This is a genomic window from Chryseobacterium sp. IHB B 17019 (assembly GCF_001456155.1).
In the GTDB taxonomy this organism is placed as follows: Bacteria; Bacteroidota; Bacteroidia; order Flavobacteriales; family Weeksellaceae; genus Chryseobacterium.
Genome location: NZ_CP013293.1, coordinates 919775 through 1150460, shown reverse-complemented (window position 1 = coordinate 1150460; position 230686 = coordinate 919775). Strand labels below are relative to the sequence as shown.

The following is a 230686-nucleotide window of genomic DNA, read 5'->3' as shown; positions in this document are numbered from 1 at the left end:
CATACTCATCATCGAGTTCAGAACCAGCGTTTTAAAGAAATCCGAGCCTTTGTATAATTCCCTTACCTCATCAAACCTTCCTTCTTCTTTCATTTTCTGCATCGCAAAACCAAAACCGAAGAATCCCGGAACATTTTGCTTCAATTGAGACCATGAACCAACAAACGGAATTGCCCTTAAATCCTCAAATTTTAATTCGTTTCCGTCCCCTCTTTTCGATGGTCGGCTTCCGATATTGGTTTTTCCGTAATATTCCAATGTGCTCATCTCCTGAAGGTAAGGAACAAACATCGGATGAGCCTTTAAATCTGAATATTTTTGATAGCTTATTTCGGCTAATTCAATAATTAAAGCTCTTTCTTTTTCCGTTAAATCTTTTTTAGAATTTTTGAAAACATCGTTCTCAACTCCGGCCGTCAAAAGCTGTTCGAAGTTGTATTTTGCCTGCTCCTTATTCCCGAAAATACTTGTAATCGTCTGTCCCTGAATAGTTAACTCAATTTTATTATTAGCAATCGTTCTTCCCTGTGAAGCATAGAAATCGTGGGTTTTTCCGCCACCTCTTGCGGGAGGTCCGCCCCGACCATCGAAAAAGATTACTTTAATTCCGTTTTGTATGGAAAGTTGGGTTAAAAGTTCTTTGGCTTTATAAATTTCCCAGTTGGCTTTCAGGTAACCGCCGTCTTTTGTCCCGTCCGAAAAACCAAGCATAATTGTCTGTTGGTTTCCTCTTCTTTCCAAATGTTTTTTGTAAATCGGGTTCTGGTACAATGCATTCATCACATTTTCAGCATTAGCAAGGCCTTCCATCGTCTCAAAAAGCGGAACAATATCCATATTAATTTCTTCATCCTTATATCCGCAAACCTTGAAAAATGCATACACATTCATCACGTCTTTCACCGCATCGGAATTGGAAATAATGTAACGGTTCATTCCTCTCAAACCATTCAATTCCTGAATTTCTGAAACCTGGGAAACCGTCAATAATGTATCTTTAACTATATCTTCAAATTCATCGGCATTAACCTTGTTTGTGATTTGAATTAATTTATTAAACTTATCCTCGTAAGTTGCTTCAACATTTCCGCAGATTTTAACAAAAACCTCATCAACAACTTTCTGATGAATCCTGCTGTCCTGCCGGATATCCAATGTGGCAAAATGAGTCCCGAAAATCTTCACACGATCTTTAAAATTCACCAGCAGATCAAGGAATAAGGAATTATGTTGCTCGACAAGAATTTTTTCCGCTTCATCGGCTCTTTTTAGAATATCTTCAACTGTAATTTTCTTTCCGTTGAAAATCGAAGAATACAGCTCATCGCTCAAAGCATTTAAAGCCTCGGCAACACCCCTGAAACTTAGTCTTCTTCTGACAAATTTCAAATGGCTGTAATAAGATTTCAAAATCGCGGAACGAAGTTCTTCCGCCACTCTTTTCGTCACATCAGCCGTTACAAAAGGATTTCCGTCCCTGTCACCACCCGGCCAGAAACCGAGCTGGATAAGATCTTCGTGCAAATGAAAATTCCCGTTTCCAAATGTTCTTTTTATTTTCGTGAACAGTTCACCAATCGAATCGTAATAAACATTTCTAAGGTAAGAAATGATACTTAACGCCTCATCAATGGGAGTTGGTTTTTCTTTGTTGACAAACGGTGTTTTTCCTAACTGCTGCAACAGCATATCAATATTTGTGATAGAATCTGTTGTGATTGCACTTCTCAAATCATGGATAATTCTCTGGACAGAACTCGGATAAAACTGCGTCGGGTGTGCTGTAAAAACCACTTTTACTGTAAAATCTTTCAGTTTTTCACGAACTTTCTCGAGTTTATGGTCTTGCAGGGAACGTTCAAACATATTGGTAACCGTTCCGTTGTCACTTTCAGAATGAAGGTTTGGGAATGCAGCATCTTCAATACTGTCGAACAAAACAACCTGTCTTTCAATATATTGTATGATTTTAAAAAGCAGTTCGAGCTTCTGTTCCTCGGTCTGCAGATCGGTATGGTTTTTAAAGAATTCTTCAATGATTTCTTCGGGCGTTTTTCCGGCTTCGTAACCGACTTTACTTTCTTCCCCAAGAAACGGGAGCAGCATCCCGATATTCGTCATTTTATCATAAGGCAGGCTCATAAACAATGAATTGTAGATCTGGAACTTATTCTCCACGATCTGCCTGAATTTTTCTGCGCGTTGGTCGTGTATCATATAACAAATGTAGGGGATTTTGGTTTGAATTCAAATGATGTTTAGTTTAAAAATAAATTAATAATAAAATATTTTAATATACTCTGGGAATTTAATTCTAATTTTATAAAAAACTACTTATACCATGAAAGAAGACTCTATTACTGATCTTTTTTATCTACAGATACAAAAGGAAATTAACAGAATTGAAAGAAAGGCAGATTACTATGTTTGGCTGTTTTATTTTATCCGGATTATTCAAATTCTTTTTGCAGGAACAATTACCGTTTTGGCCGGATTATCTGAAATCAATGATGACAGTGTGGCTAAAGCCACTTTAATTTTAGGTGCTATTACTACTGCTGTAACTGCATTTGACACTTTATTTCAGGTTGACAATAAGAAAAATACTTATAAACTCGTTTTATTTGAACTTAGAGCTATCAGAGCTGAAATGGTATATGAATTTATGAAAGAGGGAGAAATTAGTGATGAATTTAAAGCAACATTTTTAGTGAAATATCAAAAGGCTACTTCTTATGCGAGAGACTTAATTAGTACAGATAATGATAACACAAATGAGGTTAAAAAATAAATTTTATCTAATTTTACATTTCACCAAATTAATCCATCATGAAAAACATATTTCTATTCCTTTTACTTACCTTTCTTTTCACAGCATGCGGTGACGACTGCTACAATAAACCCCAACCAATCGCTTTTGAATTCGTGAATGTTGATGATGAAAACCTGATTACCAACGGAACACTTACTACTTTCACAATCAAAGATGAAAATCAGTCAAGCATTCCACTGACCACAACATCCGATGATAAGGTCATTCTGGAAAATGTGGGCGAATATGATGGGGTGAAAAATTATACTTTTTATTCTAATGTTAAAGTTTTTGATTTTTCAATTCACTCTTCAAAATTTAATGCGGGTTGCGATGGTTACCAGATCAATAAATTAACATTTACAGGGGTCGGTATCGATGTAACAGACGAACAAGGCTACTATAAAATTGTATTGGAATAAAAATAGCTAGTTTGAAATTCTATTGAATAAATTATGAAACTTGTTTCTATTATTGCTGTCCTGTTGCCCGGTTTATTACTTTCCCAAACTGTTCCTGCCGATTTCAAAAAAATCCCGGAAATCCTGGACAATCCGGAACTGCTCTACCCTTTTATTATTCCCGACAAAAAATATGAATATTGGTCGGTTCTACGAAACAATCCCGATCCTGACAAAGCCATCATCTACGAAAGTCAGTCGCCACAATATATGACGATCAATGATCCGGCTCCGGAGAAAGGTTTTTTTCAAAAATGTTTGGGAGAAGATTGCTTTTCCTACCTTATTGCCTGTGAAAACAGCCGTTCCAGATATTTCTCGAATGAACAGCAATTGAGAGATTTTATAGGGTTTGTAGATAATCTTCCTGAAGCGATTTTAACTGCAAACACCTATGGCTATACGGTCGATGCGACCAGTACAATGAGCAGTTCATATAAAATTGAAGACAAACATATTTCATTATATCTTTCAAAAATTAAAAATAGTTCTGAAGTGAAAGAATATTTTTTAATTACAATTGACAGGAAAACTGGGAAATTGAAAGTATCTTTAAAACACTAATATCACGAATGATTTTCCCACATTGTCATTCTGACGAAAGAAGAATCTCTATTAAAGAATTTGCATTATTAAATCTGAATTAAGTCAAATAAGGTTAGATTCTTCATTCTGTTCCGCTACTTTCAGAATGACAAATTTATACATAAGGTTTAATTCCAATAGTTTTCATAAAACCCAATCATCATAATTTTAAAACTTTATTAACTCAATTTTCGTTCAGCAATGCTTAAATTTGGCTTAAAATAAATTTAAGAACATGCTTAATTTCGAGTTTAAAAATCCAACAAAAATACTTTTCGGAAAAGGTGAAATTGCAAAAATTTCAAATGAAATTCCTAAAGATGCCAAAGTTTTAATGATTTATGGTGGCGGAAGCATCAAGAATAACGGCGTTTATGATCAGGTAAAAGAAGCTTTGAAAGACCATGAAGTGCATGAATTCGGTGGGGTTCCTGCTAATCCTGAATATGAAGTTTTAATTGAAGCTTTAAAAGTCATCAAAGAAAAAAATATTACTTTCCTTCTGGCTGTTGGCGGCGGTTCTGTGATCGACGGCACGAAATTCCTTTCTGCAGCAGCGAATTACAACGGTGAGCCTTGGGAAATCCTAAAAAAACCGGTAAGAACTTTTGAAGGAGAAGGAATGCCTTTTGGAAGTGTTTTGACATTACCAGCAACGGGTTCTGAGATGAATTCGGGATATGTAATTTCAAGAAGAGAAACCAATGAAAAGCTTTCCACAGGCGGTCCCGGACTTTTCCCACAGTTTTCAGTTTTGGATCCGGAAGTGGTAAAATCAATTCCGAAAAGACAGATTGTAAACGGGATTACAGACGCTTATACCCATGTTTTGGAACAATATATGACGGCTCCTTCTTCTGCAGATTTACAGGAAAGGATCGCGGAAAGTATCCTGATCAGCTTACAGGAAACCGCTCCGAAAGTATTGGCGGATGAATTTGATTATAATGCAGCCGGAAATTTCATGTGGTGCTGTACAATGGCTTTAAATGGTCTAATTCAAAAAGGAGTAATTACGGATTGGGCTGTTCATGCCATGGGACACGAGCTGACGGCTTATTTCGGAATCGATCATGCAAGAACACTCGCGATTATTGCGCCTTCTCATTACCGTTATAATTTTGCAGATAAAAAAGGAAAATTAGCACAATATGCCGAAAGAGTTTGGGGAATTAAAGACGGAAGTATTGAAGAAAAAGCAGAATTGGGCATCAAAAAACTGGAAGAATTTTTCCATAGCTTAGATATCCAGACCAAGCTTTCAGAATATACCGAAGACTACAACGGAACTGCCGAAAGAGTGGAGAAAGCCTTTACGGCAAGAAACTGGCTTGGCCTTGGAGAATACAAAAAGCTGACTCCACAGGATGCTTATAAGATTGTGGAGATGAGCTATTAAAAGATGGGTGTTAGAAGTTGGAAGATGGAGGTTTAATTGCTGCCTGAAAATGTGACGGTTTATATAAAACTTCCTGCTTCCTGCTCCCAACTTCCAACCAAATTACCTTTTTTACAAACATTCGTTTAAAAAACCTTAATTTCATTATAAATATTTCAAATTTATTTATATTTTAGCATATTCTTAAATTTGTGAAAATGAAAAAACAGTTACTTTTATTTGCCTTTTCAGCGTTAGCGCTTACTTCTTGTGAAGATGATGACATCCAAGCATATGAAATGGATATGATGAAGGGTGAATGGAAAACCAGTAAAACAGAAGTCATTTCAGGAAAAGACGATAAAACAGTAATCTCAACAGACACTCCTACAGGATGTTCTGCAAAAAATATTACAGAGTTCAGAACGGATTATTATACAGCGTACACGGCTTTTTCAGGAGTTGGTGCTGATTGCCAGATGAATTCCAAAAATGAAGGTACATACGAGTATAATACTGACACAAAGGATCTAACCATCAAATATAATAATGATAGTTCAAGACCTTATAAAGTAGTAGTTCTTACAAGTACGGAAATGAGAATTAAACAGTTGTATGACAATATCGACCAGGATGGAGATATGGTGATTGACTACACTTACATCTCTTATAAAAGATAAACACAGACTCTCGAATTTTTCGGGAGTTTTTTAATGAAAAAGAAGGATTTTATTAATTAAAAATTATTAAAAATGAAGAAGATGTTATCAGCATTCTTATTGCTGGCTTTTACCCTTTTCTTTTCACAGGAAAAAAAACCGATGTTCTGGCAGGACATTCAGAACTTCAAAAAACTGGATCAGGAAACCACTTCACCGAAAGATGCTATTCTTTTGATCGGAAGTTCATCTTTCACAAAATGGACGGATGTAGCGAATTATTTTCCGGATAAAACAATTATCAACAGAGGTTTCGGAGGATCAAGACTAACGGACCTTAATGATTATGCAGACGATCTTCTGAGCCCGTATCAACCAAAACAGATCATTATTTATTGTGGTGAAAATGATTTTGCAGATAATGACAAATTGAAAGCTGAAGTTGTTGTCGACAGGTTTAAAACTTTCTATAAAAAAATCAGGGAAAAGTTCCCAACTATCGAAGTTGATTATATTTCAATCAAATATTCTCCAAGCCGCGAAAAGCTTTGGCCACAAATGAAAATTGCCAATAAAAAAATTGCGGAATTCATGAAGAAAGAACCCAATGCAGACTTCATAGATATTACAAAAGTGATGCAGGATGCTAGTGGAAATGTAAGAAAAGACCTTTTTGTGGAAGATATGCTTCACATGACTCCAGAAGGTTACCAGCTTTGGACTTCCGTGATGATTCCTTATATGAAATAATTGGCTTCGAGAGCCAACAAAAAACTCCCAGATTGGGAGTTTTTTTATTTCTTCTTTTTAGATTTTGATATTGATTTCTGTTGAGCCCTGTTTGCCCCGAATTTTTTCGGTGCCTTTCTTTTTGACGGCCCACCCCAGTTTTCCTTTTTATTTTTATCTTTCTTCTCATGGAAAGCTCCTCCACCTTCATAAAGCTTTACCTGAGCAGGATTTTTCATGACAATCTGATCTTCTTCGGAAGCAATCTTTTTCGGATTAATTTTAACCTCTTCAGGGAAATCAATGAATTTTACTTCTTTATCCATTAATAGTTCGATGTCGAGGATCAACGGCTCTTCTTTTTTTGTTACAAAACTCACCGTTTTACCGTCTTTATCTGCCCTACCCGTTCTACCGATTCTGTGAATATACTGTTCCGGAATTTCAGAGATTTCAAAGTTGATAACGTGTGTAATATCAGAGATATCAAGACCTCTCGCCATTACATCAGTCGTAATTAAACCTCTTATTTCTTCATTCTCAAAACGTTTCATTGCTTTAAGCCTGTAGTTTTGAGATTTATTTGAGTGAATTACATCGAACTGTCCAGGGAAAAGTTCTTCAATTTTTGTAAACAGCAAATCTGCATGTTTCTTATTATTATTGAAAATCAATACTTTGGACATTTCCGTATCTTTTTTCAATAAATGTTCAAGTAAATTAATTTTAGTATTAAAATTTTCTACTTTATAAGCAGTCTGTTCAATTTTTTCAAGTGGAGTTCCTGATTTTGCTAATGAAATTTCGATGGGACCTGCAAAATACTGATCCAGCATTTCGTCTACGGCATCCGTCATGGTTGCCGAGAAAAGAATGTTCTGTCTCTTATCTTTCATCATTTCGAAAATATGCGTTAATTGTGGTCTGAACCCTAGATTAAGCATTTCATCAAACTCATCGATGATCAGTTTCTGAACTTCTTTCAGGGAAATAGCATTATCAATCGCCAAATCCATTACTCTTCCGGGAGTTCCAACCAAAATATCGCAACCGTCATTAAATAACAATTTCTGAGTATTTATGTTTTTTCCACCATAAATCCCGATAACTCTTGCAGTAAGATTTTCCGTTAATTTCTCAACAATTTCCGTTACCTGAACCACCAATTCTCTTGTAGGAACCAAAATCAAAACCGTTGGATTTCCAGTTTTGTTGTATTTCCAGGTTTTCAGGACAGGCAAAAGATATGCTAATGTTTTTCCGGTTCCGGTCTGTGCAATTCCCATGACATCTCTTCCGGAAAGAATCGGTCCTATACTTTTTTCCTGAATCGGTGTAGGTTCAAACAATTCTAAATCCGCCAAAACATCAAGAATTTTAACCGGAAGGTCAAAATCTGCAAAAGTGAGTTTCTCCATTTTGCAAAGATAGGTAAATAATTTTTTAAACGTTGGCCCGGAAGTGCGGAGATGGAGGATGGAAGCTTTCTATTAATCAAAATTAAATAATCCTAGATGCTTCGGCTCCGCTCAGCATGACATTTCTAATACTAACTGGCTTATTAAACAGCTTATTTGTAAGTTGTCATGCTGAGCCGGAGTCGAAGCATCTAAATGTATTATCATTGAGCAATCACTTCCTCGTAATTCTCAACAAAATGATGATTATCAATAAAATTGAAAATACAAATCCTAAAACCGCAACCAAAGACATCTCCCCGATTCTCGGCCCTGATTCTGACACAAAAACAATAGCTGTTGCAATGATGTTTGCACCTAAAATCATGGCTAAAATCAAATTAACTATACTCGATTTTATTAATTGATTGGTCTTTTCAATATTCTTTATTTCACTTGAAACAGTAAATTTATTTTCGTCTAATTTCTGCAAAACAGACCGCAGTTCCTTAGGGATTTCATCTACATTATCCGTAAAATTCATCATCCGATCCATTCCTGTTCTTAAAATATTCTTTGGACTAATCTTTTTAGCGAATATTTTTTTTGTCAACGGATTTAAGCTTTTTACAATATCAAGATCAGGGTTTATGGTGCGTCCAACACCTTCTATCAAGCTGATTCCTTTAAATAAAAGATAAAAATAATCCGGCATGTACAATCGGTTATCTTTTAAAACATCTTTCATTTTATTGATAATTGCCTGTGGATCAATATCCTTAAGCGATGAACTATGAACAAAATCCAGAATATCTTCCACATCATTTTCAAATCTTCTTTCATCGGGAATCTTGTAGCTTATGGCCATTTTTTTAAGGTATCTTACAATTTTATGCGGATTCTTGGCTACAAAACTTACAATTAAATTTTCAAGAACTTCCTTGTCATTTGGTGGAATTTTTCCAACAGCTCCGAAATCAATAAAAACAACCTTTCCGTCTTTTTTAATTAAAATATTTCCGGCATGAGGATCTGCATGAAAAAAACCGAAATCCATAATCTGAGATACAAATAGTCTTAAACCAACCTCAGAAACATGCACAGGATCAATATTATTTGCTAAAAGCGAAGGTTTGTCCGTTACCTTAATTCCATCAATAAATTCCATACAAAGAACATTATTGTTGGAAAATTCTTCGTAGACTGTAGGAACGTAGGTTTCTTTATGATTTTTAAAATTTCGTTTGAACTGTATAATATTTTCCTTTTCATTGATCAGGGAAACTTCTTCCAGCAAAGACTTTTCAAATGTTGAAATTGCCTGCTTCAGATTCAGTTTCTCGCCTATCTCCGAATAGGATGAAATCAATCTTTCAAGGTCTTTAATTAACAACAAATCATCTTCAATAACACTCTGAACATCAGCTTTTTTAATCTTTAAAATCACTTCTGTTCCATCAATCAGGGTTGCTTTATACACCTGCGCAATCGAAGCTGTTGCCAATGGATCTTTCTGAATCTCAATGAAATATTCATTAACGGAAATATTAAATTCATTTTCCAGAATTTCTTCTACGTTCATTTCCACCATATCCACTTTATCCTGCAATTTCTGCAGTTCCTGAATCAATTCCGGAGGAAGCAGATCTTCCCTGTTGCTGAATGTCTGGCCAAGCTTTACAAAAGTGGGCCCAAGTTCTTCCAAAACCAAGCGAATCCTTTCATAAACCGTTCCTTTTGAAATGATTTCATCAGGATTATTGGGAATTTCTACCTGCTTGTTTCCACTGTTCATCCTTGCCAACATGTCCTTAAAACCGTATTTACTTAACACGGAAATTAATTTAGCGGATCTTTTCAGTTTTCTTTGCTGTTTGTCAAACATATCTTGAAATGTAGTTGCAATTTAATTCAAAAATTATTCCTATTAAATTTTTAAAATCATTAATTAAAGAAATGACTGACGTTTATTCTTTTAAAAACCATTATTGTTGATGAATATTTTTTTTAACTTTACAAGTATCAAACATTAAAATTAACCTATAAAAAATATTAAAAAATGAAAAATTTAAAGAAAATCTCAAGAGAGCAATTAAAAAACATTGCAGGAGGCGGAATTATCAGAAATTGTTCAACAAAATGTTGTCCGGATGACGGAAGACCAAGATGTCCCGGATTGATCTGTCCTGCTGTGGTTTGCCCGCAATATGTTTAAATCTTAATTTAAAGACGAATAAAAAACGGAATGCAAAAACTGCATCCCGTTTTTTATTTATTTTAAATATGTTTCGTACAAATCTTTTCTTCTGTCTTTCATTACCTGGACAGAGCCATGATGGTGAAGATCTTTTAATAAATTCAAATCTACATCGACAATTAATGTCATTTCCGTGTTCGGTGTTGCTTCCCCCTTCACTGCATTGGATGGAAAAGCGAAATCAGACGGCGTAAAAACGGCTGCCTGACCAAATTGGATATCCATATTATTGACTCCTGGAAGATTTCCGACACAACCTGCAATGGCTACATAACATTCATTTTCTATCGCTCTTGCCGCCGCACAATGGCGAACTCTCATATAAGCATTTTGAGTATCAGTAAGATAAGGTACAAAAAGAATTTTCATTCCCTGATCGGCCAGGATTCTCGGAAGTTCCGGAAATTCTACATCGTAGCAGATCACAAGACCTATTTTTCCACAGTCGGTATCGAAAACTCTGATCTCATTGCCACCTTTCATTCCGTAGTATTTTTTTTCATTGGGTGTGATATGGATTTTTCTGTATTCATCGATTCGGCCGTCACGGTGAAGGAGATAACTTACATTGTACAAGTCATTATTTTCAAAAACAGGCATGCTTCCTGAAATGATATTTACGTTATAGCTTATTGCTAAATCTGAGATTTTCATCCTGATTTCCTCAGTTAATTTCGCCAGTTCAATCATACTGTCCCTTTCTGAAAGCTTGTTGAACGGAGCCAGCAAAGGTGTGTTGAATAGTTCCGGAAAAAGGACAAAATCTGCCTTATAATCGCCCATCACATCTACGAAGAACTCTACCTGCTCGTAAAAAGCATCAATATTTTTGAAGTGTCTCATCTGCCACTGCACCAATCCGAGACGGATGATGCTGTCCTGCATAGTGTTTGGCTTTTTGCTGTAATAAATGTTGTTCCATTGAAGCAAAACGGCATTTTCTTTTGAGGATTCATCTTCGGGTAAATATTTTTTTAATACCCTGATTGGCAAGAAGTTATTTGATAATTGAAAAGATAAAACCGGATCATAAATTTCTTTATCCCGCACTCTTCTGATGTATTCTCTTGGTGATAATTCACTGTGTTTGTGATAATTGGGGATCCTTCCTCCCAGAATAATGGATCTTAAATTTAATAATTCACACAATTCTTTTCGGGCATCATATAGTCTTCTGCCTAATCTCAGTTCGCGGTATTCCGGATCGACAAAAATTTCGATTCCATACAAAACATTTCCTGTGTCAGTATGGGTGTTGAAAGTATAATTTCCGGTAATATCACTGTACGTATGATCATCTCCAAATTCGTCATAATTGACAATAATTGAGAGTGCCACGGCTGCCAGTTTACCATCTACCATGATACATATCTGACCCTTTGGAAATATTTTGGTGAGCTTTTCGATACTTTTTTTAGACCAGATATACTCTGACATCTGAGGATACGCACGTTTCATTGTTACTACCAATTCTTCATAATCCTGAACCGTCAGCGGTCTTGTTTCTATTTGCATTTGATGTAATTTTACTTAAATTTAGGGAAAAATAATTGATAAAAATTTTTTCAAGACTTTAATTATTGAACTTGTTTAAACTTTTTATTTTAACCACAAAAGACGCAAAAAGATTAACACATAAGTTATTTTAAGTTTAGCAACAAACTGCAAATAAGAATACATTAGTTTAAATATTTGATTTACTTTCATTTGTTTTTCGCAAGGTTTGTCATCCCGTAGGGATCTAGGCACGAATCTGTCCATCTGTTTCTAATACAATGCTTAGATCCTACGGGATGACAACATTGTGTATTATTTCAAATGTTTAATTACCGACTACAACCCTAGCCCTGATTGAAGCGACATCCTTTTTGGTTGCGGGCGGAGCGAAGCGGAGACCGTAACCAAAAAGATACAGCGTAAAGCAGGAAATAGCTTCAAATAAAAATTTAAACAAATTTATAAACAAAAATCCCGCCCAAAGGCAGGATTTATATTAAATTCAAATCAAATTATTCCCACTCGATTGTTGCAGGTGGTTTGCTTGAAATATCGTAAGCTACTCTGTTGATTCCTCTTACTTCGTTGATAATTCTGCTTGAAACAGTATCTAAAAACTCGTAAGGAAGTCTGCTCCAGGTTGCTGTCATGAAGTCTATGGTGTTTGCAGAACGAACTACAGCTGTGTATTCATATGTTCTCTCATCACCCATAACTCCTACAGATTTTACCGGAAGAAGCACTACAAATGCCTGAGAAACTTTCTCATACAAATCATTTTTATATAATTCTTCGATAAAAATATCATCCGCTTCCTGAAGGATTCTCACTTTATCGGCATCAACGGCTCCTAACACTCTAATTCCCAAACCAGGACCAGGGAAAGGATGTCTGTGGACCAAATGATGAGGAATTCCCAATTCTTCGCCAACTTTTCTTACCTCATCTTTGAATAATTCTCTTAGCGGCTCCAATAATTCAAAATCCATTTCTTCCGGAAGCCCGCCAACATTATGGTGAGATTTGATCACTGCAGACGGTCCGTTTACCGACTGACTTTCAATAACATCCGGATAAATTGTACCCTGAGCTAAGAACTTAGCACCCTCGATTTTATGGGATTCTTCATCAAAAACGTGAATAAACTCGTTTCCGATGATCTTTCTTTTTGCTTCCGGATCATCTACTCCGGCTAATTTGGTTAAAAATCTTTCTGAAGCATCAACCAATTTAATGTTCATATGGAAATGTTCTCCATAATTATCCATTACTTTTTTGCCTTCGTCTTTTCTCAACAAACCTGTATCTACAAAGATACAAGTCAGCTGATCACCTATCGCTCTGTGAATCAAAACCGCTGCTACCGAAGAATCTACCCCTCCTGAAAGTCCCAGGATAACCTTTTGGTCACCAACTCTTTCACGGATTTCTGCGATTGTTTTATCGATATAATTGGTAAGTTTCCAGTTTTTTTCTGCGTTACAAATTCCGAAAACGAAATTTTCTAACATTTTCCCACCTTCCTCAGTGTGAGATACTTCCGGGTGAAACTGTACACAATAGATTTTTCTTTCTTCATTTGAAATCGAAGCAATTACTCCTGATTTTGCGTTTAATTCAAAACCTGCAGGCAATTCTCCAACCTCATCAAAGTGGCTCATCCAAACGATAGAATTTTGTGTAACTCCTTTTAACAAAGAGCTTTCTTTAATGATATCCAAATGAGCTTTTCCATACTCTCCTTTTACTCCTTTATGAACTTTTCCGCCCAAAAGGTGTGCTGTAAGCTGCATTCCGTAGCAAATTCCCAAAACCGGAATTCCCTGCTCATATAATTCTTTTGTAACCAAGTGAGCGTTTTCCGCATTCACAGAACTTGGTCCACCTGAAAGGATAATTCCTCTAGGCTGTTTTTCTAAAATAGTTTCTAATGGTGTATTGAAAGGTAAAATTTCAGAATATACACCCATCTCTCGAATTCTTCTTCCGATAAGCTGGTTGTACTGTGATCCGAAATCTAATATGATAATACCGTTGTTCATTTTTATAATTGATTGTTAATGCTTTAGGCTATAGGCAATATGCAGTAGGCTTTTGTTTGTTAAAGCTTATCGCCTATAGCTTAAAGCTTACTGCTAATTTAACTGCTTTACAAAAAAAGACCTGGATTGCTCCAAATCTTTTTCCGTGATTTATTTAAAACTTTCCGATGTCTTCTCTGTAGAAGCCGTAATCGAAATGTACATGACTTGCATCTTCGTAAACTTTCTTGCGGGCATCGTCGTAAGTCGCTCCCGTAGCCACGATGTTTAGAACTCTACCACCGTTGGAAACCACTTTATCGCCTTTTTTGACAGCTCCGGCATATAATAGTTTACTATGTTTCATTTTGTCCTCGCCTACGATTTCAAAACCTGTCTCAATGTTTCTTGGATAACCTCCCGAACACATTACCAGACAAACAGCTTTTTCATCTTTAAACTTAAGTTCGATATCTTTTCCGTCCATACAATCCTGGATCACATCAAGAAGATTGTTTTCCATTAAGGCCATTAATACCTGAGTTTCAGGATCTCCAAATCTCATGTTATATTCCAGAAGGTAAGTTCCGTTTTTAGTAACCATTAATCCGAAGAAAATGATTCCTTTAAAGCTGAAACCTTCCCCTTTAAGACCTGCAATAGTAGGTTCTAAAATATTTTTCTCGAAATCAGCCTGATGTTCCGCTGTAAATTCCGGGCTTGGAGCCACTGAACCCATACCTCCTGTATTTGGTCCTGTATCACCGTTTCCTGCTTTTTTATAATCTTTGGCAGCAATACATGGGAACAGTTTTTCACCGTTTGAGAAAGCAATAATTGAAGCTTCAAAACCTTGCAAATATTCTTCGATAACTAAACGGATTCCGGCGTCTCCATAGATTCTTCTAATCATGAAATCATGGATCGTAGCCTCAGCTTCTTCCACAGTATCGCAGATGACAACACCTTTTCCACCGGCCAAACCGCTAGCCTTGATTACCAAAGGATATTCCTGTGTCTGAACATATTCTTTAGCTTCGTTATATGAATCAAAAACTACAGCTTTTGCCGTTTTGATATCATAGGTCTGCATAAATTTTTTGGAGAAAGCCTTACTTCCTTCCAAGCTTGCTACTTTCTGAGTTGGGCCAAAAACTTTAAGATCATGCTTTTTGAATTCATCCTTTAAGCCTGCAACAAGCGGAGCTTCAGGACCAACGATAGTCAAATCTACTTTTTCTTTGATCGCAAAATCTCTAAGTTCTTTAATCTCTGATAAATGAACATTTTTTCCGATTACATCAGTGGTAGCATTTCCGTTGGCGAAAAACATTTTAGAAATTCTTGGGTCATTCTGAAGTTTTGCTGCCAAAGCAGATTCTCTTCCACCTTCACCTATGATTAATATTCTCATACTTTATTTAATTATCTAGTCTATACTTTACAAATATATAATTTAAAATTAAAAATTGAGAGATTAAGGAATTAAGAAATTACTATACAGCAATCTCTTAATCTCTAAATATCCGAATCTCTTAATTTTTAGTGGAAAAAGTGTCTAACTCCAGTAAACATCATCGGGATTTTGTGCTCGTTTGCCGCTTCGATGCTGTCCTGATCTTTTACACTTCCTCCCGGCTGAATAATCGCTGTGATTCCTTCCTGAGCGCAGAAATCTACCACGTCACGGAAAGGGAAAAATGCGTCAGAAGCCAATACAAGATCTCCTGAGAACTTTTCTTTTGCTCTTTCGATCGCCTGTTGAGTTGCCCAGATTCTGTTCACCTGTCCGCCTCCGATTCCGAAAGCCTGGATTCCGTTTGAAACAACAATTGCGTTTGATTTCACATATTTCACCACTCTCTGAGAGAAAAGTAATGCTTTTTTCTGCTCTTCTGTCGGCTGAGTTTCAGTTACAACCTTAATATCGTCTGAGAAAATACTGTCGTTGTCCTGAACTAATATTCCACCGTCAACTTTTACCCAAGTTTGCTTGTCGGAAACCGGGTTTACGATTTTTATAATTCTTAAATTTTTCTTTTTTCTTAAAATTTCCAAAGCATCCTCATCAAATTCAGGAGCCATTACGATTTCAAGGAAAGTTTTGTTTAATTCTTCGGCTGTTGCAGCATCAACCTTGTAATTTGTAGCAACAATTCCTCCAAAAATAGAAACCGGATCACACTCGAAAGTTTTTTGATACGTTTCCAACGCTGAAGTTCCGATCGCAACTCCACAAGGTGTAGAGTGTTTTACGGCACAACAAGCCATTTCTTCTTTGAATTCGTTTACCACTTTCCAACAAAGATCCATATCACGAAGGTTGTTGAAAGACAATTCTTTACCTCCCAACTGTTCGAAATCTTTCATGGCACCGTTCTCGAAAGTAGAAACATAGTAAGCTGCCGTCTGATGCGGGTTTTCACCATATCTAAGGTCAGATACTTTTTTGTAAGATGCATTTAAATAAGTAGGATAATCTTCTTCCAAAAGCATTCTTGAAATCGCCGCGTCATACGCTGAAGTAAGGTTGAATACTTTTCCTGCAAGCTTTTTACGTGTTTCAATATACGTGTCACCGTTTTGCTCCATTTCGATTTTTACAGTTGCATAATCTTCAACATCAGTAATTACCGTTACAGAATCAAAATTCTTAGCTGCAGAACGAAGCATTGAAGGCCCCCCGATGTCGATGAATTCTACCTTTTCGTGAAGAGAAATGTCTTTGTTCACGTTTTCAAAGAAAGGATAAAGATTCACGATCACCATGTCGATCAGTCCAATTTCGTGTTCCTGAACCGTTTTCATGTGTTCTTCATTTGAACGAACCGCCAACAATCCACCGTGAACTTTCGGGTGTAATGTCTTCACTCTTCCGTCCAGCATTTCAGGGAAATCGGTTACCTCATCAATCTGAATTGGATTTAAACCAGCTTCTTTCAAATGTTTGAACGTCCCTCCCGTAGAAATTAATTCATAGTTTTGGGCTTCCAGAAACTGCGCGAACTCGATTAAGCCGCTTTTGTCAGAAACACTGATTAAAACTCTCTTTTTACTCATTTTACTTTCGATTTTTTACTTTTTACAGCTATTTCAAACTGTAAACCGGGTCTTTCACCTCCGATTTTACTTTATTTTTACTTAGATTTTTCTTGTTTTCCGAAACTTTTTTAATCTAAATGTGTTTTTTCTTTTTTAAAGAGATGATTCGAGTGGCTCAGCATGACATCTCTAATACTAACAACTAATTTTTTAACGCAAAGAGCGCTAGTTTTTTTCTTTTTTGCTGAATATCTTTTTGTTCGCAAAGGCGTTACACTCAGCAAAGGGTGGATGTTTTTAGTTATTCTAAATGTTTTTTTTTACCACCCCGTCAAAAATTCTTTGAATTTTTGCCACCCCTCCAGAGGAGGAGAATTTTTGTATCTCTAATAATTATCTTTTAATTATTTCCTAATACTCTATTTATTGCTATTGGGAAAATTTCATATTCTATTTTGTGAACTTTTTCCGCTACAGTTTCCGGCGTATCATTTTCTGTAATTTCAAAACATTTTTGAAGAATTATTTCCCCTTCATCAATTCCGGAAGTCACAAAATGTACGGTTGCTCCACTTTCTTTTTCTTTAGCTTCAATGACAGCATTATGAACATGATGTCCCCACATCCCTTTTCCTCCAAATTTCGGAAGCATAGCCGGGTGGATATTGATTATTTTCCCTTTCCAGTTTTCACAAAACTCAGGTTTTAAAATGGATAAGAATCCTGCCAATACGATTAAATCGGTATTTTCAGGGATAATTTTACCCAATTCGTTACTGAAATTTTTTCCTCTCGGAATCAGAACGGTTTCTATATTGTGATTTTTGGCTCTTTCCAATCCGTAACATTCTCTGTCAGCCACAACTAAAGATACTTTTGCATTCTGGATTTCTCCATTATCAATGGTATCGATAATTCTCTGAAGATTGGTCCCTGAACCTGAAACAAGTATTACTAAGTTTTTCATTAATTTAGATGCTAGATATCAGATACTAGATTTTAGACTAAAGTCTAGCGTCTGATATCTTAAATCTGATGTCTTTTAGAATTTTAAATCTATCTTTTCGCTTCCTGCAGTAATTTCTCCGATTTCGTAAGCATCATCTAAAAGGTGTAAAACTTTCTCAGCATGCTGTGCATCAACAACAACGATCATTCCGACACCCATGTTAAAGGTTCCGAACATTTCTTCACGAGCTACTCCACCTCTTTTTTCCAATTCAAGCATAATGCTTGGAATCTTGATTTTTGAAGCATCGATTGTCGCACATAATCCTTCACCGATAATTCTAGGAATGTTTTCGTATAAACCGCCACCTGTAATATGAGCAATTCCTGCAACTTTAACTTCTTCAAGGATTTTGTGGATGTCTTTGTAATATAATCTTGTAGGAACTAAAAGCGTTTCATACAAAGGTTTTCCTTCAAATTCTTCTTCAAAATTCGGGAATACTTTTCTTACCAGAGAGAATCCGTTTGAGTGGAAACCTGAACTTGGTAGCGCGATAATTTTGTTACCCACTTTGATTTCAGAACCGTCGATAATCTGATCTTTTTCAACAATTCCTACGCAGAATCCTGCAACATCATAATCTCCAGGCTTATACATTCCCGGCATTTCGGCTGTTTCACCACCAATCAATGCACAATTGTTGTCTTTGCAAGCTGCAACCATTCCTAAAACGATTTCAGCAGCGATTTCAGAATCCAATTTTCCGCAAGCCAGATAATCTAAAAAGAACAATGGCTTTGCACCGTGGCAAAGAATGTCGTTGGCACACATCGCGAAACAATCTACACCAATGGAATCGTATTTTTTTGAGTCTAAAGCTACTTTCAGCTTCGTTCCCACTCCATCCGTTCCCGAAACCAAAACAGGATTTTTGTATCCTCCGATTTCGTAGAAAGCTCCAAAACTCCCCAAATGATTCAATACATTGGAGTTGTGCGTTTCTCCGACCGCTTTCTTGATCTTGTCAACGGTTTTGTACCCTTCTTCTTTGTCTACTCCTGCTGATTTGTATGTGTTGCTCATGCTTTATTTAGATTTTTGGATGTTAGATTTCAGATTACAGACTTTTGTAATTCTAAGATCTGACATCTGATGTCTTTATCTTTTTATATTACTTTATCAAATTTAGAAAACAAAAAAGCCGACAATCTTGGTAGATTATCGGCCGTTATTTTATCTCAGAATTTCAGAGCCCACAATATTCCCTTTCTTGGAAAAATATTGATTATAAGAGGTCTGAATTTTCATCTTTTTTCTTTTTGCAAAGATATTAATTTTAAATTAATATTCAAATCTATTTTTCAAGGATAGATTCGATAGCCGAAATTTTCTGGATTTTTTCTCTTAATTCACTGTCTTTCTCTTCATTAGAAATTTTTTGAGCCAATTTGTCAAAATTATCATTGAAGAAAGGAAGTGTAAAAGTATCAACGATATTTCCACCGTGCAATGGAAAACGTTTTTCTGCTGCTTCCAAAACTCCTAATCCTCCTCTTGCTCCCGGAGCGGTAGCCATCAACAACATTGGAACTTCATTCCAGACTGCTCTTTCTTTGATTCTTGAAGTCCAGTCGAACACATTTTTGAATGCTGTAGAATAGGTTCCATTATGCTCGGATAATGAGATTAAAAGAACGTCTGCATTGTCTATTTTTGCTGCAAAATCTTTTGCTTCCTGCGGAACTCCGTTTTCAACTTCTCTCTGATGCTTGTAAATTGGCATTTCAAAATCATTCATATCTACGATTTCTACTTCCGCATTTTCAAATAATGTTGCTGCGTAAGTTACCAGTTGTTTATTGATTGATGCATCAGAATTACTTCCTGCTACTGCTAATATTTTCATTTATCTTTATGTTAAGTATTGTTATATTTTAAAGCGCAAAGGTCGCAAAGATTTTTGACAATTTGCATAATTTTTTTTTAGTTTGAAAAGGCTGAACTACGTTTGTAAACCTTCAGCTTATACTCAGCAAGGATTAGATAGTTTTGCTAAATATTTATATTTTAAACCACCCCGTCAAAAATTCATTCTGAATTTTCGCCAGCCCTCCGGTGGAAGGGAATTTTTTATGCTGCGAAATATTTTATTATTTTAAATAGGAAGGTAATTCCATTGGAACTTCCATTAAAAGGATTTCTGCGTCTTCAACAGCTTCAATATTAAAGCTTTGAGTATCCCAGATTCCTAATCCGTCTCTTTCATTTAAGATTCTGTCGCCTACTTTTGCGCTTCCTTTTAAAACGAAAGCATAGACACCGTTTCCTTTTTTGTTGAGCATATAATTTTTGCCGTTCCCTTTGGTGAAATTAGCTAAATTGAACCATGCATCCTGATGAATCCAAACGCCATCATCGTTTTTGTTTGGCGATAAAATCTGTTGGAAACCGTTGATTTTTTCTCCTTCTACAATACTTTTTTGATCATATCTCGGCTCAACACCAACTTCTCTCGGGAACACCCAGATCTGTAAGAATTTTACGGCTTCATCTTTATTTTTGTTGTATTCGCTGTGCATAATCCCTGTTCCTGCACTCATTACCTGAATTTCTCCTTTTTTGATAACAGCCGTTGTTCCCATTGAATCTTTATGCTCCAAATCACCTTCTAATGGAATGGAAATGATTTCCATATCCTTGTGAGGGTGCGTTCCGAAACCCATTCCCTGAGAAACGGTATCGTCATTTAAAACCCTTAAAACTCCGAAATGTGTCCTTTCAGGATTTTGATAATTGGCAAAACTAAATGTGTGATAACTGTTCAACCAACCGTGGTCTGCGTGACCTCTTGAATCTGCTTTATGATATACTGTTTTCATATCTTTTTATTTATGGTACAAATTTAGGGAGTGTGGATTAGGAAAATGTTGACGTAGGGTAAGAAAGGATTGTCATTCGGCTTATATTTTTTATGAGATTGCTTCGTTCCTCGCAATGACAAATATTGAAATATCGACGAATACCTAGCCCAGATTGCAACGGCATCCTTTTTTGTTGCGGCTGTAGCAAAGCGGAAGCCGTAACAAAAAAGATATAGTGGAAAGCTGGAAATAGCTACCGGAAAAATGAGTAATAAGTAATTATAATTACTATTTTTTATTCGTTTTTTTCAACTTCTGTCGGAGCTCCGAAAATGTGCTTACGGTGATTTTCGCCCCAATGTTTTAAGGATTCTACTACCGGGAAAAGTGTTTTTGTATGTTCCGTCGGGAGATATTCTATGGAAACGGGATAGGTATCTTTGACCACTCTTTCGACCAAATTGTTTTGCTCGAGTTCCTTTAATTCTTTAGCTAAAACTTTCGAGGTAAGTTTTGGGATACTTCTTTCAATTTCTGTAAAACGTTTGTTTCCAGCATTTAATGAAATAATAATCTGCAATTTCCATTTTCCGTTAATGACATCTAATGTATCCTGAACCGGCTTTAAAGCCTGTATACAATCTTTATGAGTATGTTTTTCCATTTTTTTCACTTTCCTTTAGGTAACCACTATACTTTGGAAAGTAAATTTACAATAATTTTGTCAGTAATAAAAACAAAAAAATTAAACAAAATGGCAAACATTTTAAATATCAGAACAAGTATCAGCGGAGAAAATTCTGTGAGCAATCAGCTTTCTCAGATCCTTATTGATCAATTGTTAGAAAAAAATCCGGGGAGTAAAGTTGTAGTTCGTGATCTGGCGGCAAACCCGATTCCTCACTTGGAAATTCATCATTTTAATGCTTCAAGGATTGCTGATGAAGAAAAAAACGATGAGCAAAAAGAGGCTGGAAAATATTCGGAAGAATCATTAAAACAAATTCAGGAAGCAGATATTATCGTGATTGGAGTTCCTTTTTACAACTTCACTTTTCCATCTACTTTAAAATCTTGGATCGACAGTATTTCGGTTGCCGGAAAAACATTTTCTTATGCCGACGGAACGCCAAAAGGCCTTCTGCAAAATAAAAAACTGTATTTAACCTTTGCAGCAGGTGGAGTTTATGAGAATGGGCTTATTGAAAACATGGAACATTATTTAAGAACTTTGTTCGGGTTCATTGGAATTACTGATGTTGAAGTTTTTCAAACACAGGGAACCATGATTCCGCAGGTGAAGGAAGAAAATTTGTCGAAAGCTATTTCCAAAATCGAGGCGGTTTTGGCGTAAAAAGTAATGTAGAACTTTCAATATTCGCATTAAAACAATTGTCAATAGTTAGTGTACTGCTATTGACAATTGTTTATTTGATATTTTTTGTTTTTACAAGTAATAAGAAATTAATTCAAAAGAGCCCAAATTCCAACACCAATACCGGTATAAGCAACAACAGTAATGATATCAGCGATGGGTTGTGAAAAGCGTTTTTCAGCAATTCTCTCGCCATTGATCTGGTTCTTGTGGAATTTGAGAATTTTTTTAGGATTATGAACAGGATGTGCAACCAGGCTGTCACTTTCCCAGCGGTCAACTATTATTTTATAGGTTTTGCCATCAACATCAATTCTAACATTTTTATTAGGGGCAAGTTTCTCCTGAATATTGACAGGGGCAGGTGTTTGTTGTGAATTCAGATTTTGAGCTTCAGCTATATTTTTCGATTGTGCTGAACTACCATTAGCAAGAGCTGCACCCTTTTTAGATTGATTATTATCGATTGCCGGATCCACCTGTTTTTTGACCTGGTAAGTATAGCAACTCACAAGAGAAAATGATATAATGATGAGATAAAGATTCTTTCGCATGAGTCAAATTTAAGAATTAAACGGAATATTTTGTATTTTCTTTTGACAGATCCTGTTTTTAAAAAAATTTACAATTTCTAGTTTCTAAATTCTAAACCTAAAAATGCACCTGTTGAATTTCTTCTTCAATTTCTTTTGGTGAATCATGTTCTGATTTAACGAAAATTAATGTTAATACAGCTCCCAACAACATACAAACACCACCTACCACAACATAATCGATGGCATAACTCCCAAAAACTTTACTTACAATCGGGCCTCCGAAAATTCCGTTGATGATTTGCGGAATCACAATAAAAAAGTTGAAAATTCCCATATACACTCCCATTTTCTTTTGCGGAATTGAGTCTATCAACATTGCATAAGGCATTGCTAAAATACTTGCCCAGGCAAATCCTAGTCCCACCATTGAAATCCAAAGACTATTAATATCTTTAATAAAATACATGGAAATTAATCCTAAACCACCACAAGCCAAAGCCAAAGCGTGAGTTTGTTTTTTACCTATAAATTTTGCAATCGGAGTCAAAGCAAATGCAAAGAAAATCGCATAGAGATTGTAGCTTCCAAATAAACTTCCCGTTAAATCCCCTGCCTTATTAAATTCTGCAGAATGCGTATCATCAGGTGAGAGTCCGAAATGATGAGTCGCCAAAGCACTCGTCGTAAAAACCCACATCGTAAACAAAGCAAACCAAGAGAAAAACTGTACAATTCCCAATTTTTTCATCTGAGAAGGTGCATTTTTAAAATCTTTAAAAATATCCGAGAATTTCGATTTTTGCTCTACTTCTTTTCCGCCTTCAAATGAAGCAAATTCTTCCGGTGAATATTCTTTGGTGGTGAAAATTGTATATAGAATTGATAAAATTAAAACTGCCGCACCAATGTAAAACGCAAAAATCACATTATCCGCCACAAAACCTTTTGGAGCCGAATTTGAAACGCCCCATTTTGTCAGCCAGTTGGGTAGTTTCGAACCGATAACCGCCCCGATTCCTATTAAAATAGTCTGAACGGAAAAGCCGATCGTCCCTTGATGTTTCGGCAACATATCTCCTACCAAGGCACGGAAAGGTTCCATCGCCACATTGATTGCGGCATCCATCATCGCCAGAAAAATTACGGCTAATAATAAAACGCTTGCCGCCATCATTTGCGTTACTGAAGCGGCATTCGGAAGCATAACCAAACCGATGGCGCATAAAACCGCGCCTATTAAAAAATAAGGCTTTCTTCGACCAAGCGGACTCCAAGTATTGTCACCCATATGGCCTATAATTGGCTGAACGATCAATCCCGTAATTGGTGCCACCAGCCAAAACCATGACAATTCATGAACATCAGCCCCGAAATTAGCCAGAATTCTACTCGCATTTCCGTTTTGTAAACCAAAAGCCATCTGAATTCCCAAAAATCCCATGCTCATATTGATGATCTGAGCCATTGAAAGATTCGGTTTTTTCCTTCTTGAAGGTGAAGTTTTTGACAGCTCCATTATTCAGCTTTTAATTTTTCAATTAATATATTTTCGATAGGCGTTTTTTCTACAACCACTTTATCCACAATCTCGTTGGGAACAGTTACAGAAAGTACATATTGCTTCACTTTCCATTGCCCGTTGATTTTTTCGACCACTCCGGAACCACGGCAGATTTTCATTTGGGTATCCAATAATTCATCAAACCAAGCCAGTTTTTCGTCTTTGCTGAAATAGATATTTCTTTTTAAGGATGTGAAATTCCAGGTTTTCTTTTTGTCGAAATAAGGTTTTGCCCAAGCCATGAACGCTTTTTTATCCCAAATTTCGGTGGCGTCTGTTCCAATAAAGGTAGATTCATCAGCATAAAAATTGAAATAATTATTATAATCAGCTTTTGCCGCAGCAACGTTGAATTCATCAAGCATTTTGCCGATTTCTGTTTTCTCTTTTTCAAATTTGGTTTGAGCCGAAACTGCTGTAAAGCTTAGTACAAATAAGATTAGGGTGAAGAGTATTGTTGTTTTTTTCATAATTAATTTTTTTTGTTTTCTAAACACAAATGGCTCTAATTTTTTCACGAATAACACTAATAATTTGTGGAAATTCGTGAAAAAATTTGTGTTAGTGTTTTACTTTAATTCAATAATCATCGAGGTTTTCGCTGGAATGGTTAATGAATTCTGTAGTAAAAATTCTTGGTTTGAAATTACATCTTTTCCTTTGGAAAACCCTTTCAGAGATTCATCGAAACGTTTTAAATCTAATGTTTCATCTTTTTCGTTATTATTTAGCACAACCATTACGCTTTCTTTTTCGTTGTATCTAAAATACACAAAAACATTATTCTGAGGAACGAAATTTTTAGTTTTTCCGGTATGAATGACTTCTTTTCCTTTTCTCCAGTTCAATAATTTCTGCGTAAACTGATAAAATTCCTTTTGCTCTGAGGTCTGATTGGATGGATTAAAAGCATTCACCTTATCCGATTTCCAGCCGCCCGGAAAATCTCTGCGGATATCTGCATCACCGCCTTTGTTTTTGTCGCCTCTCATTCCGACTTCAGAACCGTAATAAATTTGTGGAATTCCGCGGACGGTTGAAATTAAAGTTAATCCTAATTTATACGCTTTCGGATCATCATTAAAAATCTCATTCCATCTTTCGGTGTCGTGATTTTCAAAGAAAACCATGACGTTATTGATGTCCGGATACAGGAAATCGCTTGTAAAAACATTGTAAATTTTATTCATTCCGGTGTCCCAGCCTTCTTTTTCTTTCAATGCTTTCGGTAAATCTCCGTACAGCATAAAATCCATTACAGAAGGAAGATTTGAATTGTAATTTGCGGCCTCTCCTGTCTTAGAACCCTTTTGCCATGCTGAAATTTGTCCGGCAGTACTCAGCCATGTTTCTCCAACAATATTGAATTTTGGATATTCATCGGTAATCGCTTTTGCCCATTTTGCCATGGCTTCTTTATCGTTGTAAGGATATGTATCTACACGGAAACCGCCCAATTCAGCGTATTCTATCCACCAGATTGCATTTTGGGTTAAATATTTTAAAACCAAAGGATTTTTTTGATTAATATCGGGCATTGTGGTGTCAAACCACCCATCCAGTGCTACTTTTCTGTCAACTTCAGAAGCATTGGTGTCGAATTGGGTTGTTGTTTTGTAATTGGAGCGTTTAAAACCGTTTTCACCGTCGTTGAACCAGTGAATCCAGTCTTTTGTCGGCAAATCTTTGATCATCCAATGGGAAACTCCCCAGTGATTGGTGACGTAATCCATCACCAGTTTCATGTTTCTTTTGTTTAATTTTTGGGAAAGTTCGCGGTATTCTTCGTTGGTTCCGTAACGTCCATCGATTTTATATAAATCGGTTTGAGCATAGCCATGGTAAGAGTAAACTTTTTCGTTGTCTTCATTCACCGGGGTGAGCCAGACTGCGGTGGCTCCTAAGTTTTGGATATAATCTAAATTATTAATAATTCCGCGTAAATCTCCGCCGTGTCTTCCGTTGGGAAGATTTCTGTTTGCTTTTTCGATTAAATCTGGGGTTGAATCATTTTTTTCGTCGCCGTTGGCAAAACGGTCAGGCATAATTAAGTACATTACATCTTTTGACGTAAAAGATTCTCTGTTAGCTGAGTTGGCCCGTCTTTCTTTTAATTCATAGGTGTAAGAACCGATATTCTTTTTTCCGTTTTTAATATTAATTTTAAACTTCGGAACGTTGATTTCGTTGGTATTGACGGTCACAAAAACATAGTTCGGGTTTTCAACCTTCTGAATATCTTTAATTTGAACGCCGTCCGACAGTTCAATTTCATTACCGGCAATATTTTTTCCGTAAACCAGAATCTGAAGTTCCGGGTTTTTCATTCCTTTCCACCAGAAAGCGGGTTCTACTTTTTGAATCTGGGAAAAGGCGACAGAAGCCGCTGAAAGTGCGAAAATCATGTATATTTTTTTCATTTGTAAATTTTTAAAAACTTTGTCAAAGATTTAAACTCTGACAAAGTTTGATTGTGTGCTGTTTTCCTAGCCCCGATAGTAGCGGTTACCCCACAGTGAAGCCGCGAAGTGAAACGGAGCGGCGAAACGAGGAGTATGAGCGGATAGCGGGAAATAGCTCCTAAAAATTCTTTAACTTAAAAACTTTGTCAAAGATTTTAAACTTTGACAAAGTGGTTGTGTATCATTACAAAGGTTTTATTGAAATGGCAAATCCGCCGCTTCTTACCATTTTGAAATTGATTTTTGATTTACTGGTGATCTGCTTTTTATAGATGTTGTAGCTTTGAGGATTGTTGATGTAATCTGCATCTTTTCCGTCTTCATAGATCGTTGCTTCATATTTTTTTCCTTTATCTAAAAAAGAAAAATCTACGGTGTAATCCCGCTTATTTTCGTCGGTAATTCCGCCTACAAACCAGTTTTCCGTGCCTTTTGCTTTTCTTGCCGTCACAATATAATCGCCCGGTTCTGCCGATAATATTTTTGTATCATCCCAATCAGCTGCAACATCCTTGATAAACTGGAAAGCATCCATGTGTCTTTTGTAGTTTTCCGGTAAATCCGCCGCCATCTGAAGAGGCATATACATGGTAACGTACAACGCTAACTGCTTAACCAAAGTGGTTTTTACAAAACGTTTGTCTCCAGGGAAATAATAATCCAATTTGGTCTGGAAAATCCCCGGTGTGTAGTCCATTGAGCCTCCCATCCATCGTGTAAACGGCAAAATCGTCTGATGGTCAGGGTTGTTCCCTCCGAATGCCTCGTATTCCGTTCCTCTTGCAGCTTCTGCGGAAATCCAATTCGGATAAGTTCTGCTTTCTCCTCCCGGACGTACGGATTCATGGGAGTTCACCATGATTTTATATTCGTTGGCTTTTTCTGCAATTCTGTAATAATGATTGATCGTCCATTGAGAGTAATGATGCTCACCTCTTGGAATAATGTCTCCTACATAACCCGTTTTTACGGCATCGTAACCGTATTTATTCATCAATTGGAATGCTTTATCCGACCATCTTTCATAATTAGCTGCTGAGCCTGAAGTTTCGTGGTGCATGATGAGCTTAATTCCTTTTGAATGAGCGTATTCATTCAACATTTTAATATCAAAATCAGGATACGGCGTGATAAAATCGAAAACGAATTCTTTTGAATGACCGAACCAGTCTTCCCAACCGATATTCCAGCCTTCAATTAATAATCCTCCAAATCCGTTTTCTGCGGCGAAGTCGATGTATTCTTTTACTTTATCGTTATTAGCCGCATGTTTTCCATTGGGAGTTAATTTGGTGAAATCTGTTTTATCTAAATGAACATTTTCAGCCGTAGAATAAGCCCATTGAGATTTTCCGATAATCATTTCCCACCAGACTCCCATGTATTTTGTCGGGTGAATGTAAGAGGTATCGGTATATTTTGTCGGTTCATTAAGATTAAACATCATTTTTGATGCTAACACTTCCTCCGCTTTCGGGGAAACGATAATCGTTCTCCAAGGTGATACGGATGAAGTCTGAATATAGCCTTTCGCTCCCTGTCTGTCTGGGGTAAGGTGAGTTTTAAACTTAAAATTCTGAGCATCAACTTCAAGATGAGAGGCCGGATAATCTAAAACGGCGGCTTCTCCAACATTGATATATAATGGATTCTTACCTTCTTTTTTAAGCATTAATGGTGACTGTACCGCATTTTTCACCATCTGCTGTGATGCGTTGCTGTCGAAAGAACTGCCCCATTTTGAAGGAATTTCAGAAATGTTTGAAGTTTGTGGCTGATATTCCTGTGAATCGTAGTCTGCAGCAATCCACCAGGCTTTCATGTCGGTTGGGAAATCAATTTCGGAATCTTCTTCCCTAATCACAAAATAATTAAGATTTTTCTGCTGAGGGAATTCATATCTGAAGCCTAATCCGTCATTAAACAGTCTGAACTTTACAATCATATTTCTATCTGAAGAAGCTTGATTTAATGTAACTGCTAATTCATTGTAATTGTTGATATAATTTTTCTTTTCCCCTAAAACAGGCTGCCAGGTTTCGTTTTTGGAGTCTCTTTTTTCATCGGTTTTGGTAAAACCATTATTTAAATCATTTTTTGCATCCTCAGGTTTTGCGACTTCGGAAGCGAATTTGATTGCCGTATCTTTAAACAATCTCAATCCCAATTTGGAATCCTCTACCACTACATTGCCGTCGTATTTCAGGTTGTAATAAGGAACTCCCTGTTTCAACTGAAAGTTCATTTCAAATTTTCCGTCCGGTGATTTTAAAGTTTGTGCATTCACACCTACAAACATCATCGAGAACAATATTGCCCCCACTGTAATTTTCTTCATAATGACTATTTAAAACTTAAAAATAAAGAAAGTGCTGCCAAAAAGCAACACTTTGCTATGTAAATTATATTAATTAATACTATAATGGCTGAATTTTATAAACTCCCAGTTTTACATCCACTGAAACTTTATAACTTCCTCCTGTTCCATCAAATTTGATGTTTCCATTGCTTCCTTTTGGTCCCAGAAATCCTGTATTTCCATCGGCAGTAATATTTCCCCAATCCAGATCTCCCCAGCTTTGTTGTCCTAAAAATTTAAATTCAGAAGCTGCAGGAAGAGTAATCGTATGCTCAAATTTTCCATTTCCCAAGCTTGTCATTGGGATAGCTGTTCCGGCGTTCCATCCATTAACTGTTCCTACCATATATAAGTTAGCCGGATTCCAGTTGTTGATCGGTGATGCAGAAACTGTGATTGATTTCACGGCTGCATCAGCATCAATTACAATTTTATACATTCCCGTTGCTCCGTTAAACTGCATATTCTCAGGAGTTGAAGGCGCTAAATTTGTAGACCAGGTTTTGAAATATTTGTTTCCGGCATTCATTCCCGTGGCATCTAAGCTGTAATTTAATGGTCCCCAATCCTGCTGTCCTAAAAATCTAAACGCTTTCCCGCTTTCCAAATAGGTATAAATAGTGGAAAAATTATCTTTTTTGTAAAGCATTTGTGCTGTTCCGGCATTCCAGCCTACTGCAGATGCTTCTCCTACGATGTAGAAGGATGGGAATTCTGTAAGATATGGTGTCACTGTCATCATAACCGGACTAGAATATAATACAGTAGGCCCCACTTCAGATTTAAGCCTTATTTCGATTGATGTAGCAATACCCGGAATAAGTCCGCTATCAAGCATTAGTTTATTGAAATCTCCTACCGTGTAAGTTGTTGTTAAATCATTTGCTGTAACAATTGATTCTCCAGAACTTTGGAAATTTGTACCCGCTTTTGCAACTTGTAATGTATTTTTAAGCGCTACCTGAGTCTGAAACTTTGGATTTGTCCAGTCGAATTTTACGGCAGGATCAGCTTCATCGTCTTTTAATAAGACTATTGCTGTTTTATCTGCTTTTAAAGTAGGTGTTGTCCCTTCTCCTAAAATCGCCTGATCTTCATCCTTTTCACAAGAAATTATTAGAAGGCTTATAAAGGCTACTGCTAATATTTTAAATAAATATTTCATTTTAATAGTGTTTTTAAGGATTAATAGCCGGGATTTTGAACCAAATTAGGGTTTGCAACAATATCCTTTGCAGGAATCGGATAAAGATTTCTATAGCTTTCTACGGCTTTTCCGTCTTTTATATTCCCTTTCCAAGGCCATACATAATCACCTGTTGTGAATTTTCCATATCTGATCAGGTCTGTTCTTCTTGTAAGCTCCCAAGATAATTCTCTTGCTCTTTCATCCAAAATAAAGTCTAAATTGATCGAAGTTACATTCCCGCTCGTATTACCGTAAGCTCTTTGTCTTAACTGATTTACATAATCAACTGCCGTAGCAAGATTTCCGTTTCCGCCCCTCAAAGTTGCTTCTGCATACATCAGATAAATATCAGCCAAACGATATAAAGGAATATCTGCTTCTACCCAATTGTTATGAGCTCCGGGAGTTCCATCGCTTTTAACATTTTTAAATTTGATAAAGGCATAACCGTCATTAAATGAACCTAAATCATTGATTTCTAAGTTCTGACCTGCCGTATAGAAATTTCCTCTTTTATCTACACCACTTGTCGGGAATTTATTGACAAAAGCTTTTGTAGTTCTGATACCACTCCATCCACCATTGATGCCAAAATCCGCTGCAGGCATAGTGCCTCCAACTGCGGCATGCACCAAATAGGTTGTTCCCCCATTAGTCTGAGTATTGATACCGTCAAAATTAACAGTAAAAATTGCTTCAGAGTTGTTTACATTATTATCGGCTAAGAATAAGGAACCATAATTAGGTTTTAAAGAGTATCCAGCAGCAATAACCTTGTTACAATAAGTAATAACGTCATTATTTCTTTGTGTACCTGTATAAACACTTGCATTAAGATACAATCTTGCCAATAATGCCCATGCTGCAGCTTTGTCTGCTCTTCCATAAGCGTTTGTTCTAGCGTCTTTTAATTCATTAGCACAAGCCAGTAATTCTTGCTCTACATAATTGAAAAGTGCTGCTCTTTCTATTCTCTGAGGCGGATTTACAGAACCCGGAAGATAAGTTTCGTCAACAAAAGGTACATTTCCAAACATATCTAAAGCATGGTAATACGATTGTGCCCTCAAGAATCTCGCTTCGGCACGCATATATTTTGCTTCCGTCAAATTATCTCCGGAAATACCGTTAGATGCTAATTTCTCATCCGTTACGTTTCTTAGGAATTCGTTACAAAAAGCGATTTCTGTATATACTCTGTAATATGCTGCGGCAATGAACTCATTGGAAGAGTCCCATGTCATTTTATGAATGGTGTGTAAATTCCCATCATTCCAGCCAATTACTGCTTCATCTGTAGAAATTACATTTAATGTATATAAAAGCCTTGTGTATTGAGAAAAACCTCCATTAATCCCATTAATATCACTATCCGGATAGTTTCCTCCATCACCGCTTACCTGTCCTCCAATTGCAAGGCCACCGTATAGTTTGGCTAAAGCGTTAGGATAATTAGCAAAATCTTTGAAAATACTTGCTGATGTAACATCCGTAATCGGCTCTCTTTCCAGATCTTTTATACATGATGTAACTGATAACAATCCGACTACAGCCGCTGTTAATATTATTTTTTTTGTTAATCTATTTGATTTCATCTTACTTACTAATTAAAATTGAAAATTAAAACCTAATGAATAAATTCTCGGCATCTGATAATACCCATTATCTATTCCTCCAAAAACCTCAGGGTCAATGCCAGAATATTTTGAAATAACAAAAACATTCTGAGCCATAGCATACACTTTAAGATTGCTTCCTTTAGTGAAAACCTCACCAAAATTGTATCCAACATTTACATTATCCAATCTTAAAAAAGATGCATTTTCTATATATAAATCTGAAAAATACTGCGGAACCTGAAATTGGTAAACAGGTGCCGTTGAGTATACATTTTGCAAATATTCATTGGTAGATGCAGATTGCAGTGAGCTATTTGAAGCAGCATTATTATAGACATAATTCCCTAATACAGCTCTCGCACTTAATCCAAAATCCCATTCTTTTACAGATAATTTTGTTGAAAAACCTAAAATAGCATCCGGTGTTGTTGATTTGTAGTAATATTTATCTAAAGTATTAATAATACCATCATTGTTTCTGTCAACATAAACTCCGTCAACCGGTTTTCCACTTCCGTCATACACTTGTTGATACACCCAGAAAGCGTTAGGAGCGTAGCCAACAGCATGCGCCTGGATTGTATTTCCGGAACCACCTTCAATTCCTCCGACAGGAATATTAAATGTTGCATCGGCTCTATCAAGAAGCTTAGTTATTTCTGGTTTATAATGAGTTGCATTGAAACTAACTTCCCAAGTAGTTTTTTCATTTTTCACTGGAATCACAGTGATACTACCTTCAATCCCACTATTTTTCATATTTCCTACATTCAGTAGGTTTTGGTTACTCAAATCTCCAGCTGCGATATTTGTATTTACCAATAAATCTTCCGTATCCTTTCTGAATAAATCGATAGAACCGGTAATTCTGTTATTTAAAAATCCGTAATCCAATCCAATGTTTTTTGTTGTAGTGGTTTCCCAAGTAAGATTTGGATTATAAATATTAGGACGATACATGAAATAAAACTGATTTCCAAACTGATATCCAGCCCCAACTCCACTTGGATTGTATGCCGCGTATGCCGGATAATTAAATGGTTTATTTCCATCTAAAGCCGGTAATTCCTGCTGTCCTGTTTTTCCCCATCCTGCTCTTAATTTCAATGTGCTTATTGATGCAATATTTTTAATAAAGCTTTCTTCACTTAATTTCCATGCAACAGAAACTCCTGGGAAATTACCCCAAAGATTGTCTCTTGTACCATTAAAGAATCTTGATGAGCCGTCTCTTCTTAATGACCCTGAAATGATATACTTATTGGCGATCGTAAAAATTGCTCTACCGTAGAAAGATATTAAGGTATTTTGAGTTTCAAAATTATTTCCGACAGTTATAAAAGGTTCTACTCCTCTATAAGTAGTAGCACCCGGAATAGAAGTAATAAAATCCTGGTAAGAATATCCTGCAGTAAGATCTATTCCTGTATTAATTGCTGAAATATTTTTAACATAATTAAAATAAGTCTCCAACAATTTACTTTTCTTCTCCATGGTATATAGATTAGCACTTCCTTTATCATTGAATCCTGATTTATATCTGGCATCAACCTTCTTCTGCCCTTCACTTTTGGTGTAATCATATCCTGCATTCACATTAAAATGTAAATCCGGAAGAAAATGGAATTTATAGTCCAACTGAACATTCCCCAAACCTCTTAAAACCGAAGATACATCGTGATTTGCCAACATTGTTGCTAATGGATTGGCATTAGCGTTTACATTCAGCCCCCCATTTAATAACCATTCATAATAACCACCGTAATCAGAATTTCCTGAATATATTGGTTGAGTCGGATCAAAATAGGTAGCAGACTTAATAATACCACCATCAACAAATCTGTTATCTGTAAATGTCCCTTTTGTACTTATGTTAACAGATAAATGATTATCAAAAAACTTAGGATTTAAGTTCAAGCCAACTGATGTTCTTCTAAAAGAGTTCGTTCTTACAATACCATTTTGCTCGTTATATCCAACAGATAAACGATAAGGCAAACCTTTAATTCCTCCTGAAAAAGCAACATTATTGTCTGTTCCCCAAGCGTCTTGATAAATTAAGTCCTGCCAATTGGTATTTGAATTCCCTAATTTTGCTTTATAAGCATCCGAAGCATACGTATTAACGAAACTTCTAAATTCATCAGCATTCAGAACATCTACATTACCCATTTTACTGGAAATAGATGCTACTGTTGAAAAATTCACTCTAAATCTCCCTGTGCTTCCTTTCTTTGTCGTTATCAAGATAACCCCGTTTGTAGCACGGTTACCATAGATTGCAGTTGCAGAAGCATCCTTAAGGATATCAAAAGTTTCAATATCATTTGGGTTAATTAATGATAATGGATCTGACACTCCATTTACACCCACAAAATCCTGTGGAACACCATCAATTACAATTAATGGCGAATTATTACCATTCAAAGAAGCGGTTCCTCTGATTCTTATTGCCGTTCCCGATCCCGGTGCACCACTGTTATTCGTAATCTGAACACCTGGTGTTTTCCCCTGAATCAATTGTCCTGCAGAAGTGGCTCCTCCATTAAAATCCTTTGCCGTAACAGAAGTTATAGATCCTGTAACATCAGATTTCTTCTGTTTTCCGTACCCAATCAAAACAACTTCCTCTATTTTTTTCTCTTTTGCCGTAGAGTCTATCTGCGCATGTATCATTGTACTGGCCAATAAAAAAGCAGGCGCAATTTTTAATACCGTTGTAAAGTTTTTCACAATATCGTTTTTTATATAGTTTCGTTTATTATTTTTTCAGCAAAGTGCTTGCTATGCAATTTATAAAAAAAATATAATTATCATAATTTTATTTAAATTTTAGTTAATTTTATGTAAATTATTTGATCAATTTTAATCAAATATCTGTTTTCCATTGAATTACATCAAATTATGCGAGGCATAACAACTCGTTGGAATTAATAATAAGTTAAACAAATGTTTAACTAAATGTAATATTTCGACTACAAAAGAGCTCAAATCCTTATAAAAACAGCAATTACAATAATTTTCAAGGATAATCCTTATCTTTGTCGTTAAAACTTTACGATAAAATGTCAAACAGAAAGATGATTACGGCAGCTTTGCCTTACGCAAACGGGCCGGTTCATATAGGGCATTTGGCAGGTGTTTATATTCCTGCGGATGTTTACGCAAGATTTCAGAGAAGATTAGGAAAAGATGTAGCATTTATCTGTGGATCAGATGAGCACGGGATTCCTATTACCATAAGAGCTAAAAAAGAAGGAGTTACGCCTCAGGATATCGTCGACAAATACCATGAAATCATTAAAAAATCTTTTTCAGATTTAGGGATTTCATTTGATGAATATTCACGGACGACTTCAAAAAAACATTACGAAACCAGTCAGGATTTCTTTAAAGTTCTTTATGAAAAAGGAAAATTCACGGAAGAGGTTTCCGAACAGTATTTTGATGAGCAGGCAGGAGAGTTCCTGGCAGACCGATACATCGTAGGAACCTGCCCGAACTGTGGTAACGAAAACGCTTACGGAGATCAGTGTGAGAGATGCGGTTCTACCCTTTCGCCGTCTGAACTGATTAATCCAAAATCAATGTTAAGCGGAAACGTTCCTATTCTTAAAGAAACTAAAAACTGGTATCTTCCATTAAACGATTACGAAGATTTCCTTAATGAATGGATCATTGAGGGACATAAAGACGATTGGAAACCCAACGTTTACGGACAGGTTAAATCTTGGTTAAACGATGGTTTAAAACCTCGTGCCATGACCCGAGATTTAAACTGGGGCGTTCCTGTTCCTCTTCCGAATGCAGAGGGAAAAGTACTTTACGTATGGTTTGATGCACCAATCGGATATATTTCTTTCACCAAAGAATGGGCGGAGAAAAACGGAAAAGACTGGAAAGATTACTGGCAAAGCGAAGGAAGTGATTTGGTTCACTTCATCGGAAAGGATAATATTGTGTTCCACTGTATTATTTTCCCTGCAATGATGAAGGCTCACGGAGATTACATCATGCCGAAAAATGTTCCTGCTTTTGAATTTCTTAACCTTGAAAATGATAAAATTTCAACCTCAAGAAACTGGGCTGTTTGGGCACATGAATATGTTGAGGAATTCCCTGGGCAACAGGATGTCTTGAGATATGCACTACTTTCCTCCGCTCCGGAAACTAAGGATAATAATTTTACATGGAAAGATTTCCAGACGAAAAATAATTCTGAATTGGTAGGAATTTTTGGAAATTTTATCAACAGGGTTGCCGTTCTTATTCATAAATATTATGATGGAATTGTTCCTCAAGGTGACATGAATTCTCCTGAATTAAAGGAAATCAATAAATCAGCAAAAGAAATTTCAGGGTTTTTAGAAAATTATGAATTCAGAAATTCTTTAACAGCTTTAATGAATTTAGCACGTTTCGGAAACCAATATCTTCAGACTGAAGAGCCTTGGAAAACAATTAAAGACAATCCTGAAAAAGCGGCACAGTCTTTATTTGTCGGAGCTCAGATTGCGGTTGCACTAGCTCAATTATGTGAACCGTTTATGCCTTTCAGTTCTGAGAAATTACTGAATATGTTCAACGTTGAAAAACAAAGCTGGAGTGATGTTGAAACAAAATCTGTTTTAATTGAAACCGGACATAAAATCAACGAATCATCCCTTCTTTTCTCAAAAATCGAAGATGATGTTATTGAAGCTCAAATTCAAAAGCTAGAAGACACGAAACAAAGCAATAAAAAAACAAACCCTAACGCCAACCCAATGAAAGAAGAAATCACTTTTGATGATTTTACGAAAATCGACCTGAGAACAGCAACTATTTTAGAAGCTGAAAAAGTAGAAAAAGCTGATAAATTGTTGAAACTTAAAGTTGACACCGGTGTTGATGTAAGAACTGTGGTTTCAGGGATTGCAGAAAGTTTCACTCCGGAAGAGGTTATCGGAAAGCAAGTGATGATTTTATTGAATCTTGCTCCAAGAAAAATCAGAGGAATTGAGTCTCAGGGAATGTTGTTATTGACAACGAAAGCAGATGGTAAGTTATCTTTTGTGACGCCTGACGAAACGGTGGAAAACGGTATTGAGATTGGATAATCTTCAATATTTTTAGATAAGAAAAAGACGCAATTATGCGTCTTTTTTGTTTAACTCTTATCTCTAATTACATTTAAATTATCTCTTCATAAGTCTCGCCAAATAAGAATCCTCATCCTGCATCACTTTTTCTATGATAAAACCATTATTTTCCGCAGCATTTTTCAACGTATTAAAGTCTAAATACAACCATTTTATCGGATCTTCCGAATCGCCTTTATAATGAACCACATAATCCAGCTCACCATAATATCCACCTGCCGGAATGTAAACTCCCCCGTCTTCATCACGATCGAACATGTACAAAATATCTGTGCTGTCAATCAAGATCTGACCATTTTCGTTGATTAAAGAATGTAATTTTTTAAGGTAAATATCAATTTTTGAAAGACTTTCAAAGATTCCGGTTCCGTTCATCAATAACAAAATCGTATCGAAGGTTTCTCCCGAAAAATCAAGCATATTTTTGGAAACAACTTTTTTAATGCCTCTTAATTTACAAATTTCAATGGATTTTGGTGAAATATCTAATGCTGTCACATCAAGATTTCTTTCGTTCTGAAGATATAAAGAATGGGAACCCGCACCAGCCCCAATGTCCAACGTTTTTCCCTGAGATAATTGTAGTGCTTTTTGTTCGATTTGATTCATTTCCTCGAAATCACGGAAAAGATAATCGACCGGAAGTTCATCCAATTCGGAAATTGAAGTTTCAGTCTGCAGATCTTCTGGATTTTCGTTGTGGTAATAATCCCAGATTGCTTTACCCATTAAGTCTTTCATAGCTGCTTTTAAAAGTGCAAAGATAAAGGTTTTTAAAAGCTTAATCAAATATACATATTGTCATTGCGAGGTACGAAGCAATTTTTATTAAGATGAGATACTTCGTACCTCGCAATGACAAATTTAGTGATGAAAAAGACTACCTTTTCCTGTGGCTGAGGTCCTCGAAGCCACTATTCCCGGAACCCTAGCCCCGATTGAAGCATTTGTTTGAGCTCATTTCCGGGGGATTTTTGGGCGGCGGCTTTGCCGCCGCCCAAAAATCCCCCGGAAATAGCGAGTGCGGAAAGCGGGAAATAGCTTCAAAATAAATAAATCTGTAATTCGACATTGTCAAATAACTTCTAAAAAAATCAGAGTTTATCAATTGAATTTCTAATTTCTAATTTCTAATTTCTAATTTCTAATTTCTAATTTCTAAGAAATAAATGCAAAGCTCCACTTTAAACTATAAAATGGAGCTTTGACTAACTAAGTAAATGAAAAACAAGGTTCTTTACATTGCAGACCCGGCTGCATCTTTTATTTCCTCAACAATTTTTCTTTCTTTCCTTCTTCTTTTTGCGATGATGGATTTACCGCTTAATACTCTTATAAATCTTAAATATTCGAATCTTTTTGCCCCGAAATGATGGGTTAAGACATACAGTAACACTCCAAAACCAACTAAAATAATATATCCGAATATCTTTTTGTTGGCCACGAGAATGGCGTTGAGCTGGATGGTTTTCATATTTGTCATTACGCTTTGTGAAGAGATCGTCATCCCATCCATGTACACCGCCAGATCTCCGAGGCTCACAATTTGAAACTGATACTGAAACCACGACAACAGCGCTGAAAAAATACCAACCGCAAGAAAAGTTCTCCAGACCAGTACCAAACCTATCGCTGCCAACATATCGTTTAATTCCAATTGATCTAAGGTGTAAAACCACACCGCAATGAACAGTGAACCCATTCCATACCCTTTTAAAAAGAGAGGCAAATACCAGTTTTCATAATTAAATTCCGGAACCATAGAAAAATACATGATCATAGTATATCCTATCATCGCGGAAAATCCTGAAAAGATGAACATTTTTAACGGTTTTTGTTTTTTGAACCAAAATATGGCGGTAATTCCGGCGGTAATAAGTCCGGGAATCATTAATAAATTCAATTTCGCATTGGTCAGTTGGTCATATCCTAAAACTCCTACAGAAAAAATATTCTGCAATGAAGCCGTTCCTAAAAACATTCCCAGCCAAAGCAGCATGAATAGGCCGTTTAAAACATTGCTCTTCTTAAATATCGAAAAGGAAAGATAAGGTCTTTTCAAAGTAAACTGTCGCACAACAAGTAAACCAAAACTTACAAAAGCCGCGATACTTGAATTAATAATTTTAGTTGAATTTAGCCAGTCCTGCTGCTTTCCGAAGGATAAAACATACGCCGAAAACATGAAAGTCGAAATAAACAATATAATGCTCAACCAATCGATATAATGCAACGGAACTTTGAGCGCAAAGTATTTGTTGTGCATCAAAACCCAGCACAAAAGTGCCATTGCAAAGCACATTAACGTGATAATCACAAAAAACTGCTGCCAATTGTATAAAATAGAAACCTCCACAGCATAATACCCCGATATTTGATTTAAGCTTAAGACTGCCGTATAAAATACTCCATAAAAAACACCGCGATCTCCGATCATCATCATTAACGGTAAAAATAATTCAATAGCAACCATCATTTTCAGAAAGCCTATGATAAGGGAAACTCCGACAATTACGACAGGATTAAGGGTTGTGGCATTGACTAAATTTAATAATCCCAAAAGTATCAGCAAAAGCACAAATTTATTTCGCACCTTAAATCTCATTTTCATCCTGAGAACGATTGGCATACTCGCTCCCATCCCAATGGTAGTGGCATAATTGGCAAACATAAAATATTCTGAGAGTGCACCAGTTCCTCCCACCATAAAACTGATATTTCCTGTATAAACGCCTCCCAAAGGCATCACCACAATCACCAGCAAGGCGATCATTAATAACTGAACAGGCTTCGGAACCCAATCACTGAATAGACCTTTATTGTACATGCTTATAATTTTTGAGTTGGAAGCTATAAGATGGAGACTGGATTTTTTTGACGTGTATAAACTTCACCCATCCCTCTTCTAGCTTCCAGCATAATAACTTAATTAATATTCACATTAACATTCATTCCAGCGCTCAGCTTATCAATATCTTCTTTTTTATTGGAAGCCGTAAACTCAATTCTTACGGGAATTCTTTGCTGCACTTTAATGAAATTACCTGTAGAATTATCCGTCGGAACATTTGAATATTTTGAACCCGTTGCCGCAGAAATTGCCGTTACGATTCCTTCAAATTTTTGTCCATCCAAAGCATCAGCGGTCATCATCATTTTCTCTCCTATTTTGATGTTCGGCATCTGGCTTTCCAAAAAGTTGGCTGTCACCCATTTTTGTCCGTTTAAAACTATGGTTGCGACCTGTTGGCCCGGCTGGATCAGTTGGCCTTCAGAGATCGTTCTTCTTCCCATCACGCCATCGTAAGGCGCAGTGATTACCGTATACGAAAGGTTGATTTTTGCCATTTCAAGAGCGGATTTTGTTCTTTTGATTTCGGCATCGTTGATTCCTAGTTTGCTTTTCACTTCCGTAGTAGAAAGATTTGCGGACTGTTTTTGATTAGCCAAAGCTTCGTAAGCTGCTTTCTGTGCGTCATACTCTGTTTTTACCTGATCATACTGCTGTCTGGTTACCGCTTCCGAAGCCAACAAGTTTTTATATCTGTTTAAATTCTGTTCGGCATTCCAAAGTCTAGCTTTTGCTCCTGCAATATTGGCTTCCATCACATTTACGTTGTTGGAAACTGTGTTTACAGACGAACTTGTCGCATTTTTTTGGGCTAAAGCATTCTGATATGCGGCTTCGGCCTGGCCTAATTGTGTTAAAATTTCACGATCATCAAGAATCACCAACGTATCACCTTTTTTAACCTTTTGATGTTCGATGAACTTTATTTCTTTAATATAAGACGAAACTCTCGTATTGATTGGGTTGATAAATTCCTCTACCTGAGCGGCTTCAGTATATGTTTTATCCCCAACGTGAAAGTACTCGCGAACCAGCCAGTATAATCCAAATCCGATGATCAGAAACACCACAATATTGGAAATAATTGCCCTGATTTTGTTCTTTTTATTTTCTTTCTTTTTCTCTAAAACACTTGATTGTGATGAAGATGTATTTTGAGTATTTTGTTCCTTATTTTCCATTGTTTCTAGTTTTAAATTAAAGTGTTCCGGTTGATTTTAGAAGGTTATAATATTGATACAGAACATTGATTTCTGCGTTGGCATAATCTAATTCCGACTGTAATTTTTGGTTTTGTGCATCAATCATTTCGGCCTGTACTGCTAACTGGTTCAGATACTTAGCTTCTGTAATCTTATAGTTTTCTTCCGCCAGTTTTTTTGCATCGTTAAGAATCTCAGCCTGTTGGATAGATTCCTGATATTTTACATAAGCTGTATTTACTCCCATATCAATGTTTTGCTGAGTCAGCGTCATTGCATCGTTAGCCTGAGTTTTTTGAAGTTCCCCCAGCTTCACTCTTTCTTTTATTTTATACAGATTATCAATATTATAGCTTAGAGAAATACCGGTCTGCCAACCTCCGGAATACATATCCAAAACAGGATTTCTATTGGTAATCGGCCTTTGTAGAGAATAGCCTCCAAAACCCGCCAGAGTAGGCATTTTATCCGTTTTTATAATTTCTATATTTTTATCTGCAACATCAATATTTGTTTTTGCAGATTGTATCAACGGATTGCTTTCGTGGGCAAGATTGAGATAATAACCCATTCCTATTCCGGATTCCTTGTTATTTAAATTTTCCACCGGAACAATCTCAGTATCAGAATTTAAACCCAAAGCAATATTTAAATTATAATTAAGAATTTTACGATTATTAATTAAAGTCAAAATTCCTTGATCTAAATTTTTAATAGCCAGCTCGGCACGAATAACTTCATTTCGAGTCACCATTCCCTGCTGATAAAACTTCTGAATATTTTTTAATCTTTCCTGAGCCAGCTTTTTGTTATTTTTAAAAACTTCCTGCTGATTTATAATTTTATAGATGTCCAGATAGTTTGAAATCACTAAAAATTTCACATCCTGTTTATTTTTTTCTAAATCCAGTTTGGAAAGCTGCTCCCGAAGTCCGGCCAGTTCAATCGATTTATTCACCAATCCGCCTTTGAAGATTAATTGTGTCGCCTGAACGGCATAAGAACTTCCATAATGCGGCATCGGAATATTGGTGGAATTTGAAAAATCTTTGTCGATTGCCACTACATCACCCAAATAAAACTGGCTCATAGAAGCCGTTATAGTCGGTAATTTCTGGAGCTTTGCAACATTTGTATTTTGTTTTGCAATGTCAATATTCTGTGCCGAAACTTTTAATTGCTGATGATTTTGTACAGCGAGCTCGGCAACGTCATTTGCTGTCATCTGTTTTATTTCTTGGGAAAAAAACAGCGCAGGAAAGATCGCTATCACTAGTGATACTGCTGCTTTTATATTCTTTACCATTGTACCTTGTTTTACAGATGCAAAGTTATGGTGAGTGTAAGATCAAACAAATGTTTAAGAATTGGAAAAAGATGTTCAAATGTAAGATTTTAACTTTCGAACTGGTTTCTATATTGTGAAGGGCTTTCACCGGAATGCTTCTTAAAAAAATGAGAAAAAGAATATTGATCACTAAACCCCAATATGGAAGAAATCTCCGAAACCGGCTTATTGGAGGAATTTAAAAGCACTTTTGCTTCATTCATTACAATTAAAGCAATGATCTGGCTTGCGGATTTGCCCGTGATCGTTTTCACTACCGACGAAAGATGTCTGGTTGTAATGGATTGTCGTTCGGCGTAGAACTCCACTGTTCGTTCGGTATTATGATTTGTCGCAAGATCATTTAAGAAAATAAAAACAATTTCTTCCTGTCTGGACATCTGGCTCATGGAATTGGCATCTTCTTTTGAAATAATTCCTGCCATCTGATAACAGAAAACCGAGAAAAGATGCTCTACAACTTCTTTTTTATATAAAATTTCCGTTTCTGTATCTAAAATATATTTCAGGAAATTCACACTTTTCCAGACAAGCTCCATTTCATCCGGCTCAAAAGGAACACCGCGATTCATCTGCTGCCTGAAGTAACGATAACCAATTAATCTATTGAACCTCAATGATAAAGCCGAAATAAATTCTCTTTTATAGGAGACCATTCTCGACTGAAAATCATCGCTTACGGAAATCATTTCATAAACCGTCTGCGGATCCGTCACCATAAACATATTTGCAGAAAGTTCCAGGTCATTGAAATGCTGGCGAAGTTTTATCGTACCTGTTTTAATAAAGATAAACGCCGGATTTTCAGGACGAAAAGGCTTATCGACAGCTATTCTCTCGAAAATATTATGTTGGGTAAAAATTTCAACGCCGAATTTTTCTAGGACAGACATAACACAAATGTAAGCAAAGTCTCCTGCGATTACAAAATTTTATTATTTTAGTATTTCCCAAATTTTTGATATGAGAAAGATTGATTTATTACTTGCAGAATACGGCGAAAGTCACAGAAATGGGACCAACAAATTGATTCACTGGATTTGTGTTCCCTTGATTTTCTGGACGATTTTAGGTTTTATTTCATATATCCCAACCCCGAATATTTATTTAAAATATTTTGGTTTTCTGAGTATTGCGAGTTTTATTGCATTGGTTTTAGTCACCATTTTTTACTTCCATTTATCATGGAGAATTGCAATAATTATGATTTTTGTAATGCTTTTAATGGAACATTTTGTATCACTCGCCAACGTCACTTTCGGAACAAAATCATGGATTCTTTACCTGGCTGTTTTTGTGATTACCTGGATTTTACAATTTGTAGGTCATAAAATCGAAGGTAAAAAACCATCTTTCCTGAAAGACCTGCAATTTCTTCTGATAGGACCGATCTGGCTATTAAGTTTCATTCTTAAAAAACTGGGAATCAGATATTGATTAAAGTAAGGAAGGTTGAAGAGGGAGGCTGGAGGTTTTTTCGCGCTTTATAAACTCCCAGCCTTCCTCATCAAACTTCAAGCTAAATTATTAATCTTCCAAAGCATAAACGGCAAAACTGGCCAGCCAGTGATCTCCGCCGTAATTTCCTTGAAATAATAATGGCAGACCATTATTTAAAAATACAGTCGCTGTTTTTTGGAAATCTTTTTTTAATGGATGGCCGTCTGAAAGGGACTTTGCAATTCCTTTCATGCACCAGGCTTTTGTGAAAGACAGCCCAACCAAATGAACAGTCTGATAATCACTGAGATCACTCACCACAGGAATCTTTTCAATATTCTCTAAACTTCGCTTTTCATAGAATTTATTTAACCATTGTACAAATTCTTTTTGAGGAAGAACCCTTCTCATTAAATCTGCAATTTCCAGACTCGGCGAAAAGAAATCCGAACCGTCCGGTTCAAGATAGGCAGGCGTTTTTTCATCTTTTAAATAAAAATATTTTGCTTTTTCTATTAATTGATTTTCAAAATCTTTATCCTTATTTGCTCTTGCCCAATCTATTGCAAAAGCCATTGCAAAGGCTGTATTCGGGTGAACTCCGGTTCTGTTTGGGTAGGTTTGCTTAGGCAGATATGTTTTCCATGAAGTCAAGATTTTATCCGTTAAAGGTTTTAAATTCTGATGCCATATTTTCGCTTTTGGATTGTCCCAGGTTGTTAGTTCTTCGTCTAATTTCAACAGCCAAGCCCATCCGTACGTTCTTTCAAAAGTGGTTGTTAGCTGATATTTTGTGAAATAATCTGCCTCTGTTTGAAGATTTTCTTTTTTAAATGAATTTTCAAGAATATTTTCAATGTCTTTGGCTACAGATAAATTCGGTTTGGTTTTTAATAATCGCACCAGCATCCAATGTCCATGAACAGAGCTGTGCCAGTCGAAGCAGCCATAAAAGCTCGGATGCAAATCTTTCGGGCTCAACGGAACTTCGTTGGCTGTATTGATGATATGCGCCGTTTTATTTGGATATTCCTGATTGATGCAATGAAGCGGTTTTTCGGATAATTTGATGGCCATTTCGTCTGTCAGTTTCGAAGCTTCCTGAGCAAGGATCAAAAATGGAGAAAATATAAGGGCAAAAAGACTCTTTTTCATTCAATAAAACTCACATTTATTTAATTAACGATCTATTTTTTTAGAATTTTAAATGTTCTTACATTACTATTATTTAGTTTTATTGTTAAAAAATAAATTCCTGGCAATAAATCACTTAATGAAAGAACTGAATCTGGATTATTAATATTTTTTATCAATTTTCCTGAAATATCATTCAAAGTTATATAATCAATTTTTCTTTTGCTATTAATATATAAATCATTTTCAAAAGGATTGGGATATATTTGAATATCATCTTTCTTATTATTACTCTCATTTACTCCTAAACAAGTATTATCAATATTTGCTAAAACTTCATACTTTTGAGAGCTACAATAAGTTAAAACTTTCCAATTGAAAAAATAGTCATAGCGATCGGGGTAAAATAATGAATTTTTTATTGTACCTGCAGAACCAATATTAATTGGAAAAGCTACACCCAAATCATGTATAAGATTAGGTATACTGCCTGACTTCTTAATTTTATAGTCTATTCCAGGGAGAATATCCCAATTTAAATTTAAAGTATTTTTCTTTGGTAATGTTGTATTATTAGGTTTACCAACAAGAGTGAATGTTTTAGTATATATAATCTGATCATTATTGTTTAATAATTGTACCGTCAAATTATTATCATTGGTAAGAGCATCTATCACAAACACATCTACGCTTTTAAGTGTAAAAAATTCATTAGCATTAAATACTAATCCTCCTGAACCTACATTAACATTATAGGAATTGCCATTATAAATTGGTTTTATAGCTGATATTTCCTTACTATAAGATGCCTCAGCATAAAATGGTGTTGGAGACGAGAGATTATCCGTTAAAAATGAAGTTCCAGTATGTAATAAGGATCCTCCTATAAGAGTATTATACCAACGTATTGAACAATTTCCAGTACATTGGGCTGTCAAGTTTACAGTTCCTCCAGAGCATGAAGTTCCACTTGAGGTAGATGTAATTATCGGAGGCTGACATAGTGTTTCAAAAGATACTGGAGAACTCCAATAACTATAATTACCACTGCCACAGTTTTCTCTTATCCATACGTAGTATTTTGTATACGGAACTAAATTATTAATAGTTTTAGTATTCCCTACAGTTCCTTGAATACTTGGTATAGTATTCATTGTTGGTAAAATATTATTTGTGGAATAAAATATATCATAAGAGCCAGATGAAGTCATACCTTGCCATGATAAATCAACACTATTGGGAGATATATTTGACATAACGATATTATTGGGTTGTGTACAAGTTGGTGGTTCTATTACCTCTAAAGTAAAATCAACAAAATTAGTAATATCAGGTTTAGTAAAATTACACGGTGTAAGATTTCCATCATCCCAAGACGTACCAACTCGCATTTTATATAATCCCGGCTGCCTATTTGATGCTACCAAGTAAGATCCATAAAAAGCTGGAGATAAACCATATACAGCTATTCTTTCATTTATATTGTCAAATTGTTTATCCTTATTCCAATCAATCCAGATATAATAATAATGAGTAAAATTGGAAATAGAAGTTGCAGAATAATTAAATGTAGATCCTTTTGATACAGTTAAAACCTTTGAAGATTGATTATTGTATACCGCATAGGAATTCACAGAATAATTAATATTATAAATACCTCCACTTGTAATGAAATCTTTAATAGCATGTTTAGTTTGATTAAGCACTTCAGGTATACATGCTTGGTTAGTAATATAATTTGACCAATTGCTCCCACCTCCAAGACTACAACTAGATCTTACCCAAATATAATAAACTTCATCCGGATCCAAGTTTGTTATGGTATAAGTGTTTCCCATAATACCTGTTACATTTGGTACAGTTAAAACAGTTGGAGTCGTACTATCTGTACTATAATATAATTCATAATTATTTACAGATCCCGCACTACTTGGCTGCCAACTCACTGTAATAGAGTTCAAACTATTACTATTTACTGCTATATCAGTAGGTGTAGCACATAAAGGTACTGGCTCCCAATAAACATCATCAATATATATATTATTCCCTGTGTTTTTCCTAAATGCCAGTCTAGCATTAGAAGGAAGGTTACTAGGTATCACTACGATATACTCAGTTTTACTTAAAGTCGCATTAAAAGTCTGAATACTTGTAAATGTAGCTACATCTAAAACATTTGTCATATAGCCAACATCAACAGCCGAATCAGGCCCTGGTCCACTTATATAGCACCATAATTTAAATTTTAACCTGTTGGATCCGGAATTTAAATTATTGAAACGAGGTAAAGCTATTGTTTTTGGAGATACAGAATGTCCATTTAAAAAAATAGATTTATTACCGTTTTCAGTAGCAACATTACAACTTCCGTAGGGATTATCATGACAAGTCCAACAATTAGGAATTGTATTACTAGATTGAAAATTTTCAAAAAATGGTCCTATAGGATTACATTCTGTTGTAAAGGTATGTGTATTTGTCCAAAAACTTTTTTGATTTGTTCCGCAGGTAGACCGCAACCATATATAATACTTTGTAGAAGGTTGCAACACACTTAAGATGGTGCTATTATTACTACCAGATACTGATCCTGTTGGTAAAGTATTATTATCAGGCACCAAATTACTGGTAGATATATAATATTCAAAATCATCTGGAATATTTGCTCCTTGAGTATTCCAATTTATTTGTGCAGAATTATTATTAATATTCGAGGTACTAATATTTACTGGTAAAAAACAATTAAAACTATTAGTATTTTGTATAATTTGTACATCATCTATTCCTACAATACAATGATTATAATATCCAAAAATTTGAATACTAAATACAAAATTTGAGCTCACAGGAACATCTATCCCAGGTATAACTCCAGAAACAGGTATACAGTTAGCAGTTATGCTGGGGGAATTAAAATTTGGCAATGATTTCCAACTTATACCATTATCAGAAGAATATTTTAAATAAACTATTGGTGGTATTATATTGCTAATAGGTTGGTTTAGATATTTGAAAGAATAAAAAATATCTTTACCATTAGACTGGCTGGATATGTATTTAATTTCAACACTTGAACCCGTATCATAGGGAGTTAGATGTTTTACAAGTGTTTTTAGTCCCGAACAAGGTTGTCCGGCAGAAGTACCTATATTAGCCCCAGACCATCCTGAAGGAAGACTACTTCCTTCAAAGCTCTCGTTAACTAGTATTTGTGAAAAAAATAATTTTGAAAACAAGAGCACTAAAAAAAATAATTTTTTTTTCATATTATGTGTTTTATAAATTACATAAAAAACAGTTAATTCAAAAGTACTGATTATTTTCCTAAAACAAACACCGTTGGAATTTTATGAAGTTCCGGCTTTTGCTTTTGCCAGTCTTTTATGGTTTTAGTTTTGATGAACTCATGTTCGGGATCATTAATGTTTGCTGCGATACATAGCTTTGTATTGGGGGATAAAAATTTGATTAAATCTTCAAAAAGCTGGTTATTCCTGTAAGGTGTTTCCATGAAAATCTGTGAGTATCCTGTTTTTTGAACTGATGCTTCCAGGCTCTGGATCTGTTTTTTCTTTTCGCCCTTCTCAATCGGCAAATACCCGTTAAATGTAAATTCCTGGCCGTTGAAACCACTTGAAATTAATGCTAAAATAATGGAAGAAGGCCCTGAAATTGGGACAACACGAATGTTTTTTTCATGACACCATTTCACGATCAGGTTTCCGGGATCAGCAATACAAGGCAACCCTGCTTCGGAAAGCAAGCCAAAATCCTGGCCTTTCAAAATTAATTCCTGAGCTTCTTTGATATCATTATTTTCTGTGTATTTATCCAAAAGAAAAAGTTTCAAATCCGATTGCTTTTTTTCCGGAGCAAAAAATTTCACGACTTTTCTTGCCGTTTTTTCATTTTCTACAAAAAAATAATCAGTTTGCATTATGTATTCTTTTATCACAGGCGAAAAATGAGTGATAGAAGTGTTTTCTGAAAGGTATGCTGGAAGTAGGAAAAGCATTTTTATGAGTTATGAGTTAAAAGTCTTGAGTTATGAATTGCTGACTGTTGTTAATTGTTTTGCGATCATGTTGCAGCCTTTATCCAACAATTGGAAAACTTTTTCAAAATCGTCCATATCTCCCCAGTAAGGATCTGGAACCTCTGCATTTTCATGATCACCCAAAACTTGCAAAAACAAAGAAATTTTCTGACGTTGCTCTTCATTTTTAGCTTTGGAAATCACATCTTCATAAACATCAAGATCCATACAATAAATTTTATCAAAATTTTCAAGATCCACATTTGTAATGGGTCTTGACCTCTGTTTTGAAATATCAATCCCGTGATTGGCTGCGGTTTTTATTGCTCTTTTATCAGGATGCTCACCTTCATGCTGGGAAATTGTTCCCACCGAATCTACAAAAAAATCACCTGAAAGCTTTGTTTTCATAATTCCTTCTGCTAAAGGACTTCTGCATATATTTCCCAGGCAAACCATTAATATTTTCATATTTTTTTAAATTAAAATTAAAAGGTTTAATGATTAAAACATGTATTAATCAGCAAAACTAAACAAAAAATGAAGAATAAATTATTCTCCATTTTTATTATTTAAATTAATTAAATTATTTCTTACTGCTTGATTCTTTCCGTTAATTCCTTAACATACTTTTTCACTTCCTTATCAATCTTTGAAACATCTTTGATGGTTTCGCAGGCATACATTACCGTGGAGTGATCTTTACCGCCCATTTCTTCACCGATTTTAGTAAATGTGGAGTTTGTAAATTCTTTAGCAAAATACATAGCCAGCTGTCTTGGAAGAGCAATTTCTCTTTTTCTTGTCTTTGATAAAAGCTGCTCTCTTTTAATTCCGAAATAATCACACACAACCTCCTGAATATAAGGAATATTGATGATTTTTTTCTGGTTGGCTGCAATCTTGTTGATTGTTTCTTTTAACAATTCAAGGCTTAAATCTGATTTATAAATTGTTGAGTAAGCAATCACAGAATTGATGACCCCAATAAGCTCCCTTACGTTGGTTTTTGCCTCTGAAGCAAGGAAATCAAGCATATCCGGAGTCAAAACAATACCATCTCGGCTTAATTTATCAACGATAATCTGCTTACGTGTTTCATAATCCGGAGATTTGATTTCCGCAGAAAGTCCCCATTTGAAACGCGAAACGATCCTGTCCTGAATATCCATAATATCCGCCGGAGCCTTATCTGATGTAAGGATAATCTGTTTTCCGTTCTGATGCAAATAATCAAAAATATGGAAGAAACTGTCCTGTGTTGCAGATTTTCCTGAAAGGAACTGGATATCATCAATGATCAGTACATCCACCATCTGGTAGAAGTTCGCAAATTCTGTTTGTTTATGGGCTTTTGCTGAAGAAATAAACTGTTGGATAAATTTTTCAGAAGACAAATAAAGCACTACTTTATCCGGAAACTGACTCTTTACTTCAAGACCTACAGCCTGTCCCAAGTGGGTTTTCCCTACACCATAACCACCATACAAGAATAACGGGTTGAAAGCCGTTGCTCCCGGTCTTTTGGCGATTGATTTTGCAACTGTTGCCGCAAACTTATTACTCTCTCCTTCTACGTAATTATCGAAAGAAAAATCTGATTTTAAATTAGAATCAATATTTACTTTTTTGATTCCCGGAACTACAAATGGATTTACAATATTTGATGAAAAGCCTTGCGGCATTGTTTCCTGTATTTTCGGAGTGGGAACAGTCTTTCCCTTCATATTCATGGTAACAGGTTTTTCCTGGCCAACCGGCTTATTTTCCATTACAGAATACCATAATTTCACTCCTTTTCCTATATTTTTCTTCAGGGCAGCAGAAAGCAGGGACAAGTAATTATCCTCAATATACTCCTTGTAAAAATCACTCGGAACCATAAGCGTAAGGTTGTTATCAACCAAAGAAATTGGCTGAACCTTGTCAAATAGTAAATCAAACGATTTTTCAAGTTTTTTTAGATCAGAATTATCTTCAGCTGCGTTTAGATTATCGCGCATGAACTGAAGGCACTTCTGCCATATCATCATTAAATTTTCATCCATAATTTATGCCCCGATTAAATTCTTGGTTAGTATTTTTTTTTAGAAGGAAGACAAAGGTCCAAATTTTTTATTTTTAAAAAAAATTTTGGAGGTATTGATTATTTAAAAATATATTTGTATGTATAATCTAGTACAAAAAATGATACATACAACTCACTCATTACGAGTACGTTACGGAGAAACAGACCCCATGAAATACGTATACTACGGAAACTATGCAGAATATTTTGAAATTGGCAGGGTTGAGCTTTTCCGCAGCATCGGAATGTCATATAATGAGATTGAAAATCAAGGAATTTGGCTGCCTGTTTCGGAGTATAAAATTAAGTACATAAAGCCCGCTTTTTATGATGACAAACTGGAAATTCATACATATATCAAAAAAACTCCCGGGGTAAAAATTGAGTTTGAATATGAAATTTTCAATGAAGAAAATGTCAAAATCACAGAAGCTTCCACTACTCTTTTCTTCCTGGACGCAAAAACCAATAAAGTAATAAAATGTCCTGATAATCTGATGAAACTGATTGAAAAAAACTGGGTTTAAATTTAAAAATCAGGCACTTACACAAAAATTCTGTTTTTTTTTAACGACAGAAAAATTAAACATTGAACTTGCGAGCTATTTTTCTAGAATAACAAATTCTCATAAAGGATAAAAATTTCAACTAATTCATTTGCATATTAACAAATCATACCGTTTTGCTTTAAAAATGGTATGATTTGTTAATATGCTATTCATAGAATAGTTGTTTTTTGAAAATAAAATAAATTCATTAAAAAAGCCAAATTTATTTTTCACTTACAAGTGTGTAAAGAATTTTAACGAATTTTATTCATTGATAATCCATTTTTAGTTAAAAAATTCACATTAATTTTAGTTTAATGTTAAAAATAATATAAAATTACATACCACATTGCACAATATTTGTTGTAACTTTAAGGAAACTAACTGAGAATAAACCATTAACTATTAAATTTTTTAACATGAAAACTAAGATTTTTAGCGCTTTCTTAGCCCTTGTGGCTATCCCCATCGCTGCTCAAAGTGGATGGGTTGGGATTAATACTCCAAATCCACAGTCCAATCTCGATGTAAACGGTACAATGAAGATTAGACAAACTCCTGTAGCACCCTCTATTCCGGGATACCAACTATTGGTTTTAAACCAAAATATTGGTGGAGATTTTCAAGTGGGGCAAATGAACCCTCAGCTTATCGCTGATTACGTAATTTCACAGGTAAATACTACAAGCGGAATTACAGCATCTGTGTACGCAGCAAAAAAAACAGCCGGCCTCAGCTTGATCAATTTGGGTGTTTTACCGAACGGTTATAGACCTGTAAACTTTGTAGTAGCAGAAAGAACAGTAGGTACCAGCTTATTGTTTTCAGATACAGACCATACGTATACAGTTCCCACCAACGGTGTGTATGCAATAGGCTTTTCCTTCCGGTACGGAACAGGTTTGCAGGCAACAGTATTGTCAACTCCGGGTGTGGCAATTTTAAGAAACAGATCGGGAGTATCAACACTGATTGATAGCCGTAATTTTAGCGGTGCCAATTTGGGACTGCTCAGTTTGACGATTTCCGATGCAAGCATCAATAACTTATATCCGCTTCTGGCCGGAGATAAAATCTCTTTCGGGCTTACAGGCGCTTCGCTGCTTGATGCAAGTATATTAGGATCCAGTATTAGCTCGTTTTATATTTATAAAGTATCAAACTAAAGAATTTCTACATTTTAAAGTATTAAAATTAATCCATCATCATTGTGTGATGGATTAATTGCTTTTAAGTCTATATGAAACATTTGTTTATATTTGATCAAACAAAAAAATGCAATGATTTATCCTCTCATCATCATATTGATTCTACTTGTCATTATCTTTTTTAATCATCTGAACCGTAAAATTCAAAAATTAGAAAAGGAAATTTCAGAGCTTAACAGAAAGCTGGAAAATGAACAACATATTGAGATAAGAGAGGAAAATATCGTTCCTCCTGTTACTTTTGCCACTGAAAAAGAACAAAGCGTTCTTCCTCCTGAAGAGTCGAAAGCCCCTGAAAGAATACCGGATACAGCCGGAAACGACAGACTCAGTCCGGTTTTTGATTTTTTAAAGCAAAATGCACTGACGATTATCGGGATTTTTACCCTTGTGTTGGGAATAGGATATTTTGTAAAATATGCTATTGACAGAGACTGGATCGGAGAAACTTCAAGAGTCGGAATCGGGCTGCTGATCGGAGCGGGAATAATGGTGACCGGTCATTTCCTGAGGAAAAACTATACTGTCTTTTCATCAATTATTACGGGAGGCGGAATTGCTGTTTTGTATTTTACTACAACCATTGCCTTTCGTGAATATCACCTTTTTTCACAAACGGTTGCTTTCTCAGTTACCTGTTTGATTACATTGATTTCCATTGCTCTTGCTTATTATTATAAAAGCGAAACTTTAATTATTTTCTCTTTGTTTGGAGGCTTTCTTGCCCCGCTGATGATTAGTACGGGACAAAGCAACTACCCTTTTCTGCTTACTTATTTAACGGTTTTAAACATCGGAATGCTGGCTATCGTTTTCCTGAAAAACTGGAAAAGTGTGGGTTGGGTTGCCTTTATATTTACCAATATTTATCTTTTTTACTGGACTGTGGAAAAAACTGAGATTCTCACTGTCTATTTTTTCATTGTCACCTACATTATTTTCTACGCTTTTGCTTTACAGAACTATTTTAAGAAAGGAATTCTGGCTTCTTTCGACATTTTAATGTTGATTTTAATAAACTTCACCAGTATCATTGGGTTAGTTTATATTTTTAATGAATTAAAGTATGAAGCAGTAATTATTTTTCCTGTTGGTTTTGCTATCGTCAATTCATTTTTGCTGTATAGAGAATATTCCAGAAAGAATTTTGAGGTCAATTATTCCGTTTTTGCAGGAATTATTATGAGCCTTATCACTATTGCCTTTGCTTTACAGCTGAAAACACATCTTATTACGAGTGTTTGGGCTGTTGAGGCTACTTTGCTTTTATTCATCTGGAAAAAAACCAATCTTAATATTTTTAAAATAGGCTTCTATATTTTGTTTCCTTTGGTGATTATTGCCCAGATTATAACGTGGTCAGAGTATATAGATGCCGTGAATCTGGGTGTAGTTTTCAACCCGGTTTTCCTGACAAGCTCGGTGACGGTAGTTACTACTTTTGTCAATTTAATTTTATTAAAAAAACTGCCGGATACAGATAAAGAAAACACTAGCTTTTTTGAAAATGTCTTTGCTATTGCAAGTTACGGAGTGATTTATGTGGCGTTGCTGTTGGAGATCATCTATCATATTTCTGCAAAACCGTGGGTTATTATTTTCAGTATTTCACTGATTTACAGTTTGTTTTACATCTTCATTATTTTATTATTCAGGAAAAAGCTTGAGATTAATAAAATTCTTGAAACAGGACTTATCTATTTGTTTTTATTTTTAATAATCATCAATGCGGTTGTTTCCGGCTCTGGAATTGTTACTAATTTTTTATTGAAAAAAGTCCAGCTTACTTTTTACTTTATGCATTTGTCGTATTGGATTCCTTTTGTATATATTTTGTTTAAAATTCTTCCAAAATCACATTTTTTAACCCTTAAGTTCTCATATTGGCTTGTTTCTCTGGCAGTTATCACAGCCGTTAGCTCTGAATTCTATCATTTATATCTTTTGATCAATGCAGAAGGCGTTTGGGAAGTTCCTCAACTCGAAAAACACTTCAGAATCCTTTATCTGCCAATTATCTGGGCAGTTCTGGCAAGTATTCTTATTTATAAAGGGATGAAAAGCGGTAATACGGAATATCCAAAAATTGGATTTGTATTAATCGGGATAATGATCTTAAAACTTTATACTTATGACGTTTGGGAAATGGATAATGTATCGAGAATCATCGCTTTTATTATCCTGGGAATCATATTGTTATTAAGCTCCTTCTTATTCCAGAGATTAAAAAATATCATTAAGAATATGGTTGAGAACAAAGATGAAAATCCTGAAAGTGAGAAAATAAAATCATAATAAAAACAAATTATTCGTCATTATTATTAAATTATTATGAATTTTTGTTCATGATTTCTAAAAAATAGCTATATTTATCAAGTTTTTAACAGTCATTATTCCTAATATTATGAAAAAATTACTCTACTCTTTTTTATTATTATCTTCAGCTACATTATTTGCTCAGAAGAATTCTGCAACGAAATTTGCAATTTCCAATGATATTGTTGGTACAGTAGATATGTTTGCTCCTTATAAGGATGCGATTCAAAGTATGAATGTCTACAAAACACCGGCAAATCTTCCGGCAAACCTGAAAAAATACAGCTCTATTGCAGAAAACGGACTTACGGAAATCAAAATGAAAAAAGGCCAGGACAATATGGATAGGCTTCCTCTTTCTGACCTGAATATTCAGTACGGACTTCCAACCGAAACTCCTGTTCTTATCGATGGATACGAATTTTCTGACACAAAAACATTGGTATTCGGGAATATCCTTACAAATATGGAACTTGTAGACAGAGGTGGAAAAAAAGTAGTATCCATTACAACTAAAAAGTAATTTCTTAGATCATATTTAAATGAAAGGATACTCGTTTGAGTATCCTTTTTAGTATTTATTGTTCCATTTTTTCTTTAGTTCTTCATAAATTTTCTTCTCCGTTGCATTATTTCCGGGCTCATACAATTTTACATCTTTTATTTCGGTGGGAAGAAAATCCTGATCGACAAAATTTCCTTCAAAAGAATGGGCATATTTGTATTCTTTCCCGTAATTCAAATCTTTCATCAGCTTGGTAGGAGCATTTCGTAAATGTAACGGAACAGGAAGATTTCCAGTCTGCTTTACCAAAGCCATCGCCTCGTTAATGGCCATATAAGCCGAGTTACTTTTCGGGGAAACAGCCAGGTAAACAGCCGTTTCACTCAGGATAATCCTTGCTTCCGGATTTCCGATCACATTTACTGCCTGAAAACAATTATTAGCGATCACAAGAGCATTGGGGTTGGCCAATCCTACGTCTTCCGCAGCTAGAATCAACATTCTCCTTGCAATGAATTTAATGTCCTCACCTCCCGCAATCATCCTTGCCAGCCAATAAACTGCACCGTTCGGGTCACTTCCGCGCATGGATTTGATGAAAGCCGAGATAATATCATAATGCTGCTCACCATTTTTATCATAAAGCGCCATTGTTTCCTGTAAAACTTCAAGGACGTCTTTATTTTTAATTTCCTTTTTGCCGGAATTTATATATTGATTTAAAACCAGCTCCACAGAATTGATCAGTTTCCTTGCATCACCTCCTGAATATTGGATAAAAGCCTCTTTTTCAGCTATTTTAAAATCAGTTTTCTCATCCTGATTATATCTTTCAGAAGAAATATCTATTAATTCTTCCAGCTTTTCATAGCTCAAAGCCTTCAAAACATACACCTGACTTCTGGAAAGCAGCGCCGAAACGACCTCAAAACTAGGGTTTTCCGTTGTAGCTCCTATCAAAACAATCCAACCTTTTTCAACAGCATGAAGCAAAGAATCCTGCTGGGATTTGTTGAAACGGTGAATTTCATCAATAAACAAAATCGGTGATTTTCCAGAGAAAAGATTTTGTTTTTTTGCATCCTCAATCACATCACGTACATCCTTCACGCCTGAAGAAACCGCAGAAAGCTTATAAAATTTCCGCCCGGACTGTTCAGAAATGATTTCCGCCAGCGTTGTTTTCCCCGTTCCTGGAGGTCCCCAGAAAATAAGGGAATTCAATGTATTGGTTTCCAACATTTTCCTGATGGTTCCTTTTTCCCCCGTAAGATGTTCCTGCCCAAGAACATCATCCAATGTTTTGGGTCTTAATCTTTCTGCTAATGGAATATTTTGATTCAAGATTTTTTATTTTTTGTTTAATAAGCAAATGCTTAAAATTATTCACTCAAAGTTCGTGAGACTTTAAATTCATTTTTTTTAATTCACGATTATCCGGCAATAAATTTTAAATGAAAACAATTTACAATTCTGCTTCAGGTATTTTGCCAATGAAACTTCTAACAAATTTAAACTAATTTTAATTTTTTTACCCTATTTTTGTACCGTTTTGAAACTTACATTCAATAAAATCATTACTTTTCCTTTGGTAATTTTAATCAGATTTTACCAATGGTTTATCTCGCCTTTACTTCCCAAAAACTGTCGTTATGAACCTACCTGTTCACATTATATGGTGGAAGCATTGCGGGTTCACGGGATTTTTAAGGGATTTTGGCTGGGAGTGAAAAGAATTTCAAAATGTCACCCGTGGGGAGGAAGCGGCTATGATCCTGTTCCACCAAAAAAATAAAATCAAATTAATAAACTACTAAAAAAATAGAAATGAGTAATATTTTTTTCAGAATTTACCTCGTAGTATTTGCGTTCATTACCCAATGTCTTTTTGCGCAAAATTATCCTGACGGAATGTCTGACGGAACTTTAAAAGTGAACTCCACCGATGTTCCCGTAAAAATTTATTCCACCACAGAAATACAGGACCTGAACGAATTTCCGGATAAAAAAATCAACGAAAACGTTTTGGTAATTTTGAATGAATCCAATTTCGAACCTTCTTATTTTAATTACAGTGCGGCAACTTTAGCAAAATTTAAAGATGCAAAATATCAGCTTCTAGATAAAAATTTTAAGCTCATTGAAACTCCTGCCACCCAGGAAAATATTGAAAATTTCAAATATGCTGTAAAATCAAATAAGCCAATTACAGCAGCAGATAAGGTAGATTTAGAAACTCCCTTCAAAATCTGGGATCCTTCAAAAGGAATTGAATTAGGGCCAATTACGCTGCATTTCTATAGTTTAATGTTCATTTTTGCATTTGGTTTTGGATATATTTTAATGAATAAAATTTTCAAAATCGACAATGTTAACCATAAATATCTAGAGCCTCTTTTCACCTGGACTTTGATTGGGACAATTCTTGGAGCAAGAATGGGACACGTTATTTTCTATCAGCCGGAATTATTCAAGGAGGATTTTTGGAGCGTATTTTTACCGATAAGTACTAAAAATGGATTGAAATTTACAGGCTTTTCAGGACTTGCAAGCCATGGAGCTACCATCGCTTTGATTTTCACCACTTTATATTATTCATTTAAAATTATTAAGAAAAATCCGTTCTGGGTTTACGACAGATTGGGAATTGTAGTCTCTCTGGGTGGAGCTTTCGTAAGATTGGGGAACTTTTTCAATTCAGAAATCATCGGAAAACCGGTAGATCCCAACTCACCTTTTGCATTGCTTTTCCCGCAACAGAGCAGCGAATATGGAGTAACGATTCCGCGCTATCCATCGCAAATGTTTGAGGCAGTAGGCTATGTTTGCCTGTTTGTTTTGCTATGGATTTTGTATAGAAAAACAAACAAAAAATATCAGCAGGGATGGCTATTTGGGCTATTTTTCGTTATCCTTTGGGCAATCAGATTCTTTGTTGAATTCTTGAAAGAACCACAAGGCGATGAATTCATTCAGATTGGAGGATTAAATACAGGACAGGTTCTTTCTATCCCTTTCATGGTCGCAGGAGTTGTCATTATGATTATTTCCAAAAAATTCAAAATCACTCAGGCGGAGAATGAAAAACCTGAATAGTTTTTAACAGATACTAAACGGAATATTTTAACCGTAAAACATAAAAAAGGCAAATTTGTACACTTACAGATTTGCCTTTCTTTTTATATAAATTTCAAATGCATACCGCATTTAAGTTTATAACTTTTTCACGACCATGCTATTTAATTCTTCAAAAACTTTCCCAAATTCATTAATAACATCCGTTGGAAGCATAGATTCTTTAGAATATTTTTCAGAAGCAAATTCTGCAGCTTTTCCATGAAACCACACACCGAGGACAGCAGTCTCTTCTTCGGAATAATTTTGAGCTAAAAAAGAAGTAAGAATTCCCGTCAAAATATCCCCGCTCCCACCTTTTGCCAACCCGGAATTTCCGGTAATATTGTAAAAAACATTTCCTTCCGGTGTAATGACTTGTGTATGATGATCCTTTAAAACAATATAAATCTCAAGCTCATGTGCTTTTTTTCTGGCCAGTTCCAGCCTTTCAAATGAATCTCCAGTTTTTCCGAATAATCTTTCAAATTCTTTGGGATGAGGCGTTATAATTGACTTTTTAGGAATTAACTTTAAATTCTTTTGATCCTGAGAAATAATATTCAGAGCATCTGCATCTAAAACCAATGGTTTGGAATACTTTTTTAAAAATTGAAGAAAACTTTTCACTGTTTGAGCATTTGTACCTAAACCCGGTCCTATCCCACAAACTGCGTTTTCATCAACATCGAAATTGTCAATATAATCAGTTCCACCTTCAAGGAACATGGCTTCCGGACAGGAAGTTTGCAGAATTTCGTATCCACATTTCGGGGCAAGTGTAAAAGTAAGGCCGGCTCCGGTTTTCAGTGCGGATTTTGTGGATAGAACTGCAGCTCCTATTTTACCGTAGCTTCCACCTGCAAGAATCGCTTTTCCATATGTTCCTTTATGTGAAAAATCCCGTCTTGGCTTAAAAATATTTTTAATGACTTTATCATTAATCACGAAATTATTTGTTTCTGTCTCAGAGATATACTCTTCGTGTAAATTAATATTTAAAATTTCAACTTTTCCGGTATATTTTCCCGTTTCGGGATGAAGAAAACTCTTTTTCCAAAACTGGAAGCTTAATGTATAATCTGCCTTAAAAACAGTAGAATCCTCCGAAATTTCATCTGCAAATAATCCGGAAGGGATATCTACAGAAATCTTGGCATTGTTTTTAGAATTTAAAAAATCAATCAAATCCTTTAATTCTCCTTCTAATTTTCTGGACAGTCCTGTTCCTAAAAGAGCGTCAATAATAACCGTTCTGCTATCAAAACGATAAAGTTTAGCTTCTTTAAAGTCTTTAATTGATATTCCTGAAATCTCCTTAACATCTTTAAAGTTAACATTTGCATCCGTAGAAAATTTTGCTTTAGGATCAGTAAAAACATCCACATCAAAACCTTTTAGATAAAGCATTTTTGCAATCGCAAAACCATCCCCACCGTTGTTTCCCCGGCCGCAGAAAACTGCAAAGTTTCTGTGGTTTTTACAGTGCTCCGAAATCCAGTCAACACAGGCTTGTGCTGCTCTTTCCATTAATTGGATCGAAGAAACCGGCTCATGCAAAATAGTATATTGATCAGAATCCCGAATTTGTTCTGCTGTGAAAATTTTCATATATAAAGTTTGTTTTAATGTATAGTCTTCTATGGGCAATTTACAAAAGAAATATTAATTTCTTAAAATAAAAGACCTGTTTTGTTAAGGGTTTATAATAATCATATTTTATAATAATTCACTAATATTTAATCATAAAAATGGGAAAAATGTAATTTTTTTGTATCTTAAATTCCTATTTTTGTTTATAAATCAAACTAAAAAAATATAAATTATGGGATTAGTTAAAGAATTTAAAGAATTTGCCTTTAAAGGTAATGTCCTTGATCTGGCTGTCGGTGTGATCATTGGCGGGGCCTTCGGAAAAATTGTTTCATCTTTGGTGGAAGATGTGATCACTCCTTTACTGCTCAATCCTGCTTTAAAAGCGGCCGGTGCGGAAAACATCTCAAAACTATCGTGGCATGGAGTTACTTATGGAAATTTTCTTTCTGCTGTGATTAGTTTTTTCTGTATCGCAATTGTTCTTTTCTGGATCATTAAAGGTGCCAATAATATCATTAAAAAAGATAAAGCAGCTCCTGCAGGGCCCACTGAAGAGCAAAAATTATTAATGGAAATTCGAGATATACTTAAAAACAAAAGCCTATAAATGCAAACCACTTCAAATTGAAGTGGTTTTTTAATAAAACACCCATTCTAATTTTAAAAATTTGTTTTTTTATCTACATTTGCCTGCAAACAGATGAAAAAAGTATGGGGTTTTTAAAAGAGTTTAAAGATTTTGCTTTTAAGGGCAATGTGATTGATCTGGCAGTTGGAGTGATTATTGGCGGAGCTTTTGGGAAAATTATTTCGTCACTGGTTGCGGATGTTATTACTCCGTTATTGCTGACTCCGGCCTTAAAAGCAGCTGGGGCGGAAGATATTACAAAGCTTTCCTGGCATGGAGTTACTTATGGCAATTTCTTGTCATCAGTAATCAGTTTTTTCTGTATTGCCATAGTATTGTTCTGGATTATTAAGGGTGCAAATAAGATTTCTAAAAAACACGAACCAACCACCATTGAACCTACTGAAGACCAAAAATTATTAATGGAAATCAGAGATATTCTGAAAAATAAAAATAATTTATAAGACAAAAGCACCTCAAATTTGAAGTGCTTCTATAATATTATATTGAAATATAATTAATTTTTACTCTGTAATATGCTTGAAATCTGTTCAGCTAATGAAAGCCCGATTCTGTCCTGAGCTTCCAAAGTTGAGGCTCCTGTATGTGGTGTTAAAGAAATTTTCGAGTGGTTCAGAATCTCCTTTGACGGGGTTGGCTCATTGATAAAAACATCAAGGCCGGCAAATTTTACCTTTCCTGAATCCAAAGCTTCAATCAAGGCTGTTTCGTCAATTACGCCACCTCTTGAGCAGTTTACAATCGCAACGCCGTCTTTCATCATTTCAAATTCTTTTTTCCCAATCATGTATCCTTCTTTTTGAGCCGGGACATGAAGAGTAATAAAATCCGAATGCTTCAAAACATCCTGAAGAGGCTCTGTTTCTATATCTACATTGATAAACTGATTGTTGTAAAACGTTACTTTAATGCTTGCTTTTCCAACATTATTATCAGCTGCAATCACCCTCATACCAAGACCTAAGGCTATTTTTGCAACCTCCTGCCCAATTCTTCCCATCCCAACAATACCGATGGTTTTTCCTTTCAACTCAATCCCTGCTGCATAAGCTTTTTTAAGATTTGCAAATTCCGTATCACCAATTACTGGCATTTTTCTATTTGAATCCTGCAAAAATCTGGCACCCGAAAATAAATGCGCAAAAACCAGCTCAGCAACCGATTCCGAAGAAGCAGAAGGCGTATTGATGACATGGATTCCCTTTTCCCTGGCATAGTCCACATCAATATTATCCATTCCTACTCCACCTCTACCAATGATTTCCAAAGACGGACAGTTATCAATAATATCTTTTCTCACCTGTGTGGCACTGCGTACCAAAAGTGTACGGATTTTGTGCTCATTAATGTAATTTATCAATAACTCCTGCGGAACTTTTGTAGTAATTACTTCAAAACCTTTCTCCGTCAAGGCATTAATGCCGGATTGATCCAGGCCATCGTTTGCTAAAACTTTCATACATCCTTTATTTAAAAAATTAAGAGATTAAAGGTCAAAATAGTAAATTATATTAATCGTTTAATCTTTAAGCTAAATTTATTCTTCTTTAAAAACTTCAATAGTTACTTGTTTTTCCACCAAATCAGTGAATTTCCCTTTATATCTGGTAGCTCTCACTAAGTGATTATCAATCCAGTGGTAATTTCCGCCTCTTGGCTTCCCACACAAAACACTATGGTATTTGAATCCATGTTTATCCAGCCAATCAATAGTGATTTGCTTAAGATTTTCAGTTCTTGAAGTGAAAAAACAGATCTGATGTCCTTCATCATACCATTTGTTGATGGTTTCCAATGCATCCGGAAACGGTTCGCATGTTACCATTCTTTCCGGCTCTTCATTCGGGACATCTTCTGTAATCGTTCCGTCGATATCAATCAGATAGTTTTTAATTCCATCTTTTAGAATCGGGCTAATATGATTTTTGTATTCTAATTCCATCCTTAAAAAATTGAATTACAAAGGTAAAGTTTTATATTAAAATAATTATTAAACTTGTTTACGATTATCTTAATATAAGATGTTTCATTATTTAATGAATAGTATAATTTAAACTTAAAATATTTATTTCGGTTAAATTTTTCTTTTTATTATAGAATCTCTTTTTTGCTATATTTGAATTACACTTTAAAATATGAAAAGAATTTTAGCTTTGATCTTTGCACTTCTCGGATGGTTTGCGATTATTATGCAATATTATTTAATGTTGCAAAATTCAGCGCTTTCTTTTGGGGAAATGACAATCAGGTTTTTCAGTTATTTTACGATTCTTACCAATCTGGTCGTTGCCGTTTATTTCACTTTTTATGTTGTTAAAAATCCTCAGAAAACTGAACATTCAGGACTGTTGACTGCAATCACAATTTATATTTTGATTGTCGGATTGATTTATCAGGTTTTGCTTCGTTCAGCCTGGAGCCCGACAGGAATGCAGAAAATTGTGGATGAATTGCTACATACCCTGATTCCGGTTTTAGTCTTATTTTTCTGGTTTTTATATGAAAGTAAAAGTGGCTTGCATTATAAACAGATTATAAAGTGGACAATCTATCCTGTGACTTATCTTTTGTATATCCTTCTCAGAGGGAGTTTTTCAGGTTTTTATCCTTATCCATTTGTAGATGTACTTGCAATTGGTTATCCTGAAGTCTTATTTAATTCTTTCTGGATTTTGATTTTCTTTATTGGTTTGTCGATGCTTTTTATCCGGTTCGGAAAAGCTTTAAATAAATAATATATTGCGTCGATTAATAATCGTTTTTAAATCTAAGATCATTTTTCATGCCCAAAAACCATGATGTTTTACCAAAAATTTCCAAAATACATTTATTACACTTACATTTGTAGGAATGGAAGAATTGGTGGTTTTAGTAAATTCTGAAGATAAAGTTCTCGGCCTGATGGAAAAGCAGCAGGCTCATATCAATGGCTTATTACACCGTGCTTTTTCAGTTTTTTTATTCAACAATAAAGGTGAAATGCTCTTACAAAAAAGAGCTTCCGGAAAATATCACTCACCTCTAAAATGGACCAATGCGGTCTGTTCACATCCCAAAAACGGGGAAACTTATCTTGAAGGTGCAAAGCGCAGACTCATGGAAGAACTCGGAATTGAGGCGAAAATTTCTGAAAAATTCAATTTTATTTATAAGGCGGATGTTGGAAACGGGCTTTGGGAGCACGAACTTGACCATGTTTTTGTGGGAACTTTTGAAGATGATTTTAATTTAAACAAAGACGAAGTGGAAGAAGTGAGGTACATTTCTATGGAAGACCTTGATAAAGAAATGATTAAGCAACCTGAACATTTCACAGAATGGTTTAAGATCATCTTGGAAGAATATAAACACCATTTTTAATCATGAAGAAAATAATTTTAATATTATCTTTTTTAATAGCATTTTTTTCATTTGCACAAAATGTTCCTACTAAAGTTTACGACAGTAAAAACTACTCTATAACACTTCCTGAGGACTGGAAAGTAACCAATGACAGTGAAATCATCAATATTTTCCCAAGTAATCAGATCGGGGCCATCACCATTTCGGAATACCATGATTTGAATCTTCCGAAAACAGAAACAAAAAAATTCATCCTTGCCCTTTACAAATCAGCTGATGATGAGAAGAAAATAAAAAGCAAAAGCGGTAAAAAAGGATACACAGAATATTTTTACGAATATTTCGACGAAAAAGAAAAATTATTCTGGACAACAAAGGTTTTGCAAAAGGAAAAAGATCTGTTTCTGGTAACCATTAATTGCCAGCAAAAATACTGGAACGGAAATTATATGAAGCTTTTCAACGAAGCTTTTGACAGTTTTAAAATAAAGAAATAGAAATAAAAATAAATATGAAGAAAACAGCATTGTACGACAAACACGTTTCTTTGGGAGCTAAAATCGTAGATTTCGCAGGTTTTGAAATGCCTGTACAATATTCCGGAGTAACGGAAGAGCATTTTGCAGTAAGAGAAAAAGCAGGTTTGTTTGATGTTTCCCACATGGGACAGTTTTTCATCGAAGGTAATGGTTCCAAGGAGCTTTTACAGTTCGTTACGACCAATAATATAGATGCTCTTGAAAACGGAAAAGCTCAATATTCTTGCCTTCCCAACGAAAATGGTGGAATCGTGGACGACCTTATCGTTTACAAAATGGAAGACGATAAATATTTCGTGGTTGTCAATGCTTCAAACATCGAAAAAGACTGGAATCATATATCAAAATATAATACTTTCGGGGCAAAAATGATCAATGCTTCTGATGATATGTCTTTGTTGGCAGTTCAAGGTCCGAAAGCAACTGAAATTCTTCAGAAATTAACAGAAACCAACCTTTCTGAAATTCCTTATTACCACTTTACGGTAGGTTCTGTTGCGGGTGTAAGTGATGTAATTATCTCGAACACGGGCTACACAGGAAGTGGAGGTTTTGAGATTTATTTTAACAATGAATCTGCCGAAAAACTTTGGGATGCTATTATGGAAGCTGGTGCATCCGAGGGAATTATGCCTTGCGGATTGGCTTCCAGAGACACTTTAAGGCTGGAAAAAGGATTCTGCCTTTACGGAAACGATATCGACGATACTACCTCGCCGATTGAAGCCGGACTGGGATGGATCACAAAATTCGATAAAGAATTTATTTCTAAAGATACTTTTGCTAAGCAAAAAGAAGAAGGTATTACCAGAAAATTAGTTGGATTCGAGCTTACCGACAAAGGTGTTCCAAGACACGACTACCCTGTTGTAGACGCAGAAGGAAATGTAATCGGGAAGGTAACTTCAGGAACGCAGTCTCCGATGAAAAAAATCGGTTTGGGATTGGCTTATGTTGATAAGCCTCATTTTAAATTAGGTTCTGAAATTTTCATTCAGGTAAGAAACAAAAATATTCCTGCAAAAGTGGTGAAAGCTCCTTTTGTATAATTGAAATATTCAAAATAATATAAAAACCGCAGACTGTTCTGCGGTTTTTATTTTTAATAAATTCTTAATTTGTAGGAGAAAATCTTGTATAATTACTCAACTCTATCCAAAAAATGCCTTTAATGAACTGATAGTTTCTTTATCACTTCCAATGAAAATTTCATTATCCGTCAGGAAAACCGGTCGTTTCAAAAACGTGTAATGATCCAGCAATAATTCTTTAAAATCTTCTTCGCCAAGAGCTTTTAAATCAAGCTCACGCAATTTTATCTGAGTCGATTTTTTGCTGAACAGTGCTTCATAAGACTTTGCTCTTTTGTACATTTCGTCCAGTTCTTCTTTTGTGATCGGTTCTTTTTTAATTTCGCGAAGTTCCCAGCCGGTAAGTCTGAATTGTGCTAAAATTTTCCTGCAAGTGTCGCATGTATTAAGATAGAATACTTTCTTCATTATATTTTTAAATCTTTTATTTGTTAAAATTAAACTTAAGAAAAAGTTCAATCTGTAAAAATAGGATTTAATAAGTGATATTAAAAATTATTAAATATCTTTATTCAAACAAATTTTTATAAATGGATAATAAACCTATTACTTTTCAGTTTATTTCGGAACCTTCAGATGTCAATTATGGAGGAAATGTACATGGAGGAAGCGTCATGAAATGGATTGACCAGGCCGGATATGCCTGTGCTACAACCTGGAGCGGAAATTATTCCGTAACAGTCTATGTTGGCGGGATCCGTTTCTATGAACCGATCAAAATCGGGGAAATTGTAAAGGTAGAAGCAAGAGTTATCTATACAGGTTCGTCCAGTATGCATATTTCGATAAATGTTTTCTCAAGAAATCTGAAACAGCCGACTTTTGATAAAAAAACACATTGCATCATTGTTTTTGTGGCGGTTGACGAAAACGGAAAAAAACTCCCGGTTCCAAAATGGATACCGGAATCCGATGAAGATAAACAGCAGGAACAATATGCTATTCGTCTCATGGAACTCAGAACACAGATTGAAAATGAAATGAAACCGTTTTTATAATGCATAGAAAAGAATTTATAAAATTATCTTCATTAGGACTTTTAGGTCTATATTCTTGCGGTGTTTCTAATGTTTTAACGAATAAAAAACCATTGGCTATTCAATTATATACCATTCGGGATGCTGTTTCTCAAAACCTTGAGAAAGCATTGGGAAAATTGGCTGAATTAGGATTTACAGAACTTGAGATTTATGGTTATAACGGAACTTTCTTTGGGAAAAGCAGCAGTGAATTCCAAACTATTCTGAAAAATCTTGGTTTAAAAGTAATCAGTTCGCACCATACAACCGGAATTCTTCATAATGATAAAGGAACTTTATTAAACAATTGGGAGAAAACCGTTGAAGATTTACATCTTATTGGTTCAAAATATATGGTATGTTCTTATCTTTTCCCAGAAGAAAGAACAATTGAAAATTATAAAAAACTTCCTGAACTGTTTGAAAAATCAGGGGGAACTACAAAAAAAGCGGGAATTCAGTTCGCTTATCACAATCATGATTTTGAGTTTGAAAAATTTGATGATACCAGAAATATTTACGATTTTATTTTAGAAAATTCTTCATCAGATTTGGTTAAAATGGAACTGGATTTATACTGGATTTCAAAAGCAGGCATTGATCCATTAACTTATTTTGAAAAATACCCGAAAAGATTTCCGCTCTGGCACGTGAAAGATATGAAAGCCGGAACAAAAGATTTTGCTGAAATCGGGAACGGAATCATAGATTTTAAAAAGATTTTTGAAGCCAAAGAAAGGGCAGGTTTGAAATATTGGTTTGTGGAGCAGGACTCCAGCGATAAAGATATTTTTGAGAGTATCAAAATGAGTAAAAAGTATATTTCGGAAAATAGTTTCTTTTTAAAATAATATTTATATTTGCAATACAAGGAAATGGTGTTCTTCCTTACCCAACCGCTTTTCAGAAGCTGATGACGCCTGATTAAGAGATTATTAACAGTAATTGATCAGGTAAAATATGTCTAAACATCCACGAACTTTAAGCCAAAAAGCAAAATTTCATACCAGATTTTTCTTCAGGAAATATCCTGCTTTACCCTATCTTTTTAGGTGGCTTTGCATTAGTCTTATCATCGGAGCATTAGTGGGAACGGCTTCTGCAGGATTTTTACAGTCGTTGGAATGGGTTACTCATTTCCGGGAAAACCACGTCTGGCTGATTGCATTTTTACCGGTTGCAGGTTTTCTGATTGGGTTTTTATATCATCATCTCGGAAAAGATATTGAGGCTGGAAACAACCTCCTGATCGACAGTATTCATGATCCGAAAGAAATTATTCCTTTTAAAATGGCTCCTTTTGTTTATCTGGGAACCATTGTCACCCACCTTTTCGGGGGTTCTGCAGGGCGTGAAGGAACTGCAATTCAAATGGCGAGCGCAATTGCAGATCAATTTTCCAAACCTTTTAAATTAAATAAAAACGAAAGAAAAATTTTAATCATTTCTGCAATTGCAGCGGGCTTCGGTTCTGTTTTCGGGACACCTTTGGCTGGAGCAGTTTTCGGACTGGAAGTTTTTCTTATTGGCAGAATTCGGTATAATGCAATTTTTCCTGCATTTGTTTCGGCAATCCTCGCGAATTGGGCGACTGATCTTTGGAATGTAAAACATACTCATTATCATATCGATTTTATCCCAAAACTTGAATTTTTGCCTGTTTTATACAGTGTTTTGGCAGGAATTGCTTTTGGGATCTGTGCTGCAACCTTCAGTAAGGTGATTCATTGGGCAGGTTCTGTTTTTAAATCAAATATAAAATATCCTCCGCTTCGTCCTGTTGTTGGCGGGATTATTGTTGCCGCTGCCGTTTTTGCAATGGGAACGACAAGGTATATTGGCTTGGGAATTCCAACCATTGTAGAATCTTTTGAAAAGCAGCTTCCGCTTTATGATTTTGCATTAAAAATGGCTTTTACCATTATCACTCTTTCAGCAGGTTTTAAGGGCGGAGAAGTCACTCCATTATTTTTTATCGGGGCAACTTTGGGAAGCGCATTATCATTGTTTATCCCCTTGCCGTTCGGGTTGTTGGCGGGAATGGGATTTGTAGCGGTCTTTGCCGGAGCAACGAATACTCCACTCGCGTGTATGTTGATGGGAATTGAGTTATTCGGTGCAGAATGTGGGGTTTATGTCGCGATTGCCTGTGTTGTTTCTTACCTTATTTCGGGGCATACCGGGATTTATACTAAGCAGAGAGTTGGAGAAATGAAAGGGAGGGATTGAGTTTGAGGGTATGGGAGTTGGTGGGATGGAGTATCTGAGAGGGTTGTTGATTGAGGTTTTTGTTTTGATGACTGCAACCCTAGCCCCGATAGAAACGGCATCCTTTTTTGTTGCGGGCGGAGCGAAGCGGAGGCCGTAACAAAAAAGATATAGTGGATAGCGGGAAATGGCTTCTGAAAATTTTATTTAATATCTTCTTGCTTTCTATATTGACCACCCCGTCAAAAATTCTTTGAATTTTCGCCCCTCTCCAAAGGAGGGAATTTTGCGACTACTGATTAGTCTTAAATAACAAAAACCCTTTGATGAACAAAAGGTTTTTGCGTATTAAATGTGGAAATGTTTATTTCTAAAATGAAATAATTCTGTTGATTAGCAAGTCATTACCTGCGGACATGCGATGTATTGTACACAATATTTCGGTCCTGTAACGGCTCCTGTACAGCTGCATCCGCAAAGGGAAAGATCGGGAGTACCCCAAGTTCCGCCTCCGCCAATACCTCCTACGATGTTTTTAAGATCATCTTTTCTTAATTTTTTACCGTTTTTTAAAATGTTGTTTTGCATGTGATTTGGTTTTTGATTTAACAATATAATTTAGTTACTTTCAAAGTTAAACAAATATTAATTATTCAACGCATAATTTAATATTAAATTTTATAATTTGTTTGTTCTGTTTAACTTATTATTAGTATAACGATAAATCTTGTTTAAATATTTCTTAAACAGTTGTAATTATTCTGTAAATTCCAAGTCTTTGTTGTGGGTCTCTGAAATGGTAAGGGATGAGTAAAAAGCCAGTCCAAACACGATTATTCCTATAATTGCAGCACTCATAATAACCGAAAAGTCAGTCTTAAAAAAATCAAAACCAAAGATCATCACAGGAACTAAACCACGGACCATATTGGGGACCGTTGTAGTTGCCGTATTTCTTATATTGGTTCCGAACTGCTCCGCTGCTAACGTCACAAACATTGCCCAATACCCCGTTCCTAAACCAAGCCAAACACAGAAAAAATAATATTTTATTTCCGAATTTGTATTTCCGAAAAGCATGAACGCAACACCAACAATAGTGAACGCCAACATATAGAAAATGGCCATTTTACGGGATTTTAAGAGATGGGAAATAAATCCGCTAGCCAGATCACCGACGGAAATACCAATATAAGCCCACATAATTGCTTTCCCAGGACTAATACTTTCAATTCCCATTTCAGGAGCAAATTGATTGGCCAAAACAGCCAGAATCCCAATGCAGTACCAGGTCGGTAATCCGACGGCAATACATTTTAAATATCTTATCAACCGATCTTTGTTGGTGAAAAACGACAGGAAGTTTCCTTTGGAGACAGATTTATGCTCAATATTTTTATAAATTCCGGATTCTGAAACGCTGATTCTTAAAAATAAAAGCAGGATTCCCAAAATTCCGCCGATGATGTAAGAAATATTCCATCCACCGGCTAGTTCTACCGTTAACTGAGCTACAACCGCGCCCATTAATCCGAAACCGGCAACTACAGAAGTTCCGATCGCTCTCAGATTCTTTGGTAAGCTTTCGGAAACAAGGGTAATTCCTGCTCCGAGTTCCCCCGCGAGGCCAATTCCTGCAATGAATCTTAATCCTGCATACTGATACACCAAATGTTCTTTTGGAAAATAAGGTAGAAAACCGCAAGCGATATTCGCTAAAGAATACACTAAAATGGAACCAAACAAAACAGATAATCTTCCTTTTTTGTCTCCGAAGATTCCCCAGAAAATACCGCCAATCAGCAAACCTACCATCTGAGCATTGAGAATAAACGTGCCGTCGACATCTGGATTTAAGCCTAATGCTTTTAAGCTTGGAATTCTTACAATACCAAATAAAAGTAAGTCGTAGATGTCTACAAAGTAGCCCAATGCGGAAATAATTACGGGAATGGAAAAAATGTACTTCAGTTTTGAAGACAAAGAAAGTTCTTGCATTTTGGAGTTTTAAATTTGGTTAAAAATAGAAAACCTTTCAAGAAATTGAAAGGTTTTTGTTTTAAAGTTAGTTATATTTAAATAATCGTAAAGAAGTTGTTCAAGAATAATCTATTTCTTTAGTCTGCTAACAGCTTTAATGTTTACGAAATCATAAATTTATTTTACCTTTAAAACAAATCTTTTATAGAATTTCCCTTAAAATATTTACTGTATTTATCTTTTCACCAGTAGATTTAAAATCCACTTCTAACCCTAAGTTTAAATTCGAAATATTTTCAATAAGATTATTACTTTTAGTTGAAACATTTTTGAAAAGATTTTCATATTTATCGTAAGGAATTTCTTTTCTATCATCAATTTTAATATCACAATAAGCCTGGCTTTTGTTTATTTCTGATAATTCAAATTTGTAATTCTCATTTTCAATATTTAAAATTAAACCGGGCAAACCTTTGAATATGAAAGCGCCGTCCTGAAAGGGAATATCGGCAGTAAACCAGGCAATCCATTTTTCATCTTTATAAAAAACCTCGGCTTTCTGTGCTTTGTATCCTCCGACTATTTTATTTTCATTTAGAATTTTCCAATTCAAAACATTTGGCTTTTGGGTGTAAATATAAGTATCATCTGCTTTATCTAATAATGTAATTATATCAGGGGTTGCGTTCTGTTTATATATTGCTAAATAAGATTTTGCACCTTGATCTTTTAGGCAATAATTAGAAGCATAAAAAATGCTATGATCCTTAAAAATATCTAATTGATAGGTTCCTATCTCTCCTCCACCTTTTTTAAATTTATAAATAATAGATAAATCTTGTGAGAAAGCTAAGGAATTAAAAATCAATCCTAAACAAATATATACTTTAAAAATTTTAGACATTAGAAGACACTATTTAATTCGATAAAAATAGAAATTAATTCAATCAAATATATTCTTTGTTAAATATATCTGTCATGCAATAACATATTGCTTATTTTACTATTATAATATCAATATACAAATAGATATTTTAGTGTTTTTTACAGCCATTCTCAGATAACAGTTAATACAGACAATTTATTTTTAAAAGGCCTGTAAAATTCTTTTTTATGTGAAAAAAAATATTTAACATTGTAACGTAATATAGATACGAATCTATCTTTAAAATATAAAGCATTAGCTTTTCTTGTTCTGGAAAACTGGTAATTTTTAAGAGTAGCAAGATTATGCAATGCTCACGTTTCGGCGTGGGCTATTGTTTATCTGTTACTCGGGTATACCAGTACCTCCAGAACAATAGACATAGTTCCACGCTTTTTTGTTTTTATAATTGATTAGCTAGGGAATAAAATTAATTTAAACATAGAGTACTTTGTAGTGTACAATGCAAAAGAAAAATGATTAAATAACGCTTGCAAGCAGACACCAACAGGAATCTAAAAGTGTCTTTAAACTTTGGGTTCAATTATTCAATTTTAATTTAAAAAACATGAAAAAAACATTATTAACACTTTGTTTATTAGGAACTATTGTAGTTTCTGCATTTCCGTTCAGAACTTCTTGTGGAAAAGTTGTAAATGTATCAGAGGGAATAACATTTCATACTGATGATACATTACAAGAAGCTTTAGCAGGATTAGATAGATTTCTTTGCAATTCAAATACTCATGCTTCACAAATAGTAATTTACGGACATTAAAATTTAAATGGTAGTTGTTTCGACAACTACCACATTTATTATGAAGTATTATTTAGTTATTATGATATTTTTATTTACAAAAGTATCATCCCAAATAAAATTCAATGTTGAATATGAGGCGGATTATGAATTGAATTATAAAGATTTTACCACAGATGTAGCAAAAAGCAAAACTACTTTTGCTTTATTACTAAATCAGAATGAATCATATTTTAAGAATATGAATAAGTATATAAAGGATTCATTAATAAATGAAAAGCAGATTATTTTGTCAGGAAATGCTTATAATGACATGAAAATGACAGGAAAATATTATAGTAATTTTCCCGAAACGATTGGTATTACTTCTTCTAAAGTATATGTAAGTCTAGCTGTATATAATAAAAACTTTAGATATGAAGAAGATAATAACATAAGCTGGCAATTGCAAAATGATTTTAAAACAATAGGAAAATATAAAGTTCAAAAAGCAATAGCTAAAAAATATGGAAGAACATGGGTAGCATGGTTTGCAAAAGATATTCCTTTTCCTTTTGGACCTTATAAATTCAGTGGATTACCAGGACTGATTTTAGAGGTATATGACGATAAAGATGATTATCACTATTCATTATATAAATTTGGAAAACGAAAATATATATGCAACTCTGCTAATATGTATAAAAATGCAAAATTAGTTGACAAATCAAAAGTATTTGATCAAAAAAGAAAGTCTATGCAGGATATTAATAAATTCAAAGAATTAATTGATGATCCGGAAATTATCCAAACTATTACTAAAAGAGCACCAGTTGTAGCAAAAGAATATAACCCGATTGAATTAAAAATATATTAAAGCGATAACATCCATTTAACGGGAAACTAATCTAAATTTAAGCACTTATAGTGTAAGAACTTCCACTATAAGTGCAATTTATAATAAAACAACAATTATGTATTACCATAAAAAGCTACTACAATTATCCATTTTATTTTATAGTGTTTTATCTTATACTCAATCATACAAGCAGGATTTTTTGCGTGGTGAGTTCATTTATCAGTTAAAAGCTAAATCTGATACACGAACTGATAATAGATACGAAGAGCTTTTCTCATTACAGATAGCTGATAATCGTGCATTTTTCGCAAGTTCAGTATCGCTGAAAGGCGATTCGGTAATGGCGACTTCAGGAACAACGACACATAATTCCGATGGAAGTATAACTCTGGGCTGGAAAAAAGACGTAGAGATTCCAAAAACAGGTTTATCTTTTACTATAATTCAATCAAATGAAAATGTACAATATTTTAGATCAGCCGGAATGTCATTACTCACTTATAAAGAGCCGGTAATAAATAATTGGAAACTTATAGAAGAAACAAAAATAATCAATACAATTAATTGTAAAAAAGCAGAAGTTACGCTCAAAGGAAGAAACTGGATTGCGTGGTATTCGCCCGAAATTCCTTTACCTTATGGCCCATATAAATTTAGCGGATTACCAGGATTGATCGTTAAAATAACTGATGACAAGGGAGATTGGGATTTTGAACTGGTTAAATCTGTACCTGTTTCTAAACTGAAAGGAAAAGTAATTAACATCAAGAAAAGCAGATATACTGAAGCCATAGAAACAACACAGCCAAAACTTAAAGAAGCAGTTAGAAATGCTGATGCCAATGCGGCGGCCGCTCTTGCAAGCTATGGAACCACAATCATTAAAGGGCAGGAAATGCTAAGAGAAAGAGAAAAACAAAGAGAAGAAAATAAAAAATATGAAAATCCTCTGGAATTGAGCAATTAAAAATATAAGCTCTGAAATTGTTTCAAAATTCATAATTTTCAAATTAGAAAAATAAAACCTTTCAATTTCTTGAAAGGTTTTTTTATTAAATATCTTTTTCCGATTATTATCTCGCAATATTCACAGCTCTCGTTTCTCTGATTACTGTTACTTTTACCTGTCCCGGATATGTCAATTCATTCTGAATTTTCTCCGAAATGTCATAAGATAATTGAGAGGCCACTTCATCATTTACCTTTCCGCTTTCTACCATTACTCTTAATTCTCTACCCGCCTGAATTGCGTAGGCTGATGAAACTCCTTCAAAACTTAATGCTGCAGATTCAAGGTCTTTCAATCTTTGGATATAAGATTCAAGCACCTGTCTTCTTGCTCCCGGTCTTGCTCCCGAAATTGCATCGGCAACCTGGATGATTGGAGACAATAATGAAGTCATTTCAACTTCGTCATGGTGAGCTCCGATGGCGTTCACAACTTCTGCATTTTCACCAAACTTTTCCGCCCACTGCATACCTAGTAATGCGTGAGGAAGTTCAGATTCCTGCTCAGGAACTTTCCCGATATCGTGTAATAGACCTGCTCTTTTTGCTAATTTTACATTTAATCCTAATTCAGCAGCCATTGTCGCAGCAATATTGGCAACTTCTCTGGAGTGCTGTAGTAGGTTTTGTCCGTAAGAAGAACGATATTTCATTCTACCTACAATTTTGATTAATTCCGGGTGTAAACCGTGGATTCCAAGATCAATAATTGTTCTTTTCCCAACTTCAATGATCTCCTCCTCAATTTGTTTTCTTGTTTTTTCTACAACTTCCTCGATTCTTGCAGGGTGAATTCTACCGTCTGTAACCAATCTGTGAAGTGATAATCTTGCAATCTCCCTTCTTACAGGGTCAAAACATGAAAGAAGAATGGCTTCCGGAGTATCATCAACGATGATTTCTACACCTGTAATGGCCTCCAAAGCACGAATATTCCTACCCTCTCTACCAATAATTCTACCTTTTACTTCATCAGATTCGATATTAAATACTGATACAGAGTTTTCAATCGCCTGCTCCGTTCCGATTCTCTGAATGGTCTGGATAATGATTTTTCTGGCTTCACTTTTTGCATTCAGCTGAGCTTCTTCCATGATACTTTGAACATGCGCCTGAGCTCTTGTTTTAGCTTCGGCTTTCATGGTTTCTACCAACTCTGCTTTAGCTTCTTCCGCTGTGTAATTAGCGATTTTTTCAAGAATTTCAACTTTTTTAGCAGTTGCTACATCAAGCTCCTGCTGTTTTCTTTCTAAAATTTCGTTTTTCTTAGCATAATCGGCAATCTGCTTATCAAGGTCTTTTTCAAGTTTACCTGCTTTGCTAAGTTCATCATTCAGCTTATTTTCTTTGTCTTTAATTCTCTTCTCAACCTCCTGCATTTTTTTCTCGCGAGACTGGATGTCAGCATCATGCTGAGATTTTAGTTCCAAGAACTTTTCTTTAGCCTGAAGGTTCTTTTCTTTCTTTATGGATTCAGCTTGTACATTAGCTTTTTCTATAAGGTTTTCGGCATTTTTCTTTGCATCATCTATAATAAATTTTGCTTTAGTATTGAGTGAGCTTTTAGAGAAAAACATCCCTAAAACCGCGCCTATAACTAAACAAATCACGCCGACTATAATGGCTGTTATTGTCATAATCTATATTAAGTTTTAATTGTCTTTTTTAATGTTAAAAATAAAAAAAACCCACAATAATCCAGAGATTGAGAGTAAACTCCTAATCAACACGATTTGAACTGATTTCCACTGTCTGTAATCCGGAGAACCGGCACGCCATTCAATGGACATTTGTTCGGCAATTGTTTAGTGTTGAGTTTACCTTTAAATGTGTTAGAATTATTGTAGGCAGTTTTGTGGGAAAAAAAATCTATTTCCCAATTTCATTCAACGACTGATTAATCTGTGCTAATCTTTCGTTGGTAGAATGTATTGTTTTTTCGTAGTTCGTAGACACCACTTCGGCATTGGTCCCCAATTTAAGGGCACACATCGCCAGAGCATCCTGTTTGTCTCTCACATCGAAATTCTGTTCAAAATCTTTAATCATATTTTCTATTTGCTTTCCTACCTTACGCAAAGTTTCTTCCTCTGCTGCCGGTACGTTCAGCGGATATACCCTTCCTGCAATGTTGATCGTTATTCTTCTTACCTCCATTATAATCCACTGTTTTGAAGCTGGGCAATACAGAAATCTATTTCCTTTACCAATCTGTTGATGTGATTTTTCATCAACCTGTTGTGCTCAGGGTTTCCTGATATTGCTGAATAAAGTTTTATATTTTTTTGCTCTTCTGCTAATACCTGACTTTTTTTTCTTTCCTCATCATATTTCTTCTTCAGCTCTTCATGCTCAATGTTTAGTTCTGAGAATTTTTCAGCGAGATTTTTATAGTTCTTTTGTAATAGTAAAATCTTTTTCTCTAATTCTGAAAAATTGTTTTCTAAATCTTGAAGCATTTCAGGTTTGTATATTCTAACTATTAGCAAAAATAACAAAATATTAATACTAACAAAAATAAAACGCTCTATATTTTGATAAGGCAACAAAAAAAGGAGACACAAACGTATCTCCTCTGTATATTTAAGGTTAATTTCTTATTCGAATTTAAGAACAAAAAATACCGCTCTTGTCTGTAAAGTAGACATTGCAGCCGTCCAATATGGAGGTGTTGTCGCATTATCTGCTACAATTTCATTGTTCATGATGAATGTACCTCTGATTGCCGGTGTTAGCTTAAACTTATTAAAGTAAAACTGAACTCCCATTTCTGCAGACCATGCAAAATTATGCGTTGTAGATCTGAAGATCTGCTGCATATTGTCATCCGTAGAGTCTGAATTCGACTGAAGGTTTACGATATAGTTCACCCCAGCTGCGATGTAAGGTCTTGAGTTGTACCATCTTTGTCCGTGAAGCTCTAGCAATACGGGAACGTCAACCAAAGTTGTTTTAATTTCTCTTACCCTGTCATTTTCACCTAAAGGCCTCGGAGTAAAAGGATCGTTCGTCAAAGTACCCGCAGCATACTGGTCGTTTGATTGCGTATTGAAAGTCAATTGTCTCTGACCAAATTGTAACCCTGGTTCTAATCTTAAATCCAAATAATCATTCAGTCTCCATTTTGCGATCAAACCGGCACCGAAACTGTAGCTTTCTTTAGATGTAACAAGATTTTGATTATTATTCATCCCGTATCTAGGATTCAAAACGATACGGTAGTCTAGTCTGTTGCCATTCAAATAAAAACCCCAACTGAATTTCTGCTCGTCAAAGTCTTCCAACTTATCCATTCTGTTTCGGGTTCTGAATTGCGCATCCGCAAAAATCGCAATATTTACTGAGGCTAAAACCAGTGCTTTTAATAAAAATTTATTCATAGGTTACTTTGTTGCTTTATAAATTGTGGCTATACCTAAACTAAGTTTTTTATATTCAACTTTTTTAAATCCTGTATCTAAAAGAATTTGTTTCATTTTTTCCCCGAAAGGAAAAGCATTTACAGAATCCGGAAGGTATGTATATGCCCTATTGTCTTTGGAAACCAGTCTGCCGATAGCAGGTAATATATTTTTGAAATAAAACATATAAAATGGCGCCAGAAAACCCTCAACCTTTGAAAACTCCAGTATATAAACACTCTTGTTATCCTTCACTACTCTTCTCAATTCCGCTAAACCTTTGGTAAGGTTTTCAAAATTCCTTACTCCAAATGCAACGGAAACAGCATCGAATCTATTGTCCTCGAAAGGTAAATTTTCTGCATCTCCTTTTTGCATGGAAATTTTGCCGTCTAATTTAAGTTTTTTTATTTTAATAACGCCAACATTTAACATTTGTTGCGATAAATCTAAACCAATTACTTTGGAACCCGTTCCTTTTTCAATCGTAATAGCCAGATCTCCCGTTCCTGTAGCCACATCCAGCACTTCCTGCGGATTATCATTTTTCATCCATTTCACCAAAGTATTTCTCCACAAAACATCAATTTTCATGGACAAAACATGATTCAAAAGATCATATTTCGGTGCAATATTGTCGAACATATCCTCTACCTGGCTCTTCTTTGTAGCCTCTGAATTGTAGGGAGTAACTTGGTTTATATCTTTTGTCAAAACTTTAAAACTTGTAATATTCTTTATAATAATTAAGATAATCCTGCTTTCTGAAGATCTTTGATCTAGATTCTACCTTCTGAATATTTTTGATTATTTTATCGTAATCTTCATTCACATTGTAGTAAAAATCATCAGTATATAATTTATTGAAGCGTCTTGCGCCTCCAAAATATGTTTTCCCGTCAATCACAGTCTTATCAAGCGCCAAAAGTAATGAATCTTTTTTAAGATTGTATCCATAATATTGATCATTGATATAATAATCCTGATGCGCAATATTAATCAGTCCCCGAACTTTATTCACTTCAAACGCAGAATCGAATAATAATTTTTTATTCTGATCGAAAACTTTAATGGAATTTTTTCCTTTATCCAAATCCACAGAAACCGTCTGTCCGCCGGCAATAGTACCTTCTGAACCGTTATTAATTTTATAGTAATAGGTATTCGGAGTAGGATTATCTACTACGTAAGAGTTCTTTTTCGCTAAAAAAAGAAAGTAAACCCCAAAGGCCACGATAAACGCCGCAACTGCAATAAGTAAGCCTTTTAAGGACGGATTGTTTTTCATAGATTGTAAAGTACAATTTTTGCAAATTTAATAATATTTTTAATTCTTCGTTATTAATATTAATTATTAACTTTGCGTCTTTAAAAAAAATCAAATAAACGAATGCCGAATACGATCATTATTGGTTCTGGATCTTATCTTCCTAATAGAATTATTGGGAGAGACTTTTTCTTGGATTCAGAGTTTTATTCAGAAGACGGAGTAAAGATTGACAAGCCTGCTGAAGAAACTATTGCAAAATTTGTAGAAATTACGGAAATAGAAAACAGAAGGTTCATTGATGAAAATCTTTCCAACTCTCAGATCGGTTACGAAGCTGCGAAAATTGCCATTGCAGACGCGAAAATAGATCAGGAAGAGCTAGATTATATTATTTACGCAAGTAATTTCGGAGAAGTTACCGTAAACGGATACGCTGATTTTATGCCGACAATGGCAGCGAGAGTGAAAAATAAATTAGGCATCAAAAACAGGAAATGTGTAACCTACGATATGCTTTTCGGATGCCCGGGATGGGTGGAAGGAATGATTTTGGCGGATAATCTTATTAAAGCTAAAGTTGCTAAAACCATCTTGGTAATCGGTGCAGAAACATTAAGCAGGGTAACAGATCCGCATGACAGAAACAGGATGATCTTTGCAGACGGTGCAGGTGCTGTTGTTGTAAAGGCAACCGACGAAGAAAATGTAGGAATCATCGCTCACAACACAATTTGCGACAATGGTATTGAGCTAAACTACCTTGCCAACGGTCCTTCTATCAATAAAGATGCTGACCAAACCCGTTTATTTGTAAGAATGCAGGGAAGAAAAATCTATGAATATGCTCTTAAAAATGTTCCTATAGCTATTAAAGAAACCATTGAGAGCGCAGGATTATCCATTGAAGATATCAACAAAATTTTAATTCACCAGGCCAATGCCAAGATGGATTATGCAATGATCGAAAGACTTCACAAATTATACGACATAAAAGATTACGACCATTCGATCTCTCCGATGACCATTCAGGATTTCGGGAATTCATCTGTGGCAACCATTCCTACGATGTATGATTTAATAATTAAAGGAAAAATGGAGGGTCAAACGTTTAAAGAAAAAGGTAACATTGTGATGACTTCGGTAGGTGCCGGAATGAATATCAATGCTATCGTGTATAGATTTCCTTAAAACTATTTAATTAACAAAAAATATTAAAAGCACAGGGATACATCTTTGTGCTTTTTTTAAACCTGATTATGCAAAGAAATTTTTTAATTATTGCCGCCCTTTTTCTTCTTTTAGAAGTGTATATTTATCAGGCAATAAGAACATTAACGGATAATTCCTGGATAAAAGCCGGCTATTGGGTAATCACATTGGCTGTGTATGGGCTTTTCGCCTATGAAATCACACACTTCAACAGAGCAGACAGAAGTACGGTAAGAATGCAGATCATGATATCCGTATTTTTAGTTTTTATCCTTCCTAAAATTTTCATCGTTTTATTTTTATTAATTGATGATATTTTCAGGACCGGGGGGTATCTTGTAGGATTAGCACGTCCTACTGAAAACTTTTTCCCGGAAAGAAGAAAATTTTTAAGTTTAATGGGATTAGGCTTAGGAGGTGTGCTTTCGGCTTTATTTATTGATGGAATTACCTTCGGAAAATACCGCCATAAAGTAAGAAAGGTAAAAGTAAAGTTATCCAATCTTCCCAAAAGCTTCCAAGGATATAAGATTATCCAAATTTCAGATGTCCACAGCGGAAGTTTTTCAGATCCAAGCAGACTGGAACATGCCATCACCCTGATTAATGAACAAAATCCGGATTTGGTCCTGTTTACAGGAGATATGGTGAATAATGTTGCAGATGAATTCAAACCGTTCATCCCTTTATTTTCAAAAATAAAAGCTAAGGACGGCAAATTTGCGGTTCTTGGGAACCACGATTACGGAGACTACGTCAACTGGACTTCACTGGATGCCAAAAAACAAAACCTTGAAGCTTTAATCAGTTATGAAAAGCAGGCCGGATTTGATATGCTTCGCAACGAAAATAGAATCATTGAGAAAAACGGTGAAAAACTATACATTTTAGGCGTTGAAAACTGGGGATTAAAACCTTTTCCACAATTCGGGAAATTGGATGATGCTTTAAAAGACGTACCGGAATCTGCAACAAAAATCTTAATGAGCCATGACCCAACCCATTTCGATTATGTGGTAAAAAAACACCCCGGAAACGTTCATTTAACGCTTTCAGGGCATACACACGGCATGCAGTTTGGTTTGGATTTGAAAAACATAAAATGGTCTCCCGTACAATATAAATATCCAAAATGGGCAGATTTGTACGAAAGCGAAGGGAAAATGTTATATGTAAACAGAGGATTTGGAGTTTTGGGCTATCCGGGAAGAGTTGGAGTTTTGCCTGAAATTACGCTTTTTGAATTGGCTTAATTTATTTATTTTAGCAGAATGAAAGACACTGGCGAGAGACATATATTAAATAATAATTTTAAAAATAAATCTGAATTATACCTTCATTTAATGCATATTGCTACTTATGAATATGCTAAAAACCTGGTCAAAAATAAAAAAGTTTTAGACTTTGGGTGTGGTTCCGGATATGGTACGCATATTTTATCAGAAAATGCAGAAAGTATAGTTGGCGTCGATATAAGTAATGAAGCTGTTGATTATGCAAAAAATGAATACAATTCTCCTAACTTAAGTTTCATGACAATATCTGAACTTGAAAATGAAAAGTTTGATATTATAACTTCTTTCCAAGTTATAGAACATGTTCCCAATGATAATGAATATGTAGCTAAATTAAACAAAATGTTGAAGCCCGGCGGAACTTTAATCATTTCAACTCCGGATAAAAAACACAGACTTTTCAAATACATCCAACAACCTTGGAATATTTTTCATCTCAAAGAATATACTTCTGAAAGTTTAAGGAAACTTCTTGTAAAACATTTTAAGAAAGTAGAGATTTTGAAAATAGGGTCAGATTCAGATTTGGTCTTGGAGGAAATTAAAAGAACAAAAAAGCAAAGAATAATTGTGCTTCCTGCAACATTATTCATTTTTCCTTACTTTTTAAGAGTTTTCCTTTTAAAACTTCAGAATAACATATTTGATTTTATAAAAAAGGCCAAACTCAACAATCAGCAAAATACTTCACAAAATCATATTGCAACAAATGATTTTACATCAAAATATTCTTATGAAGATATTCTATTTAAAAAGGATATGTTATATTCTACAGATTTATTGGCAATTTGTAGAAATGAAGAATAAGAATCAAAAAATATAATCTTTCATACGGGAAGTAGCAAGTTCTTTCTCGTTGATAAAAGTAAGGAGGGCATCTAGTTTGTCCTCCATTTTTTTGCCCGAAGAATACCTCCTGTAAAATGGGACATCGAATTTATAGGTACTGAAATCCGTGAACTGCCAAGAATTTAAATAAATCAAAACAAATTCATCATTTTTCAAAGTTTCAAAAACCATATTCTGATAATATTTCATCGGCAGGATCTGGAACACAAAATCATTATAAGGCAATTGGCTGTAAGGAGAGATGCTTTCCGGGACAATGCTTAATCCTTCTTCTTCGGTGATCTCCGTATCCCTTTTCAGGCGCTTGAACGGAAAAAGAATATCGGAGTTATCAATATTGGAGACATAATTAAATTCTAAAAGCTTTAAGTTTTCCTGTGGCAGTTTGAAATCTTTCTGGCGAATTCCACGAATCTGTTTTTCTAAAAAATCCTGAGCAATTTTCTTTGCTTCTTCAATTTCCTGAAGACTGGAGTTTTTATTATAAAAAGCAATTTCATGCCCTTTGGATGAAATTGCTTTTATTAAATTTTGAAGTTTTTGAACAAGAGAAACCTCTATAAAAAAACTTGCTTTAACATCATGAATATCTAAAATCCTGAGAATTGCTTTTGTATTATCCTCTGAAATTTTCAACCTTTCATCATCGGAAATCTGAATGCCATTTTTGGGTTCAGCATCAATATTTACAATGTTAAAAGTCAATAATACCATTTAAATTAAATTTTAGATAAAAATTATAATTACTTATTAATCAGATGTTAAAATGTATTTCAATTAAACTAAAAATTGAAGTAAATTAATTTTTACCTAATTTAATTTTAAGATTCTTAATCATATCTTTTGTCATCTCAGAAATACCAAAATCGTAAGACAGTCCCCAGTCTTTTTTCGCAACAGAATCATCAATTGATGCCGGCCAGGAATCTGCAATGGCCTGTCGGAAATCCGGTTTATAATCAATCTCAAAACCTGGAATTTCTTTCTTAATTTCTTCTGCCAATTCTTTTGGAGTGAAAGACATTCCACCCAAATTGTAAGACGAACGAACCGTTAAACTTTCCTTCGGAGCATCCATTAATTTCAATGTTGCATTGATCGCATCATCCATATACAGCATTGGCATTCCTGTATTTTCAGAAATAAAACTTGTATATTTTCCTTCTTCAATAGCTTCATAGAAAATCTCAACTGCGTAATCCGTAGTTCCACCTCCGGCAGGAGTTTTCCAAGAAATCAATCCCGGATACCTGATACTTCTTACATCTACCCCATGCTTGTCGAAATAATATTCACACCATTTTTCACCCGCCATTTTAGAAATTCCGTATACAGTTGTAGGATTTAAAACTACATCCTGTCCCACATTTTCTTTAGGAATCCCTTTTCCGAAAACGGCGATAGAACTTGGCCAGAAGATCTTTTTAATAATACCTTCTTTGGCCATTTCACAAAAATGAAGAAGCGGCTCAAGGTTCAGCTTCCAGGCAAAAACCGGTTGCTTTTCTGAAGTTCCTGATAACAATGATGCCAAATGGTAAACAGTAGTGATGTCATAATCTTTGATGACCTGTCTTACCAATTGAGTATTGGTAACGTCCATTCTTTCGTAGTATCCGGCAGAAGTGATGTCTTTTTGCCATCTGTCCAGCCCTGAAGCTACTACGTTTTCCGCTCCGTGAATTTCAACTAGCCTGTTGGTAAGTTCGGTGCCTATTTGTCCCAAAGCACCGGTAATTAGTATTTTCTCCGTATAGGATTCCATTTTTAATTTTTTAGATTGAATCTTACAAAAGTAAAAAAATCATGCTTATCATAATAAAAAAAGGTGCGTAAAAACACACCTTTTCAACATTTTCAAAATTATTTAAAAACTAAGATTAAGTCTTGCAAAAAGAAATCTCCCGTTCATCCCGAATTGCGAGGTATTTCTGGAATATACAAATTGGTTCTGGTTTGAAAGATCAATGTTAGAATTCACATAAGTAAGGTTTCCAGATCCATCTAAAGCAGGCGTTTTTACATTAGTCGGTCCATAATTTTTATCAGGATAAATATCAAAAAGATTATTTGCTCCTACCGTAAGCTTAAATGCTTTACTGAATTTATATCCAATGGAAAGATCGGTAATAATTTTGGCTCCCCAAATTGGATGTTCCGTTGCGACAGCCTGTCCGTTGATAATTTCTCCGCTCACAATTCCATCGCCATTTACATCCATTGTGTTTGGATCTGTTACTTTTCCAAAAAATACATTTCTTAGCAAAAGACTGAATTTATTGATTTCCAACGTATTATTTAAAGATACTTTAAATCTTGGAATAGCTTCTTCAAGATAAACACGGCTTGCCTCAGAATAATAATTGCTGATCTGACCGGCATTAGCTAAAATTTCCGAACCGTGAATATCCCCTATCCTGTTCGTTTTTGAAACTGTCACTGCCAGATCAGAATTCAATGAAACTTTTTCTGAGAATTTTCCTCTGTGTGAAACCACACCTTCTATCCCTTTAGTCTGAGTATCAATAGCATTAGCAAAAAATGTAGCTGCATTGGCACCTGCCGCATCGAATAATGACTGCAGATTATGGTTCGGACTGCCTTCAGGATATGTTCCATCAGGTCTTAAAAACTGATCCGTCAGAACCACCCTGTCTTTAATTTTAATATAATAGCCATCCACCGTGAAAGTAAGATTTGCTTTAGGAATTTTTGCGGTAAAACCTGCTGAAAAACTCATCGATTCTTCTTGTTTAAGTTTAGGAATCCCTAATTCTCCTGTTATCTTAGAATCATTGGAGAAAGTCCCTACCTCATAAGGAACTCCGCCCACGAATTGTGTTGCAGTAGCATTGTAATAAATCTGCTGTAAAGACGGAGCCCTGAAACCCGTAGAATGTGCCGCCCTGATATTGATCTGATTGGTAAGCTTATATCTTGTAGCAATTTTATAATTAAATGTAGACCCAAAATCAGAATAATTTTCAAATCTTACAGCTCCGCTCAACATCCATTTGTCTGTAACATCAAGCTCTGTATCTATATAAGCTGCAACCGAGTTCCTGCCTTTATTTAAAGCATTTACAGGCCTAAAACCCGGGAAAACCTGAGAACCTCCGGGTCTTGTGTTACCAAAAAAATCGGTAGGTTTTGATAAGGGACCCGTATTCTGGTTTTGGATATTTCCATTAATATCATACAAAGCCCAGGATGCCTCTTCCCCACTTTCTATTTTATATTTTTCGAATCTTGCTTCTGCTCCAAAAGCCATATTGAAACCTTTAAGCCAGTCGAATTTAGTATCAAAATCTGCATTGATTGTATTTTGCGTAAATCCTAAGCCACCTGCATCAAACTCCCTTCTACTCGGATAAGGCATCGAGGCATTGGCTGTATTTTTAATGGTATAATCAAAAGTATTTCTTCCGAAAGTATTGCTGATATCATAATTTATACTTCCCATTTTGCCTTTAAAACCTCCGCCCAGCGACAGATCAATCACGTCTGAAGCTATTTCCGGCAGAAAACCGTTCGGATATAAAGAGGTTGAAGTCCTGTTTTGATTTGGTCTTCTATAAAAACCTGCAGCATTACCACTTCTATAAGATATTCCTCCGAATGCATAGCCTCTCACAGCTGAAGAAAGGTCGAATTCAGAATTAACGAAAAATTGTCCTGATCCCAACCTGGATTGTCCAATTCTCATATTAAAATCATCTCTTGTTAAACCTCTGTAAGCGAGCTCATTTTCAGTAACATCAGTATTTAAAACCGACTGTAAAGCAGAAATAGTATTGGCAGATTGAATACTTGCCTGCATAGACGGGCTGAAATAATTAACATCACCTGCATACTGATGGATATAATTGATAATCTGTTGAGTATTGGAAGTATTATTAATATTCCCAAAAAGCGAAGAAATATTTACGCCTTCTTCGAATGCACGCTGTTCAATGGCATTATAAGCATTAAAAATATTCCCGGTAGCAGCCATAGCCCTCCTTGTATCTTCCCTTTTCATAAGGCTTGCCGTCATATTGATAAAACCATTCTTACCAATTGCCGTTCCATAATTAAGATCCAGCTGATACTTTTCCCCATCCCAGCCTCCGTGATGGTCATTAGATCCTTTTGAATTGAATCCACCCGCCGTAATGGCTGCAGTAAAAGCATTCGTATTTTTTTTCATGATAACATTGATAACACCCGCGATAGCATCAGAGCCGTATTGAGCGGAAGCACCATCTCTTAAAACTTCAAGCCTTTCAATTGCAAATGCGGGAATTGCATTGAGATCAGTTCCTACAGAGCCTCTTCCCGGAGATCCGTTTGTATTGACAAGGGAGGAATTATGCCTTCTTTTACCATTAAGCAAAACCAAAACCTGATCCGGGCCAAGCCCTCTAAGCTGTGCAGGATCTATATGATCTGTTCCATCCGCAATGGTTGTAGAATTGGAAGTGAATGACGGAGCCGCATAATTCAAGATCTGGGTAAGATCAGTTTGCGGCGTCATTACAGATTGAGAACTGATATTGATGACATCCACAGGGACCGGAGTATCGGTGGCTACTCTTGCTTTATTCCTAGAACCTACCGTGATTTTAACTTCTTCAACTGAAGTGACTTTTAAAGAATCTTTTGTTTGTGCCGCTGCATTTGAAGAAGCCAAAAACAGCACACCTAAACAAATAATTTTCTGGTAATTATTTTTCATATATTTTTTCCCAAATGTAATTATTTATAGAAAACAAAATAATTTTAAATATAAATAAACACATATTTTACTAATAATAAATTAATATATTTAAATTTTTATTGTATATAAATTAATAATAAGTAAAAATTAACGATAAAACATCAAAATTAAAAACCTTTTTTCCTTTTTAAGTTTATCTTAAAAAAATATATACTTTTGCTCCATATCAAATCTTATGAAAAGAGTATTTTTTGTTACTTTACTTTTAGCTCAACAGCTTTTTTGGGCTCAATTTACCGACATTACTATTATAAAAGATGTCAAAGTAAAAAACAAAGGTGTTGTTGTTTCCGCTCATCCTCTGGCGAGTGAAGCGGGAGCCAAAATATTAAAAATGGGTGGAAATGCCTATGATGCAATTGTTGCGACACAATATGCTTTAGCGGTAGTTTATCCCCAAGCCGGAAACATCGGCGGCGGCGGGTTTTTAGTTGGAGTAAAAAATACCGGAGAAAAATTTGCCATTGATTACCGGGAAACTGCTCCTCAAAAAGCAACACATGATATGTATGTTGATAAAAACGGAAAAGCCAATACCGATCTTTCTCAAAACGGAAGATTAGCGGTAGGAGTTCCGGGAAGTGTAGCCGGTTTTTTTGCTACCTTAAAATACTGCAAACTTCCTATGGATCAATTGATTCAGCCAGCAATAGATCTTGCTGAGAAAGGTTTTGCTCTTACCGACAAAGAGGCTGATCTTTTAAATTCAAATAAAGAATATTTTCAGAAACATAATCAGTCTCCCATAGTTTTTGTAAAAGCCGGTTCGTGGAAAGCCGGTGATATTCTAATTCAGAAAGAATTGGGTGAAACTTTAAAATTAATTCAGAAAAATGGTTTAAAAGGATTTTATGAACGAAAAACTGCCCAACTTATCGTTTCTGAAATGAAAAAGGGGAATGGAATTATCAGTTTAGAAGATTTAAAAAATTATAAAGTCGCAGAAAGAAAAGCATTAGAGTTTAATTATAAAGGAAATAATGTTGTTTCTATGCCCTTGCCTTCAAGTGGCGGAATATTGCTAGCCCAGATGCTGAAAATGGCAGGCTATGAAAACTTAGAAAAATACCAACAAAATTCCACACAGGCAGTTCAGATTATGGTGGAGGCCGAAAGAAGAGCTTTTGCCGACAGAGCCGAATACATGGGCGATCCGGATTTTATTAAGGATAAAACTTCTTATCTGATTTCCGATGAATATCTAAAAAACAGATGGAAAAGTTTTAGCTTTAATAAAGCAACTCCAAGTTCTGAGGTTGGAAAAATCATTAAGCAACCCAAAGAATCAACACAAACTACCCACATTTCTGTTGTTGACAAAGACGGGAATGCAGCCGCGGTCACCACTACATTGAACGGTTTGTATGGCAGTAAAGTTGTCGTTTCCGGAGCAGGATTTTTCTTAAATAACGAAATGGATGATTTCTCTGTAAAGCCCGGCGTTCCCAATATGTTTGGGGCAGTTGGCGGAGAAGCAAATTCTATACAGCCTAATAAAAGAATGCTTTCATCAATGACACCAACCATTGTTCTCAAAAACGGAAAGCCGTATATGGTAGTGGGAACTCCGGGAGGAACAACAATTCCGACTTCTGTTTATCAGTCAATAGTAAATGTTGTTGATTTTAAATTAGATGCTAATATTTCTGTAAATTCACCTAAATTCCATCATCAATGGCTTCCTGAAACAGTTGCTTTTGAAAAGAATTTTCCGGAAACTACCATTAAAGATTTAGAAAAGCTTGGCTACAAAGCCGAAAACTGGAATCAGATCGGCAGAACGGAAATGATTTTAATTGATGATAATGGGAATACTCATGCTGTTGCAGATGGTCGTGGTGATGATTCTGTGGCAGTAGAGTGATTCTTGATTTTAAAATAGAGATATGTGTCATCCTGAGCGAAGCCGAAGCATCTCAATACAATATTTAAATTAGTTTCGGGTGGCGGGCTTTCAGCCCGCCACCCGAAACTTTCCCTGACATTATCATATTTTTCAATCAATTTTCTTAATTTTCGCTTCTTAAATCAAAGACAATTTGAAAACTAAAAAAATATATCAGCAACTTTATTTTCAGGTTATTATTGCCATTATTGCAGGAATTCTTTTAGGGAGATTCTATCCTGAGCTGGGTGAGAAGATGAAACCTCTGGGAGACGGGTTTATAAAATTGGTAAAAATGATCATTGCTCCGGTGATTTTCATAACGCTGACGCTAGGAATTGCACACATGACTGACCTTAAAAAAGTTGGGAGAATCGCTATAAAAGCGATGATTTATTTTTTCACTTTTTCAACTTTGGCTTTAATAATCGGATTAATTGTAGGTAATATTTTACAACCCGGACACGGATTAAACATTGATCCGGCCACACTTTCCGGGGACGTTTCACAATATCAGCAGAAAGCCCACGAATCTACACTGACAGGCTTTATCATGAATATTATTCCTGAAACATTATTCAGTCCATTAGTGGGAGAAAATATTCTGCAGGTGCTTTTAGTGGCTATTTTAATGGGAATCGCTTTGGTTCTGACTAAAGAAAAAAGCCAGAAAGTAACAGATTTCCTACAAGATCTCTCGACGCCTGTGTTTAAAATCGTTCACATGCTGATGAAACTTGCACCCATCGGAGCTTTTGGAGCTATGGCTTTTACAATTGGGAAATACGGGCTTCATTCTGTCTTAAATCTGATTTTCTTAGTCGGTACTTTTTATGTCACTTCTGCCCTGTTTGTAGTTTTGATTTTAGGAGCCGTTGCCTGGTATAATGGATTCAGCATCTTCAAGCTTATGTACTTTCTTAAAGAAGAACTTTTATTGGTTTTAGGAACCAGCTCTTCAGAATCTGCCCTTCCGGGAATTATGGAAAAGCTCGAAAAGGCAGGTTGTTCAAGGGCAATTGTCGGTTTGGTTGTTCCTACCGGCTACTCATTCAATCTTGACGGAACAAATATTTATATGACCTTAGCCTCGCTATTCATTGCCCAGGCTTTGAATATTCACCTTCCTATTGAAAAGCAGATTATCTTACTTTTAGTTGCCATGTTGAGCTCCAAAGGTGCCGCAGGAGTAACTGGCGCGGGTTTTGTGACGCTGGCCGCCACTCTCGCCGTTGTTCCCGAAATTCCTATTGCCGGGATGACCTTAATTTTAGGAATTGATAAGTTTATGAGCGAATGCCGTGCCCTGACAAACGTAATTGGAAATTCGGTGGCGACTGTTGTTGTAGCCAACTGGGAAAAGCAATTGGATAAAAAACAGCTGCATTACTGCCTGAATCACCCCAATGAGATTGAGAAAAAACTGGAAGTTTAATGTTATAATCAGTAGTGTTTTACAGACAAAACCCTAGCCCTGATTGCAGTGAAAATCCTTTTTTGAAAAAAAAGATTGTAATGGAAAGCAGGAAATAGCTCCAAAAAAAAATATAAGTGGTTGGTAATGAGTAATATTTGTTACTTCATCATTACATCCTTGCAATGACTTTAAACTAAAATATTTAAGCTTGCGGGCTGTACTTTTACATGAACCGGGGATTTTATTTTGTTGAATTCTCCATCAAGATGCCAATTTTTTGTGTTGACTTTGAATTCAATTTCAGAAACGGGAAGATATGTGACATAATTATCATCCTTCAGTTTTTTGGTGAACATCCTGAAAGCAAAAAGCGCAGAGTACGTGAACGGAAATTTTTTCACCAAAACCATATCAACCAAACCATCACTTTTACTGGCATTTGGGGCAATATAGGCTTTGTTTCCGAATTGACGGGTATTGGCAATGTTTACCATCAGATATTTCCCGTTATATTCTTTATACTTTTCATCAAAAAATTTAACCTTAATCGGCTTATAACTGAAAAATGTTTTTAAAGAAACTTTAATATAGTTTTTAAATCCGCGAGTAGTTTTTTCGAATTCTTTGACAACTTTTCCGTCAAATCCCGTCCCTGAAACGTTAATTGAAAGCCTACCGTTAACAGTAAAAGTATCAATTTTCCTGAATTTTTTTACTTCAATTTTTTGAAGTAATTCATCAAGATTTTTACTGAATTGTGTTTCATTAGAAAACCCGTTTCCGGAACCCGCGGGAAAAATTGCAAGTATCTTATCTGTATGAATAAGATTCCTCGCAATAGTGGAAATTGTTCCGTCTCCACCAATTGCCACGAAAATATCTACATCATTAAAATGTTTCTGAATAAAATCGTCCGTTCCAGGAATAGATTCCGAAATATAATACATGGGATTTTCAACCTTGGTTTTCAATTCATTAAGAAACGGCTGATAATTCTTTTTTGCTGAAAAAGGATTAATGATGAAAGCTACTTTTTCCATTGTTACAAAAATAAAAAATGCTTCCTGAATCAGAAGCATTAATGTTATTTAATTTTCATTCTTTCTTTAAAAACAGGATTGAGTTCTCCCTTCAAATCATCCCACGAAACCGGGATTACAATATCACCCATCGGATAACCGGGCATAAAAACATCCAGATTGTAATGGAAATAAAGGTTTTTATGATCAAAATAAAAGTTATTATTAGGAGAAATTTTCTTTACTGTAAGATCAGAAAATTTGATTTTTTTCTCATTTTTATCAAAGTTTTTCTGTAAAATCTGAGATAGTTTTTCCTTTGATATAGAAGTAATATCGCTCAATTGCAGCTTTGTATTGTTTTTAATATCAAAAACTTTGTCAATAAAATCAATTGTTCCAAGGGTCTTACCATTAATGCTTTTTTTAGAATATTGAATATGCAGATAATCATTTTCAAAAGATTTCGCCGACATATTTGATGAATATTCCCAGGTCTGCTTATAATGAATATCCGATTTTTTACTGCTTTCTTTGATAAGCTTGTAATATGAAACCGTCTCTTTTTCAAAGAAATCTGTCAGTCCTTTTTTAGAAAAATCAGCAATTCCTTTTTTATCAAAATAAATACTGTCAAGAAGCTTTTTATCTTTCAAATCCGGGAAAACCAATAATTTTGACGAATAATTCAATGTAACGGAATCGAAAACCTTTTCGGAATCATTCAATGAAATTGAATCAACAGCAAAACTTTCAGAATTTTCTTTTTGATCTGTATGGTGAGGATTTTCTTTTTTGCTACACGCAAAAGAGACCAAAATCAAGGTTGAGAATAATGTTGTTTTAATGTAGTGTGTCATTTGTGAATACATCCTGCCATTCAAACAAAAAGCATTCCATCCAACAGCAATAATACCATTTAGGAAATAACAATAAATACATGCATTAAAACAACATTAACCATACTTTTATTTTGCATTAATAACAATTACGAGTTATTGATTTTACCTCAAGAATTTTAACCATAATTGTCATAAAGTAAAATATTAAATTAAGTATTTTTTTTAATTATTTAATGTTCATTCTCGTCTGGAAATCAGGTTTCAACTTCCCTTTCAGCTCTTCCCACGAAACAGGAATTGTGATATCTCCCGCTGCAAAAGCCGTGATTTCATAAGGACTGTAATGGAAATAAAGGTTTTTGTCATCAAAATAAAAATTTCCCGTCGCAGGAATGACATCCACTAAAAGCATTTCAGAATTGTTCACTTTTCCTTTATCATCCATCGTTCCTGAGTTTATTTTATTGATATTTTTCATCAATATTTTTTGCAGTTCGTTTTTGGATATTGAGGTAATATCCTCCAGCTCAACTTTTCGATTATTCTTCAGATCAAAAACTCTTTCTGAAAAACCGTAATTGTCATGCGCTCCGCCTTCATACGATCCCCAACCATATTCTATATGGAGATAATCATTGGTATTGGATTTAAGATTCATGCTGCTGTCCGAATACCATTTTTGAGCAAATGTCAAATCTGAAATCCAGTCTTTTGAATCTTTTTTAACATTATTAAAATATTCGTTTTTATTTTTATCAACCAAAGCCTGAATCCCTTTTTTAGAAAAATCCTGAATATTTTTATTGGTAAAATAAATACTGTCGAGTAATTTTTTGTCTTTAATCTCAGGGAAAACCAGCATTTTAGAGCTGAATTTTAACGTCAAAGAATCATTAAGCTTAATAGAATCACTTACTTTTACGGAGTCAACCGTAAATTTTGCCGCTGAGGGAGCTTCCGTTTTATCGGTATTGGTATTGACATTTTCAGACTTTTTACAAGCCGAAATTGCTAATAATGAGGAAAATGCTAAAAGAGCAATTGTATTTTTCATAATTCTGATTTTCATTCTTATATGCAAAAACCATTCAATTAATGAATGGTTTTGAAAATTATTTAAAAATTTATAATTCTGTGATGTCTTACAATGTCTTTTTAATTAGGCTGATAACCTGATTTTCCTGCTTTGAAGCAACATCCCAAATTTGTTTGAAAGCCGGATAATATTCCTTCGGATAATCCGGGCTCGTGATTTTTGTAGTGGAAGTTACCTCCAGCTTATTTCCTTTCTGCTCTGCGATATAGCTGTATTCGATCTCTTTATCATCGGTAACGATTTTTTTGTTTTTCGGCATTTCCTCGATTACATAACCTGCGGGAATCTCCAAAACAATCTTTTTAACTCTGGTGACAGGCGAGGTAAATTCAATCATGAACCTTCTTTGTTCCGTCTGGTCAAATTCATTAGAGTTTTTATTTAAGAACAACATCGGGTTGATGATCATCTTTTTCCCGATTTTATCAATCATATTATCTGATGAGAACTTCATTGTGCTTTCAAAATCACCATTTTCAAGAACTTTAGAATCGATATTTGTAAAGTCGATTGAAAAATTTTCTTTGTATTGTTTTTTGTATTTCTCGGCATTGTCATCATAATTTTCTTTGGCAAACATGGCGTAAGTTCCTGTATCCTTATCAGAATAACTCCCTGAAATACTTCCGTCATCATTGATTTTTGCATCTGCCGTAAGATACGTGAAACTTGTTTTTGCATTGGTCATTGAAAGCTGCTGAACTTTTTCCTTAGCCATCAAAATACCGAACTGGTTCCAGTCTCTCGGAGGCAGCTGATCCATTGATGATTGCTTTGCAGTCGCGTCATACAAGTGGAATCCATCTTTTGTCTGGATTGCAGCAATAACAAAATTCATGTTTGAGATATTCGGAGAGGCAAGATTGATCATTCCGTTGCTTACCGTAGAAATTACAAGCGGATCAGCCTTAATTCCCGCTTCACGCAACAGCATTACCAGGAAAAGATTCATTTCGGCAGCATTTCCCGTTTTTGTTTCAAGCATTTTCTTAATCCCGTCTTCTATATAAACTCCCCTGTCTTTATTCCAGGTGAAGGTGTTTTTAACATAATTAAAAATGGCATCCGCTTTTTCGGCTTCGTTTGAAATTCCGGAAATATTAGCAGGCAAGTTTTCTTTTGCCAGTTTTGTTTTCTTCAATTCTCCCCCGAAATCTTCATTTTCATACAATCTTTGCTTAATCTGTTCCCAAGATGAAGAATACAGTTTAAGTTCTCTGAAATTCGTTGAATGTAGTTCTGCGCTTATTTTTGTTCTATAGTTTCTGTCATTATTAACAAATTTTTCAGTTTTAAAGCCCTTCACATTTTCATAACCAAATCTGTACGTTTTATAGTTCATCCCATACATCATCCTCTCTTCAATTTCCCTGTATTTCGGACTTAGAGAACCTGTGTAATTGACGTTGTACGCAATATTCGACGGCGTATCCAAAACATATTCCGTATATAAGGACGGAGTATCTGTTTCAATTAAAATTTCAGGAATAATAAATAAAAACGGTGAATTAATTTCATACTGATACTCAATAACAGACCCGTTTTTCACATTCGGAAAAGCGAATTTTGTGATCGAGACATATTTACTTTCCTTGCTTTTATATTTTGAACTTTTATCTACTTTTGTAGCAAGCGTAGCTCCATTTTCCAAGTTATACGTGAAGGCCTTCATCTTAGATAACGTTTCCTGCTCACTTCCACTACCCTGGTAAAGAGGGATCTCAAGATTCAACCAGTCTTCAGCTTTATCTTTATCATAAATTTTAATTCTGTAAAAAGCTTCTTTTACCAAGTTTCCCGTAGTATTATCAATACTGAAATGTAAAGATTTATATAAAATTTCTGCAGGTGCATTTTCATCTAAAGCTGATTTTTGCTTTGATAAATCTGCTTCATTAAACTTCGGGGGTTCAAGAAATTTATGCTTTTGAGCTTCAATAAAAATAAAATTCATTGAGCAAATTGCAATTAAAATAATTTTCTTCATGCTTAGATTTTAGAAATTAAAATTTTGGAGTTGTCGATGTTAATAGTTTTCTTTCTGAAATTGATATAATCGTTGTATTTCTCCTTTGAATAAAGACCTTTGTTGATTCTGATGGTTCTGCTTACCTTTAATTCTTCCCCATTTTTTACAAAGCTTAATTTGTAAGTTCCGAACTCGGAATTGATATTAACATTATCAGGAAGTTCCTCAATCTTATAATTTTTAGGAATTGCAAAATTGATTTCGAATTCATCTTCATAAGACTGTCTCAATTCAAATGGTAATTCTCTGTTTTCTTCAGTTTTGTAAACATTATCTGAATAAATAGGAACCGCCCTAAAAATTATACTACTTCCTGCGTTTTTTGAGTAATTATTTACTTTAAAATCAAGATCATATTTTGTAACGGCATTATCTTTATCATTAAGGAAATTTTTCATTTCAACTTTTTCGAAATGCAAAGTACCGAGGAAGCTTTTCATGGCTTCATTTCTTTCTTTAGGAGATAAATTGATCAAGGCCATACTGTTGTCGTACTGGCTTCCCGTGTAAGAAAAATTGCCTTCTCCCTGAATGCTGTTATCTTCGTTAAGTTTAATTTTAAGAATTTGTTTTTCCTTATTTTGTTCGGCCGGATAGTTTGGAGTATCAATCAATTCAATCCCGTTTTTCCTGATGGACAGAACGTTTCTATCTGTTGTGCTGTAACTTAAATGATTATAAGCAATCTGTTGGGATGTATTTTCCAGCCAGATATTTCCTTTTTCTGTCGGAATCATTAAAATAACGTGATTTCCGCCCATTTTAGGAAAATCCTTATCAAACGAAACCGGCGAAATCCCGGAATTGATAACCGAATAATATGAAGGAATCCCCGCTTCATCAAGCAAAGTTTTCATGTAATTGGTAAGACCTTTACAATCTCCGTATCCTTTTTTCTGAACCTCATCCGGAAGCATCGGCTGCCAACCGCCAATTCCCAATGCCACAAAGATATACCTTGTTTTTGCCTGCATGTGCTGATACAGCTTTTTGACCTTTTCTTCGGTTGTTCCCTGTAAGTTTAATGCCGCAACTTCCGCTTTGATTGCAGGTGTGGAAACTGAAACCGGTTGTAAAATGCTGTTGTAATACCAAGCTCCGAAATCGCTCCAGTTGTTTATGCTGCCCTGCTTTCCTTCCAGATTGAATTTTGTTAAGGCAAAACTTACTTTTGGTAAAATTTTTACAGGCTGAGGCAATAAAACAGCATCATCAATTGCAGGAACATTTTTATAAGTGTAAATTTTCTCTCCATTCCCATCACTCTCTATAACCGAGGTATAATTGTACTTTGAAGGATAGGTTTTTGTTTTAAGCTCGATTCCAGATTTGTTGAGGATTTTCATCTGAGCTTCTTCCAAGGAAACATTCGTGGAATTAAACGGGACAAAATCCGGCAGGAAAACCGTGTTTTCATCACCGATCTGGTAAGAAAACTCAACAGTATAAGGATATTGTGTCGGTGTGTAAGACAACGCCATTACTCTGTTGTCAGAATAAAAAGTACCCTGGTTATTATTGGCAAAATCTCCGAAATCAGACTTTGAATATGATTTTATTTTTTTCCCCGCTTCATCATAGATATTGACTTTTACATCCGAAATACTATTTCCTTTTTCATAAGGAATGTATATCAATGCCTTAGAATCTCCATCTTTGTTCAGTACTGTGGTTACCGTGTAAAGCTGGTATTTTATATCATCAATTTTATTGATCTGGATTGTTGTAACATCCTTTCTTACAACAGCATCCGCGTTTTTCTTCAAATCTTCAGGAATCGCAGAAGCCGGAAAGGTTTGAGAGTAATAAAAAGAAGCCATCGAAAGTGCTCCAATACAAAGTATTTTCATCATGGTTATTAAAATTGAGCAAAAGTACTGAAATCTTAATAAATGTTAAAATTAATTTTTATTATTTTTAATTTAAACAAAAAAAAGACTCCATTTCTGAAGTCTTTTTAATTTTATAATTAAGTTTTAATTATGCATCAATTTTCGCATATTTTGCATTCTTCTCGATAAATTCCCTTCTTGGAGGAACCTCATCTCCCATCAACATTGAGAAAACACTGTCTGCTTCCACCGCATTGTCAATAGTTACCTGCTTTAAGATTCTGTGTTCAGGATTAAGAGTAGTTTCCCAAAGCTGCTCAGGGTTCATCTCTCCAAGACCTTTATAACGCTGAACCTCAACACCTTTTCCATCAGGAGACATCTCTAAAGTAAACTCTTCACGCTCTTTTTCGTTATAGGCGTAAACCTTTTTGTTTCCTTTTTTCAATAAATATAAAGGTGGCTGAGCGATATAAATATATCCGTTCTCAATCAGTTCTTTCATAAATCTAAAGAAGAAAGTAAGAATAAGAGTAGAAATGTGAGAACCATCAATATCGGCATCGGTCATGATTACGATCTTATGGTATCTTAACTTCGCCATATTCAATGCTTTGCTGTCCTCCTCTGTTCCTACAGTAACACCAAGAGCTGTATAGATATTCTTGATTTCTTCGTTATCATATACTTTATGAAGCATAGATTTTTCAACGTTCAGGATTTTACCTCTCAACGGAAGGATCGCCTGGAAAAATCTGTCACGACCTTGTTTTGCCGTTCCACCTGCCGAATCTCCCTCTACTAAGAATAATTCAGATTCTGCCGGATCTTTTGATGAACAGTCAGATAATTTTCCCGGAAGTCCGGAACCTCCCATCGGGGATTTTCTCTGAACCATTTCACGGGCTTTTTTCGCTGCCTGTCTTGCTTTTGCCGCTAAAACAACTTTCTGAACAATAATTTTTGCTTCATTAGGATTTTCTTCCAGGAAGTTTGTAAGCATTTCACCTACAATTTTATCCACAGCACCTGAAACTTCGGAGTTTCCTAATTTCGTTTTTGTCTGTCCTTCAAACTGAGGTTCCATTACTTTCACGGAAATTACGGCAGTTAATCCTTCACGGAAATCGTCTCCTGTAATTTCTACTTTTTCCTTTGCCGGAATACCAAGATCATCCGCATATTTTTTCAAAGTTCTCGTCAAAGCACGTCTGAAACCTGCTAAGTGAGTACCTCCTTCGTGAGTATTGATATTATTAACGTAAGAGTGAAGATTTTCACTGAATGACGTATTATAACGCATAGCAACTTCTACAGGAATATCATCTTTTTCCGCTTCCATGAAAATTACACTTTCCATAATGGATTCCCTGCTTCCATCGATAAACTCTACGAATTCCTTTAGACCACCTTCAGAGTGGAAAACTTCAGTTTTGAAAGTACCATCTTCCAACCTTTCTCTTTCGTCGGTAAGTGTGATGGTAATTCCTTTATTAAGATAAGAAAGCTCTCTTAAACGGGTTGCCAACGTATCGTAATTGTAAACTAATTCTGTAAAAATAGTATCATCCGGCTGGAAAAACTGTTTAGTTCCTCTTTTATCACTGTGCCCGATTTCTTCAACCTGAGTTTGTGCTTTTCCTTTGGAATATATCTGCTGATAAACGTTTCCGTCTCTGTAAACGGTTGTCACCATTTCATTGGAAAGCGCATTCACACACGATACCCCAACTCCGTGAAGACCTCCGGAAACCTTATAAGAATCTTTGTCGAACTTACCACCGGCCCCGATTTTGGTCATTACAACCTCAAGAGCAGATTTTTGTTCTTTTTCGTGGAAATCTACCGGAATACCCCTACCGTTATCGCTAACTTCGATTCCGTTTCCTTCTTTAATAGCAACGAAGATCGTATCGCAGTATCCTGCCAACGCTTCATCAATAGAGTTATCTACTACTTCATAAACCAAATGATGGAGACCTCTCAATCCCACATCACCAATGTACATTGAAGGACGCATACGAACGTGCTCCATCCCTTCCAATGCCTGAATACTACTAGCTGTATACTGTTTTTGACTCATATAATTTTTTAGAATTTAAGAGTAAAAGAATGAAGAACAGAAACTATTTATGTCATCATCTTTATCTTTTCTCTATCATCTTTTCCCCATTAAAAAGACTCACAAATATCGTGATTTTTTTTGAGGTATGAAAGTTAAAATATGTCAAAAAATACTTGACTTTTCCACACAGAAATCAAAATATTGCTTTTCAAAAAATATCAAAGTTAAAGCCTATTATTTAATCTATAGCTGTTGGAAATCATGCGGACATCAATAATTTATGCTTAAATTTATTTACTCAAAAATTGATATTATGGACGATTTCATGGCTGCCCGTGCCCAAATGGCAATGTCACTCGGTTTCCACATCATTTTTTCCTGTGTCGGTATGGTAATGCCCTTCCTGATGGCTTTTGCCCACTGGAAATACCTAAAAACAAATAATGAAATCTATAAAGGACTTACCAAAGCCTGGAGCAAAGGTGTAGCTATACTTTTCGCCACCGGAGCTGTTTCCGGGACGATGCTTTCTTTTGAGCTCGGACTTCTCTGGCCAACATTCATGAAACATGCAGGACCCATTTTCGGTATGCCTTTCTCTTTGGAAGGAACCGCATTTTTTATTGAAGCTATTGCAATCGGGTTTTTTCTTTACGGATGGGACAGATTTAATAAATGGTTTCACTGGTTTTGCGGATTTCTGGTGGGTGTAAGTGGTTTAGCCTCCGGAATTTTGGTGGTTGCCGCCAATGCCTGGATGAATTCTCCGGCCGGATTTGATTATGTTGACGGACAGTATTTAAATATAGACCCGATTAAAGCTATGTTTAATGAAGCGTGGTTTCCGCAGGCTTTACACATGTCGGTTGCTGCTTTTTGTGCGACTGGATTTGCTGTTGCGGGAGTTCATGCTTATTTAATAATGAGAAAAAAGAATGTGGAATTCCATACAAAAGCGTTCAGAATTGCTGCCGGTTTTGCTTTAATTGGAGCATTTGGAGCACCTTTGAGTGGTGATATTGCTGCAAAATCCGTTGCAGAGAGACAACCTATTAAATTAGCCGCCATGGAAGCTCATTTTGAAACTGAAAAAGGCGCAGCTTTCGTGATCGGTGGTATTCCTGATGAAGAAAAAGGTGAAATAAAATATGCCCTGAAAATCCCGAAAGTTTTAAGCTTTTTGGTGAGTAGTGATTTTAATCATGAAGTAAAAGGCCTGAACGATTTTCCAAGAGATGAATGGCCTCCAGTTGCGGTTGTTCATTATGCTTTTCAGATTATGATATTCTTTGGGGTAGTAATGATTATTATCGGAATTATTTATTTATATGCTTTATTTTTTAAGAAAGAATGGTTGAATAAAAATTGGTTATTAAAAACATTTTTAATGGCATCACCTTTCGGGTATATCGCTTTGGAAGCAGGCTGGACAGTAACTGAAGTCGGACGGCAACCGTGGATTATTTACGGAATCATGAGAACTGTTGACGCCGTAACGCCAATGCCCGGAATACAGTATTCATTCTATTTTTTTACAGCGATCTTCGTTTCATTATCATTGATTATCATCTTCCTTCTAAGACGACAAATACAGATGGTTCCGAAGTTGTATGACCCTACCGACCCTCAGTTTAACGATAAAAACAAGAAATCATGATTTATGTAGTTATAGGTTTTCTCTGGCTTTCGATTTGTCTTTATGTGATTTTGGGTGGAGCAGATTTTGGGGCCGGAATTGTGGAGTTATTCACTAAGAAAAAGAACCGTCCTAAAACAAAAGTCATCATGTATGAATCCATCGCGCCGGTTTGGGAAGCGAATCATATGTGGTTGATTATCGCCATTGTAATTCTTTTTGTTGGTTTTCCGGAAGTCTACACTACCCTTTCGACATATTTGCATATTCCGTTGGTTTTAATGCTTATAGGAATTATTGCAAGAGGTACCGCGTTTACTTTCAGACATTATGATGCAGTGAAAGACGACTGGCAGAAAGTGTATACCCAAATATTTTATTTTTCGAGCTTGCTGACTCCGTTTTTCTTAGGATTAATTGCCGCAGCAACCATTTCACGCTCCATTAACCCTAATGCTGATAATTTTCTGGATCTGTATATTTTCAGTTGGCTGAATTGGTTTGGAATTGCCGTAGGATTATTCACTATTGCAATTTGCGCTTATCTGGCTTCGATTTTTGCTTTAAGAGAAACAATTGACCGGCTAGAATTAGGCTTAATGATTAAAAAATCAAAACAAACCATGATCTTCGTTGTCATTACCGGAGGTTTGGTTTTCTTTACGGCTTATCTTTCCGATATTCCTTTGCTGATGTGGGTTTTCTCAAAGCCTTTAGGCATTATGGCAACTCTTTTTGCAACGATTTGTTTAGTTTTAATTTTAAGAGCGATGAATAACCAAAAACTGCTGCCGGTAAGGGCTTTGGCGGGATTTCAGGTGGTCATGATTCTGGTTGCGGCTACTTATCAGCATAACCCGAATATTATTTTGTTTGGAAACGGAGAACACCTTTCCTTGCTGGAACACGTGGCAGCCCCGAAAACAATTTCCGCTTTGGGTTGGGCTCTGATGCTAGGTTCTGTATTTATTTTACCGTTCTTGTTTTACCTGATGATTTCGTTCAGTAAACAGAGGAAAAGTAATTAAGATTTATTGTAATAAAAAAAGGTTTGTCAAAGTTTAAAACTTTGACAAACCTTATAAATTCATTTTTATTTAATGATCTTGATTAAGCTAATTTCATCAAAACATTCTCATCAATTTTCTCAACCTTCACCAAGTTATTTTTAGTTAAAGTTTTTGAAGCTTTATCCCATTTTTTACCGGATAGTTGACTTCTTTCTTTTACTTCAGCCAAAGAAAAAGGCTCTTCCTGAGAGTTAAGAATTTCAAGGATTACTTTTTCATCTTCACCCAATTCAATCTGAGGAACCGTTTTTTCCGGTCTCATCTGAGGGAAGAATAATACTTCCTGAATTGACGCATTATTTGTTAAGAACATAATTAATCTGTCCATCCCTATTCCTAATCCTGAAGTTGGCGGCATTCCGTATTCCAACGCTCTCAGGAAATCCTGATCGATAAACATGGCTTCATCGTCTCCTTTTTCAGAAAGCTTCATCTGATCTTCGAAACGCTCTCTCTGATCAATCGGATCATTAAGCTCGGAATAAGCATTTGCGATTTCTTTACCGCAAACCATTAATTCAAAACGCTCTGTAAGACCTTCCTTGCTTCTATGTTTTTTCGTTAAAGGTGACATTTCCACCGGATAATCTGTAATGAAAGTCGGTTGAATGAAGTTTCCTTCACATTTCTCACCAAAAATTTCATCGATTAATTTTCCTTTACCCATCGTTTCATTTACCTCAATTCCGATAGATTTTGCAAAATCATACAATTCCTGTTCGGTTTTTCCTGTAATATCGAAACCTGTAAATTTCAAAATGGCATCCGTCATTGAAACCCTTGGATAAGGTGCTTTGAAATCAATTTCAAGATCTCCAAAAGTAGCTTTTGTCGTTCCGTTTACCTGAATCGCACAGAATTCTAATAATTTCTCCGTAAAATCCATCATCCAGTTGTAATCTTTGTAAGCTACATAGATTTCCATGGCCGTGAATTCAGGGTTGTGCGTTCTGTCCATCCCTTCATTTCTGAAGTTTTTTGAGAATTCATAAACGCCATCAAAACCACCAACGATCAATCTTTTCAGATATAATTCGTTAGCAATTCTTAAATATAAAGGAATGTCTAAAGCATTGTGGTGCGTAATAAACGGTTTTGCCGCAGCTCCACCAGGAATTGACTGTAAAATCGGGGTTTCAACTTCAAAATATCCTGCATCATTGAAGAAAGTTCTCATGGCGTTGAACAATTTTGTTCTTTTCACGAAAATTTCTTTCACATTCGGATTTACAATTAAGTCAACATAACGTTGTCTGTATCTTAGTTCCGGATCGTTGAATGCATCATGCACCACTCCGTTTTCATCGGTTTTTGCCTGAGGAATCGGTCTTAAAGATTTAGTTAAAAGTGTAAAATTTTTCACTAAAACTGTTTGTTCACCAACTTGTGTGGTAAACAATTCTCCTTCAACTCCGATAATATCTCCTATATCTAAAAGGTGCTTGTAAACTTCGTTATATAAAGTTTTGTCTTCACCGGTACAGATTTCATCTCTGTTAAAATATACCTGAATTTTACCTTTAGAATCCTGCAATTCTGCAAAAGAAGCCTTACCCTGGATTCTTCTTGACATTAATCTTCCTGCAATCTTAACGCGTTTATTATCAGCGAAATCCTGTTTTATAGATTCTGTAGTATCTGTAATTTCGTATTCATCTGCAGGGAATGCATTGATTCCCATTTCAACAAGCTTATTAAGCTTTTCTCGTCTAATGATTTCTTGTTCTGATAATTGCATTGTATTTATTTAAAATAACGTGCAAAATTAGTGATTTTTGAATTGATGGTCAATGGCTTTTCTCAGAAATATAATTTATTTCATATAAATTTAAATTCAGAAGATGATTTAAGCTAAATTATAAGAACCAATCTTTACGATTTTGTTGAGGAATAAAAGTCCAGGCTAATATTCTACTTATTTTCTGACCTTGAGCCATGTCAATGGTTTTAACTTCTACTGCTTTGAGTTTCTTTAAAAGTGTAGTCAGTTTAAACAAATTATCTTTTTTTGAAACTAAACAAGTAAACCAGAGAATTTGTGATGAATACAAAACACTTTCATTAATCATTTTAGTAATAAAAGCCAATTCGCCGCCTTCACACCACAATTCAGATTGTTGTCCACCAAAGTTGAGCAGCGGTTTTTGAACCTTTGACTTGTTAAGATTTTTTGTTTTTCTAAGATTTCCTTTCACAGCAGATTCTTCAGAATCATGAAAAGGAGGATTACACATTGAAAACGTAAACCTGTCTTTCGGATCAATATTATTTTTAAAGATATAATCCGGATTTGGCTGTTTCTTTAATTGTATAAAAGATGATAAATCAGGATTATGATTTAAAATATGTTGGGCATTTTCGAGAGAGTCCTGATTAATGTCCGTTCCCAACATTTTCCAGCCATAGGATTTGTGAGCTATTAAAGGATAGACAAGATTGGCTCCAGTTCCGATATCTAAACCTCTTACGGAAGTTCCTGTAGGAATTTCGGGCTGTTGTTCAGCTATCAAATCCGCAATATAATGCACATAATCGGCTCTTCCGGGAATTGGAGGACAAAGATTTGCATCAGGAATATCCCAATCCTTAACATTGTAAAAATGTAATAATAATGCTTTATTAAGTAATTTTACAGCTTTAGAAATACTGAAATTGATGGTAACGGTTTGATAAGAATTGGTAAAAACATACTGTCTCAGTTCTGGCACACAAGAAATAAGACTATCAAAATCATAAGGATTACGATGAAGATTTCTTGTGTGCAGACCAGATTTTTCAGTAGACATATTTTATTTTTTCTGGCTTAAAATATATTCCACCATTTTTTTAGCATCTTCTTTAGATACCTGAGGATGGGGCGCCATCGGAACACTTCCCCAAACTCCACTTCCGCCTTCTATAATTTTGGAAGCCAGCAATTCCATATCCTTTTCAGAATATTTGTCGGCAATTTCCTGGTAAGAAGGTCCTATCATTCTCTCATTTACCGCGTGACAACCAGAGCAATCCAGGGTTTCAATGATCTGATCTCCTGAAAGGTTGCTTTTTGCCTCCGAAATATTTGTAGTTTCAGAAGACGTGGCGTCAACCGGCGTATTTTCTTTTTTGGAACAGGAAAAAATAAGTAAGCTTACACATCCTGTCAAAAACAATTTTTTCATTCTTATTTTGTAAGAGTATCTGCTTTTGCTTCACTTGGAGGAACTGATACAGCGGCATTTACGTCTGCTTCAGGCGTATCACGTGTTGTTGCAGAAGAATCAACTACAGTTGGTGCATCAGGTTCAGGCAGCATGGTATTGCTGTCTTGTAAATCATGATTTGGCTTTTTTGTGCAGTTAGCTACCAATAAACCACCGATAAATGCGATTGCTAATACTTTTTTCATTATTTTTTCTATAAATTATTTAAGCAAAAATATAAAAAATAAACTTTTAAAATCATGATATCTATCCATTTTATTATAATTTCAAGAAATTCACATATCCGTAATGATTATATTTAAATATATTTTTAAATTTAAACTATGGTTTTCATTTCAAAAATTCTATTTTTTACAAGTCATCACGGTTTTTATACGGTGATTATTCTGTTTCTGCTCTTTGGATTCTTGTTTGTTGTAACGAGAAAATGGTGGCTTCTAATACCCATTTTACCTTTATCTATTATAAACGGATTTGGTGGGCAGTTCATTAATGCCTGGTTTTTGAATAAATATGGCGTCGAAAGCACCGCAATTCTTACCTCTGATATTCAAACCAATTCCACCCTGAACGACCAGTATATTCATGATTATGAAGCTATTGTAAAGAAACAGGACGGAAAATACGTCAATACTTTTTTTTCTACTACCACCGCAGCTATTTATCCCATTGAAAATGCCATCAGAATTCCTCGAAAAGAAGAGACTTTTCCAGTAAAATTCATTCCCGGATACGAAAAAAATATCGTGATCCTTTATTATCAGTCCGAAGAAGGAAAAAATCTGCTAAAATATGAAATGCAGGCTCCCATAGATACCGCAAGAATAAAATATGAAGCAGACAAAACCAATAAAGAATTCATCGAAGAATACATTTCTGCTTTAGAAGATTATGTGAAATATTATGATGACGAAAACTATAAAATGAAAATTGAGGAATTAAAGAAAGAATTACGGCAATTAAAATAGATTGTTGATTTTAAGTTTTTTTAATTTCTGTTTTTTTTGTTTTTGTATAAAAAAATTTATTTACATTTGTCCCATGTTTAATATGAGTAACAATATTTGGTGGTGGCTTTCAAACTCTTCGTCGGGTCTGAAGGTATTGTCGTGTTGTTAATTTACAGCAAAAATAATTAAAACAATATAGTAGACTTTGACGCGTGCGTTGAAGTCTTTTTTTATTTAAATTAAAACAAAACTGCAAATGTTCAATAAAAAAATAAAAATAAAAACCGTATCCAAAAAAACATTGGGAGACCTGCAAACTCCGATGAATATTTACCTGCGGATCCGGGATAAATTCCGGGATACTATTCTTCTGGAAAGCTCGGATTCTCAGAATATTGACAATAATTTTTCATTTATTGCCATCAATGCTGTTGCCGGAATTGAAATCAAAAACTTGAATGAATTTGAAATAAAACTTCCAAAACAAGAGCCTATAAAACAGTTCATTATCGAACATAAAATTGCAGATATTTTTGAACATTTTTCCAATATTTTTGAGTGTGAAAAAACGGAAGATGAAGTAGAAAAAACAGCACAAAGTTTATTTGGCTATACAAGTTTTGAGGCTGTACAGTTTTTTGAAAATGTTACATTTAAAGCCCAAAGCCCGGAAGTGAAAATCCCACTTCTTCGTTACAGATTATATCAGTATGTCATCGCTATCAACCATTACAACGATGAAATGCACCTTATTGAAAACCAGATCGAAGGTGTGAAATCCGACCTTTATTTATTGGAAAGTTTAATTAAAAATCAAAATTCCGTCATTTATCCATTTGAAAAAAACGGTAGAGAAACGTCCAATATTACTAACGAAGAATATATCGAATTGGTAAAAACCGCCCAGAAACACTGCATGAGAGGTGATGTTTTCCAACTGGTTTTAAGCAGAAGGTTTGAGCAAAAGTTTAAAGGTGATGAATTCAATGTTTATCGTACCCTGAGAAATATCAACCCTTCCCCCTACCTGTTTTTCTTTGACTACGGAAATTATAAATTATTCGGATCAAGTCCTGAAAGTCAGCTGATTATCAAAAACAATAAGGCAATTATCCATCCGATAGCCGGAACTTTCAAAAGAACGGGACATTTTGAGATTGATTTACAATCCATTGAAGCCTTAAAAAACGACCCGAAAGAGAATGCAGAACATACGATGCTGGTTGATTTAGCAAGAAATGATCTGGGAAAAATAGGCAAAAATATAACCGTGACGAAATTAAAGGAAATTCAGCTTTTTTCACACGTCATCCACATGGTAAGTGAAGTTACCGCCGATTTACCTGAAAAAAATAACCCTTTTGAACTGATAGCCGCAACTTTTCCACAGGGAACTTTGAGCGGAGCTCCCAAACATAAAGCCCTGCAGCTAATCAATGCATATGAAAAAGATTCACGTGGCTATTATGGCGGCTGCATCGGAATGATCGGCTTAAACGGAGACTGCAATCAGGCCATTATGATACGGACTTTTTTAAGCAAAAACAATACACTTTATTACCAGGCCGGTGCAGGATTAGTTGCAAAATCCAATCCCGAAAGTGAGCTGCAGGAAGTGAATAATAAATTAAATGCTCTGAAAAAAGCTGTCGAAAAAGCCCATAAGCTCGATGACAAATGAAGAAATAGAAGGGATTCAATTAAAAAAAATTACAATGAACAGCAATATAAAACAAACAACAGATAACAATCAGCCGAAAACTAAAGTTTTAGTTTTTGATAATTACGACAGTTTCACCTACAATCTTGTCCAGATTATTGAACGGGTTTTGAACCAAAGAGTTGATGTAGTAAGAAATGACGAAATCACCTTAGAAGAAGTCGGAAAATACGATAAGATCATTCTTTCTCCAGGCCCGGGAATTCCCGAAGAAGCAGGAATTTTGTTGGATTTAATTAAAAAATATGCTCCTACAAAAAGCATTCTGGGGGTATGTCTTGGTCAGCAGGCAATTGCGGAAGCTTTTGGCGGAAGTCTTATTAACCTTTCAGAGATTTTTCACGGTGTTGCGACATCTGCGGATTTGGTGAAAAATGATACTAAGCTTTTTAAAAACCTTTCGAGCGGACTGGAAGTGGGCCGATATCACAGTTGGGCAGTTAGTCTTGAAAATTTTCCAGACGAACTGGAAATCACAGCGGTTGACAAAGATGGAATGATCATGGCTTTGCAACATAAAAAGTATGATGTTCACGGTGTTCAGTTTCATCCGGAAAGTATCCTGACTCCTGAAGGTGAAGTGATTATAAGAAACTTTTTAAATAATTAACAATGACAAAAGAAGCATTTGAAAAATTATTAAAACTAAAAACTAAAATTAGATCTGTAGAAGAACTTTTGAATTCCATTTAAGATATAAACAACAATAAAAAATTCTCCAATCATACAATTTTCACAAATGAAAGAGATTTTACAATATTTATTTAATCATCATACCTTGTCTAAATCTGAGGCAAAGGCTATCATGATTGAAATTACTCAGAATAAATTCAATGCAGCCGAAGTTACCGCTTTTATCAGCGTTTTCCTGATGCGGAATATTACATTGAAAGAACTTGAAGGTTTCCGTGAAGCGCTGTTACAAATGGCTGTTCCGGTAACTTTGGATGCAAGTGACGCGATTGACATTGTGGGAACCGGTGGTGACGGGAAAAATACCATTAATATTTCTACCCTGACGTCTTTTGTAGTGGCCGGAGCCGGGCAAAAAGTCACTAAACATGGGAACTACGGAGCTTCAACCACTACAGGATCTTCAAATATTTTCGAGGAATTGGGCTATCAATTTAAAAACAGCTCGGAAAAACTGAATGAAGATCTTGAAAGAGCCAATATTTGCTTTCTCCATGCACCTTATTTCCACCCTGCCATTCAGTCGGTCGGAATACTGAGAAAATCTTTGGGTCTCAGAACATTTTTCAATTTGCTCGGGCCTCTTGTAAATCCGGTCAAACCACAATATTCAATGATTGGAGTTTACAGTCTGGAAATTGCCAGAATCTATCAGTATTTATTACAAAAAGATGAAAAAGATTTTCTTTTGGTGCATTCCATGGACGGTTATGATGAAATCAGCCTGACTCACGACACCAAAATCATCACCAAAAATGGCGAAGAAATTTATTCTACGGAAGATTTAGGATTTGATTCTGTGAAGCCGGAAAGTTTAAATTCGGGTTCTACGACCAAAGAAGCGACAAAAATTTTCAGCAACATTCTACAAGGAAAAGGGACAAAACAACAAAATTCCGTAGTCTTGGCAAATGCTGCCGTTGCCCTTCATCACACCAAAAAATTCGGGAGCTATGATAACTGCCTTCAGATGGCTCATGAAAGTTTACTGGGAGGAAAAGCATTGAGATGTCTCGAATTGCTTTTGGAATAAAATTTTAAATTATGACTGTTTTAGATAAAATTATACAAAGGAAAAAAGAAGAAGTTGCCTATTCAAAAGCAAAAATTTCTATTGAGCTATTAAAAGATTCTGATTTTTTTGAAAGAGAAAATTTTTCATTAAAAAAAAGCATCAACAATAAAAGCGGAATTATTGCTGAATTTAAAAGACAGTCGCCTTCAAAAGGAATAATTAATGACAAAGCTTCCCCTTTAGAAGTCGCGTCAGCTTATGAATCTTTTGGAGCAAGCGGAATTTCAATTCTTACTGATAAAGATTTCTTCGGGGGTAGCAATAAAGATATTTTAAATGTAAGAAATCACGTAAATATTCCGATTTTACGAAAAGATTTCATCATTGATGAATATCAGATTTATGAAGCAAAAAGTATCGGGGCAGATGTTATTTTATTGATTGCGTCGTGCCTTACATCGAAACAGGTTCAGGATTTTACGGAACTTTCTCATGAATTGGGGCTTGAGGTTTTACTTGAAATTCATACAGAAGAAGAACTTCAACATTTTAATTCAAAAGTTGATCTTGTAGGAATTAATAACAGAAATTTAAAAGATTTCAGTGTTGATTTACAATATTCCGTTCAATTGAAAAACCAACTTCCAAAAAACGTTGTATCCATTGCAGAAAGCGGGATTTACAGCATTGAAGACTTTAATTATTTAAAAGAAAAAGGTTTCGACGGTTTCCTGATGGGTGAACATTTCATGAAAAATAAAAACCCTGCGAAAGCTTTTGAAGAATTTATTTCAAATATATGAAACCCGAAACTCAAAATATGAAACTCAAAATCTGCGGTCTTACAAGATTGAATCAGATTCATGAATTGATTTCGATGAATACAGATTTTCTGGGATTTATTTTTTATGAAAAATCTCCCCGATATGTTTTGAATCACTTGAATTTAAATGAGATTTCAAAAATTATCCATAACGGAAAAACCGGAGTTTTCGTCAATGAAAGTGTAAATGAAATCTATAAAATAACAGAAAAAGCAAATCTGAATTTTATTCAGCTTCATGGTGATAATGATGAAAATTTTATTTCTGCGTTAAGAAAAAAAATAAATCCTGATATTGGGGTTATTAAAGTTATAAGAATCTCAGACGGAAATATTGACTTAAAAAATTTAATTAAAAAGATAAACAATTACCTAAAATTAAATATTAATTATCTTCTTTTTGATACTGATAGCAAAGCTTTTGGCGGAACAGGAAAACAGTTTGACTGGAATATTTTAAATGAAATTGAGATTCCTTTACCCTATTTTTTGAGTGGTGGAATTTCAGAAGAAAATATTAAACATATTACTATTTTAAAGCAAAAACCATTTGCAATTGACATCAATTCTAAATTTGAGATAGAAGCGGGCGTGAAAGATTTAAATAGAATTAGAAAATTTAAAGAAATTTATAAAACATAGCAACAAAAAACACATATAATAAAAAACAAAGGGATGAAAAAATATTATTCAAAAAAAATAAAGCTCTGGAAAATTAAGAGAATGAACCTGAAATCCATACGGAGATCCGTTCATCAGGCTTTTTTTCCGAAAAGATTTGAAAATGATAAAGTTGAAAATCTGCATAAGTTTGTTTTTCAAAACGGCAACAATACCGAAAATTGGTTAATTGGTGGTTTATTAAGTGATTTTATCGATATTATTAAAAATTTTAACCGTGATGATATTCAATATTTCTTCAAAAGTTTTCATTTATGGGACAGCTATCATCTCGTCATCATTGCCGATAAACTACTGGATAACAATGTGAAAACCAATGTACAATTTGATTTTGGATTCGTGTATTGTAAAATATTCTGTTTGTATGAAAAATTAGATTCTTATTATTTAGTTGACAGTCTGGAAATTGCTGTAAACATGTACAATTCAAAGCTAAGTTTGAATCTTTTAATTGATTTAACAACAAAAATTCATCTATTATATCAAAACAAGCAGATCAACAAACAACAATTTGATTATAACCTTTCATTTATAAATAAACTGCAAAATGAATTATAAAAACCCTGATGAACACGGATATTATGGAGAATTTGGAGGTGCTTTTATCCCCGAAATGCTCTATCCGAATGTGGAGGAATTACAAAAAAAGTATCTTGAAATTATAGAATCTGAAGAATTTCAACAGGAATATCAAAATTTATTAAAAAATTACGTTGGGCGTGCTACTCCGCTTTATTTTGCGAAAAATTTAAGTCAAAAATATAACTCGAAAATATATTTAAAAAGAGAAGATTTAAACCACACCGGAGCCCACAAAATCAACAATGCTTTAGGGCAGGTTCTTCTGGCAAAACGTTTGGGAAAAACAAGAATTATTGCAGAAACCGGAGCCGGCCAACATGGTGTTGCAACTGCTACAGCCTGTGCTTTGCTGGGTTTGGAGTGCATTGTTTACATGGGAGAAATTGACATCCAGAGACAAGCCCCGAATGTGGCAAGAATGAAAATGTTGGGCGCAGAAGTTATCCCCGCAACTTCAGGTTCAAAAACTTTGAAGGATGCTGTAAATGAAGCATTAAGAGACTGGATAAACAATTCAATTACAACACATTATGTAATCGGAAGCGTGGTTGGCCCACATCCGTTTCCGGACTTGGTGGCGAGATTTCAAAGTGTGATTTCAAAAGAAATTAAAGAACAGCTTTTTGAACAAACCGGACAGCAAAATCCCGATTATGTAATTGCCTGTGTTGGTGGCGGAAGCAATGCTGCAGGGGCTTTTTACCATTTCGCAGATGAAGAGAATGTAAAGCTTATTGCTGCTGAAGCCGGCGGTTTAGGAATTAATTCCGGGAAGTCGGCAGCAACAACTTTTCTCGGAACTTTGGGCGTTTTGCACGGAAGTAAAAGCCTGGTGATGCAGACAAAAGACGGCCAGGTCATTGAGCCTCACTCTATTTCTGCGGGTTTGGATTATCCGGGAATCGGGCCGTTTCATGCTCATTTATTTAAGGAAAAAAGAGCAGAATTTTTCAGCATTAATGATGATGAAGCTCTAGAATCTGCCTTTGCATTAACAAAATTGGAAGGCATTATTCCCGCTTTGGAAAGTGCTCATGCGTTGGCGGTGTTGGATAAAAAGAAATTTAATGAGGACGAAATTGTTGTGATTTGTTTGAGTGGCCGCGGCGACAAGGATATGGAAACCTATTTGAAAAGGTTGGAGGATGGAAGTCGGAAGATGGAGATTTAATTTATAAAAATGAAAATTTGTCAACTTAAATTCAATTTAAATCTATGAACTACAATAACTTCGAGCATCCAACATCCAACATCCAGCCTCAAAAAAAACTTAATATTTACTTTACAGCAGGGACTCCACAATTGGAAGATACCGTTGAAATTATAAAACTCATTCAGGATTCCGGGGCGGATATGATAGAAATCGGAATGCCATACTCCGATCCGGTTGCGGACGGTCCGGTGATTCAAAAAGCTCATGAACTGGCGTTGAGAAACGGAATGACGATCGAAAAACTATTTTCACAATTAAAATCTATTAAAAATGACATTAAAATTCCCTTGATTTTGATGGGATATATCAATCCTGTTTTAAGTTTCGGATTTGAAAATTTCTGTAGAGAATGTTCGGAAAGTGGTGTTTCGGGATTGATTATTCCTGATCTTCCCCCTATAGAATTTGAAAAAAATTATCAGAAAATATTAGAAAAATATAATTTAAATTTCACTTTTTTGGTTACTCCCGAAACCTCGGATGAAAGAATTTCATATTTAGATACTTTAAGTTCCGGATTTTTGTATGCTGTAAGTTCATCATCCACAACAGGAAATGAAAATACAGTTTTGAAAAATGAAGATTATCTTAACAGGCTGGCTACTTTACTTTTAAAAAATCCAATACTAATCGGTTTTGGAATTAAATCAAAGCAAGATTTTGAAAATGTTACGGAAAAAGCGGACGGAGGAATCATCGGAACTGCCTTTGTGAATATTTTACTACAAAATAGAGATTGGAAGAAAAAAGCTATAGATTTCATCCATTCCATGAAAGGGTAAAAATCACTAAATTTGTATATTCAAAACAAGGTATGAACACACATCAGAATAAAGTAGTAGAATTTGAGGATTTAGGGGTAAAAGAATATCAACCATCTTGGGATTATCAGGAAAAACTGATGAAAGATATTATTGATACCAAAATAAAAAACCGCGATCTGCCTGCTGAACAACATATTACAACTCCCAATCATTTTCTTTTAGTGGAACATCCTCACGTTTATACGTTAGGAAAAAGCGGCCATGAAGAAAATATGCTGGCCGGAATGGATCAGTTAAAGGAAATTGATGCCACTTTCGTAAAAGTGAATCGTGGCGGCGATATTACGTATCACGGATACGGACAAATCGTTGGCTACCCTATTCTTGACCTTGAAAATTTTTTTACTGATATTCACAAATATATGCGAAATCTGGAGGAAGTAATCATCAGGACCATAAATGAATACGGCTTGAAGGGGGAACGTTCTCCCGGAGAAACAGGGGTCTGGCTGGATGTTGGAAAGCCTTACGCCAGAAAAATCTGTGCAATGGGGGTGAAAGCTTCCCGTTGGGTGACGCTGCATGGTTTTGCCTTAAATGTGAATACCGATATGCGTTATTTTGAATACATTATTCCGTGTGGAATCAAGGATAAACAGGTGACTTCTTTGAAAAGAGAGCTTGAAAGAGAATTGACTCCCGAAGAAATGGAAAATATTAAAGCCAAGATCAGAAAGCATTTTACGGATGTTTTTGGAGCGGAATTAATAAGTAAAAATTAATATAAAACTGTGTTATTCCGTAGGAATTTTGCTACATTTTAAAATGCGGGTAAATTCCTACGGAATGACAATTTTGATTTAGATATTTCCTAATAAAACTACCTTACCACAGAAATCCCCGCGTCCACTTTTATTTCCGCACCGTGGATATACGAAGCCTCTTCCGAAGCCAGAAAAAGTACAGCATTGGCAATTTCTGACGGTTCACCCAGTCTTTTAAAAGGAATTGTCGGAATAATATTCTTCACAGCTTCATCAATTTGTTCCGAATTTAAGCCTGTATTGTTAAAAATATTCGTTTTGATGTGTCCCGGACTGATTCCATTGACTCTGATTCTTCTTTCCGTAAGCTCGCTTGCAAAAGTTTTGATAAAAGACTGTACCGCAGATTTCGCAGCCGAATAAATTGAAAAATTGGGCATTGCAACTTCCGTAGCAACAGAAGTATTAAAAATAACAGAACTTCCCTCTTTCATTAATGGTAACATTTGCTGAACGGTAAAAAATGCTCCTCTAACCAACACATTAAAAAGTTCATCAAACTGATTTTCATCAACATATTCAATCGGGGCAAATTTCCCGTAACCAGCATTAGCAAAAACCATATCAATCGTTTGTGTATGCTTCCTGACTTCATTTTGCAGATTCATCATATCCTTAAAATCTCCTGCGTTGGAAACAATTCCGACAGCTTTTCCGCCCAATTTTTCTAAGGCATTATTTACCGTTTCTTTGCTTCTTCCTGTGATGATTGCCGTTCCGCCTTCATTGATAAACTGTTGGGCTGTGGCGAATCCCATTCCGTTTGTTCCGCCTGTTATTAAGGCGAATTTGTTTTTAAATCTTTGCATTGTTTTAGTTTAAAATTCTAATGCAAAGTTTGGAATATTGATGGTCGGAAAAAATCCGAATCTTGCGGAATTGACTATTTTTAATTAAAATTATCTTGTCACAGAGTCGCTTTTCTTGAAAGCATCCACTTTCATATAAGAATCATTCATCTCTTTTTCTTTTTTATCTGAAATTAAAATTCCAAAAAGATGGTCGATTTCATGCTGGAAAATTACGGCTGTAAAACCTTCCACAATTTCCGAATATTTTTGTCCTTTCAAATCGACGTACTCTAACTGAATCACCTTGCTTCTGTAAAACTGATCCCTGAATTCTGGAATCGACAAATCGCCTTCCGGACCAAGATTCTGCAGTTCTGATTTCCAGACAATCACAGGATTGATGAAGTATTCCAGCGGTTCACCTTCTTTATCGAAACGCTGAACCCAGATTATTTTTCTATTAATTCCGACTTGTGGCGCAGCTATTCCTACTCCGCCATCGGTTGATAAAAGTGATTCTTTCATTCTCTTCACTAAAATTGCCGTGTTTGGATCTGTCGGGTCAATTTCGGTCGATAAACTTAATAATGTTTTATGTTGATTTTCGTCAGTTGTCTGAAAAATCGGTAATGCAGAGTTTATATCCCCTTGATTGATGATAGAAATTTCGGTTGAAGTTAATTTCTGAGCATTAATTAAACCGATGAAAAGTATGAATAGAATGGATAACTTTTTCATTTTTGGTGAATGTCTTTTACAAATATAACTAATGTTGTTTTAAATATACAGTCTGTCATTCTGACGAAGGAAGAACCTCTTATACAAGAAGATTCTTCACTCCATTGTATTCCGTTCAGAATGACAAAAGTTATGTATGAAAACGGGCTCCTATTGATTCAAATATTAATATTTACTAATATGTTTTCGTCATATCACTAGGAATAATCAAATTAAAATCTGTCGGAATATATTCTTTTTCCGGAACCTTCAATTCAGGATCTTCAGATTCAAAAACTGAGATTACAGCCATTTTAAGGTTTGGATTTTTCTGTTTAATATACCAATAAATCCCCCCGAATTCCTTGCTGTGATAATTTCCGTTGTAATGGATAAATGTCTTTCCAGCCTGCATATTTTTCAGAATAGATTCCGCCATTGTTGCATCTTTCGTTGCCTGGGCAGAGATAAAATTCATCACCTTTGTTCCGTCTGCATGATCGCCCATCATTTTTTTCATTTCGGGATAACCGGGAGTGTCCAGCGTCACTTTAATCGGTAATTGAGCGATGTAAGTTTTCTCTTTTTCAGTTAAATTATTCAAGGATTCAAGCCCTTCTTTTGCAGTTTGAGAAGCGTATCTTCTGGGAATATTTGTGGCAATGAAATTCAGTTTTTTATCTTTAGCAAAGTCAACCAGCGGTTTGTAATCCGTTGCAAAATTATTCCACAAACGAGCCGAATCTTTCAAGGTTTTGGCATCAAACTTTCCACTTAAATATTGATTCAATTGAGATTGGTTATCTCTTTCAAACATTTCAGCGCCTAAAATAAGCTGCCCGTTTTTCTTTTCATATAGAGCTTCCGTAATTTTCAGTTGAAGCCAGTGATTGATTGAGCTGTTATGGTTTTCACCAAAGAAAACAATATCGTATTCAGCTAATTCCTTAACTAATTTATCGGTTTTAATTTCCTTTCCTTTTTGATTATAAAATTGATAGGCTTTGAAATTCTGAGCATTGATAATGCTGTAGCTTATCAATAATATGGCTATAAAAATATTTTTCATTTTTATTTAATTTAATGAATTTTTTAAACACTAATATCACGAATTATTTTTCACAAATATCACAATAATAATTAAATATAACTTACAGAATTAGTGTCATTAGTGCAAAAAATATTTGTGCCGATTTGTGTTTAAACCTAAAACAAAAAGCCGCCCTGCAAAAAACAAAACGGCCTTATAAAAATCATCTAACTATTTATTTTTCAAGATCTGCTACAAGGTCTTTCCACTCTTGCAGTTCAGGAATTCCTGGTTTTCTTTTTCCGAAGAACTGAACAATGAAGTCTCCTTCTTTGTTGAAGACTTCGATAGCCGTTACTTCACCGTCTTCGGTTGGTTTTTTCACGATCCATACCTCTGCAATTTTCGTTACGTCAAGATGTAAATTGAAATCCGGGTCCATCACGTTGAACCATTGCTGATGCCAAAGAGTTTTCTTCACTTCTCCGGTGTGGATTTGGATAATTCCTCTGTTTCCAACAAAAACCATGATCGGAAGGTTCTTTTCAGAAGCATCTTCCAATACGTTTACTACTTTTGCACTGTCAATTTTTTTAGCATACCCTTCCGGAGCCAATCTCAAAGCCTGCGTTCTGCTCACCCCGAATTTTCTTGTCATCATGAAGAAATCGTGCGTATCTTTCAATTCTGTCCATGACTTTTGGAAACCTTCCACATCAATTTCAGAATCTGCTTTTTCAGGAGCTTTTGGAGCAACCGCTTCAAATTCAAATGCCTGGTTTTGATCTTCCGCCTTAAATTTTTCAACAATAACATCGAAAGCTTCAACATTGCTGTCTTTTGTCAGGTATATTTTGTGAAGCGCCAATCCGTCTTTTCCGAAGAACTGAAGGCTTTTTTTGTCACCTTCCACCACTGCAAAAGCGAATTTCCAGTGATTAATGAAAATTCTCAAATCGATATCTTCTCCCACGAAAAGCTGTGCGTGCGGACTGCTGAAATCCCCATTCAGGTAAGTCCCTTTTCTTTCGTGAACGCACTCGTCGTTACGTGTAAGAGCCATTACTTTTCCTAATTTTTCGGCTTCAGTCAAAATATCTTTAAACTCCGGCTTCAAAACAGTTACGCCTTCGCCTACGTTTGTTATTAATAATTCGGCTTCGCTTACTCCTAAGTCTGCAGCAGCATTTCTTATTCTTAGATGCGGATTTTCTGCTTTCAGAGCTTCCCATTTTTCTTTTAAGTCATTAACTAATGTGCTCATTATTTTTTATTTTTTTATGGTTAAAACTGTATAAATTCTTCTGATTGTTTCGTTTTCTGCTTTACTTTTTACCAATTCGCTTTTTTCAGAGACTTTCATTCTCTTAAAATGACTTTTAGAAACCATTTCTTCCATTTCACTGGTACTGTATAAGATAAAACCATATTTTGTGAAAGGCAGTGATTCCATGAAATTTCTTTGGGCGAACGTCAGTACAAAAGTTCCGTTATCCTTTAATATTCTATAAATTTCATTTAAAAATTTTACCGGTTCTTTCCAGAAATAAACGGTGTTTACGGTAAAAATTTTGTCGAAGGTTTTCTCTTCAAAAGGAAGGATTTTTCCTTCATATAATATAAATTCAGCCTGATTTTTAATATCTTCATTGAATCTCTGAGCTTCTTTATGCATGGTTTCAGAAATATCGATTCCGGTATATTTCAGGTTTTTGGCTTTATTTAAAATACTTTTCACATGTGCCGCGTTCCCGTGACCAATTTCAAGGATATGTTCGTTGTCCTCAATTAAAAGCGTCTTGATACTTTCCAACGTCATTCCGATGTTGGTGGCATTCATCATTTCGCCTATTTCAATTCCTTTTTCTCCTTGCGGATTGGCGAGGTTTTGAGCTAATATTTTTAAGTCTTCTTTTTCCATGTTATCCAAAAATAATCATTGGGTTATTCGTAATCGGGTGGTCGCAAATCGTACAGGGAAAATTGTACGCTTTACTGATGTTTTCAGCAGTAAAAACTTCCTGTGGGCTTCCATAAGCGGAAACTTTACCTGATTTCATCAATAACACTTTATCTGCATATTGTGCTGCTAAATTCAAATCATGCAAAACAACAATCGCCGAATTTGCTTTTTTAGTGAAATTTTTAATAATTTCTAATGCCTTATATTGATGTTTAATATCCAAATTATTCAACGGTTCGTCAAGAAAAAGAAGTTTATGGGCAATTTCATTCTGAAGCTGCGCCAATACCCTCGACAAATGCACACGCTGCTTTTCTCCGCCCGATAATGTGTTGTATTCACGGTCTTTTAAATGAAAAACATCCGTTTCATACATCATATTGTTCATGGCTTCAAGATCTTCTTTCTTCGGTTGTGCATCGAAATACGGGTAACGTCCCATCATCACAACATCCTTCACCTCCAAAGGAATATCATTGCTGTTGTGCTGGGAAAATTTAGCCTTATGTTTTGATAATTCTCTGATTTCCCAAGCGGTGATCGGCTTATCTTTAAATAAAATATTCTGCTTTCCGGATTTTACTTCATTCGCCAAAACACTCAATAAGCTTGACTTTCCTGCTCCGTTGGGACCCACAATCGCAAGGAATTCACCATATTTCAAAGAGACATCTACCCCATCCAGAATACGGAATTCTTTATGTTTATAATTAATCTGGTGCGCCTTAATCATTAGAGTGATTTTTTGAATTTAATTAAAATTGCAATAAAAATCGGCCCTCCCATCAATGCCGTCAAAATCCCGATCGGCAGTTCTGAAGGTTCTACAATGCTTCTGCTGAAAGTGTCTGCCGTCAACAGTAAAATACTCCCGCAGATCGCTGACAATGGTAAAATGAAAGCGTAATTTGATTTAAATAAAAGCCTTAAAATATACGGTACAATAAGACCTACAAAACCAATCGTTCCTGAAAACGCAACGCAACTTCCTACCATCAAAGCAGTTATGATAATGATCTGTTTCTTTAATCTTTCAACATTAATTCCTAAATGCTGTGCATCTTTTTCACCTAACATCATCGCATTCAATGCTTTACCCTGAGGAAGCAGAACGAAGTATGAAATGAGAAGAACTACTGTCAAAATAATATTCTTCGTCCATGTTGCAGCGGCTAAACTTCCTAAATTCCAGAAGGTTAAGTCCCTCAACTGTTCATCTTTTGAAATATAAATCAAAAAACCTGTAATCGAAAAACCAATTGCTGTGATCGCAACCCCCGTCAGTAACATCATGACAACGTTTGTTTTTCCTCCGCTCGTTGAGATCCTGTAGACCAACATCATCGATAAAAAAGCTCCGACAAAAGCGGAAATACCTACCAACGAAAATTGTACAGCCTCAGGAAGATATTGCTTAAAATGTCCTCCTAAAACGATAGCAATTGCGGCAAGTAATGTCGCTCCCGATGTTAAGCCTATCAAATCTCCCGTTGCTAAAGGATTTTTGAACAATCCCTGCAATCCCGTTCCTGAAACCGCAAGCATGCTTCCGATGAGAATGGCCATGATAATTCTGGCTGCCCGAACATCCCAAACCACATATTTATCGCTTAAAGAAAGGCTCGGGTCACGATTGATAACTTTTCCCAATACCTCAAACGCGGATTTACCTCCAAAATCGTAAACCCCGGTATTAAGTGACCATACTGCAATGATAACCAGCAGTATGGCACTTATTATAATATAAAAATATAGTTTACTTTGTGCTTTCAACTAATAATTTGTTTAATCCTACTGCAGCCTCTCCTAATCTTGGTCCGAAACCTGAAACCAAGCCTCCATCCATTGCGATGATCTTCTTGTTTTTACCCGCGTTGGTTTGAGCAACACCTGGCATTTTCAGCGCACCTTCGTTTCCTCCGGCACCTTGAAGGCCGCTTGTGAAGAAGAATAAAACGTCCGGATTTGCTTTAACAACCGCTTCGGGAGTTAATGGCTTAAAATCTTCGAAATCTTTCACTGCGTTTTCACCTCCTGCAAGACCGATCAGGGCATCCATTGGAGTTTTTGTACCTGAAACCATCAGCATATTTCCTCTAGCGTAGATGAACAATACTTTTGGTTTTTTAGCAATGGGCTGGATTTGCTTTAAATCTGCATCGATTTTATCATTAAGTTTTTGATAATCTGTATTTCCGATAGCTTTTGCTACGTCTGCGATTAACTTTTTTGTTCCGTCAACAGTGAATTCCTGCTTGAAAATCTCAGCCTGAATTCCTGAAGATTTTATTTTCCCTAATAATTCCGGGTTGATATCTTTATCAGAAGCTAAAATCAGTGTAGGGTTTACTGCCATAATCGGCTCGATGGTCATTGATCTTACATGACCAAGATCTTTAGCCGTAGCTTTCAAAGATTCCGGGTAAGTACTTGTAACATCGGTTCCTACGATTTCTTTTTCGTGACCTAAAGCAGCTACGATTTCTGTAATTCCGCCGTTTAGGGTAACGATTTTATTGTTGGACTTTGGTGTTTCTGAAGATGTTTCCGTATTGTTTTCGGATTTTACACCTGTTTCTTTTTTGCAAGAATATACTGCCACCAAAACAGATGCCGCCAAAATGAATTTTTTCATGATATATTATTATTTGATTTAATTTATAAAGGTTCGAATTCAAAATTCGGATAGCCACGCACTCCATCTTTAGTCATTGCATTGAATCTTACTTTGTAGTAGAATCCTTCCGCATCCTTCAGGACAAAGAACCTGTTGCTATAAGTCTGAGCTCCGTTTGTACCGGTTGTTGTACGCCATTTGTCACCGATTGCCCTGTGGTCGTTGAAAATAAATTTAGACTGGTCAATATTGCTTAGTTTAAATTCTCCATAAGCCTGATCCAATGTCTGATTAGCAGCAACATCCACCTGATAGGCTCCTACACCACTTACTATATTTGTTAAGATAAAATCAGCGTAGAAATAACTTCCGGCGCTTTGTCCTGGCCCCAGAAATACTTCGTTTGTGAATGTTGAAAATGAAATATCCCAATTATCTTTTTTAGGTTGAATTTCTACAGGCAATCCATTTTGAAGGCTGAAAAAATTAAAGTTATAATCAGGATTTTTTGTGATTACATATTCTTTATATTGCGTATCGTCTAAATCAGCATACCTTAATTTATATCCGTTATTAGCTCTTAAAACCTGAATTTTTTTCCAACCTCTGGATTCGCCTGTTAATGAAACAGATCCCGGCGCTACTGTAGATGTAGGAATTGTTTTCCCCATATTAACCAAATAAATGGCATTTTCGGCATCATTAATTTTAATTTCTGCTATTCCAGTAGTCTGTGTCAGAAAGTTACCATTCGGATTATCAACATATTGCAAGTTGGAAGCAGTAAATGTTCCTATTTGCACCACTGCTGTCAAGCTTGAAACATCAGCGGCTTTTACCGTGCTTATATTGGTAGCATTAGGAATTTTGGCCACAGCCATTCCTATCGCTCCATTAATAATTACACGGAATTCATCTCCATTGTAGAATCCTAATTCCCAATCAGTTCTGAGATTAGTCTTCTGTGGTCTCAGCTTATGAGTTGCCGGATCGACATCGCTCAGGTCAATCCAAACCTGATTAGGCTCTGTTGCCCCTCCCACAAAGGGTTCTGCCGTTGCCCCGGTTGCAGGCGGAACAGCTACCGGATCTTCATCTGCAGATAGACAAGACTGCAAAACAATGGCTAAAGAAAGAGATAGTATTTTTAAATATTTCATATGATTAGTTTATTAAAATTGATACATTAATCTTGCGAAATAGCTTCTGCCATAATATAAATTCAAGCGGTCCGTTGCGGCATTATGTGCTGAAGCTGTGCTGTTTGTACTGTTGATTGTCGTTACGTCAAAAATATTTTTTACCCCAACTGACAATTCCAGGCGTTCCTTCCAAAAAGGTTGGCTTACAACAAAATCCATCATATGGAAACCATCTGTTCTTGCTAAACGAAACGCTTCATTTTCAATCACATATATTCTTGATGGCCCTGTGTATTTATAGAAAAGGTTGAGTGCTGTTTTTGGTCCGGCGAGTTGGTAAGAAACATTGGCTCCTACCTGAAAATTATATTGAAAATCATCCGGAGTCGTAACATCCATTTCCTGCTTGGAAACAGAAATTCCGTTTAATGAGGTTCTTACACCTAATGAAAACTGATCTTTTACAATATTGGCATTAGCACCAAATAATAAACTCCTGTATTTATCAAGGTTCATGTACTTGTAAGTGGAAGGTTTTACAACCATTACATTTTCAATTTTATCATTCAGGTCAACATATAATGCTTCTAAATTATAATTGAATTTCCATCCGTCACCCATATCAAATCCCTGATCCCAGAATAACCCTGCAGAGTATCCGTTTTCCGGCTTCAGATCAGGATTTCCCTGAATATCGTGATTTACGTTTACGAAATAAGTGAATAATTCATCATAAGTGGGATAACGGTCTGCTGTACCGAAAACTCCTCTTAGATTAGAATTTTCAGAGGTTTTATATCTTGCAGAAAGTGAATAATTAAACTGATTGTCGAAGCTGTCACTTACGGATAATCTCGCTCCCGGTCTTAATGAAAATTTATCTGAAACATTCCATTCTGCGGAAAGGAAGGTGCCATAAGTGAAAATTTTTCTCTTTACATTATTTCCATCAAATTCTCCGGCAATTAAAGCGGCATATCCACTGGTATGATCCAATTCGTATCCCAATTGGAAATCAAACTTTTTATTATCCAAAAAATTACTGAACATACCTCTCGAGTAAATTACATCGGTCTTATAATAGGATTGTTCGTTGTAATTTGAATCTTTTGTACGGTTCGGAATATCATAGTTGTAGTCATAGAATTTCCTGTCCTGGTTTTGATATGAGAAATCCCCGTTATACCGGATATGACCTAAATTTGTCTGAATATTAAACTGATGCAGCCAACGCTGGGTATTATAATTTCTATCCAAACTTTTGTAAGAAACACCACCCTGGCCGTCATTCAGAGGAATTCTGTCAACTTTAGGATTGTAATAATTGAATGTTTCGTTCAAATAGGAAACTTTATAGAAAAGTGAAGTTTTATTTTTAGAATATTTTATTAAAGCATTTGCTTCGTATTGATCTTTGGGATTCCATTCGTATCCTCTCTGATTATCCTGTGCAAAGTATTTATATCCTTGTTTTTCTCCTTCATATCCCATAAATTGGTTGTGATTGAAGCTAATATTTGTAAACCAGTTATCATTAAAATTGTACCCTACATTTACATTCTGAATGTGTCTGCCCTGGCCTTTTTTCCTCAGATTATAGCCGTCTCTCACGGTTTCCTCCTGTAAAGTCGCTCTGATACTTAATTTTTTTGAACTGCTTTTCTTTGTGATGATATTAATTACACCTGCCAAAGCGCCATTTCCATATTCAACACCCATGCTTCCTTTTACAATCTCGATTCTTTCGATATTACTTAAACTAAGCTTTGTAAGATCAATATTACTTCCCAAACCTGTATCACCGACTACGGGAATATTATCAATTAAAATCTTCACATAATTACCGCCCAATCCCATAATATTAGCAGTAGAGTTTCCGGAGTTTGTATCTGGGGTGATTTGTATGTTTAAAGATTGATTTAAAACTTCAGCTGCATTGGTAGCCGCCATATTTTTAATCTGCTGTGCATCAATTACCTCAACCTTATAAATAGATTTATTGATTGATTGCTGCATATATTGCCCGGTAATGACAACTTCTTCTATCTTCTTTTGATTAAGAGAATCTTTTTCCTGTGCATTCATCCATAAAACCATGGACAAACTGAGAATGGAAAGCACTTTCTTCTTCATAAATGCAAAAAATTTTTGACAAATATAAAACTTTATTTAGAACAATTAAAAATAATTTTATAGTTTTGTAGAATAATTCTAAATAAAAATAACGTTATGAAATTAAAACTACTTTTAGGAACATTGATGTTTGGTGCTATTACAGCTCATGCTCAAGTAGCAACGATTAATGAAAATTTTAATAGTTTTACTCAAGGTCAGGGGCAAACTGTTTTCCCGCAAAACCAGTGGACAGCCATTTATCCGCCCCCTGTTGGGAATCCTCCTGCAATGATGAATATCATAGCCAACGGAGCAACAGATAATTTTGTTCAGGCTTATTCCGGGGCAAACCAAAACAGCCCTCAATATTTAATTTCCCCGCAGATTATTGCTCCTGCAGGAGATAAAACCATCACATTCAAGGCCAGAAGAAATACAGGTTCTGCTCCGGGATCAGTACAGGTTGGATTGGCTTCAAACCCTGCTGACATGAGCACATTCGTGGCTCTGGCAACAGCTACTACGTTGACGAGTGATGTTTTCCAAACAATATCAGTACCTGTAACAGCTTCTGCTTCACAGTATATTGTTTTTAAATTTGTAGGAGTTTTTGCACCGCATACCGTGATGGAAATTGATGATGTTGTTTACGCTGCAAATTCTACCCTTGCTGTTTCTGACAATGTAAAATCAAAAGAAGAAATCAAATTTGCTATAAATACAGAAAATACCGCACTACAGTTCGTAACTAAAAAAGACCCTAAAAACATCCAGATTTATTCTGCTTTGGGACAAAAAATGGCGGAAGGTAAATTGAGCGGGCAACAATTCGATATCAGCGCTCTTCAAACAGGAGTTTATTATATTCTTATCGAAACAGCCGAAGGAACACTTGTAAAATCAAAGTTCATAAAAAAGTAAAGATTTATTAGACCTAAATTTTAATACTTTCTATTTTTTCTAATAAAGGCTGTTCACTATTGTGAGCAGCCTTTTAATATTATGATAACAGGTCAGAAGTTTTGAAGATGGAAGTTTACGGGCTCTAAATTCCTACTTTCCGCTTCAGACTTCCAGCCTAAAGAGTTTTTGTTCCTTTATAAACCTGTGTCGTACTTTCAAGTATTTTTGAAACATCACGCTTGAAATTCAACAGATGGTCCTGCCCGTTGTGGCGGTTGTGATGTTCTTCACTTTCCCACAATTCCACCATGAAAAATGTCCCCTTATTATCCTTATCTTCTACAAGATCATATTGCAGACACCCCTCTTCCTTTCTCGTTTCTCTTACCAACGTCTGAAAAAGTTCTACCGCTTCCATCAGATAATTTTCATTAAACTTGAAAAGCGCAACTACGTATAAATTCATATTATTTTTTTAATGATGTAAAAGTAAAATATTTTCAGGGCAGAAGATATTTTTCTCGCTTTTATTTATCCACAATAAGAAATCTGGAAATAAATCCGGTTAGTCCACCAGATCCATCAAGGTTTTTTTCTCTAAAATATTTAAAGAAGCATCCCGAACTTCAATCAATACATCATGCAGACTACAGTGATCTTCATTGCAATCATCACATTTCTGGTAAAAATTTAAGCTGACACACGGCAAAAGTGCAATAGGACCATTCACAAGACGGATAATTCTTGCCAATTGTACATTTTCAGGGTTTTCTTTGAAAAAATATCCTCCGCCTTTACCTTTTTTACTATCCAGGATATCAGCTTTTTTAAGTTCAAGCAAAATATTTTCTAAAAATTTCAAAGGAATTTTCTTATGATCAGCAATTTCGGAAATAAGAATAGGACCGTCATTTCTCTTCTCCACAAGATATGACAGCGCTTTAAAAGCATATTGAGATTTTTTAGAAAGCATTACAACAAAAATAAGAAAATAGTTTGAGATGTAATATAAGAATGGAAGTTGGAGGATAGGTGCCGGAAGTTTTGAATGCGAGTGATAACTTCTGGCTTCCAGCCTCAGTTCTTCCAGCCAAAATACTTATTTTTGTCGTATGTTCAGTAAACAGGAAGCACAGCAGTTAAAAAAAGAATTCTGGACGGCTTTTGGAAAGTCATTCCCCAGAAAATGGATTTTGTATGATACGAAAGTCAAAGATTTTTCATTTAAATTCAATGCAGATAATAAAAAGGCGGAGGTTTCTTTGGATATAGAAATGAAAGATGAGATTTTCCGGAATGCTTATTATGAAAAGATATGGTCTCTGGAAGACATTCTGAAAGATTTTATCGGAGATTTTCAAAAAGAAGAATACTTTACACTGGAAAACGGAAAAGTTATCGCCAAAATCTGGGTTGAAAAACACAATGTTTCTATTTTCAATAAAAATACCTGGCAAGAAATTTTTGAGTTTTTTGTTGAAAAAATGGATGGCTTTGAGAGGTTTTATTATGAATATGAGGATTTTATAAAAGATGTGTAAATGAAAGTAAGATATTGTTGGAGGTGTAGAATAGACGTTCCTATGCTTGATGAGGAGGAAAGTAAAATTGCGTCAAGGCTTTATGCAGAAGGCTTTCAGGAATTTAAAAAATCAAAAAAGATTCCTCTTAAAGAAAACTTTACAAAACTTCTGAATTATTATAATGATTTAACAGGTTTTGGAGAAACTGAGCCTAATGCTATTTTGCATCATATTATTGATTTATATGGTCCTGACTGTGAGAATTGCGGAAAACCATACAGAACAGAAAAGGCTACTTTTTGCACAAAATGTGGTAACAAAAGACAATTTTAATATTCAATCACTTTTTACCAAATGGCAAATGCCGAAAAACTTAGTTTACCTAACTTGCAATCATGAAAGAACTATTCGATTTTATTTTAAGATTTGGAAATCTTAATCAGCAGCAGATCGACTTTATCGCAAGTAAGGCAAAGGAAGTCGACCTTCCGAAAGACGAATATTTTTCTGAAGCCGGAAAAATTGCACGACAGGTTGCTTTTGTTGTCGACGGAATTCTGCGTGTTTGCTATTACGATAATAAAGGCGAGGAAATCACCAAGTATTTCATCGAAGAAAATAATTTGGTTGTAGATCTTGAAAGTTTTGACAATGAAATCTGTTCAAGCACTTACGTTCAGGCGGTTACAGACTGCAAGCTAATTGTATTTCAGCGAAAAGACTGGCTTGAACTTTTACAGACCATTGTCGGGTGGGAAGCGATTGTTCATAAAATTATTTCAAGAGCATTAATTCAAAAAGTGGAAAGAAGAAGTCCGCTTGTTTCGGAAGATGCAACTACTCGTTATTTAAAATTTCTTGAAATCTATCCTACCGTTGTCAACAGAATTCCACTCTCTTATGTAGCTTCTTATCTGGGAGTTACACAATCATCACTCAGCCGAATAAGAAAGAATATCCGGTAAAACTGGATTCAGGAAGATGGAAGCTAGAGGTGATGATAGTCAACAATTACATTTGCAGTCTGATAAAACCTCCAGCTTCCCGCTCCCCTACCTCCATCCTCATCATCTTCCAGCCTTCATCTTCAAAACTTCCAGCTCAAACTCTCTTTTTGCCAAATGACAAATGCTATCTTATTTAATTGACGGAATTTTACATCATCAATTAAAACAAACAAAAAATGAATTCAGCATTAATTACAGGAGCCAACAGAAGTATTGGCTTGGAAATAGCAAAGCAACTTTCACAAAAAGGATTATCCGTTTATTTGGGAAGCCGTAACCTTGAAAATGGCGAAACAGTTGTAAAAGAATTAAACGAACAAGGATTTCAGAATATTAAAGCAATTGAAATCGACGTCACCAACCCAGAATCAATATCAAAAGCCAGAGATATTATTGAAAACGAACAGGGAAAACTGGATATTCTGATCAATAACGCCGGAATTCTGGGGCCGATTCCTCAAACTGCGGCAGAAGCATCGATCAAAGATATTCAAAATGTGTTTGATACGAACTTTTTTGGAGTAATCAGCGTTACACAGGCATTTTTAGACCTGCTTAAAAAATCTGACAGCCCAAGAATCAGCAATATTACTTCCGGATTGGGTTCTTTAACTTTACACAGCGATCCGAACTGGAAATATTACAATGTAAAAGGTGCAGCTTATGGCCCGTCCAAATCAGCTTTGAACGCTTATACCATTGTTTTAGCATATGAATTGAAAGATTCTCCTTTTAAAGTAAATGTGATTGATCCTGGGTATACGGCGACGGATTTCAATCATCACAGCGGACCAGGTTCGGTAGAAAGTGCGGCGAGTTTTATCATTAAACATACTTTAACTGATAAAAACGGGCCTACAGGACAGTATTTCAGTAATGATATTGAGGATGAGAGCGGGATTAGTCCGTGGTAGTTTTGTAAATATTAATTAATGGTTTTTTAGGAGCTTGTTCCCGCTATCCACTCATACTCCTCACTCCAAAGCTTTTCTCAATGCTTGTTGCGGGGTAACCGTTACTATCGGGGCTAGGCATTGCGATTATTAAACCTTATAGGTTTTAAAAACCTATAAGGTTTGAATTATCAATTTTTTTTACCCTATAATCATCAAGTTTGTCATCCTGGAAGGATCTAAACAGAATTTTTTAAAGTTTAGCTTAGAAATTCGCGTATAGATCCTTCCAGGATGACAAATATTGTGGCTATTCAGAATATTGAAAAGGATAACTGCCATCTTAGCCCCGATTGCAGTGGAAATCCTTTTTTGAAAAAAAAGATTGTAATGAAAAGCGGGAAATAGCTTCAAAAATAAATAAATCTGCAATTCGGCGTAGTCAAATTGCTTCAAAAAAAAGAATTGAGATTCAGGTTTTTTTATTCACATTCACGATTCGGACACATCATTCGTTGATTCGGCTACATTTCAAAATCAGCAACTTACCATCTTTGTACCATCAATTAAAACAAATAAATATTTTAAAAATGGAAACAAAAAAAGTATGGTTCGTGACAGGAGCTTCAAAAGGTTTAGGATTAGCCTTAGTGAAAAAATTATTGGAAAACAATTACCGTGTTGTAGCAACAAGCAGAAGTTCTCAATCTTTAATTAAAGAAATCGGGGAAGCATCTGATTCATTTTTACCGTTGGAGGTTAGCTTAACGGACAATGAAAACGTAAAATCTGCAATAGCAAAAAGTGTTGACTATTTCGGGCAAATTGATGTCATTGTCAACAACGCAGGATACGGACAACTTGGAACGTTGGAAGAACTTTCGGATGAAGAAGCAAGAGCCAATTTCGACATCAATGTTTTCGGGACTTTGAACGTGATCAGAAATGCAATGCCATATCTTCGTCAGCAAAAATCTGGTCATATTTTCAATATTTCATCGATTGGAGGGTACTCAGGTAATTTTCCGGGATGGGGAGTTTACTGTTCCACAAAGTTTGCAGTAGCTGGTTTGACAGAGTCTTTAGCGGAAGAAATTAAAGATTTTGGAGTGAAAGCAACCGTTGTTTATCCCGGATATTTCAGAACCGATTTCTTAAATAAAGATTCTTTAAGAACTCCAGCGCATTCAATCCAGGCTTATGAATCTGCCAGAAACTCCGAAAGCACTCACCTTAACGAGATCAATGGAAATCAGCCTAACGACCCCGTAAAAGGTGCAGAAGCAATCATCAAAATCAGTGAAGAGCAAAATCCGCCGGTGCATTTTTTATTGGGAAGCGGCGCAGCTGAATTTTTGGATAAAAAGTTTGAGACGATGAAAGGTGATGCTGAGAATTGGGAAAGTTTGACTTTGTCGACTGTGATCTAGTTTTTTAAGCTTAGAGATCCTTCGACTCCGCTTGGGAAAACAGCGTGAAACTTACGTATTAGTTACAACGGTAGTATTAGCGTTCTCATCCTGAGCTTGTCGAAGGATCTTATTTTCATTAATTTCATATCCTTACATCATAAAATATTAAATTTAATTTAAATAATTTAGCATTATGAAACAGACATTTCGCTTTAATTCTATTTCCGATTTTCATGCTTTCTGTAATCTTCCGAATCCTGAACACCCATTGATCAGCCTGATAGATTACAGTAAAGTCCGTTATCCCGTGGATGATACGGAATTGAAATGGATACAGAATTTTTATTCGATAGGCTTGAAAAGGAATATTAATGCTAAGTTCAATTACGGTCAGCAGGAATATGATTTTGATTCCGGGGTGTTGTGTTTTGTTTCGCCGCTGCAGTTTTTGAGCCTTGAAATGAAACCAGGCGTTGAAGTGGAACCCACCGGGTATTTACTATTGATTCATCCCGATTTTCTTTGGGGAACTTCTTTGATCAAGAAAATAAAATCTTACGAATTCTTTAGTTATCAGATTAATGAAGCGCTTTTCCTTTCGGATAAGGAAGAGAAAGTTATAGTTGATTTGTTTAAAAATATCGAAAAAGAATATCAGACAAACATTGATAAATTCACACAGGAATTGATTGTGGCCCAACTTGAACTGTTCCTGATTTATGCCGAACGTTTTTATGAGCGTCAGTTTCTTACCCGAAAAAAATCCAGTCACGAATTGCTGGTGAAATTTGAAGAAATTCTGTCTCAATATTTTGAAAACGGAAACCTCATGGAAAACGGCATTCCTTCCGTGAAAACCATTGCCGAACAGATGAATATTTCACCCAATTATCTGGGAACTTTGCTGCGAATTCATACCCAGCAAAACACGCAACAGCATATTCAGAATAAATTAATTGACCATGCCAAAGAACGCCTCAGCACAACGAATCTTTCTGTCAGTGAGATTGCTTATGAGTTGGGGTTTGAGCATCCGCAGTCTTTTAGTAAGTTGTTTAAGCAGAAGACGAATCAGTCGCCGGGGGAATTTAGGAGGCTGTTTAATTGAGAAAATTATTATTTTGATTTAAATATATTAGTCGTGGATATTCAAACCAGAAAATTAAATTTTATTCAGGAATTTCTGAAAATTCAAAGTGAGGAATTAATTTCTCGCCTTGAGAAGATTTTAATCAATAACGAAGATAATTTTAATCCATTTTCGATCAAAGAATTAAATGCTAGAATTGATCAATCATTACAAGATTCTAAAAATGATATGATAACTGAATCTAATAATTTACTATTCGAAATTAAACAATGGTAGTAAATACATTTAAATAACAAAAAAGAGAAGCTCACACTTCTCTTTTTCTGTTTTTATCCAAACTTCCTCTTCCTCAACCAAAAAAACAATCCTCCCAAAATACCGATAATCGCTAAAGGAAACAGCAAATTAAACCATTGCCAGTTGCTTTTTTCCTCAGTAATTCTTTGTCGATCGAGAAGACGCTCTTCGATGTTTCTGTTTCTCAGTTCCATCAGATTGCTGTCGTCAAGTAAGTAATCTAGGGCATTTCTTAGAAACTGTTCGTTTCCGAATTGCTCATTGGTCAAAAGATCTACGCCTAAAGGAAGCGGTTCACCTTTCAGGACTTTATTTCTTCCCACATCACCATCTGCGATGATGATCATTTTATTTTCCGGGCTTGTGCCTTTGAAATTTGGATAAGATTTTCTTTCAATCCTTGATGAATAGGCAGAATTGAACTTTCCTTCCAGAGACACGGCGTAGATTTTCGGCGTGCTTGGTTTTTCCATTTGTCCGAGACTGTCGACGCTGGAAATTTCCTTTAAATCAACATAATTCGGGACCTGCTTCAATAAAGTTCTTTCGCTTGATTCAAAAAGGACATTGGTTTTAATATTTTTTCTTCCGCCCAACGTATCAATGGAAGTTGGAAATTCAAACTTTACAGGATTGATATTTTTTGTGATCGGATTATTATGTTCTGCAATACCCAACGGGAAATACGGCCACGGAAGACTCGTATATTGAGGATTTCCACCCACTTCACCTGTTACTAATCTTAGCAAAGCAAACTTCTTCACATCTTTCACCAAAGCAGGATTGATCCTGATTCCGTAGTTAAAGAAAAAGTCTGTCATATTGATGTCTACAGGGAAAGGCATCACTTTTTGAGACCTCATCAATGTATCCATTTCTGCATTTATGGCATCAATCATCCACAGCGTTTTTCCACCGTTCATGATGTATTGATCCAAGATTACTTTTTCATTATCTGTAAATGCTTTTCTCGGTTTTGCTATAACCAGGGCACTCATCTGCTTCAACAACGGAACGTCTGCCAATGTAAGTTCCGTCTGGTTTTTAGGAATAATAGGTCCCGCGTCATAACTTTCTAAAGCCAACTGCATGAAACCCTGGAATTCATTGGGACTCAACTCATCCTGATTCACCAAAACACCTATTTTCTTTCTCTTGTTTGCCGCAATATTTTTGATATTTGAAACAAGATTATATTCTAAATTTTCGATTGATTTTGTTAATTGCTGATCGGCATCAATTCCCGTCTGCTGCACAACCAAAGGAATCGAAACGCCTCTTTTGTTGTATTTTACAACCGCATAAGGAAATAAATAGATCTGCGAAACTTTTCCGTCCTTGATGTCCGGAAGTACCGAAGGCTGCATTCCCATTGCCATCAGCGTGTCCTGAGACATTTTGGTTTTTACAGGATCAATGAATTTAAAATCAATTTTAGGATTAATTTTCCTGAATTCTTCCAGCATGAACCTTGTTTCGCTCTGAAGCTGCTTAAAGCTCGCCGGGAAATCTCCTTCCAGATAAACGTCGACTGTTAAAGGTTTTTTAACGGATTCCAATACTTTAATCGTATTATCGGAAAGGGTGTATCTTTTTTCTTTGGTTAAATCCAATCTGATTCCTGAAACTGCCAAAATGATTACCAACGGCAACAGCACGAAAAGTAAAATTCCTAATGGAGATTTAAATTGTATCTTCTTCATAATTCTACTTCTTTTTATTGATAAAATGGTTGGACAAAACTAACGTAACACCGATAATCAAAACAAAATAAGCAACATCCTTAAAATCAATAAGACCTCTCGTAAAGCCTAAGAAATGCTGATAAAAACCGATATTCTGTAAAATAAAATCTGCTCCTCCTAATAATTTATAGCTAGCTAATTGTTCGATTCCGAAATACATGATAAAACACATGAAAACGCCCAACAAATAAGCCATAATCTGGTTTTGAGAAAGCGAAGAAGCCAATATTCCGACTCCGGAAAATGCTGCAATTAAAATAATTAAACCGATATAGCTTCCGAAAGTCATTCCCAAGTCGATATTCCCTGCCGGAACGCCCAAAACATAGACTGTATAAAGGTAAATCAGTGATGGAATCAAACATAAAATCCCAACAATCCAAACGGAAAGGAATTTCCCAAACACCAAATCTGAAATTTTTAAGGGTTGTGAAAATAACCAGTTTAATGTTCCTGTTTGCTGTTCTTCCGCAAAAGTTTTCATTGAAAGCGCCGGAATGATGAACATTAATAACCAAGGAACCAAAACGAAATAACTTTGTAAAGAAGCCATTCCGATCTCAAAAATATTAGAATCGTTGTCGAAAAAAAACAGAAACAATGTCGTTATCAGACTGAAAGCCGCAATGATCACCCATGCGCTCCAGTTGCCGAAGTAACTCCAAAGTTCTTTTTTTAAAATTGCAAACATGTTTTTTAGTTATGAGTTATAAATTATGAGTTATGAGTTACCAGCTATATGTTGAAAAATTTAAGTTAGAAAATCTAAATCAACTTATAACTAATAATTCATAACCTATAACTTTTTCTTGTTTTTATTAACCAGCTTAACGGTCATCATGATCAAAAATACCAGAACGAAAAATCCTGTAATTAATTGCCACCAGTATTCAATGACCATTGATTTTAATATTACCGTGAAAACGACCAAAAATAGAATAAAAGTTGCGATTTCGTTCGCTTGCCTTAATTTTATGTTGGCTGTTTCCAACGTATTTCCGTTGAGCTCTTTTAATTGTAAAACTTTTTTCCAGCACCAGTAATGATAAATTGCCAATCCGATCAGGAAGGTTAATTTTAAATGAAACCAAGGAGTTTTCATTAAGCCCAAATTCAGAAAAATCATGATGATTCCGCATACCGCCATGATAATTCCGGCCGGAACGGTGATGATATTCCAAAGCCTACGAGCCATGAAAGTGTATTGTTCTCTTAAAATTTTCTTCTTTTCCTCAGCAAATTCATCGGTATCTTTATAGTAAACGAAGATTCTCACGAGATAAAAAATTCCCGCAAAATAGCTTACCATGAAGATAATATGTAGTGCTTTTATTATAGTGTAAAGCATATTTTTTTGCTATAGGCAATAAGCTATAAGCTTTAGGTCAGTTTTAACGGCTTAAAAGCTTCTTGCCTAAAGCTTACAGCCTATCGTATTAAATTACTCCAAGTTCCTTTCCTACTTTTTCAAAGCCGGCAATCGCCTTATCCAAATGTTCTCTTGTATGAGCCGCAGAAAGCTGAACTCTGATTCTCGCTTTTCCTTTCGGTACAACAGGATAAAAGAACCCAATTACGTAAATCCCTTCATCCATCAGTTTTTCAGCCATTTTCTGAGCCAAAGGAGCGTCGTACAGCATTACAGGAACAATTGCAGCATCACCATCAGGAATATCAAAACCTTTAGCTTTCATTTCTGCTCTGAAATATTCTGCGTTTTCCATTACTTTATCACGAAGAGAAGTGTCTTCAGAAATCATATCCAAGACTTTCAAAGCTGCACCCACGATTCCCGGAGCCAATGAATTTGAGAATAAGTATGGACGAGAACGTTGTCTCAACATATCGATGATCTCTTTTTTACCGGAAGTAAATCCTCCCAAAGCACCACCAAGAGCCTTTCCTAATGTAGAAGTAATGATGTCTACTCTACCCATTACATCGTTAGCCTCATGAGTTCCACGACCTGTTTTCCCGATAAATCCGGTTGCATGAGAATCGTCAACCATCACCAAAGCGTCATATTTATCAGCTAAATCACAAACTCCTTTCAGGTCTGCAACAATTCCGTCCATTGAGAAAACCCCGTCTGTAACGATGATTTTGAAACGGTGATTTTTTTCGGAAGCAGCAATCAACTGTGCTTCCAAATCTGCCATATTATTGTTTTTGTAACGATATCTCGCCGCTTTACAAAGACGAACTCCGTCAATGATCGAAGCGTGGTTCAATTCATCAGAAATAATAGCATCTTCTTCCGTAAACAAAGGTTCAAAAACTCCTCCGTTTGCGTCAAAACAAGCAGCATACAAAATGGTATCTTCAAGACCTAAAAATTCAGCAATTTTTGCTTCCAATTGCTTGTGAATATCCTGAGTTCCGCAGATAAAACGTACCGATGACATTCCATAACCATGAGATTCTATCATGTCCTGCGAAGCTTTCATGACTTCCGGATGGTTTGATAATCCCAAATAATTGTTGGCACAGAAGTTCAACAGCTTTTTTCCGTTGGCTTCTATTTCCGCACTTTGCTGAGAAGTAATGATTCTTTCTCTTTTGTAAAGCCCGTCGTTGTCAATATTTTGTAGTTCGTTCTGTAAATTTTCAAGATACTTTTTAGAGATCATTTCTGGTAATTTTTTAGATGCGCTAATTTAATAAAAAAAGCCGTTTCAATCTCATGAAACAGCTTTATTATTTGATAATTCGTAAAGAATCTTTATTTTAATTCTAATTTTTATTTCTTTAAAAATTTCACATTCTTATCTTTAATCTTAAAAATATAAGTTCCAGGAACAAGTTCGGAAATATTAATCGCCTTTTCGGGCTGATAAGTTCCCTTTCTCACCAATTTTCCATCTGTAAAATAAATGGTAAAATCTGTAGCCTTATCAATTCCTTTTATGTTCAATTCGTTCTTTGCCGGATTCGGATATAAAGCAAATTCTTCTACATTAAAATCTGAAGTATTTAAAGTATTATCCTGAGTTACCGTTGAATTTTTTTCTAAAATCTGATATTCATAATTAAATTCTACACTTGCCACCGGAAAAGCAACCGACTGTACAAAATATTGGTTGTTGGTTGTATTATTTAATTTAAAATAAGCAGTCTGTCCACCCGTTCCATTTACTTTTATCGGAAGAGGCATTTCGTAAAAACTTACAGTGGGACTACTTTGAGTCTGAGCTGCTTTGATAATGATCTGACCTCCGGACTGTCTCCATCTGATGTCGTAAATAGGATATCCTTCGCCATAAATCCAGTCGTTGAAAAATTCCGTGAAATTAGTTCCTGTCGACTGCAATAAAGATGCATTTAAATCCTGTGTTTTTGCGTAGTTATAAGCTAAATTCGGTCTAGAATGATAATCCTGGATAGCCTGATAAAAAGCTGTATCGCCTAAAATCCATTTCAACATTCTAACCACATATCCTCCTTTGGAATAAGACAACCTTCCACTGAAAATTGTTCCCACACTTCCCAAATTGGAATCAGCTACATACACACTTCCACCGGGAGAACTTGTAATAAAGTTCTTCTGATCCAATAAATAGTTCATAAATTGAGTATTGGTCATCAGCAGTTTCTCATTGGCCAGATGTTCCCCGAATGTTGCAAACCCTTCATTCAGCCAGATATCGTTCCAGGCACCGCAGGTTATTTTATCTCCAAACCATTGATGGGCAAGTTCATGCGCAATAAGCCCCCTGGTCCATCCTCCCATTGAAGACATGGTCTGATGTTCCATTCCGCCACCGACCTGAAATTCCATGTGTCCGTATTTTTCATTTCTAAAAGGATACGGCCCAAGGTATGTTTCAAAGGTGTTCATAACCGTTTTTGTCCATTCAATATTGCTCATACTGGTTGTATTGGCAGCTGTGGAGGGAAAAATATAATTCACAAAAGGAAAAGGCGGATTTCCCATTGTATCATTCAGCTTAACAAAATTCGTGATCGAAAGTGCCACCAGGTAAGAAGCCATCGGATACATTGTTCTCCAGAAAGTCAGTTTCTGACTACCCGGAAGTGTAGTTTCAGACATCAATTTTCCGTTGGCTGCAACATTATACTGAGAAGGTGTTGTTATTTTAAAATCAAATCTGTCGATCTTATCATTCAGGCTTTGTTTTGTTGGAAACCAGTCCTGTGCCCCGTAAGGTTCGCTTAACGTTGACAACACTGCGGTTCCTCCCTGAGATCCGTTAAAGAAAGCATTATAAGTGGCGGATGGTGCCCCCGAATACGTTATCGTTAAAGAATCCAGAACATTGGCCGGAAGAGCACTCTGAAAATCAATTTTAATTTCTTTAGTCGGAAGTTGCTGGAAAGCAAGTGTATTACCGTGGTACTGCACTTGCGAAACCGTCATCTGATTATCAAGATCAAAATAAATACTGTTAAGGCTCTGATTAGGCTTAAAATGGGACGTTACCGATCCTGAAATATTATAGATAGCAGGATTTAGCGTGACATTCATTCTCTGATATTGCAGGTCATAATTCAGCGTATTCGGATTGATATTCCCGACTGCCATTTTCTGGGCAAAAGATTTCATTTCCTTTGCAATAAGTCCCTTTTTTTCAATATTATCGTTCTGAGCGTAAAACTGCTGGAAAACAAAAACGCTCAAAAGTAAAAAGTAAAATTTTTTCATACTCAAGTTATAATGTTTCAAAGATAAAAAAAACCTTCTAATCATTGATTAAAAGGCTCTTATATTATTCAAATAAAAAATATTTTTAAAGATCTAATGCCGGTTCTAGAATTTTTTCCATTCTTTTCTTCACCATATCCACAGATCCTGCATAATTATTTACCATTAGTGAAAAAACTAAAGTCTTCCCCGAGTTCGTTTTCAGGTATCCTGCTAATGTTTTTACTTTATTTAAAGTTCCTGTTTTAGCAAAAACCTGTCCGTTTCCTGTTCCGATAAACATTCTTTTCAACGTTCCGGACTGCCCGCCCACCGGCAATGAATTAAAATAAGTTTTATAATATTTTTCGTCCATTAAAGAAGTTAAAAACTTTGCCTGAGCAATCGGGGTTACATTGTTGCTTCTTGAAAGCCCACTTCCATCCATATAATTCAGTCCCATCATATCGAAGCCTTCATTTTTCAGGTGTTCGGTAACTACTCTTCTTCCTGATTCCGTAGTTTGATCACCCAAGCTCTGGAAACCGACTGTTTTTAATAAAGCTTCAGCTAAGCCGTTATCACTATGCTGGTTAGTATAATAAACAATATCGCTCAATGTCGGAGATTTGTACGCTGAAACCAATTTTCTGCTTTCAGGGTTTGCGTCTGTCATTTTAGGAATCACTTTTCCCGTTACCCCAATACCGCTTTTTACCAAAGTCGTTCTGAAAGAATTGGCCAGATAAGCCGGTGCATCAGGTAATTTTGTTGTTAGAATCGGTTCTCCTTCATACTTTTCGGCATATACCATTTGCTTGTTGTAAGGCGAAACATAGAAAAATTTCTTTTCCTGTGAAAGGCTGCTTCCTTTTTTTACGATCAGCTTTTCATTTGCTGGATTGATCTCACGGGTGGTTCCGGCCGGCAAATAGTAATTATTGTTTTCTAGCCAAACAACATTTTCCGGAAGTCTTGAAATGTTACCTTTGAAAAGCGCTGTCTGAATAATAATATCACCATTTACCTTTTTGATTCCCTCGCGAGAAAGCCCGCCGATGAAGTCTGAAACGATATCTCTGTAAGACCAGGCTCCGGCTTTATTAGTACCCAAAGACGGGTCGCCGCTTCCTATGATATAAAGATTCCCGTTCAATACTCCATTTTCATCAATACTTCCCGAATATTCCAGCTGTGTCATCCAACGGTAATTTTCACCTAACAGATTCATTGCTGTTTCTGTGGTTAATAATTTCGTTGTAGAAGCAGGAACCAAGGCAGTATTTTCGTTGTACGAAGAAATTACTTTGTTCGTTTTAGGATCATACACTACGAATCCCCAGTTTGCATTCTTTAAAACGGGGTCGGTCATCATTGTGTTTACATTAATATCTACAAGTTCTTTAGCCGACAGAATAGTTTTCTCCACAACCGAAGTAATGGGAGAAGGTAGGTTTAAACTTTTCTGATTTTCGTAAGATTGAGAATATAGAACTGTAGAAACGGTAGACTGAGCAAGAACAAATCCTGAAGCTAGTACCGCTATGCCTGAAATATATCTTCTGAAATTTACCATCTATTTTTTTTATTTTGCTATAGTTTGGATAGGTTAAAAATCAAATGGTTAAATTGAAATTAAAGACCCAAACATATAATCAACGTCCAAATGTAGAAAATATTGCTATAAGTAGGTTCACCGGATTCTGATAAAACACTATAAAGTTTGTTAAAAATTGTTAAAAATCCACAAAAACGTCTTTTTTAATGCTTTGATAAGCGGTGATTTCTTCAAATTCTTTTAGACTTATCAAAACCAGCTTTTTGTATTCTTCGTACTTTTTGCCTCTCGGAAGCTTAAGCATGATTTGAAATTGATACAAATTATTAAGCCTTGCAATCTGTGCTTTTTCCGGCCCCAAAACACAATCTTCAGGAAGATATTTCCTTAAAATCGAACCTAAAAACTGGGAAGCGCGATTTACTTTTTCTTCTTTCCTGTGTTTAAGCTCAATCATGATCAATTTTGTGAAAGGCGGATAATGGAATTTCTGGCGCTCAGTTAAGAAATATTTATAAATCCTTGCCGGACTGTTCATTTTAATCAACTGAAAAACAGAATGATCCGGATTATATGTTTGGATTAAAATTTTCCCGTTTCCGGAAACTCGTCCAGCCCGTCCTGAAACCTGAGTAATCAGCTGATACGCTCTTTCTTCTGCACGGAAATCTTGGACATACAACAAGGAATCTGCTTTTGGAATGGCCACCAATTCAATATGATCAAAATCCAATCCTTTGGAAATCATTTGGGTTCCGACCACAATATCTGTTTCGCGGTCTTCTATTTTTTCATATAATTTTTCGTAGGCAAATTTTTTCCGCATGGAATCCACATCCATTCTGTCAACCTCATTATCAGGGAATAATTTTGATACTTCTTCATGAATCTGCTCTACTCCGACTCCCCTTTCGTTAAGATTTTCTGAGTGACATTTCGGGCAGGTTTTTGGCTTTGATGCTCTTTGTCCGCAGTAATGGCATTTCATTTCATTGGCCGACTTGTGATACGTCATAACAACATCGCAATTTGAGCAATAATTCACATACCCACAGGTTTCACATTCTATCACATTGGCATAACCACGGCGGTTATGAAGTATAATGGTCTGATTTTTTTCCTCGAGCGTTTTCTTGATCTCATCAATTAAATGCAAAGAAAAATTTCCGGAAACTTTTTTGGAATCCTGAGCTTCTTTAAAATTAATCAACTCATATTCAGGAAGATTCACATTCCCGAAACGTTCCTGAAGGAAAACATAAGCCATTTTATCTTTCCGGGCATTGTAATAGCTTTCAACTGAAGGGGTTGCAGAACCGAGAATCACTTTTGCACCGTAAAAATTTCCCAAAACCAATGCTGCATCTTTAGCATTAAAATATGGTGAAACTTCTCTGGGTTTATAGGCGGAATCATGCTCTTCATCCACAACAATCAGACCTAGATTCTGGAAAGGTAAAAACAGTGCATTTCTTGTCCCGATAAGGATTTTAAAATCATTTTGTTTGACTCTCCTCCAGACCTCTACTCTCTCAAAATCAGTTAATTTCTGATGATAAAAAGTCAGCTGTCTGCCGTATTTTTTTTCTAATCTTTGGGTAATCTGTTTTGTTAAAGAAATTTCAGGAAGCAAAAACAAGACGTTTTTTCCTTCATTAATACATTCTTCAATTTTTTCTAAATAAATATGCGTTTTTCCGGATGAAGTTACCCCGTGAAGCAAAACGTTTTTACCTTCATCAAAAGCTTCATCAACTTCAATTTTTGCATTTTTCTGAGCTTCGGAGAGTTCTTCAATCTCTTCAATCTCACCTTCATAGCCCGCTATCCTGTCTTTTTGAATATAGTATTCTTCAATCAAATTTTTATCTGCTAAAGCTTTAAAATGTGAGCTTGCAAAATATCCGTCTTCAAAAAGCTCGGATTTTTTAATGTGCAAATCAGGATTTTCTGTCTGTTTTTCTAAAATATTAAGGAAAAGATCTTTCTGTTTCGGAGCTTTATTTAGTTTTAAAAGAATTTCCGTGAGGTTCTGATTATTTAAAACTTCATTATTAATTTTAACATACGCAATCTCTTTTGCTTTATATTTTTCCGCAATCTTTTCGTCAATTTCAATATATTGCAAATCGATCAAAGAATTGATCGTTTTAATAATATCTTTTTTCGGAACGAAAGCTTCAATATCCGTCAGATTAATCAGCTGCCGAACCTCCAGAGCTTGAATAAGATACATTTCATTCACATCCAGATTTTCAAAATCTACCGTTACGTTCGGTTTTAATTTTAAATAGGTTTCACTTTCCAGTTTTAAAGAGGAAGGAAACGCAAAACGGTAAATCTCACCCAATCCACACAGATAATAATCTGAAAGCCAGTTCCAGAAGTTGATCTGCTCCTGCGGAACAATCGGTTGATCATCCAAAATGCTGATGACTTCTTTTGCAACGAAATTTTCCGGTGCCATATCATGAAGCTCAAAAACAATTCCGGTATAAATTTTCTTCCCTCCAAACGGAACCAAAACCCTCATTCCTACCTGAATTTCAGTCAATAATTCGTGGGGAACTTTGTAGGTAAAAGATCCTTTTAAATTTAATGGTAAAACGATTTGAGCGTAGTTCAAGGGAAATATTTAAAATGTAAAATTAGATTTTTCTTTTGTGAACTGCAATAATTTCTACCTTTATCGTTATAAAATTGATCCAACTTTATTTAAATAACCAACCATGAAAAAATTACTTTCAATTGCATCTTTCTTTATCATATTTTTTATCCAGGCTCAGGAAAAAATCACTTTAACTAAAGGAGAAATTACCATCCCGATTGGTAAAAAAATCTTGTTTAAACCTGAAATAAAAGATAACAAAATCATCAATTTCCAAGTCATTAAAGAAGAAAATGCCGCAGAAGAAATAGATATTTTTGAGATGTTGGATGATTTCAAAAAAGATAATGTAAAAGATAACAGCATTGAAATTACTTTTTCTGAAGCTCAAATGATGGCATCTACAATTTACGCTCTAATTTTAGTTCAAAAAACAGGAAAACAATTGGTTTTTAAAGCTAAAATAAGATTAAAAGGAAATTCTTCTTATCAACCGACCTCTATCATGCCTGCTGCAAGCAACGCTGTCCATGTTGAACAATGGAAAGATACTATTGATTCGATTATTTTGTATGATTTTGAACTCAATTAATTTCTAATTCATCACATCCCAAAGACTCATCACCTCAAATTTTCCCAATGGCTTTGAAAGCTTGATCTTTTTTGATGTTTTCGGTAATAAATCAAAGAAATTATCGCTAAAATGTGTGTCACCAATTAAATAAACATCTTTTGCTAAAACATCGGTTGAAATTTCAATTTCAGTTGAGGAAATTTTCTTGATTTTTATTGTTGGTTTTGGGAGTTTTAAATCTTTAGGTTTTGCAAAGAAATAGTTATTTTCAGCAATAATCTTTTCATTTTTTCCTCTTACAATTAAATTCAAAAACACTTCATTTTTATCTGAATTTCCAATCAACTCATTAATTCTAACCGGATCAAACTGCAAAATCCCTTCCAGACTTTTCCCATTACGAACAGATACAGAGGTCAATATATTTTCTCCGTCAAACTTATTAACCTCAAGTTCCAACTGTACATCTTCAAACTTTTTCAATTCATCATTAACAGCATAAAAATTCAATATTCCATCTTTTTCTTCGGCTAAAATCACCTGATTTTCAAAGCTTCTTTTAATCTGATAATGCAGCGCTTTCCAATTTCCCAAATAATCAATCGATGACCAGGAAACTACTGGCCAGCAATCATTTAACTGCCAATACAACGTTCCCATATTATAAGGTTTTGCACGACGATGCGCTTCAATGGCAATCTGCATTCCGCGAGCCTGGAGCAACTGTGAAATGTAATTATATTTCACAAAATCAGTTGGGATTTTATAGTCGCGTTTCATGTAAGTATCAATGATTTCCCAACCTCTTGCGTGCTTTTCATGAGCTTTTATAGTCCCATTCTGTAAGTTTAAATCTGGCGTTCCGGAAAACATTGCTTTTGTTGTTTCCAACGTCGGCATTCCCTGAAAACCGTATTCTGACATGAATCGGCCGACTTTTTCATTAAAGATCTCGAATGGCTGCTCGCCCCACCAAACGCCCCAATAATGAGAATCTCCTTCCGTCAGACTTTCTTTGTGCCCCCACCCGATTGAAGGCGAACTTGGCCAATAAATCGTTTTGTCACTCGTCGCGTATTTTTTTATGGCATTGGGAATTACTTCATGAAAAATATTCTTATAATCTTTCCAAACCTGTAAAGAATCTTCTTTTGAATATTTGAATTGCTTTTGATAACCCCAATTGACAATAGCTTCATCAACTTCATTATTTCCGCACCATAAAGCTAATGACGGATGATTTTGAAGCCTTTCAACCTGATCTTTTACTTCAAATTCAACATTTTGCTGGAAATTTTCATCAGCCGGATAAAAGCTTCCTGCAAACATAAAATCCTGCCAAACCAAAATTCCGTTTTCATCACAAGCCCTGTAGAATTCATCATTTTCATAAATCCCGCCGCCCCAGACACGAATCATATTCATGTTGGCTTCTTTAGAATCTTTGATGAGCTTCTGGTATTTTTCTTTGCTAATTCTTGGGGTAAAACTGTCGGACGGAATCCAGTTTGTCCCTTTGATATACAACGGATTTCCATTAATTTTAAAGTAGAAAGATTTCCCTTTTGAATCTTTTTCCTGAATTAATTCAACCGTTCTTAAGCCAATTCGTTCTGTTTTTTCAGCAAGAATTTTTGAATCTTTTTGTAGAGAAAATTTTATATCATATAAGTTTGGATCGCCCCAACCGCTGGGTTGCCAAAGTTTTGGATTTTTAATCTGATAAGGAATTGAAATTGTGTTTAAACCTTGTTTTAAAGAAATATTCTGAGATTGATTATTAATTGATACTTTAAAATTCCCTCCTTTTTCAGCGAAGATCTCTGCATGAATATTTAAATCTGCCTTTTGTTTCGTTAAAGCTTTTTGCTCGATTTTTACATTTTCAAGTTTGACTTGATTCCAAAAATTTAATGTAACATCTTTCCAGATTCCTGCTGTTACCAATCTGGGACCCCAATCCCACCCGAATTGATATTGCGCTTTTCTTACAAAACTTCGCGGTGATTCCGGCATTGTAAAAGAAACTTTTTTTGCTAATTCTTTTCCAACATTTACAGACGATTTAAATTTGATTTGTAAAATATTATCTCCAGTTTTTAAATTCTGCTTAACCGAAATCGTCCATTTCCTGAACATATTATCCGTTTTTTTCAGAAGTTTTCCATTCAAATAAATCTCCGAAAATGTATCTAATCCATAAAAAACCAAATCAATATTCTGATTTTCCAGTTCTTTCGATGAAACTTTAAAACTGGTCTGGTAATCCCAATCTTCATTTTCTATCCATAGCACTTTTTTTTCATTTTCATCTTTAAAGGGATCGGGAATGACCTTATTGTCCATCAAATCCAAATGAACCGTCCCTGGCACTGAGGCCGTGAGCCAATTATTTTCTTTTGCATTTTTGAACGTCCATTTTTCGGAGGATAAATTTCGCTCTGAAAACTGCGCATTAATTAAAATTTGAAGAAAAAGGAAAGCAAAAAGGATAGTTTTGTTCATAATTTATTTGATTCAGCGTAATATTTAAACACAATAGTTGTCATCCTGAAAGGATATATACGGAAAAGAAAAGCAATATATTATTTTATGAGTTTAATACTATGCTTAAATCCTTTCAGGATGACAAACTATGTGAATATTTTTAATTAAATTATTTATTCTTCAAAGCAACAACCTCATCCGCATTCGCAAAAGCACCACCATCCGTAATTGCAGAAGAATGAAAATACCCGGCTTTAGTAAACTCCCTAAGTTCCTGAATATTTCTTGATCGAAGGCCGCCACCCACAAGAATTTCGATTCTTCCATTTGACAGCTCAACCAATGTTTTCAGATTTTCTTTTCCTTCTGAAACGTTTGGTTTCTGACCAGAAGTGAGAATTGTTTTAAAACCACATTCGATTACTTTTTCCAACGAATTCTCTAAGTCTTTGGCTCTGTCGAACGCACGATGAAAAGTACACGGATAAGGTTCCGCCAATTCAACCAGTTCTTTATTTTGTTGAATATTTACTTCATCATTTTCATCCAAAATTCCGAACACAAAACCATCAACTGTTAAAGATTTTAATTGAATTAATTCCAATTTCATCTGTTCAAACTCTTCATCCGAATACGTAAAATCTCCACCACGAGGCCGAATCATCACAAAAATCGGGATGCTTATTTTTTCCCGAAGCTGTTTTGTGATTTCAAAGTCCGGGGTTGTTCCGCCTTCGCTTAATCCGTCGCATAATTCTATTCTGTCGGCTCCATTTTCATACGCGATGATTGCGGATTCGGGGTTGAAACAGGCTATTTCTATTTTTGACATTAATATTTTAGGTTTAGCAAAATTAATTTCTAATTTCTAATTTCTAATTTCTAATTTCTAATTTCTAATTCTATAAACTTTTCAAAGCAAATTCAGGCTTTTCCAGACGGTTTCCTTTTTGATCCTGAACGGCAAAATTAAATCCGTCCTGGATACAGTAAGAACCATATTCACCTTTTTTATTTAAAGCAATAAAACCAACCTGGATATCTTTTAAATTTTTATTTCTTCTTTTGGCAATTTGGACAATTCTCTCAACGGCCTCTTTACAAGCCTGTTGCGGATTTCTACCTTGTCGCATCAATTCCACTACCAAATGAGTTCCGACCGTTCTGATTACTTCTTCACCATGACCTGTTGCCGTCGCCGCACCTACCTCATTATCAACGAACAAGCCCGCTCCAATAATTGGTGAATCTCCCACTCTTCCGTGCATTTTAAACGCCATTCCGCTTGTTGTGCAAGCTCCAGACAGATTTCCGCTGGAATCCAGTGCAATTATTCCGATAGTATCGTGATTTTCGATATTTACGATTGGTTTGTACTTACTGTCTTTCAACCATTCCTTCCATTCTTTTTCGGATTCTGGAGTGAGGAGATTTTCTTTTTTAAAGCCTTGAGAAAGAGCAAATTGTAAAGCTCCATCACCCACTAACATAACATGCGGAGTTTTTTCCATCACAGCTCTTGCCACTGAGATTGGATTTTTAATATTTTCAAGGCAGGCAACCGAACCGATATTGTAGTTTTCGTCCATAATACAGGCATCCAACGTCACTCTTCCGTCTCTGTCGGGACGACCGCCGTAGCCAACACTCCTTTCATTCGGGTCCAGTTCCACCAAACGGACACCTTTTTCCACAGCGTCTAAAGCTTTTCCTCCTTTCCCCAAAATTGTCCAGGCTTCTTCATTTGCTTTTAAACCAAAATTCCATGTGGAAAGAACAATGGGTTTATTGATTAATTTATTAGTTTCAGGCAAATCTTTCGCTATCAAATCCAATGGATTCAACAATAATGCGGAAGATGCCAATGCTGTATTTTTTAGAAATTTTCTACGTGAGTTCATAGTTTAGGTATTAAGTTGCAGGTTTTAGTTTTCAGGTAAATTGAATGTTAATTTACTCCGATTTCATCCACAAAAAGCCACGCTTTTGAATCTGCACCGGGATTTCCGGCCGGGATAACTCCTGCATTTTCTATTTTAAGTTTAATATATTTTGAATTTTGATTTCCTACATTTAAATTAATTTTTCCTTTTGCATTAAGAATCTCATCTTTCCCTATTTCTTTTATCATTTTGAAGTTTTTATTATCATCTGAAACAAAAATTTGAGCAGATTTTGCCCTGTGAATCCAGCTTCCTTTGTTTTCCAGGGTGTTAAAATATACTTCTGAGAATTGAGTTTTTTGTCCTAAATCAATTGTTGCTACAACATCTTTTCCCTGGAAGCCCAACCATGTTTTTCCAAGCTGTCTTGTATTTCCGATAATTCCGTCAACCAATGTGAAAGCCCCACCGAAAGAATAATTTTCATTGGGCTGTTGTTCCAGCGTAATTTTTTTACCTGTCGTTTTTGACGTCATAAATTGTTGTGAAGAAACCGCACTTTTCAATTGTCCGTTTTCAAAATAAGCAGATTTTATAGTCATTGATTTTGAAACAGAAATCGGATTTTTATACCCCTGCGAATTTGCATTTGGCTCTGTCCCGTCCACGGTATATCGGATTCCGGCCGGGTTTTGAGAGGTTGAAAGTTCATAAGCAGTACCGTTGTTTGCAGCGATTACTTTTCCGGAAACATTGTAAATACTTTTTGCATAATTCACATTCATTTTATCCAAAACTTTGAACTGGTTAATGACCCTTCCTTCAAATTCTTTATAATTTTTAGGATCAGAAGTTCCCCATCCTACTTCGGAAAGTGCCATCAATCTTGGGAAAACCATGTATTGAACCTGTTTAAAATCCAGAATATATTCCGTCCATAAATTCGCCTGAACACCTAAAATATATTTCGCCTGCTCAGCATTTAGTTCTTCCGGAATCGGGTTGTAAGAGTATACTTTATCCAAAGGTGTAAAACCTCCGAAAGCATTCGGTTCCGTTGCAGGATCTCCCTGATAATGATCGAAATAGCAATAAGAACCGGGCGTCATGACAGCAAAATGACCGGATTTTGCAGCTTCAACACCACCTTTAATTCCTGTCCAACTCATTACGGCGGCATTTGGAGCCAGACCGCCCTCTAGAATCTCGTCCCAGCCGATGATTTTTCTTCCTTTAGAATTTACATATTTTTCAATTCTGTGGATGAAATAACTTTGTAAGCCGTGTTCATCCTTCAAATTATTTTTCTTGATTAATTCCTGACAATGAGCACATTCTTTCCACCTTGTTTTCGGGCATTCATCACCTCCGATGTGGATATATTGTGACGGAAAAAGTCCCATAACTTCATCTAAAACGTTTTCCAAAAACTTAAAAGTCTCTTCTTTCGGGCAAAAAACATCGTCAAAAACGCCCCATTTTGTAGCCGGCTCGAAAGGCCCTTTTGTACAGGCCAATTCCGGATACGCCGACAATGCAGCAAGAGCATGACCCGGCATTTCGATTTCCGGAACTACCGTGATGTGTCTATCCTGAGCATATTTTACCACCTCTTTTATTTGTTCCTGAGTGTAAAAATAGGGTCCGTAAGGTTTTCCGTCAAAAGTATTGTCAACATAAGCTCCAATCATGGATTCTTTACGTTTTGAACCAATTTGCGTTAATTTCGGATATTTTTTAATTTCAATTCTCCAACCCTGATCGTCTGTTAAATGCCAGTGAAAAGTATTCAGTTTGTACATTGCCAGATAATCAATATACTGCTTTACTTCTTCTACTGTAAAGAAATGACGGCAAACATCGAGATGCATTCCGCGCCATGAAAATTTTGGTTGATCTTCTATTTTTAAAGTTGGAATTTTTTTATCGTTTTTATGGGTTTCGATTAATTGTATTAATGTCTGAATTGCTAAGAAATACCCTTGTTTTGTATAAGATTTTATCTGAATCTGTTTGGGTGAAATTTCAAGGGAATAAAATTCATCCATTCCTGAATTGTTTGATTTCGGAAGTTGTGAATACACCAAATTAGCAGCTGAACCTTTAGAATTCTGAAATTTTACGCTTGAACTTAAACGTTTTTTTAAGTATTCGGTTTCACTTTTCGGGAGATTATCATTTAACATAATTATTTCAGGAATAGTAAAAAATCCTTCATTTATGTTAACTTTTTGAGGATAAGGAATTAAATTCAGTTTCTTTTGAGAAAAAATTAAATTTGAAAACAATACAAAAACTACAAAAAAAGCGCGTACCATTGAATTTGATTAAGGTTTTAGCTAATATAATTAATTTCTGAAAACTTCCCGCCACCTTTTTAACTTATTAAAAAATAAAACATCTAAATTTGCAAAAAATATACAAATGAGAAAAGCAATTTTATTAGCTGGCGGACTATTAATTTCAGTTTCCACACAGGCACAGATTTTAGATGTAATTAAATCAACTGTAAAAGATAAAACCGGTATCGACCTTAATACTCCCATCAAAACCGGTGGTTCTCCAACGACCACAACTCCAACAAAATCAACAACTACTTCTCCCGTAAATCTTGGAAGTCTTACTTCAACGCAGATTTCATCAGGTTTAAAGGAAGCCTTGAGCCTTGGTGTGACGGAAGGTGTGAAGAAACTGGGTGTAACAGACGGTTTCCTGAAAAACGAAGCAGTAAAGATTTTAATGCCGGAAAAATTAAGAAAAATTGATGCAACATTACGTTCCATCGGTATGGGAAGCCTTGCTGATCAGGGTGTTAAATTATTAAACAGAGCTGCAGAAGATGCTGTGGTAGAGGCCGCTCCGATTTTCACTAAAGCGATTACTTCAATGACGATCACGGATGCCAAGAATATTTTATTGGGTAGTAATAATGCTGCAACAAGTTATTTACAGGCGAAAACTCAAAGTCAGTTATTTACCGCTTTTCAGCCAAAAGTAAAAGCTTCACTAGGAAAAGTGGGTGCTGATAAAGTCTGGAGCAATTTAATTTCAAAATATAATACTTTCACCGGACAGGCTGTAACGACTGATCTTAATGAATATGTGACTACGGAAACGATTAATGGAGTTTTCAAAATGGTGGCTCAAAAGGAAACCGGAATCAGAAATACGCCTGCAATGAGGACGACGAGTATTTTGCAGAAGGTTTTTGGGGCTCAGGATGCTAAATAGTTTTTCTTTTGTCTTGAAACAAAAGAAAAAAATTCAAGATTTGGAACTTTTCGATAAAAAAACCTTGTCACTGACAAGGTTTTTATTTTATTAAAACTGCATTTCAGGAATTTCTCCGTCGATGATTAATTCTGCTTCTGTTGCTTTGATAATATCTTCCACTGAAACTCCGGAAGCTCTTTCTATAAGCTTGAAACCGGCAGGTGTAACATCTAAAACGGCCAATTCGGTAACTACTCTTTTTACACAATTAACTCCGGTAAGAGGAAGTGTACATTTCTTTAAAATTTTACTTTCTCCGGCTTTGTTTACGTGCATCATGGCAACAATAATATTCTCTGCGGAAGCTACCAAATCCATTGCTCCACCCATTCCTTTTACCATTTTTCCGGGGATTTTCCAGTTGGCTATATCTCCGTTTTCTGAAACTTCCATTGCTCCAAGAATCGTTAAATCCACTTTTTGGCCACGAATCATCCCAAAGCTGAAAGCCGAATCAAAGAATGATCCGCCCGGCAAAATAGTGATTGTCTGTTTTCCGGCATTGATGATGTCTGCGTCTTCTTCACCCTCAAAAGGGAAAGGCCCCATCCCCAAAACTCCGTTTTCACTCTGGAATTCTACGGAAAGATTGTCCGGAACATAGTTCGCCACCAATGTTGGAATCCCGATTCCTAAGTTTACATAATAGCCGTCTTTTACTTCTTTGGAAATTCTTTTTGCAATTTGTTCTTTCGTTAGCATAGCATAATCTTAATCCCGCCAAATTAGCCATTTTTTCACAATTACGAAATATTTTTCTTTCTTGTCCTATGATAATTTTTACGTTCCAAATTGTCGTAAATTTGTGAACTTTAAATTTACAAATGAAAATCCTATTATATTATTTAAAACCTTATAAATGGCTGATTATTATTTCTCTTTTATTAGCCTCTGTAAATCAGGTTTTTTCACTGTTTGCACCAGCAATTACCGGAAACATACTGGATAAGCTGGTTACCCACCCTAATTTTTTTGATAAAGAAAAAACGATTCCGCGAAATCTTAATGAATACCTCTATGGAAATGATATATATCATGGTGTGATGTATTTCTTAGGCTTACTGATCGGGACGGCAATGATCAGCCGGATTGCCAAGGCATTTCAGGATTATGTAGTGAATGTGATTATCCAAAAGTTTGGAGCTCAGATTTTTACAGACGGTTTGAAACATTCCATGAGGTTACCTTTTCAGGAATTTGAAGACCAGAGAAGTGGTGAAACGCTTTCTATTTTGACGAAAGTACGGGAAGATTCGGTGAAATTTATCAACAATTTCATTAATGTATTTTTTGGGATTTTGGTAAGTATTATTTTCGTTTCGGTGTATGCTATTCGTTTGCACTGGTCGATTATGCCTGTTTATGTGCTTGGAATTATCTTTATTGCTGTAGTAACCAATTTATTAAGCAAAAGAATAAAAAACATCCAGAAAAATATTGTATCGGAAACCACCATGTTGGCTGGAAGTACTACAGAAAGTCTCAGGAATATTGAAATTGTAAAAAGCTTAGGCCTTACCAATCAGGAAGTTGAGCGTTTGAATAATAACACCTACAAAATCCTGAATCTGGAGCTTAGAAAAGTAAAAAGTATTCGCTCTTTGAGCTTTGTGCAGGGAACATTGGTTAATTTTTTACAGCAAATTATCACGTTTACCTTACTGTTACTTATTTTTAAAAATATTGTAACGCCGGGGCAATATTTATCCCTGATGTTTTACGGCTTCTTTATATTCGGGCCAATGCAGGAAATCGGGAATATTATTATTTCTTATCGTGAAGCTCAGGCGTCACTCAATAATTTTGACCGTGTGATGAAAAAAGAAGTGGAACCCAAGCCTGAAAGCCCGAAAACAATTGGTGCGATTGAAGAACTGGAATTTCAAAATGTTTCTTTCCAGCATCAGACAGCTCATTATAAAGCGCTTAATTCCATTTCATTTAATGTAAAAAATGGCGAAACTATTGCTTTTGTCGGGCCAAGCGGTTCCGGTAAAAGTACATTGGTAAAATTGCTCGTTGGCCTATACAGACCGCTTGAAGGTGATATTTTTTACAACAATGTTAATGGAAAAGAGTTTGATTTTGATGAATTGAGGAACCAGATTGGCTTCGTCACACAGGATACACAGCTTTTTGCAGGAACAATAAAGGAAAATCTTTTATTTGTAAACCCTTCTGCGACTGATGAAGATTTGCAATTAGCCCTAAAAAAATCAAGCTGTACCGGACTTTTAGAACGTGCTGAAAACGGAATAGAAACCGTAATCGGTGAAGGTGGATTGAAATTAAGTGGCGGTGAAAAACAAAGAATTGCCATTGCAAGAGCATTGTTGAGAAAACCACACCTGTTGATTTTTGATGAAGCGACATCGGCATTAGACAGTATCACCGAAGAAGAAATTACTTCTACAATAAAAGAAATTTCTAAGGAAAAAGAGCAAATTACGGTTCTTATTGCCCACCGTTTAAGCACTATCATGCACGCGGACCGAATTTATGTACTAGAACGCGGACAGGTTATAGAAACTGGTTCTCACCTGCATCTTATTGAAGAAAAAGGTTTGTATTATGCCATGTGGAGACAGCAAATTGGTGAACGTAAATTGGCTGCTGAAGCTTAAGTAAAGGATGGAAGTTCAGAGGATGGAGGTTGGAAGCTTACATGATTGAGGATAGAATTTCTTTGAATTTGAGATAAAAAATTACCCCGAGCTATGTTCGGGGTATTATTTTTTTAAGAAAAGTATTTTAAGATTAATCTTTTTTTCTTACTGTTCTCTGTTCTATTCTTTTTTCGAATTTTTCGCCCTGGAAAATCCTTTGGATCATGATTCCCGGAATGTGGATCTGGTTGGGGTCCAATTCTCCCGGTTCTACCAGTTCTTCTACCTCAGCGATTGTAATTTTTGCTGCTCCAGCCATAGGATGGTTGAAATTTCTTGCGGAACCTTTGAAAATAAGATTTCCTGCATGGTCACCTTTCCAGGCTTTTACAATGGAAAAATCTGCTTCGTAAGCATGCTCCAGAATGTGTGGCTTTCCTTTGAAATCTTTTACCTCCTTACCTTCTGCAATTTCAGTTCCGTAGCCTGCAGGGGTATAAAAAGCAGGAATTCCAGCCTGTGCCGCTCTGCATTTTTCCGCCAAAGTTCCCTGTGGAGTAAGCTCAACTTCCAATTCCCCGGAAAGCATCTGTCTTTCAAACTCGGCATTTTCGCCTACATAAGAGGAAATCATTTTTTTAATCTGTCTTTTGCGAAGCAATAATCCCAGCCCAAAATCATCCACACCCGCATTGTTGGAAATACAGGTAAGATCTTTCACATCGCTTTCTACCAAAGCATTTATTGAGTTTTCAGGAATACCGCAAAGACCAAACCCGCCAAGCATTAACGTCATTCCATCCTGAATTCCTTCGATCGCCTCCTTTGCATTTTTTACTCTTTTATCTATCATGAAATATTAGATTTTCTGTTGGCCTAAATTTAATAATTTTTCTCAAATATCCGATGTTTAGGTTTTTTTTGAATTTAGCATAAGTTTTTATACTTTTGAAAAATATACATTATGTTAAATAATTCCCACTAAAAAATTTAACATAATGTAAAAAATAATTAACCCTCATAATTATTATACAAATGAAACAAGAAAATTTTAACAAAGTTGGTGACATTTTTTATGTCATCTGTAGATTAAGCATTGGGCTTTTTTTCTTTATCACAGGATTTAATAAACTATTCCATCCCGTTTTTCAAGGGTATATGCTGAAAACAATCACAAGTCTTGGATTTTCCAACCCTCAGTTTATGGCACATTTTGTTGCTGCCAATGAAATGATCTGGGGATTATTTTTATTGATCGGGCTTTTTACAAGATTCAGTTCGCTGGCATTAATTGTTATTATGCTTGTAGCCCTCGTCACAAAAGATATCCATTCTATTCCGATAGAGCTGGTTCCTATTGATCCTAAAATCGGGACCAAACCGATTGAAAATTATACATGGCTAACATATTTCCTATACCTTCCGCAGGTTTTATACATTATGTTGCTCGGGTTGTTTGCGTTGTATGGCTATAAAGCTTTCGGAATCGATAAATTTTTAAAGAAAAAAGTAAGTCTTTACAGATAGAAAAAGCGGGAAATTCTCCCGCTTTTTTATTTTAAGTATAACAGTTTAGCAACTAAGCTCAATATTACTGGTCTGAATTTTGGTTAATTTTTTACCATCACCTCACAAAATTTATTATTATGGAAACGAAAGACATTTCAAGAGTTGCTCTTGGTGCGTTCTTAATCAGCGCCGGGATAAGTCACCTTACTTTTGCAAGAAAAGAATTCCAGGCTCAGGTTCCGGATTGGGTTCCTTTGAAGAAAGACGATACTGTGGTGTATTCCGGGATTGCCGAAATAGTATTGGGAACTGCTACCATTTTAACTCCTGAAAAATACAGAAAAACGATGGGACAGATCATCGCAGGATTTTTTATGGCTGTGCTTCCGGGAAATATTGCCCAATATAAAAACAGAAAAGACGGTTTCGGATTAAATAATGACAAGCTGAGATTTGCAAGGCTTTTTATGCAGGCTCCTTTGGTCGCCTGGGCCTTGATGTCGACGAAGGATGATTAGTCTAAAGGAAGTTGAAGTTTTTATTTTTGACGGGAGTTGTTAGGATTGTCCTCCTTCTAGCCCCGATTGCAGCATTTGTTTGAGCTCATTTTTGGAGGTTTCGGGGCGGCGGCTTTGCCGCCGCCCCGAAACCTCCAAAAATAGCGAGTGCGGAAAGCGGGAAATAGCTTCAAAAATAAATAAATCTGCAATTCGACGTAGTCCAATAGCTCCTTGAAAAACATGAATGAATGACGTTTTGTTTAAGTTTTTGATATTATACCATAAAAAAACGGGCTAAAGCCCGTTTCTATTGATATGTGAATATTTTGATTTTAAAAATAAATTACTGAATAATCAATTTTAAAGTAAATAATTTTCTTGTATGAACTTTCACAAAATAAACCCCTTTTGGAAGGTTTTCATTCACCAGAGAAAAACGCTGGTTGTGAATATTTTTCGATTCGTACAACAAGTCTCCGTTGGCTGAAAGTAATTCGATTTTTTCAATCGGGTAATCACTTTTTATGAAAGTCGGTTCGCCCGGTTTTGATGGATTTGGATATAAAACAACATTTTTTTCCGTACTTTTCGTCTCTTCCGTTCCTAAAGTCGGTCCGGAAACCTGAAACTGAACTCTATTGGAAACCTCTGTATAGGAATCGTTTGTAAACATCACCATATAATAATTCCCCGGCGTTGTCGGAAGTGCTGTTCCGTTGATTGTTTTTGTTCCCTGCGTCACTCCATCAAAGTAAGTATAAGAAATAAAGTTATCATCAGGAACTGTAATGCTTTGAGGATAAATTCCTAACCAGTCTTTGATGATTCCCGGAGAATCTGTCCATGAAGCCGTAATATTTTCACCCAACGTATACACCGGTTTATTGGTCCAAAGTTCCGTCACAATATCCCCGACTTTAAAGAAAACTTTTTCGCCAATTGCCGTATATCCATCTTCAAGGAAGTATTGAGCATAATAATAACCTTTTGCAAGACCTGTAAAGTTCAGCGTTCCTGCAGGTGTTGTCACATAGCTCCACTGCGTAGAATTCACAGTTCCCGGAGCATGACCCATTTTGTAGATCCCGATCCAGTCTTTTGTTAAGTTTGGTCCGTTAGTGAAATTAACTGTTACCGTTCCACCCACGGGATAAGTATCTGCAGTTGTGGTTAATACAACCTTTGGCCCTACATAGAAATTTTTTCGCGGAGTAATTTCCGTATAGCCGTTGTTGGCAAAAAATCCTGCGAAATATTGGCCTTTATTGGCAATGCCATTCGGGAAATTGGCTGTTCCGGCGGTCTGTCCGTTTGTGTAAACGTAAGCTTGAGAAGTTACCGTTGCGGGATTTTGACCTTTTTTAAAGATACCTACCCAATCCTGATTATTTCCGGGACCGTCTGTGAAAGTAGCTACAATAGGTTCATTTTGTGTATATTCTGTTTTATTTAAAGTAAAAGTAGGATTTGAAATCACACTTCCCGTCACTTCAAACTGTTTTGCATCACTCCAGTCACTCCATTCCATGTTTCTGTCTCTGTAACGCACTTTTACGTAATACGTTCCGTTGGTCACTGAATTTGCCGCGATGGTAGCTTTCGTAATATCAACATTTGCATTTTGATTTTTTGTGAGATCCGGAGTTCCGTTTCCGTCTTTTCCGAACCAGTTTTCATAATCTCTGTAAAATTCCTTTTCTATGACAGAAAAATCTGCTGCTTTACTGAGCACGAATTGGGTAGTGTTAAGCAATTCTCCGCTTGTTGTGGAAAAGGCGCTTCCATCTAATGTTAAAGGTAAAGTAACCGGTGCTGTAAAGGTATTCGTAATAGAAGGTTTAGCCGGTTTTGGCTGATTTTTATAGCGGTGGAAAGTATCAATTAATTCATTATATTTTTTATGATAAACTCCTCCGATTGAGTAAGATTCGATATCAACTTTTCCTGTAGGTACATCCACCTCAACGATCTGGTACGTCCAATCTGTCAAAGTTTTCTGAACATCATCAAAATCCTGCTCCGTAGACATTCCCCAATATTGATCCCAAGCCGTTCCACCGGAAATAATCTGGTAGTTTGGCGTGTTTTTCAGCTGACCTCTGTGGTATAAATGGTGATGGGCACCAACATGCATTAAATATTTATTGGAAGTCGTCATAAGCGGAACCGCATTATTTCTTACCCAAGTCGAAATATCTCCTACATATTGTTCTGCCTGATAAGGTCTGTGGCTCAGGGAAATGATCCAGTCAACCGTAGAATCATTGTTGGCTTCATTTAAAATCTGTTGAAGCCAAGTCATTTGTGCAGAACCTGTATGTTCTGAGCTTAAGCTTATAAATAAAACATTTCCAGCTTGTTGAGCATAATAATTTTCATTTCCGGAAGTGATGTTTTTGTATTTAATTTCATCAATATAAAAGTGGGCGTAATAAGAATTCATCCCCAAAGTCCCGTATGTTTCGTGGTTTCCAACCGTAGTCTGGATCGGAAGATAGGGTGAAAGATTAATATTCTTTTTAAAATGGACATTCTCGTAATGGTCCAAAGTTCCCACATCTACCTGATCTCCAACCATAAAGGTAAGAGCAACGTTATCAGAAGGATCAGAATTCGGGCCGAATTTTTCCTTTAATTTTTTAAAAGCATTTAAAGTTAAAGTATCATATCTCGGTTCAGCCTTGATCTGATTGTCTCCCATAATAAGGAAACGGATTTTACCGTCTGCTGTTGCAGCTTGACCCGGCAAAGGAAGTGTCCTGAAATTATAGACCGCAGATTCGTTGGTGCCTGTTTTTATTTTATAATAATATTTTGTGTTCGGCTGTAAGTTGGCAATTTTTGCGGTGTGGTAATAATAATTATTGTTGTACCCTGTATCCGAAAAAATATTTGTAGTTCCTGTTACTGTAACGCCCAAATTGGTAGGCGAAGTTCCATAAATCACTGTTGTTTCGTTATTGGAGGCCGTTTTCCAGTTCACAATCATGGAGGTTGGCGTCGGGTTCTGCAGATAGGGAATCAGAGCCTGACCAAAAACCAGCTGGGTAGCGAAACAAAAAAAGAATAAGAAATGTTTCATTGTAGTTCAGTTTTAAGTGGTATGTAATTGCTTTAATGAGCAGTTTTATTACTGCTTTTATTATCGGGCAAAAGTAAAGTTCCCATGTAAACTGTGGCTGTCGGTAACTTAAAGGAAGTGTTAAATTTTCACGCTCTTTTTTGCTTAAGAATTATCATATTTAGTATATAATTTGTTTGGAATATTCAAAAAATGTTTTGTATATTTGCAACCTGTTATTCAACCTCTGACGAAGAACGTGTAAGTTGCTTAGCTTTAACATTTTATTTTATTAATAATGGATTTATTAAAGTACGTACAAGACAAGTACATTGCGAAAAAAGAATTCCCTGAATTCAAAGCAGGTGATACAATTACTGTGTATTACGAAATTAAAGAAGGACAAAAAACAAGAACTCAGTTCTTCAAAGGAACAGTAATCCAATTAAGAGGTACTGGTTCTACAAAAACTTTTACAATCAGAAAAATGTCTGGTGATGTAGGTGTTGAGAGAGTATTCCCTATCAACATGCCTGCTTTACAGAAAATTGAAGTTGACAGAAGAGGTAAAGTTAGAAGATCTAGAATCTACTACTTCAGAGATCTTAGAGGTAAAAAAGCGAGAATTAAAGACGCTGCTTACAAAAAGAAATAATTCAGACAACAATACATACGAAAAGAGGCTGTTCAAATTTGAGCAGCCTCTTTTTATTTGGAGTTTTTTTGACTACGTCTAATTGCAGATTTATTTATTTTAGAAGCTATTTCCCGCTTTCTGCTGCAATCTTTTTTTTCAAAAAAGGATTTTCGCTGCAATCGGGGCTAGGAAATGTGAATTAAACCTCCAGCTTCCTTTCAGACAACTTTCCTACTTAATAAAATCATACAAAGCATTCCAGAATTTATCATAAACTTCAATATGCGGAAGGTGTCCCACATTATCCAGCTCAACTAATTTTGAGCCCTGAATTTGCTGTTGGGTTTTCTTTCCCAATTCCTGGTACTGCCCCATTTTCGGCTGAAGCTCTTTTGGAGCCCTATCCTTTCCTATCGCCGTTCTGTCTCTTGTACCGATAATTAATAATGTTGGCGTTTTTATATTTTTAAACTCATAACAAACCGGTTGATTATAAATCATATCTGATGTTAAAGCTGCATCCCAGGCTACTTTCGGGTAATCGGGATGTAAGGTCCAGCCGGCAATTAAATCCAGCCACGGCTGATATTCTGCCTTCCATTTGTTGTCGTAATAAAATTTTAGTTGATAATTTTTATATGTTTCCGCCGTATTTTTTAATTCCGACTGATACGCCTGATCAATTGTCTGATATGAGGCAAAAGTTTTATAATCTTCTAATCCGATTGGATTTTCGAGGATTAATTTCTGAACCATATTCGGGTATAGCAGAGCAAACCTGGTTGCTACCATTCCGCCCATTGAGTGACCCAAAACAATAGTTTTATCAATTTTCAATTCATCCAGAATGGCTTTTGTATTCTCTGCCAATTGTGAAAACGAAAACTGATAGCTTTGAGGTTTTGAAGACTTTCCAAACCCAATCTGATCCGGAATAATCACCCTGAAACCTTTATTTGAAAGATCTTTTGCTGTCTTCTCCCAATACGCTCCGTTAAAATTTTTTCCATGAAGAAGCATGATTGTTTTTCCGTTTGATACTTTAGGTTTTACATCCATATACTCCATTTTCAGGTCGTTATTTTGAGATTTAAAATTCAGAAAATGAACTTCGTAGGGATATTGATAATTAGTAAGTTCAGCATCCAGGGGTTTTACCTGAGAAAACATAAAATTTGAAGCAATCGATAGCATTAAAACAGTAACAGCATTCTTAAAATTTTTCATGAAAAGTATATTTAGGTATTAAAATTAAAAAAAACCGATTCAAAAGAAACGGTTATTTATAGTTATTTTTAATTTAATTAAGATTTTTTAAGAAGCCTCAGCCATTGTATACTTTTTCTGAGAAGGCAGATTCATCAGAACAATAGCAAAAAGAATCAAAACAATTCCCAACCATTGAACAAAGATCACTTTTTCACCCAACAAAATAAAAGCCATTGTCACAGAAACCGGAAGCTCCAGTGAAGAAACGATACTTCCCAATCCCAAACCTGCATTGGGGAAACCAATATTAAATAAAATCGGCGGAATGATGGTTCCAAACAATGCCAAAACAAAACCATATTTCCAAAGAATCGAATAACGGAAAGAGTGGATATGTTCTGTATTTTCAGTAAAATTTAAATAAATTGATTTTAGAGCATCGAAATGCAAAGGCCCGATCTGAGCAAAAAACAGAAACACAAAAACAACAATTGACCCGCCCGAAAGCATAATAATACTCTTCCTGAAAACAGGTAAGCGTATCGCCAAAGTGTTCGATGTGAACATAGTCGCGGTGTAAGAAGCGGCGGCCATTAATCCCCAGAAAATACCCTTGAAATCGAGATTAATTTCCGTATTTATGAGATTAGTTGCCAGAACGGTTCCCACCAAAACAATAATTACCGAAACAATTTTTCGTGCATTAGGTATTTTTTTCGTTATAAAACTTTCGACGACCACACTAAACCATACTGACTGCATCAATAGTACAATCGCAATAGAAACATTAATATACTGAACAGCAAGGTAATAGAATAAGCTGGTGCATCCTAAAGAAGTTCCAGCTACTAATAAACCAGTAAATTCTTTTCCGGTGGGTGAAGGCAATGTTTTTTTTGATGTAATAGTTTGAATAAAATTCAGTATTAAAAGCCCTACTAAACCTAATAAGAATTGTGAAGTTGTAACCTCCGAAGTCGTATAACCTTCCTGATAGGCAAGCTTAACAAAAGTCGCCAACATACCATATATACTAGCACCAATTCCTACAAATAAAACTCCTTTTAGTATATTTTTCTTCTCCATAATTCACTTTAAACAGCCTGCAAAGTTACAATTTATTCATTGAAATAATTGGAATGACTGTAGTGATAGATAAAAAAAATTGGCGCAAATAAATTTGCGCCGACTCTTAAATCGTATGTGATTATTATAATTATTTTTTAATTAGCTTTTCTGCATATATTTCGCCCTGATTGGAAATTATTTTGACAAGATAAATTCCCTCTTTTTGGTTCGTTAAATCTACATCAATTTCTTTTTGTTGTTTAAAAGACGTTGTATATACTTTGTTTCCGCTAAGATCAGTAACGTCAACTGTTCCATTTTCAAAACCTTCATTTAAAACAATTTTAAATGTCCCTTGAGTAGGATTTGGACTCAATTGGAATTGTTTCGTTTCAGTAACAGTGATGTCTTTTTTTACATGGTTTGGATCTGCATTTCTGTCGATCTGATCGTTTTGAATTCTTTTTGAGCTTGAAGATGGTGCCATTTTGGAGCAAGACATATCAAAATCAATTGGGAAGAACGGATATTGGTTTAGTGAAGTTGCAATATACTGAACTCCTCCTACTTCGTAGTATAACCTCATTATAAATTTGTGCTGTCCGGAAGTTGGTGGAGAAGGAAAAGCTGCCGTAGTAAGCCATTCGTAGAAATCTGTTCCTGTGAAAGTCGGGTTATAGTCTACCGGAACTTCGTTACCTGTTGCAATATCTCTTAGGAATAATTTTAAAGCTCCAAAATTAGCCCCAGGCGGAAGGTAGTAATTTCCATAAACCGATTGTACTGAATTTAAATTACACATATTAGACTCATGCCAGAACTGAACAGAACCGCCACCCCAAGAATAATCGCAAATATCTATGACAATTTCCTTGATATCCTGATCACTCATCACAAAGTTGGTTCTTGGGTAATACATTCTCGGAATATTGTTATTCTGAGGATCTCCCGGCTGCACTTCAATATTTCCCATATAAGAACCTCCTACACTGGCAATTGCTGCACCCGCTTCCGTAGAAGCTGTATCATAGCTCATGTGTACAACTGCAAAAATAGCTTTTCTATTAACTTTAAAATCATTTATATTACTAAAAGCCGCCGCCGTATTCATGGTAGGATTGTAGTAATTCACCAGGTAAGATCCTGCGTTAAGGTCGCCGGCTCCCCTGCCTCCATCTGTGAAGACAACCACTTTAAGGGGTTGTGAATAATCTCTGTTTAATGTAGTTTGCGGACTTACAATGTTTATGTTCGAGATATTGTCAATTGCATTACCAACTAACCCAAGTGCTTCATGAAAATGGTCTCCAACATTTAATCTTCTTGTGAAGCTGTGAGCTGTTGTTGGATCATTTGTAAAGTCGGATTCAATGTAGATTCTCGGTGCGTATGTGGGATTACCCTGATTATGAAGGCCTGTTCCGTAATGCACGACAGAAACTCTGTTCTTTTCATTACAACCAAGAATCTGATCAACGAGCCTGTGTACACTTTTCTCCATATCATCATAATATGGTGTAATGGATCCACTGTTATCCATAATAATAACGTAATCTCCACCCTGAGACTGGGCTTTTAGTGCGTTTAATGACATAAGAAATGTCATAAGCAAAAATAAAAATGCTTTTTTCATAGTTAAAGTTTGTTTTGGTTTGTCTAAAATAATATTTTTTTTCTTTATTTAGTGAAATAAAATTTAAAATTTTAACTATTTAATTGAAATACTTTAAAATTAAACATAAAAAAAGCCACTCAAACGAGTGGCTTCAATATTATAAATGAATCAAGGATTATTTACCTTCTTCCATTTTTCTTTTCAATTCTGCTAATGCATCAATATCTCCAAGAGTTGATCTTTCTTCGTTGTTTGAAGAAGATGTATTGTTATTAGATCTATTGTTGTTAGAAGCTTCTCTAGAGTTTTTCTTCTCTTCATCTCTGAAGATACCTGTGTGAGAAACTACTACTCTCTTGAATTCTTTGTTGAATTCGATTACTTTGAAATCAGCTTCTTCACCTTTTTTGATTTTAGATCCATCTTCTTTCTCTAATAATCTTGAAGGGCAGAATGCTTCAACCTCAACATCTTCAAATTGTACAGAAGCACCTTTATCGTGAACTTCTACCGCTTTACCAGCGTGGATAGTTCCTTCAGCATACTTAGTTTCGAATGCATCCCAAGGGTTGTCTGTCAATTGCTTGTGACCTAGAGATAATCTTCTAGCCTGGATATCAAGCTCAAGAACGATAACATCTAATTTATCACCAACTGCGCAGAACTCAGACGGGTGCTTGATTTTCTTAGTCCAAGAAAGATCAGAGATGTAGATCAAACCGTCGATACCTTCTTCCAACTCTACGAATACACCAAAGTTTGTGAAGTTTCTTACAGTTCCTACATGCTTAGAACCTACAGGATATTTAGTTTCGATATTTTCCCATGGATCTTTAGATAATTGTTTGATACCAAGAGAAATTTTTCTTTCGTCTCTATCTAAAGTAAGTACTTCAGCTTCTACCTCATCACCTACTTTTACGAAGTCACCTGCAGATCTCAAGTGAGTAGACCAAGACATTTCAGAAACGTGGATCAATCCTTCTACACCTGGAGCGATTTCTACGAATGCACCATAGTCAGCAAGAACTACTACTTTTCCTTTTACTTTGTCACCTACTTTCATGTCAGCAGAAAGAGCATCCCAAGGATGAGCTTCTAATTGCTTCATACCCAATTGGATTCTTGTTTTCTCATCATCAAAGTCAAGGATAACAACTTTTACAGTCTGTCCGTCCTCAAGGATTTCAGATGGGTGGTTCACTCTAGACCAAGAAAGGTCTGTAATGTGGATCAATCCATCAACACCTCCAAGGTCGATGAATACACCGTAAGAAGTAATATTCTTAACAGTACCTTCAAGAACTTGTCCTTTTTCTAACTGAGCGATGATTTCTTTTTTCTGACCTTCGATATCTGCTTCGATCAATGCTTTGTGAGATACAACTACGTTTTTGAACTCAGGGTTGATTTTCACAACTTTGAATTCCATAGTTTTACCTACAAACTGATCGTAATCTTTAATTGGCTTAACGTCGATCTGAGAACCAGGTAAGAATGCTTCGATTCCGTGTACGTCAACGATCATACCTCCTTTAGTTCTTGATTTTACAAAACCGTTTACTATTTCTCCAGTTTCGTGAAGCTCGTTTACTCTATCCCAAGCTTTAAGCGTTCTAGCTTTTCTGTGAGATAATTGTAACTGTCCTGTTTTGTCTTCTCTTCTGTCTACCATTACTTCAACATCATCACCTACTTTAAGGCCTGGGTTGTAACGGAATTCGTTAAGAGAAATAACACCTTCAGATTTGAAATCGATGTCTACGATAGCTTCTTTGTCTGTCAATCTTACAACTTTACCTACGATAACATCGTTGTCGTTTAAGCTGCTAAGAGATCCGTTATAGATTTCTTCAAGATCGCTTTTTTCTTTTCTCGCATCTGCATCAAGACCTGATTCGAATGAATCCCAATCAAATTGTTCCGGTGCTACGTTTTGGTTTAAAATAACCTCTGCTGAATTTGTCTCTTTTGACATTTTCTAATAAAATTTGTATTCCTTCTTTTTTAACGGTCTGAATAAATGCGGATTAAAAAATACGGAAGTAATTAATTTATAATAATTTACTCTTCAAACCTTTCGCCACAAAAGTGGGTGCAAAGATAGTGAATTTATTTTATATAAACAACAGTTTCAAAGATCCCAAAACAACACTTAACTCCCTCATAATCAAACCCAAAGGTTTAATTATTTTTTAGAAGCTTTTCCAGCTATCCACTCATACTCTTCGTTCCATCGCTTTTTTCTTCGCTACTGCGGGGTTATCATTACTGGGCTAGGAAATGATACTGTTGAAACCACCCCGTCAAAAATTCTTGAATTTCCGCCACCCCACCAGAGGAGGGGAATTCTCACCTAGAACTTTGTCGTCGTTATCGCGAACATAATTCAGAAAATTATTGTAATAAAACACTAGGCCTAACCACAACATTTGTCATCCTGAAAGGGTCTTGACAGTTAATAATAAAATATTAACCTAAATAATATAATGAGATTGCTTCGTCACTTCGCTCCTCACAATTACCTAAAACATAACTAATATTGAAGAGATCCTTTCAGGATGACAAATGTTGTGGTTATTGGGATAATTGAAACAGCGACAAGCACCTAGCCCCGATTGCAACGGCATCCTTTTTTGTTACGGCTAATGTGTTTTTGTTTAAGATTAATTTATTTTTTGCCCTCATAAAATTAAATACTATAACCCTAAAACTCTCAAACCTCTAAAACTCGAATTCACTACCTTTGCAGCATGGAACTACAATCAATCTATGACAAACTGCAGATTCAGGATATGAATCAGATGCAGAAATCTATATATAAAGCTTCTGAAAACGAGACTGATATCGTTTTACTCTCTCCTACCGGATCAGGAAAAACTCTTGGATTTTTATTTCCAATGCTTAGAAATCTGAAAAAAAACACTTCGGGAATTCAGGCTTTAATTTTGGTTCCTGCGAGAGAACTAGCGTTGCAGATCGAGCAGGTTTTCAAATCAATGGGAACGGATTTTAAAGTTTCTGTCTGCTATGGCGGTCACGATAAAAAAATTGAAGTCAATAACTTAATTGAAGCCCCGGCCGTGTTGATCGGGACGCCGGGAAGAGTTGCTTACCATTTAAGAAACAATAATTTTGACCCGAAAACTATTAAAACTTTGGTTTTAGATGAATTTGATAAAGCATTGGAACTCGGTTTTCATGAGGATATGGAATATATTTTAAATTCATTAAAAAATACTTCTCAAAGAATCCTGACTTCCGCAACGGCAATGGATGAAATTCCAAAATTCACAGGATTGAAGAATGAAAAAGTTATTGATTTTTTAAAATTAAGTGAAGCAAAACCCGATATTCAGTTAAGAAAAGTAATGACGACTTCAGAAGAAAAACTGGACACTCTTTTCCATCTGATCTGTAAAATAGGCAACAAAAGAACTTTGATTTTCTGTAATCACCGTGAAGCTGTCGACCGTATCTCTGACCTTTTAGCTGAAAAAGGAATCGACAGGGAAACTTTCCACGGCGGAATGGAACAGGACGAAAGAGAACGTGCTTTACTGAAATTCAGGAATGATTCCGCGAGAATTCTGATCACAACCGACTTAGCGTCAAGAGGTTTGGACGTTCCGGAAGTGGAATCTATCGTTCATTATCAGCTACCTCCGAAAGAAGATGCTTTTATCCACAGAAACGGCCGTACCGCGAGGATGAATGCCAAAGGTTTCGCTTATTTAATCATGACCGAAGATGAAAATTTTCCTTTCATAAAAAACAATACTCCGGAAGAAAGCGTTGCTGGGTTCAATAAAGTTCCTGAGAAAACGCCTTTCCAGACGATTTATATCAGTGCAGGTAAAAAAGATAAGGTCAATAAAGTGGATATTGTGGGCTATCTTATCAAAAAAGGCGAACTTCAAAAAGAAGAGCTTGGTTTGATCGAAGTAAAAGATACTACCTCTTATGTTGCTGTTTCAAGGAATAAAGTAAATGCAGTCCTCAGGAAATTAAGTAATGAAAAATTAAAGGGCAAGAAAGTGAAAATGGAAGTAGCATACTAGTTTTAAACACAAATTAGCACAAATATTTTTTCACAAATAACCACGATAATTATATCAATAGGAACGGGCTTTAGTCCGTTTTTTATTTTTAGAAATTCATTGACTTTAGTCGAAACTTAGAAAATGATTATGAAAATTGTGTTATTTGTGAAAAAATATTTGTGCTAATTTGTGTTTAAATTATTCAACTCCTTTTACTTTTGTCGGTAAAATATAAACCGATTTTGAAGCAGTGATGAATAAAATATCATTCTTTTCACCCCCAAAAGTGACATTAGAAGTCCAGTCCTCCTCTATTGGAATATGATGAATTTTTTTTCCTTCATTGTTAAAAACATGAACGCCATCTCCCGTTAAGTATAAATTTCCCTGCTTATCAAGTGTCATTCCGTCTGAACCCATTTCGCAGAAAAGCTTCTTTTCGGATAATTTTCCTTCGCCCAGAATATCATATACATAAGTTTTTCCAGCATCAATATCCGAAACGTATAATTTTTTAAACTTCTCGCTTCCTACAACTCCATTGGGCTGCTTGAAGGTTTCGATTTTTTTGATTTCTCCATCTTTACTTCTGTAATACAAACTTTTATGTGGAATTTCCTGTTTAAAATTCACCCAGTAATCCCTTTCATACAAGGGATCTGTGAAATACATCCCTCCATGTGAATCATTCCAGATGTCATTCGGCCCATTGAGTCTTTTTCCTTCAAAATCTTTCAGCAAGACCTGAATTTTTTTATCCTTTGAAATCTTCCAGATCTCGCCGTTGTCATCAGAACACGTAATCAGATTATCATCTTTATCGAAATGCGTTCCGTTTGCCCGCCCTGTTTTATGCAAAAACTCAACAATTTTATTGGTTTTGCAGTCCCAATAATAAATTTTATCATTCGGCTGATCCGTAAAGTAAACATTTCCATCTTTATCTGCGGATGGCCCTTCCGTAAAACTGAACTGATCCGAAATTTTTTCCGGCTTTACATCATCATAAAACATATTACTATTATTTACTGATTTGCAGTTTAGTAATACTAAAACCAAACCAATCCAGCCTGTTTTCAAGATATTTTTCATACCACATTATTTTAAAGCGTACAATTTACGATATGTGGAATAGGATTCAAACACTATTTCTCAAAATGAGAAAATAAATTATCTTTTTTGATTGAAACATTTTAAGCATCTCATTTGTAATGAATTTTAAAAATTTTTATCTTTGGAGATTAGGATTCGAAAAATGAAGATAAATTTACCCGATAAACTGTATTATTCCATAGGAGAAGTTGCAAAAGCATTTGATGTAAACACTTCACTGATACGGTATTGGGAGCAGGAATTCCCTATCATTAAACCTAAAAAGAATAAAAAAGGTAACCGCTATTTCACTCCCGAAGACATCAAAAACCTTCAAATGATCTACCATCTGGTGAAAGAAAAGGGCTATACCCTTGACGGAGCGCGTATTGCATTAACAACCAACAGTAAGATTTCCGAAACTGTAACCATCATTGATCGATTGGAGTTCGTAAAAGCCGAATTGTTGAAGCTCAAGGAATCTTTGGTAGAAAAAGACAGCGAATAATTGAAATAATTACTCACAGTTCTTCATTTAATTTATTTTTTCAAACAGTAAATGCTATTTATATTGTAAAATAAGTCATTTGCATATCCTTCATTGCTTCAGCTTATAATATTCTTTAAGTTTACGGCGATGAAAAAAGATTATTACCGAAAGGTGGCATTCATGGGGATGTTACTTATTATTTTACTTGCTTTTCAAAAATATACGAGCAAAAATAAAGAAGACTTTTCCGATATTAAATTTATAGAGAGTTCAGCATCAATAGAGTTTTCTGAATTTGATCCGAATGATTTGGATAAAAAGCAATGGAAAAATTTAGGGTTTTCTGAAAGACAGGTTGAAACAATTCTTAATTATAAAAATGTAGTTGGAGGAAAGTTTATTTCTAAGGAACAATTCAAAAAATGTTTTGCCGTTTCTCCGGACAAATTTTCGGAATTGGAGTCTTATATTTTATTACCCGAAAGCAATAATGAAGCAAAATCTGGTGGTTTCAAAAATTTCGATAAAAAATCAATCACAATTTCCGGAAAGTTCAATCCGGACAGCTATGAGGTCAGTGATTGGATGAAAATGGGTTTCAGTGAAAGGCAGGCCGCAGCTATTTTAAAATACAAGGGCTTTCTGGGCGGAAGTTTTATAAGCAAAGAAAAGTTTAAAGAATGTTTTATCATTAATGAAGAAAACTACACAAAACTTTCACCATATCTGATTCTTCCTGAAAAAACACCAACTAATTTCAGAAGTTTTGCGAAAAATTTTAATGCTGAAAAAAGTAAAGTCCAATATCATTCTTTTGATCCGAATACCTTGGATATGGATGGCTGGAAATCTTTTGGCTTTTCGGATAGACAAGCTCAGACCATCATTAATTATCGTGACAGAAACTTAAAAGGCAGCTTTAAAAATTTAGAAGATATTCAAAAATGTTTTGTTATTTCTGCTCAAAAATTTGAGGAATTAAAGCCTTACATAAACCTTAGTCAATCAACAGACTCAAATAATCAGTTCAAAAAAACTGAAATAAAACAAGAGAAAACCGACTTTTCCAAAACAGATTTGAATACAATAACTTTCAAGCAGCTTTTAGAATTCGGATTAGATGAGAAAAGTGCCGGAATGATCATTGGTTTTAGAAAAAAGCTAGGCGGATTCGTAAATAAAGAACAGATTTTAACGACTTATAATATTGATAAGGAATTGGTACAAAAGCTCCTTTCAATCGCACTATTGAATACTGCGAATGTTCCCAAATACACCTTAACAGATGCTCCTGAAGAATGGCTGAAAAGTCATCCTTATTTTAAATATTCTGCAGACAAAATCATTTTTTACAGAATAAGTGAGAAAGATGAAAGGAAAATCTGGAAATTGTTGAAAGTGAAGCCGGAATATGAGGCTCGGATGAGGCTTTATCTTAAGTGATGAGTGATGTGAGTTATGAGTTATGAGTTATGAATTATAAGTTATGCTTCGACAAATTAATCAAACGTTTTGCTAGATCCTTCTAAAAGCTTATTCAAGGCAGCAAGTTCCTCATCTGTTAAATCTCTCCACTTTCCGATGGGTAAGTCTAATTTGATATTTAAAACACGGATACGTTTCAGTTTTTTTACTTCGTAGCCAAGGTATTCACACATTCTGCGAATCTGTCGGTTCAATCCTTGTGTAAGGACAATACGGAAGTTCATTTCATCGATTTTTTCTACTTCACATTTTTTGGTGACAGTATCTAAAATAGGAACTCCATTACGCATTTTATCCAGGAATTTCGGAGTGATTGGTTTATCAACTCGTACAATATATTCTTTCCCGTGATTATTTCTTGATCTAAGAATTTTATTCACAATATCACCATCACTGGTTAAAAGTATTAAACCTTCACTTGGCTTGTCTAAACGCCCGATCGGGAAAATTCTTTTTGGATGATTAATATAATCGATGATATTATTTTTTTCTCGTTTTGTATCTGTTGTACAAACGATGCCTACAGGTTTATTAAATGCAATGTATACGTGATCTTGCTCCGGTTCACGAATCGGTTTCCCATCAACTTCGATTACGTCTTCGTCAGAAACTTTAGTTCCCATTTCCGGAATTTCTCCGTTGATTTTTATTCTACCTTCTTCCAAAAGCTTGTCTGCCGCTCTTCTTGAGCAGTATCCTACTTCCGACAAATATTTATTAATACGTGTTTTTTCCTGCATCATTAATCATTTAAAGTATTATCAAACCTAAAATCATTTTCCAAAAAATCAGAAGTTGCATTTTCAATTGAATATTCTCCGATTCTTGTTCTTCTCAATTGTGTCAAATATGCACCAACTCCAAGTTCCTGACCAATATCGTGAGCCAGGCTACGGATGTAAGTTCCTTTTGAACAGCCTACTGTAAAACTTACCAGAGGAAGATCAATTTTAACATCTTCGATATAAAAAATGGTGGTTTTTCTTGATTTCATTTCAACTTCCTTTCCTGCCCTAGCCAAATCGTAAGCTCTTTGTCCTTCAATTTTTATGGCTGAAAAAACAGGTGGCTTCTGTTCAATTTCGCCAACAAATTTTTCTAAAGCATTTTTAATCTGTTGTTCCGTAATGTCTGAAATATCCTGATGAAGAATTTCAGGTTTCTCTGTATCATAGGATTCCGTTTGTACCCCGATTTTTATTTCTGTCCAATATTCTTTCGGAGCATCTTGGATCTCAGGAATTTTCTTTGTGAATTTTCCACAGCAAACAATGAGAAGTCCTGTTGCACGTGGATCAAGAGTTCCGGCATGTCCGATTTTAAATTTTTTAGGTAAATTAAACTCTCTTTTTAGCTTATATTTCATTTTATTGACAGCCTGAAAAGAAGTCCAATCCAAAGGTTTGTCCAATAAAAATATGTGTCCTGATTGTAGATCTTCTGCCGTCACTTAATATGAGTCTGTTATTAGTAATGTGAATTTTTTTAACGCTTATGGCTTATTAAAGAAATAAAAATAAATCAACAAGGCAATACCTACAAAAATACGATACCAGCCCCAAGGTTTGAAGCCATATTTATTCAAAACTCCGATGAATGCCTTGATAGCAATTAATGCCACGATAAATGCCACAATATTTCCTACAACAAAAATCAAAATATGATCCTGAGAAGCAAGTATCATTTCGTAACCCTTTTGAGGTGTTGCCGTTTCTTTGCCCCATGTTTTCAGAAAAACTGAGTAAACCGTCACCGCCAACATGGTAGGAACTGCTAAAAAGAATGAAAATTCAGCGGCTGCTTTTCTTGTTAGCCCCTGGGTCATTCCACCGATTATTGATGCGGCGCTTCGGCTTGTTCCGGGCATCATGGCAAGACACTGCCAGAAACCGATGGTAATTGCACTTCTTATTGTAATTCCTTTTTCGTCATCAATTCTAGGATTTTTAAACCATTTATCTGCGAACAATAAAATAACTCCCCCAAGTACTAAAACCGAAGAAATTGCTATCTGATTTCCCAAAACCGCTTCAATTTTATCATCAAATAAATATCCCAGAACCAAAGCAGGAACTACTGCAAAACCCAGCTTAAAATAAAACTGTAAATTTTTTAAATCAAAGAATTTTTTCCAGTACGCCACAACCACAGAAAGGATTGCTCCGAATTGAATGGAAACCTGAAACATTTTTAAAAACTCATCTTCCGGTAAGCCTAATAAGTTCGCTGCAAAACCCATGTGGGCCGTTGAAGAGATTGGTAAATATTCTGTTAATCCTTCAATAATGGCAATAATAATTGCTTTGATTAAATCCATATTTTTTTAAAATTGAAAGATTAAAAGATTTAAAATTTAAAGATTGATTACGATTAACACTAATTATAATAAACTGATCTTCACCTGTTTAATAATCTTTAATTCTGTAAATCAATATTCTTTAAGTTTTAAATCTTTTAATCTTTAAATAAAGTTTTTATTTTCTTTTTAAAATTGCGTAAGCTTCAATGACAAAACCAATGACAACAAACAGAGGTGCAATCCTGATTCTGCGGATTGAAAAAACACCGTCGTTCCAGGAATTCGGGTCAAATTTTCCGTCTACTGTATTGGCATCAGGCCCAAGCATCAGAAGGAAACCGACAACAATAAAAGCCAGACCGATAAGCATCCACTTAAAGTTTTGCTTTCCGAAATAAAAAGTATTTTCCTGTGAAACTTCAGTTGTTTCTTTTCCAAAGCTGTCTGCGGAAAATTTATTTGTTTTTTTGCTCATTTTCTAAGAGTAATATAAGTCGTCAACGTTTGATCTTAAGAATCTCCAGGTTGCAACAATGGTACTTAAAACAGTAATGAAAATTCCCACACCAAGCACCAGCAGCACCAACCAGAAGTATTGATTGTTATCCTGAACAAACGCAGAACCAATCTGGCTTGTAAAGTAATACCAAACTCCGAACAATGCCAAAAGGCCGATTGCAGAACCAATTGCTCCCAAAATAACAGCCTCCACGATGAAAGGTTTCAGGATAAATCTTCTTTTTGCACCTACCAGCTGCATGGTTTTAATGATAAATCTTTTTGAGAATATTTTCAAACGGATTGAATTATTAATCAAAACAACTGCTAAGATTAAAAATAATATAGAAAACCCTAAGATCCATTTAAGAATTCTACTAAGGTTGTTGTAAACGTCTACCATTAACGTACTGTCGTTTTTCACGTCAATAATCCCCGGAACAGACTTGATCACCTTGATGGCTTCATCGATCTTTGCAGGGTCTACATATTCCGGTTTCAGGGCAACTTCTATAGATGACGGGAAGATATTTTCTTCGAAAAGTGCATTAGCATCGATTCCCATACTTTTTTTAGCTTCTACTGATGCCATTTCTCTTGAAATGTATGTCGCTTTTTTTACAGGAGCCAATGTCTGAATTTCTTTGAAAACCTCAGCTTCCATTTTTGCAATTTTTACAGAATCTTTAGCATCGTAATTTTCGTCAAAGTAAGCATTCACTACAAGCTGTTCTTTGATATAGTCAGAATATTTCTGGGCATTTATTAAAATAAGTCCCATCAATCCCAACAAAAATAACACTAAGGCAATACTTATTACTACTGTAATATTGCTAGACCTAAGCCTTTTCCTATTAAACTCATCTACAGATTTAGCCATTAATATTAAAATTTTTGGCTAAAATAGAAAAAAACTTCCGAAATTTGGGAACGAAAAAGAGAAAATCACTGTTAATAAAATCATAAAAAACATTGAGTGTAAAAGCAAAAAAGCATCTTGGTCAACACTTTTTGACGGATGAAAACATCGCAAAAAAGATTGTAGAAGGCCTTAGTTTTGAGGGGTATAAAAATGTAATGGAAGTGGGCCCCGGGATGGGCGTCCTCACCAAATACCTCCTCGAAAAAGACCAGAACATCTACCTTGCAGAGATTGATAAAGAATCTATTGAATATCTGAAAAAAAACTACGCCAAAGCGACTGAGGAGGCTTTTGTGGGTGATTTTCTGAAACAGGATTTTCAGTTTACGAATGGCGAACAGATTGCCATTATCGGGAATTTTCCTTATAATATTTCATCACAGATTTTGTTTAAAATCATTGATTATTATGGGCTGATTCCGGAAATGGTGGGCATGTTCCAAAAGGAAGTCGCCGAGAGAACGGCTGCTGTTCCGAGGACGAAAGAGTACGGAATTTTGTCTGTCTTGGTTCAGGCTTATTATGACACTTCATATTTGTTTACGGTACATGAAAATGTGTTTAATCCGCCTCCGAAAGTAAAATCAGGAGTTCTGAGACTAACTCGTAATCCCAAAGAAGGCTTGGCTGGAAACGAAGTTTTATTCAAGCAAATTGTAAAAGCCGGTTTCAACCAACGAAGAAAAAAACTCTCCAATGCCCTGAAAATTTTAAATATTCCTGATGCCCTGAAAACTCATGAATTTATGGATAAAAGAGCTGAGGAACTGAGTGTGGCTGATTTTATATCATTCACCCAGCTTTGGAAAGAGAATCAATAGTGTTTTATTTAAAGAAGATTAACGATGGAAGAAGGAGGATGGGTGTTACTTTTAGTTTTATAATTTTGGAGGTTGCCATAAAAATTTAATGGAATATTCTTTTAATTAAGATGAAAAGCTAGAAGTTGTTCTTTACGATCTTCATAACTTTCCTCTTCTAACCTCCAGCTTCCAAACAATTTAAACAGTATTATTTTAAAATTAAAAAAGCCTTTCAAATTGAATTGAAAGGCTTTTTTTGTTTGCATTATCGATTATAATTATTCTCTGTTTTTAAGCATAATCCATCCGGATTGGCTCATATTTGCTTTTGACTTCGGATACTGGAAGTTGAACTTAAACCAGTATGTTGCAGTTGGTAATTTTTTACCTCCTACTGTTCCGTCCCAGATTGGGGTTTGTTTTGAGAACCTGAACATTTCTGCTCCGTATCTGTCATAAACAGATCCCGTAAAGTTCTTAAAGTCACCTAAAGCCGTAAGGTCTAATGTATCATTAACACCATCCTGATTTGGAGTAATTATGTTTGAGATATGTAATGTGAAGAATTCAAGAGCCCCAACGCAACTAGTTCCCACAGTTCTTACCTGAATATGGTAAGTTGTATTATTCTGAAGGCCTGTAAATACGTTTGATGACTGCCATGAGATACCTCCGTCAACAGAATATTCAACGGTTTGAGGAATATTATTGATCATTGGAACTTCCGCAGTGATTGTCAATGTATTGTTACTGTAATCAACATTGGTAACGAATGGAGAAGCTGCTGCTAAAACGTGAGCCGTAAATGTTTTCTCACAATATCCGTTTTTGATGGTTACCGTATAGATTCCCAACTGGTCTACATTAATAGTCTGGGTAATCTCTCCTGTACTCCACTGGTATGTATAGTTCGGGCCTGCTCCTGCATCAAGAGTTACTCTGTCTCCCTGGCATATTTCTACGTCAGCTAGTGGAGAAGTAAGCGCTGGAACCACCTCTACCGTAATGGTAGCCGGAAGTGAAGATTTACATCCCTTTGGACCTAAAGCATAGACTGTGAAGGTCGTTGTATTGTGTACCGTAGCAGATTGTGTGTTTCCTGTTCCAGGGAAGTTTGACCACTCATAAGTTGCTCCTCCTGTTGCCGTGAAATCTACTACTTCTCCAGGACAAACTTTTAGTTTTGATGCAACAACGTGAGCTGTAGGTCTTGCCTCTTTTAATAATTTTAGCTCAATCATTTTGCTACAGAATCCTCCGTTTGAAACGACAACATATAAAATCTGGCCATCGTTACCATTATAATGTAAAACATCCTGGATATAATCATCATTTTGAGCCAAAGCATCAGCCTGATCTTCATAGAAATGGAATACCGCACCCGTGGTTGTACTAATGGAAGGCATAGCATCTGTAAGATCAAACCATGTGACATCCGTTGTTGTACAAAGCAGCAATGAAGCATCAACTGCAGCAGGTGTTGTTCCACCGTTAATTTTAATATTCGCTTTACCAGGACAAGGATTTCCAGGGAAACTTACCTGAATTTCATAATTACCCGGCTGTGTTGCTGTAATGGTAGGTGTAGTAGCTCCCGGAACGGCAACTCCGTTGAAGAACCATTGGTACGTCATATTAGGATCACTTACAGAAGCAGTGATTACCTGAGGTACATTATCACAAACGTTGATTTCTTCCGGTAAAGTAGTTCCCGTAGGATCTAATAATTCTACCCCGATGTTGAAAGATCCACCCTCCAGGAATACCGCAGAATCATAGCTGCTGTCCAAGGCATCTCCCAAAACCATTTTGAAGTGATAAGACTGCCCGGGAACTACAGTAGCTGTAGCCTGCATTGGAACTGTTCTTCCATTGAAGTTTGTTTCTATATTAGAAGTGTTATATCCTCCAAAAAATGCAACGTTTGGTGCGCCACATCCCATATCAAAGCCGGTAAAGCTATTTTGTGGGTGTATATTGGTAACGCTTACAGGTCCCGTGCCCGGAGCCGGCACAATTGCCATGTTCACGTAAGGTCCACCTCCAGTAGGTTTTAATAATAAAGCAAAAGCATCTGAGAAACTACATGGGAATGATCCCGTATATTCTTCAGAAGCAAATAAATAATTGAATTTTACCTGACTGGAAGTCGGTACAAAGTCAAACTCTAAGATAACCGCGTCATTAAGAGTTCCCGAAGGGTTTGTAGCAGCTACAAGATCAGGATCACTTCCGGTCTGCAAATCATCCCCCAGAGTACCACTCTCATAGTTGTTCCCAGCTTTTCTCACATGACCGGTTGAAAGTACAATCCCATCTGTGAAGGGAAAGTTGGTCGTTGCTTTGTGGAAATATCCCCAAGATCTATTGGCATCACTTGCCGGTAAACTTGGACTTACCTGTACATTCGATACGTTTGGTGTCACGCATGAATTGGTTCCTGATGAAATTAACACATCCTTCACTAACTGTAAAGGATCGAAAGTCGACGGCGCATAACCCGGAGCATTAACATCAATAAAAGCACCCGCTTTCATAGTCAAAGCAGAAGCCTTTTCTTTTTGAGGTTTTCTCGGTGTAAGAGTTTGCGAATAAAAGAGACTCGACGACGAAGTCATAAATAAGAAAAACAATAGTAGATATCCCTTCATAATAATTTTGTTTCAACAAATTTAATTTTTTTTTGAATATACCACACACATATTTAACTTTTTTATTGATAAAAACAAAAAAAAATCTCCCAAATTGAGAGATTTTAATTATATTCTATTTCTAATTACGATTTTTCAGTAAAATCCATCCACCGCGCATCTCCAATTTCTTGCTTGCAGGGTTTTCCCACTGCACTCGATACCAGTAAGTGGCCGTTGGAAGGCTCAAGCTTCCCCTTATTGTTCCGTGCCAAACCGTATCCGTTTTACCGGCTTTAAATACTTCCTGACCATACCTGTCGAAGATAGAAGCCGCGAAATTATTGTATTTACTGATTCCTGTAAAGTCTATCGTATCATTTTTACCATCGGAATTCGGCGTAATTGCATTGCTGATGACAAATGTGAAATATTCTAATGTAGTACTACATTTCGCATCTTTTACCTTTACCATGAGATTATAACTTGTATTATCCAAAACATTATAGAAAATATTTGAATTCTGCCATGTAAGGCCTCCGTCAATGGAATATTCCAGTGTTCCTCCGGTAGGATTTGTTGCTGTTAATGTCAATACATGATTTTCATATGTTACATTGGTAAACTGCGGCAAAGCAGGGTTTATCAATTGAGCTGTAAACACTTTAGAACAAGTTCCGTTGCTTATTGTTACCGAATACGTTCCCGGAGTATTTACAGAAATAGTCTGAGTGGTTGCACCTGTATTCCAAACATAAGTATAATTAGGCCCAGGCCCCGCATCTAAAGTCCCGAAATCTCCTGCGCAAACGTACACATCTTCCAGTGTCGATACAATGGCCGGAACAACTTCGATTGTAATACAAGTAGGAGTAGCTACTTTACAGCCATTTCCTCCCAAAGCAAAAACGCAATATGTTGTAGTGACTGTAGGCGAAACAATCTGTGTATTTCCATTTCCTGGAAGTCCTACCCATTCATAAGTAACCCCTCCTGTAGCTGTTAAAGTAACAGATTCTCCCACACAAATCTTAGATTTTGAAGCAGCCAATACTGCTACCGGCGGACCGACTATTATTGTAACTGTAGCAGGGTTTGCAGATATACAACCGTTCGCTCCTACTGCAAAAACCGTATAAGTTGTAGTAACCGTAGGAGAAACCACCTGTGTATTTCCATTTCCTGGAAGACCCACCCAGTTGTAAGTAGCACCTCCCGAAGCCGTTAATGTCACTGATTCTCCCGGACAAATCTGAGGAACACTAGACGTTACCGTTGCTACAGGAAGCGTTGTATTTTGTGTTACTGTTACGTTTGCCGTATAAGTACATGTTAAATTTCCTGGCTGATTAACATTTGATACTGTTAATGTGTATACTCCACCTGCATTTACCACAGGATTTAAAGTATTTGCTCCCGAAACGATATTTCCTCCCCCTGTTGTAGTCCATGCAATTGTAGAACCTGCCGGAATTACAGAAGCAGACGCGTTCAATGTAGTTTGAGCTGTTGTACAGGTAATTTGCTGTGGCGGCGCGATAGTTAAGGTAGTTTGTGGTGTAGCTGATAATTGTAATGTTACTACATATTTACAGCCGCCGTTCGATACCAGAACATAAATGGTCTGTCCACCTGCGCTATTGAAGGAAGCCGGGTTTGCAATCGTGTTTGCATTTCCTGCATTAGCATCAGCAAGATTGACATAATAAGCAAAAGTAACCCCTGTTGCAGAAGTAATCTGAGGCTGAGCTTCCGTTAAATCATAATTGATACCGCCATCCTGATAACATTTGAATAAGGTAGCGTTCTGCGCCGTGAATGGTTGATTAACAGTAATCGTAATTGTTGCCGGGTTTTGAGATACGCAGCCGTTCGCCCCCACTGCCGTCACTGTATAAGTAGTGGTAGCCGTTGGCGAAACTGTTTGTGTAGCTCCGGTTCCCGGTAATCCAACCCAGTTGTAGGTAGTTCCTCCCGAAGCCGTCAATGTTACGGATTCACCGGAACAGATGATTAATTTTGATGCCGTTAATCCGGTTGTTGGCGGAGCACTATCTCCTGTTACAGTAACGTTTGCCGTTGCTGTACATGTTAAATTTTGAGGTTGATAGGTATTTGATATTGTTAAAGTATAAGTTCCTGCTAAGTTTATTACAGGATTTAAAGTATTGGCTCCTGAAACAATATTTCCGTTTGTAGTTGTCCAGTTGAAAGTAGCTCCTGCAGGATAAACTGAAGTGGTTGCATCCAGTGTAATTTGCGAGTTTGTACAGGTTAATACACTTGGTGGAGCGATTGTGGCCGTCATTTGTGGAGCCTTCACGAGTTGCAGCTCGGCTACTTTTGAACAGAAACCGCTTTTAACCAAAACATAAATGGTTTGCCCTGCACTTGGAAATGCAGTAGTATTTGAAATTGTATTGGCGTTTCCTGCCAAAGCATCCGCCTGATTGACGTAGTAAGCAAAAGTGGCACCCGGCGTTGTACTTATTGAAGTTTGGGCCGAAGTCAGGTTAAATGTAGCATTTCCCTGAACATAACAGGCTGTAAGTGTTGCATTCTGCACGGTGGGCGAAGTTCCTCCCACGATAGTCACTGTTGCTGTTCCCGGGCACGTATTTCCGGGTAAAAACACCTGGACAGAATACACTCCCGGTTGAGTTGCGGTATAAGAAGCATTAGTAGCTCCCGGAATCGGATTACCTCCCAACAACCACTGATAAGTAGCGCCACCACCCTGAACTGAGGCAGTAAAAGTCTGAGGCGCATTATCACAAACATTAATTGAAGGAGGTAGTGCTACTCCCGCAGGATTTAAAATTTGAACACCAATATCAAAAGATCCGGCTTCAAGGAAAACTGCAGAATCAAAGTTTGAATCCGAATAATCCGCCAGAACCATTTTAAAATGATAAGTCTGTCCCGGAATTACCGTTGCAGAAGCTGTTAAGGGTATTACACGTCCATTGAAATTGGTTTCTATATTAGCGGTATTATATCCTGCGAAATAAGATTCATTAACAGCAGGACATCCTCCACCTCCCGGCGTTGATATCGTAGGGTGAATATTGGTAACACTTACAGGTGTTCCTCCCGGTAAAACTGCCAGGTTTTGATAGGTAGGATCACCTACTTTTTTTAGCAATAATGCAAATCCGTCGCCTATCGTACATGGATAATCCTGTTGATATTCTTTGGATGCGAATAAATATCTGAAAGTAACCTTTGTAGAAGCAGGTACGAAATCAAATTCAATATAGCTGGCATCTCTTAAATCAGCATTAGAAATTCCTAAAGCAGTTGCCAGGTCTGTATCTCCTTGCACAGATAAACCATCACTTAAAGTTGCCTGGAAGTTATTTCCTGCTTTTCTTGCAAAACCTGTTGTAAGAACGATACCTTTTGCAAAAGGAAAGTTGGTGGTCGCCTTATTAAAATATCCCCAGCTTCTGTCCGGATTGGATGTTGGTAAATTTGGAGAAACAACAACATTTGTCACATTAGCTGCAGAACAAGCAGAACCGCCGCTAATAAGAACATCTTTTACCAATTGCGTGATACTGAAATTTGATTCCGGATATCCGGCAGCATTCACATCAATAAAAGCTCCGGCCTTCATACTCTGAGCTGTAGGCTTTGCAACAATGCCTTTCCCTCTGTTTTGGGCAAAAACAAAGTTTCCTACAATCATTAATATTAAAGCCAAAAATAAATTTCTTGTCCTCCTATTTAACATTTTATATTATTTTAAACAAAAATACTATTTTTTTTGATTGAAATTCAATTCAACTTAAATTACATTATCACTAATACAATCTGATTTATTGTAAAATATTAATTTCTATTCAGGATAAAAACGAAAAAAAGACCAACAAATTGTCGGTCTTTCTTTTATATTAAATTAAATATTTTATTCAAGGTTCTTTAATAAGATCCAGCCGGTTTTCACTGCCGGTTTTTTGCTTGCAGGATCTTCAAAACTTACCTGATACCAGTAAGATGCCGTAGGAAGGCGTTTCCCTTGGAAATATCCGTCCCAATAAGGCTGCAGACTGCTTGCTTTGTACACCTCTTTTCCGTAACGGTCGAAGATAGTAGCTTTAAAATCTTTATACTTAAGTACTCCTCTCATATCAATCATATCATTGATATTGTCTCCGTTCGGGGTGATCACGTTTTGCATTACAAATGTGAAATATTCCAGGAATCCTACACAACTTGTATTTTTTACTCTTACTCTGATAGAAACTACAATATTTCTTGGAACGTTTGAGAACACATTAGAATTCTGCCATGTAACTCCATTGTCAATAGAATATTCTAATGCTCCGTTGCTTGGGTTACTTGCGGTAAGAATCATCGTTCCGTTTTCGTTATAATTTACGTTGATAATTTCAGGAATAACAGCTTGAATAACCTGTGTTGTAAACACTTTTGAACACACTCCATTATTGATTGTCACCGAATAAGTTCCCGGCGTACCAACATTGATGGTCTGTGTAAGATCACCCGTATTCCAAGTATAATGATACTCCGGCCCTGCTCCGGCATCTAAAGTAATAACATCACCTTCGCAGATCATACCTCCTTTAAGTGTGGATACAATTGCAGGAACAACTTCTATCGTGATGGATGCAGGCTGTAAAGATTTACATCCCTGTGCTCCGATTGCGTATACTGTATAAGTAGTAGTCTGGGTAGGAGAAACCGTGTGTGTAGCTCCGGTTCCTGATACTCCTGTCCATTGATAAGTAACTCCATTGGAAGCCGTTAATGTAGTAGATTCTCCGGCACATATTTTCACTTTTGTAGCTGTTAACTGTGCAATAGGGGTAGCTTCTTTTTTCAAAGTTAAAGTAACCATTTTGCTACAGAAAGCTCCGTTTGACACTACCACATAAAGGATTTGTCCGTCCGTTCCATTGTAACTGCCTAAAAGTGTAGGATTAATATAAGCATTATTCTGAGCAACCGCATCTGCCTGATTGATATAGTAACGCACAATAGCCGTTGTAGAGCTGGTAATCATCGGAGTCGCATCATTCAGGTTGAATGTGGAAACAGAAGGTGTTGTACATAATTTCAATGTGGCATTCTGGGCCGGAGGAGTTGTACCGCCGACAATAGTAACGCTTGCATTCTGACATTGTGTACCCCCAACAAAGGTTCTCACAGTATAAACACCGGGCTGAGTAGCAGTATAGGTTGCACTGGTAGCCCCCGGAATTGCAACGTCGTCTTTATACCATTGGAAAGTCATTCCCGGAACGGAAGCAATCTGTGCTTTTAAAAGCTGAGGTGTGTTGTCACACATATTAACATTGGTAATAGGATTTCCGTTACCGTCAACAATTGTCATCCCGATATCGAAAGAACCTCCTTCAATAAACACGGCAGAATCAAACCCTGAGTCTGAAGCATCTGCCAGAACCATTTTGAAGTGATACGTCTGCCCCGGAATTACCGTTGCTTTTGCCTGTAAAGGAATTGTTCTTCCATTAAAATTGGTTTCAATATTAGTAGAGTTGATCCCCGCAAAATAAGTTTCATTAATAGGTCCGCAAGAAAAACCATTCCCAGCAGGAACAATATTAGTAACACTTACAGGGGTTCCGTTCGGAAGGATCGCCATATTAGTATAGGTAGGATCTCCTACTTTTTTCAGTAGCAGGGCGAAACCGTCTGAATAAACCCCACATGGATAATCGGAGGTATATTCTTCTGAAGCGAAAATATAATTAAACTTCACCTCTGTACTGTTCGGAACGAAATCAAATTCGATAAAAACAGCGTCTTTCAGGGGTGCTAAAGGATTGATTGCCGCAACCAGATCCGGATCACTCACCGTAGACCCTGGAACAACATCTCCAAGCCCTCCCTCAAGAACATTACCTGCTTTTCTGGCTGTACCTGTAACCAGGACAACACCATCCGTAAACGGGAAAGCTGTGGTAGCTTTATGAAAATATCCCCAGGCTCTTTCTGTATCCGTAGCCGGCTGATTTGGAGAAACCGTAACATTGGATACATTAGCTACTGCACAACTTGATCCTCCGGAAATCAAAACATTTTTTATAAGTTGCTCGATATTATAGCCGGAAGGTGTGTAGGATGCAGCATTTACATCAATAAATGCGCCTGCTTTCAAACTTGCATTAGTATGCTTTTCTTTTACAGGCTTTCTTGACATCTTTTTTTGAGCAAATACTGACCCTGAAAACAGAAGCAACACTAAAAGGAAAAAGTAGTTTTTTAATCTATAATTTAACATTTTGTTGTTGTTTGTTCAAAAATAGTAATTTTTTTAATTAAAACTCAACATAAATCGAAGGAATTCACATTAATAATTTAACTTATTTTAAATTTCAACAAATTGCAGATAATATATCTGAAATAATAAAAAAAGACTGATAATTTTATCAGTCTCTTAAGAATTATATAATTTATTACTCTATTAATGTAAATTTTATGAATTATTCTTTTTTAAGTTCTTCGATTTTACTTTGAAGTTCTTCAATTTTATCTTTTAAAGCTTTAATCTCGTTTTTATTAGAACTTACATTGCTTTTCAACATTACATTTTTTGCACGTTCACTGTGAATTTCGTCATCTTCCTCTTCGTTGATTTCCTCAATATCCTCCTGAATATCTTCAATATCTTCGTTGATCTCTTCGATATCTTCACTGATCTCCTCAATATCCTCGCTGATCTCCTCGATATCTTCCTGAATGTCTTCAATATCCTCCTGAATATCTTCAATTTTTTCGTGACTTTTATTCACCGACATCTGGATGAAAATAGCCAGATAAATAGCTTCCAGAGAAACAACAGTCGTAAGGATGAGCAACATTTTATCGAACTCGACAATATGCAGCAGCGGCAAGAGAAAGGAAATAATAAAAAATAAAGTATGTACAATCAATGACGGGATAGAACCTATCCACCAGGTGATTCCATTAGCAATTTTTTCTAAGGTTTCAGATTTTTCGATGTCTTTTTTCATTGTGTTTTGTTTTATAATAATTCTTTTGTTACCCCTAATCCGAACAATGCAAAATCATATTTTGCAGGATCTTTTTCATCAAATCTTCTAATAACCATATCCAGCTCTTCCACTGTTTTCCAATCATTCTGAGTCCTGGAAATCAGTCCCAGCTTCCTTGAAATATTTCCCGTATGTACATCCAGAGGAATCGAAAGATGCTTTTGATCTATGTTTTCCCAAAGACCAAAATCCACGCCACGCTTATCTTTACGAACCATCCACCTAAGAAACATAATAATTCTTTTGGTCGAAGAATTCTTATAAGGTGAGCTTACATGCTTGTGGCTCCTGTGCTTTTCAGCTCCTAAAAATTGGCTTCTGAATCTTTCAATGGCGTGAAGAAAATTGGTTTCCTGATCATTTACCTTAAATAAATTCTCCAGGCTTTCATTTTCTTTATAAATTCTATTAAATTGTTTGATAAAATAGGTAAAATCTTCACCATTAAATGTTCTGTGAATACTTTTATCTTTAAGATCTTCAAGATCTTTTTCAGAATAATTCAAGACAAAATCATAAGGAGAATTTCCCATAATATCCAGCATTTTCTCCGCAGATTTTATGATCGCTTTTCTATTTCCCCAAGAAATTGTCGCCGCCAGAAAACCGGCAATCTCAACATCCTGCTTCAAGGAAAAACGGTGCGGAATCTGTATCGGGTCGTTTTCTATAAACTCCGGATGATTGTATTGATCAGCCTTTTCGTCTAAGAAGATTTTTAATTCTTCAAACTTCAACATAAAATTAAATTTTCACAGGCTCTAATGCCTTTGGTAAAAAAGTATTCGGGAAAATTACCCTCGCTTCATCTGTAAATACCGTTAAATCTCCATACCTATTAGAAAAATGCCCTAAAATCAGCTTCCCCACCTCAGCTTTCTGAGCAATTGTGGCCGCTTCCAAAGCCGTTGTGTGGCCGGTATAATCTGCCATTTCCTTCAGATCATGCAAGAATGTAGATTCATGATACAAAACCGTCACATTTTTAATCAAAGGAATCACACTTTCCAGATATCTTGTATCGCTGCAAAATGCGTAGGAAACAGGCGGAGCCGGATCTATCGTAAGAATTTCGTTTTTAATAACATATCCATCGCTTAAAACAAAATCTTTTCCAGCCTTGATATTGTGGTAATCGCAGGTCTCAATTTCACTATATTTTGCAATTTCCTTCATGTTCAGATGTCTGTCTTTCGGTTTTTCCTTAAATAAATAACCGTTGCAGTAAATCCTGTGATCCAAAGGAATCGTGTGAACTTCTACCCTGCTGTCCTCATAAATTTTTTCGGAATAATTCTTATCCAGCTCATGATAAACCACCTCAAAACCACGGTGTGTTTCCGTAATCGTGAAGATCGTTTCCAGCATATTCTTAATTCCTTTCGGGCCGTATACATGAAGCGGCATATCCCTTCCCAACAACCTGAAAGACGCAATTAGTCCCGGCAAACCAAAACAATGGTCCCCGTGAAGATGCGAAATAAAAATATGATTGATCCTGGAAAATTTCGCTTTTGCTTTTCTTAGCTGTACCTGAGTTCCTTCCCCACAATCAATCAGGAAAGACCTTTCTTCCATTTCCAGAAACTGTGCAGTCGGAGAGGAATTGATCGTAGGAATCGCTGAATTAAAGCCTAATATCGTTAAATAAGTGCTCAAATCAATAGTTTATTAAGTAGCAAATGTACGATAGATTTTTAACTTAAACACTGTCATTTTGATGAGATTCTTCCTTCGTCAGAATGACAAAATACAGTTAAAATTATTCTTTTACTTTCAAAAAATCAAGAAATAAATCCAGTGCTTGCTTTCTGTGGCTGATTTTGTTTTTATCCTCAGGATTCATTTCTGCAAAAGTCTTTTCATGACCTTCCGGAACAAAAATAGGATCATACCCAAAACCTTTGAAACCTTTATTTTCAGTTAATAAATTTCCGTGGGCTTTACCTTCAAAATATTTCGCACCGTTTTCGTCATAATAACATAAAACCGTGATGAAATATGCTTTTCTGTTTTCAACACCATTCATTTCGTTTAAAACTTTCTCAATATTTTTTGCAAAATCATGGTCACCGGCATAACGGGCGGAGAAAATTCCCGGTCTTCCATCCAGAGACTCAACCACCAGACCGCTGTCGTCGCCAAGGCTTGGAATTCCTGTTTTTTCGAAGCAATATTTGGCTTTAATCAAAGCATTGGCATTGAAAGAATCGCCATCTTCTACAATTTCTTCATGAATATTATAATCTGTAAGACTTTTTACGACAAAATCGTTTCCTAAAATCTGTTGAATTTCTTCTTTTTTATGTTCGTTGTGTGTTGCTACGAGTAGTTCCATTTTCAATTTCATTTTTTTATTTTATTTAAACACAAATCATACTAACTTTTTGCACAAATTATCACAAATTAAAATTGTGGTATTCGTGAAAACATTTGTAATATTAGTGTTTAGATCTCAGCATAATGCACTTTATAATTCTTCATAAATAAATAGTAAAACAAAGAAAAAAGTATGATTCCGATTGCTAATATGATCCATTCCGATACTTTAAAAGCATCAGCAAAACTTTCATTTTTAGTATATAAAATTAACAAGGATGAACACAAATTATTAAAACCATGAAGTAACATAGGTAATAGTAATGATTTTGTTTTAAAATAAACCAAACCCAAAACACAGCCTAATAAAATCGCTCCCACAAACTGCCACGGATTTGCATGAACCAATCCGAAAATAATGGAAGCAAAAAAAATTGCTTTCCAGGGTTCAACACCTTTATTAATCAATCCTTTCTGAATAATTCCTCTGAAAATAATTTCCTCAAAAATAGGCGCACATATTACCGCTGTAATAATCATTACTACCGGATCATCCGTCAGCTGCTCCATCAACCTGCTGAAAAATTCATAATATTTTCCAAAGAAAGGACCTGTTGTAGGGATTTGCGCCGCGATGAATTCTGCAATGAACATCATGCCGATCATTAAAGGAAAAATCAATAGATAAGTGTAAAAATTCGTTGGTGAAAAATTAAAATTAAGCTTTTTTCCGGTTGTCCTTCTTACAATAAAAAAATCAAAAAAGGCAATTGCAGTAAGGAATCCCGCTGCATTGGAAAGCATGAAAAACCAATCTCTAAACTGAAGATTTTCCTTGAAAACAAACATCCAGAAAACATTAAAAAATGAAACAACCATTGTTCCCACAAATAACCCTGCCAATAAGACCAGTCCTCCAATCCATGTAAACGTAAACTTCGGATATCTGCTGTTTTCCATGATAAAAATTTAGTGAAACAAAGATAATTTTTTTGTATTAAAAAAGTGAATATGTCAATGGTGAATTGCAAATTTCCGGGTTTTATACTTAAACTTCGGGTTTTAAGCCTTAAACCATCCAAATTCATTTTTAATTTCCATTAAAATTCCCGATTTTTGCAACTTCAAAATACGATATGTCAGACTTAATCAAAGAAATACAAAGAAGAAAAACATTCGGGATTATCTCTCACCCCGATGCCGGGAAAACCACTCTTACGGAAAAATTACTGCTTTTCGGGGGTGCAATTCAGGAAGCGGGTGCGGTAAAATCGAACAAAATAAAAAAAGGAGCCACCTCCGATTTCATGGAAATTGAGCGCCAGAGAGGAATCTCCGTAGCGACTTCCGTGTTGGCTTTTGAATATAAAAACCACAAAATCAACATCTTGGACACTCCGGGTCACAAAGATTTTGCGGAAGACACTTATAGAACTTTAACTGCCGTTGACTCTGTAATCGTTGTGATCGACGTTGCAAAAGGGGTTGAGGAACAGACAGAAAAGCTGGTTCAGGTTTGTAGAATGAGAAACATTCCGATGTTGGTTTTCATCAATAAACTGGACCGTGAAGGTAAGGATGCCTTCGATTTGCTGGATGAAGTTGAACAGAAATTAGGGTTAACTGTGGTTCCGCTTTCTCTGCCAATCGGTATGGGGGCGGATTTTCAGGGGATTTACAATATCTGGGAAAACAATATTCAGTTGTTCTTAGAAGAGAAAAAGCAGAAAGTTGGGGAAGCGATTAAGTTTGATGATATTAATGATCCTTCAATAGATGAAGCAATTGGTGAAAAAGCAGCTGCCACTTTAAGGGAAGAGCTTGATCTTGTGCAATCTGTATATCCGGAATTTAATCGTGAAGATTATATGAAGGGTGATCTGCAGCCGGTTTTCTTCGGTTCGGCTTTGAATAATTTTGGGGTTCGTGAATTATTGGACGCTTTTATTGATATTGCTCCAATGCCACAGCCAAAAGAGAGTGATACACGTCTTGTAAAACCTGAGGAAAACACTTTTACAGGATTTGTTTTCAAAATCCACGCAAATATGGATCCTAAGCACAGGGATCGTTTGGCCTTTGTGAAAATTGTTTCGGGAACTTTTAAAAGAAACGAAAATTATTTATTGGTAAGAGAAGGCAAAAAAATGAAATTCTCTTCTCCAAATGCATTTTTTGCAGATAAAAAAGAGGTGGTGGACGAAAGTTTCCCTGGAGATATTGTGGGGCTTCACGATACGGGAAGCTTCAGAATCGGTGATACATTAACAGGAGGTGAAAAGCTGAGCTTTAAAGGAGTTCCGAGCTTCTCACCGGAACATTTCAGATATATTAATAACAGTGATCCACTGAAAGCAAAACAATTAGCAAAAGGGATTGATCAGCTGATGGATGAAGGTGTTGCCCAGTTATTTACGCTTGAAATGAACAACAGAAAAATTATTGGGACTGTTGGAGCGCTTCAGTATGAAGTTATCCAATACCGTCTGGAACATGAATATGGTGCAAAATGTACTTATGAGCCACTTTCCATGCATAAAGCTTGTTGGGTTGAAGCTGATGAAAAGTCTGAGGAATTCAAAGAATTTGCAAGATTAAAGCAGCGGTTTTTAGCCCGAGATAAATACAATCAACTGGTGTTTTTAGCTGATTCTTCTTTTACCATTCACATGACGCAGGAGAAATTCCCGAATGTGAAGCTGCATTTTATTAGTGAGTTTAAACAGGACTAAATTTAAATTTGATAAAAAAAGACCGTTCTAATTATGAACGGTCTTTTTTGTTTGTAATAGTGGATTGTTATTCTTTAATCCATTTTATTGTTTTATTAAAATCTTTAGTTTTAACAGTAATGAGATAATCTCCTTTCACTAAGTGCGTTAAATTAAATGTTCCCACATTATCATGATCTAATTTATTATCCGGCTTGCTAAATACCAATCTACCGCTTACATCATGAATAGCTATATCATAGATATTATTTTGTTTTCCAAATTTAATATTTAATAGTCCCTTGCTTGGGTTAGGATATACTACGAATACGTCTTTATCACCATTAGCTTCATCAACAGCCAATACCTGAGTAATAGTAAAATTAACAGGATTGATATTATAAAAAACGTTTCCTACACCTGCTACCATAATTCTGGCTTGTGTCGTACTTACATTCGGAATTGTAACCACCTCAGAACCATCGTTTGGAGTAGATGCAACGATAGTCGTTGGATATGTAAGACCTCCATCTGTGGATAGTAAAATACTTACATTGGCACAACTTACAGGAGCAGCAGTTGTATTGGCTACATTCCATGTTATTGCCTGAGTTGTGTTACCTGACCAGTTTACAGCCGTAGTGGGTGCAGTTACTGTGAATGGTCCTGAGTTGCCGTCAACCGTAATGGATGCATCATCATTGGCAACACCTGCACAGCCTGCATTATTGTCTCTTACTGTCAATCTGAATTCCATCGTTCTTCCGTATGAAGGCAAAATTTCTCCTTTAGTTAGTGTGTTATTGATAACATCTGTAATTTTCGGGAAATATCTGTAAGGAACGGTTACGGGTAAAAATGATCTGAAAAGAGGAGCATTTCCGGTTGGGGCATTCCAGTTTCCTGCCGGACCGATATCATTTTGTTCCCAGCAATAAGTTAATCCACCGTTTTCAGCATCTGTTGCAGAACCTGTTAATTTAAATGGTGTACTTTTAGGTATCGTATAATTATTTCCGGCGTTTACAACAGGAGCTGTATTGGGAACAGGAGTTGTAACCTGGCACGTTGTTGATTGAACTTTTGTAGTAATTGATTGAAATGATCGGGTATGAAAAATAGCAATACTATTAGCAGCTAAATTATTTGTACTGCCACAAATACCTGCATAAGCCATAATTGTAATTCCACTTCCCGGCTCTACAGCATTAGCACCACTACGATTTCCTCCTCCACAATTGACTGTAGTAGCATTAAAAGTATGTGGGCCTCCGAATTGATGTCCTACTTCATGTGCAACATAATCAATATCATAAGGGTCGCCGACAGGATTTGGTGAACCTGTAATACCACTGGCTTTGCCCGAAGCATTACATATAACTCCCAAACCGGCTAATCCACCACCTCCAGTACTGAAAGTGTGGCCTATATCATAGTTAGCAGTTCCTATGATAGCATCAATCTGGTCCTGACTTTCATCAATTAATACGTTTGCATCATCATTCCCATTGAAAGGGTCTGTAGCAGGATTTGTAAAAATAACAGAAGTTTCGTTAGCAACCAATACAAGTCTTACTGCTAATTCCTGCTCATACACTCCGTTCACTCTATTTACAGAAGTTACAATAGCAGAAAGGGTTTGAGCAACAGAAGGTGAAGATAATCCTGTTGCAGCCTGTGCGTATTCGCCGGTACAAGCTACTACAAAGCGGAAGATTCTAATTTGAGTTCCTACGCTTGAAGTAACGGTTTTTTGAGCGTTTTTTTTTTCTAATTCTAGAGCGTCATCTTTTGTTTCACAAACTCTTGGATTTTTATTAATCAGATCAGCTTTTTTGTAAATAATATAGTTATTGATATCATTTTTCGCATAAGGATCAATATATAAATCACCAGTCACCACAGATTTTATCTGAGCATGAAATCCTAATTCTGTAAAATCTAGTTTCAAAGTAGCATATTTGTCATCAACTCCCTGCCCCGTAAATGTAACCAACTGAGGAAATTTTTGGGCTAATTCCGGAGCCATCACCGAAGATTTCCAGATTCTGAATTTCGCTTTCGTACCATCAGGCATTGGCAAAACGATAATGGGAGCCTTATCTTTAAAATCACCGTCTTTCAGTTCAGGAACTGAATTAAAATAACTTTTCATTCCGGCCACATCCAAAGTGTACGTAAGAAATTTTTCGGGTTGAATTGTTCTGTTTTTAGGATCCGCTTTAATGGATCTTTCACTGATAGCCGTGAAAAAATCCTGCGCTTTCCCTAAAGAAATGGATAAAATAAATATCCCTAAATAAAGTAGTTTTCTAATATTCATATTAATGTTGTTTAAATAAAACAAAGCTTGCATACAAAATTCACACTAAACAAATATATAAAAAACAAAGGCACAAAATAGTGAAATACAATTAATTACATTATTTTTTTTGATATTAATTAATTTATAAATCAAATTACTTCTTTTAAAGAAAAAACAATCAAATTTTTGATTATTACATGAACAAAAATATGAAACAAGAAAACCACAGCTTTTACAAAAACCAACTATATCTAAATTATTGATAAAAAAAACCAAAATCTTTTGTAAAACAATTGTAAAATAAAATTAAATTATTGATTTTTAAAATATTATGAATTTACCAGCATAATACATTTCTTTTACAAGCGCTACAGGAATTTCACGTCTAATTTTACTTCAACAAAAAAATTAAACGTATGAGAAAATTCATATTACTGATCGCTGTATCAAGTACATTTATTATGTGTAAAAAAGGAGAAGCCGCAACATCTCAAATTGAAAATGCGGTACAGTCCGCCGACAGTGCGGTGTCTGCTGCGTCCGAAAAAGTAGGTGATGTAAGTGATAAAGCCAATGCAGCCCTGGATTCAGCCAATGTAAGGATTAAAGAATTTGAAAACACAAAAAATGATGTAAAAGACAAGATTGAAAACACATCAAAAATCATCGATTCTTTATCAGAAAAAATTTCATCCGTAAAGCTGGAAACAAAAACAGAAAAGAAAGATTCAGCTAAAAAAGAAGAAAAAATTATTGTAAATGTTCCGGCCCCGAAAGTGATTAAGGAAACGAAAATTGTTTACAAAGACAAGCCTAAAAAAGAAAATTATGAACTGAATGTTCCGAAAAATAAATTATTAAAAACAGGAACTCTGGAACTGACCGTTGATGATGCCGAAACTGCAAAAGAAATTGTAAAGGAAGAGGTTTCAAAATATGATGGTATCGTAAGAAGTGAAAATATTTCATTAAATAATAATGATAAGAAAATAGCTTATCTTAAAATTAAAGTTCCTATTCAAAAATTTGATTATTTGATGGAAGAGTTAAGCTACAATCTCGGTAAAGTTGAAAACAAAAGTATCGAGCTTTCCGGGCAGGATTTTGTACAAAATACCATGTGTGAAGTTGATATTACTCTGTATGGAAGGGATGGAGAGTATGCAGAAAGCAAAGAACCCAAAACATTCGGTGACAAATCTTTTGCCGCTATTTCTTCAGGCTGGAATGTCATCACTTCGATTTTCCTTTTTATTCTTCCACTTTGGCCGTTATTTTTAATTGCAGGGATTGGATATTACTTTTATAAAAAGAGAAACAAAAACACGTCTGATAATAAACCTGACTAATTATTTATCAGCTTTCTGACAATTTTATTTTTAATAATATTTTAATCAAAACCCCGTTTTTAGAAAAAATATTATTTATAATTTCGGTTAAACATTAAAAAATTTGAATATCATTTTTTAACTAAGCTCAAATAATTCCATCAAAGAATAAACAATATATAATATTTTGTGGTTCGTGTGTAATGTAAAAGGCTCTCATCCGAGAGCCTTTTACTATTTCATATTGACTATTTTATCTACGACATACTTTGTGTTTCCTCTCCAGGGCAAAGCTCCTTTGTATTCTTTGTAATGAAGATCGAAAGTTTTTCCACTGTTCATTTCCAATTGTTTGAAAACCTCAGAATCTGAAACGGAAAATTCAAATTCATAGCTTGTAATACTTCCGGTTTTTCCCCTTCCGAAACCTTCCTGAATCAGCTTGCCTTCATAAGTTTTGAAAACGTACCCTTTTTTGATGGCATAATTCAGGTATCCGGATTTTACTCCTTCTCCGAAAACGAAGAAATATTTATACCAGACAAATACTCCTAATAAAAGAAATACTATACCCAGCGTGATCCACAAAGATTTTTTCATGATAAAATGTTTTAGCTTATTTTGAAATACTTCTGGAAATCACAATTTTCTGGATTTCAGAAGTTCCTTCATAGATTTGGGTGATTTTCGCATCCCTCATCATTCTTTCTACGTGATATTCTTTTACATATCCGTATCCACCGTGGATCTGTACTGCTTCAATCGTTGTATCCATCGCCACTTGAGAAGAATATAACTTTGCCATAGCCCCAATTTCGGAAATATCTTTTCCGGCGTCTTTTTCTACAGCCGCTTTGTAGCAAAGCATTCTTGCAGCCATAATTTGAGTTGCCATATCGGCTAATTTGAAAGCAATAGCCTGGTGATTGATAATTTCAGTTTTGAAAGCTTTTCTTGTTTTAGCATATTTTAAAGCCAATTCATAAGCTCCTGAAGCGATACCTAAGGCCTGAGAAGCAATACCGATTCTTCCTCCGTTCAGTACAGCCATCGCAAAATTGAATCCGAAACCATCTTCCCCGATTCTGTTTTCCTTCGGTACTTTTACGTTGTTGAAGATCAAAGAATGCGTATCACTTCCTCTGATTCCCAACTTATCTTCTTTTGGGCCGATTTCAAAACCTTCCCATCCTCTTTCAACGATGAATGCGTTGATTCCTTTATGTTTTTTCTCAGGATCCGTTTGTGCAATGACGATATAGTAAGACGCTGTTCCACCGTTTGTGATCCAGTTTTTGATACCATTCAAAAGGTAATAATCTCCTTTGTCTTCCGCAGTAGTTTTCTGGGATGTAGCATCAGATCCGGCTTCAGGCTCAGACAAGGCAAAAGCCCCGATTACCTGTCCGCTTGCAAGAGGAGTAAGGTATTTCACCTTTTGCTCTTCAGAAGCGAATTTTTCAAGTCCTGCACATACCAATGAATTGTTTACAGACATTACAACAGCTGCAGAAGCATCAATTTTTGCAATCTCCTCCATCGCCAAAACATAAGAAACGCTGTCCATTCCTGCGCCACCGTATTTAGGATCTACCATCATTCCCAAAAGTCCCATTTCACCCATTTTCTTTACCTGTTCTGCAGGAAACTTCTGGTCGCGGTCCCTCTCGATTACTTCCGGTAATAATTCGTTCTGCGCAAAATCCCTTGCCGCCTGCTGAATCATCAGCTGTTCTTCTGATAAATTAAAGTCCATAAAAATTGAATAATTAGATGGTCGCTAATTTACACTTTTTGAGCAAATCTGGAAATAGAATTGGAAGTTAGAACTTAGTAATTAAAAATTAGCAGATTAAAATAAATTTTAATGAATAATAATTATATTCAAATCTCCATATCAACGCCTTTGTATTATCTTTTTTCTAATTATCCGGGTGAAAATGTGATTTCCTACTAACTTCTAATCAAAAAAATTCTTATATTTAAAATTCCTTTAACTATACTTAAAAAAATCATGACAATCAAAAGATTATTCGATATACCTCATTATGCTTTAGAAAATTATCCCAAGGCGGATATGTTTGTTACCAAATATCATGGCGAATGGAAAAAAACTTCGACGCAGGAGTTTATTAATGAAGGAAATAAAATATCAAGAGGACTTTTAAAACTAGGTATAAAACCTGGAGATAAAATCGCTTTAATTACCACAAACTCCCGTACAGAATGGGCAATTATGGATCTTGGGCTTTCACAGATCGGGGTAGTTTCCGTACCTGTTTATCCAAGTATTTCTGCGGAAGATTATGAATTTATCTTTAATAATGCCGAAATCAAATACTGCTTTGTGTCCGATAAGGATCTTCTAAGCAAAGTGATGAAAGTAAAGCACAATATCCCGTCATTACAGGGCATATTTACCTTTGAACAGATTACCGGAGCCGCCAACTGGAAAGAAATCCTTGATCTCGGAGAGGATGATTCTACCCAAATCGAAGTGGAAGATCTAGCCAATACCATTAATCCTGAAGATCTGGCGACCATTATCTATACTTCAGGAACTACAGGAAAACCGAAGGGCGTCATGCTGACCCATCACAATATTGTTTCCAATGTATTAGGCTCAATGCCGAGAATTCCGAAGAAAAAAAGTCTTGATTATAAGGATACCAGAGTATTGAGCTTCCTTCCGATCTGCCATATTTTCGAAAGAATGCTATTTTATCTTTTCCAATACAACGGTTTTTCGATTTACTTCGCTGAAAGTATTGAAAAAATGGGTGAAAATGTGAAAGAGGTGAAACCACATTACATGAGTGTCGTTCCAAGGCTTGTGGAAAAGGTTTATGATAAAATTTATGCAACAGGCTCATCTGCAGGAGGTTTAAAACAGAAAATATTCTTCTGGGCATTAGATTTAATTTCTAAAAAGAAAACCGTTTCAAAGCCTTCAGGATTGCAGGAGATCATTGCTGATAAACTGGTGTTTAAAAAATGGAGAGAAGGTTTGGGAGGCGAAATCATTACATTGGTTTCCGGATCTGCAGCTTTGTCTACAAGATTAAATTTAATGTTTCAAAATGCCGGAATCCCTATTCTTGAGGGATATGGACTGACAGAAACTTCACCCGTAATTTCAGTAAACAGCTTTGAGAAGATAAAAATCGGGACCGTTGGCTTGCCATTAGATAATCTGGATGTGAAAATTCAGGAAGATGGCGAAATAACAGTAAAAGGACCATCCGTTTTTAAAGGTTATTTTAAAAATGAGGAAATGACCAATGAAACATTTACAGAAGACGGCTACTTTAAAACCGGAGACATCGGACATGTTGATTCAGAGGGATTTTTACAGATCACAGACCGTAAAAAGGAAATGTTCAAAACATCCGGAGGAAAATATATTGCTCCCCAGACAATTGAAAATTTAGCTAAAGCTTCAAAGTTTATTGAGCAGATCATGGTAGTAGGCGATGGAGAAAAAATGCCAACTGCATTGGTACAGCCTGATTTTGAATTTGCAAAAAGCTGGGCCATGAGAAATAATTTAAGCATCGGCTCAACGCCACAGGAAATCGCAAAAAGCCAGGAATTAAAGGAAAGAATCAAAAAGGAAATTGACGATATCAATGAACATCTCGGACACTGGGAGCAAATCAAAAAAATTGAATTGACCCCTGAAATCTGGAGTATTGAAGCAGGACTTTTAACACCTACTTTGAAGCTTAAAAGAAAAGCAATTAAAGAGAAATTCATTGATCTTTACAACAAGATGTATGATCATCAGGGATAAAATAGAGCCGCTTCAATTTTGGAGCGGTTTTTTTATTTTTAAAGATTGATTACTTGCATGCTAATTCTCTTGATTAATTACACAAACTAAAAACGGTACTTTGTCATCTTAAAAGGATCTAAATTATGATGTTAAATTGCGTTATTGATATCCTTTCAGGATGACAAACATATCGCCATAACTTAATAAAAAGTGCATAAAAAAAGCTGCTTCAATAGAAACAGCTTATATTTTTAAAAAACGGTAATTAAATTAAAATTTAATCACAGATTTCATTCTTTCGTTTTCTTCCATTACCAACTCATCGTCAACAAGGATTTTTCCTGAATGCTCATCAATAATGATTTTCTTTCTCTGAGCGATTTCCATTTGTTTTTGTGGCGGAATTGTGAAGAATGATCCTTTTGGAGCACCTCTTTCCAATCCTACTACTGCAAGACCGTTTGGAGAGTTTGTTCTGATCCTGTTGTAAGAAGCTATTAATCTCTCGTCGATTTTAGCTGCATATACTTTAGATTGCTCAATTAAATATTCTTCTTCTTTCTGAGTTTCAGAAATCAGACCGTCCAATTCTTCTTTTTTGAATTTCAGGTGATTTTTAAGCTCATCGATTTTTGTGTTCAACTCGCTTAAAGTTTCGTTTTTGTGTCCGATTTTAGCACCGAATTCTTTAATTCTTTTTTCAGCTAATTGAATCTCAAGTTCTTGATATTCAATCTCTTTACTCAACGCCTCAAATTCTTTATTGTTTCTTACATTATCTTGTTGAGATTTGTATTTTTCAATTAAAGCTTTTGCGTGGTTGATTACCTCATGCTTTGTTTTGATCTGATCATCCTGATCTTTGATATCTGCATGAAACTTTTCAGCTCTTTTTTCAAGACCTTCGATTTCAATCTCAAGATCCTCTACTTCGATTGGCAACTCTCCTCTTGTATTTCGGATTTCGTCCAATCTAGAATCAATGATCTGCAAATCGTATAAAGCTCTTAACTTCTCTTCAACTGAAATATCGTTGGTTTTTGCCATATTTTAAATGAAATAATTTACCGGGTTTGTTTTCTCAATAGATTTTGAGATTGCAAATGTACTAAATTTTTGTGATAATATTTCAAATAATTGTTGAGTCACAAATTGTTCTGACTCAAAATGCCCTATATCACAGATCAGCATTTTTGCTTCAGCAAGGAAAAAATCGTGGTATTTCACATCTCCGGTAAGATACGCATCACATTTCCTGGAAATGGCAGACCGTATTCCACTGGCTCCGGAACCACCTAAAACCCCTACTCTTTTAATTTTTTTATTATTAAAATCAGAATGCCTGATTACTTCGAGATTGAATTTTTCTTTCACAAATTTAAGGAAATACTTCTCCTCCATCGGCTCTTCAAAATCGCCGTACATTCCCAGCCCAGAATATTGATTGGAATTATCCAGACTGTAAATCTGATGGGCAACTTCTTCATAAGGATGCGCATTTTTCATCGCCGAAACAATCTGACCTTGTTTATAATCTTCAAAAATTACGGAAATCATGTCCTCATCAGCGTTTTCACGAATATTTTGCTGACCTGAAAAAGGATTTGAGCCTTCTATCGGGCGGAAAGTCCCGTTTCCATTGATAGTAAAGCTGCATTCGTCGTAAAAACCGATGTTTCCGGCTCCGGCTGAGAAAAGTGCCTCCCTTACTTTTTCGGAATGATCTTTTGGAACGAAAACCGTTAATTGCTTTAGATTATTTTTTTTAGGCTGAAGAATCTTTACATTTTTCAATCCCAATTGATTACAGATTCCCCAGTTTACCCCAAAGAAATCATTATCAAAAGCAGTGTGAATGGCATAAATTGCGATTTTGTTTTCGATTGCTTTTAAAACTGCCCTTTCAACATAGTTTTTCCCTGTTAAAGATTTTAACCCTGAAAAAATAATCGGGTGAAAACATACTATCAAATTACAGTTTTTTTGAATGGCTTCATCCACTACATTTTCCAACGCATCGTGACAAACCAAAATACCGCTCACATCACGATCCCATGATCCGCACAGCAATCCTACATTGTCAAAATCTTCTGCCTGATGTATTTGTATTCTTTCTTCAATCTTTGAAATAACAGTTCTAAGCTTCATTAAATAATATTTGTAGTTTTAGCGAAGATATTAATTTTTATTGAGGTTGAGAAGGAAGGAAGCTGGAAGATCGAAGATGGAGGTTAGATGATTGAGAATAGAATGGATTAGATATAAAAAATGAGCCGTTTTCAGGCTCATTGTCATAAAAAAAAACTAAGTTGAGAATATTAATCTTTAAACAGAGAGACTCTGGTAAAAGAATCTATTAAAACATTACAGCTGGAATCTGATTCCAGAAAAAGCTGATATCCTCTTCCCGGATCAAGACTTGCTGCATCTGCAATGGTATAGAAGTAAAAAGTAAGCAGGTTTCCGACTCCGCTGGAACCACTTGGTACAAACTGAATTGAAGTAATCTCAAAATTTGAATCAGGGTTTCTGAAAGTAGCCTTAATCGAGCCGGAAGAATTGTTACCAGGAGTAACATTGGCAATAAGCCTCCAAACATGCACTTGTCCTAAAATATCGTTCTCTCTCCATTTTCCCGTAGCCAAAGTATAGATATTGGCGGTCAGCCCCGGAAAAGGAATTGTAGTTTCGGGCCAGCTTGTCGTAGGGCTCGCTGCGAAAACCAGCGGCGCAGTGTATACAACCTGTTGCCGAGGTCCATAGCCGCTTCCTGAGGCTGCTAAGTTAAGAGAAGGCTTTACATTTGCGTTTCCAGAATTCACTTTGACAACGCCATCGTTGCCTGCCTGAGAAGATGTGGTAACAAAAAGCTGTCTCCAGATAGAGCCATCCCAATACTGGAAGGTATTGGAAGTGGTATTGAAGATAAGTGTACCATTGGTAAGACTTGGGTTGACAACACCTGCAGGAGGGACTGTAAGCGGGTCATTATCTGCTAAATTAGTATTTCTGTCTGCATCTGTGAGACGCGGGATTAAAATCCCTTTCTGATTTGAATTGATATCCAATACTGATGCTCCGTTCGGAGTGGTAGTGTTGATCCCAACTTGAGCTGACAAAAGACTGCACACGAAAATCGGGATCGTTAATGTAAAAAATTTTATCATGATGTTAGTTTTGTAGAATAAAAGTACAGTCTTTAAGTTAAAATATGTTAAAAAAAATATTTTTATATGTCTTTTTTTATTCGTAAATTTACATTAATTAAGTCACTGAAAACCATTACTTTAAACTGTAATAACTCCACTATAAATGAATTAAAAAACCTTTAACATTTATAGAATATACCTACCACAATAATTATATCACTAATTCATTAAAATTATTAACTTAGATGTGAAATAAATAAAACCCGAATGGAAAGAGAACACAACCTTGTTCCCGAAGATGCGCTGTGGAAAAGACACCTTTATAGAATAATTTATCGCTCCGATACAAAGCTCGGAAAGCTGTTTGATATCATCCTGCTTTCTTTAATTCTCCTCAGCACCTTCATTATTCTGATGGAAAGTGTACCGAAGCTGGACAAAAAGTTCCATTATACTTTCATTATCATGGAGTGGATCATATCCGTTGTCTTTACGGCTGAATATTGGTCCCGGATCGCGGTTGTGAAAAATAAAAAAAATTATATTTTCAGTTTTTTCGGGATTATTGATTTTTTGGCGCTGGTTCCTTTTTATCTAAGCTTAATTTTTCCGGTTACGAAATATTTCCTGATTTTCAGGATGCTGAGAATGCTGAGAGTTTTCAGGGTTTTCAACCTTATGGATTTTATGAACGACGGTTTCGTCATTGTACGGGCTTTGAAGAACAGTTCAAGAAAAATTTATATTTTCCTTTTATTTCTGATTATCTTTTCAGTGATTGTCGGTTCTCTGATGTTTATGGTGGAGGGCGGCCGACCGGGATTTGAAACAATCCCTCAGGCGATTTACTGGGCGGTTGTTACGGTAACTACCGTTGGGTACGGTGATGTTTCTCCTATAACTCCAATGGGGAAGTTCTTTGCGGTGATTCTAATGCTGGCCGGTTATTCGATTATTGCGGTCCCGACGGGAATTGTAACGGCCGAAATGAGAAACAAAAGACAAAACCTGGAAAAGATCTGTGACAGATGCGGAAATGAAGATATTGATGATGATGCACGTTATTGCAAACAGTGTGGCAAGAAATTAGCTTAATATCAAATATCAATTTAATCTATTAACTAAATACCGCAAAATCATGGAACCAAGAAAGAAAAACAAACCTAGCACTTTAGTAGTTATACTCTTCTCTTTAATTGTATTAATGGTGATCATTTATTTTATTCTGGTAACCTTTTTCCCTGGAGTTTTCTCAAGCCTTAATACCGGTGACCTTCAGCCTGTTCAGGATAAATAATTTTAAAATAAAAACACAGCTTTAGTGTTCAAAAAAAAGACGGCCAATTCAGCCGTCTTCTTTTATTTAATTTTTAAACTTTTTAAAATAATTCAATGTTGAATTCAATTATTTTTTAATGGTTTTAATTGTCTGCTTAGAACCGTCTTTCATCATAAGCGTTACTAAATACATTCCTTGTTTTAGTTCTCCCAAACGAAGCTCTGATCCAGGGTTATCAATTACTTTCATCAATCTTCCTGAGATATCAGAAATTGCTACTGATTTCACATTCGCTGCGTCTGAAATATTCAATACATCAGTGAATGGGTTTGGATAAAGTTTAATTGTATTTTTAGTTGCCTGTACATCAGAAGTTGCTAAAACACCTTTTGTAATATTAATGCTAAATGTTCCTTCCAGTTCGTCTGACCATCCGCTGTAGTGTCCTACATTCACATAATAAGTATTTCCTGAAAGCGTAGGGATAGAAACAGTTTCAGCTTGTCCTTGTCCCGTGTCATCCACTGTGTCTTCACAAGATAAACCATTGCAGCTTCCACTGTAAACCCCGATCTGAGAGTCAAAATCACTACCTGCAGGCGTTGTAACCGTGATATTGAAAGTATCACCATCACCAACGAATGTGAACCATGTTCCGTCATTCATTTCGTTGCTGCATGCAGTTATCATTCCGGCGTTGTTGGTAGCACCTCCTCCATCGTTTTGTGCATAAGTATAAGGGAAAGTAGTAGCAGCCAAAGCACCGAAACACTCGTCATTTGCAGGTGGCGCCGGCAATGTTCCGATACAGATATCAAAACTTTGGTTACTTCCTGTGTCAGAATAGCTGTAAACTCTTACCCAATATGTTTCACCTACCGTAAGGCCTGTCACCAATCCTGAAGGAGGATCTGAACAGAAGATGCTTGATAAAGCTCCACATCCTCCGCTGAAAACCTGGAAGTAAGTATCCGTGTCATCAGGATTCGTTCCTACAGACTGAATATTCAGAAGAGAAATTTTATGAGTAGTAGCCGTTGCCACGAATTTATACCAAATATCATCATCAGGCGTTCCGTAACAAGGATCAGGAACTGTTCCTGAATCTGTAGCGCCAATTGTGTAACCCGAAGTTACCGTTGTACAGTTTAAGTCCGGGTTTACCGTTAAGGTAGTCGCTGTGGCACATTCGTCATTTGCAGGTGGTGGCGGTGCTGATGTAAACATTAGCTCCGTACAGCCTGAAGACTCACCTCCTGTTCCTACTGCTGTTATTTTCAAATAAAGTAATGTATTCGGAGTAAAAGGTGTTGTCGGTGTATAGCTGTTGGTAGCAACAGAAACCTGATTGGCAACATCCGTTCCGCCAGGAGTAGTACCAATGGAAACTTTATAGCTGGTAGCACCTGAAGAATTATTCCATGTAATTGTAGGTGATAGTGGAACAAAAGTAGCGTTGTTTGCAGGATACGTAATCAGCGGACATGCAGGAATCGGGTTAGGAGCCAATCCTAATATAGAAACCACCGATTTAAAGTTGACCAGATTTCCATCTGAAGAAGGTGGGGAAGCAGGATCCGGATTCGTGTAGTCATTTTTATAGTAAAGCGTAGAATTCTGAGCACCAGGATAAACATACATTGCCTCATCATACAAGTTGTCATCATATCCTGCAGAATTTTCTTCTGCCGCAATTACCAGATTGGAAGTGTTGTTATACGCAAAAGGCGTTGCAAAAGTAATCTCCACCACTCCATTTGCATTAGTTACAGTTCCTGAAAACACCTGTGTAAGCTCTGATAAAGGGATCCAGTCTGTGTCTGATGTGAATGATGTTTTTGTTGTATGTCCCAAATAGACCACCCATTCTGAAGAGTTTGCAATAGACAGAGTGGGGTCTAAATAAAACTTGAGCCCGGTAATGTTACCAGCTGCATTCGCATTGACTTCCTGTTTTGTGAAAATCTGCTGAACGTACGAATAACCATAATAGGTACTGATTGGAGCCTCTCCAACTTCAGTGCTTCCTGTGCCCAATTCTATTTGGGCAGAAAGGGTCATACTTAAAAATAATAAGCATGATAGTAGAAATCTTGTCATAAACTAATATATTTTGTTGATTGAATGCTAAATTAACAATAAAGTTTCGATTTTGGCATTAATAATTCCACTTTTTTATAAAAAAATAGCGACTGAAAAATTAGCCGCTATAATCATTTATAGTATGTATTAAAACTTATTTTTTAATTGTTTTTATCGTTTGTCTGGAACCGTCTTTCATCTCTAAAGTTACCAGGTACATTCCTTGTTTTAATTCGCCTAACTGAAGCGCAGATCCCGGATTCGGAATAGTTTTTACCATTCTTCCTGAGAAATCTGTTACTAAAACATTCTTCACATTAGCAGCATCAGAAATATTTAATATATCTGAGAATGGGTTTGGATATACTTTAATATTATTTTTAGAATCCTTCACCTCATTTGTAGCCAGAATAGAAGCATCATAAGCTGAAACCTGGAACTGACCGTCTACCACAGAGCTGTTGCTCCATCTCCATACACTGATCAATAATGTTGATCCCGGAGTCAAGCCTGTTAAAACAAGTTTTGAGAAGTTTGCATCCCCGTTGTCGTCATCACATCCTGCTCCTGTAAGAGCACCACAAGATCCTGTAAATGCATTGATCACCGAATCCGAATATCCTGAACCTGCAACCCCTTTCGTCTCAATTGTAAGATTACCTGATGCAGGCACTACTACAGAATACCAAACGTTATTATTAGCATTTGTCTGGCAAGACAATGGAGTTTCATCCGTTGTTGAACCGCTGTTTGTTCCTGTAATCGCATTAGAATCAAAAGTAGATCCTACCGTTAAAGCAACAGGCGTGCTACAGTTATCATTTGTAACGGCCGTCGAGAATAGATACGGTCCCGCCCAAGCACTTTGATCCGTACCACTGCATTTTGATCTCACCCACACATAATATGAAGTAGAAGGCGCAAGAGCTGTCATTACTTTTGAAGTCCCGGTAATATTGGTATAGCTAGGTGTTGTTGTAGCTGTTGGTGCAGTAGCACTTGTACTGTAGTAAAGCTCGTAACCATTTGCAGGAACGGTTGCCGGAGCCATCCATGAAGCTTCCGCCTGCGTTGTAGTAGCATTTGATACAGTAACTGCAGTAGGTGCAACACATGAAGGAGGAGCCACAACATTAAGTGTGAAATCCACATAATTGCCATAAGGAGCAGGACCGCAGTTCGTCACCGCACCTGATTCCGATTCCCCTACCCTTACTCTGTAAGAACCCAGAGCCTGACCGGCAGGAATAGTCATCGTTCCTGTGTTAGTTGCCGCATACGTAGTTGTTGCCAATACTTCTTCTCCTGCATCATTAAAATCAAGATCGTTATTCCAGTCTACCCAGATATAGAAATAGCATGTTGAGCTTGTAGAATTTGCCAAAGAATAATTGAAAGATCCTCCCGGAAAACTTGACAATATTGTAGAAGAATTATTTACATAAGCCGAATATGAATTTGCGGTATACATTAAATTAGACAAAGCCCCCGTCGTGCTGATTGTCTTCAAATAATAGGAAGTAGAACTGCTTCCCCCGGTAGGCACACAATATCCCGTAACAAAAGATCCGGCCTGTGACCATGCGCTTTTGTCAACAGTAGTACAAACGGATCTTACCCAAATATAATAAACCGTATTCTGAGCTAAGCTTCCAAGGCTTTTAGTTGTTGAAGCTGACGTTCCTGTTGCAGGAGTCGCAGCCGTAGGGTTGGTACTTGAAGTTGACAGGTAATATTCATATCCTGAACCCGGTACCGAAGTCGGGGCCGTCCATGAAACATCAGCCGTTGTCAAAGTAATATTAGATGCAACAGGGTTTGTTGGAGGCAGACAAGTTGGAGCCGCACCCTGAGAAACCGTTACATCATCAAAATAAACATAATTGTCCGAAGTGCTTAATGCTGATTTAGCTTCAAATCTCAAATAAACATCTCCCGAAGAAGGCACTCCTGAAATTACAGCCGATTTTGTAGCACAAGATGCCGAAACAACATGTGAATTACTGTCAATAGTATACGCAGTAGTCCAAGGACCTGAACTGGAAGTTGACCATTGTAAATTAATCAATCCGAAATCCGCCGAAGTAGCGCCTGTAGTATTACTGGAAAACTGAGTTACTTTATATGAAAAGCCAACCGTAAGATCTCCGCCGTTGGTTCCCGTAAGTGCCGGTGAAACCAGATAGGAAGATCCTGCATAATAATTATTGGCTCTTGCACTTCCGGCACCGTTACATGGTGTAGTCGCAGAGTTGCTGAAAGAACCCGAACCACTTGTTGTCCAAGATCCCATGCCTGTAGTATCCCAACCGTAGGTGTAGGATATTTGTGCTGATGCTCCCATTCCGAGAGCTACCATGCACGCGAGTAGAAATTTTTTCATGCTTAGTTAAATAAAATTAGGGTGATAAATGTATAAATAATTTCAATCAAAAATGTTAAAAATTCATAAATAATTAATAGTAACTAAACTTTAACAACAATTAATTTCTTAAAATTAAACAAATATTTAATTTTTATACATAAATAATAATTCAATTATCGTAATTAAGTATTTAATTATCAACTAATTAAAGATTATATAAAAACATCTTATAAATTGGTTTTATTCAGTTTAACATAAAAAAATAATCAATAAATATCCTTTTTAGTAGAAAATATTACAAAAAAAATAGCGACTGAAAAATCAGCCGCTATTATTACATCAAATATTAAAAAATTACTTTTTAATTGTTTTTATCGTTTGTTTAGAACCATCTTTCATTTCTAAAGTCACAAGATACATTCCTTGTTTTAAATCTCCCAAATGAAGAGCCGAAGCAGGATTTGAAATAGTTTTCACCAATCTTCCTGAAATATCAGTTACCAAAATATTTTTCACATCAGCCACATCTGAAATGTTCAATACATCTGAGAATGGATTTGGATATGCCTTGATAGCATTTTTAGAGTTATTCACTTCGTTTGTCGCTAAAAGAGAAGCATCATAAGCAGATACCATAAACTGTCCTGTTGTGCTGGTTCCTCCTGCACTTCCCGTATATCTCCATACACTTACATATAAGGTAGTACCCGGAGTCTGACCCGTAAGGGTAACCAAAGAGTAATTACCTACTCCATTGTCATCATCACAAGCAATACTTGTAAGCGAACCACAAGTTCCTGAGTGAACGGAAAGTATTGTATCCAGTAATCCAGAACCCGTAACCCCCTGTGTTTCAATAGTAATACTTCCACTTGCCGGCACCACTACAGAATACCAAACGTTGTCTCCTCTGTTTGTCTGACAAGAAGTTGTTCCATCCGTTACAGCTCCTACGTTAGTTGTAGTAATTGCATTGGTAGCAAATGCTCCTCCAACCGTCAAAGGTATAGCTCCTGAACAAGAGTCATTTACAGGTGGCGGTGGTGGAGTTCCGATACAGATATTAAAGCTTGTATTATATCCCGCACCGGAATATGTGTAAACTCTTACATAATAAGTTTCTCCAGGTGTCAGTCCTCCTACAATATTTGTGTTTGGATCTGAACACAATAAGCTCGTCTGAGAACCACATGCTCCGCTCAATACCTGAAAATACATATCTGAAGCAGTAGTTGATCCCGTAGAAACAATATTTGATAATGTCACTGTATGTGCAGTGTTTGTCGCCACAAATTTGAACCAAACATCATCATCAGGGTTTCCGTTACAAGGTGTCGCAGCCATTGATAAAGAAGCTCCTAAAGTATTAGCAGAAGTTGTAACTCCGCACGCTAAATCAGGATTAACTGTCAGTGTCACAGCTCCCGCACAGTTGTCATTCGCAGGAGGAGGCACAGAAGTCGTCGTAAATGATCTTACCGTACATCCTGTTGAGTTTGTAGAAGCGTTATAAGCTGTAACTTTATAATAATAAGTTGTAGAAATATTTAAAGGTGCAGAGAATGCGTAAGAAGTAACATTACCCAAATCAACATTATTTAGCAAATCTGTACCTCCCGAAGTAGTACCTACCGTCAATTTGTATCCCGTAGCTCCCGTAACAGCACCCCAGACAATTGTAGGAATTGTAGAAACTCCTGTAGCCGATGCACTTGGTGAACTTACACTAGGACAAGGCATTGATAATGTCGTAAATGTATTTTCCGTACAGCCTGTTGCCATTCCGACAACATTTTTAGGAGTTACCGTTACATAATATTGCGTGGAATAAGTAAGAGGTGTCGCGGCAGGAATTGCATAAGAAGTTACATTTCCCACATCCACACCGTTCAGGATATTAGTTCCACCTGGTGTTGTCCCCATATTGATGACATAGCTTGAGGTAATAGGTGTTGCAGCCCAAGTAATTGTTGGTGTCAAAGAAACTCCTGTCGCAGCATTCGCCGGCGCTGAAATCGTTGTACACGAAGGCGGCGTTGTTGGCGGTGGTACAGTTGCATCAAATCCAATCACCGGTCTTCTGTAATTTGAAGAAGTAAGCGTAGCCCCGAAAGTACCTGTTGTACCTAAATATTTTGTCGTATTGCTATTAGAAGAATTTATACAAGGGCCGCTATATTCATACTGCCAGAAAATGGAAGATGCCTGAGCCGTAGTCTGAACATACTCTGTATAAACAGCCAGATTGCTTCCTGCCGTATACACAAAATTCGTAGCATGCTGGAACTGCTTAAAGCCAGAGGTACTTCCTACCGCAGTCTGAGGATTGGAGTCATACACCAAAGTTGCAGATCCTATTTCCGTAGCCCAGTCCGGTGCGGTAGAACCAAAATCCGTAGCAGAAGTATTTTTTAAATAAATTTTAAAAGTAGTATCTGCATTTAAACTACCTGAAGCTGTTGCTCTTTTAAAATAGGTTGAAGTGATCGTGCCATTTGCGATATCACTTAATTGAGAAGCAGGAATAATGAAAGCCATTCTTTGTTTTTCATTTGCTATTGTATTGCTTCTCATCACTGAGTAGGTCATGTTGTCTACATTCGATGAGCACGTTGCCACCGGATAAGCCTGTCCCTGATACAATTGACAAGCCAACATACATGTCAAAAATAAAAAGAGTAAATTTAGTTTTTTCATAAATAAGGAATATTGAATTTCACGTGGTAAATTTATAAAAATTATTAAATAAAATATACAAAAACGTTAATTTAACTAATAATATATCAACAAAATAAACGTTTGATTAATAATTAAAAGCAACAAATTAAATTTATTTATATAAATCACAAATATTTGACAATTTTTAAACAATTAAAAGTCAATGCATTACAAAATAACTCCACTTTTACCTACCACATTTTTCTCCCTTTAAAATTCTCGCAAAAACTTATTAACAATTTTTAAGTTTATTATAATTTAAATTTATTCAAAATAAAAAGTGACTTAAAATAAGCCACTTTTATATTCTATTTAAGCGAAAAATTTTCTTAATTCAAATAAAACTCATATTTGTTAAGCAACTGAATTTCTTTAATCAGATCTCCATTCAGATTCACAGAATGCTTCATCGACTGTACCTCCAGATGTTCAACCCTGGAATCATCAGCAATATTTTTTATATAAAACTTCAACTTCTGATTTCCCTGGTTTTTCTCCAGAACATTCCTGAAAAAAGTAAGGTCCTCAGGCCTGAAATCCATCACATCCATTACTAAGGAAATACTTTTCGCAAACCTTTCAAATGCTTCCTGAAGCTCAATAACGTCATTTACGTTTACGAAAACCCGGCCATCCTTTACCTGAGCAAATTTGATTTTAAAAATAACAAATCTTTGAACCTCAAGCTTCTCCTTCAATTTCATATAATCTCTGTCACCCAACCTGAAAGAATATGATCCCGAATAGTCTTCAAGCGTCACAAAAGCCACCTTTTCTCCGCTTCTGAAGCCATCCTGAACACGATATTCAGTGATCAAACCTGCAACGGTATATTCTTTTCCGCCACCGCCGTTTTCTCTTTCTTTCTGTATGGTTTTCCAGTCTTTTTTCTTTTCTTCAAATAATTCTTCCTGCTTATTGGCAAAAGCCTGCTCTTTATAAGCATCCACTTCATCTAAATTTAAAAACTGAAAAACTCCTTTCGGCTCTGCTTTTTTCGTGACTTCTTCTATAATCTCTTCTTCGCCGGTCAGCAATTCATCGGAAATTATTTCTACAAGATCTGCAACATCTTCAATAACATCAGCCTCCAAAATCGGAGCTTCATCTACCACCAGTTTCACCTCTTCTTCCTTCTCCAAAACTGCTTTTTTAGAAAGCTGACCCTGTATAAACTGGAACTGAAATTTAAATTCATCCAACGGATGCGCAGAAAGATAGAACCCGATGATTTCCTTCTCTTTATTAAGCTTATGCATGTTCGGCCATTCCGGGCAAGGTGCTAATTTTGGCTGCTCGATCTGAACTTCCTCCGCAAAATCTGCAAAAAGGGAGTTTTCCATCTCATTTTTGCTTTCCTGGAAGCTTTGTCCGTATCGGATCAACCTTTCAAGATTGGTTCTTCCCGCCATATCAATATCAAAATACTGACCTCTGTGGAAACTGTCCAGTTCATCAAAAGCCCCCGCCAACACTAAACTTTCCGCTACTCTTTTATTCATCTGAGAAGGTGGAATCCTCTCAAAAAAGTCATAAATATTTTTGAATCTGCCATTGGCTCTTTCCCTCGTAATCGCTTCACTCGGCCCTTCCCCGATTCCTTTAATCGCTCCCAAACCAAAACGGATCTGGCCTTTTTCGTTTACGGAGAATTTATATTGAGATTCATTCACATCAGGACCCAAAACATCAACACCAATACTCTTACAATCCTCCATGAACATGGTGATGGAATCCGTATTGTTGATGTTATTACTCATCACACTTGCCATGTATTCCGCCGGATAATTCGCCTTCAGAAATGCGGTCTGATAGGCAATTAACGCATAACAGGTTGAGTGAGATTTATTGAAAGCATATTCTGCAAACGCTTTCCAGTCGTTCCAGATTTTCTCTAATCTTTCTTCATTAAGATTATTTTTTCTTCCGCCTTCAATGAATTTTGGGTACATTTTATTCAGAACATCGATCTGCTTTTTACCCATCGCTTTTCTCAGCGTATCGGCTTCACCTTTTGTAAAGTTGGCCAATTTTTGGGATAAAAGCATTACCTGCTCCTGGTATACGGTAATTCCGTAGGTTTCCTTTAAATATTCTTCCGTTTCCGGTAAATCGTAAACAATTTCTTCAATTCCGTGTTTTCTGTTAATAAAATTCGGAATATATTTTATCGGACCCGGACGGTACAAGGCATTCATGGCAATAAGATCGGCAAAAACCGTTGGCTTAAGCTCTCTCATGTATTTTTGCATCCCGGGACTTTCATACTGGAAAATCCCTACCGTTCTTCCTTCTTTAAATAACTGATACGTCTTGTTATCATCAAGCGGAATCTCATCCGGGTTGATATCAACATCATGTCTTGCTTTTACTAATTTTAAAGCATCTTTAATAATCGTTAAAGTCCTGAGACCCAGAAAGTCCATCTTCAAAAGACCCGCACTTTCCGCCACCGAGTTATCAAACTGAGACACCAAAATATCAGCATCTTTCGCGGCAATCGTCACCGGAACCAGATTACTCACATCTTCCGGCGTGATAATAACTCCACAAGCATGGATTCCTGTATTTCTGATACAACCTTCCATTTTTCTGGCACTCGCCAAAACATCGTGACGCGGATCTCCCGGGCTATCGAGAACAAACCTCATCTCATCGACAAGCATTTGCTCTTCCGGCCTTAATTTATCATATTTTGTTAAAGCTTTTGCAATGTTCATCCCGGGTGTGGAAGGAATAAGCTTTGCAATATTATTAGTGTCGGGAATCGGGAGATCAAGAACCCTTCCGGCATCTTTAATGGCAGATTTTCCACCCAGAACCGAATAAGTAATGATCTGTGCCACCTGATTTTGGCCGTATTTATCGATAACCCATTTGATAACTCTATCCCGTCCTTCATCGTCAAAATCGATATCAATATCGGGCATGGAAACCCTTTCCGGATTCAGGAATCTCTCAAAAAGGAGATCGTACTTAATAGGATCTACATTGGTAATTCCGATACAGTAAGCCACTGCTGAACCTGCAGCAGAACCCCTTCCAGGACCAACCCAAACTCCCATGTTTCGGGCTTCGTTACAGAAATCCTGTACAATCAAAAAGTAACCGGGATACCCTGTATTGGCAATAACTTCAAGCTCGAAATCAAGACGTTCCTTTATTTCATCGGTAATTCCGGTTTCTACGTAGCGTTTTTTGGCTCCTTCATACGTTAAATACGTCAAATACGCCATCTCACCACGCTTTCCACCATCAACCTCATCTTCAGCGTGAATAAATTCCGTCGGAATGTCGAATTTCGGAAGGAGAACGTCTCTTTTTAAGGTGTAAGGTTTAAATTTAGCAAAAAACTCTTCGTACGCTTCAAAAGCATCCGGATAAGCTAGAAAAGCCTCTTTTATTTCCTCAGAATTTTTAATATAATACTCTCCCGTTGAAAGACCTCTTCTCTTTCCAAAACCTTTCCCAACCGGAGTCGATAGCTTTTCACCATCTTTAATACAGCTTACAATATCCTGAATATTAGCATCTTCTTTATTGGTGTAATAAGTTTCGTTCTGAGCTAAAATTTTAACGTTATATTTATCGGCAAAATGTAATAAAACATCATTTAAATGCTCTTCTTCGGGTAATTTGTGATTTTGAATCTGAACATAAAAATCCTCCTGAAAAGTTTCTTTCCACCACCTGAAAAGCTCCTCCCCTTTTTGTTCACCGGTATTTAAAATCGCATCGGGAATATCTCCATTAATTCCTGATGTTAAAGCAATCACGCCTTCTTTATATTGAGCAATAAGATCGCGGCTAATCCTCGGAACTCCGAAATAGAATCCTTTTAAAAATCCAATACTCGAAAGTTTGGCTAAATTTTTATATCCGTTAAAATCTTTGGCCAGCAAAACAACCTGCGTTCTTCTGTCCGGATCATCTTTGGTAAACTGTTTTTGCTCGTAACGGTCTGAAATATAAAACTCACATCCTACAACGGGAATCAACGGTTCGGAAACAGGTTCTTCTTCATTGAACTCTTCTCCTTTCTCTTCTGCTTCCTGCTTTTTGGCTAAATATTCTTTATGCTTTTTAGCTCTGTCACCATTCGCTCCTTCCACTGCAGAAACGAATTTGAAAGCACCCATCATATTCCCCAAATCCACCATTCCGACGGCTGGGAAATTATCATCCGAAGCTTTTTTAATTAAATCATTAATGCTGGAAGTTGCCGATAAAGTTGAAAATACACTGTGATTGTCGAAGTTGAAATACTTTCCAAGATCAATCTCGTCAATACTTCCAAAATCCTGTTGCTTTTTCTTGTTATGAAAATCCGCAACCTGCCTTCTGATAACAATATTGAAGGGCTTGATCGGGTCCGGATAAAGCGTTTTGAAATAAGTAAGTTGATCTTCTGAAATTTTCAACACTTCAGACGGAATTACTCCGATTCTCATCATTTCAAAGAAAACCTGGGCGGTTGCATTTACGTCCGCTGCAGCATTGTGGGCTTCATCAAACTTATTTCCGTATAATTTTTCGTAAAGTTCTTCCAGTTTCGGAGATTTGTATCTTCCGTTTTTTCCGCCTCCGAGCTGACAGTAATTTGTACCCAGAATCATGGTATCCGCTCTCGGCTTTTCCTGAAGGCTGTCTTTGATATTTTTCCGGTAAAACTCGGCTCCGACAATGTTGTAATCAAACTCAACATTGTGTCCGGAAACCACTCTTACTTTTTCTAAAACTGTTGCAAATTCTTCTAAAACTTCCTGCAGATCTCGTCCTTCTTCATTAGCGATTTTTGTAGTGATCCCGTGAATTCTCGCGGCATTGAAGGGAATGTCGTACCCTTCCGGTTTTATAATATAATCCTGATTTTCAATTAAAGTTCCGTCGTCGTCATGCAGTTGCCATGCAATCTGAACCATTCTTGGCCAGTTGTCTGAATCTGAAAGCGGAGCGTTGAAATTCTTTGGTAAACCTGTGGTTTCTGTGTCAAAAACTAAATACATGTAATTTTTCTAGCTTTTAATTTAAAAAGAAAATGTAAAGTTACTCCATTTTTTCGAATTCAATCTTATAGCAATTAAACAATTCTGTCTATTGATACCATTCAACAAATAAGAAAATTATAAACCAAATTTATAATAAAAATAAAAATTTTTCATAGTAAAACTTCAATATTAGCTAATTGATACAAAAAATAAACTTTTAACCTATATTATTCGCAAATAATTGTTTACAGATATATATTTGTCAGTATTAGTATTAAAAATTTAATTTATGAGGAAAAGTATACTCTTGGTAAGTACTTTGGCGATAAATTTATTTAGTGCCCAAAATAATGACAAGTTAAACCAAGCTTTTGAGAAACAAAATAAAGAAAATTTCGCAAAATTTGATGCTTATATTGCCAAAAAATATGGATACTCAAAGACACCCGAAGTTTTAAAAGAAATTGAAGAACAGAGAGCTAATTTGGCTGGCTTTACTCCGGGTGGAAAGCCGTACTTTTATGAAGCCAATGATTTAGATCAAATAAAAAATTCTAATGCTGATTTTTTGCAGAATGGTAGTGGGCAAATGGGCCCTTTTAATGGTGAAAATATTAAGTATACAATTTTTGACGGAGGAAGAGCTTTCGAGGGTCATGTACTTTTCAACAATGCTCCAAACAGAGTGAGTAACAAAGAGGCATCCACGATGAATTACAGTGCACATGCCACTGCTGTAACCAGTTTTATCGGTGCAAAGGATTTTCCTTTCACTTTCACTCTTCAGAACGGAACCACACGTGCAGTAAATTTTAGAGGAATTGCCCAGAATGCTATCTTTGATAATTATAGTTTTGCTACAACAACACTGTCCGGAAACTCGACAACCAGCAGTGTTTTTCAAAAGATTTTAATTGCACAACCTAAAATATCAAACCATTCTTACGGAACCAATCCAGGATGGAACTACAGTACAGATATAGATGGATGGCTCTGGTATGGGGATTTTACAAGTCCAAACACAACCTTTGACTTACAGGGAACATACTTTACAAATGATCAGAATTATGATAATATAGTATACAACAACCCTTCCTACGTAATTGTAAAATCTGCCGGAAATTCCTATGGAATGGGCCCAACAGGAAATACAATTCCAAAATACTATGAGAACAGTAGTGGTAATGCTGTACAATTCGCTGCCACAGATGTAGTACCACAAAATAACTGTGCCCAAGGATATGACTGTATTGGAACAGGATCACTTGCTAAAAACATCATTGTTGTGGGAGCATCAGATATTCTCACTACTGCAGATAATAGATATACATCAGCTTCCGATGTAATAAAATCCAGCTACAGTAGTGCAGGACCAAGAGATGACGGCGGTATTAAACCTGATATCATTACTACAGGAACTGATGTGGCACACGCATCCACAGTACAAAATACCACAGGAAGTCAAGGAGCGGATATAGGCAGTGGAACTTCATTTTCTGCTCCAATAGTTACCGGTATTATAGGGCTTTGGATGCAGATGTACAAACAATTGTTTCCAACTTTTGAACTTAATGCCGCATCTGCAAAAGCATTGATGATACACTCCGCATCCGAAGCAGGAACAGTAGGCCCTGATCCATGGAACGGCTGGGGATATATAAATGCTAAAAAAGGGGCAGAATTATTGCTAATGAAATACGCCACTTCCATTATATTTAATGATGAAACCCTGATTAGCGGCACGGTAAACCAAAAGACTGTTATAGGTGGGACTGAGCCTCTTAAAGTTACCATTTCCTGGATTGATCCGGAGTTTGTTATCCCTTCAGGCACAACATGGAATGATGCCTACAACAATAGAACTTCCAGACTTGTTAATGATTTGGATGTAAGAATTATTGACACTACCGACAATACCATTTATTATCCTTGGAAACTGAATGCCAATGCACCGATGGCACCAGCTACAAAAGGAGACAATACAGTTGATAATGTAGAACAGGTTGTCATTGATGCGCCACTTCTCGGAAGAAGCTACAGAATTGAAGTTTCAAATAAGGGAACTCTTAAAAATAATGCAGGTGCAAATGCTCCTCAAAATTACAGTATTATTGTTACGGGGCTTATTCAGCATGTTTTAGGAACAAATGAAGCAGTAGACCTAAGTGGAATTACGATTGCCCCAACAATTACAAAAGATATGGTAAAAGTATTGAAAGCTCCAAAAAAATCGTCTTTTGCTGTTTATGACCTGTCCGGTAAGAAATTACAGAACGGAATCATTAATTCTGATGAAACTTCATTAGACTTATCATCTTATGTAAAAGGAATTTACATCATTGAGGTAAGAACTGATAAAGATGTTATTACTAAAAAAGTGATCAAAGAATAATAGATAATTTAAATAAATAATTACAAAATGCTAACAGTTGTTAGCATTTTGTTTTTTTGCTTATCTTTGCTTTCTATGGAAAATACACTTCACGAGAAAGTTTCTCAGGATATCTTGCTTAAGGCTTACAACCATATGATGCTTGCAAAAGCAATGGCAGACATTTACGAAGAAAACAGAAATGTTACCAAATACGTTCATAGTACTTCAAGAGGTCATGAAGCAATTCAGTTGGCAACGGCTTATCAGCTAAAAAAAGAAGACTGGGTTTCTCCTTATTACAGAGACGAAAGCATTCTTTTAGGGATAGGTTTCGAGCCTTATCAATTAATGTTGCAGCTATTGGCAAAAGCTGACGATCCTTTTTCAGGAGGTAGATCTTATTACTCCCACCCTTCGAGCAGGGATGAAAACAAACCAAAAATCATTCATCAAAGTTCCGCAACGGGAATGCAGACCATTCCAACCACTGGTGTTGCACAGGGAATAAAATATATTCAGGATTTTAATCTTCAGCAATTTGAAAACAACCCTGTTGTTGTTTGCAGCCTCGGAGACAATTCCGTGACGGAAGGTGAAGTGAGTGAAGCCCTTCAGTTTGCAGCTTTACACCAGCTTCCTATCATTTTCCTTGTTCAGGATAACGAATGGGGAATTTCCGTAACTAAGGAAGAAGCCAGGACCTGCGATGCTTACGATTTTGTAGCCGGATTTGTTGGTTTAAGCCGAATGAGAGTAGACGGAACTGATTTCGTTGAAAGCTTTGAAGTCATGAAAAAAGCTGTCGATTTTGTACGAACCGAAAGAAAACCTTTAGTTGTCTGTGCAAAAACAGTTTTAATTGGTCATCATACTTCCGGCGTAAGAAGAGAATTCTATAGAGATGAGGAAGATTTAACAAAACATAGAGCAAAAGATCCGGGAGAAATTCTTAGAAAACAATTGCTTGAATCCGGAGCTGACGAAGAATTATTAAAACAAATCACGAAAAAGGCAAGATTAGAAGCTGAAGAAGCATTCGAAAGAGCTCAAAAAGCAGAAGATCCAAAGCCTGAAACGGTAATGCAGCACATTTTCGTACCGACTCCGATTACGGAAGAAGTGGGAACCCGCGAGCCGGAAGGTGGTGAAAAAATTGTAATGGTTGACGCCGCAATCCATGCCATTCAGGAAATCATGTGGAAACATCCCGAAGCATTATTGTACGGACAGGATGTTGGAGAAAGAATTGGTGGAGTTTTCCGTGAAACGGTGACTTTAGGAAAGAAATTCGGGAGCAAGAGAGTTTTCAATACAGCGATTCAGGAGGCTTATATTATTGGTTCTACAACGGGTATGAGTGCTGTTGGCTTAAAACCTATTGTTGAAGTACAGTTTGCAGATTATATTTATCCGGGAATCAATCAGTTAATTACTGAAATTTCAAAATCTAGTTACCTAAGTCAGGGTAAATTCCCTGTTAGCAATATCATCCGTGTTCCAATTGGTGCTTACGGAGGTGGCGGTCCTTACCATAGCGGAAGTGTTGAAAGCATTTTAGCTAATATTAAAGGAATTAAAATCGCTTATCCAAGTAACGCAGCAGATTTTAAAGGCTTATTAAAAGCAGCATATTATGACCCGAACCCGGTGATTATGCTGGAGCACAAAGGTCTTTACTGGAGCAAGGTTCCGGGAACTGAAGACGCAAAAACCATTGAACCTGCGGAAGATTATATTTTACCTTTCGGAAAAGGAAAAGTAATTATTGAAGCGAATAAAGAAGAAACTGAAAAAGGCAGAACTTTATTGGTTGTAACATACGGAATGGGGGTTTACTGGGCGAAAGAAGCTGCGAAAAACTTTAACGGAAGAGTTGAAGTAATCGACTTGAGGACATTAATTCCTCTTGATGAAGAATTGGTCTTTGAAAGAGTAAAAGCGCATGGAAAATGTATTGTTTTAACAGAAGAACAATTAAACAATTCCTTTGCAGAAGCCTTCGCACACAGAATTTCAAAGAATTGCTTTAAATATCTGGATGCACCGGTTGAAACGATGGGATCATTAGATACTCCGGCCGTTCCGATTAATTTAGTTTTAGAAAAAGAAATGCTTCCAAATGCTGAAAAACTTTCTGCTAAAATCGAAGAAATGTTAAAATATTAAAAAAACAGAATTACAAATATAAACCTCTAATTTTAGAGGTTTTTTTTATGCAGTTTAATTAATTTTAATAAATTGTAGTAAATTTTGAACACTTATGATCACAACAAAATACGTCAATTACAAACAGGTGCTCAATTTATCCGGAATGCATCTGATCTGGATTTCCGCCTGGTGTACATTGATTGCCATACTGTTTCATTTTTTTCACTGGCAATGGATGACGATTCCCTGGGTTCCGGTAGCGTTAATTGGTACCGCAGAAGCTTTTTTGGTTGGTTTTAAAAATAACCAGGCTTACGACAGACTTTGGGAAGCCCGTAAAATTTGGGGTGGAATTGTGAATTCCAGCAGATCATTTGCTTCAATGATTTACGCCTTTAATATAGATAATGAAGAAATTGGAACTTTTGACCTTGAAGACCGCAGAAAAAAAATTGTTTACCGCCATATCGCCTGGCTCTACCAGTTTCGTGAGCAGCTTTTGATACCGACCGAGTGGGAACACATCAGTGCCGAGGAAGAAACGCATCATAATATCAACCAACGAAGAAACCGACTTATAAAAGCCGGATTCCCGGATTACAGCAGAACTCCCCTTTTCCTGAATAAATATCTATCTGAGGAAGAAGCCGAACTTCAGTCTGAATACAAAAACTTTGCTACTCACCTGATTTCTCAGCAGGCAAAAGAAATCAATGAATTAAAAAACATTGGAGCTATTTCCGAATTTAATCAAATGCAATTGCAGAATTCTCTGAATGAATTTTACGGTTTTCAGGGACAAGCAGAAAGAATCAAAAAATTCCCGTCACCACGGCAGTTTGCAAGTACTGCTTTTGTTTTTAATGTTCTTTTTATCCTGTTGCTTCCGTTGGGTTTGGTGAATGAATTTGAAAAGTTGGGAGATTGGGGAATCTGGACCTCCATTCCTTTCTGTATCATCATCGGCTGGATTTACATCATTATGGAACTGGTGGGAGATTATTCTGAAAACCCTTTTGCCGGATTAATGTTTGACGTTCCCATGCTTTCCATCTGCAGAACGATTGAAATTGATCTTTTACAAATGGCCGGAGAAACGGATCTTCCCGAACCTATTTCCTCTAAAAACGGAGTATTGGTTTAAAATTTACAAAACAATCGCCGTAGTATTTTTCACCTCAGAGATCATAAAAGAGCTGTGAGTACTTGCAATATGTTGTAAAGTTGTGAGCTTTGACAACATAAAATTCCGGTAATCTTCCATATCCTTTACCCCGATTTTTAAAATATAATCATAGTCGCCGCTCACATGAAAACATTCCGTAACCTCCTGTAAATTCATTATTTCCCGTTCAAATTGCAGAACATATTCTTTTTTATGCTGCGTCAGTTTTACATGACAAAGCACAATAAAACTCCTGTTAATTTTATGCCGGTCAAGAATCGCAACATACTTAGAAATCACACCTGTATTTTCCATTTTCCGGATACGTTCATAAACAGCTGTCACAGATAACCCGAGCTTGTAAGACAGTTCTTTGGTGGTTTGTTTAGAATCTTCCTGCAAAAAAAGGAGCAGTTTTTTATCAATTTCATCGAACGTCATAGATAAATTTTTGTTAAAAGTTTATATAAATCAAATATAATAAACTTTTTATCTATTAAATTAGTTTTAACTAGATTTATATTCTAACAATCTAAATTTACCTTGTAAATATTCGGGAATTCATTCAAATTTATCACAGAAAATCTAAGCTATATGAAAGACTTTAATGCAGCCAACGAAATCCAGGATTTACAGTATTTTGGTGAATTCGGAGGAGTAAACCCTTCGATTTCAGACAGTTCTACTTACACATTCCTTTCTGCAAAAACAATGTTTGATACTTTTGAAGGCAATGCAGAAGGATGTTATCTATACTCAAGGCATTCTTCGCCCATGAATTTGTACTTGTCACAAGCTTTGGCAAAAATGGAAAATACTGAAACTGCAAACGTTACAGCTTCAGGAATGGGAGCTATAACTTCTGTTTTAATGCAGGTTTGTAAAAGTGGAGATCATATTATTTCCAGCAGAACAATTTACGGTGGAACGTATGCATTCATGAAAAACTTTCTTCCGCCTTTTCAAATTGAAACCACTTTTGTGGAAATTAACAATTTTGAATCCATTGAAAATTCGATACAAAAAAATACAAAGATTATATATTGTGAAAGTGTGAGCAATCCTCTCCTTGAAGTTGCGGATTTGAGAAAGCTATCAGAAATCTGCAAAAAACACAATTTACAACTGATTGTTGATAATACTTTCTCACCACTTTCCATTTCCCCGACTTTATTGGGTGCGGACATCGTAATTCATTCTTTAACGAAATTTATTAATGGAAGCAGCGATACTGTAGGAGGAGTTTACTGTGGAACACAGGAATTCATTAATGACACAAAAAATGTAAACAACGGAGCCTGCATGCTGCTGGGACCTACGATGGACAGCCTTCGTTCTGCGAGTATCCTGAAGAATCTTCGAACGCTTCACATCAGAATGAAGCAACACAGCCACAACGCAATGTATCTGGCTGAAAGATTTGAACAGGACGGATTAAGAGTTTCTTATCCCGGATTAAAATCCCATAAAAACCACGAATTAATGAAAAGTATGATGCATGAAGAGTATGGATTCGGGGGATTATTAACTTTAGATGCCGGAACTACGGAAAAAGCCAATGAACTGATGGAACTGATGCAGCAGGAAAATCTGGGCTATCTGGCGGTAAGCTTAGGCTTCTACAAAACTTTATTCTCATGCTCAGGAAGCTCAACTTCATCCGAAATTCCGGAAGAGGAACGCGCCGAAATGGGAATTTCCGATGGACTGATCAGATTCTCAATCGGCCTCGATCATGACATCGAACGAACTTATGAAAAGATGAGGGAATGCATGCTAAAAACAGGCGTTCTCAACCATGAAACCATCTCCATATTCTAATTAATTTTGTTGTAAAGCTGTTGTAAATTCGACAGCTTTTTTTATTCCGATCACACAATATAACCATAAGATTTGTCATGAAAGAATCTAAACAAGAGTTTGAGTTTAATTGCTTAGATCCTTTCAGGATGACAAATGTGTGATTATTTGATTATTAAATGAAGTTTATTTTCTATGAAAATGTTTCGGGAAAGCATCCTCTGGTTTCATTCTGAAAATATTTAACAAAATCCAGGATTTTAAGAAACCATATCCATAAGAAAACATTTGAATATAAGTAGAAATCACGGCCATTCCGGCAATACTGATATTTTTAGTGACAAATAAAGCATGAAACAATACCATAAAAGTATACAACCCGTAAAAGGCAAGAATAATCCCTTTACCTAAAATAAAATACTCCAAAAAGCCAAAAATATAGCCTAATAAAAATAAAGTAGGAAAAGCAAATGAAATTTTCACATAATTCGGGTGCCTTTGATTAAGAATTGGTCTAGCACAACCAAACTGATATACTTGCTTCGAGAACTTACCAAAATCTACCCTGCGTTTATGATAAACGGCAATATTATCGAAGAAAGCCGTTGTATAACCGTTTTCCCAAAGTGTCATGGAAAGATCGGGATCCTCACCAATTCTCATTTCTGAAAAGCCGCCTACTTTCTCAAAAACTTCTTTCTTCACGCCCATATTGAAGCTTCTCGGCTGAAATTTTGAAACCGCTTTTTTACTTCCTCTGATTCCGCCAGTCGTAAAAACCGAGGTCATGGAATAGGAAATTGCTTTCTGCATCAGGTTGAAGCCTTTATGAGCTTTATCCGCTCCACCAAAGGCATCACAGGGAATTTCAAGGATATCATTTTTAATATTTTCTATGTAATCTTTTTCTACAATCACATCACTGTCGACGAAGACCAGCCATTCATTCTGGGCTCTCTTTGCCCCATAATTCCTCGTTAAACCCGGTCCCGAATTGTCTTTCCTGAAATATTTAATCTGTAAAATTTCTTCAAAATTATGAATGGTGGGTTTCAGATCAACGAGGGAACCGTCATCTACAATAATGATCTCAAAGTCTTTGTCTGTCTGCGCAGTAAGAGAATTCAATAGCTCGAAAAGTTCATCCTTACGGTTGAAAATAGCGACGATGATGGATATTGTAGGCTTCAAATCTAAAATTTTTCAAAATTACTTATTCATAAAAGAATGGGCAAACAAGTTCTATAATAATTAAACGCAAAGTAGAATAAAATAATATCAGCTCTTGAAATTTTCCTCAATTTTTACGTCTCCCTTTTCTGAGGATGAAATTTTAAACAAAATAAATTGACATTTTAAACAAAATCATCACGCTTTAATGCATCTACCTTTGTCTTAAGAAAATTTTAAAACAATTTAAAAATGAGACAGAATAATTTACAACAACCTATTTATTCAGGTTTTACGGCACAATCTACAGCGCAGGATGTTATCAAAGGAATTGATCTTTCCGGGAAAATCGCAATTGTTACCGGTGGATCCGCAGGAATTGGTTTGGAAACCACAAAAACCTTGGCTTCGGCAGGAGCTACCGTAATTGTTCCGGCCAGAGATCTTGAAAAAGCGAAAAAAAACCTTTCAGGAATTGAAAATGTTGAAATTGAAAAAATGGATTTAATTGATCCCAATTCTATTGATTCTTTTGCTGAAAAATTTATCGGTACAGGAAGAAAATTAGATTTATTAATTAACAATGCAGGAATCATGTGGGTTCCGTTGAGAAGAGACAGCAGGGGCATCGAATCACAGTTGGCCACCAATTATTTGGGACAATTTCACCTTACTGCAAAATTATGGGAAGCCTTAAAAAAAGCTGACGGAGCAAGGGTAATCAACGTTTCTTCTTATGGACATCAGATGTCGCCTTTTGATTTTGAAGACCCAAATTTTGAGAATCGGGAATACCAGACTTTGATCGGCTATGGGCAATCGAAAACTGCGAGTAATTTGTTTGCTGTTGCATTGGATGAAAAAGCGAGAAAGTTCAATGTGAGAGCTTATTCTTTGCATCCAGGCTCTGTTTTTGGAACTGATTTGGGAAGAGAAGAACCGATTGATTTGTTCATTCAAATAGGAACCCACGACGAAAATGGAAAAATAAAACCCGAAGTGGAGGCCCAACTGAAAACTATCCCGCAAGGTGCTGCCACAACGGTCTGGTGCGCTACAACTCCACTTCTTGAAAATATCGGTGGAGTGTATTGCGAAAATTGCGATATTGCAGAAATCGATAATGGGCAAATTGAGCACAGATTTGATGACCCATCAACAATACGAGGAGTTCAGCCCTATTCTATCGACAAGGAAAATGCAGAGCGTTTATGGAAATTAAGTGAAGAAATCTTGAGAATGAAATTCGATGTAGAATAATCTTAAATTACCTAAATTAGAATGAGACATCTTAACCTTATAGGTTTCGAAAATCTATAAGGTTTTTTAAATTAAATAAATAATTTTACAACATAAAATTAATCAAAAATGGATTTTCATTTTAAATATATCACGCCCGACATTAAACTTTCAACCTACGATGATAAGCTTTTCAAAACGGAAACGGTTTTTGAGTTTCACATGCTGGTTTGGTTTATTTCGGGAGAAACAAAAATTATTCAGGCGGATAAATCCTACCTTTTCAAGGCCGGAGATATTTTCCTGATTCCGCGAAATCATCTGGCGACCATCATTAATTATCCAAAAGACGGTCTTCCACACAAAGCCGTTGTGATGCATTTAACAAAAGAACGTTTGAAAAATTTTTATTCAAATATTGAAATCAGGGAGAAAAACATTCAGGAAGAAACCAAAATTTACAGCTTTGAAAAACATCCGTTGTTAGAAAGCTGTTTGGCTTCGCTGATTCCTTATTTTGAGGTGAAAGAATCATTTCCTGAGAATATTGCAGCCTTAAAGATCACTGAAGCCATAAGTATTTTAAGAGAAATCGATAAAAATATTGATTCCGTTTTAGCAGACTTTGAAGAGCCAGGAAAGATTGATCTGGTGAATTTTATGGAAAGGAATTATATGTTTAATATGTCTCTGGATAAATTCGGGTATTTGACAGGAAGAAGTTTATCAACCTTTAATCGGGATTTCAGGAAAATTTTTCAGACAACTCCTCAGCGCTGGCTCACGCAAAAACGTCTGGAGCTTGCCTTCTATCATTTATCGGAAAAGAATAAAAAGCCGTCGGATGTTTTATGGAAGTCGGTTTTGAAGATTTTTCACATTTTTCTTATGCTTTTAAGAAGCAGTATGGCTTTGCGCCTTCGTTGGTGAGATGAAAAAAAGCACCTGTTTTTCAGGTGTTTAAAATTAGTTTTCGATTGAATTATTATCTTTTTTAAAAGCTTCAATCATCTGATCTCTTCTCTCTTTTGTGAGAGTTTTACTTTGTGGATATGGGTTATTTTTAAATTCCTCTCTCTTTTTAATATACATTTCCCTTGTTACAGGAATGCCTTTTTGTAGAGGTGCAATTTCAACTTCTTTTTTTTCAATCCCTATTGCAATAAAGGAATGATATTTATTTGCATCACTAATTTCTAAAATTAAACCTGTGAGTCCTTTAAATCTATAAGGTCCTTCCGATACCGGAATATCTTTTGTGTACCAAGCTGTGTAAATTCTATTACCGAATTTTGTTGTAGCTTTATTACACTTATATCCAAGAATCGTTTTTACATCTTTGTAATTGGTATCCCAACTTAAATAAGTATTTTCAAAAGTATAAAAATCTCGATTTATATGACTTGTAAAATAAATTTTCGAGCCTTCTCTATATATAGAATAGCCAACTTTATATTTTGGTAAATCAGCAGCCCTAATCTCAACATTACTAGAGGTTTATGCCGCAGCAGCAGCTTTTTTAAAAATCTCTCTAGCGGCTACATATTGCTGACTATAAAACAAGGAAGTATTTGAATTGAAATCCAAAAGCATAAGTTCTTTGAACCTATGACTCTGATCCACATCTATCGTATCCCTAACAAAAGAATATTCATATTGAACCTCAAGTTCTGAAAGAGACTTCTCAGCTTTTTGTTGAGAAAACAAACAAGTAAAAGATAGTATTGATAATATTAAAAAGTATTTACACATCCTCAAATTTAATTAATGTTTATTTATTTACCACATTCCCATCAAAGGGTTAGTAAAAGAGTACGGTTTGTGTTTAATCAAATGAATACAGAAGAGACTATCTCTGGTGAGATAGTAAAACAAACCGATAAAGAAAATTCCATTAGTCAAAACTTCGAAAACATTACAGGTAGTTACGTAGGAAGTAATAATGTGTATTGCAATGTCCCAGAATTTTTGCTTGAAAACCAACAAGACTACATTGAACTTCTGAAAAAAGAAATTCAGCAATTAAAAGAAAAAATTGCACAGCTAGAACAAAAATAGAATCTGAAAAGGTTCTATTTTTTTATTTCATAATATTTGTAATTTAAATAAATATCCCCGATTCAAAATAAACACACAAAACCACTGAAACAAAAAACAAAATCACAGAACAGCTGAAAAACAGCCATTGAAAAACACTTTTAAAATAATATTTTTCCAAAATATACATGAGAAAAAAGAATATAAGTGAAATTGCCAAACCAATCAATGAGCATACAACAATTGTTTGGACATAATTTTCAGCGGGTAAAGGATCTTTAAAAACAAAAAACAATAAAACTGAGGAGATTAAAATAAATCCCATACTCACTTTTATAGTAAAATATTTAGTCCTTTTCTTTTTTACAGGTTTATTGTCATCAGAAAGATCCGATGAATATGAATTACTGGCCAATAAATTGAGCATATCTCCTACAACTCCCAAAACTTCCAAAAAATCCAATTTCATAATTTGAGTTTTGACAAAAGTAAAAATTTCAGATTAATAAAAATCCTGAAATTTTATTTCCACCTATTAAAACTCTCAACTTCAATAAATATAGACTTACAAAAACTGAAGAACAACATCCATTTTTATTTCTCTATTCGACTGATTATTATCACGTTATTCATCTTAAAGCTCAACTCTAAGCAAATTTTGGTGAAAAAATTAGGAAGAAATTGTTTTAAATTTCTCGAAAACTTTCCTATTTCAAATTATAGCTAAATATTTTCATGGTATAAATTCCCCTATTAATGCAACATAACAGAATCTGTTATACAACATATCAATTTTATGTGAATTATTTTAATATTGGGTTAATTAAATTTTTATATTAGTATTCAAAACTAAACCAAAATCATGAAATTATGAACACTGAAAATTTCAGCACTCTTGAGCTGCTCTACAAACAATTTAAGTATCCTTTTCCTACACTAAAAAATCCCCATGCTGAACAATTGCAGGAGATTACGAAGGCAAGGTTGAACCAGCTATAAATATCACACTTTAAAACTCAATAATATGACAAAGAAACAAGAACCCTATGCAATGTATCAAAACCTGCCACGTCCCGAATACCCTTTTTTAAGTGGATACGAATTTCATTCGGATAAGCTTTTAAACCCTCATGCTGAACAACTAAAAATAGACACAGATGAAATGATTGCATCCTACACTTTTTTATCTGAATCAACCCGACAGAAATATAAGTTGATGAATAGCGGCTTTATAACAGCAAGAATGTTACCTTATCCAGGCGATTACCAACGTGCTGCGGCCTGTAATAGGGTAACGTTATGGATGCTGGTGCAAGATGATTATTATGAACTGGCATCACAAGCTGAACTGGAGTTGTTCCGGCAGCGGTTTGAACGGATGTGGCTAGGTGATGAGCCGGAGCCAGGTGATAATGAAATATTGAGGCAAGTATCATTATCCAGGAAAGAAATGGCTGTATTAATGCCGGATACATGGATCGAGCGAGTAATAGAAGCATTTAATGAGTATTTTATCTATGGTATGGGCGGAGAAGCTCCATATAAAGCCACTCAACGCTGCCCTCCACTGGCTGAATTTTTTCTTATCCGCGAATATTCCCTTGCTGAGTATCCTTATATGCTTATGCAGGAAGTAATACTTGATTTCCCATTGCCCGATTTTCTTGCAAAACATCCAGTTATAAAGCAATTTCAAAGGCTAACATGCCGAATTATGGCATGGCAAAATGATTTCTATTCGCTACCCAAGGAAATAGGCAGGGATTCGGAAATGATGAATATCGTATTAGTGTTGCAAAACGAATACAACATGTCGTTGGAAGAAGCCTATGCAGAAGCAATACGCATAAGCGATACAGACATAAGGGAATTCCATGCGTTGTTTGCTGCTATGTCAGACTTTGGAGCATATCAGCAGCAGGTTATAACGTATGTGGTTTATCTCATGGCGGAGATTCAGGGGTTGCAATTATATTATGAGAGAGATGCGTTTCGCTATACATCGGATGTTTGGCCCGATCCTGAATTTTCGTCTGACAAGGAGCCGGAAAATGGGGCAGGTAGATATGATTGACGATATAACGCCAGTACCTTGTACAATTCAAAACCAATCTTTTCTACAATATATTTTGATTTTTTACTATTTTCCGATTTTTCAGTTTCTCAATTCGGAGACGACAAATTTCCCAAAAAAATCCAAAGCATCAAGGACAACTCATACGGCATCAAAAATATTCCAAGACATAGATTTGTTTTTAATTCACTCAATTTTCAACAAAAATAAAATTTTCTGACCAATAGTATCTGAAATTTGCATCTCCCTGTTTTCTGATCAAAATTTTGGTGAAAAAATTAGGAAGAAATTGTTTTAAATTTCTCGAAAACTTTCCTATTTCAAATTATAGCTAAATATTTTCATGGTATAAATTCCCCTGTTAATGCAACATAACAGAATCTGTTATACAACATATCAATTTTATGTGAATTATTTTAATATTGGGTTAATTAAATTTTTATATTAGTATTCAAAACTAAACCAAAATCATGAAATTATGAACACTGAAAATTTCAGCACTCTTGAGCTGCTCTACAAACAATTTAAGTATCCTTTTCCTACACTAAAAAATCCCCATGCTGAACAATTGCAGGAGATTACTGAAAATCAATGGATTGACGGAGAATATCTATGGCTCTACGAGCAAAATCCAGATCTTCGCAAAAAGTACAAAAAAACTAAAACGGCGCATATTGCAGCCCAATGGTTTCCTACCGCACCACCTGAACGGTTCAAGCCAATCTGTAGATTAATGTTATGGACTTTGTATAATGACGATCTTTATGAGGAAAGTGAGGTCGAAGATATTGGGCATGTCCATACTCAATCTGTTGCAATACTCAATGGCGAAATCACTGCCGCAGATTCGGGAATACCTTTAGGAGCCATGCTGGCTACATTGAGAGAGGAATTATTACAGTTTATCCCACAGGAATCAATTTTCCGTTTTTCAAAAATGATCAGCAGGTATTTTACAGGGCTGGAAACCGAGTTGAAATACAAGAAAAACAAAACATATCCCAGTGTAGAAGAGTGCATTGCTTTGCGCGAAAACTCTATATGCCTCTACCCCTTCCTACAACTCACAGAAGTGGAAACCGGAATTATCTTGCCTCCCGAGATACATGAGCATCCGGTGATTCGCCGTTTACAGACGTTGGCCTGCCATCTGGTTACTTTTTTCAATGAGGTACAATCTGTAATCAAAGACGAGGCTACGGACAGTATTTATTACAATATCGTAAAGGTGATCCAACATGAAAAGCAGATGTCTCTGAAAGAAGCTTGTCTTGAAGATCTGCGTCTGCACAATGAAGACCTGAAAGAGTTTGTGGAACTCCAGGCTTCTCTACCCGATTTTGGGATATGGCAGGACGCTGTTGTTAACTGGGTACACTATATGAGCATGGTTCTGAGTGGCTGGAAGAATATTTCAACAAAGCTGGACCGTTACAATGCTATGGAATTTCCTGGTGCGGCTGAGTTGAAGAAGAAATTAAACCAAATATAAAATAACATTAAATTCCCAAATTTTAAAACATAAGATGATATGAAACCAGAAGATTTTAATCCACAAGATTATCTACCACAAGGTTGTTATCCTTGGCCTGATTTGATAAATCCAAATATTGCCCAGATGGAGATTGATATGAACAATTGGATTGATCATGATTATACCTATCTATCGGAAAAGGCAAGGAGAAAATATAAAAAAATGGGGTTTCATTTATGTACTGCCCGAATGATTCCCAAAGCAAGCTATGAACAAACAATACCCTGTAATCGATTTGTCCTCAATTTTGTTGTGATGGACGATCAGATGGAATTTGCAACAATTGAAGAGAAAAAAAGAGACTGCGATCGGGCAATAGAAATACTGAACGGCTCTACTCCTTTTCCTGATGAGAATGGTATTTTCCAGCATTTAGCCCTTATAAGAGATGAATACAAATCCTTTATGCCATCCGAATGGCTAGAACGATTTATCGAAAATCTATCTCGTTGTTATAAATATGGTGTACAGGAAGAAACCCCATTTAAGTTGGCTAAGCGCATTCCTTCGTTAGAATATTTTCTAATATTGCGAGAGTACTCCGTAAATATGTATCCATATTTATACTGGGCGGATATTGAAGTAAATTTTGTTTTGCCAAAATATATCGAAGAGCATCCTGTAATACAACGTCTGCGAGCACTTACATCAAGAATCGAGGCATGGCAGAACGATTTTTACTCCTTACGAAAAGAGCTGGGGCTTGATACAGAGTTAATGAACTTAATTCTTGTTTTACAAAAAGGTCAAAATATATCTTTAGAAGAAGCTGTCACTGAGGCGAAACATATTCATGATCAAGACGTTAGTGAATTTGTAGCACTTCATGAAAATTTACCGGATTTTGGCAGTTACCAGCAACAGGTGTATGACTATGTTACAAGTCTTGGCTCAATATTACAAGGACTTAATACTCATTATATAAAAGACACAGAGCGCTACCTTGCTGGTGGTGAAGGTTTTGCATGGCCGGAGATTAATAATGATACGAAAATATAGAAGTTCAATAATAAGGATAAAAAGAAATGACAGTATTTATATAGAACTCCCGGCCCGCTTCCCGATTTTGGACTATTGCAGAAGCTGTTGTTAAATATCTACAAAACCAGACCGTTATACCGCAGCTGGATTCCTGGAGCAGCACAACTCAAAGCAAAGCTGAATCAGGTTCAAGAATACATTGTGCAAGAATATTTTAAATTAAAACTATTCTATCATAATAACAACCTATCAAACATCAATTTATCACTTTAATTTAAAAAAAATGAAACCAGAAGATTACAACCCGTCGAATTACCTGCCTCAAGGTTATTACCCTTGGCCAGATAAAATCAATACTAATGTGGAACAAATGGGTATCGATTACAGAAACTGGATTGATACCGATTATGTATATTTATCTGAAAATATACGTGAACGATACAAGAGCATGGACCTGCACAAGTGTTCGGCAAGAATGTATCCTTATGCAAGTTATGAGCGCGTAACACCTATGCATCGGCTTGTTGTTTTCCATACCATATTTGACGATCAGCTTGAATATGCAACCGAAGAAGAGATTACTAAATATGGTAAGCGACTCGAAG

The 230686-nt window shown here is 35.9% G+C and carries 195 protein-coding genes, 1 pseudogene and 1 riboswitch (2 of these 197 cut by a window edge); of the genes and pseudogenes, 80 read left to right on the top strand and 116 right to left on the bottom strand.

Features of this window, described 5'->3' with window-relative positions; translation table 11 throughout:
- Positions 1–2217, bottom strand: the 5' portion of a protein-coding gene (locus tag ATE47_RS05245; RefSeq protein ID WP_062160971.1) for a phosphoenolpyruvate carboxylase. 318 nt of this gene lie to the left of the window's left edge; the window shows 2217 of its 2535 coding nt (coding positions 1–2217); the start codon lies at positions 2215–2217; the stop codon falls past the left edge of the window.
- A 124-nt stretch (positions 2218–2341) separates the two neighbouring features.
- On the opposite strand from ATE47_RS05245, the gene ATE47_RS05240 reads away from it, so the two are divergent.
- From ATE47_RS05240 to ATE47_RS05215, 6 genes are all read left to right on the top strand, one after another.
- Positions 2342–2791 (top strand): SLATT domain-containing protein, encoded by a 450-nt coding sequence (locus tag ATE47_RS05240; protein WP_062160970.1) that lies wholly within the window; start codon positions 2342–2344, stop codon positions 2789–2791.
- Positions 2792–2829: 38 nt separating this feature from the next.
- Entirely contained in the window at positions 2830–3234 is a 405-nt protein-coding gene (locus ATE47_RS05235; protein ID WP_062160969.1) for a hypothetical protein, read from the top strand.
- Positions 3235–3267: 33 nt separating this feature from the next.
- Positions 3268–3837, top strand: coding sequence for a hypothetical protein (locus tag ATE47_RS05230; protein ID WP_062160968.1), 570 nt, complete (start codon positions 3268–3270; stop codon positions 3835–3837).
- Positions 3838–4093: 256 nt separating this feature from the next.
- Positions 4094–5257 (top strand): iron-containing alcohol dehydrogenase, encoded by a 1164-nt coding sequence (locus ATE47_RS05225; protein WP_062160967.1) that lies wholly within the window; start codon positions 4094–4096, stop codon positions 5255–5257.
- 197 nt (positions 5258–5454) lie between these two features.
- Positions 5455–5916 carry a lipocalin family protein gene (locus ATE47_RS05220; protein WP_062160966.1) on the top strand — a complete coding sequence of 154 codons (462 nt, stop codon included), beginning with the start codon at positions 5455–5457 and terminating at the stop codon, positions 5914–5916.
- A 72-nt stretch (positions 5917–5988) separates the two neighbouring features.
- Positions 5989–6645 carry a GDSL-type esterase/lipase family protein gene (locus ATE47_RS05215; RefSeq protein WP_062160965.1) on the top strand — a complete coding sequence of 219 codons (657 nt, stop codon included), beginning with the start codon at positions 5989–5991 and terminating at the stop codon, positions 6643–6645.
- A 44-nt stretch (positions 6646–6689) separates the two neighbouring features.
- Here the strand turns inward: ATE47_RS05215 and ATE47_RS05210 are convergent, their stop codons facing one another.
- Together ATE47_RS05210 and ATE47_RS05205 are read right to left on the bottom strand one after the other, a co-directional pair.
- A complete protein-coding gene (locus ATE47_RS05210) occupies positions 6690–8042 on the bottom strand; it encodes a DEAD/DEAH box helicase (protein WP_062160964.1) in 1353 nt (450 codons plus the stop codon).
- A gap of 214 nt (positions 8043–8256) precedes the next feature.
- Positions 8257–9855, bottom strand: a complete 1599-nt coding sequence (locus ATE47_RS05205) for an ABC1 kinase family protein (protein ID WP_228376321.1) — start codon at positions 9853–9855, stop codon at positions 8257–8259.
- A gap of 225 nt (positions 9856–10080) precedes the next feature.
- Between ATE47_RS05205 and ATE47_RS19210 the strand changes: the two genes are divergently transcribed.
- Positions 10081–10236 carry a bacteriocin-like protein gene (locus ATE47_RS19210; RefSeq protein WP_185097136.1) on the top strand — a complete coding sequence of 52 codons (156 nt, stop codon included), beginning with the start codon at positions 10081–10083 and terminating at the stop codon, positions 10234–10236.
- 57 nt (positions 10237–10293) lie between these two features.
- On the opposite strand, the gene ATE47_RS05200 is transcribed toward ATE47_RS19210, so the two are convergent.
- From ATE47_RS05200 to ATE47_RS05155, 9 genes are all read right to left on the bottom strand, one after another.
- A complete protein-coding gene (locus ATE47_RS05200) occupies positions 10294–11793 on the bottom strand; it encodes a carbon-nitrogen hydrolase family protein (RefSeq protein WP_062160962.1) in 1500 nt (499 codons plus the stop codon).
- A gap of 494 nt (positions 11794–12287) precedes the next feature.
- Complete coding sequence (guaA, locus tag ATE47_RS05195) at positions 12288–13817, bottom strand: glutamine-hydrolyzing GMP synthase (RefSeq protein ID WP_062160961.1); 1530 nt, start codon at positions 13815–13817, stop codon at positions 12288–12290.
- 154 nt (positions 13818–13971) lie between these two features.
- Positions 13972–15210 (bottom strand): phosphoribosylamine--glycine ligase, encoded by a 1239-nt coding sequence (purD, locus tag ATE47_RS05190; protein WP_062160960.1) that lies wholly within the window; start codon positions 15208–15210, stop codon positions 13972–13974.
- Positions 15211–15338: 128 nt separating this feature from the next.
- Positions 15339–16856, bottom strand: a complete 1518-nt coding sequence (gene purH / locus ATE47_RS05185; protein WP_062160959.1) for a bifunctional phosphoribosylaminoimidazolecarboxamide formyltransferase/IMP cyclohydrolase — start codon at positions 16854–16856, stop codon at positions 15339–15341.
- 382 nt (positions 16857–17238) lie between these two features.
- Positions 17239–17805, bottom strand: a complete 567-nt coding sequence (gene purN, locus ATE47_RS05180; protein WP_062160958.1) for a phosphoribosylglycinamide formyltransferase — start codon at positions 17803–17805, stop codon at positions 17239–17241.
- Positions 17806–17880: 75 nt separating this feature from the next.
- Complete coding sequence (gene purM / locus ATE47_RS05175) at positions 17881–18873, bottom strand: phosphoribosylformylglycinamidine cyclo-ligase (RefSeq protein ID WP_062160957.1); 993 nt, start codon at positions 18871–18873, stop codon at positions 17881–17883.
- Between the two features lie 271 nt (positions 18874–19144).
- Entirely contained in the window at positions 19145–19696 is a 552-nt protein-coding gene (locus tag ATE47_RS05165) for an NADPH-dependent FMN reductase (protein ID WP_062160955.1), read from the bottom strand.
- Positions 19697–19940: 244 nt separating this feature from the next.
- Positions 19941–20669: a pirin family protein gene (locus ATE47_RS05160; RefSeq protein ID WP_062160954.1), complete on the bottom strand. Its 729-nt coding sequence runs from the start codon at positions 20667–20669 to the stop codon at positions 19941–19943.
- A gap of 277 nt (positions 20670–20946) precedes the next feature.
- Positions 20947–21315, bottom strand: a complete 369-nt coding sequence (locus ATE47_RS05155; protein WP_062163455.1) for a winged helix-turn-helix transcriptional regulator — start codon at positions 21313–21315, stop codon at positions 20947–20949.
- Positions 21316–21405: 90 nt separating this feature from the next.
- Here ATE47_RS05155 and ATE47_RS05150 point away from each other — a divergent pair, with 90 nt between their 5' ends.
- The gene (locus ATE47_RS05150; protein WP_185097135.1) at positions 21406–22005 is read left to right on the top strand and encodes an FMN-dependent NADH-azoreductase; all 600 of its coding nucleotides are present in this window, start codon (positions 21406–21408) and stop codon (positions 22003–22005) included.
- Between the two features lie 110 nt (positions 22006–22115).
- Here ATE47_RS05150 and ATE47_RS05145 read toward each other — a convergent pair whose 3' ends face one another.
- The 8 genes from ATE47_RS05145 to ATE47_RS05110 all read right to left on the bottom strand — a co-directional run bounded on the left by ATE47_RS05145 (position 22116) and on the right by ATE47_RS05110 (position 34485).
- On the bottom strand, positions 22116–22580 hold the full coding sequence (locus ATE47_RS05145; RefSeq protein ID WP_062160952.1) for a hypothetical protein: 465 nt from the start codon (positions 22578–22580) through the stop codon (positions 22116–22118).
- A 97-nt stretch (positions 22581–22677) separates the two neighbouring features.
- The gene (locus tag ATE47_RS05140; protein ID WP_062160951.1) at positions 22678–24078 is read right to left on the bottom strand and encodes an MFS transporter; all 1401 of its coding nucleotides are present in this window, start codon (positions 24076–24078) and stop codon (positions 22678–22680) included.
- Positions 24078–24593 carry a nuclear transport factor 2 family protein gene (locus ATE47_RS05135; protein WP_062160950.1) on the bottom strand — a complete coding sequence of 172 codons (516 nt, stop codon included), beginning with the start codon at positions 24591–24593 and terminating at the stop codon, positions 24078–24080. The genes ATE47_RS05140 and ATE47_RS05135 overlap by 1 nt, the downstream gene beginning before the upstream one ends.
- A gap of 99 nt (positions 24594–24692) precedes the next feature.
- Positions 24693–26543: a glycoside hydrolase family 13 protein gene (locus ATE47_RS05130; protein WP_062160949.1), complete on the bottom strand. Its 1851-nt coding sequence runs from the start codon at positions 26541–26543 to the stop codon at positions 24693–24695.
- A 226-nt stretch (positions 26544–26769) separates the two neighbouring features.
- On the bottom strand, positions 26770–28923 hold the full coding sequence (locus ATE47_RS05125) for a glycoside hydrolase family 97 protein (RefSeq protein WP_062160948.1): 2154 nt from the start codon (positions 28921–28923) through the stop codon (positions 26770–26772).
- Between the two features lie 79 nt (positions 28924–29002).
- Positions 29003–30109, bottom strand: a complete 1107-nt coding sequence (locus ATE47_RS05120; protein ID WP_062160947.1) for a SusE domain-containing protein — start codon at positions 30107–30109, stop codon at positions 29003–29005.
- Between the two features lie 20 nt (positions 30110–30129).
- Positions 30130–31728 carry a RagB/SusD family nutrient uptake outer membrane protein gene (locus tag ATE47_RS05115; RefSeq protein WP_062160946.1) on the bottom strand — a complete coding sequence of 533 codons (1599 nt, stop codon included), beginning with the start codon at positions 31726–31728 and terminating at the stop codon, positions 30130–30132.
- Between the two features lie 12 nt (positions 31729–31740).
- A complete protein-coding gene (locus ATE47_RS05110) occupies positions 31741–34485 on the bottom strand; it encodes a SusC/RagA family TonB-linked outer membrane protein (RefSeq protein ID WP_062160945.1) in 2745 nt (914 codons plus the stop codon).
- A 332-nt stretch (positions 34486–34817) separates the two neighbouring features.
- On the opposite strand from ATE47_RS05110, the gene metG reads away from it, so the two are divergent.
- Positions 34818–36851 carry a methionine--tRNA ligase gene (gene metG / locus ATE47_RS05105; protein WP_062160944.1) on the top strand — a complete coding sequence of 678 codons (2034 nt, stop codon included), beginning with the start codon at positions 34818–34820 and terminating at the stop codon, positions 36849–36851.
- Positions 36852–36929: 78 nt separating this feature from the next.
- On the opposite strand, the gene ATE47_RS05100 is transcribed toward metG, so the two are convergent.
- The 5 genes from ATE47_RS05100 to ATE47_RS05080 form a co-directional block, all read right to left on the bottom strand.
- Entirely contained in the window at positions 36930–37634 is a 705-nt protein-coding gene (locus tag ATE47_RS05100; RefSeq protein WP_062160943.1) for a class I SAM-dependent methyltransferase, read from the bottom strand.
- Positions 37635–38130: 496 nt separating this feature from the next.
- Positions 38131–39720: a hypothetical protein gene (locus tag ATE47_RS05095; protein ID WP_062160942.1), complete on the bottom strand. Its 1590-nt coding sequence runs from the start codon at positions 39718–39720 to the stop codon at positions 38131–38133.
- A gap of 98 nt (positions 39721–39818) precedes the next feature.
- On the bottom strand, positions 39819–40925 hold the full coding sequence (locus tag ATE47_RS05090; protein ID WP_062160941.1) for an HlyD family secretion protein: 1107 nt from the start codon (positions 40923–40925) through the stop codon (positions 39819–39821).
- Positions 40926–40941: 16 nt separating this feature from the next.
- Positions 40942–42252 (bottom strand): TolC family protein, encoded by a 1311-nt coding sequence (locus ATE47_RS05085; RefSeq protein ID WP_062160940.1) that lies wholly within the window; start codon positions 42250–42252, stop codon positions 40942–40944.
- A gap of 89 nt (positions 42253–42341) precedes the next feature.
- Positions 42342–43187, bottom strand: coding sequence for a helix-turn-helix domain-containing protein (locus ATE47_RS05080; RefSeq protein ID WP_062160939.1), 846 nt, complete (start codon positions 43185–43187; stop codon positions 42342–42344).
- A gap of 70 nt (positions 43188–43257) precedes the next feature.
- Here ATE47_RS05080 and ATE47_RS05075 point away from each other — a divergent pair, with 70 nt between their 5' ends.
- Positions 43258–43731 (top strand): Mpo1 family 2-hydroxy fatty acid dioxygenase, encoded by a 474-nt coding sequence (locus tag ATE47_RS05075; RefSeq protein WP_062160938.1) that lies wholly within the window; start codon positions 43258–43260, stop codon positions 43729–43731.
- 90 nt (positions 43732–43821) lie between these two features.
- Here the strand turns inward: ATE47_RS05075 and ATE47_RS05070 are convergent, their stop codons facing one another.
- The 5 genes from ATE47_RS05070 to dnaA form a co-directional block, all read right to left on the bottom strand.
- A complete protein-coding gene (locus ATE47_RS05070) occupies positions 43822–44889 on the bottom strand; it encodes a DUF2891 domain-containing protein (RefSeq protein WP_062160937.1) in 1068 nt (355 codons plus the stop codon).
- Between the two features lie 32 nt (positions 44890–44921).
- Entirely contained in the window at positions 44922–48134 is a 3213-nt protein-coding gene (locus tag ATE47_RS05065) for a fibronectin type III domain-containing protein (RefSeq protein WP_062160936.1), read from the bottom strand.
- 50 nt (positions 48135–48184) lie between these two features.
- The gene (locus ATE47_RS05060) at positions 48185–48883 is read right to left on the bottom strand and encodes an SAM-dependent methyltransferase (RefSeq protein WP_062160935.1); all 699 of its coding nucleotides are present in this window, start codon (positions 48881–48883) and stop codon (positions 48185–48187) included.
- Positions 48884–48913: 30 nt separating this feature from the next.
- Positions 48914–49375, bottom strand: a complete 462-nt coding sequence (locus tag ATE47_RS05055; RefSeq protein ID WP_062160934.1) for a low molecular weight protein-tyrosine-phosphatase — start codon at positions 49373–49375, stop codon at positions 48914–48916.
- 122 nt (positions 49376–49497) lie between these two features.
- Positions 49498–50952 carry a chromosomal replication initiator protein DnaA gene (gene dnaA / locus ATE47_RS05050; RefSeq protein WP_062160933.1) on the bottom strand — a complete coding sequence of 485 codons (1455 nt, stop codon included), beginning with the start codon at positions 50950–50952 and terminating at the stop codon, positions 49498–49500.
- Between the two features lie 139 nt (positions 50953–51091).
- Between dnaA and ATE47_RS05045 the strand changes: the two genes are divergently transcribed.
- The 4 genes from ATE47_RS05045 to ATE47_RS05030 all read left to right on the top strand — a co-directional run bounded on the left by ATE47_RS05045 (position 51092) and on the right by ATE47_RS05030 (position 55567).
- A complete protein-coding gene (locus ATE47_RS05045; protein WP_062160932.1) occupies positions 51092–51499 on the top strand; it encodes an acyl-CoA thioesterase in 408 nt (135 codons plus the stop codon).
- Positions 51500–51939: 440 nt separating this feature from the next.
- Entirely contained in the window at positions 51940–52686 is a 747-nt protein-coding gene (locus ATE47_RS05040) for a hypothetical protein (protein ID WP_062160931.1), read from the top strand.
- 114 nt (positions 52687–52800) lie between these two features.
- Positions 52801–55023 (top strand): DUF2339 domain-containing protein, encoded by a 2223-nt coding sequence (locus tag ATE47_RS05035; protein WP_062160930.1) that lies wholly within the window; start codon positions 52801–52803, stop codon positions 55021–55023.
- Between the two features lie 109 nt (positions 55024–55132).
- Entirely contained in the window at positions 55133–55567 is a 435-nt protein-coding gene (locus ATE47_RS05030) for a hypothetical protein (protein WP_062160929.1), read from the top strand.
- A 48-nt stretch (positions 55568–55615) separates the two neighbouring features.
- Here the strand turns inward: ATE47_RS05030 and ATE47_RS05025 are convergent, their stop codons facing one another.
- Positions 55616–56893, bottom strand: a complete 1278-nt coding sequence (locus ATE47_RS05025; protein WP_062160928.1) for a replication-associated recombination protein A — start codon at positions 56891–56893, stop codon at positions 55616–55618.
- Between the two features lie 208 nt (positions 56894–57101).
- Between ATE47_RS05025 and yidD the strand changes: the two genes are divergently transcribed.
- Together yidD and lgt are read left to right on the top strand one after the other, a co-directional pair.
- Positions 57102–57344, top strand: coding sequence for a membrane protein insertion efficiency factor YidD (gene yidD / locus ATE47_RS05020; RefSeq protein WP_062160927.1), 243 nt, complete (start codon positions 57102–57104; stop codon positions 57342–57344).
- A gap of 452 nt (positions 57345–57796) precedes the next feature.
- Positions 57797–58645, top strand: coding sequence for a prolipoprotein diacylglyceryl transferase (gene lgt / locus ATE47_RS05015; RefSeq protein WP_062163454.1), 849 nt, complete (start codon positions 57797–57799; stop codon positions 58643–58645).
- Positions 58646–58762: 117 nt separating this feature from the next.
- On the opposite strand, the gene ATE47_RS05010 is transcribed toward lgt, so the two are convergent.
- Positions 58763–60274 carry a bifunctional ADP-dependent NAD(P)H-hydrate dehydratase/NAD(P)H-hydrate epimerase gene (locus ATE47_RS05010; protein WP_062160926.1) on the bottom strand — a complete coding sequence of 504 codons (1512 nt, stop codon included), beginning with the start codon at positions 60272–60274 and terminating at the stop codon, positions 58763–58765.
- 214 nt (positions 60275–60488) lie between these two features.
- On the opposite strand from ATE47_RS05010, the gene mscL (ATE47_RS05005) reads away from it, so the two are divergent.
- Positions 60489–60866 carry a large conductance mechanosensitive channel protein MscL gene (gene mscL, locus ATE47_RS05005; RefSeq protein WP_062160925.1) on the top strand — a complete coding sequence of 126 codons (378 nt, stop codon included), beginning with the start codon at positions 60489–60491 and terminating at the stop codon, positions 60864–60866.
- Positions 60867–60970: 104 nt separating this feature from the next.
- A complete protein-coding gene (mscL, locus tag ATE47_RS05000; protein WP_062160924.1) occupies positions 60971–61351 on the top strand; it encodes a large conductance mechanosensitive channel protein MscL in 381 nt (126 codons plus the stop codon).
- Positions 61352–61404: 53 nt separating this feature from the next.
- Here the strand turns inward: mscL (ATE47_RS05000) and ATE47_RS04995 are convergent, their stop codons facing one another.
- Both ATE47_RS04995 and ATE47_RS04990 read right to left on the bottom strand, forming a co-directional pair.
- The gene (locus ATE47_RS04995) at positions 61405–62367 is read right to left on the bottom strand and encodes a D-2-hydroxyacid dehydrogenase (protein ID WP_062160923.1); all 963 of its coding nucleotides are present in this window, start codon (positions 62365–62367) and stop codon (positions 61405–61407) included.
- A 78-nt stretch (positions 62368–62445) separates the two neighbouring features.
- Positions 62446–62850 (bottom strand): LNS2 domain-containing protein, encoded by a 405-nt coding sequence (locus ATE47_RS04990; RefSeq protein WP_062160922.1) that lies wholly within the window; start codon positions 62848–62850, stop codon positions 62446–62448.
- Between the two features lie 193 nt (positions 62851–63043).
- Between ATE47_RS04990 and ATE47_RS04985 the strand changes: the two genes are divergently transcribed.
- From ATE47_RS04985 to gcvT, 4 genes are all read left to right on the top strand, one after another.
- Complete coding sequence (locus ATE47_RS04985) at positions 63044–63643, top strand: Pr6Pr family membrane protein (RefSeq protein ID WP_062160921.1); 600 nt, start codon at positions 63044–63046, stop codon at positions 63641–63643.
- Between the two features lie 115 nt (positions 63644–63758).
- The gene (gene idi, locus ATE47_RS04980; RefSeq protein ID WP_062160920.1) at positions 63759–64268 is read left to right on the top strand and encodes an isopentenyl-diphosphate Delta-isomerase; all 510 of its coding nucleotides are present in this window, start codon (positions 63759–63761) and stop codon (positions 64266–64268) included.
- A 2-nt stretch (positions 64269–64270) separates the two neighbouring features.
- Positions 64271–64747: a hypothetical protein gene (locus ATE47_RS04975; RefSeq protein ID WP_228376320.1), complete on the top strand. Its 477-nt coding sequence runs from the start codon at positions 64271–64273 to the stop codon at positions 64745–64747.
- Between the two features lie 14 nt (positions 64748–64761).
- A complete protein-coding gene (gene gcvT / locus ATE47_RS04970) occupies positions 64762–65838 on the top strand; it encodes a glycine cleavage system aminomethyltransferase GcvT (RefSeq protein WP_062160918.1) in 1077 nt (358 codons plus the stop codon).
- Between the two features lie 102 nt (positions 65839–65940).
- Here the strand turns inward: gcvT and ATE47_RS04965 are convergent, their stop codons facing one another.
- On the bottom strand, positions 65941–66288 hold the full coding sequence (locus tag ATE47_RS04965) for an arsenate reductase family protein (RefSeq protein ID WP_082632505.1): 348 nt from the start codon (positions 66286–66288) through the stop codon (positions 65941–65943).
- 122 nt (positions 66289–66410) lie between these two features.
- Here ATE47_RS04965 and ATE47_RS04960 point away from each other — a divergent pair, with 122 nt between their 5' ends.
- From ATE47_RS04960 to ATE47_RS04950, 3 genes are all read left to right on the top strand, one after another.
- Positions 66411–66878: an acyl-CoA thioesterase gene (locus tag ATE47_RS04960; RefSeq protein WP_062160917.1), complete on the top strand. Its 468-nt coding sequence runs from the start codon at positions 66411–66413 to the stop codon at positions 66876–66878.
- Positions 66878–67750 (top strand): sugar phosphate isomerase/epimerase family protein, encoded by an 873-nt coding sequence (locus tag ATE47_RS04955; RefSeq protein WP_062160916.1) that lies wholly within the window; start codon positions 66878–66880, stop codon positions 67748–67750. The genes ATE47_RS04960 and ATE47_RS04955 overlap by 1 nt, the downstream gene beginning before the upstream one ends.
- An 11-nt stretch (positions 67751–67761) precedes the next feature.
- Positions 67762–67829, top strand: a riboswitch (Fluoride riboswitch).
- A gap of 30 nt (positions 67830–67859) precedes the next feature.
- The gene (locus tag ATE47_RS04950) at positions 67860–69128 is read left to right on the top strand and encodes a voltage-gated chloride channel family protein (protein WP_082632503.1); all 1269 of its coding nucleotides are present in this window, start codon (positions 67860–67862) and stop codon (positions 69126–69128) included.
- A gap of 372 nt (positions 69129–69500) precedes the next feature.
- Here the strand turns inward: ATE47_RS04950 and ATE47_RS04945 are convergent, their stop codons facing one another.
- The 3 genes from ATE47_RS04945 to ATE47_RS04935 all read right to left on the bottom strand — a co-directional run bounded on the left by ATE47_RS04945 (position 69501) and on the right by ATE47_RS04935 (position 71991).
- Positions 69501–69695, bottom strand: a complete 195-nt coding sequence (locus ATE47_RS04945; protein ID WP_062163451.1) for a hypothetical protein — start codon at positions 69693–69695, stop codon at positions 69501–69503.
- A gap of 168 nt (positions 69696–69863) precedes the next feature.
- The gene (locus ATE47_RS04940; protein WP_062160915.1) at positions 69864–71105 is read right to left on the bottom strand and encodes an MFS transporter; all 1242 of its coding nucleotides are present in this window, start codon (positions 71103–71105) and stop codon (positions 69864–69866) included.
- 184 nt (positions 71106–71289) lie between these two features.
- Positions 71290–71991 carry a GLPGLI family protein gene (locus ATE47_RS04935; RefSeq protein WP_062160914.1) on the bottom strand — a complete coding sequence of 234 codons (702 nt, stop codon included), beginning with the start codon at positions 71989–71991 and terminating at the stop codon, positions 71290–71292.
- Positions 71992–72580: 589 nt separating this feature from the next.
- On the opposite strand from ATE47_RS04935, the gene ATE47_RS04930 reads away from it, so the two are divergent.
- From ATE47_RS04930 to ATE47_RS04920, 3 genes are all read left to right on the top strand, one after another.
- Positions 72581–72790 carry a hypothetical protein gene (locus tag ATE47_RS04930; protein ID WP_062160913.1) on the top strand — a complete coding sequence of 70 codons (210 nt, stop codon included), beginning with the start codon at positions 72581–72583 and terminating at the stop codon, positions 72788–72790.
- Positions 72791–72830: 40 nt separating this feature from the next.
- The gene (locus ATE47_RS04925) at positions 72831–73625 is read left to right on the top strand and encodes a GLPGLI family protein (RefSeq protein ID WP_185097134.1); all 795 of its coding nucleotides are present in this window, start codon (positions 72831–72833) and stop codon (positions 73623–73625) included.
- A gap of 97 nt (positions 73626–73722) precedes the next feature.
- Entirely contained in the window at positions 73723–74574 is an 852-nt protein-coding gene (locus ATE47_RS04920) for a GLPGLI family protein (protein ID WP_062160911.1), read from the top strand.
- Positions 74575–74680: 106 nt separating this feature from the next.
- Here the strand turns inward: ATE47_RS04920 and rny are convergent, their stop codons facing one another.
- The 6 genes from rny to ATE47_RS04890 all read right to left on the bottom strand — a co-directional run bounded on the left by rny (position 74681) and on the right by ATE47_RS04890 (position 79304).
- Positions 74681–76252, bottom strand: a complete 1572-nt coding sequence (gene rny, locus ATE47_RS04915; RefSeq protein ID WP_062160910.1) for a ribonuclease Y — start codon at positions 76250–76252, stop codon at positions 74681–74683.
- A 232-nt stretch (positions 76253–76484) separates the two neighbouring features.
- Entirely contained in the window at positions 76485–76772 is a 288-nt protein-coding gene (locus ATE47_RS04910) for a cell division protein ZapA (RefSeq protein WP_062160909.1), read from the bottom strand.
- Entirely contained in the window at positions 76772–77074 is a 303-nt protein-coding gene (locus tag ATE47_RS04905) for a hypothetical protein (RefSeq protein ID WP_062160908.1), read from the bottom strand. The genes ATE47_RS04910 and ATE47_RS04905 overlap by 1 nt, the downstream gene beginning before the upstream one ends.
- 138 nt (positions 77075–77212) lie before the next feature.
- Positions 77213–77995, bottom strand: coding sequence for a type IX secretion/gliding motility protein PorT/SprT (porT, locus tag ATE47_RS04900; RefSeq protein WP_062160907.1), 783 nt, complete (start codon positions 77993–77995; stop codon positions 77213–77215).
- A gap of 3 nt (positions 77996–77998) precedes the next feature.
- Positions 77999–78730 carry a bifunctional demethylmenaquinone methyltransferase/2-methoxy-6-polyprenyl-1,4-benzoquinol methylase UbiE gene (gene ubiE / locus ATE47_RS04895; RefSeq protein WP_062160906.1) on the bottom strand — a complete coding sequence of 244 codons (732 nt, stop codon included), beginning with the start codon at positions 78728–78730 and terminating at the stop codon, positions 77999–78001.
- Positions 78731–78734: 4 nt separating this feature from the next.
- Positions 78735–79304, bottom strand: coding sequence for a hypothetical protein (locus ATE47_RS04890; RefSeq protein ID WP_062160905.1), 570 nt, complete (start codon positions 79302–79304; stop codon positions 78735–78737).
- A gap of 102 nt (positions 79305–79406) precedes the next feature.
- Here ATE47_RS04890 and ATE47_RS04885 point away from each other — a divergent pair, with 102 nt between their 5' ends.
- From ATE47_RS04885 to ATE47_RS04875, 3 genes are all read left to right on the top strand, one after another.
- The gene (locus ATE47_RS04885; RefSeq protein ID WP_062160904.1) at positions 79407–80474 is read left to right on the top strand and encodes a 3-oxoacyl-ACP synthase III family protein; all 1068 of its coding nucleotides are present in this window, start codon (positions 79407–79409) and stop codon (positions 80472–80474) included.
- Between the two features lie 68 nt (positions 80475–80542).
- Positions 80543–81748 (top strand): metallophosphoesterase, encoded by a 1206-nt coding sequence (locus ATE47_RS04880; protein WP_062160903.1) that lies wholly within the window; start codon positions 80543–80545, stop codon positions 81746–81748.
- 18 nt (positions 81749–81766) lie between these two features.
- Complete coding sequence (locus tag ATE47_RS04875) at positions 81767–82597, top strand: class I SAM-dependent methyltransferase (protein ID WP_062160902.1); 831 nt, start codon at positions 81767–81769, stop codon at positions 82595–82597.
- A 3-nt stretch (positions 82598–82600) separates the two neighbouring features.
- Here the strand turns inward: ATE47_RS04875 and ATE47_RS04870 are convergent, their stop codons facing one another.
- From ATE47_RS04870 to ATE47_RS04860, 3 genes are all read right to left on the bottom strand, one after another.
- On the bottom strand, positions 82601–83353 hold the full coding sequence (locus ATE47_RS04870) for a polysaccharide deacetylase family protein (RefSeq protein WP_062160901.1): 753 nt from the start codon (positions 83351–83353) through the stop codon (positions 82601–82603).
- Between the two features lie 85 nt (positions 83354–83438).
- On the bottom strand, positions 83439–84404 hold the full coding sequence (locus tag ATE47_RS04865; protein WP_062160900.1) for an NAD-dependent epimerase/dehydratase family protein: 966 nt from the start codon (positions 84402–84404) through the stop codon (positions 83439–83441).
- Positions 84405–84506: 102 nt separating this feature from the next.
- Positions 84507–87356, bottom strand: a complete 2850-nt coding sequence (locus ATE47_RS04860; RefSeq protein WP_062160899.1) for a TonB-dependent receptor plug domain-containing protein — start codon at positions 87354–87356, stop codon at positions 84507–84509.
- Between the two features lie 217 nt (positions 87357–87573).
- Here ATE47_RS04860 and ggt point away from each other — a divergent pair, with 217 nt between their 5' ends.
- Together ggt and ATE47_RS04850 are read left to right on the top strand one after the other, a co-directional pair.
- A complete protein-coding gene (ggt, locus tag ATE47_RS04855) occupies positions 87574–89262 on the top strand; it encodes a gamma-glutamyltransferase (RefSeq protein ID WP_062160898.1) in 1689 nt (562 codons plus the stop codon).
- A 175-nt stretch (positions 89263–89437) separates the two neighbouring features.
- A complete protein-coding gene (locus ATE47_RS04850) occupies positions 89438–90718 on the top strand; it encodes a dicarboxylate/amino acid:cation symporter (protein WP_062160897.1) in 1281 nt (426 codons plus the stop codon).
- A gap of 170 nt (positions 90719–90888) precedes the next feature.
- Here ATE47_RS04850 and ATE47_RS04845 read toward each other — a convergent pair whose 3' ends face one another.
- The 6 genes from ATE47_RS04845 to gyrB form a co-directional block, all read right to left on the bottom strand.
- Positions 90889–91779 (bottom strand): diacylglycerol/lipid kinase family protein, encoded by an 891-nt coding sequence (locus tag ATE47_RS04845; RefSeq protein ID WP_409013825.1) that lies wholly within the window; start codon positions 91777–91779, stop codon positions 90889–90891.
- A gap of 5 nt (positions 91780–91784) precedes the next feature.
- Positions 91785–92579 carry an RsiV family protein gene (locus ATE47_RS04840; RefSeq protein ID WP_062160896.1) on the bottom strand — a complete coding sequence of 265 codons (795 nt, stop codon included), beginning with the start codon at positions 92577–92579 and terminating at the stop codon, positions 91785–91787.
- Positions 92580–92787: 208 nt separating this feature from the next.
- Entirely contained in the window at positions 92788–93615 is an 828-nt protein-coding gene (locus tag ATE47_RS04835) for an RsiV family protein (RefSeq protein ID WP_062163449.1), read from the bottom strand.
- Positions 93616–93703: 88 nt separating this feature from the next.
- Positions 93704–95644 carry a transglutaminase-like domain-containing protein gene (locus ATE47_RS04830; protein WP_062160895.1) on the bottom strand — a complete coding sequence of 647 codons (1941 nt, stop codon included), beginning with the start codon at positions 95642–95644 and terminating at the stop codon, positions 93704–93706.
- 2 nt (positions 95645–95646) lie between these two features.
- On the bottom strand, positions 95647–97539 hold the full coding sequence (locus tag ATE47_RS04825; RefSeq protein WP_062160894.1) for a DUF3857 domain-containing protein: 1893 nt from the start codon (positions 97537–97539) through the stop codon (positions 95647–95649).
- A gap of 127 nt (positions 97540–97666) precedes the next feature.
- The gene (gene gyrB, locus ATE47_RS04820) at positions 97667–99601 is read right to left on the bottom strand and encodes a DNA topoisomerase (ATP-hydrolyzing) subunit B (RefSeq protein WP_062160893.1); all 1935 of its coding nucleotides are present in this window, start codon (positions 99599–99601) and stop codon (positions 97667–97669) included.
- Between the two features lie 295 nt (positions 99602–99896).
- Here gyrB and ATE47_RS04815 point away from each other — a divergent pair, with 295 nt between their 5' ends.
- Complete coding sequence (locus tag ATE47_RS04815; RefSeq protein WP_062163448.1) at positions 99897–101240, top strand: cytochrome ubiquinol oxidase subunit I; 1344 nt, start codon at positions 99897–99899, stop codon at positions 101238–101240.
- Positions 101237–102247: a cytochrome d ubiquinol oxidase subunit II gene (locus ATE47_RS04810; protein WP_062160892.1), complete on the top strand. Its 1011-nt coding sequence runs from the start codon at positions 101237–101239 to the stop codon at positions 102245–102247. The genes ATE47_RS04815 and ATE47_RS04810 overlap by 4 nt, the downstream gene beginning before the upstream one ends.
- An 82-nt stretch (positions 102248–102329) precedes the next feature.
- Here ATE47_RS04810 and lysS read toward each other — a convergent pair whose 3' ends face one another.
- The 4 genes from lysS to ATE47_RS04790 form a co-directional block, all read right to left on the bottom strand.
- A complete protein-coding gene (gene lysS, locus ATE47_RS04805) occupies positions 102330–104027 on the bottom strand; it encodes a lysine--tRNA ligase (RefSeq protein WP_062160891.1) in 1698 nt (565 codons plus the stop codon).
- A gap of 118 nt (positions 104028–104145) precedes the next feature.
- The gene (rlmF, locus tag ATE47_RS04800; protein WP_062160890.1) at positions 104146–105075 is read right to left on the bottom strand and encodes a 23S rRNA (adenine(1618)-N(6))-methyltransferase RlmF; all 930 of its coding nucleotides are present in this window, start codon (positions 105073–105075) and stop codon (positions 104146–104148) included.
- 3 nt (positions 105076–105078) lie between these two features.
- Positions 105079–105450, bottom strand: a complete 372-nt coding sequence (locus tag ATE47_RS04795; RefSeq protein WP_062160889.1) for a c-type cytochrome — start codon at positions 105448–105450, stop codon at positions 105079–105081.
- Between the two features lie 2 nt (positions 105451–105452).
- Entirely contained in the window at positions 105453–105677 is a 225-nt protein-coding gene (locus ATE47_RS04790) for a hypothetical protein (protein ID WP_062160888.1), read from the bottom strand.
- Positions 105678–105815: 138 nt separating this feature from the next.
- Here ATE47_RS04790 and ATE47_RS04785 point away from each other — a divergent pair, with 138 nt between their 5' ends.
- From ATE47_RS04785 to lipB, 10 genes are all read left to right on the top strand, one after another.
- Complete coding sequence (locus ATE47_RS04785; RefSeq protein ID WP_062160887.1) at positions 105816–106460, top strand: hypothetical protein; 645 nt, start codon at positions 105816–105818, stop codon at positions 106458–106460.
- 238 nt (positions 106461–106698) lie between these two features.
- Positions 106699–108123 carry an anthranilate synthase component I family protein gene (locus tag ATE47_RS04780; protein WP_062160886.1) on the top strand — a complete coding sequence of 475 codons (1425 nt, stop codon included), beginning with the start codon at positions 106699–106701 and terminating at the stop codon, positions 108121–108123.
- Between the two features lie 34 nt (positions 108124–108157).
- Positions 108158–108772: an anthranilate synthase component II gene (locus ATE47_RS04775; RefSeq protein ID WP_062163447.1), complete on the top strand. Its 615-nt coding sequence runs from the start codon at positions 108158–108160 to the stop codon at positions 108770–108772.
- Between the two features lie 129 nt (positions 108773–108901).
- Entirely contained in the window at positions 108902–109888 is a 987-nt protein-coding gene (gene trpD, locus ATE47_RS04770) for an anthranilate phosphoribosyltransferase (RefSeq protein ID WP_062160885.1), read from the top strand.
- 11 nt (positions 109889–109899) lie between these two features.
- On the top strand, positions 109900–110673 hold the full coding sequence (trpC, locus tag ATE47_RS04765; RefSeq protein ID WP_062160884.1) for an indole-3-glycerol phosphate synthase TrpC: 774 nt from the start codon (positions 109900–109902) through the stop codon (positions 110671–110673).
- A 17-nt stretch (positions 110674–110690) separates the two neighbouring features.
- Entirely contained in the window at positions 110691–111335 is a 645-nt protein-coding gene (locus tag ATE47_RS04760; RefSeq protein WP_228376319.1) for a phosphoribosylanthranilate isomerase, read from the top strand.
- A gap of 33 nt (positions 111336–111368) precedes the next feature.
- Positions 111369–111932, top strand: coding sequence for a hypothetical protein (locus ATE47_RS04755; protein WP_062160882.1), 564 nt, complete (start codon positions 111369–111371; stop codon positions 111930–111932).
- Positions 111922–113127 carry a tryptophan synthase subunit beta gene (trpB, locus tag ATE47_RS04750; protein ID WP_062160881.1) on the top strand — a complete coding sequence of 402 codons (1206 nt, stop codon included), beginning with the start codon at positions 111922–111924 and terminating at the stop codon, positions 113125–113127. Before ATE47_RS04755 ends, trpB begins: the two co-directional genes overlap by 11 nt.
- A 44-nt stretch (positions 113128–113171) precedes the next feature.
- Positions 113172–113951: a tryptophan synthase subunit alpha gene (gene trpA / locus ATE47_RS04745; RefSeq protein WP_062160880.1), complete on the top strand. Its 780-nt coding sequence runs from the start codon at positions 113172–113174 to the stop codon at positions 113949–113951.
- A gap of 32 nt (positions 113952–113983) precedes the next feature.
- On the top strand, positions 113984–114715 hold the full coding sequence (gene lipB, locus ATE47_RS04740; protein ID WP_062163446.1) for a lipoyl(octanoyl) transferase LipB: 732 nt from the start codon (positions 113984–113986) through the stop codon (positions 114713–114715).
- Between the two features lie 98 nt (positions 114716–114813).
- On the opposite strand, the gene ATE47_RS04735 is transcribed toward lipB, so the two are convergent.
- From ATE47_RS04735 to ATE47_RS04690, 10 genes are all read right to left on the bottom strand, one after another.
- Positions 114814–115566 (bottom strand): SDR family oxidoreductase, encoded by a 753-nt coding sequence (locus ATE47_RS04735; RefSeq protein ID WP_062160879.1) that lies wholly within the window; start codon positions 115564–115566, stop codon positions 114814–114816.
- 90 nt (positions 115567–115656) lie between these two features.
- Positions 115657–116286 carry a peptide deformylase gene (locus ATE47_RS04730; protein WP_062160878.1) on the bottom strand — a complete coding sequence of 210 codons (630 nt, stop codon included), beginning with the start codon at positions 116284–116286 and terminating at the stop codon, positions 115657–115659.
- A gap of 175 nt (positions 116287–116461) precedes the next feature.
- Positions 116462–117334, bottom strand: coding sequence for a ChaN family lipoprotein (locus ATE47_RS04725; RefSeq protein ID WP_062160877.1), 873 nt, complete (start codon positions 117332–117334; stop codon positions 116462–116464).
- A gap of 196 nt (positions 117335–117530) precedes the next feature.
- A complete protein-coding gene (locus ATE47_RS04720) occupies positions 117531–118559 on the bottom strand; it encodes a hemin-degrading factor (protein ID WP_062160876.1) in 1029 nt (342 codons plus the stop codon).
- A gap of 6 nt (positions 118560–118565) precedes the next feature.
- Positions 118566–119216 carry a class I SAM-dependent methyltransferase gene (locus tag ATE47_RS04715; RefSeq protein ID WP_062160875.1) on the bottom strand — a complete coding sequence of 217 codons (651 nt, stop codon included), beginning with the start codon at positions 119214–119216 and terminating at the stop codon, positions 118566–118568.
- A 1-nt stretch (position 119217) separates the two neighbouring features.
- Positions 119218–119991 (bottom strand): heme ABC transporter ATP-binding protein, encoded by a 774-nt coding sequence (locus ATE47_RS04710; RefSeq protein WP_062160874.1) that lies wholly within the window; start codon positions 119989–119991, stop codon positions 119218–119220.
- Entirely contained in the window at positions 119991–121031 is a 1041-nt protein-coding gene (locus tag ATE47_RS04705) for a FecCD family ABC transporter permease (RefSeq protein ID WP_062160873.1), read from the bottom strand. The genes ATE47_RS04710 and ATE47_RS04705 overlap by 1 nt, the downstream gene beginning before the upstream one ends.
- On the bottom strand, positions 121015–121893 hold the full coding sequence (locus tag ATE47_RS04700) for a heme/hemin ABC transporter substrate-binding protein (protein ID WP_062160872.1): 879 nt from the start codon (positions 121891–121893) through the stop codon (positions 121015–121017). Before ATE47_RS04700 ends, ATE47_RS04705 begins: the two co-directional genes overlap by 17 nt.
- A gap of 23 nt (positions 121894–121916) precedes the next feature.
- Complete coding sequence (locus ATE47_RS04695; protein ID WP_062160871.1) at positions 121917–123035, bottom strand: HmuY family protein; 1119 nt, start codon at positions 123033–123035, stop codon at positions 121917–121919.
- A 12-nt stretch (positions 123036–123047) separates the two neighbouring features.
- Positions 123048–125150 carry a TonB-dependent receptor plug domain-containing protein gene (locus ATE47_RS04690; RefSeq protein WP_062160870.1) on the bottom strand — a complete coding sequence of 701 codons (2103 nt, stop codon included), beginning with the start codon at positions 125148–125150 and terminating at the stop codon, positions 123048–123050.
- 96 nt (positions 125151–125246) lie between these two features.
- Between ATE47_RS04690 and ATE47_RS04685 the strand changes: the two genes are divergently transcribed.
- A complete protein-coding gene (locus tag ATE47_RS04685; RefSeq protein WP_062160869.1) occupies positions 125247–126053 on the top strand; it encodes a T9SS-dependent choice-of-anchor J family protein in 807 nt (268 codons plus the stop codon).
- Positions 126054–126210: 157 nt separating this feature from the next.
- Here the strand turns inward: ATE47_RS04685 and ATE47_RS04680 are convergent, their stop codons facing one another.
- The gene (locus ATE47_RS04680; protein ID WP_062160868.1) at positions 126211–126501 is read right to left on the bottom strand and encodes a putative quinol monooxygenase; all 291 of its coding nucleotides are present in this window, start codon (positions 126499–126501) and stop codon (positions 126211–126213) included.
- 99 nt (positions 126502–126600) lie between these two features.
- The gene (locus ATE47_RS04675) at positions 126601–127008 is read right to left on the bottom strand and encodes an RrF2 family transcriptional regulator (RefSeq protein ID WP_062160867.1); all 408 of its coding nucleotides are present in this window, start codon (positions 127006–127008) and stop codon (positions 126601–126603) included.
- A 139-nt stretch (positions 127009–127147) separates the two neighbouring features.
- Between ATE47_RS04675 and ATE47_RS04670 the strand changes: the two genes are divergently transcribed.
- The 7 genes from ATE47_RS04670 to ATE47_RS04640 all read left to right on the top strand — a co-directional run bounded on the left by ATE47_RS04670 (position 127148) and on the right by ATE47_RS04640 (position 132236).
- Positions 127148–127576: a DUF4268 domain-containing protein gene (locus ATE47_RS04670; protein ID WP_062160866.1), complete on the top strand. Its 429-nt coding sequence runs from the start codon at positions 127148–127150 to the stop codon at positions 127574–127576.
- Positions 127577–127891: a hypothetical protein gene (locus tag ATE47_RS04665; RefSeq protein WP_062160865.1), complete on the top strand. Its 315-nt coding sequence runs from the start codon at positions 127577–127579 to the stop codon at positions 127889–127891.
- A gap of 62 nt (positions 127892–127953) precedes the next feature.
- Entirely contained in the window at positions 127954–128523 is a 570-nt protein-coding gene (locus tag ATE47_RS04660) for a Crp/Fnr family transcriptional regulator (RefSeq protein ID WP_062160864.1), read from the top strand.
- A 218-nt stretch (positions 128524–128741) separates the two neighbouring features.
- Entirely contained in the window at positions 128742–129479 is a 738-nt protein-coding gene (locus ATE47_RS04655; protein ID WP_062160863.1) for an SDR family NAD(P)-dependent oxidoreductase, read from the top strand.
- A 569-nt stretch (positions 129480–130048) separates the two neighbouring features.
- Positions 130049–130888: an SDR family NAD(P)-dependent oxidoreductase gene (locus ATE47_RS04650; protein ID WP_062160862.1), complete on the top strand. Its 840-nt coding sequence runs from the start codon at positions 130049–130051 to the stop codon at positions 130886–130888.
- 175 nt (positions 130889–131063) lie between these two features.
- Complete coding sequence (locus ATE47_RS04645; protein ID WP_062160861.1) at positions 131064–131978, top strand: helix-turn-helix domain-containing protein; 915 nt, start codon at positions 131064–131066, stop codon at positions 131976–131978.
- A 33-nt stretch (positions 131979–132011) separates the two neighbouring features.
- Positions 132012–132236 carry a hypothetical protein gene (locus ATE47_RS04640; protein WP_062160860.1) on the top strand — a complete coding sequence of 75 codons (225 nt, stop codon included), beginning with the start codon at positions 132012–132014 and terminating at the stop codon, positions 132234–132236.
- Between the two features lie 53 nt (positions 132237–132289).
- Here ATE47_RS04640 and gldG read toward each other — a convergent pair whose 3' ends face one another.
- From gldG to priA, 7 genes are all read right to left on the bottom strand, one after another.
- Positions 132290–133960 carry a gliding motility-associated ABC transporter substrate-binding protein GldG gene (gene gldG / locus ATE47_RS04635; RefSeq protein WP_062160859.1) on the bottom strand — a complete coding sequence of 557 codons (1671 nt, stop codon included), beginning with the start codon at positions 133958–133960 and terminating at the stop codon, positions 132290–132292.
- A 4-nt stretch (positions 133961–133964) separates the two neighbouring features.
- Positions 133965–134693: an ABC transporter permease gene (locus ATE47_RS04630; RefSeq protein ID WP_062160858.1), complete on the bottom strand. Its 729-nt coding sequence runs from the start codon at positions 134691–134693 to the stop codon at positions 133965–133967.
- A 105-nt stretch (positions 134694–134798) separates the two neighbouring features.
- Positions 134799–135350 carry a CopD family protein gene (locus ATE47_RS04625; RefSeq protein WP_062160857.1) on the bottom strand — a complete coding sequence of 184 codons (552 nt, stop codon included), beginning with the start codon at positions 135348–135350 and terminating at the stop codon, positions 134799–134801.
- A gap of 88 nt (positions 135351–135438) precedes the next feature.
- Entirely contained in the window at positions 135439–136632 is a 1194-nt protein-coding gene (kbl, locus tag ATE47_RS04620; protein ID WP_062160856.1) for a glycine C-acetyltransferase, read from the bottom strand.
- Positions 136633–136742: 110 nt separating this feature from the next.
- A complete protein-coding gene (locus ATE47_RS04615; protein WP_062160855.1) occupies positions 136743–138665 on the bottom strand; it encodes a M1 family metallopeptidase in 1923 nt (640 codons plus the stop codon).
- Positions 138666–138750: 85 nt separating this feature from the next.
- On the bottom strand, positions 138751–140220 hold the full coding sequence (dacB, locus tag ATE47_RS04610) for a D-alanyl-D-alanine carboxypeptidase/D-alanyl-D-alanine endopeptidase (RefSeq protein WP_062160854.1): 1470 nt from the start codon (positions 140218–140220) through the stop codon (positions 138751–138753).
- 160 nt (positions 140221–140380) lie between these two features.
- Entirely contained in the window at positions 140381–142828 is a 2448-nt protein-coding gene (gene priA, locus ATE47_RS04605; RefSeq protein ID WP_062160853.1) for a replication restart helicase PriA, read from the bottom strand.
- 103 nt (positions 142829–142931) lie between these two features.
- Here priA and ATE47_RS04600 point away from each other — a divergent pair, with 103 nt between their 5' ends.
- Complete coding sequence (locus ATE47_RS04600; RefSeq protein ID WP_062160852.1) at positions 142932–143402, top strand: hypothetical protein; 471 nt, start codon at positions 142932–142934, stop codon at positions 143400–143402.
- 3 nt (positions 143403–143405) lie between these two features.
- Here the strand turns inward: ATE47_RS04600 and ATE47_RS04595 are convergent, their stop codons facing one another.
- The 4 genes from ATE47_RS04595 to ATE47_RS04580 all read right to left on the bottom strand — a co-directional run bounded on the left by ATE47_RS04595 (position 143406) and on the right by ATE47_RS04580 (position 150072).
- On the bottom strand, positions 143406–145889 hold the full coding sequence (locus ATE47_RS04595; RefSeq protein WP_062160851.1) for a beta-mannosidase: 2484 nt from the start codon (positions 145887–145889) through the stop codon (positions 143406–143408).
- 151 nt (positions 145890–146040) lie between these two features.
- Positions 146041–146703: a copper homeostasis protein CutC gene (locus ATE47_RS04590; protein WP_062160850.1), complete on the bottom strand. Its 663-nt coding sequence runs from the start codon at positions 146701–146703 to the stop codon at positions 146041–146043.
- A gap of 70 nt (positions 146704–146773) precedes the next feature.
- Entirely contained in the window at positions 146774–147772 is a 999-nt protein-coding gene (locus ATE47_RS04585) for an isoaspartyl peptidase/L-asparaginase family protein (protein WP_062160849.1), read from the bottom strand.
- A gap of 47 nt (positions 147773–147819) precedes the next feature.
- Complete coding sequence (locus ATE47_RS04580) at positions 147820–150072, bottom strand: glycoside hydrolase family 20 protein (RefSeq protein WP_062160848.1); 2253 nt, start codon at positions 150070–150072, stop codon at positions 147820–147822.
- A 106-nt stretch (positions 150073–150178) separates the two neighbouring features.
- Between ATE47_RS04580 and ATE47_RS04575 the strand changes: the two genes are divergently transcribed.
- On the top strand, positions 150179–150985 hold the full coding sequence (locus ATE47_RS04575) for a DUF4197 domain-containing protein (RefSeq protein WP_062160847.1): 807 nt from the start codon (positions 150179–150181) through the stop codon (positions 150983–150985).
- Between the two features lie 90 nt (positions 150986–151075).
- Here the strand turns inward: ATE47_RS04575 and ATE47_RS04570 are convergent, their stop codons facing one another.
- Entirely contained in the window at positions 151076–151729 is a 654-nt protein-coding gene (locus ATE47_RS04570) for a CoA transferase subunit B (protein WP_062160846.1), read from the bottom strand.
- A gap of 122 nt (positions 151730–151851) precedes the next feature.
- Here ATE47_RS04570 and ATE47_RS04565 point away from each other — a divergent pair, with 122 nt between their 5' ends.
- Positions 151852–153651 carry an ABC transporter ATP-binding protein gene (locus ATE47_RS04565; protein WP_062160845.1) on the top strand — a complete coding sequence of 600 codons (1800 nt, stop codon included), beginning with the start codon at positions 151852–151854 and terminating at the stop codon, positions 153649–153651.
- 133 nt (positions 153652–153784) lie between these two features.
- Here the strand turns inward: ATE47_RS04565 and ATE47_RS04560 are convergent, their stop codons facing one another.
- Positions 153785–154486, bottom strand: a complete 702-nt coding sequence (locus tag ATE47_RS04560) for a CoA transferase subunit A (RefSeq protein WP_062160844.1) — start codon at positions 154484–154486, stop codon at positions 153785–153787.
- Between the two features lie 182 nt (positions 154487–154668).
- Here ATE47_RS04560 and ATE47_RS04555 point away from each other — a divergent pair, with 182 nt between their 5' ends.
- Together ATE47_RS04555 and ATE47_RS04550 are read left to right on the top strand one after the other, a co-directional pair.
- The gene (locus ATE47_RS04555) at positions 154669–155160 is read left to right on the top strand and encodes a DoxX family protein (protein WP_062160843.1); all 492 of its coding nucleotides are present in this window, start codon (positions 154669–154671) and stop codon (positions 155158–155160) included.
- A 119-nt stretch (positions 155161–155279) separates the two neighbouring features.
- Positions 155280–155660, top strand: coding sequence for a DoxX family protein (locus ATE47_RS04550; protein WP_062160842.1), 381 nt, complete (start codon positions 155280–155282; stop codon positions 155658–155660).
- Between the two features lie 325 nt (positions 155661–155985).
- On the opposite strand, the gene ATE47_RS04545 is transcribed toward ATE47_RS04550, so the two are convergent.
- A complete protein-coding gene (locus ATE47_RS04545) occupies positions 155986–158724 on the bottom strand; it encodes a fibronectin type III domain-containing protein (protein ID WP_062160841.1) in 2739 nt (912 codons plus the stop codon).
- Positions 158725–159001: 277 nt separating this feature from the next.
- On the opposite strand from ATE47_RS04545, the gene rplS reads away from it, so the two are divergent.
- The gene (rplS, locus tag ATE47_RS04540; RefSeq protein WP_027378316.1) at positions 159002–159358 is read left to right on the top strand and encodes a 50S ribosomal protein L19; all 357 of its coding nucleotides are present in this window, start codon (positions 159002–159004) and stop codon (positions 159356–159358) included.
- A 213-nt stretch (positions 159359–159571) separates the two neighbouring features.
- Here the strand turns inward: rplS and ATE47_RS04535 are convergent, their stop codons facing one another.
- The 4 genes from ATE47_RS04535 to rpsA all read right to left on the bottom strand — a co-directional run bounded on the left by ATE47_RS04535 (position 159572) and on the right by rpsA (position 165210).
- Positions 159572–160567, bottom strand: coding sequence for an alpha/beta fold hydrolase (locus tag ATE47_RS04535; RefSeq protein ID WP_062160840.1), 996 nt, complete (start codon positions 160565–160567; stop codon positions 159572–159574).
- A gap of 87 nt (positions 160568–160654) precedes the next feature.
- Positions 160655–161635 carry an EamA family transporter gene (locus ATE47_RS04530; protein WP_062160839.1) on the bottom strand — a complete coding sequence of 327 codons (981 nt, stop codon included), beginning with the start codon at positions 161633–161635 and terminating at the stop codon, positions 160655–160657.
- A 130-nt stretch (positions 161636–161765) separates the two neighbouring features.
- On the bottom strand, positions 161766–163250 hold the full coding sequence (locus ATE47_RS04525; RefSeq protein WP_062160838.1) for a T9SS type A sorting domain-containing protein: 1485 nt from the start codon (positions 163248–163250) through the stop codon (positions 161766–161768).
- Positions 163251–163407: 157 nt separating this feature from the next.
- Positions 163408–165210, bottom strand: coding sequence for a 30S ribosomal protein S1 (rpsA, locus tag ATE47_RS04520; protein ID WP_062160837.1), 1803 nt, complete (start codon positions 165208–165210; stop codon positions 163408–163410).
- 775 nt (positions 165211–165985) lie between these two features.
- Between rpsA and ATE47_RS04515 the strand changes: the two genes are divergently transcribed.
- Positions 165986–167293 (top strand): DEAD/DEAH box helicase, encoded by a 1308-nt coding sequence (locus ATE47_RS04515; protein WP_062160836.1) that lies wholly within the window; start codon positions 165986–165988, stop codon positions 167291–167293.
- 180 nt (positions 167294–167473) lie between these two features.
- Here the strand turns inward: ATE47_RS04515 and ATE47_RS04510 are convergent, their stop codons facing one another.
- The gene (locus tag ATE47_RS04510) at positions 167474–168367 is read right to left on the bottom strand and encodes an SMP-30/gluconolactonase/LRE family protein (RefSeq protein ID WP_062160835.1); all 894 of its coding nucleotides are present in this window, start codon (positions 168365–168367) and stop codon (positions 167474–167476) included.
- A gap of 163 nt (positions 168368–168530) precedes the next feature.
- Here ATE47_RS04510 and ATE47_RS04505 point away from each other — a divergent pair, with 163 nt between their 5' ends.
- Positions 168531–168875: a MerR family transcriptional regulator gene (locus ATE47_RS04505; RefSeq protein WP_062160834.1), complete on the top strand. Its 345-nt coding sequence runs from the start codon at positions 168531–168533 to the stop codon at positions 168873–168875.
- A gap of 129 nt (positions 168876–169004) precedes the next feature.
- The gene (locus ATE47_RS04500) at positions 169005–170300 is read left to right on the top strand and encodes a helix-hairpin-helix domain-containing protein (RefSeq protein WP_062160833.1); all 1296 of its coding nucleotides are present in this window, start codon (positions 169005–169007) and stop codon (positions 170298–170300) included.
- Positions 170301–170356: 56 nt separating this feature from the next.
- Here ATE47_RS04500 and rluF read toward each other — a convergent pair whose 3' ends face one another.
- From rluF to ATE47_RS04475, 5 genes are all read right to left on the bottom strand, one after another.
- The gene (gene rluF / locus ATE47_RS04495) at positions 170357–171082 is read right to left on the bottom strand and encodes a 23S rRNA pseudouridine(2604) synthase RluF (RefSeq protein WP_062163445.1); all 726 of its coding nucleotides are present in this window, start codon (positions 171080–171082) and stop codon (positions 170357–170359) included.
- A gap of 2 nt (positions 171083–171084) precedes the next feature.
- Complete coding sequence (truB, locus tag ATE47_RS04490; protein WP_062160832.1) at positions 171085–171792, bottom strand: tRNA pseudouridine(55) synthase TruB; 708 nt, start codon at positions 171790–171792, stop codon at positions 171085–171087.
- 42 nt (positions 171793–171834) lie between these two features.
- Positions 171835–172659 (bottom strand): undecaprenyl-diphosphate phosphatase, encoded by an 825-nt coding sequence (locus ATE47_RS04485; protein ID WP_062160831.1) that lies wholly within the window; start codon positions 172657–172659, stop codon positions 171835–171837.
- Between the two features lie 157 nt (positions 172660–172816).
- The gene (locus ATE47_RS04480) at positions 172817–173116 is read right to left on the bottom strand and encodes a DUF3098 domain-containing protein (protein ID WP_062160830.1); all 300 of its coding nucleotides are present in this window, start codon (positions 173114–173116) and stop codon (positions 172817–172819) included.
- Positions 173117–173119: 3 nt separating this feature from the next.
- Positions 173120–174019 carry a cell division protein FtsX gene (locus ATE47_RS04475; protein ID WP_062160829.1) on the bottom strand — a complete coding sequence of 300 codons (900 nt, stop codon included), beginning with the start codon at positions 174017–174019 and terminating at the stop codon, positions 173120–173122.
- A 92-nt stretch (positions 174020–174111) separates the two neighbouring features.
- Here ATE47_RS04475 and rsmA point away from each other — a divergent pair, with 92 nt between their 5' ends.
- Positions 174112–174882 (top strand): 16S rRNA (adenine(1518)-N(6)/adenine(1519)-N(6))-dimethyltransferase RsmA, encoded by a 771-nt coding sequence (rsmA, locus tag ATE47_RS04470; RefSeq protein ID WP_062160828.1) that lies wholly within the window; start codon positions 174112–174114, stop codon positions 174880–174882.
- A 260-nt stretch (positions 174883–175142) separates the two neighbouring features.
- On the opposite strand, the gene ATE47_RS04465 is transcribed toward rsmA, so the two are convergent.
- From ATE47_RS04465 to ATE47_RS04430, 8 genes are all read right to left on the bottom strand, one after another.
- Positions 175143–177515 carry a choice-of-anchor L domain-containing protein gene (locus ATE47_RS04465; protein ID WP_062160827.1) on the bottom strand — a complete coding sequence of 791 codons (2373 nt, stop codon included), beginning with the start codon at positions 177513–177515 and terminating at the stop codon, positions 175143–175145.
- A gap of 121 nt (positions 177516–177636) precedes the next feature.
- Positions 177637–181230, bottom strand: coding sequence for a choice-of-anchor L domain-containing protein (locus tag ATE47_RS04460; protein ID WP_062160826.1), 3594 nt, complete (start codon positions 181228–181230; stop codon positions 177637–177639).
- Between the two features lie 174 nt (positions 181231–181404).
- On the bottom strand, positions 181405–183684 hold the full coding sequence (locus ATE47_RS04455; protein WP_228376318.1) for a choice-of-anchor L domain-containing protein: 2280 nt from the start codon (positions 183682–183684) through the stop codon (positions 181405–181407).
- Positions 183685–183967: 283 nt separating this feature from the next.
- Positions 183968–184498, bottom strand: a complete 531-nt coding sequence (locus tag ATE47_RS04450; protein ID WP_062160824.1) for a DUF1003 domain-containing protein — start codon at positions 184496–184498, stop codon at positions 183968–183970.
- An 11-nt stretch (positions 184499–184509) separates the two neighbouring features.
- A complete protein-coding gene (locus ATE47_RS04445) occupies positions 184510–185280 on the bottom strand; it encodes a TIGR02757 family protein (RefSeq protein ID WP_062160823.1) in 771 nt (256 codons plus the stop codon).
- 4 nt (positions 185281–185284) lie between these two features.
- Complete coding sequence (locus ATE47_RS04440) at positions 185285–186199, bottom strand: ribonuclease Z (protein WP_062160822.1); 915 nt, start codon at positions 186197–186199, stop codon at positions 185285–185287.
- Positions 186200–186302: 103 nt separating this feature from the next.
- Positions 186303–186884, bottom strand: a complete 582-nt coding sequence (gene rdgB / locus ATE47_RS04435; protein ID WP_062163444.1) for an RdgB/HAM1 family non-canonical purine NTP pyrophosphatase — start codon at positions 186882–186884, stop codon at positions 186303–186305.
- Positions 186885–186988: 104 nt separating this feature from the next.
- Positions 186989–187819: a CPBP family intramembrane glutamic endopeptidase gene (locus ATE47_RS04430; RefSeq protein ID WP_062160821.1), complete on the bottom strand. Its 831-nt coding sequence runs from the start codon at positions 187817–187819 to the stop codon at positions 186989–186991.
- 176 nt (positions 187820–187995) lie between these two features.
- On the opposite strand from ATE47_RS04430, the gene ATE47_RS04425 reads away from it, so the two are divergent.
- Positions 187996–189591 carry a peptide chain release factor 3 gene (locus ATE47_RS04425; protein WP_062160820.1) on the top strand — a complete coding sequence of 532 codons (1596 nt, stop codon included), beginning with the start codon at positions 187996–187998 and terminating at the stop codon, positions 189589–189591.
- A gap of 67 nt (positions 189592–189658) precedes the next feature.
- On the opposite strand, the gene ATE47_RS04420 is transcribed toward ATE47_RS04425, so the two are convergent.
- Positions 189659–191893, bottom strand: a complete 2235-nt coding sequence (locus ATE47_RS04420) for a reprolysin-like metallopeptidase (protein WP_185097133.1) — start codon at positions 191891–191893, stop codon at positions 189659–189661.
- 398 nt (positions 191894–192291) lie between these two features.
- Here ATE47_RS04420 and ATE47_RS04415 point away from each other — a divergent pair, with 398 nt between their 5' ends.
- Positions 192292–193224, top strand: coding sequence for a DUF4349 domain-containing protein (locus ATE47_RS04415; protein ID WP_062160818.1), 933 nt, complete (start codon positions 192292–192294; stop codon positions 193222–193224).
- A gap of 213 nt (positions 193225–193437) precedes the next feature.
- Here the strand turns inward: ATE47_RS04415 and ATE47_RS04410 are convergent, their stop codons facing one another.
- Positions 193438–193803, bottom strand: a complete 366-nt coding sequence (locus ATE47_RS04410) for a hypothetical protein (RefSeq protein ID WP_062160817.1) — start codon at positions 193801–193803, stop codon at positions 193438–193440.
- Positions 193804–193819: 16 nt separating this feature from the next.
- Positions 193820–194959, bottom strand: a complete 1140-nt coding sequence (locus ATE47_RS04405) for an acyl-CoA dehydrogenase (protein ID WP_062160816.1) — start codon at positions 194957–194959, stop codon at positions 193820–193822.
- A 258-nt stretch (positions 194960–195217) separates the two neighbouring features.
- Here ATE47_RS04405 and ATE47_RS04400 point away from each other — a divergent pair, with 258 nt between their 5' ends.
- On the top strand, positions 195218–196996 hold the full coding sequence (locus ATE47_RS04400; protein ID WP_062160815.1) for an AMP-dependent synthetase/ligase: 1779 nt from the start codon (positions 195218–195220) through the stop codon (positions 196994–196996).
- 252 nt (positions 196997–197248) lie between these two features.
- Here the strand turns inward: ATE47_RS04400 and ATE47_RS04395 are convergent, their stop codons facing one another.
- From ATE47_RS04395 to ATE47_RS04385, 3 genes are all read right to left on the bottom strand, one after another.
- Positions 197249–198025, bottom strand: coding sequence for a zinc ribbon domain-containing protein (locus ATE47_RS04395; protein ID WP_062160814.1), 777 nt, complete (start codon positions 198023–198025; stop codon positions 197249–197251).
- Between the two features lie 3 nt (positions 198026–198028).
- A complete protein-coding gene (locus ATE47_RS04390) occupies positions 198029–199126 on the bottom strand; it encodes a Nif3-like dinuclear metal center hexameric protein (RefSeq protein ID WP_062160813.1) in 1098 nt (365 codons plus the stop codon).
- Between the two features lie 170 nt (positions 199127–199296).
- On the bottom strand, positions 199297–200145 hold the full coding sequence (locus ATE47_RS04385; protein WP_115981827.1) for a hypothetical protein: 849 nt from the start codon (positions 200143–200145) through the stop codon (positions 199297–199299).
- A 249-nt stretch (positions 200146–200394) separates the two neighbouring features.
- Between ATE47_RS04385 and ATE47_RS04380 the strand changes: the two genes are divergently transcribed.
- On the top strand, positions 200395–201222 hold the full coding sequence (locus ATE47_RS04380; RefSeq protein ID WP_062160812.1) for an ion transporter: 828 nt from the start codon (positions 200395–200397) through the stop codon (positions 201220–201222).
- Between the two features lie 43 nt (positions 201223–201265).
- Positions 201266–201424, top strand: coding sequence for a hypothetical protein (locus tag ATE47_RS19205; RefSeq protein WP_181898033.1), 159 nt, complete (start codon positions 201266–201268; stop codon positions 201422–201424).
- A gap of 108 nt (positions 201425–201532) precedes the next feature.
- On the opposite strand, the gene ATE47_RS04375 is transcribed toward ATE47_RS19205, so the two are convergent.
- From ATE47_RS04375 to dnaE, 4 genes are all read right to left on the bottom strand, one after another.
- Complete coding sequence (locus tag ATE47_RS04375) at positions 201533–203506, bottom strand: T9SS type A sorting domain-containing protein (protein ID WP_082632501.1); 1974 nt, start codon at positions 203504–203506, stop codon at positions 201533–201535.
- Positions 203507–203642: 136 nt separating this feature from the next.
- Positions 203643–205871 carry a GEVED domain-containing protein gene (locus tag ATE47_RS04370; protein ID WP_082632499.1) on the bottom strand — a complete coding sequence of 743 codons (2229 nt, stop codon included), beginning with the start codon at positions 205869–205871 and terminating at the stop codon, positions 203643–203645.
- Between the two features lie 336 nt (positions 205872–206207).
- Complete coding sequence (locus tag ATE47_RS04365; RefSeq protein WP_082632498.1) at positions 206208–208550, bottom strand: T9SS type A sorting domain-containing protein; 2343 nt, start codon at positions 208548–208550, stop codon at positions 206208–206210.
- A gap of 350 nt (positions 208551–208900) precedes the next feature.
- Positions 208901–213577, bottom strand: coding sequence for a DNA polymerase III subunit alpha (gene dnaE, locus ATE47_RS04360; protein WP_062160808.1), 4677 nt, complete (start codon positions 213575–213577; stop codon positions 208901–208903).
- Between the two features lie 271 nt (positions 213578–213848).
- On the opposite strand from dnaE, the gene ATE47_RS04355 reads away from it, so the two are divergent.
- From ATE47_RS04355 to ATE47_RS04345, 3 genes are all read left to right on the top strand, one after another.
- The gene (locus ATE47_RS04355) at positions 213849–215951 is read left to right on the top strand and encodes a S8 family peptidase (RefSeq protein WP_062160807.1); all 2103 of its coding nucleotides are present in this window, start codon (positions 213849–213851) and stop codon (positions 215949–215951) included.
- 75 nt (positions 215952–216026) lie between these two features.
- The gene (locus ATE47_RS04350; protein ID WP_062160806.1) at positions 216027–218099 is read left to right on the top strand and encodes an alpha-ketoacid dehydrogenase subunit alpha/beta; all 2073 of its coding nucleotides are present in this window, start codon (positions 216027–216029) and stop codon (positions 218097–218099) included.
- A 94-nt stretch (positions 218100–218193) separates the two neighbouring features.
- Positions 218194–219225, top strand: coding sequence for a bestrophin family protein (locus ATE47_RS04345; protein ID WP_062160805.1), 1032 nt, complete (start codon positions 218194–218196; stop codon positions 219223–219225).
- A 3-nt stretch (positions 219226–219228) separates the two neighbouring features.
- Here ATE47_RS04345 and ATE47_RS04340 read toward each other — a convergent pair whose 3' ends face one another.
- Positions 219229–219687: an Lrp/AsnC family transcriptional regulator gene (locus ATE47_RS04340; RefSeq protein WP_062160804.1), complete on the bottom strand. Its 459-nt coding sequence runs from the start codon at positions 219685–219687 to the stop codon at positions 219229–219231.
- Between the two features lie 153 nt (positions 219688–219840).
- Here ATE47_RS04340 and ATE47_RS04335 point away from each other — a divergent pair, with 153 nt between their 5' ends.
- Positions 219841–221067 (top strand): aminotransferase class I/II-fold pyridoxal phosphate-dependent enzyme, encoded by a 1227-nt coding sequence (locus tag ATE47_RS04335; protein ID WP_062160803.1) that lies wholly within the window; start codon positions 219841–219843, stop codon positions 221065–221067.
- A gap of 165 nt (positions 221068–221232) precedes the next feature.
- On the opposite strand, the gene ATE47_RS04330 is transcribed toward ATE47_RS04335, so the two are convergent.
- Positions 221233–222237 carry a glycosyltransferase gene (locus ATE47_RS04330; RefSeq protein ID WP_062160802.1) on the bottom strand — a complete coding sequence of 335 codons (1005 nt, stop codon included), beginning with the start codon at positions 222235–222237 and terminating at the stop codon, positions 221233–221235.
- 231 nt (positions 222238–222468) lie between these two features.
- Between ATE47_RS04330 and ATE47_RS04325 the strand changes: the two genes are divergently transcribed.
- The gene (locus ATE47_RS04325) at positions 222469–223476 is read left to right on the top strand and encodes an SDR family NAD(P)-dependent oxidoreductase (RefSeq protein ID WP_062160801.1); all 1008 of its coding nucleotides are present in this window, start codon (positions 222469–222471) and stop codon (positions 223474–223476) included.
- Positions 223477–223584: 108 nt separating this feature from the next.
- Positions 223585–224390: pseudogene (locus ATE47_RS19200) on the top strand (helix-turn-helix domain-containing protein).
- A 31-nt stretch (positions 224391–224421) separates the two neighbouring features.
- On the opposite strand, the gene ATE47_RS19515 reads toward ATE47_RS19200, so the two are convergent.
- Positions 224422–224853 carry a GLPGLI family protein gene (locus tag ATE47_RS19515; RefSeq protein ID WP_442857089.1) on the bottom strand — a complete coding sequence of 144 codons (432 nt, stop codon included), beginning with the start codon at positions 224851–224853 and terminating at the stop codon, positions 224422–224424.
- Between the two features lie 99 nt (positions 224854–224952).
- Positions 224953–225207 carry a hypothetical protein gene (locus ATE47_RS04315; protein ID WP_062160800.1) on the bottom strand — a complete coding sequence of 85 codons (255 nt, stop codon included), beginning with the start codon at positions 225205–225207 and terminating at the stop codon, positions 224953–224955.
- 81 nt (positions 225208–225288) lie between these two features.
- Here ATE47_RS04315 and ATE47_RS04310 point away from each other — a divergent pair, with 81 nt between their 5' ends.
- A complete protein-coding gene (locus ATE47_RS04310; protein WP_185097132.1) occupies positions 225289–225513 on the top strand; it encodes a hypothetical protein in 225 nt (74 codons plus the stop codon).
- A 43-nt stretch (positions 225514–225556) separates the two neighbouring features.
- On the opposite strand, the gene ATE47_RS04305 is transcribed toward ATE47_RS04310, so the two are convergent.
- Positions 225557–225961: a hypothetical protein gene (locus tag ATE47_RS04305; RefSeq protein WP_062160799.1), complete on the bottom strand. Its 405-nt coding sequence runs from the start codon at positions 225959–225961 to the stop codon at positions 225557–225559.
- Positions 225962–226516: 555 nt separating this feature from the next.
- Here ATE47_RS04305 and ATE47_RS04300 point away from each other — a divergent pair.
- The 5 genes from ATE47_RS04300 to ATE47_RS04280 form a co-directional block, all read left to right on the top strand.
- A complete protein-coding gene (locus tag ATE47_RS04300) occupies positions 226517–227566 on the top strand; it encodes a terpene synthase family protein (protein ID WP_062160798.1) in 1050 nt (349 codons plus the stop codon).
- A gap of 557 nt (positions 227567–228123) precedes the next feature.
- Positions 228124–228300 carry a hypothetical protein gene (locus ATE47_RS19195; RefSeq protein ID WP_185097131.1) on the top strand — a complete coding sequence of 59 codons (177 nt, stop codon included), beginning with the start codon at positions 228124–228126 and terminating at the stop codon, positions 228298–228300.
- The gene (locus tag ATE47_RS04290; RefSeq protein ID WP_147297012.1) at positions 228300–229058 is read left to right on the top strand and encodes a terpene synthase family protein; all 759 of its coding nucleotides are present in this window, start codon (positions 228300–228302) and stop codon (positions 229056–229058) included. Before ATE47_RS19195 ends, ATE47_RS04290 begins: the two co-directional genes overlap by 1 nt.
- Positions 229059–229097: 39 nt before the next feature.
- A complete protein-coding gene (locus tag ATE47_RS04285) occupies positions 229098–230099 on the top strand; it encodes a terpene synthase family protein (RefSeq protein ID WP_062160795.1) in 1002 nt (333 codons plus the stop codon).
- A gap of 265 nt (positions 230100–230364) precedes the next feature.
- Positions 230365–230686 carry the beginning of a terpene synthase family protein gene (locus ATE47_RS04280; protein WP_062160794.1) on the top strand. It continues 677 nt past the right edge of the window, so only the first 322 of its 999 coding nucleotides appear in the window; its start codon is at positions 230365–230367; its stop codon lies off the right edge, out of view.

Excerpts from the sequence above, each read along its gene's own strand:
- ATE47_RS04455 (WP_228376318.1), bottom strand. The coding sequence starts at position 183,684 with ATGTCAAGAAAGCCTGTAAAAGAAAAGCATACTAATGCAAGTTTGAAA.
- ATE47_RS04645 (WP_062160861.1), top strand. The coding sequence starts at position 131,064 with ATGAAACAGACATTTCGCTTTAATTCTATTTCCGATTTTCATGCTTTC.
- gcvT (WP_062160918.1), top strand. The coding sequence starts at position 64,762 with ATGAAGAAAACAGCATTGTACGACAAACACGTTTCTTTGGGAGCTAAA.
- ATE47_RS05100 (WP_062160943.1), bottom strand. The coding sequence starts at position 37,634 with ATGAAAGACTTAATGGGTAAAGCAATCTGGGATTATTACCACAACGAA.
- ATE47_RS04565 (WP_062160845.1), top strand. The coding sequence starts at position 151,852 with ATGAAAATCCTATTATATTATTTAAAACCTTATAAATGGCTGATTATT.
- lipB (WP_062163446.1), top strand. The coding sequence starts at position 113,984 with ATGAACACACATCAGAATAAAGTAGTAGAATTTGAGGATTTAGGGGTA.
- ATE47_RS04660 (WP_062160864.1), top strand. The coding sequence starts at position 127,954 with ATGAAAGAACTATTCGATTTTATTTTAAGATTTGGAAATCTTAATCAG.
- ATE47_RS04840 (WP_062160896.1), bottom strand. The coding sequence starts at position 92,579 with ATGACACACTACATTAAAACAACATTATTCTCAACCTTGATTTTGGTC.
- trpC (WP_062160884.1), top strand. The coding sequence starts at position 109,900 with ATGACTGTTTTAGATAAAATTATACAAAGGAAAAAAGAAGAAGTTGCC.
- ATE47_RS04665 (WP_062160865.1), top strand. The coding sequence starts at position 127,577 with ATGAAAGTAAGATATTGTTGGAGGTGTAGAATAGACGTTCCTATGCTT.
- guaA (WP_062160961.1), bottom strand. The coding sequence starts at position 13,817 with ATGAACAACGGTATTATCATATTAGATTTCGGATCACAGTACAACCAG.
- ATE47_RS04475 (WP_062160829.1), bottom strand. The coding sequence starts at position 174,019 with ATGGCTAAATCTGTAGATGAGTTTAATAGGAAAAGGCTTAGGTCTAGC.
- ATE47_RS04405 (WP_062160816.1), bottom strand. The coding sequence starts at position 194,959 with ATGGACTTTAATTTATCAGAAGAACAGCTGATGATTCAGCAGGCGGCA.
- ATE47_RS04680 (WP_062160868.1), bottom strand. The coding sequence starts at position 126,501 with ATGAATTTATACGTAGTTGCGCTTTTCAAGTTTAATGAAAATTATCTG.
- ATE47_RS05140 (WP_062160951.1), bottom strand. The coding sequence starts at position 24,078 with ATGGAGCTGTCAAAAACTTCACCTTCAAGAAGGAAAAAACCGAATCTT.
- ATE47_RS04945 (WP_062163451.1), bottom strand. The coding sequence starts at position 69,695 with ATGCAAAACAACATTTTAAAAAACGGTAAAAAATTAAGAAAAGATGAT.
- rluF (WP_062163445.1), bottom strand. The coding sequence starts at position 171,082 with ATGCAGGAAAAAACACGTATTAATAAATATTTGTCGGAAGTAGGATAC.
- ATE47_RS05160 (WP_062160954.1), bottom strand. The coding sequence starts at position 20,669 with ATGAAAACAGTATATCATAAAGCAGATTCAAGAGGTCACGCAGACCAC.
- ATE47_RS04560 (WP_062160844.1), bottom strand. The coding sequence starts at position 154,486 with ATGATAGATAAAAGAGTAAAAAATGCAAAGGAGGCGATCGAAGGAATT.
- ATE47_RS04525 (WP_062160838.1), bottom strand. The coding sequence starts at position 163,250 with ATGAAAAAAGCATTTTTATTTTTGCTTATGACATTTCTTATGTCATTA.
- ATE47_RS04990 (WP_062160922.1), bottom strand. The coding sequence starts at position 62,850 with ATGGAATTAGAATACAAAAATCATATTAGCCCGATTCTAAAAGATGGA.
- ATE47_RS04515 (WP_062160836.1), top strand. The coding sequence starts at position 165,986 with ATGGAACTACAATCAATCTATGACAAACTGCAGATTCAGGATATGAAT.
- ATE47_RS04390 (WP_062160813.1), bottom strand. The coding sequence starts at position 199,126 with ATGAAGCTTAGAACTGTTATTTCAAAGATTGAAGAAAGAATACAAATA.
- ATE47_RS04510 (WP_062160835.1), bottom strand. The coding sequence starts at position 168,367 with ATGAAAAATATCTTGAAAACAGGCTGGATTGGTTTGGTTTTAGTATTA.
- mscL (WP_062160924.1), top strand. The coding sequence starts at position 60,971 with ATGGGGTTTTTAAAAGAGTTTAAAGATTTTGCTTTTAAGGGCAATGTG.
- ATE47_RS04365 (WP_082632498.1), bottom strand. The coding sequence starts at position 208,550 with ATGAAAAAACTAAATTTACTCTTTTTATTTTTGACATGTATGTTGGCT.
- ATE47_RS04410 (WP_062160817.1), bottom strand. The coding sequence starts at position 193,803 with ATGAAAAAATCTTTGTGGATCACGCTGGGTATAGTATTTCTTTTATTA.
- ATE47_RS04685 (WP_062160869.1), top strand. The coding sequence starts at position 125,247 with ATGAAATTAAAACTACTTTTAGGAACATTGATGTTTGGTGCTATTACA.
- ATE47_RS04730 (WP_062160878.1), bottom strand. The coding sequence starts at position 116,286 with ATGAAAAAGTTATCCATTCTATTCATACTTTTCATCGGTTTAATTAAT.
- ATE47_RS04955 (WP_062160916.1), top strand. The coding sequence starts at position 66,878 with ATGCATAGAAAAGAATTTATAAAATTATCTTCATTAGGACTTTTAGGT.
- ATE47_RS04655 (WP_062160863.1), top strand. The coding sequence starts at position 128,742 with ATGAATTCAGCATTAATTACAGGAGCCAACAGAAGTATTGGCTTGGAA.
- ATE47_RS04585 (WP_062160849.1), bottom strand. The coding sequence starts at position 147,772 with ATGAACTCACGTAGAAAATTTCTAAAAAATACAGCATTGGCATCTTCC.
- ATE47_RS04925 (WP_185097134.1), top strand. The coding sequence starts at position 72,831 with ATGAAGTATTATTTAGTTATTATGATATTTTTATTTACAAAAGTATCA.
- ATE47_RS05240 (WP_062160970.1), top strand. The coding sequence starts at position 2,342 with ATGAAAGAAGACTCTATTACTGATCTTTTTTATCTACAGATACAAAAG.
- rpsA (WP_062160837.1), bottom strand. The coding sequence starts at position 165,210 with ATGTCAAAAGAGACAAATTCAGCAGAGGTTATTTTAAACCAAAACGTA.
- ATE47_RS04700 (WP_062160872.1), bottom strand. The coding sequence starts at position 121,893 with ATGAAAAAATTCATTTTGGCGGCATCTGTTTTGGTGGCAGTATATTCT.
- ATE47_RS04710 (WP_062160874.1), bottom strand. The coding sequence starts at position 119,991 with ATGATTAAGGCGCACCAGATTAATTATAAACATAAAGAATTCCGTATT.
- ATE47_RS04530 (WP_062160839.1), bottom strand. The coding sequence starts at position 161,635 with ATGGAGAAGAAAAATATACTAAAAGGAGTTTTATTTGTAGGAATTGGT.
- idi (WP_062160920.1), top strand. The coding sequence starts at position 63,759 with ATGGAAGAATTGGTGGTTTTAGTAAATTCTGAAGATAAAGTTCTCGGC.
- ATE47_RS04445 (WP_062160823.1), bottom strand. The coding sequence starts at position 185,280 with ATGTTGAAGTTTGAAGAATTAAAAATCTTCTTAGACGAAAAGGCTGAT.
- ATE47_RS04600 (WP_062160852.1), top strand. The coding sequence starts at position 142,932 with ATGAAAAAATTACTTTCAATTGCATCTTTCTTTATCATATTTTTTATC.
- ATE47_RS19205 (WP_181898033.1), top strand. The coding sequence starts at position 201,266 with ATGGAACCAAGAAAGAAAAACAAACCTAGCACTTTAGTAGTTATACTC.
- ATE47_RS04580 (WP_062160848.1), bottom strand. The coding sequence starts at position 150,072 with ATGGTACGCGCTTTTTTTGTAGTTTTTGTATTGTTTTCAAATTTAATT.
- ATE47_RS04720 (WP_062160876.1), bottom strand. The coding sequence starts at position 118,559 with ATGAGCACATTAGTTAATGACTTAAAAGAAAAATGGGAAGCTCTGAAA.
- ATE47_RS04780 (WP_062160886.1), top strand. The coding sequence starts at position 106,699 with ATGTTCAATAAAAAAATAAAAATAAAAACCGTATCCAAAAAAACATTG.
- ATE47_RS04985 (WP_062160921.1), top strand. The coding sequence starts at position 63,044 with ATGAAAAGAATTTTAGCTTTGATCTTTGCACTTCTCGGATGGTTTGCG.
- ATE47_RS04570 (WP_062160846.1), bottom strand. The coding sequence starts at position 151,729 with ATGCTAACGAAAGAACAAATTGCAAAAAGAATTTCCAAAGAAGTAAAA.
- ATE47_RS05065 (WP_062160936.1), bottom strand. The coding sequence starts at position 48,134 with ATGAAAAAAAAATTATTTTTTTTAGTGCTCTTGTTTTCAAAATTATTT.
- ATE47_RS04930 (WP_062160913.1), top strand. The coding sequence starts at position 72,581 with ATGAAAAAAACATTATTAACACTTTGTTTATTAGGAACTATTGTAGTT.
- ATE47_RS04335 (WP_062160803.1), top strand. The coding sequence starts at position 219,841 with ATGAAAGACTTTAATGCAGCCAACGAAATCCAGGATTTACAGTATTTT.
- ATE47_RS05030 (WP_062160929.1), top strand. The coding sequence starts at position 55,133 with ATGAAAAAATTACTCTACTCTTTTTTATTATTATCTTCAGCTACATTA.
- porT (WP_062160907.1), bottom strand. The coding sequence starts at position 77,995 with ATGAATAAATTTTTATTAAAAGCACTGGTTTTAGCCTCAGTAAATATT.
- ATE47_RS04795 (WP_062160889.1), bottom strand. The coding sequence starts at position 105,450 with ATGAAAAAATTGTTTTTGACAGGATGTGTAAGCTTACTTATTTTTTCC.
- ATE47_RS04960 (WP_062160917.1), top strand. The coding sequence starts at position 66,411 with ATGGATAATAAACCTATTACTTTTCAGTTTATTTCGGAACCTTCAGAT.
- ATE47_RS05215 (WP_062160965.1), top strand. The coding sequence starts at position 5,989 with ATGAAGAAGATGTTATCAGCATTCTTATTGCTGGCTTTTACCCTTTTC.
- ATE47_RS05095 (WP_062160942.1), bottom strand. The coding sequence starts at position 39,720 with ATGTACAATAAAGGTCTATTCAGTGATTGGGTTCCGAAGCCTGTTCAG.
- lysS (WP_062160891.1), bottom strand. The coding sequence starts at position 104,027 with ATGCAATTATCAGAACAAGAAATCATTAGACGAGAAAAGCTTAATAAG.
- purM (WP_062160957.1), bottom strand. The coding sequence starts at position 18,873 with ATGAGCAACACATACAAATCAGCAGGAGTAGACAAAGAAGAAGGGTAC.
- dacB (WP_062160854.1), bottom strand. The coding sequence starts at position 140,220 with ATGGTAAATTTCAGAAGATATATTTCAGGCATAGCGGTACTAGCTTCA.
- ATE47_RS04590 (WP_062160850.1), bottom strand. The coding sequence starts at position 146,703 with ATGTCAAAAATAGAAATAGCCTGTTTCAACCCCGAATCCGCAATCATC.
- ATE47_RS04865 (WP_062160900.1), bottom strand. The coding sequence starts at position 84,404 with ATGGAATCCTATACGGAGAAAATACTAATTACCGGTGCTTTGGGACAA.
- ATE47_RS19195 (WP_185097131.1), top strand. The coding sequence starts at position 228,124 with ATGCTGAACAATTGCAGGAGATTACTGAAAATCAATGGATTGACGGAG.
- ATE47_RS04715 (WP_062160875.1), bottom strand. The coding sequence starts at position 119,216 with ATGGAAAAAGAAGACTTAAAAATATTAGCTCAAAACCTCGCCAATCCG.
- purH (WP_062160959.1), bottom strand. The coding sequence starts at position 16,856 with ATGAGTAAAAAGAGAGTTTTAATCAGTGTTTCTGACAAAAGCGGCTTA.
- ATE47_RS04995 (WP_062160923.1), bottom strand. The coding sequence starts at position 62,367 with ATGAAAGTTTTAGCAAACGATGGCCTGGATCAATCCGGCATTAATGCC.
- ATE47_RS05155 (WP_062163455.1), bottom strand. The coding sequence starts at position 21,315 with ATGGAAAAACATACTCATAAAGATTGTATACAGGCTTTAAAGCCGGTT.
- dnaE (WP_062160808.1), bottom strand. The coding sequence starts at position 213,577 with ATGTATTTAGTTTTTGACACAGAAACCACAGGTTTACCAAAGAATTTC.
- ATE47_RS04775 (WP_062163447.1), top strand. The coding sequence starts at position 108,158 with ATGAACAGCAATATAAAACAAACAACAGATAACAATCAGCCGAAAACT.
- ATE47_RS04625 (WP_062160857.1), bottom strand. The coding sequence starts at position 135,350 with ATGCTTTACACTATAATAAAAGCACTACATATTATCTTCATGGTAAGC.
- ATE47_RS04315 (WP_062160800.1), bottom strand. The coding sequence starts at position 225,207 with ATGTGTAAATACTTTTTAATATTATCAATACTATCTTTTACTTGTTTG.
- rlmF (WP_062160890.1), bottom strand. The coding sequence starts at position 105,075 with ATGTCTACTGAAAAATCTGGTCTGCACACAAGAAATCTTCATCGTAAT.
- ATE47_RS04325 (WP_062160801.1), top strand. The coding sequence starts at position 222,469 with ATGAGACAGAATAATTTACAACAACCTATTTATTCAGGTTTTACGGCA.
- ATE47_RS04815 (WP_062163448.1), top strand. The coding sequence starts at position 99,897 with ATGGACGATTTCATGGCTGCCCGTGCCCAAATGGCAATGTCACTCGGT.
- ATE47_RS04870 (WP_062160901.1), bottom strand. The coding sequence starts at position 83,353 with ATGGTATTATTGACTTTTAACATTGTAAATATTGATGCTGAACCCAAA.
- ATE47_RS04650 (WP_062160862.1), top strand. The coding sequence starts at position 130,049 with ATGGAAACAAAAAAAGTATGGTTCGTGACAGGAGCTTCAAAAGGTTTA.
- ATE47_RS04555 (WP_062160843.1), top strand. The coding sequence starts at position 154,669 with ATGAAACAAGAAAATTTTAACAAAGTTGGTGACATTTTTTATGTCATC.
- ATE47_RS04910 (WP_062160909.1), bottom strand. The coding sequence starts at position 76,772 with ATGGAGGTAAGAAGAATAACGATCAACATTGCAGGAAGGGTATATCCG.
- ATE47_RS05055 (WP_062160934.1), bottom strand. The coding sequence starts at position 49,375 with ATGAAAATATTAATGGTTTGCCTGGGAAATATATGCAGAAGTCCTTTA.
- ATE47_RS04575 (WP_062160847.1), top strand. The coding sequence starts at position 150,179 with ATGAGAAAAGCAATTTTATTAGCTGGCGGACTATTAATTTCAGTTTCC.
- ATE47_RS04595 (WP_062160851.1), bottom strand. The coding sequence starts at position 145,889 with ATGAACAAAACTATCCTTTTTGCTTTCCTTTTTCTTCAAATTTTAATT.
- ggt (WP_062160898.1), top strand. The coding sequence starts at position 87,574 with ATGAAAAGAGTATTTTTTGTTACTTTACTTTTAGCTCAACAGCTTTTT.
- ATE47_RS05145 (WP_062160952.1), bottom strand. The coding sequence starts at position 22,580 with ATGCGAAAGAATCTTTATCTCATCATTATATCATTTTCTCTTGTGAGT.
- gyrB (WP_062160893.1), bottom strand. The coding sequence starts at position 99,601 with ATGAGTCAAAAACAGTATACAGCTAGTAGTATTCAGGCATTGGAAGGG.
- ATE47_RS05225 (WP_062160967.1), top strand. The coding sequence starts at position 4,094 with ATGCTTAATTTCGAGTTTAAAAATCCAACAAAAATACTTTTCGGAAAA.
- ATE47_RS04535 (WP_062160840.1), bottom strand. The coding sequence starts at position 160,567 with ATGAAAAATTTTAAGAATGCTGTTACTGTTTTAATGCTATCGATTGCT.
- purN (WP_062160958.1), bottom strand. The coding sequence starts at position 17,805 with ATGAAAAACTTAGTAATACTTGTTTCAGGTTCAGGGACCAATCTTCAG.
- ATE47_RS04545 (WP_062160841.1), bottom strand. The coding sequence starts at position 158,724 with ATGAAACATTTCTTATTCTTTTTTTGTTTCGCTACCCAGCTGGTTTTT.
- ATE47_RS05085 (WP_062160940.1), bottom strand. The coding sequence starts at position 42,252 with ATGGTAAAGAATATAAAAGCAGCAGTATCACTAGTGATAGCGATCTTT.
- trpD (WP_062160885.1), top strand. The coding sequence starts at position 108,902 with ATGAAAGAGATTTTACAATATTTATTTAATCATCATACCTTGTCTAAA.
- ATE47_RS04890 (WP_062160905.1), bottom strand. The coding sequence starts at position 79,304 with ATGAAAAACAATCCGTCCTTAAAAGGCTTACTTATTGCAGTTGCGGCG.
- ATE47_RS05090 (WP_062160941.1), bottom strand. The coding sequence starts at position 40,925 with ATGGAAAATAAGGAACAAAATACTCAAAATACATCTTCATCACAATCA.
- ATE47_RS04790 (WP_062160888.1), bottom strand. The coding sequence starts at position 105,677 with ATGAAAAAAGTATTAGCAATCGCATTTATCGGTGGTTTATTGGTAGCT.
- ATE47_RS04810 (WP_062160892.1), top strand. The coding sequence starts at position 101,237 with ATGATTTATGTAGTTATAGGTTTTCTCTGGCTTTCGATTTGTCTTTAT.
- ATE47_RS04350 (WP_062160806.1), top strand. The coding sequence starts at position 216,027 with ATGGAAAATACACTTCACGAGAAAGTTTCTCAGGATATCTTGCTTAAG.
- ATE47_RS05150 (WP_185097135.1), top strand. The coding sequence starts at position 21,406 with ATGGCAAACATTTTAAATATCAGAACAAGTATCAGCGGAGAAAATTCT.
- rny (WP_062160910.1), bottom strand. The coding sequence starts at position 76,252 with ATGACAATAACAGCCATTATAGTCGGCGTGATTTGTTTAGTTATAGGC.
- kbl (WP_062160856.1), bottom strand. The coding sequence starts at position 136,632 with ATGATCTCTAAAAAGTATCTTGAAAATTTACAGAACGAACTACAAAAT.
- ATE47_RS04375 (WP_082632501.1), bottom strand. The coding sequence starts at position 203,506 with ATGACAAGATTTCTACTATCATGCTTATTATTTTTAAGTATGACCCTT.
- ATE47_RS05075 (WP_062160938.1), top strand. The coding sequence starts at position 43,258 with ATGAGAAAGATTGATTTATTACTTGCAGAATACGGCGAAAGTCACAGA.
- ATE47_RS04355 (WP_062160807.1), top strand. The coding sequence starts at position 213,849 with ATGAGGAAAAGTATACTCTTGGTAAGTACTTTGGCGATAAATTTATTT.
- ATE47_RS04500 (WP_062160833.1), top strand. The coding sequence starts at position 169,005 with ATGAAAAAAGATTATTACCGAAAGGTGGCATTCATGGGGATGTTACTT.
- ATE47_RS04310 (WP_185097132.1), top strand. The coding sequence starts at position 225,289 with ATGAATACAGAAGAGACTATCTCTGGTGAGATAGTAAAACAAACCGAT.
- ATE47_RS04290 (WP_147297012.1), top strand. The coding sequence starts at position 228,300 with ATGTTATGGACTTTGTATAATGACGATCTTTATGAGGAAAGTGAGGTC.
- ATE47_RS04920 (WP_062160911.1), top strand. The coding sequence starts at position 73,723 with ATGTATTACCATAAAAAGCTACTACAATTATCCATTTTATTTTATAGT.
- ATE47_RS05040 (WP_062160931.1), top strand. The coding sequence starts at position 51,940 with ATGAAAACTAAGATTTTTAGCGCTTTCTTAGCCCTTGTGGCTATCCCC.
- ATE47_RS04695 (WP_062160871.1), bottom strand. The coding sequence starts at position 123,035 with ATGAAATATTTAAAAATACTATCTCTTTCTTTAGCCATTGTTTTGCAG.
- ATE47_RS04285 (WP_062160795.1), top strand. The coding sequence starts at position 229,098 with ATGAAACCAGAAGATTTTAATCCACAAGATTATCTACCACAAGGTTGT.
- ATE47_RS04485 (WP_062160831.1), bottom strand. The coding sequence starts at position 172,659 with ATGGATTTAATCAAAGCAATTATTATTGCCATTATTGAAGGATTAACA.
- ATE47_RS04450 (WP_062160824.1), bottom strand. The coding sequence starts at position 184,498 with ATGAAAAAAGACATCGAAAAATCTGAAACCTTAGAAAAAATTGCTAAT.
- ATE47_RS19210 (WP_185097136.1), top strand. The coding sequence starts at position 10,081 with ATGAAAAATTTAAAGAAAATCTCAAGAGAGCAATTAAAAAACATTGCA.
- ATE47_RS05125 (WP_062160948.1), bottom strand. The coding sequence starts at position 28,923 with ATGAAGAAAATTACAGTGGGGGCAATATTGTTCTCGATGATGTTTGTA.
- ATE47_RS05115 (WP_062160946.1), bottom strand. The coding sequence starts at position 31,728 with ATGAAATCAAATAGATTAACAAAAAAAATAATATTAACAGCGGCTGTA.
- ATE47_RS05070 (WP_062160937.1), bottom strand. The coding sequence starts at position 44,889 with ATGAAAAAGAGTCTTTTTGCCCTTATATTTTCTCCATTTTTGATCCTT.
- ATE47_RS04465 (WP_062160827.1), bottom strand. The coding sequence starts at position 177,515 with ATGAAGGGATATCTACTATTGTTTTTCTTATTTATGACTTCGTCGTCG.
- ATE47_RS04385 (WP_115981827.1), bottom strand. The coding sequence starts at position 200,145 with ATGATAAAATTTTTTACATTAACGATCCCGATTTTCGTGTGCAGTCTT.
- trpA (WP_062160880.1), top strand. The coding sequence starts at position 113,172 with ATGAACTACAATAACTTCGAGCATCCAACATCCAACATCCAGCCTCAA.
- purD (WP_062160960.1), bottom strand. The coding sequence starts at position 15,210 with ATGAGAATATTAATCATAGGTGAAGGTGGAAGAGAATCTGCTTTGGCA.
- ATE47_RS04480 (WP_062160830.1), bottom strand. The coding sequence starts at position 173,116 with ATGAGCAAAAAAACAAATAAATTTTCCGCAGACAGCTTTGGAAAAGAA.
- ATE47_RS04370 (WP_082632499.1), bottom strand. The coding sequence starts at position 205,871 with ATGAAAAAATTTCTACTCGCGTGCATGGTAGCTCTCGGAATGGGAGCA.
- ATE47_RS04345 (WP_062160805.1), top strand. The coding sequence starts at position 218,194 with ATGATCACAACAAAATACGTCAATTACAAACAGGTGCTCAATTTATCC.
- ATE47_RS04935 (WP_062160914.1), bottom strand. The coding sequence starts at position 71,991 with ATGTCTAAAATTTTTAAAGTATATATTTGTTTAGGATTGATTTTTAAT.
- ATE47_RS04505 (WP_062160834.1), top strand. The coding sequence starts at position 168,531 with ATGAAGATAAATTTACCCGATAAACTGTATTATTCCATAGGAGAAGTT.
- ATE47_RS04380 (WP_062160812.1), top strand. The coding sequence starts at position 200,395 with ATGGAAAGAGAACACAACCTTGTTCCCGAAGATGCGCTGTGGAAAAGA.
- ATE47_RS05235 (WP_062160969.1), top strand. The coding sequence starts at position 2,830 with ATGAAAAACATATTTCTATTCCTTTTACTTACCTTTCTTTTCACAGCA.
- ATE47_RS05165 (WP_062160955.1), bottom strand. The coding sequence starts at position 19,696 with ATGAAAATATTAGCAGTAGCAGGAAGTAATTCTGATGCATCAATCAAT.
- ATE47_RS05080 (WP_062160939.1), bottom strand. The coding sequence starts at position 43,187 with ATGTCTGTCCTAGAAAAATTCGGCGTTGAAATTTTTACCCAACATAAT.
- ATE47_RS04760 (WP_228376319.1), top strand. The coding sequence starts at position 110,691 with ATGAAACTCAAAATCTGCGGTCTTACAAGATTGAATCAGATTCATGAA.
- ATE47_RS05035 (WP_062160930.1), top strand. The coding sequence starts at position 52,801 with ATGATTTATCCTCTCATCATCATATTGATTCTACTTGTCATTATCTTT.
- ATE47_RS04735 (WP_062160879.1), bottom strand. The coding sequence starts at position 115,566 with ATGCAAAGATTTAAAAACAAATTCGCCTTAATAACAGGCGGAACAAAC.
- ATE47_RS04395 (WP_062160814.1), bottom strand. The coding sequence starts at position 198,025 with ATGGCAAAAACCAACGATATTTCAGTTGAAGAGAAGTTAAGAGCTTTA.
- ATE47_RS04615 (WP_062160855.1), bottom strand. The coding sequence starts at position 138,665 with ATGAAAAAATTTTACTTTTTACTTTTGAGCGTTTTTGTTTTCCAGCAG.
- ATE47_RS04340 (WP_062160804.1), bottom strand. The coding sequence starts at position 219,687 with ATGACGTTCGATGAAATTGATAAAAAACTGCTCCTTTTTTTGCAGGAA.
- ATE47_RS04965 (WP_082632505.1), bottom strand. The coding sequence starts at position 66,288 with ATGAAGAAAGTATTCTATCTTAATACATGCGACACTTGCAGGAAAATT.
- dnaA (WP_062160933.1), bottom strand. The coding sequence starts at position 50,952 with ATGGATGAAAATTTAATGATGATATGGCAGAAGTGCCTTCAGTTCATG.
- ATE47_RS04885 (WP_062160904.1), top strand. The coding sequence starts at position 79,407 with ATGCCGAATACGATCATTATTGGTTCTGGATCTTATCTTCCTAATAGA.
- ATE47_RS05210 (WP_062160964.1), bottom strand. The coding sequence starts at position 8,042 with ATGGAGAAACTCACTTTTGCAGATTTTGACCTTCCGGTTAAAATTCTT.
- ATE47_RS04950 (WP_082632503.1), top strand. The coding sequence starts at position 67,860 with ATGTCTAAACATCCACGAACTTTAAGCCAAAAAGCAAAATTTCATACC.
- ATE47_RS04835 (WP_062163449.1), bottom strand. The coding sequence starts at position 93,615 with ATGAAAAATACAATTGCTCTTTTAGCATTTTCCTCATTATTAGCAATT.
- ATE47_RS04690 (WP_062160870.1), bottom strand. The coding sequence starts at position 125,150 with ATGAAGAAGAAAGTGCTTTCCATTCTCAGTTTGTCCATGGTTTTATGG.
- ATE47_RS04845 (WP_409013825.1), bottom strand. The coding sequence starts at position 91,779 with ATGCTTCTGATTCAGGAAGCATTTTTTATTTTTGTAACAATGGAAAAA.
- ATE47_RS04420 (WP_185097133.1), bottom strand. The coding sequence starts at position 191,893 with ATGAATATTAGAAAACTACTTTATTTAGGGATATTTATTTTATCCATT.
- ATE47_RS04675 (WP_062160867.1), bottom strand. The coding sequence starts at position 127,008 with ATGCTTTCTAAAAAATCTCAATATGCTTTTAAAGCGCTGTCATATCTT.
- metG (WP_062160944.1), top strand. The coding sequence starts at position 34,818 with ATGTCAAACAGAAAGATGATTACGGCAGCTTTGCCTTACGCAAACGGG.
- ATE47_RS05120 (WP_062160947.1), bottom strand. The coding sequence starts at position 30,109 with ATGAAATATTTATTTAAAATATTAGCAGTAGCCTTTATAAGCCTTCTA.
- ATE47_RS04880 (WP_062160903.1), top strand. The coding sequence starts at position 80,543 with ATGCAAAGAAATTTTTTAATTATTGCCGCCCTTTTTCTTCTTTTAGAA.
- ATE47_RS04460 (WP_062160826.1), bottom strand. The coding sequence starts at position 181,230 with ATGTTAAATAGGAGGACAAGAAATTTATTTTTGGCTTTAATATTAATG.
- ATE47_RS04425 (WP_062160820.1), top strand. The coding sequence starts at position 187,996 with ATGTCAGACTTAATCAAAGAAATACAAAGAAGAAAAACATTCGGGATT.
- rplS (WP_027378316.1), top strand. The coding sequence starts at position 159,002 with ATGGATTTATTAAAGTACGTACAAGACAAGTACATTGCGAAAAAAGAA.
- ATE47_RS04550 (WP_062160842.1), top strand. The coding sequence starts at position 155,280 with ATGGAAACGAAAGACATTTCAAGAGTTGCTCTTGGTGCGTTCTTAATC.
- ATE47_RS04825 (WP_062160894.1), bottom strand. The coding sequence starts at position 97,539 with ATGATGAAAATACTTTGTATTGGAGCACTTTCGATGGCTTCTTTTTAT.
- ATE47_RS04785 (WP_062160887.1), top strand. The coding sequence starts at position 105,816 with ATGGTTTTCATTTCAAAAATTCTATTTTTTACAAGTCATCACGGTTTT.
- mscL (WP_062160925.1), top strand. The coding sequence starts at position 60,489 with ATGGGATTAGTTAAAGAATTTAAAGAATTTGCCTTTAAAGGTAATGTC.
- ATE47_RS04430 (WP_062160821.1), bottom strand. The coding sequence starts at position 187,819 with ATGGAAAACAGCAGATATCCGAAGTTTACGTTTACATGGATTGGAGGA.
- ATE47_RS04940 (WP_062160915.1), bottom strand. The coding sequence starts at position 71,105 with ATGCAAGAACTTTCTTTGTCTTCAAAACTGAAGTACATTTTTTCCATT.
- ATE47_RS05130 (WP_062160949.1), bottom strand. The coding sequence starts at position 26,543 with ATGAAAAAAATATACATGATTTTCGCACTTTCAGCGGCTTCTGTCGCC.
- ATE47_RS05135 (WP_062160950.1), bottom strand. The coding sequence starts at position 24,593 with ATGAAAAAAACAACAATACTCTTCACCCTAATCTTATTTGTACTAAGC.
- ATE47_RS05200 (WP_062160962.1), bottom strand. The coding sequence starts at position 11,793 with ATGCAAATAGAAACAAGACCGCTGACGGTTCAGGATTATGAAGAATTG.
- ATE47_RS04300 (WP_062160798.1), top strand. The coding sequence starts at position 226,517 with ATGACAAAGAAACAAGAACCCTATGCAATGTATCAAAACCTGCCACGT.
- ATE47_RS04975 (WP_228376320.1), top strand. The coding sequence starts at position 64,271 with ATGAAGAAAATAATTTTAATATTATCTTTTTTAATAGCATTTTTTTCA.
- trpB (WP_062160881.1), top strand. The coding sequence starts at position 111,922 with ATGAATTATAAAAACCCTGATGAACACGGATATTATGGAGAATTTGGA.
- ATE47_RS04755 (WP_062160882.1), top strand. The coding sequence starts at position 111,369 with ATGAAAAAATATTATTCAAAAAAAATAAAGCTCTGGAAAATTAAGAGA.
- ATE47_RS04305 (WP_062160799.1), bottom strand. The coding sequence starts at position 225,961 with ATGAAATTGGATTTTTTGGAAGTTTTGGGAGTTGTAGGAGATATGCTC.
- ATE47_RS04860 (WP_062160899.1), bottom strand. The coding sequence starts at position 87,356 with ATGAAAAATAATTACCAGAAAATTATTTGTTTAGGTGTGCTGTTTTTG.
- ATE47_RS05220 (WP_062160966.1), top strand. The coding sequence starts at position 5,455 with ATGAAAAAACAGTTACTTTTATTTGCCTTTTCAGCGTTAGCGCTTACT.
- ATE47_RS05010 (WP_062160926.1), bottom strand. The coding sequence starts at position 60,274 with ATGAAAATTTTCACAGCAGAACAAATTCGGGATTCTGATCAATATACT.
- ATE47_RS04905 (WP_062160908.1), bottom strand. The coding sequence starts at position 77,074 with ATGCTTCAAGATTTAGAAAACAATTTTTCAGAATTAGAGAAAAAGATT.
- ATE47_RS05230 (WP_062160968.1), top strand. The coding sequence starts at position 3,268 with ATGAAACTTGTTTCTATTATTGCTGTCCTGTTGCCCGGTTTATTACTT.
- gldG (WP_062160859.1), bottom strand. The coding sequence starts at position 133,960 with ATGAAGAAGATACAATTTAAATCTCCATTAGGAATTTTACTTTTCGTG.
- ATE47_RS04670 (WP_062160866.1), top strand. The coding sequence starts at position 127,148 with ATGTTCAGTAAACAGGAAGCACAGCAGTTAAAAAAAGAATTCTGGACG.
- ATE47_RS05060 (WP_062160935.1), bottom strand. The coding sequence starts at position 48,883 with ATGCTTTTCCTACTTCCAGCATACCTTTCAGAAAACACTTCTATCACT.
- ATE47_RS04875 (WP_062160902.1), top strand. The coding sequence starts at position 81,767 with ATGAAAGACACTGGCGAGAGACATATATTAAATAATAATTTTAAAAAT.
- ATE47_RS04415 (WP_062160818.1), top strand. The coding sequence starts at position 192,292 with ATGAGAAAATTCATATTACTGATCGCTGTATCAAGTACATTTATTATG.
- ATE47_RS04630 (WP_062160858.1), bottom strand. The coding sequence starts at position 134,693 with ATGTTTGCAATTTTAAAAAAAGAACTTTGGAGTTACTTCGGCAACTGG.
- ATE47_RS04400 (WP_062160815.1), top strand. The coding sequence starts at position 195,218 with ATGACAATCAAAAGATTATTCGATATACCTCATTATGCTTTAGAAAAT.
- ATE47_RS04725 (WP_062160877.1), bottom strand. The coding sequence starts at position 117,334 with ATGAAAAATATTTTTATAGCCATATTATTGATAAGCTACAGCATTATC.
- ATE47_RS05045 (WP_062160932.1), top strand. The coding sequence starts at position 51,092 with ATGATACATACAACTCACTCATTACGAGTACGTTACGGAGAAACAGAC.
- ATE47_RS04830 (WP_062160895.1), bottom strand. The coding sequence starts at position 95,644 with ATGAAGAAAATTATTTTAATTGCAATTTGCTCAATGAATTTTATTTTT.